Here is a 225994-nt window from a genome sequence, read left to right on the forward strand (position 1 = left end):
TGACCGTTCTGCCACCAAAGTATGGGAGCAGTTGACGTCTGATGCGCCCGTTTCCGGCGTGCGGGCGACGGTGCGTGCGGGGCGTGACAAGATGCGTGCGCTGATGTTGGCGCAGTTGCCAGCAGATTTGCGCGGTGCGCGGATTTTGGATGCGGGTTGCGGTACCGGTGCGATGGCCGTGGAACTGGCCCAGCGCGGGGCTGATGTGGTGGCCGTTGACATCTCGCCTGCTTTGGTCGGGATCGCGGAGCAGCGGATGCCTGCGAACCTCGCCGGGCATATCACTTGGGTTGCTGGCGATATGCTGGAGGCCACGCGCGGTGCTTTTGATCATGCGCTCGCGATGGATTCGATGATTTATTACAGCGCCCCCGATATTGCTGCGCTCTTGGGCAAAGCCAGCGCGCGCATCACCGGCAAGTTCGTCTTTACGCTGCCTCCGCGCACCCCTGCGCTGATGGCGATGTGGCGTGTGGGCAAGCTGTTTCCGCGGGCGGATCGGAGCCCAACCATGATCCCGCAGAAGACTGCGGGTGTCGCGGATGCCTTGCGTGAAGCGGGTGTGAAGGGCCGTCTGGTTGAGATCGACCGCGTGAAGTCTGGTTTCTACATCTCCAACGCTCTGGTTTTTGAGGGAGGGAAGGCATGATCTTCAAAGCCTCCTCTCTGAAACAGGTGTCGGTGAAACTACTGCCGTTCAGCGATGCTGTGAGTGATGAGCTGCCGCTGGGCCAATTGCTGCGCCTGTCGTTATTTCAAGTGTCGGTCGGCATGGCGGCGGTGATGCTGTTGGGTACGCTAAACCGGGTGATGATTGTTGAGCTGAACATTGGCGCGATGTTGGTGGCGGCAATGATTGCATTGCCGGTCCTTGTTGCACCCTTGCGTGCTTTGGTTGGCTACAAATCCGATAACTACAAGTCCGCGATTGGATGGAAGCGTATTCCTTACCTCTGGCTGGGCACCATGTGGCAGTTCGGTGGTCTGGCGATTATGCCGATGGCGCTGTTGGTTTTGTCCGGCGACCGCACGATTGATTTGCCGATTGCCGGGTATCTTGGCGCTGCCATGGCATTTTTGATGACCGGCTTTGGGATGCATATGACGCAGACCGCAGGTCTGGCGCTGGCAGCAGACCGCGCAACCGAGGAGACGCGCCCCGAAGTCGTGGCCTTGCTGTATGTGATGAACCTTGTGGGCATGGCGTTTGCCGCCATCATCATTGGCGCGTTGCTCCGCGACTATTCTGCATTGCGTTTGGTTCAGGTTGTGCAAGGAACAGCGGTTGTAACGTTGCTGCTCAACCTGATTGCCCTGTGGCGGCAGGAAAAGGTCAAACCGATGACCAAGGCGGAACGGGCCGAGGCGTCGCCAACTTTCCGCGATGCGTGGAATGATCTTGCAGCGGGCGGCGATGCCGGGCGCCTATTGGCGGTCGTCTTCGTTGGAACGATGGCCTTCAACATGCAGGATGTGCTGCTAGAGCCATATGGCGGTGAAATCCTCGGTCTGTCCGTTTCCGCCACGACACTGCTGACGGCGATGTGGGCCGGAGGTGCGCTGATTGCGTTTGGTTTTGCGGCGCGCTGGTTGGCCAAAGGCATGGACGCCTACCGCATGTGCGCGCGCGGTATCCTCGCAGGTATCTTGGCTTTCTGTGCCGTGATCTTTTCAGCCCCTGTTGGCTCACCCGCTCTTTTCTATCTTGGCGCAGCTTTGATCGGTTTCGGAGGCGGCCTTTTTGGCGTCTCGACCCTGACTGCCGCCATGACAATGCCCACGCTCGGTAATGCCGGTCGTGGTTTGGCCCTTGGTGCCTGGGGGGCTGCACAAGCCACCGGCGCCGGGCTGTCCATCTTTATCGGGGGCACCATCCGTGACCTCGTGAACCATGCCGCTGGGAACGGCACCTTGGGAGAGGCGCTCGCCACGCCTGCCACGGGCTATTCGGTCGTTTATCACACCGAAATTGGCCTCTTGTTCCTAACCCTCATTGTGCTGGGGCCGCTTGTGCGGCTGCGGCCCATCAACACCGGAAGGTCTGCCAAGCTGGGATTGGCAGATTTCCCGACCTAACCACCGAAAGGACATCAAAATGGTTGGTGAAACATTCTTTGGAGACTTCGATCTGGCGAGCGCAGCAATTTGGCTCTTCTGGATCTTCTTTGCGGGGCTTGTGTACTACCTGCAAACCGAAAACATGCGCGAGGGCTATCCCTTGCGCGATGATGACGACGGTGTGCCGGCTAATGAGAGCCTTTTCCCTATTCCTAAAGAAAAGACGTTCAAACTGCGCGATGGGCGTGGTGAGCTGACGGTGCCGTCACGCGAATACGAAGACAGCAAGATGCGCACTGATCTGGCGCTGGCGCAGTCATCTGCATCAACCGGTTCGCCCTGGATCCCAACGGGTGATCCAATGGTCGATGGCGTTGGTCCTGCCGCTTGGGCCCCGCGCCGGGATGAGCCTGAGCTGGATGCACATGGTCATGTGAAAATCCGTCCAATGTCACTGTTGGAAGATTTCAAAATCTCTGCTGGCCGCGATCCGCGCAGCCTGCCTGTGGTTGGTCGCGACGGCGAAGTTGTTGGTCGTGTGACGGATATGTGGGTCGATGTGCCAGAACAGATGGTGCGGTTCCTGACCGTTGATCTGAACCCAGAAGGGACCGGCAAGGCACGCCTGATCCCCATGAACATGGCCAAGATCGGCACCGACCGGGTTGTCGTTCGTTCGTTGATGGCTGGGAACTGGAACGATGTGCCTACGACCCGCAGCATGGAGCAAGTAACCGTGCTCGAGGAAGACAAGATCATGGCGTACTACGCCGGCGGCACGATGTACGCCTCCTGATCTGATGTGAACGACCAGGTGATCCCGGCCAGCCACCGGGGCCACCACGATAAAAGCGAGGGAATGTGCGATGAGCCACGACGACTTCAACTTTGAACCCATCAGGGGGCTGCCTGAGCAGCTGCCGGAAGGGGAACATATCTTGTGGCAGGGCGCCCCTGATCCACGGCGTCTGGCGCGTGAGGCATTGGGTGTGCGCTGGGTGTTTGCGTATTTTGCGCTGCTCGCGTTCTGGCGTGTTAGCGTATCATCTGCCGATTTTTCCTTCGGCATCGCCCTGATGCATGGTGTGCCGTTCGTTATCTCGGGCCTTCTGGCCTGTGCCATTCTCTACGGCATCGCTTATGTGCAGGCCCGTTCGACGGTTTACACCCTGACAAACAAGCGTGTGGCAATGCGCATTGGTGCAGCACTGACCATGACGTTGAACCTGCCCTACACGTGGATCGGGACAGCGAAACTAGACCTTAAGTCATCCGGTCATGGCACCTTGGCTTTTGAGCTGATTGGCGAAACGCGGATTTCCTATCTGATGTCCTGGCCGCATGTCCGGCCGTGGCGTATGGCGCGGACCCAGCCCGCGCTGCGCTGTATCCCGGATGCCGAAAGCGTCGCCCGTATCTTTGCCGAAGCCGCAGAGACCCGGATTTCCGAACCGCGCGTGACATGTGTTGATCAAACAGACGGCAATGCCGTCGCAGCGGAGTAAGGATCATGTCTCAGCTTGAACAACAAATGCGTCATCGGGACAAAGAAATGGTCCCTCGGTTTCTGGTACAGGCGATGTTTGCCTTGATGGCGGCCAGCCTTGCCATCGTGGCCTATGCGCAATGGTTTGATGTACCAAACCGCGGTGTGCTGGTCGAAGCACCTATCGTGCAATCGCTTGATATTGTGATGGAGGGTGACCGGAGCGGCATTTACGAGGTCCGCACCATCGATGGCACACTTATCGCATCATCATCGGATGAAAAGAGCGGTTTTTTAGGTGTGATGGGACGCGTGATCGACCGCGAGCGCTTCAAGAACGATGTGACCGGGAACGCCCCGTTTCAGGTGGTCCGTCGCGAGAACGGGAACATAGCCATCATCGATGACACCACTGATTTACGAGTCGAATTAATCGGATACGGCAAAGACAATGTGGCAGCTTTTGCCAAGCTGCTGGACTGAAACCGTGCACGGGTTAGCCGCCCTGCACCTAATGTGAAAGGGAACTCACATGGGACTATTTTTAAGAGAGAAAGAAACCGCGCCTTGCACGGTCACAATCTCGCATCGCTTTGAAGAACTATCGGCGCATGTGCGTCTGGACAATGGTGCAGTGATCCATCCGGGCGACACAGTACAGGTGCAAGGGCCTGAGATCATGGCGGCTTTTGGCGAGATGATTGAGGAAAAGCGTACCGCAGTGATCACCCGTGCCAGCAAGATTGAACAGCTTTGGACCCGCGCCACAGGTGACTTGGAGTTCATGGAGCTGTGCGAATTCTCATTCAGCGAAGAGGTGATGTCATGAACATGCACTCATCCAATGCCGCGACAGCGGAAGAGGCGATTGCCGCGCAAGAGGCCCTGCCGCCGCTGACCAACGAAGAAGCCACGCAAGTTGCGATGTCGAACACGCTGCTAACGCCACGGTTCTACACCACTGATTTTGATGAGATGGATGCAATCGATGTGTCCTCTGTCCGTGATGAATGGGACGTGTTGATTGGCCAGATGAAAGCCGACCCAAACAAGGGCCACTTCAAGAAGAACGAAGATTGGGACACCGTCGATTGGGACGGGATGGAGCCGAAGCTGAAGGCGGAGTTTATCGATTTCCTCATTTCCAGCTGTACCGCTGAGTTTTCCGGCTGCGTCCTGTACAAGGAAATGAAGCGTCGTGGCTCTAACAAAGACATCACCGAGCTATTCCAACTGATGGCCCGTGATGAGGCCCGCCATGCCGGTTTCATCAACGATGCCCTGCGCGAAGCGGGCATCGCTGTGAACCTTGGCTTTCTGACGCAGGCCAAGAAGTATACGTACTTCCGGCCTAAGTTCATCTACTACGCGACTTATCTGTCCGAAAAGATCGGTTATGCGCGCTACATCACGATTTTCCGCCATCTTGAGGCACATCCAGAGCATCGCTTCCATCCGATTTTCAAATGGTTCTGTGAGTGGTGCAATGATGAGTTTTCGCATGGTGAGGCGTTCGCCCTGCTGTTGAAAACGGATCCCAAGTTGACCCAGACCTGGGCGAACCGGATGTGGATCAAGTTCTTCCTCACCGCCGTCTTCTCGACCATGTGGGTGCGCGATCACCAGCGGCCTGAATTCCACAAGGCGCTGGGCGTTGATCCCAAGTGGTATGGGCAGGAAGTATTCCGCAAGACATCCGAGATTTCCAAGCAGGTGTTCCCGATGACGCTGGATATCGACCACCCACGGTGGGAGCCCACGTTGAACCGCATGCAGGACGCCAACGTGCAGATCGCCGAAGGCCGCAAGCAAGGTGGCGTCGCTGGTTGGGCCAAGCGGATGGTTGGATCGGCGAAGGCGGGTTTTGCCTTTGTGTCATTGCTTACCATCCCGGTTGAGAAAAACGCAGTACCTGATAGCCCACGTTTGGAGCCAGCTTACTAATGACCTCGCCCTGGATCGCATCGCTGTTAGCTATTTTCGTCTGGTGGTTTTCTACCGGCGTGATTTTGGTGGCGGTGCGGCGGGCGGATCGTTTGGGCACGCATGGGATGACGACCTTTATGGGTCTGCCGCTGCTGGCGCTGGGCGTTTGGGCGGTTGCCGTGTCATTAGGTGATCCCAGTGTCGCTGGGGCCTACATCGGGTTTGGGGGCGCGCTGGCAATTTGGGGTTGGATCGAACTGGCGTTCTTAGCTGGTGTCATTACCGGCCCGCAGCGCGACGAATGCCCGCCGGGGCTATCTGGTCGTGATCGGTTTTTCCGGGCGTTCTCTACCGTGGCCTATCACGAATTGGCGCTGACCATGGGCCTTTGGGGTTTGGTCATCGCGTCTGAAGGCGCGCCGAACCGTATTGCTTTGGCAACTTATCTTGTGCTGTTCCTTGCGCGCATTTCTGCAAAGCTGAACCTGTTTTACGGAGTGCCACGGATCAACACTGAATTCGTGCCGGATAAGTTGGCGCATCTCAAATCATACTTCCGGCGTGGACCGGTAACACTCGCCTTCCCAGCGGCGATCACCATTTTGACTGCGTTGCTGGCCGTGTGTGCTGAGCGGTTGTGGACCGCCGGTTCAGACGTGACCGTTGTGGGCTTTGCACTGTTAACTGCAATGGCAGGACTGGCCCTGCTGGAACACTGGCTGATGGTAGTGCCGCTGCCTGATGCGAAACTCTGGCGTTGGATGTTGCCCGCGCCCAAAACGATGACCAAAGAAGAAAGATAACATCAATGGATTTTGACGCTTTATTCAATACCCAGTTGACCCAGTTGAAAGACGAAGGAAACTATCGATATTTCGCAGAGCTTGAACGAAAGTGTGGGAAATTCCCACGCGCGGCAAACCACGCCGAAGAAGGCGTGCGCGATGTCACAGTTTGGTGTTCAAACGACTACCTTGGCATGGGCCAGCATCCCAAGGTTATCGCGGCGATGTGCGAGGCGGTTGAACGCACCGGTACAGGTGCTGGGGGCACGCGCAACATCTCTGGCACGAACCACGATCACCTGCTGTTGGAGAATGAGTTAGCCGATCTGCATGGCAAAGAGGCGGCGTTGCTTTTCACCTCTGGTTATGTGTCGAACTGGGCTGCACTTTCGACCTTGGGTAGTCGTTTGGAAAATTGCGTGATCTTGTCCGACGCGGGCAACCATGCATCCATGATCGAAGGTATCCGCCACAGCCGCGCTGACAAGGTGATCTGGAAGCACAATGATGTGCATGATCTGGAAATGAAGCTGCGCTGCTTACCGGCGGATGTGCCCAAGATCGTGGCCTTTGAAAGCGTCTATTCCATGGATGGTGACATCGCCCCCATCAAGGAAATCGTCGAAGTTGCCGAGAAATACGGCGCGATGACGTACCTTGATGAAGTGCATGCCGTTGGCATGTACGGCCCACGCGGCGGCGGTGTGAGCGAGCGCGAAGGGATCGCTGATCGCATCACGTTGATCGAAGGTACGTTGGGCAAAGCTTACGGCGTCGTTGGTGGCTACATCACCGGTTCGGCTGCGCTGTGTGATTTCATCCGCAGTTTCGCGTCCGGTTTCATTTTCACCACGGCCTTGCCGCCAGCGGTGGCCGCGGCTGCGCGGACGTCCATCGCTTATCTAAAAGAGTCCGAGTTCGAACGCGCCCAGCAAAAGCGTCAAGTCGCACGTATGCGCGCCGCACTCGACCGCGAAGGCATCCCGCATATGCAAAACGAAAGTCACATCATTCCGGTAATGATTGGCGATCCGGTGAAGACGCGGATGTTGGCCGATTATTTGATGCGCGAATGGGACATTTATGTGCAACCGATCAACTACCCGACCGTACCCAAGGGAACAGAGCGGCTGCGGTTCACACCTTCACCGCTGCATACGGATGCTGATATTGATCATCTTATCAACGCATTAAAGGTTTTGTGGAGGCAATGTGCCCTCGCTCATGCTGTGGCATAACAATCTTTTACATGTAGGGGTGGACCGACCCGCCTGTTGCATTACATTCAGCCAACGACTGGGGCAAACGGTCACCGAAACAAGATCGAAGAGGATACGATCATGAAGAAGTTTACAATCGCTGCAGCTTTTGCTGTTCTTTCTGCACCCGCATTTGCTGACGGGCACGCCGCGACTGTTGGCGACGCCGCCGCAGGTGAAGAACAATTCAACCGCCAATGCGTCGCGTGCCACGTTGTTGCAGACGCATCCGGTGAAGTCCTTGCTGGCCGCAATGCGCGCACCGGCCCGAACTTGTATGGCATCGCTGGCCGTCCAATGGGTACTATCGAAGATTTCCGCTACAGTGACGCAATCATCGAATTGGGTGAAGCTGGAACTGTGTGGACCGAAGAAGCCTTTGTCGGCTACGTGCAGGACCCAACTGGCTGGTTGCGTGAAACGCTTGATAATCGTCGCGCACGCGGCAAGATGGCCTATCAGGTCCGTCAGGAAGAGCAGGCCTATGACCTATATGCCTATCTCGCCACTTTCGCGGCAGAGTAAGCAACGTCGCGGGTGAACCGCCGCCTAACTTTGAATTTGGGCCGTCAGGGGAAACCTTGGCGGCCTTTTACTTCTGTAGAATTGTTCTTGCCAATTGCGCTGGATCTTCTTCGTGGGCAAGGTGGCCCAGCCCAGATACCTCAGTCAATGTGCTGTGGGGAAGGCATTGCGCCGCGTCCCGGCTGACCTGAGGTGGCACTGCCTTGTCAGACAGCCCGGTGATCAGGTGCACAGGTACATCAATCCCACCCAATCGCGCCAGCAATCCGTCCAGCGACCACTGCGCCATCATCGATAGCGTTGCATCAACATGCCCTCTGTCACGCGCCAGCCTATAATACAGCTCCAAACCATCTTGATCCAGCTTGGACCCGGTGCCTTCAACCAGATTGCGGACGCTGCTGCGTGTTGTCGTGTTTGCAAAGACACCCGCACTAAAGGGCGTCGCGGCCAGCGCCTTGGCCATCATGGGGAATAGCCAACCGGCCACACCCTTGAAATTCCCAAGGGCTGCATTGATCCCGACGATCCCTTGACGGGGCTGCATCCCCAATTCCCACATCCGCAACGCGATCGCGACACCTGCGGAGTGCCCCACAACGATATCAGGCACCCAGCCCTGATTGCGGCAAAGCGCCAGCAGGTCTTCGGACATATGGTCAAGCCCGCAGCGTTGTTGTGCGCCAAGCTGGGTAAAGCCCTGACCCGGCAGATCAACTGCAACGACATGGTGTGTTTCTGCCAATAAGGGAAACAGCCCGCGAAAGCTTTGTGTGGCACCACCTGCCCCATGGATCAACAAGATCAGTGGGCCTTCCCCATGTTCCTGAATGTGCCAGCGGTGCGGGCGATGCAGCACGCGCCGCGAATATGCCGTCAGAGGCCAGTCTTTGGCATCATCCGGCCAGCGCATTAATCGCCCAACGCTGTGACGACAGATTTCGACAGGCGTTCAGCGTCGGCGCGAGGAAGCGGTAGATAAGCAGCGTCCAGCGTCTGGGCCAGATTGCGTAACGCGGGTTCTGGCCGGTTGCCGGTGTCGATGACGATAGTATCGGTGCCATGGGCGCGTAACACGCGGGCGATTTGCTGGGCGTCGGTCGCGGCTTGTTTGCGGTCCGCTTTGCCATCAAGCGCGATATTGGCGCGCCCATCTGTCAGGATCGCAATTGTTGGCGTGAGACCGCGCCGGGTGGCTTGGGTGGCCTGCTCAAAGGCTGTCATCATACCGGCGGCTAATGGTGTGCCACCACCGCCGGGCAGGCCAGCCAAACGCCGCTTGGTTTGCACAAGCGAGCGTGTGGGTGGCAAGAGGACTTCGGCCTCGGTGCCCCGGAACGCCACCAAAGCAACGTGATCGCGGCGCGCATAGGCTTGGGCGAGCAGCAACTCAACGGCGCCTTTGGCCTCTGCGAGGCGTGTTAGCGCGGAAGAGCCTGATGCATCGACTGTGAAGATCAGCAGCCTGTCGGATTTTTCTTCAAACCGTTTGATGCGGATGTCCGCTGGTCTGATCTGCAAACCCTCACGGCCCGTTGCATTGCGTCTGATCGTTTGCCACGGCGCCGCCGCGCGCAATGTGCCAATGATATCAATCCGCGCGCCATCACTGATCCGGCCCGCGCGTGACGGCAGTGGTCTGCCGCGCCTGTTTCCTTTGCGCGCGGCACCCGTTCCGTTCCCGCGACCGGCCCGCGCCTTTTGTGCTGTGAGCTGGTTTAAAAGGTTATCGGGCAAAAGGGCGCGGACTGCTTCCAACAGCAACTCATCCGGTAGGTCGAGGCTTTCTTCTGATCTGTTGTTTTCTATCTGCTCGGGCGGCGGTGCGGGTGGTTCTTCCGCGGTCTGGGGTTCAGGAACCCGTGTCGCCCGATGGGCCAAAGTGAGGGCGCAGGCGACTTCCAGGTCGTCCGATGTGACCCTTTTGCGATCATTCAAAACGGCATGCGCTCGGGCTGCACGGATTGCAAACAGCGCCGCGCGCATGCTGTCGATGCCAAGCTCACCCGCGATGCGGGTGATTTGTTCTGTGACGCCGCGCGGCACCGTGACATCAGCGAGCGCAATCGTGCTTTCAGTTTGAGACCATATTTCAGTTGTACCATCCAAACGGCAGTCGGACAGATCAATATGAAACGCCAACCGTTCGGCTAATTTTGGGTTTAGGCATTCGTCATACTCGGCCCCCTCATCAAGTGCGATCAGTGTGTGGTCATGGCCTTTGTCCAGCGTGACGGCTAGTCGCGCGGCAAGCCCTATCGTTGTGCGTTCTGCCATGGCTAGAATCAGTGGGCCGGCTGTTTCCAAAAGCCCGTTTTCCTGCACCAAATGACCGCTGGCCAATGTCGCGGAAAGATCCAGCCCGCCAAATAACGCTTCATCAGAAATCGCAGGGTGTAACCGCCGCGCAGTTGGGTCGATCATCGCCGTTAGCCGATCACGCACAGGACCGGAACGCGCACGGATGCAGACCCCGCCTAGCCCCGCATCAATGCGAAGCAATCGCAACGCAAGCGTTGCGTGGATCCAGCTTTGGTTAGCCAAGGACTTCTTCCACTGTGCGGGCGACGCGTGTGCCGCTGCCTGCCTCATCCAAGGGATCGCGGCGCAGGCGGTGGCGGAGGGCCATCGGTGCAACTGCGCGGACATGGGCGCGGGTGAGCGCGGTGTCATCACGCCAGGCAGCATAGGCACGGGCGGCTTTCAACAACGTCAGCTCACCACGCAAACCGTCAGAGCCGAGCGCGAGGCAGAGCTCTGCTACATCAGTGAGCGTCTTTTCAGGCGTTTTAAGCTTTGTTAGAGACTTTCTTGCCTTCAAGATCCGATCCCGGATCGCTGCATCTTCGGCCTGCCAGCGCAGCATGAAGGCGGCGTTATCATTTTCGAACGCATCGCGGCGCTTGATCACCTCAACCCGCGTTTCTACCTCTTTGGGCGAAGTGACCTCGACGGACAGACCGAAGCGATCCAACAACTGCGGGCGCAGTTCGCCTTCCTCTGGGTTGCCGGAGCCGACCAGCACAAAGCGGGCCGGGTGGCGGATGGAAAGACCTTCACGTTCGACCACATTTTCGCCCGACTGGGCAACGTCAAGCAGTAGATCAACGATATGATCCTCAAGTAAGTTTACTTCGTCGATATAAAGATAGCCGCGGTTCGCGCGGGCCAGCAGGCCGGGCTGAAACGCCTTTTCGCCCTTGGTCAAGGCCTTCTCGATGTCCAATGCACCTGTCACCCGATCTTCTGTTGCACCCAAGGGCAGATCGATCACAGGTGTCGGCGCTTCATGCACACGTTTCGACCCTAATTCAGCCCAATCCGGTACATCCTTGGCCTTGGCGCTGTTGATGGGGCAGCCTTTGACCGCTTTGATCGGCGGCAACAAAGCCGCCAGTGCACGTACTGCCGTTGACTTGCCCGTGCCGCGATCACCAAACACCAGAACGCCGCCAATGCTGGCGTCAATCGCGGTGAGGATCATCGCCTGTTTCATCTCGTCCTGGCCGACGATGGCGGAGAAGGGGAAAGGTTGCATCTAGAGGGCCTCAAGTTTGGCTAAGGGTGAGATGCCGTTCCATGTGCCGCGGTCGGAATGGACGGCGAAACGGGCGTAGAGTTCTTCGCGAAACCAGCCTTCTTCGCGGACAGCTCGGATAGCGTCGGCGTGCGGACCGGTGCGTGCGAAACCGGCCATCGCTTTCTCAGATGGCCAGATAGAGAAGGTGACTTGGTGCAGCATGGGCACTTCGCCAATGCCGATCTTGAAGGCGACGTTGGGGTCCTTACCGATCATCTCGGATATATTTGGCACGCGACCCCAAAAACGGGTCAGGATGCTGGGTTTGATCGTGGCACGCGTCAATGCGGCCAATGGGCCGGTTGTCTCGGCCTGTGTCGGCTCAAACGGGGCTTGCCCCGCCCATTCACCGCGCGCGGTTTGGGTTTGTAGAAAAACGGTCCAGCTTTCGGCAGCGCGCTTTTGGTAAGTCGCAAAGATACCGGACTGGGTGCGCTCGCGCGCTGTTTCCGCATCAGGCCAAGTGGCAAGGATCGCATAGACGGCGGTGTTGGGAACGGGCGTGAACCCCTCGCCTGTGCCTGAGCCGCACAACTTCCAAAATCCGATATCTGGGGTGCGCGATAGCGGCAATCTGGCCCCGCCCATCATCGTCAACGCCCATGCACGGACGAGCGGCCCGGCGAAGCGGAAGAAAGACAGGCTGACAGTTTGCGTCACGGTTCTGACCTCATGGTCGTGTCAACTTATCCTGACATATCGAGCCTGACTTGGGAAGATGTTGACATAAGAATTGTCAACTTGACGTTACACTACTACTGTGAGGCCATGATGACAGCTGATCAGACCGACTCAAACGCCGCAATTGTTATAGGTGCAGGGCTTGGCGGCCTTGCGGCGGCGATGCGTTTAGGCGCAAAGGGCTATGCCGTGACGGTGCTGGACCGGCTGGATAAACCCGGTGGCCGGGGGTCATCTGTCAGCCAGAATGGACATCGATTCGATCTGGGGCCGACGATTATTACCGTGCCGCAAGTTTATGAGGATCTCTGGGCTACATGCGGACGCAATTTTCACGATGATGTTGCTCTGCGCCCGATGGACCCGTTTTACGAGGTGCGTTGGCAGGATGGGTCAACCTTTACGGCGCGGCAGGACACCGATGCGATGCTGGCCGAGGTTGCGCGACTGAGTCCGGGCGATGTGAAGGGATATAAGCGATTTCTGAAGGACAGCGAGGCGCGTTACATCGTCGGTTTCGAAGGTATGGTCGCCAAGCCAATGCACCGTCTTTGGGAAACGATCAAAGTGCTGCCTCTCTTTGCGATGCTCCGTGCAGACCGTTCCATTCTTGGCTTGGCGAAGGCCCGCGTGAAAGATCCGCGTTTGCAGATGGCGTTGTCCTTTCATCCGCTCTTTATCGGCGGCGACCCCCGACATGTAACGTCAATGTATGCGCTTGTCGCTTACCTCGAAAAGGAATTCGGCGTTCATTATGCCATGGGCGGCGTGCAGGCGATTGCGCAGGCGATGGTCGGCGTAATCCGCTCTCAAGGTGGGCAGGTCCGGCAGGGTGTTGAGGTTGATGAAATCCTTGTTGAAGGCGGTGCCGCCAAAGGTGTGAAACTGACGAATTCAGAGACTATTCAGGCCGAGTTGGTCGTCAGCAACGCCGACGCGGGCCACACCTATCAACGCCTGCTGCGCAATCAGCCCCGCAAGCGCTGGACCGACAAAAAACTGAAATCGCGCCGCTGGTCGATGGGCCTGTTTGTCTGGTATTTTGGCACCAAAGGCACCGCGCAGATGTGGCCCGATGTGGGCCATCACACGATTACGAATGCCCCCCGCTATGAGGGCCTGCTGAAAGACATCTTCATCAAGGGTAAATTGTCTGACGACATGAGCCTTTATATCCACCGCCCGGCTAAAACCGATTCCAGCGTCGCCCCAGCGGGTGATGACACATTCTATGTGCTATCCCCGGTTCCGCATCTGGGTTTTGATGATCCCGTCGATTGGCGGAACCAGGTCGAGATTTATAAGGCTAAGGTGCAGGCCGAGGTTGAAAAGACCATGCCGGGTTTTGCCGATCTTATCAGCACCGAGATGGTGCTGACGCCTGAAGATTTTCGTGACCGCTATCTGTCGCCCAATGGTTCAGGCTTTTCCATCGAGCCGCGCATACTGCAATCCGCCTGGTTCCGGCCCCATAATGTTAGCGAAGAAGCAAAGGGTCTTTATCTGGTGGGTGCAGGCACGCACCCCGGTGCCGGTGTGCCCGGCGTGATTTCCAGTGCAGAGGTGCTGGCCAAGATGGTGCCGGACGCGCCTGCGATGCCCGAATTGAAAGTGGCTGCCGAATGATCCGCCCTGACGACCTTGAACACTGCCGCGAGGCGATCCGCCATGGGTCGTTGTCTTTTCATGCGGCCTCTAAACTGCTGCCCGCAAAGGTGCGTGACCCGGCTTTGGCGCTCTATGCGTTTTGCCGTCTGGCGGATGATGAGGTGGACGAGGGCGACTATCAGGCCGGTGCGGTGTTCCGCCTGCAAGAGCGGTTGGATGCGGCTTATGCCGGAACGCCCAAGAACGCGCCCGAAGACCGGGCTTTTGCCGCGATTGTCGAAGATTTTGAGATGCCGCGTGCGCTGCCAGAAGCTTTGCTCGAAGGCCTCGCCTGGGACGCCGCTGAGCATCGATATAGCACTTTAGGCAATGTTAGAGACTATTCTGCGCGTGTTGCCAGCGCCGTGGGTGCGATGATGTGCGTACTAATGCGCGTGCGCGACCCGGACGCCTTGGCACGCGCCTGTGACCTTGGTGTCGCGATGCAGTTGACCAATATCGCCCGCGACGTGGGTGAAGATGCGCGGATGGGCCGGATTTATCTGCCGTTGGATTGGCTGGAAGAGGCTGGGATTGATCCATTAAATTTTGTGCGCGAACCGTTGCCCACGGATGAGGTGCGTCGCATGGTCAAACGTTTGCTGGCTGAGGCTGACAGGCTTTATTTGCGGTCCGAGGCCGGGATTAACGTGTTGCCTTTGCAGGCACGCACCGGGATTTGGGCAGCTCGGCTGATTTACGCCGGTATTGGCAAGCAATTGCGGCGTCAGGGGTACGACAGCATCTCGATGCGGGCGCGCACCAATGGGCGTCAGAAATTGGGCTGGCTGGCGCAGGCCGGTGCGCAAACGGCGACTTCGCTTATCATGCCGAAATCGGCAGTGATCTATGCCAAACCGCTGCCTGAGGTCGCGTTTTTGGTTGATGCCGCCAGCCGTGCGCGGCCTGATCAGGGGCGCTCAAGTTCTGTGTTGGATATACTGGCGGAGTTGAAGGCACGCGAAGCTGGCATTGGAACTGATCGCCCGATGGCCTAGGTGTAGCGGGAACCTTGAAAGGGGCCTGCTGTGGATATTTTTCTTTTTTGTTTGTTTCTTGCCGCGACCTTTGGAGCGGGTGCGACCGGCGCGCTTTTTCCGACAGGTGAGTGGTACAAGAGCCTGAACAAACCCACTTGGGTCCCACCGGATTGGGTTTTCCCGGTGGCGTGGACATCCATCTATCTACTTATTTCCTTTGCGGGTGCACGTGTCGCCGTGCTGGATGGCAACGCCTATGCAATGGCGTTTTGGGCTTTGCAGATTGCGTTCAATACACTGTGGACCCCGGTCTTTTTTGGCCTGCGCCACCTGAAAGCATCCTTGCCCGTTATGGCTTGCCTTTGGTTGGCCGTCGCAGGCGCGACAGTGACGCATTTTCAGTTGGATTTCTGGGCCGGTCTGGCCTTTGTGCCCTATCTGGTTTGGGTCACGGTCGCTGGTGCCCTGAACCTTGCAATGCTTCGCCTGAACCCCGATCAAAACCCATTGCAGCTACAGAACCTCTGACACCCCCTTGAACGTCCTTCAATTCGATGAAACCATTGGGGATGGAAACACATTTCAAATCATGGGCCGAAGTTGCCCCCCGATTAGTGGCCGTTGCTGCCGGGCGTGAAAAGGCCGATTTGGTCATTCGTGGCGGCAAGCTGGTGAATGTGCAAACCCGAGAGATTTTGGAATGGCAGGTGGCAGTAGCCGAGGGGCGCTTTGCCTATGTTGGGCCTGATGCCGCGCACTGTATTGGTGACAATACGCGCGTGATCGAGGCAGAGGGTAGCTATCTGATCCCCGGCCTGTGCGACGGCCATATGCATATCGAAAGCGGTATGCTGACGCCTGCCGAATTTGCCGCCGCCGTTATCCCCCATGGCACCACAACCATGTTCACCGACCCGCACGAGATTGCCAATGTATTGGGCCTACGCGGCGTGCGTATGATGCATGACGAGGCGCTGATGCAGCCCGTCAACATCTACACGCAAATGCCGTCTTGCGCGCCCTCTGCGCCGGGTTTGGAGACAACAGGGTTTGAGATTTCTGCCGATGATGTGGCAGAGGCGATGGCGTGGCCGGGTATCATTGGCTTGGGTGAGATGATGAATTTCCCCGGTGTGATCAACGGTGACAGCCAGATGCTGGCTGAAATGGCAGCAACGATGAATGCGGGCAAGACCGTGGGTGGGCACTATGCCTCGCCTGACAAGGGTATCGCTTTTTCGGCATATGTTGCTGGCGGTGCGGCTGATGATCACGAAGGAACTGCCGAGGCGGATGCGATTGCCCGCGTCCGCAACGGAATGCGATCGATGATGCGCCTTGGGTCTGCGTGGTATGATGTGGAAAGTCAGATCACCGCAGTGACAGAGAAGGGGCTTGATCCTCGCAACTTTATCCTGTGCACCGATGATTGCATGGCAGGTACGCTGGTCAACGATGGACATATGAACCGCGTGGTGCGCCATGCGATTACCTGCGGCTGTGATCCGTTGGTTGCTTTGCAGATGGCGACGATCAATACGGCGACGCATTTCGGGTTAGAACGCGAGATTGGATCGATTGCGCCTGGGCGCAGGGCAGACGTGATCTTGACCTCGGATCTGACGGAGTTGCCGATTGAGGAAGTCATCGCGCGCGGCCAAACCGTTGCAAAGGACGGCAAGATAACCGTCGATTGCCCGCATTTTGACTGGCCCGACGATGCCCGCAAAACGGTGCATATGGGCAAGATGCTGGAGACGTCCGATTTTGTGATCCATGCGCCCGAAGGCAAGAATAAGGTAAAGGCCAAGGTCATCGGCGTGGTTGAAAACCAGGCGCCAACAGAGGCTTTGACGGCTGAACTGCCCGTTGTCGATGGGTTGGTTGAGGGTGAAGGTGATACCTATCAGATTGCCCTTGTTGAACGGCACCAAGGCACCGGGACGGTCGTGAACGGCTTTGTCTCTGGCTTTGGGTATACTGGTAAAATGGCGATGGCCTCTACTGTGGCGCATGACAGCCACCATATGATTGTCGTCGGCACGGATCGCGCGATGATGGCTGCGGCAGCCAATCGTCTTGGCGAGGTAGGCGGCGGTGTTACCGTTTGGAAAGACGGCAAGGAACTGGCACTGGTCGAATTGCCCATCGCTGGCCTCATGTCTGATAGTCCCGCCGCCGAAGTCGCCGCCAAAGCCGACCAAATGGTTGCTGCCATGGCCGATTGCGGCTGCACATTGAATAACGCCTATATGCAGCATTCGCTGCTGGCGCTTGTTGTCATCCCATCGCTCAGGATCTCTGATCTGGGGCTGGTCGATGTCGATAAGTTTGAAATTACAGATATATTTGAGGAAAACGCATGAATATGGCCCAAGAGGTGTCAATCCGGACACCTGATACTCCAAAACCCGAAAGCTTTACCGATGCAAAAAAAGCGGTAGCGCGGTTGCAAGAACTCTACGCGATTGCCGTGACATTCCTGTCCGAGAATTTCTCGGCTGCTCTAATGAATGGTCAACCCGAAACGCGCGTTCGGGCCTATTACCCGGAAATCCGTCTGACGACGACAACCTATGCCAAGACCGATACCCGCCTGTCCTTTGGTCATGTGGCTGAACCGGGCGTCTATGCCACGACTATCACGCGGCCGGATCTGTTTGCGTCCTATCTTGAACAGCAAATCGGCCTGTTGATCAAAAGCCATGGCGTGCCTGTTGTCATTGGGGCCTCTACCACGGAAATGCCGGTGCATTTTGCAGCTGCCAATGATCCGGGGCTGACCGTGCCACAGGACGGATCCATGGAGTTCAACCTGCGCGACAACTTTGATGTGCCTGATCTTAGTACGACACACGATAACATCGTGAATGGCGAAGAATTCACCTATCCCGATGGTGCGCGGCCCTTGGCGCCGTTCACTGCACAGCGTGTGGACTACTCTCTGGCGCGCCTCGCACATTATACAGCAACTGCAGCAGAGCATTTCCAGAACCACGTTCTGTTTACCAACTACCAGTTCTATGTCGAAGAGTTCGAGGCTTACGCCCGCCATATGCTCGCCGATCGTGAAAGCGGCTACACCAGCTTTGTCAGCACCGGGAATGTCGAGATCACGGATGCTGACGCACCGATCCCTTTGCCGGGGAAGTTGCCACAGATGCCGACCTATCACCTGAAACGTGCCAATGGCAGCGGGATCACCTTGGTAAACATCGGGGTCGGGCCGTCGAATGCAAAGACAGCAACGGATCATATCGCGGTCTTGCGTCCACATGCGTGGCTGATGGTCGGACACTGCGCTGGGCTGCGCAATTCACAACGCTTGGGTGATTTTGTGCTGGCCCACGCGTATCTGCGCGAAGATCACGTGCTGGATGATGACCTGCCTGTCTGGGTGCCCATTCCAGCGTTGGCGGAAATCCAGATTGCGTTGGAAACGGCAGTGGCCGATGTGACTGAACTGGAGGGCTACGACCTCAAACGGATCATGCGGACCGGGACGGTGGCGACCATCGACAACCGCAACTGGGAACTGCGCGAACAGGCCGGGCCAGTGCAGCGCCTTTCGCAATCGCGCGCCATTGCATTGGATATGGAAAGTGCGACCATCGCAGCGAATGGCTTTCGGTTCCGCGTGCCTTATGGCACCCTTCTCTGTGTCAGTGACAAACCTCTGCATGGCGAATTGAAACTGCCCGGAATGGCCTCAGATTTCTATAAAACACAGGTCGCAGCGCATCTGATGATCGGTATTCGGGCCATGGAACGCCTGCGTGAAATGCCGCTGGAGCGCATTCACAGCCGGAAATTACGTAGTTTTGAAGAGACAGCCTTCCTCTGATCAGCCAAAAAACGCAAAAAAACGCGCTTTTTCACTTATAAGCGCACACTAATCATTGTGGTTTCACACAACATACCGTTAGATGTGCGGGTAACAGGCCCTACTGCTGGGGCGAATGAGGGAGACCAGGAAATGGCTACAAAACCACTAACAAAAGCGCAGCTTGTATCTGCACTGGCCGATGAAACAGGCATGGACAAAAAAGCAGCAGGCGCTGCACTTGATGCTGTGACCGGCATCATCACCAAAGAAGTATCTAGCGGTGGCGCCGTGACACTTCCTGGCGTTGGCAAAATCTACTGCCGCGAACGCCCAGAGCGTATGGTGCGTAACCCAGCAACGGGTGAGCAGATCAAGAAAGACGCGGATAAGGTCGTGAAAATGACCATCGCAAAAGCGCTGAAAGACAGCGTCAACGGTTAAGGTTTCAGGCTACAGCCAGAATTTAAAAGGGTCGCCTTCAAAGGCGGCCCTTTTTCGTATGTAAGGGTGCGGAACGGCAAGGCAGAGAACGATATGGACATCAAAGCAATCGCAATGGGCCTTGCATTCGCTCTTATGTGGTCATCAGCATTTACCTCTGCGCGTGTCATTGTGGAATATGCGCCGCCGCTGACAGCCTTGGCGCTGCGGTTCTTGGTTTCTGGCTTGCTGGGCGTTGGGATCGCCTGGGCGCTGGGCCAATCCGCGCGGTTGAGCCGCAAGCAATGGTTGGGCGTTGTGATTTTTGGTGTTTGCCAAAACGCGCTTTATCTTGGCCTGAACTTTGTGGCGATGCAGACGATCCCTGCATCTTTGGCGGCGATCATTGCCTCAACCATGCCGCTCTTGGTGGCCTTGGCGGGGTGGATTGTTTTTGGAAACCGCGTCCGGCCTTTGGGGATTGTGGGGCTTGTCGCTGGTTTGGTTGGCGTAGTGCTGATTATGGGTGCGCGGTTGCAAGGTGGCGTCGATATCTACGGGCTGGTGCTTTGTCTTGTTGGTGTCATATCTCTCACCATCGCGACTCTGGCTGTGTTGGGGGCATCATCGGGTGGCAATGTTTTGATGATTGTTGGCCTACAGATGCTTGTAGGTAGCGCGATCCTTTGGGTGCCAGCACTGACACTAGAGGTGTGGGATATCACGTGGAATTGGCAATTGGTCGCAGCCTTTGTTTACACCACCTTGGTGCCCGGTCTGGCGGCAACATGGGTGTGGTTCATGCTGGTAGGGCGTATTGGGGCGGTGAAGGCATCGACCTTCCATTTCCTCAACCCGTTTCTGGGTGTTGCCATCGCGGCAGCATTGCTCGGAGAGGTTATCGGGGTTCTGGATGTGCTTGGCGTTGCGATTATCGCAGGGGGTATTTTGGCGGTACAGCTGTCCAAACAGTAAGGTGGGTTTAAACCCACCTTACCCGATGGACCCGCGCACCCCGCCTGTTTGCCCACGATCCAGCAGCAGGTGGTCCAAAATGACACAAGCCATCATCGCTTCACCAACGGGCACTGCACGAATGCCAACACAAGGGTCGTGCCGTCCTTTTGTAACGACTTCGGTGGGCGAACCATCCATGCGAATGGACTTGCGTGGCGACAGGATCGAAGATGTCGGTTTCACAGCAAACCGTACCACAATATCCTGCCCTGTGCTGATCCCCCCAAGAATGCCACCAGCATGGTTTGAGGAATACTCAGGCCCGTCTGATCCCATGAAAATCTCATCCGCATTGTCGCGTCCGGTGAGTGCGGCCGCCGCCATCCCTTCGCCGATCTCAACACCTTTCACAGCGTTGATCGACATCATCGCAGCACTTAAATCAGTGTCTAACTTTGCGTAAACCGGCGCACCGATACCTGCGGGCACGCCGCGTGCCACGACCTCAATGATAGCACCGACCGAGTTGTGATCATCCTTGCGCAGCCACGCGAGATAGTCGTTCCACTCAGCCGCTGCCTCTGCATCAGGACAGAAGAAATCGTTCTGGTCTATCTGATCCCAATCCACCTTCGCCGGGTCGATCTTCTTTGTTCCCATCTGGGTCATGTAGCCTTTGATCTGCACATTTGCGGCAATCGCCTTAATCGCCTCACGCGCAACGCCGCCTGCCGCAACGCGTGAGGCGGTTTCGCGCGCAGAAGACCGCCCGCCACCGCGTGGGTCGCGTAGCCCATATTTCTGGTGATACGTAATATCGGCATGACCGGGCCGGAAGGTATTGAGGATATCACCGTAGTCTTTCGACCGTTGATCGGTATTCTCAATCATCAATTGGATCGGCGTGCCCGTCGTCTTGCCCTCATACACACCCGACAGAATGTTCACCGTATCGGGTTCATTCCGCTGGGTCGTATTCTTGTTCAGGCCGGGGCGGCGCTTATCCATCCATTGCTGGATCATCGCAGGTTCAAGCCGGACACCGGGGGGGCAGCCATCGACTGTCGCACCTAATGCAGGCCCGTGGCTTTCACCCCAGGTGGTGAACCGAAACAAATGACCGAAGCTGTTGATCGACATGGAATTCCCCTTTGCCAGATGGGTCTAGCGGGCGTGACAATCAGGCTCAAGTGCTTTCCCTTGCGCCCCTTGGCAATCCGGCTTAGCTAGGGCCTACCTCGGGGGGCCATTCCTTGGCTGAGATGCGCAATGCGCGGACCCGTAGAACCTGAACCGGTTAAGACCGGCGGAGGGAAGGTTTAGCAATCTCGCTATCCCCTAATCCGCCCGCCTGTATTTGGAGGATACGATGAAACCAACCACCTATCTGCCAGCTGTCGCGGGACTTGCCCTTTGTGCTACCGGCGCAATGGCCGAGACCCCGGTGCTGCAAGTCATGACCTACGACAGTTTTGTCAGCGAATGGGGCCCCGGTCCTGCGGTTGAAGCGGCGTTTGAGGCCGAATGCGCTTGCGATCTACAATTCGTGGGTACGGGCGACGGCGCGGCCCTGCTCGCACGTTTGCAATTGGAAGGGCCCCGCACTGATGCCGATATCGTGCTGGGTCTGGATACGAACCTGACAGCGGCAGCCCGTGAAACGGGACTGTTTGCGCCGCATGGTGTTGAGGCTGATCTGGATTTGCCAATTGCATGGACGGATGCAGAGTTTCTGCCGTTTGACTGGGGTTACTTCGCCTTTGTTGGCAACGCGGGTGCTGAGGCTCCGGCTTCTTTGCAGGCCTTGGCCGACAGCGACACCAAGATCGTGATCCAGGACCCGCGCTCATCTACGCCCGGTCTGGGCCTTTTGATGTGGGTGAAGACGGCCTACGGCGATGAAGCCCCTGCACTCTGGGCGGATCTGTCTGACAACATTGTCACGGTGACATCCGGCTGGTCCGAGGCCTACGGTATGTTCCTTGAAGGCGAAGCGGATGCGGTGCTGTCCTACACGACATCGCCTGCCTATCACCTGATCGCCGAAGAGGACGACAGCAAAGTGGCATGGGCCTTTGACGAAGGCCATTACATGCAGGTCGAAGTCGCCGGTAAAGTCGCCGGCACCGATCAGCCCGCGCTTGCCGATCAGTTCCTTGCCTTCATGGTATCCGAAGGATTCCAAAGCGTGATTCCGACGACAAATTGGATGTATCCTGCGGTGACACCTGCTGGCGGTTTGCCCGATGGGTTTGAAACGCTGATTACACCTGACACGTCATTGCTTTTGTCGCCACAGGATGCATCCGCAATGCGTGATGCGGCGCTGGATGAATGGCGCACAGCGCTGTCCCAGTAACGGCGCGCTGGCCTGACGCCGCTTCGGCGGTGTTGGTGCTTGTGTTGACCCTTGGCACGCTGGGCGCAGTCGCCTGGCGTGCGGAATGGGACGCGGGCCTCGCCTCTGCGGACTGGGCCGCGATCCGCTTCACGGTTTTGCAAGCGCTGCTGTCTGCATTGCTGAGCGTCTTGTTGGCGATCCCGGTCGCGCGTGCACTTGCGCGGCGCAGATTTTGGGGCAGGCAGTTGCTAATCACCTTGTTGGGCGCGCCGTTCCTGCTGCCGGTGATCGTTGCAGTGCTGGGCCTTTTGGCCATTTTTGGACGTGCTGGCCTTCTGAACGATGTCTTGGCGTCGCTTGGCATCGCGCCTATTTCGATTTTCGGTCTCCATGGCGTCGTTCTGGCCCATGTATTCTTTAATATGCCGCTGGCTGTGCGTTTCATCCTTCAAGGCTGGCTGTCGATCCCGGCTGAGCGGTTTCGGTTGGCTGCCTCGCTGAACGCACCTATCTGGCGCTTGCTTGAATGGCCAATGTTGCGGGCTGTGGTGCCAAGCACATTCCTCGTCATTTTCCTGCTTTGTCTGACCAGTTTTGCTGTCGCGCTGACGATGGGCGGCGGCCCCCGTGCGACAACGGTAGAGTTGGCGATTTATCAGGCGGTTCGCTTCGATTTTGACTTGGGGCGCGCAGCCTTGCTGGCTTGTATTCAGTTCGTGCTTTGTGTGCTGGGTGCCGCTTTGGCATGGCGGGTGACAGGGAATGACCCGGTGGGAACGGGATTGGATCGTGTTGTGCAGCGGTGGGATTTGGCGCGTCCAGCTGTCGACTATTGCGTGATTGTCCTGGCGGCGATTTTTCTTTTGCTGCCCTTGGCAATGATCGTGCTGCGCGGGCTGCCTGAGGTCTTGAATATGCCCGTCATGGTCTGGGCGGCCGCCCTGAGGTCGGTGTTTGTGGCTCTTGGGTCAGCAGCGCTTTGCATATGCATGGCGCTTGCTCTTGCGTTACGGGGCGGTTTGATGGTGTCAGTTGTGGGCGTCATGCCGCTCGCGGCCTCTGGTCTTGTGGTCGGTACGGGGGCGTTTCTGTTGGTTTTCCCGTTCATTCGCCCGGCGGATGTTGCCTTGCTTGTCACGATACTGGTGAACGCGACCTTGGCGCTGCCATTTGCCTTGCGGTCATTGGCGCCTGCTGTTGCCCAGATAAAGCAGGACTATGGGCGTTTGGCATTGTCACTTGGCATTGCGAAAACGTCATGGGTGCGTCTGGTTATCCTGCCCCGCATACGCCGCCCATTGGGATTTTCGGCCGGGCTGGCCGCAGCCCTGTCGATGGGCGATCTTGGGGTCATTGCCCTATTCGCCGGCCAGTCCGAAGAGACGCTCCCGCTGGCGATGTACCGGTTGATGGGAGCTTACAGGATGGGGTCGGCGGCAGGTGCGGCGCTGTTGCTGGTTGCTTTGAGTTTCGCGCTCTTTTGGATATGTGATCGCTGGGGGCGCACAGATGCTGATATGTGAGAAACTGGTACTGCAGCAGGGGTCCTTTTCGTTAAGCGCCGATGTCGCGTTTGCGGCGGGCAAGGCAGTTGCGCTGATCGGTCCATCTGGTGCAGGTAAATCTACATTGCTGGCGGCCATTGCCGGGTTTCTTGCGCCTGCGTCGGGACGGTTGCAGTGGGACGACGTTGATCTGACAGATATGGCTCCGGGGGAACGCCCTGTCAGTATGCTGTTTCAGGACAACAACCTTTTTCCGCATTTGACGGCTGCACAGAATGTCGGGCTGGGGTTGCGGCCTGATTTGCGCCTGAATGCTGATGACAGGGCCGTGGCGGCGATCGCATTAACCGATGTTGGATTGGCAGGCTTTGATGATCGTAAGCCACGCGATTTGTCTGGTGGGCAGCAAAGCCGCGTGGCCTTGGCGCGCGTGTTGGTGGCTGACCGACCTGTTGTGTTACTGGACGAACCCTTTGCAGCACTTGGGCCTGCCATGAAGGATGAAATGTTGGATTTGGTGAAGGCCAAGCTGATTGCGGCAGGCAAGACGGTGATCATGGTAACCCATGACCCAGCTGATGCGCAGCGCATGGCCGGAATGGCGGCTTTGGTTGCCGCTGGAGAGGTCAGCGCACCCGTTGCGACAGATGTGTTGTTCGACAACCCACCCCCGGCGCTCAAGGCATATCTGGGGTAGTGATCATTATTCTCAGAGCAGCGTTCGTGAATGGCTAAACGGTCGATTGAACCGTTTTAGCCATTCACCCTTACGTAAAACAAAGGCCCACCAGTTTGGCGGGCCTTTGTTTTTAATCAGGTCAGTCTGACCTAATCTTTGTTCTTATGCGGTGCCCACAAACGCTTGTTTGTCAGGTACAACAGAACCGACAACACTGTCAGGAACAGCACACCGGTCAAGCCAGCTTCTTTGCGTGCAACCAGTTTTGGTTCGGCAGTCCACATCAGGAATGCGGCAACGTCTTGTGCGACGTCTTCCAGCTCAGCTGAGTGGCCGTCAGCATATTCCACATCGTCGCCCCAAAGTGGCTGTGACATAGCGATCCAGGACCCCGGCACCATGTGCTTGCCGTCTTCGTCGATGCAGCTTTCAGGAAAACCACCAGCAGCGAAGGCTGCGTTATAGAAACCGTCCATCGGTTCGCCTTCCAGCGCGCACTCGGGCTCTTCGTGGTAGCCGGTCATGAGTGATGCGATGTATTCCGCTCCACCCATGCCGTTCACGAACTGGCTGATGCCTGTGCCATAGGGTCCGTGGAACCCAGCGCGTGCCTTCGCCATTAGGCTAAGATCAGGTGCGTTGGACAGGCTGGAGCTGGGGAAGAAATCCGCAGGTGTTGCGGTGCGGAAGTCACCTTCGCCATCGAACAAAGTCTCGTCAAAGACCTCGTAAAACTCAGCATAGGCTCGCATCTGGTCTTCCGGCAGCGCGGGGCCGCCTTCGTCAGACAGGTTGCGGAAGTTGACAATTTCCAGACCGTGACAAGCCGCACAGATTTCAGTGTAGACTTGAAGGCCACGTTGTAGCTGCATTTGGTCATAGCTGCCAAACGGCCCCTCAAACGGGAACGCGTAGTCAATGATTTCGACTTCGACTTCAGCGGCTGTTGCCTGCCCTACAGTAAGCGCAAGCGCTGCGACAGCGGTGAGTGTGAATTTACGGAACATCAGTCTTGGTCCTCTCTCACTCGGCCGGGCTGGCGACAGGCTTGGCGCCGTCAGCTTTTGGCGCGTAGTGCGCGTTAAAGTCGTCTTCGATAGTTGCTGGTGGTGTGTCTGGCTTTTCTATCACACCAAGCAATGGCAAGATGACAAGGAAGTAGGCAAACCAATAGGTCGATCCAATCAAAGCGATGTAGGGGTAGATCCCTTCCGCTGGACGCGCGCCAACCCACATTAGCAGCATAAAGTTGGCAGCAAAAACCCAGAACCACCATTTGAACATGGGGCGGTAACGGCCCGAGCGCACGGTTGAGGTATCCAACCAAGGCGCTAGCGCCATTACCACGATGGCACCAAACATTGCGATAACCCCAAAGAATTTCGCGTCGATGATACCAAAGGTGATCCAGTTCACCGCAATCACCAGCCAAACCTCTTGGTCAAAGGCACGCAGGATCGCGTAGAAAGGCAGGAAGTACCATTCAGGCACAATGTGCGATGGCGTCACCAATGGGTTTGCCGGGATGTAGTTATCCGGGTGGCCAAGGTAGTTTGGCATAAAGCCGACAACTGCCACAAAGACCGCCAGAATAATGGCCAGCGCGAACAGGTCTTTGATCACGAAGTATGGCCAGAACGGCAGTGTATCTTTGGCTGCGTCTTCTTTCGATGTGCGGCGTACTTCAACACCAGTTGGGTTGTTGTTGCCGGTGGTGTGGAACGCCCAGACGTGCACGATTGTCAGACCCAGCAGGATGAAGGGCAACAGATAGTGCAACGAGAAGAAGCGGTTTAGCGCAGGCTGCGCAATAGACCCGTTTGGCGTACCCAGCAGCCAGATTTGCACGCTTTCACCGATGAACGGGATCGCGCCAAAGAGGCCGGTAATAACAGCGGTACCGTGGAAAGACATCTGACCCCATGGCAACACGTAACCCATAAAGGCCGTACCCATCATCAGGACGTACATCAGCATACCAACGATCCATGTCACCTCGCGTGGTGATTTGTATGAACCGTAGTAAAGCGACCGGAAGATGTGCGCATAAACGGCCACGAAGAACAGTGATGCACCATTCATGTGGAAGTAGCGGATCATGTGGCCACCGTTCACGTTGCGCATGATATGCTCAACCGAGTTAAACGCCATATCGACGTGCGGCACATAGTGCATCACCAGAACGATGCCTGTGATGATTTGCAGCACGAGTGTGAAAACAAGAACGATACCCCAGATCCACATCCAGTTCAGGTTCTTGGGGGTGGGTAGCATCAAGGTATCGTACATCAGGCCGACAATTGGCAAGCGCGAGTGCAGCCACTTTTCGCCTTTTGAATTTGGTTCGTAATGGTCGTGGGGGATACCAGCCATAGCGTTCTCTCCTTAACCGAGTTGAATTGTTGTTTCGTCCACAAAGGACGCAATAGGAACAGGCAGGTTGCGTGGCGCTGGGCCGCGCCGAATCCGGCCAGATGTATCGTAGTGTGAACCGTGGCATGGGCAGAACCAGCCGTGGAAATCACCGGCGTCGCCCAAGGGCACACAGCCAAGGTGCGTACAGACGCCCATTTGAACAAGCCAAACGCCATCTTCTGTCAGCGCGCGGTTTTCATCTGTCGCTGGTGCTTCGCCAAGGTTGTCATTGTTTGCGTCTGCGTCGGGCAGTTCACTTAGATCAACAGCGCGCGCTTCGGCGATTTCTTCTTCGGTCCGGGCCCGGATAAAGACCGGTTTACCTTGCCACAGCACTGTAATCTGCGTGCCAGGGTCAACTGCGCTGACATCAACGCGGATCGACGCGAGTGCTAGAACATCCGCCGAAGGGTTCATCTGGTTTACCAGGGGCCAGACAGCCGCACCCGTTACCACAACACCCGCACCGGCGGTTGCATAGTAAAGAAAGTCGCGGCGTGTGCCCTGATGATCATCTGCATGTGACACGGGATGCATCTCCGATTCTTTTGATGGGCGTGTTTGCCCCACGAGGAAATAGACCGACGCAAAGATCAGTCAATTTTGGCGCTGTTTAACTATCAATCTCTTCAACGTCCAGCGGACAATCCGGCGCAGGCTGACATATGGTATGTGTAAAAGGCCAAAGCTGAACAGATGATTAAGCTATACCAGAGAATCGAACACGGCGTACCCGCCCTGCGCGGTCATGATCTGGATTGCGTGTCTGCAAATTTGGCATTTGCCACCCTATCAAGTGGACTTTTTCGTTAAATGGTCGATATTTGTGTCGCGTGCGCCACATTCGCGCTGGCGTGACCAATTAGTGATTAATGTTTTGTTGTCAGCTTTGGTCTACGAGTTTACTTTAGTTAATTGTCACTCAACTCGGACTTTCTAACCATGAATCGCGCTTTGGCATTCTTCGTCGGCCTGATGATCGCTCCTGCATTTGCGATGGCGGATGTGGAATTGAGCTTTTATGGCGGTGTGCAATCGGCTCCGTCCTCTGACATTTCGATTCGCGATCCTGAAATCGGTGACGATGATTTTTCGCAGGATTGGGAAGGGCGGTCGTTCGAGGCGCCGCCATACTACGGTATCCGTGCTACGCATTGGCGATCGCCGACTTTTGGCTTTGGTTTGGATTTCGCGCACAACAAGGTTTACCCCACCGATGGGTCATTGCCGCCCGACTATGAGGTGTTGGAATTCACGGATGGGCTGAACACATTGACGATCAATGCCTATCGTCGATGGAATGCGGTGGTAGGTGACGTGTCGCCTTATGTCGGCGGTGGAATCGGCGTTGCGCTTCCTCATGTCGAAGTGACCAATACTAATGCGACGGATGAAACCTTTGGCTATCAACTGACTGGCCCTGCGGCGACATGGATTGCTGGTGCGTCAATGCCAATTAATGATCGGTTGTCAGTTTTCGGCGAATACAAGGGTACATTTTCGTCCAATACCGCCGATTTGGAAAGCGGCGGCACATTGGAAGCCGATATCGTAACCAACGCGCTGAATTTTGGCGTCAGCTTTAACTTTTAGACGATCTACGCTGGCTTTGTGGTGACCATGCTGTCCCTGGCAGTGAATTCTGCGTGCCATTGTGCCAGCGTTTCATTCCCGTTGCGCCAGCCACGCCCATCGTGCCGTAAATCAACGTAGGATAATGCGCTGGCCACGGCAATTTGTCCGATATTCAATGGTCCTGAAAGATGGCTCATCCAGCGGCTGTTGACTGCGGCGATACCGCGTGCGGCCTTTGCCCATTGCGCCTCAACCCAATCAGCTGATTGTTGTTCGGCGGGGCGCAGCCGTGCTTCGTAGGACATGGCGACAGTGGCATCCATGATCGCATCTGCAGTCGCTTCCAGCGTCAGGATGTCCCAAATGCGGCTTTGGGGATAAAGGTTTGCACCTGCCAGATCGTCGAGGAACCGTGTGATGACGCGGCTATCGTAAATGCCGGGGCCATCGGGCCGGATTAACGCGGGGATTTTGCCCATGGGATTTGCGGCGACAACCTCAGGTGCAGTCTCCATAGGGGTCGTGGCGACCGTCACCTCTTCCACCCGGTCCATCAGTTTTGCTTCGCGGATCAGCACGCGCACTTTGCGTACGAAGGGTGAGGCGGGCGAGATGAGCAGTCGCATAGGTGCGGTCCTTTGTCTGACGTCAGGGAAACAAGACCTGATCCCGGCCTTCTTGCCAAGGTGGATATTTCGCCATGATTCCGCGAAACCTGTCCGAGGTAAGGAAATCATCAAGCCAGCTGGTCAGCGGAGCGAGCCCTTGGGCATCAAACCACGCCCGATCCGTATTGGCGAACTGGCGCACGAACGGCAGGATCGCCATATCCGCCAAAGTGCGTTTTGGCCCCATCAGGAACGGCGTGTCCTTCAGCCGGGCGTTCAGGTCAGTCAAGAACAGCATCGTCTTTGCACGCTCTTCGGCCTCGTCCCGGTCGGGAAATCGGACCGCGTATTTAGTGTGATCGAGCGCGCTCTTGAATGGCCCGTCGCAGATATCGATCAGCGTGTGGCCTTCCTTCGGCATATCCAACCAGCCTTCGGGGTCGTTTCGCCGCAAAGCCCACATCATCACATCGCGGCTTTCTTCAATGATGATGTCGTTGTCTTGCACAACCGGCACCGTGCCTTTGGGAGAGGCGGCGAGGAAAGCTGAGGGTTTGTCTTTGAGCAGGATTTCTTGCAGTTGCACCCGCTGCCCGCTCGACTGGATCGCCAGCCGTGCGCGCATAGCGTAGGGGCAGCGCCTGAATGACCAAAGGATCGGGATTGGTTGCACGGTCTGGATGCCTCCGGCGGGAATAGTGAGGGCCAAAAGAAGTTTAGGCGGTCAGTTGCTGGCCTGCAAACCCGGTGATCTGTGCTTGTACGATCTGACTTTCGGATTGATCGGTGTCGAACAGCACTTCGGTAAATTGCTCTGTCCGTCCCATGCGGGCGTTTTCCATCAAAATGTGATGGGTTTTGCCTGTCTGGGCCTTCAAGTGCTGATCGACTTGGTTTGCGCCGACAGCACGCAAAGCAGCGGCGCGTTCCTTGATCAGCTTCCCGTTCACCTGCGGCATCCGGGCGGCAGGTGTGCCAGGACGGGGGGAGTAGGGGAAGACGTGCAGCCACGTCAGATCACACTCCTGAACAAGGGCAAGCGAGTTGGCAAACATAGTGTCTGTTTCTGTCGGGAAACCGGCGATGATATCAGCGCCATAGGTCATATCCGGGCGTAGTTTACGCGCCTCTTTGCAAAAGGCGATGGCATCATCGCGCAGGTGGCGGCGTTTCATCCGCTTGAGGATCATGTCATCGCCATGCTGCAGTGACAGGTGCAAATGCGGCATCAAGCGCGGCTCGGTCGCGATGGCGCACAGCAGGTTTTCATCCACTTCGATGCTATCAATCGAACTGATCCGAAGCCGCGGCAGGTCGGGCACCAGTTTAAGAATCCGCATCACCAGATCGCCCAGTTTCGGGGTTGCTGGCAGGTCAGCGCCCCAACTGGTCAGGTCGACACCGGTGAGTACCACTTCGTTATAGCCCGTATCCACCAGTCGCTTGATCTGATCCACGACAACACCCGCAGGCACGGAGCGCGAATTGCCGCGCCCATAAGGGATGATACAGAAAGTACAGCGATGATCGCAGCCGTTTTGGACCTGCACATAAGCCCTGCTACGGGTGCCGAACCCATCAATCAGATGGCCCGCCGTTTCCGTCACTGACATGATATCATCGACTTGCACAGGTTCGGTCTGTCCGATCAGATCGGGTGCCATACTTGCCCAGGTCGCTGGGTTCATTTTTTCGGTATTGCCAAGGACGACGTCAACCTCGTCCATATTCGCGAAAGTGTCGGGTTCGGTCTGCGCCGCGCATCCTGTGACAATCAGTTTCGCATCCGGGTGATCACGGCGCAGCTTGCGGATATCCTGCCGCGCCTTGCGGACCGCCTCGGATGTCACGGCGCAGGTGTTCACGACAATTGCGTTGTCCACACCAGCGGCGGTGGCGAGGTCCTTCATCGCCTCTGTCTCATAGGCGTTCAGGCGACACCCATGATTGGAAAAGAGCGGTGCGGTTTTGGTCATGGCAGCCGCCACTGCCCGTCAAAGACATGGGCGGTCGGCCCGGTCATCCAGACGCCATCATCACGCCAGCTGACCTGTAATGTGCCACCGTCAAGGTCGATGGTCACATCGCGGCCGGTGATCCCACGCCTTGCTGCGGCCACCGCCGTTGCGCAAGAGGAAGAGCCAGAGGCCAGTGTAATTCCCACACCGCGTTCCCAGACGCGCATGCGCAGATGATCAGGCCCGATCAGACTGGCAAATTGAACATTGGTGCGTTCGGGATAAAGCGGATGATGCTCCAGCGCAGCGCCTTTTGCCGCAAGATCAATCGCTTCGGCATCATCAACAAAGAACGTGCAATGCGGATTACCCATCCCAGTCGCGGTTGGCGCACCATCGATAGGCAATTCAAGCGTGTCTATCGCCTGCGCAAGCGGCACTTCCTGCCAATCCAGCTGCGGTTGGCCCATATTGACAGAAGTGAGACCGTTCCCCGCATCCACAGCTTGCAAAACGCCTCGCGCGGTCTGCAACGTCAAGGCCGTCTTTCCCGTCTGATCCATCACGTGCCGCGCAATGCAGCGTGTCGCATTCCCGCATGCCCCAGCCTGAGACCCATCACTGTTCCAAAAGACCAAGCGCACATCTGCGTCAGGTGTCTCTGACAACACCGCCAACTGATCAAACCCGACCCCGCGATGCCGGTCTGCAATGGCGATAGCGATAGCCTTATCGACGCGCGGGTTGATTCCCCGCTCGTCCACGACGACAAAGTCGTTTCCCAGCCCATGCATCTTCATGAATGGTAAATATGATGAGTCGCTGATGGTCATGGCGGCGATATAGGCCAAGGCAGACAAGTTATCCAGCGCTGGGCGGCATTTGGGGCTTGACCACACCCGCCCGCCTTTCTAAGTAGCGCGCTAGTGGGCCGTTAGCTCAGTTGGTAGAGCAACTGACTTTTAATCAGTAGGTCGATGGTTCGAACCCATCACGGCTCACCATTTTATGAATATAAAACAATATCTTAGGTCGTTTCAACCTTATGGCTGAAATGTTCAGGCCGAACATAGACCTGGCGACTCGATTTCGCTCTTTTTGAAGAACAGTTGGCCGTTGACCTTGAGTGGTTCAGGGAGTCGCCCCTTCGAACGCCTCGCGTAAAAGGCGTCCATGGTCAGTCCCAGCGCCTCAGCGGCCTCGGCGGACGTATAGTGGTCTTGGCGTGACGGCAGTGCTTCTCTTTTACGTTCAGGGGTCTCGCGCCGCTTTCGGGGGCGCCTTGAAGGAAGTACGTACCCCTCGAATTGATGGTTGTCGCTAGCGATCTGCACGCAGTACCAACGTAGCGAGGCGATAGACGTATTGGCGTCGGGGAACCTGGCCACGACCAGTTCTAGGATCTTGGGGTAAGGGATGCCCACCGACCGCGCCTTCGGATGCAGCGCCGAGACCTCAGAGCCGTCGGCCGCATGTTCGTAGTAGTCCACGGTGCACAGCAGCGCGCAGGCATAGGCCTTGAGGCTGCCAGAGGTGTCATCCGGGTACGTCGGTGCAGGCGGCTTGATGCGATGAACGCCGGGGATGGCCATGATCCTGTCCACGAGCTTTGCAGGCTTCGCCCGCCAGGCTTTCAGAGGATCGTCTGGTCGCAGCGCGTTATGCAACTCAAGCAGCTCGAGGACCGTGAGCTCACATAGTTCTTCGTAAGTCATGCTGTCGCTCCGTCATCGATAATGGATGTCCGCCGCCGGATAGGGCAGATCGGTGTCTCGCAGGACATCGTTGATCATGGCCTTCGCGACACGCATCGCACCATTCGCCATTCCTGGACCAGATTTGGGCGTCACCCTTTCATGCAGGCCACGAACCTGCTCCCTTGTCAGCCTATCTAGAGGAAGATACGCGAGGTCCTTCAGGGGACCCTCGACCATTGATCGGTAGAAATGGACGGTCTTCGCAGCAAGATGCGGCCGCGTTTCAATGTAGCGTTCGAGCGCCTCGGCCATGGACATCACCTTAGGCTCAGCCTTGCGTCTAGGGTCTTCGCCGCGACCAAGACGCAGCTTCAGCTCCAAAGCCTGACGACGTGCCTAAATGACGGTCAGGGCGTCGCTCCTACCTAAGGTCATCGTGATCCCTCGGTTCGTCCCATCGTTGATTGACGCAACGAGCTTCCAGCTTGCGGACTTGGCTCCCACAACCAACCGGAGACCTGGCACCTCGCTGTCCATGATCAACGTTCCTGGCGCCTCGTCCTGCACGCATCTTTGCGCGATAGGTTGTGTTATCTTCAGCTTGATCGATGGCATCACTCTCTCCTTATCAGACCAAACACCAGACCTGACGATGCCGATGGCTATCGGTAGTTAGTCAGGTGTCGTTGAGAGTGATTATTGAGCCGTTTCAAGGGGTTCGTATGCCCTGAAATAGCGGATGAGGCCGAGATGATAGCCACTAATTGCTACAGTCAAGCTACTTTTAATCAGTAGGTCGATGGTTCGAACCCATTACGGCTCACCATTTTATCTTTTTATTGTGATCAGTCAGACCTTTTGGACTCTGGCGTCAAGGTTTTGTCCTTTTCAGTCACAGTTTTTGTCCTTTGGGCAGATTTTAGCGTTCTAGAGGCCCAAGAGCAAACCCTCATCAGTTACGGATGGTCGAAGAGTGTATGACTGGGCGGACTGCGGACATTCGAAGGTATCATCGCAACCGACTCTACCGAGAGCCAAGCCGCATCTAACTGTTGAGAAAAATTAACAGAAGAACATTATGCGAAATGGCAGTAATCATGACCCATGTTTTTACATAATTGCCTATTGGTTAAAGGTGACCCAATCATTGAGTCTCATTCAAGAATATTGATCTGCTCAGCGGAAAGAAAATTGGCATCAATCAATTCTGTTCGCGCAGCTTCTGCATCCTGAGAAAAAATAAAATTCGCAGGTTTTCCTCGGCCCTAGAAAAACAAACATAACCCCGAGCCGCGCAATAGCAGCCTGCCGTGCGTCTGAGCGTAATTCTTCAGGGATCGTTGCTTGCTCAGTGGCGAGGTCACTGTGGTCGTTGGCATCAAAGGCTTCTTGATAAAGTCGGATTGCTTCGCGATGCACGCCGAGTACCAGATCACGGGTCTTTTGCGCATCGTCCAACAATTGTTGCACCGCTGCCCCACGGGTAGCATCTGGTAGAAGCGCCAGTTCTTCTTCAAAAAGATCTGCTTTGACAGCCGCCCGCGCCGAAGTCCGCGCGACGTCGTTCGTATTCCGCGCGCCGCGTAAGGCATCCCGTTTTGCAAGCACTGCGATGCGCGCAGCGGGGAGCAGATCCTCAGCGCTTTGATCTTTGAACCATTCAGCAAGTTCTACTTCAGCTTCGGCGATCGCATCATCGGCCGGCTTAAGCGCCTTAGTTTGCGCTGCATGACGCCCTTCTGAATCGGTCCGACGGTTGGTTGCACGCTCTGACATTGTGAGTCGAATGCGCGCCCGTTCGATAATTGCCAAGAAGGTGGTTTCTGGATGATCCCCTTCTCCTTCCAATGCTTTGATCCGCATCGCGCTATCGCGCTTTCGAGCGCTTCAATGCGCGCAACCAGTTTATCGTGCTCTAGCTGCAACTGCCCCAAATTTCGCAACGCTGGTAAGGCAGCGATGATGTCGGTGGCGGTGCGTCCAGCCAGAGGGAGAGTATTTGTCAAAGTCTCTAGGGTTTGATCTGCGGCTTCCTTTTCCGACGTCGCCTGTGCCGCTTTGGTTTCGAGTTCAGTGATCGTCTCTTGCGCGCGGGCCCAGCGTTGCCAACTCTGTCGCAAGCTGTCTTGAAGCGTTAACGCAGCATGAACGCGGGATGGTAGATCGCTGTCGGCACAATCGATTCCGACTGCTTTCGCTGCTGCAGCCATCTTGGCCTGAGCGGCCATGGGTAATTCCTTCAGGTGTGTCTGGTCGCTCCGGCAGATTGAAAGCTGCGGACGAAACGTGGGTTGTCGCGCTGCGGCCGCCTTGGTTGAACCTGTCCTATGCCCTAGCGCGACGGCTTTATCGGAGTGTTGGATTCTCGTTCAAGGCGCGCGTTACGGAGACGGTCTTTCTTGGCTTGTCGCTGCTCGGCCTCTTCTTCGACCATCTTTCGAACGATGCGGGTTGTCTTGTCCATCGGTGTTTCCACCTTGGGACCTTGCGCTTTGAACACGCTTGTTTTTGTTAGCTTTGCCAAGTTGTAGTCTCCTCATTATTTTGTCGGTGTGCGTCGGAACAAGATCGTTCAAACCGATGCCAGGTGTTTGCTTGGACCATCGACATCGTGTGCGTTTGGCGGGCCTCGGTCATGGCGCAGATTTGTCTGAATGTCCGGGGCGGCCATGGCGCGCATCACAGCACTATAGTTCATGTTAAACCGCATTTCCGATCCGACACGGAGCGTTGGATTTTTTGTGCCAATGACCAGATGATCGCTTGTTGCGCCAATAAGTGTGGTGCCAGCAGGCATTGAAAGTCCTGCTGCGTCCGTGTCTTGATGCCCGATGGCAAGAATGATCCGCGTGATTTTTGAAATGTCAGGAACAAGTCGAATTTTTGCCAAGGTGTGATCGGAGTTGCCCACAAGCGGGTGCACAGACTTGGCATCTGTTTCGATCACTTCGGCGACAAGCGTAAAGGCGTCCCGATACATGCCACCAATCTGATCCCCTGTGACTGGATCGACGCCAAGCAGTATTGCTTCACCAATGCGCAGATCGTTGATCCGGCCTGTGGCGCACGCGCCGAACGCCCAAGGCAGGTTTGCAGAATTGCCGCCAGATACGGTCTCAATGAATGGGCCACACTGCCCTTCGATATCATTCGCAAGCGCAGACAATACCTGCATCTTTGCAGCCGTCGGGGCGATCCCGCTGAGACATGCGAAGTTGGCCCCAATGCCTTTCAGTGCCACACCGGGCATATCAACAACACGCCGTGCCACGTCGCCAAGGTCCTGTGGCATGATCCCTTCACGCCGATCACCCATTTCGACCATCAGAACAATGTCGTGAACGGTTTTTTGCCGGAGTGCAGCAGCGGCGAGCGCTGAGATCACAGATATCTCTGTGTTGTAGCTCGCGTCACAGACTTCCACGACGTCATCAGCTTGGCTCAGCATTGGTGTTCTGATCAAGGTGATCGGACTCGTCGTTCCAGCCTGGCGTAACCGTTTCACATTGCTCAAGCGCGCCTCAGCCAGGCCCGCGGCGCCGCCGTCGAGCATCGCGCGCGCGATGGCCGGGTGCCCACACGCGGCTTTGGTCACTGCAGTCACACAGATTCCACGTATCTTCAAACTGTCGACAATAGTCCGCGTGTTGTGGCGTATCTTGCGCAGATCAACTTCAAGGCGCGGGCTGCTCATATCGCGACCATGGGCGTTCCTTGCTGCAGGCCAGGATAAGCAGCAACAACCATGGCCAGCAAGTGTGCCGCTGGTCGACTAAGCGCGTCAGTCACCGGCAGACCGAGTTTCTCAGTCTGCCCAGAAATCGTGTTTGCGATCTTGGCTTCGGACATGCCTTCGTGATTGAGTGTGACGCCGATGACCTTTGTATCAGAAAAGGCCTCGATCAAAGCAATCTCACTTGCCGGGGTGGGCATCGGCATGTTGGGAAAGTCGCAGCGATGGGCACGTTTTGGGGCGTGCTGAAGGATAACAGCGTCCGGTTGGCTGCCGCGCAGGATAAAGGCCGATGTACAGAACGCCGGATGGCTCAACGCGCCCTGGCCCTCGATCAAAATGACATCAGGTTGCTCGGCCTTTGAGGCCGCGACAATCGCACCCTCAAGTTCGCCGCAGCAGAACTGGGGCGGAACGGCATCCATCGCCACACCATATTTTGCGCCCTGCATAAGACCCGTCTGGCCTGTGCCCACCAGCACGGTCTTGATGCCCTTCGCGTTCAGCGCACGAGCCAGAACCGTCGCAGTGGTCCGTTTTCCTATGGCGCAATCGGTCCCAAGAACAGCGATACGCAGCGCGGCGACTTTTGCGACGCTGCCGTCGAACAAGCGCATGTCTTTGCTAAGTTTGGGTTTGCGGATATCGCGGATGGAGACGCGTCGTTCTGATGCGGCTTGCGCAATTTCGGTATCATCGCTCAGATATTCATGCAGGCCACTGACGATGTTCATGCCGCGCGTGATCGCATCTAGCACGACGCCACGATCAGCTGTAGAAAGCCGTCCCGTTGATGGGGCCATTCCATAGATGAAGGTATCAGGTATGGAGGTCGCGTGGGCGACTGCGGCATCGAGGTCTTTATGAATTGGTATGGTGTTGATCACGTCATCAAGAACCTGCCCGCTGTTCGCGCCGCTGTGCGCGCTGTCGATGACTGAGACGATCCTGTAGGCCTCTGAATGACGCACAAGACCGTTGGCCGTCTTGCCATCAATTTTTGCAAAGTTACCTTCGCAATAGACAACTGCTGTCGGGATCTGAGCGAGCGAATATGATCGTGTCGGTGCGCCACCGATCATGGGAGGCGCTTGAGCGCCCCTGACGGGACGGCGAACGGTATCTATCGTCTGGGTTTCGGTTTTCATCTTGTCTTCCTTTTGATGGTGAGACTGTCGTTCGACTAGGTGTTGAAGCAGACGTCTTGGTGCGACGCGCTTAGTTATTTAGAACGCACAGATCCTTGGATTTTTGGAAGTTCCGGTTGCATTCCCAACGGTTCTCAGACCTGTCAAGATGGGCGTTCGCGGGCATGTTAATCGCTTCGCATCCTTCACCCGACACTTCATAACCCCGCTGGCATTTCCATCCCTCGCCGTAAGAAGACTCGTCGAAATATGCGAACTCGGGGATAATCACGACCTCGCACAGACCATTCTGTTCGAAAAACCCACGTTCACATGACCAAGGCTGACCGTAGCGCGACCCGTTCAGATATCCGTTGGTGGGAACCACGATTGCAGTGCAACTGTTGTCCACCTTCTCAAACCCGCGTCCACACTCCCATGCGGACCCATCCGCCAGATAGGCATTTTCAGGTACAATGACCTCTTGGCAGGTATCGTCGACTTTGAGAAATCCGCGCAGGCAGCGCCAGCGTTCGCCTGAAGGGTCCAAGAACCCACCATCGGGAACAACCACCGCAACGCAGGCAACCTCGTCGACTTTACGAAAGCCATGATGGCATTCCCATCCGGATCCATAGGTGCGGTTTGTCTCATAGGCATTTTCGGGGACCACAATAGCAGCGCAGTTCTCGTCCATAAGCCGATACCCGACGTTGCATTCCCAACCGTCGCCGTAGCTCTTTGCGCTGGCGTTTTCCGGTATGGTTTGGGCAATGGCGGGCATTGCAAGGAGTAGCAGAGCAAAGACGGGGCCTATGAAAACGATCCAAAGCATTCGAGCTTCCGCCAACATAGGTGTCCCGCAAACTGTTGATGAGGATTGCAGCGACGCCTTTGAATCATGATCCATCCAACTCAAGCCCCGCTAAGCAAGCATCTGCGAGGTCACGGTCTGGCGTATCTGAACCGGGGCGGGTCGCCCAGCCCGTTTCCATCATTGCATTGCGGCGGCCAAAGCCGGAGACTTCTTGTAGAACCGCGAACTTCTCTGTGCGTTCTGGATCAGCCGCTGACATGTTGAGACACACCGGAACCATCGCTAACGTCACCTCTTCAGATGCCATGTCCTTTGCCATGGTTTCGGCGCTGTCGGTGGTCATCCAGCCACCCCAAGTGAATCCGGGGATAGAAACCGCAATTGCGCCACCCGCAGCACCGTAGATGCCGGGTTTCGTCCATTCTGGAAAAGTCATTTTTGGGTCCTTTGACGGAGAAAGCGCCGCCTCACTTTTTTGCACTGACAAAGCATTTTGTCTGTGCGGTCTTTAAGTTGCATCGCTTGATATGGCGCAGTTCATGTTTCGTCACAGGTCATGGATTTTGCGGACCACAAAAGCGGATAATCCTAACGCATGGGCGACGCGGTCGTGCGCGATAACTTCCCCAAGCGTCATATCCCTGTTTCGGCAAGTGACGGTCGAATTTCAAAGAAAGATAATTGCAATTGGCTCTGGCAGGCGATGCGCCGTTGCCGAAGAAGACCACAACTTTGTAACTGTCATATAGTCGCCTAGCGCCTAATTTACAATCCTAGCTAACCTGACCTTTTTCCCAACACCGCCGATCACTCAATCACCTGAACCTTTTTTGAGCGGCCTTCAACGAAACGGTGGGCCATGCGCCCAGACGGTCAGCGAGCGCCGAATGCCCCGCTTGATTGGCGTCACCTGATGCAGTGCAAAGCTTGGAAACACACTCACTGATCCCTGCGCCCGATTGGCCAAGAGGACGTGAGTATTTGGCCTGATTTCCAAGTCACCCCCGTCGTAGGTGTCCGGATTGCTCAATTGAAGCACAAGTGTGAGCTTTCTCTTACCAGCAGCGAGACCATGGCCAATGTCAGAATGCCAGGCAAAATGGCCACCTTTGGTTGCATCATATTTGGCTACTTGCGGGCTTTCCGCAAATTCGCGCACATCGAAATCAAACTGGTGCTTGTTGGAATGACTGACAAGCTCAATCAACCGGGTCATCACCCAGCTCAGGTCTCCGACATCGTCCACCCAAACGAGTTCCGCATTACGCAGATTGTGATCCCGATTGCGGCCCACAAGCAGCGCGTCATCGGTGGGGATATTGGCAATTGCCGCGACAATGTGATCACATTCCCCCGTGGTAAACGCATCGGGCACTGAGTGCACTGTCATCATTCCGCCCACCATTTACAAATCGTGGATCGCGTCTGCGGCGACGCGCGAAGGGGGTTGCATCAATGCAAACCCGGTTTCGCGGACCGATCCGATAGGCCTTTGAATACCTTTATGATTTCTGCTGGCTCCGCGCGATCAAGTGCCGCATCTGCGATTTCTTCTTCCGTCCAAATCCAAGTCTTTGCAGGATCATGAAGCATCGCCCAATTTGCAAACAACCTACTTTGTATCTTGCGATTCAAGAGCTCTTTAACCCCAGCATGCCGATCATCCCGACGAATTCGTGCGTAAGCTGCGCGCACTGGAACCTCCGGGCCTTCCAGTAGTTGGAGGTAGATGTCGTGTCGACAAACCAACGCGCCAGTAACGCCATCCCGCTCATTACAACGTCTGGCGTCGATCAAAATTCCTGCCAGTGTCGGCTCATCGAACCCGAACGGCTGTGACACATAAACGATCTGGATAAGGTTTGTGATGATTTGTCTCCCTGCGGGGTTAAGCGAAACATGAACTTACTTTGATAGAGGCACGATCACATCGCTTCAGGTGAAGACCGTAGGGCTTCGGCAACGCTGAGTCTCGACTAAAGCGAACGAACGGCCAATTAAGAGAAAATCGTCTCAACATCGAGATCCCTGCGCCGTGACCGCGCAGGTTCCCTGCTTGAGAAAGTATTGCAACGATACAAGGCAGCTTTGCCTGGAGGAGCGTGAGTCCGCTGGATTGGTCTCGCTGCATTTTTGCTGAGTGGCCGGTTTTTCTGCCGCATTGCAGCAACGAAGATCAAGAACTTATCGCATTTTGTACGCTGCGAGCGCGTGCAGCGAGAAACTGTGAACTCACAGGATGGGCGTTTTACGGCCCAATGCATCTGCAAATATTATGCATAAAGATAACGTCGGATAGCTGCCATTCAAATCTGCGGTAGTCTTGAGATGCCAGTGCGGCGCTGATGTTTGGGCATGGATCCGTTCGCCCGAAATGATCGGCTGCTTCATGTTACCAAGCCGATTCCGTGATCGACCTCAAATCTCAACGCGTCAGTATGGTCGACTTGTTCGTGATTGGGTGACAGCGGTTGGCCCGGAACCGAACGGATACGGCACCCACTCACTTCGGTGAACCAAAGCAGGAGAGATTTACCAAAAACAGGGAACCTCCGAGCGGTACACCTTCAGCTCGGGCACACGAAGATCAATAGCACCGTGCGCTACCTTGGCGTTGGTTTGGAAGACGCGTTGAGTATTGCTGAGCGGATCGATATCTGAACCATGTCGGCTGGCGGCACCTGCCGTTCGCCGATTTGATCCAGACCCACAGCCAGTTAGCGGCGAAAGCTGATTTCGAGCACAGCTTGTGAATTCGAAGTTCTCGCGCGGCCAGGCGTCCCCAGTTTGCTTGTAAGTTCAAAAGTCCACATTGGTTAGGACTTCGCCTTTCACGGCGCGATACATTTCTTTGTGTTCCTCCCAATACCCGCTGACCGTCAGGCGGACGGTGATAGGGCCCTCTTCAATGTTCATAAAGTAGAACCCGTGGTATCCTGGAAATGGAGCGGTGAAGGATCCGTGCTGCGCGGTGCCTTCGCCCCTTGCATAGGCCATTTCAAAGCCGTCTGGGTAGTCAGCGGCATCGTCTGTCGATGGGTGCCCGTGAAAGTCGTAATAGACCCCATCACCGACGGCATTCAAAACCTCCCAAGAATAGACGAACGTGGTATCTGCGGGCATGATGAATTTGTGTTCGATCTCGCCGTAGTCCTCGATCTCAATCTCGATGACTTCACTGTAGAACGGCGCGTCTTCTTGGTGGATCAGGCCTTGCACAGACATGTCGATCCGCTCTGCGGTCGGGTCATATTCGCCGATGTTGAATGCAAGGACGCCTTCAAAAGGGGCCGGTTCGTCAATGTTTTGCGCCATGGCTGTAAGGCCGAGTTTGTCGCCCAAACCGGTCGGGTCGATCCCGTATTCCGCAGGTAGAATGGCCACCACCAACAGCGCGCCACCGCCTACTGCGGCTGCAATTATTTTTGTCATAAGCGTCATTGAACATCTCCGTTATGTTGCAAAATAACCGACTGACTGCATGCCAAATAGCACCAGTCCAGCAGCAAGAAGGGCGACATTTGCGCCCGTCGCGATGTGTGTGAAGTCTGGCCGCTGTCGTAGCCACGCGAGGCCGCCAAACAACACGATCAACGCAATCACCTGTCCGATCTCAACACCGACGTTGAACGCAAGCATGTTGATGATCAAACCATCGGGCGACAGCGTCAGGTCTTGCAGTTTGCTCGACAGGCCCAGCCCGTGGACCAAGCCGAACCCGAAGACGGCTGACTTGGGATTGATCAAGCGGAAGACCTCAAGGTTTTCCAGCGCCTTGTAGCAAACAGACAGGCCGATGATGGCGTCGATCAGGTAGGTGTTGACGTATAACCCTGACAGCACCCCGAACAGTAGAGTGATGGAATGGCCAACGGCAAAAAGGCTGACAAAGGTCACGACATCGCGCAGTCGTCTCAGAAAGAAGATCACACCGGCTAGATAGAATAGGTGGTCGTAGCCGGTAACCATGTGCTTTGCACCCAGATACACGAATGGGCCGATATGGACCCCAGATGCATTTGCCAAAAACCCTTGGTCTTGGGTCGCAACACCGTGCGCGGATGTCGTCGTGGCCAAGAACACGGCTAGCCCTAAACCCAATAGCGCGGCTTTACAGGTCTTCGACATAGGGAATGAACCGCCCCAGAATGATGATGCAGGACCAGATTATCAGGGACAACCACGCGATGACGTGTGCCCCGCCTATAAGATCAGCAGATGTGACCCCCGCATCCATTTGCGGTTTGATGCGCCGCACAAAATAGGCGGTGTTCAGGCCAGCCAAAACGATCAAACCCATCTTGGCCCAGAACGCATTGTTCACGAGGTATCGGTCTGAGTCCCCGACAATGAACAACAGGCCCGTGACTAGATTGATCGCAAACCCGATAAGCGCAAAGCGCACGAAGACGTCAACCCGATCGATAGGCACGGATCGCGCCAGACCAACGATGCGTAGATCGACAACGAGAAGCGACCCGAACAACAGGCAAAGCCCCATGAAATGCGACATTTCCAACAGAGGAAAAACAAACCGGTTGTCCATCACAAACCCGTTCAACGCAGTCGCGTTCAGGGAGTCGATGACCCAAGTCAGTAACGTATCCATCGGGTGCCTCCTTACGCCAAATAGCCGATCAGGCGGCCTGAAATGATAGCTGCGATCCAAGTGGCCATCGCCACCCCAGCCAGTCTACGGTGAGCGAGCGAAACGTCGTCAGAACGTGCAATGCATATCCGCACGAGCCGCCATGTGAGCATCAACCCCAACACAACCAGCACGAGTTTTGCCCGAAAGGCCCAGTTAAAGAACAACTCAGATGCTCCACCCAAAAACAAAGCTGTCCCCGACAGCAGATTCAGAACAAATCCACCAACAGCCACGTGCCAATAGGGCGTCATTGCGGTGACGGGTATGTTGGGCGCAAACCCCAACACACGGATCGTCAGCATCATGGCAATCCCAACCATCGTGGCCATACCAATGGCGTGCAGCGATAACACGATGGGATAGCCCCACATCGTGCTGGAAACCGTTGTTCCAATAAAAGAGTCTTCGAGCCAGAAGAGCGTTTCCATCTAGACAACTTTCTGCTGTTTCAGTCCCGCACCGCGCATGCGAAAAGCAGGAGGTGTGTTCTGAGTGAGGAAACGTCGGCTATTCTGTCCGCTCGTTCGTGAGGTCATCACAGGCGTAGGGTTCATAGGAATCGGCTGTTAGCGTGACCTCGTCTGACCCCTCGAATGGTGCTTCGAGGTAGGCTGGATCGATGAAGGCATATTCCCGCGTCAGCACAGTGCCATCGTCGCTCAGGGTGAACTGCTCGGTCACGGTCAGCTCCTCGCTGTTTTTGACGGCTTGCGGTCCACCGCGACCTTCAGGGCGCTGTGGGCGATCAGCAGCTTCCTCATCGTCAATAACAAGGCCTGCCCGACCGCCGATGGGGGCCATGATCCAGCCTTCATCAAAGCCAGTCGTCGTCACAACCAAGGTGTCGCCGTCCCATTCGCCCACAGAAAATCCGGCACGGTTGGGCACGAAATCTTCGGGCATATCGCTGCCATCAAGATGGATGGTGCGCACCAAATCCATAAAGCCATATGTCATGGTGATTTCGGTGTCTGACTGCGCGATGGAATTTACCATCCCGTTAAACACCCAATCCATTGCAATGTTGCTTATCTGGCAATTGAACCGTGGATTATCGGCCGGGCTTGCGTCTGCTACAGCCGCCATGCCGGCGTCGGTCAGCGTTACCGTAGGCCGTCCGCCGCGCCGTTCCTGCGGATTGGCCATCGCCCAGTTTCCATCAATGTTTGGAGTTCCATCTTCGCGCTCGATCTGGCGTTCTGCAACATTGATGGTGCCGTCGTCGCCAAATGTGCTGTCGCGATCAGCTGTCACTCCGTTTGCAAAGGTGATCTGGTTCATCAGGCAAGTCGTCGGATCATCGCGATCAGGTGATCCACTGATCGTGATCTCACTGCCGATCTCGAACATCTCTTCGGTCCAGCCGCTGCGTTTCAACAATGACCCCGAAGTCAATTCGCAGCGCATATTGACCACTTCGCCTGCGGCGTCGGTGACATCAAAATAGACATAGGCATGAGGGTTCACGAGGCGGATCCGCGTGATCTGACCGGACACTTCAATTGTCTGGCTCGTGTCAAACTGGCCGCTGACACCGTGGTGGGCCAGTGCGGCCAGCGGCAAGATCGACAATGTCGCGGTTAGTCCAAGGCTTCGTAAACTTAACATGGTTTGGTTTCCTCATTTGACTATCGGGCGAGCATCGCACTGCCTCGGTCATGGGAATTCAACGCATGAGGTAAAAGTTTCCGTCGGGTCATAAATGGCGGACATACGCGACGGTAGTATTTTCAGTGCATTGAATTCAAACTTGGAAACCACAGTCCACCGCGGAGAATTTACGCTTCGCTCGCATCAGACCAGTTGCTGCAAAATAACGCCATCAAGAGCAAACGGCCCCTTGGTGACCCCGTGCGCAACCCACGGGGCTTCCTTGGTCAGGTCGCTTCCGGAAGCTGACAAAAACCGTGATGGAAATAGGTGGGGCGAACGTTACATCTTCGAACAAAGCTCTAGACCCGACAATGACGACAGGGGGATACCTGAGATAAAGTGTATATACCGACAACTCTTGCTTGCATGTGCCTTCATCACATCCTCAGCTTCTGCTGCGTCCGCAGATGCGACATATCCATTGACCGATACCGGACAAGACACCTGCTATGAAACGGAAAGCGAAATTGCCTGCCCTGACGTTGGCGATGCCTTTTTCGGGCAGGATGCGCAATTTGTCGACACGCCCCAAAGTTTCACCGACGATAAAGACGGGAGTGTGACCGACAATGTGACAAGCCTTGTCTGGCAGCAAGACCCCGATGACCACCGTCTCGGTTGGCAGGCCGCACAGGATTACTGGGCTACGCTGGACCTTTCTGGACGAGACGATTGGCGCGTTCCCAACCTGAAAGAGCTGTTCAGGACCAGCGATTTCAGCACGGGTTTGCCCTATCTTGATACGAACGTCTTCATCCTTGATGGCTGCGGGAAAGACCAGCAATTCTGGTCGAGAAATTTCTACCAAGTGGGCACCGCTCACGGCGGCGCGCCATCGGCATTCGGCGTAAATCATGCGACCGGCCATATCAAAGCCTACCCCGCGGAGGGTGGGACGTCGGGGGCGGCTGAAACCTTGGACGCACCTCCTCCACCTCGTGATAGTGCAGCGGAAGGCGAAGAAATGGGCACCAATGACTTCGTCGATGTCGGCGACGGCGCGGTTCTTGATGCTGCGACCCGGCTGATGTGGGCCAAGGCCCACGCGGGAACACGGATGAATTGGGAAGATGCATTGGCCTACGTTGCCCGGATGAACACCGAAGGCTATCTTGGACATGACGACTGGCGACTGCCCAATATTCGTGAGCTGCAAAGCATCGTCGATTATTCTGGCGTGTTCCCCGCAGTCAATGGCGACATATTTGAGACCGAAGGGGCCGATACCTACTTCTAGTCATCGACGTCCGCTTACATCAGCCTCAACGATCCGACCCACTATTTTGCGTGGTATGTAGCTTTCGGCTATGCGCCCGATCCGGACGGCGAAGATATCCACGGTGCGGGAGCGGTGCGCTTCAGTGGCAAGTCCGAAAACTCTCCGGCCGCTGAAGGCAATGGATGGTCCCTGAATGCGGTCCGTCTTGTGCGTGACGCAGACTGATCCAACAGATGTCATGTCCAAGTCGGGAAAGATGCCAGTTGTCTACAATGAGGCCGCCAAGAGCACCGAACAGCCCTTGATTTTGGTCAATGCAAGATTCGCATGACACCGTACATCCAATGCAGAAATGGGCCTCGCGCCCAGACCGGATCTTGGACGTCTTCTGGAATGCGATGGATGACGCCACAAACAACATTGCAAAGCTTATCAAAGCAACTGCGGGACAGACGATAATGACGAACGAAAGTGATGAACTCGCCAAGACTCTCGGCCTTGGTTCCAAAAAGAGGTGGCCTTGGCGGTTGCTTGCGGTTGTCGCAATCGTCGCGGTCGGTCTTGCGGTATGGGTGTTTGTGCCGATTGGAACGTCCGCAGACAGATCCGTGTATGTGACAGAGACCGTGGGCCGTGGCGACATTCAGGTCTCGGTTTCCGCAACCGGTACAATTGAGCCGACCGATCTGGTCGAAGTCTCTAGCGAGCTTTCGGGCACGATCACTCAGGTTCACGTTGATTACAACGACACGGTTGAAGTTGGTTCGCATCTGGCAGACCTGGATACGTCACGGCTTGAGGCGCAGCTGGCGTTACAAAATGCGTCTTTGGCGTCGGCTGAGGCGCAGATTGCTATCGCCGAGGTCACGCTGAGGGAGACGCGCACAGAGTACGAACGCGGACTTGAAATGCAGCAGCGTGGCATCGAATCTGAACAGGCCTTTGCGGCGCAAGAAGCCGCCTTTGATCGCGCTCGGGCTGACTTGTCGTCGGCCAGGGCGGCACGCGATTTGGCACAAGCCAATGTTGATTTGGTTCAGATTGATCTCTCAAAGTCCTGTATCTGTTCACCTATCGATGGTGTGGTTCTGGATCGTGCCGCAGATGAAGGGCAAATCGTAGCGGCATCGCTTGAGGCGCCGATCCTTTTTACAATTGCCGGGGACCTGACGCGCATGGAGCTTCAGATCGATATCGACGAGTCCGATATCGGCCGCGTCGAAGTGGGCCAACCGGTCATATTCACGGTCGAGGCATACGGTGACCGCGAGTTTCCCGCCGAGATGTCCGCGTTGCGCTTTGCTTCTGAAAATGATGATGGGATCGTGACCTATAAGGGTATCCTGTCACTCGACAATAGCGAAATGGTTTTGCTCCCCGGCATGACGGCGACTGCGGATATCATTGTGGCCTCGCAGACGGATGTGCTGGTCGTGTCCAACTCGGCCCTGCGCTACACACCGCCGCAAGAGCTTGAGGAGAGCGAGAGCAGCGGCAGCGGGCTTTTGGGACTGGTTCTCCCAAGTCGGCCCAGCGAAACAGGTGCTACCCGGTTGTCGGCTGAGTCTGCATCTGTGTGGGTGCTGCGCGATGGCATCGCTGTCGAGGTGCCAGTCCAAACCGGCGAAACAGACGGTTATATCACCGAAATCCTGTCCGGCGACCTGACTGAGGGCGATCAGGTTATTGAGGATCGGATCGATGCCGAATAATGCGCGACCCCCACTGATCGAACTGTGCGATATTACGCGCGTCTATGGCATGGGTGAGGCCGAAGTACATGCCTTGGACGGCGTGACCTTGCGGATTGAAACCGGTGAGTTTGTCGCGATCATGGGGCCTTCGGGGTCGGGCAAGTCCACTGCATTGAATGTGCTTGGCTTTCTCGACCGCCCGACCTCGGGCGCCTACAATTTCCACGGTACTGACGTTGCAAACCTCAACCGCGATCAGCGCGCACTACTTCGGCGCAATTATTTGGGCTTTGTCTTTCAGGGCTACAACCTTCTGCCAAGGATGAGCGCGATGCAGAACGTAGAACTGCCCCTGATCTACAAGGGCATCAGCCGCAGCGACCGCGAGGAACGTGCTCGGGTCGCATTAGAAAAGGTCGGGCTGGCTGGCCGTGCAAACCACGATCCGTCTGAACTGTCGGGTGGCCAACAACAGCGCGTGGCGATTGCCCGCGCGCTTGCCGGCGATCCGCAGGTGGTCTTGGCCGATGAACCGACAGGTAACCTGGACACCAAGCTATCGATCGAGATCATGGAGCTTTTGCAAAACCTTAACAAAGACGAAGGGCTGACGATCATCATGGTTACCCATGAACGCGAGATGGCCGACTATGCCCGCCGCCTCATCTGGATGGTCGACGGAAAAGTGGACTCCGACCGCCTAACGGCCAAAGGAGCGGCGTGATGCTTTGGGAAACCTTTAAGCTGGCCTTTCAGGCGATTCTGCGCAATCCGATGCGGTCTTTCCTGACCGTGCTTGGCGTGGTGATCGGCGTCGCCGCTGTCATCGCTATGGTGACAATCGGCAACGGCTCAACCGCGCAGGTGACGGCAGATGTGGAGACCTTTGGCGCAAATCGCCTGATGTTGTCACCCGGACAGGGACGGATGGGACCAGGCAGCGGCAGTGACTCGGTGCAGCCTTTCGCCCAGAGTGACGTTGACAAGATTGTCGACCAACTCTCCAGCATCGAGATCGCGGTACCCACGTCGACAAGCCAATTGGTGGCAGTCTATGGCAACGAAAACTACCAAACCAGCGTGACCGGCACGAACTCGGGTTATCTTGTCGTCGCAGAATGGACCCTTTCGGCCGGGCGTTCATTCACCGAGTCAGATGAAACCGGCAAAGCCGTCTGCATCCTTGGCGCAACCGTTGTCGAGGAGTTGTTCGGCAACGCAGATCCGTTGGGCGAGGATATCCGCCTCGAAAACATCTCCTGCGAGGTGATCGGTGTCCTGGAGGCAAAGGGCGCGTCGACCTTTGGTACCGATCAGGACGATCTGGTGCTCATCCCCTTCAAAACATACGCCCGCCGAATATCGGGCAGCGCTGACGTCAGCATGATCTCCCTCTCCATGCGCGATGGTGTTTCGACAGATCGCGCCGTGAATGACGTCACTATGCTGATGCGCGAAATTCGCCGCATTGATCCCGGCGAGGAGGATGATTTTACCGTCAACACGATGGAACAGTTGTCCTCGATGCTCACTGGGATCAGCGATGTGCTGACTGGCTTACTGTCGGCAGTGGCGGCAGTGTCGCTGCTTGTGGGGGGGATCGGGATCATGAACATCATGCTGGTGTCTGTCACCGAGCGTACACGCGAAATTGGCATTCGGATGGCCGTAGGGGCACAAGCAAGTCAGGTGCTGCTGCAATTTCTCGTCGAAGCCATTGTTCTTTCGGTGCTTGGCGGCGCAATTGGGATCGCCTTGGGCATGGGACTTGCGGCAGTGGGTGCAATTCTACTGGACATCCCCTTCATCCCCGATCCGGGCATTATCGCCTTGGCTTTCGCTTTTTCGGCAGCCGTCGGAATTGTCTTCGGTTACTTCCCCGCGCGCGCGGCAGCGCGTTTGGACCCCATAGAAGCACTGCGACACTAAGGGCATCGGTCGGTAACGCGTTTGCCATGAGTCCCATTGGTCACTTATCGGCAGATGGATATGGGAGAGGATGCGCATCTTCGCCAGCAGTAATCGGTTCTGAATAGCGTACTACCAAGTATTCTTTGCGTGGAATGTTGTGGACGCCTACAAGACCTCAAAAATAGGGGGTAAGATATGGGCAAACTCACAGGACAGATCGTCGAAGCAAAGGCGGTGCCAAGCCACAGGGTGTAGCATCCGTGCGCCCTGAGCTGCGCAGGCTGCGCCTGCTAGCCGGTTTGACCCAAGATCAGATCGCAGAGCGCATGGCCATTCAACAGGCGGCAATCTCAAAGATTGAAAAGGGTGGCGAAATTTATCTCAGCACCGTGCAACGCTATACCGAAGCTCTTGGGGCCTCTCTGCGCCTGAACGCCCATTTTCCCGTGGATGCGCCATTCTCAGCGCGTCTCAATGGTGCGTTCGACATAGAACAGGGACATGATGATCAACTTGTGCTGCCTTTACTTGGAGATGAGCCTTTCAAACCGTAGCGCGACGTCGTTCTTTCGATCAAACCCGTTTACTCCGAGAAAATCTTGGCTGGCCGCAAGACTGTCGAACTCAGGCGCCGTTTCCCGGTCGCTGCGCCGAATGGCGCATTAGCTTATATCTATTCGAGTTCACCTGTGAAGGCGATGGTCGGCACGGCATCTATCCGGGATGTTCTGAAACTTCCAGTGGAACAGATCTGGACAGAGTTTGAGAGCACGGCCTTTATCGAGCGGCCCCATTTTGAAAAGTATTCTGATGGCCTTGATCACGGGTTTGCCGTGGTCTTTGACGAAGTGAAAGCTTTCTCCCGGCCCCTTCCGCTCAGCGAACTTCGCGAAAAGTTTGGCTTTAAGCCTCCACAATCCTTCCTCTACGCCAAGAACGATCTGAGAAAGGCCCTTCAATATGAGCCAGCAATCGTATCTCATTGATACCAAAATTCTAATCGGGCTCGAAGATAATCATACAGTTGAGGCGGCGTATCCGGCCCCTGTTCCAAGCAGGGTGGAGCGCGCGAATGGCGGGTAAGTTTGGTGTTTCCGTGACTGATCCTCCGATCCGCCATTCCCTCCCAAGACGACAACCCGACGTTGACCGAAGCAACATATCACAGGATGCTGCAAGCGCGCTTGTGGCAGCAATGAGCCCACAATGATCGATGCTGCAGTGTGCATGAATGTCGGCTTAGGCATGAACAACAAATCAAATGCGTTTCCGACTACCAAGGTCTATCGTCTCGTTGGATTGCCAGCAAAACTAGAAATCTGTCGATGAGACTACATCTGCGGAATTTTCTCGTTCCGCGCCGTGTAGTCAACAATTTGTGCAACCCGCTTGGTCCGTGTTTGTGGTGTCTTGGCAAGCTTCACCCAGCGTAACAAATTACGTCTGTAAGACTGCGCGCTTTGATCGAAGTTCTGCGCCGCAATTGGTGTGGCATCAAGTGCTGCGCGCAAATCTTCAGGCACGATCAGGGCATCCACATCCGCCCAATAATCCCAAAGTCCGTTTTCCTTGGACGCTGCAATTGATTTCAACCCGGCATCGGTCATTCGCCCATCCGCAATCAGCTGCGCGGCACGATCCTTATAGCTTTTGGCCCAAGCTTGGGTCTGTCGTGGTCCAATGATTTGCATGGTTCGGTCATCATCCAATTTGCGCCGAATGCCGTCGATCCATCCAAATGCAATAACTTCATCCAAGATATCCTGCGTGGACACATACTTGTCAGGCACGCTCTTCTTAAACGTCACCAGCCAGACGTTTTCCGGCTGAGTGTGATGCGCGGTGAGCCAATCGCGTAGCTCTGCAACAGAGCTAACTTGCACGTTCTCAAAACGCTCTGTCGGGATTCCGGTCATTACGCTACTGCCAATGCGCTGGCGGCACGTTTGTCGGCGCGTCGTTCTTTGCGCAGATATGTGTGGTAGAGCACCGGCACGCCGATCAGCGTCAGGATAGACGCAAAGCCCAATCCGCCCATGATCGTCACCGCCATCGCTGCAAAGAAACCATCCGCCAATAGCGGCAGCATCCCAAGGATCGTCGTCCCAGCAGCCAGCACAACGGGTCGCAATCGACTTACACTTGCAGTAATGATCGCCTTGTCTTGCGGCAATCCTTCTGCTTTCTGCGCGTCGATCTCCTCAACCAGCACAATCGCATTTTTGATCAACATACCAGACAAGGACAACAGTCCCAGCATCGCAGTAAAGCTGAACGCAAGGTTGGCATACAGCAGGCCAAGCGCCACGCCATTGATCGCCATTGGCACGATTGTCCAGATAACCGCCGTTTGGCGCAGTTTGCCGAACAGCAGAACGGTGATCAGCAGCATGGTTCCGAAGGCCAGCGGCATTTGACGGCCCAGTGATGCTTGTGCTTCGCCAGCGCTCTCAAACTCGCCACCCCATTCAAGGCGGTAGCCAACGGGCAGATCAATCGCTTCGATCAGGGGGCGGATTTCACCAAAAACAGCTGGTGGTGTTAGCCCGTCGATGACGTTCGCTTGCACAGTGATTGTCGGGACACGGTTGCGCCGCTCAATGACCGGGTTTTCAGCGACCACTGCAAACCCATCAATGACTTGGCTTAACGGCAGATAGCCCCCGATGGCGTTTGAATAAACAATCTGGTCCAGAAGTTGACCGTTACGTGCGGTCTCTTCGCGTGGCGTGCGCACGATAATGTCGATCAGGCGGTCTCGTTCGCGGTAAGTGCCTGCGGGTATCCCGTTCGTGGCCAGCGCAATGGCATTTGCCACATCGCTGCGTGCTATCCCGGCGGCCTGTGCGCGGTCTTCCGCATAGATGGGGCGCGTTATGATCTCGCGTTCGCGCCAGTCACTATGCTCGCTATGCAAAAGCGGCGTGGCCGTACGCAAAATATCTTCGGCTTGTGTCGCCAGCGCACGCAGTACGTCGGGGTCGGGCCCTGAAAAGCGCGCCTCGATATCGGAACTGACAGGTGGGCCATAGATAATACGTGTCGTTTGCAGTTCAGCCCATGGCAGCGCTTCGATCCCGAACTGGTCCAGTTCGGCACGTAACGCAGGGATTGCCTCTGGCGATGTGGCGCGGATCACCAGTTGCCCATAAGAGCTATCAGCACGCGCTGGATTATAAGTCAGGATAAAACGCGTCAGTCCTTGCCCGATGGTCGCCGTCACATCTGCAACATCATCCCGGGCCAAAAGCCAGTCTTCGATGACTTTCAAATCGTTTGAAACTTCGCCAATTGCGGTGCCTTGGGCCGCCTTATACTCAAGGTAAAACAGCGGCGTTGTTGCGGGTGGAAAGAACTGTTGCTTGACTTGCGCAAAGGCCATCACGCACGCGACAGTCGTGCCGATCAACCCTGCAATGACCAACCATCGCAGCTTGAGCGCCCAGCTGACGACGCCGCCATAGGCGCGAAATACAGGGCCGTCATAGCCAGTATCATTGCCGACCAAACCGCCCGTTTTGAACAAATAGTGACCCAACAGCGGCGTCACTGTCACGGCGACAAACCATGATAGCAACAGCGAGATCGCGATCACCGCAAAAAGCGAGAACATGAACTCGCCCGTGGCGTCAGGTGACAGACCAATCCCCGCAAAGGCCATGATGCCAATAATCGTCGCCCCCAGCAGCGGGATTTGAGTTTTCTTTGATGCAGTATCAGCAGCTTCGCGCGAGGAGCGTCCTTTGCGCATTTCCTGTTGCATGCCTTCCGCAATGACGATGCCATTGTCGACCAGCATACCCATCGCGATAATCAATGCGCCAAGGCTGATCCGTTCGACTTTGACGTCAAACAAATACATGAAAAAGAAGGTGGATGTGACGGTTAGCAACAGTGACACGCCAACCACAACAGCAGCGCGCGGTCCCATAAACAGCGCCAGAACCCCAATCACAACACCTACAGACATCGCTAGCGACACAAGGAAGCTGCCGTTGGCATCGTCCACTACGCGATGTTGTTCATAGATAGGCGTGACCGTGATGCCGACCGGCAAGAGGTCTTCCAGGACCTTGAGTTCCGCCTCTACCCTCTGCCCGACAGTCACAATATTCTCAGATAGCAAGCCAGACACACCAAGGGTTAACACCTCTTGACCGTTGTGGCGCAGAATGTGTTCGGGATCATCAACGCGGCCGCGGCTGACTTCGGCGATATCAAGCAGGTTCAGAACCTCGCCCTGAAATCCAAACGTCAGACCGCTGATCTCGCTTACACTGTCCTCTGCCGAGGGCCCTTGAATGCGCAGATTGGCGCTTCCGTTGCTGACAAATCCTGTTGGGTTAATCGCCGTTGACGCGCTGATCGCGCCAATGATCAGCCCTGGATCAATGCCAAGGGATGATACGATCTGCGAGGATGGTTCGACAAAGATCGCCTCTTCCGGGAGGCCTTGAATTTCAACGTTTGCCACGCCTTCGACGGTCAGCAAGTCGCGGCGCATAAAGGTTGCGATGTCCCATATTTCGGCGTCCGAAAACCCGGGCGCCGATACCGCGTATAGAATGCCGAACACGTCACCAAAGTCGTCGTTGACGATGGAGGGCAAGGCACCATTTGGCAATGCTGCACTGGCATCTTCCACGCGGTCGCGCAAATCGTCCCAAATTTGCGGCAACTCGTCGCCGCCAAATTGGTCTTTGACCTCAACCTCGATAACAGAGCTACCTTGGGTGTTACGCGATGTGACGGTTTTGATTTCATCCATCTGCTGGATTTCGGCTTCCAGCACTTCTGATATTTCTGTCGCCACCTCTGCTGCCGTCGCGCCAGGATAAGGTGTAATAACCAATGCAGATTTGAGGGTGAACGTGGGGTCTTCAAGCTTGCCGACCGACAAGTACCCTACCGCGCCACCGATCAGGGCGAAGGCCATGAAAAGCCACGTGTAGATCGGATACTCAATCGAGAAACGCGCGATTTTCATCAACCTACTCCACACTCATGCCAGTGAAGGGGCGCACGGTTTCGCCATCGCGCAGCATTTGAATGCCCGCACCAACAATCCACTGGTCTGATCCAAGGCCCGTAACGGTGATCTGCGCACCATTGGCCGAGGCCACATCTACAGGCACTAAACCAACTGTCCCGTTTTCAGCGTCAGCATTGGGAGTATAGACCATAACCTGCGCACTATCGCCGGTCATCGTCACGGCGGAAGGCGGTAGCGTGATCGCCGTTGCATCGCTATTGCGCAGGCGCGCGGTGACCGTCATTGAAGCGCCCGGAATAATCGCCGTGGGCACCTGAGTGGAGGGCAAGGCCAAAGTGACACGGTAGCTTTGACCGATACTTTGCGTCTCTGCGTTGAATTCCCGCAAGGTCAATGGCACTTCGCCCTCAAACAGCGGAGATGTCCCTACAAAACTGATCCCCGTGACATCTGACAGGCTTTGAAACAGCCGCTCCGGCACGTCGATTTCAACGCGGACTTCGGACATGTCATGCAAGCGCACAATGGGTTGGCCCGGCGATACATTGGCGAAATTCGGCGTCAGACGCGATGCGACTAACGCACGAAACGGAGCGCGGAGCGTTGCGTCCTCAAGCGCATCTGTCGCCTCGCGCAGCGCCACCGCGGCCAGATCACGCGCCGTTTCGGCATTTTCGGCCTGTGTTGCTGAGGCCGCGTTAGATTGGACAAGCGTTTGCGCGCGCGTCAGATCACGATTGGCTTGTGCGAGCTGTAGGGTCGCACGTTCCACGGCGCGCTCAAATGGGGCCAAGTCCATTGCAGCAATTTGGATCCCTTCCTCAAGAAACTGGCCTTCTTGGGCATCAAACATGATCAACCGCCCACCAACCTCAAACGACAAATCAACCGTTTCGCGCGCCGCGACCTGACCGAAAAACACACGCTCAAGCTGCGTAGCGCCGCCTCCCGCCTGGATCAGCTTAACCGCCCGAATAGGCGCGGGGTCGCCTGACGGGGTCAAATCTTCGGTGTCTTGGGCGTGTGCTGGAACTGATAGGGCAAGAGTGACTAAGAGTAAGATGGTCGCTTTCATCAGATGGCTTTCTGCATGGGTACTGCGCCGTACCTAGAGCACGCCACCAAGACGGCAAGTCAAAAGAGTACGGAGCAGTACTTTTCTTTTTGTAGCGCGCAGCCTAGGTGTGTTTTATGAGCAAGCAACAATCATACGACCGCATTCTGCACACGGCACGTCGGCTGTTTTTCGAACACGGCTTTGAAAAAGTGTCCACGGATCTGCTTGCACGCGAGGCGGCAGTGTCCAAAGCGTCAATCTACCGTCACTTTGAAAACATGGCAGATATCCTGCGCTGCGTGACCGAAGCCGAGGCCGTACAATTCCGTGAGGTGACCCCGCCCAAAACCGAGACGATCCCGGAACTTCGCGAGGCTCTGATCCAATATGGCACTAAGCTTTTGACGTTCCTGAACGCTGCCGACACGATGGAATTTGCGCGCCTGATGCACGAAGAAGCACGCGGCAATCCGCATATTGGGCAAACATTCTTTGATGCAGCATATGGTCAGACCCAAAAGGATTTCGCTCTGATGTTTCATGCGGCACAAACTCAGGGCGCTTTGTCGGATGCGACTGACCCGATGGATATTGCCGAAGACCTGATATGCTTGCTTGAAGGTCTGGGGATGGTGCGTGTCCAACTCGGCGTCATCAAGGTTCCGTATGTCGACATCGAAAAACGCACGACGCGCGCCGTGGCGACGATCTTAAACATGCATGAAGTAGCACCTAAGCCTGCAAGCGACAAAGGACGGTCCTCCCATGACCCTGATCTCTGACACTTCATTTGACCTGTTGGCTCAGCTTGCGCAGAACAATACCAAAGACTGGTATGATGTGCATAAAGCAGACATCAAAACGCACTGTTTGATACCTTTTGGCGAGATGCTTGAGCATGTATCAAACCGTTTGATCGACAGCCCGCTCCCGCTTGAAGGAAGCGCGAAAACGATGTTTCGCATGCACCGCGACGTGCGTTTTTCCAAAGACAAGAGCCCTTACAAGACATCCGTTTCCGGGCTTTTGACACCAAGTGGAACCAAAACCGAAACGGCCGGCATGGTTTACGCTGAACTGAATGCGACGGGCGGTTGGGTCGCGGGCGGATTTTATCGATTGCCGACGGCCCAGCTTAGTCTGATCAGACAGCGTATTGTCGATGAGACGCCAGCATTCCAAGCAATCTTAGATGGGCTGGCAGACGCTGGAACAAAGCTTGCCGACATTGACCGCCTGACGCGGATGCCCAAAGGTTTCAGCGACTACGAAGATCACCCCAATGCCGAAGACATCAAATGCAAAAGCTTCATTGTACGCGCGGATATTCCGAAGGAAGCCTGGTTAAACGGAGACGTCACCGGCATTATCGCAGGCCTCGCACGGCAGGCAATGCCATTAATCCGGTTTGGTAAAGCAGCATTGGTGAAACCTACCTGAAGACTTCTGACTTCACAGCTGCCAGAAAAACAATTTGTTGCATACTAAGCGTCCGAAACCTCGGTGCTACTCTTATGCCGCTGTTGGTACGGATTTGGCGAAGGACTGAGAAGGTCGCTACTGATCGTCTGAGGCGGTCGTCAGCAAAATCCGCCTGAAATCCCACCCAAAGCTGAACCACTGGTGGCATGTGACGCTCTATGCGGCGGACGATGATTGGATGGCCGAAAACCTCGGCGTCGATCCACGCGCAGAGGTGCCGCGCATCTGTATGATCCGGGTTGGCAATGGCCCCGCATTCGAAGTCTTTGAGTGCAGTGCCCACCCGCAGGCCAGGACACCGCCGCGCAACAGCGATATCGGCGGGCACCACCTCGCTTTGTGTCGCCGCTCGGCAGAATGAGGGCCGATTAAGTTGGCATGGGATGCAACTTTAGGAAAGCAGCCATTGGGAATACCAAAGCGAAGGTTGGCTCCGTCCCGCATTGTGTAGATTCGCCATGCACTAGACTTTGCGCTCGCAGCGAATGTCTCCTTTGATAGGATGAGTTGAAGTGCAACATTTGCTTTCGTCTATACGCAAGTCATCTTCCTTGATTGCGTCGGCAGCGGCGGTGGGGAAGACATCTTCCTCACGCGCACCGACGATCTGCAAAAGATCTTCGCGTCGTAGCAGTTTTAGCGCGGCTTGATTGCAGCTGACCCACCGGCGCGAGTGGTCTTTGACATGAAAAATCATTTTTGAAAATAGGCCTCTTAATGTGCATAGAACAGCCATTGGCATGTGCGCTACAAAAACCTGCCAGTCCCGCCTTGCAGATGCTCATGTCACCAGCATCAATCAACCTGACGCCACAGCCAGACCAAAGCGCTGCTTACCTGCGCAAAGTCTCACCTGCCGCAAGGATAGGCTCCAACGCAGTGATAGGTCCGTCAGGCACCTCATCCCCGGCATTCAGCGCTGCGATAATTTGCGCTGCTTTCACCCCAATCTCGCGACGACAGGCATCCATCGTTGCCAATTGGCGCGGCAGTCCTTCCAGCAATTCGACACCATTGAAACCGGCCAGTCCGATCTGGTCGGGCACATCAATCCCTTGCTCAAGCAGATACAGCAGACCACCCGCACCGATCATGTCGTTCGAATAATAGAGGAAATCAAGATCAGGCGTGCGGGCAATCATCTTCGCCGTCATCTCGCGCCCTTTGGCAAGCGCGGAACCGCCAGAGTAAAACTCCTGATCCGCAATTTCGATCCCGGCTTTTGCAAGCGTGCGGGTAAACCCCTCAAACCGCTTGCGGGCACGGTGGTCCAAGGGCATCTTGGTGCCCATAAACCCGATACGCTTGTACCCGGCTGCAATAATCTCTTCCGCCATCTTACGCCCTGCACGGCGATGCGAAATGCCGACGCAATGGTCAATCGGCTCACCATCGGTATCCATGATCTCAACCACGGGAATACCGGCCTGCTGCAACATGACCTGCGATGCCTCTGAATGCTCAAGCCCGGCAATGATGACACCAGAAGGGCGCCACGACAGCATTTCAAAAAGAACCTTCTCTTCTTTTTCGGGCAGATAATCAGTGACGCCAACGACAGGCTGCAACGGAGTATCTTCAAGGGTCTCGGAAATACCTGACAGCACTTCGGGAAAGACCATATTGCCGAGCGACGGAATGATCACCGCCACAAGGTTGACCCGCTGCGAGGCAAGCGCACCCGCGATTTTATTGGGTACATAGCCCAGCCGTTTCGCAGCATCCTGCACCTTCTGGCGGGTCGCAGCGCTGACATCGCCTTTGTTGCGCAACACGCGGCTGACTGTCATCTCACTCACGCCCGACGCCTCAGAGACATCGCGCAGGGTCAGGGGGCGTTTGGACGTATTGGTCAATAAGGTATCCCATCTGTCGTTTTCCCATTGTTAGCGGGGCTTGTTGACAAAGGCCAGAACAGCCTGACCGTTGACCCCTGCCACAAAGGCAGGCATTCAAGCCAGACGCATGGCCCCGTGGCTCAACTGGATAGAGCAGCCCCCTCCTAAGGGGCAGGTTGCAGGTTCGAATCCTGCCGGGGTCACCAAAAATGCCAATACAATCAGTGCCTTGTGGATTTTTCATCGGTGCGCTTTGCAACATCGTCCAGGATTTTACGGCTTCTGTGCGAGAACACGTAAAGAACACCCGTACAAAACCCGTACAGCCTGATCCGCCGGACAATGGATTCTCGGACCTCTATAAACGGAAAAATCCCGGCTCGGCGGCAACCGAAACCGGGATCAAATCTAAAGGAAAAGCGTTCAGCTTTCGTAATGATGGTACCCCAAGAACCGCCATTAAAGCAACCGACATTCAAGGCGGCCATTGGTTGTCAGGCGGTCCGTTATGAGTGTACGGCTGACGCACAGTGGATTGCCGATAGACATCACACCTTATGAACTGAAGCGATTTCTCAACCGAGCCAGAGTTTCGCTCGGCCTATCAAAAGGTGCCATAGAATACCTCGTGTTCGCTATAGACAACTGCCAGAAGTCAGATTTCCTTCAAGGCAGGATTTGTGCCATCTGGCATTCGCTGGAACGGCTTTCTCAGATCTTTGGGCTGTCTAAACGGCAGGTTGGGCGGATCGAGGCTGAGCTTGTTGACGCGGGTCTGATCCGCCGCACCTACCCCGAACGCAAAAGTCGCTCTGGCGACCGAGTAGATGGTGTCATCAAACGCGCGGCGGGTATCAACCTCGCCCCACTGATCGAACAGGCGGGGTATGTTCGTTCACTGGTCAGTCGCCGGATGCAGTCCGACGAAGACCACAAACGCCTGCGTGAGCAGATTCAGGGCTTGTTCCGACAAATCAGGGAGCTGGGCAATACTGACGCTGATGAGGCCGCGACCACCATCCTGCCCCGTCGTCGGCCAACAGAACTCACCGACATCACCAGAATGCAGGAGGTTGCCGAAGCGCTTGAGGCTGTGCTTTCCGATTTTTCTTCGGATTGCGGTCAGCCGGAGATGGCCGTCGGGTCAGACGAAAATGTCCGACTCAATACGAACAAAGAAAAGAAAACCAAAACTCGTATGGCTGAGAGACCGATTGACGAGCGCCGCTTGAACACCAGCCCAACTCACGCCCGGCGGCTGGCTGGACCACAGTTGGCCGAGTACATTGATCTGTATGCCTGCGGTGGTCCGCCCGACTGGCAAGCGATCACCAGGGCTGCGCATGATCGAGCTTACGAGCTAGGTGTCTCTAGCCGATTGTGGCGAGCGAGGTGCACGCAGATTGGAGAAATGCGGACTGCACTTTGCCTGATCGTGGCTGATCGAAATTCACGAAGGACCGACGCGTTTGCCGTAGAAAATGCAGCGGCTGCTTTCGCTGGCATGGCGCGCAAAGAAAATGGGCGGCTAGCCGTTCTGGACAGTTTAATCGGAGAGCTGACAATCGCGTTGATCCGATCAGGCGGCAATACATGAATTGCGTTCGTCTGCCCCAAGAGAAGGGTGAGCAAGGTTACGCATGTAGCTACGCGACATGCAACTTGCGAGGGAATGGACAAGCCCTTTCCCCTCGACCCCAAACCCACGCGCAGAGCGCGTCAGGTGGTTAGCATGAGCAAGAGTAAGTTGGAGCCGCGTTCGGTACGTGAGCTGGTTCTGCGGGTGCGTTGCTCAGAAGAGGAACGTGCTGCTTGGTTGAGCAAAGCCCGCGCGCAAGAACGGTCGCTTTCCGACTATGCGCGCCATGTTCTCTCTGCTGAACCGATGCAGCGGCGAGCTCGGCCACCGGCGATCGATCCCGTGTTGCTGGCGGCGATCGGACGCGCGGGCAACAACCTGAACCAAATCGCCCGGGCCATGAACGCCGACCGTAAATCCGGACGCCCCATTGACTTGATTGCCGTCCGCACGCTGTTGATGACGCTTGACCGCGAACTGGCTGAAATCGTCGCGGAGCATTGCCGATGATGGTTCGCTTTTTCACGCATGGCGACGGCTCAGGGCGGGCAGCAGTCGAGTACCTCTTGGCCAAGGAGGTCGCGGCTTACACCGAGGACCGTAAGCGCATCGCTGGTGAGACCGTGCGACGAGATGTACCCCCTGAAATACTGGCCGGCGATCCCGATCTGACCTGGCACCTTATCGACAGCAATACCCGCAAATGGCGGTACACATCCGGCGTCGTGGCGTTCCATGCAGATGACGATCCCTCAGAAGCAAAGCAAGCCGTTGTGATGCAGGATTTGGAAAAGGCCGCGTTTGCAGGGCTCGAAACCGACCAAGCGAATATTCTCTGGGTTCGTCATCAACACATGGGCAACATTGAGCTGCATTTTCTGATCCCGCGCGTCGAGCTTTATGCGGGGCGGTCATTTAATCCAGCACCCCCTGGGTCGGAACGCTTCTTCAACGCATTCCGCGACTATTGGAATGCCCGCGAAGGCTGGGTCAGTCCCGAAGAGCCGGAAAGAAAGCGGATGATCAAACCTGTTTTCGATCTGGGCGATCGAAAGAGCATCAAAGAGACCATTCAGACTCTCATGCTTCAAAAGATCGAGGCCGGCGAAGTCCAAAATCACGCTGACGTTCGCGCCGTTCTGGCAACATTGGATGGCCTGGAATTCAAGCCGCTGACCAAGAAACAGCTTGAGAAGCGCCGCAAGGCCGATGCCGAAGAAGCCAAAGACGGTAAGCCACGCCGTCGCGACACCCGGATTACCATGCGTCTTGCAGGCACCTCGAACAGCCAGAACACCTTTAGATTAGAGGATCGCATTTTCCATGAAACCTGGACCGCAGATGAATACTTTGCTGCAAAACCTGCAAGCGAAGTTGGAGACGCAAAGCCACGCCACCGAAGAGCAGACCCAGCAGTTGTTGAACGACTTCGAGCAGCGTTTGTCACAAGCGTTGAACGCCGCGCTGCGAAAAATCGAGACCGATATGCGCGACCTCGAAAAACTGAGCAGCTCGATCAACAACCGGACGGCCCATCAGATCGATGCTCAGGCCAGCAGCATTCGGGACGCAACGGCGGCGTTGGAAGAGAGCAGGAAGGAATGGCGCACGGTGACGTGGAAGACGATGCTGCCGACCTACCTAGCCGGGGTCTTTCTGACCTTCTGGGTACTCTTGATGGCAGTGCAGCTGACCTTTCCGGAGCAACCATCAGCGATAGAAGCACAGAGCCTCGCGGCATTCGGTCTCGATGGGACGCGCGTAACGCGTGGCCTTGGCGGGCTTGGCCAGGTGGTGAACTTGCCACGTGGCGTCGCCCTCGCGAATTGCCCAATTCCAAATCTGGGTGGCGGCGAAGTCTGCGTCGAAACAGCAAAGACGAGGTAGCCTATGTCACACCATCAACTGACGCCCTTCGAGACAGCATTATTGCGCGCTGTCGACGAACTGAACACGACATTCGAGGCTGGGTTGAAGAACGCGGGCGCTTCACCGAACGAATTGGCGAATTTACAACGCGAGTTCAAACGGTTCGCAAACGCATTGGAAGCTCGATTGAGCAGCTTGGAGAAGCAACAGACCGAATTGTTGCGGCTGCTCGGGGGCTGTTGAGCCAACCAGTAAACGCGCATGAGAATCTTCGACAAGAAGATAATAGACCAGACGATGACGGCGCGAGTCCGTTTCTATCTGGTCCTACACCCTAGTCAGCAAACGATGGAGAAAGTCATGAACGACCTAAAGAACCTTGCAGAGAAAATACGTACAGCGGTGAATGAGGCTGTTGATGGAGGCATTTTTGATGGCGTTGCCGAACCACGCAAAGAGACAGGAAAGCCGGAGGAACGTGAAGCTAATATTCCTCCGAACAATGCAGATCATCATGAAAGTGATGATTCCTAGGTCGACATAAATCTATTGTCGTCTTCCCCTGCCTTATGTGGGGCGATGTCAGGCGGGGCCGGGTTTTCAGGCGAATACATCATCTTGATCGGGACGTCTCAGAACTCCTTCGCGTTGTGCTCAACATCGGCCCAGTGTTTGTTCACGGGTAGCGTTTTTGCGCGCCGGGCGACGTCCTCAAAACGAACGGGCATGAAGTCCCAGACGTCCACACCGGCGTTTACGCTATTGCGGCTGCCTTTCCAGTTCTGGTGAACATGGCCGAAGATCTGGAGCGCATCGCGGCGGGCGTGATTCCAGGTGATCATGGGGTAATGGCAGAGCGTGTGTGCCTGCCTCTGTGGTCCGTCCCGGACCTCCGACAGATGCGAGACGCTCGTCCATGGCAGTGCCTGCGTCGGTTCCAGATCATGGTTTCCGACGACGAGGTGCCTTTCCCCCCCGGGCAGTTTGTCAAAAAGCTTAGTCAGCCACTCGTTGTCCTTGGCCTTTGGGCCATGGGCAAAGTCGCCAATGATCCAGAGCGCATCCTTGGGACCAACCATGGCCCAAAGATTCTGCATCAGGACTGCGTCCATGTGATTGGCGGATCGAAAGGGGCGGTTGCAAAACTTGATGACGTTTTCGTGCCCGAAATGTGGGTCTGCGGTGTACCAGTTGGTCATGTCTTTTCTCCGGCGTGCGATAGTGGCGCGGACGGCAACGGCAGAGGCGGTGATGAGGATAATCATATGCGAACGGCGCGTAGCCGCCCGCCAGATATGCGGGCGCTAGTTCAGGGTGATATGTTTGCGCTTCAAGATCATGCGGAACTCATAGCCAGTTCAGGCGTATTTGGCTATCCATTCTCACAGGTCCATGTCTGAGGCTTCGACCTCCTCGCCAGTCAGTGCCCCAACGATCTGGCGATCCAGCTCTGCCATATGCTGGCGGCCGAGCGCGTAATCCTCTAGCGAGAAGCCAATGACTGTACTGCCCGGTTCTCCGCGATAGCGGACGGTGAAAGTCGCAATACATCCCGTCTTGATGTCGGATTGGCGGGGATGTTCGAAGCTGTATTCGACATTATTGCGGTAATGCAGGTCATTGCTGCAAAGCGTATATTCGGTGCGCCGCACGGTGCCCGATGCGAAGGTTTCTTCATGTACCAGCGGAGTTAATGCATCCAGATCAGGAATGAACCCGCCTTCGCCCCAGGCATAGGTCAAGGTCATCTCACGTCCGTTGATTTCTACACGCGATGGCGGGCCATAAGTCTCTTCGATCTGCGCTTTCAATTCTAGTGGTTCTGGCAAATCATCGCTTGGCTGGCGGATCGAGCGATGGATCGCCATGGGGCGTTGTTCCATCACATCTGACGACAGCATCGCCGTCACCTGATCTTGATCCGCATTTGCGAGCCGCCCATTGATGCCGACATCGCCGATGCGGGTGAATTTCTGGTAGGTGAACTCGAAGACAGCGCCATCGGGCGACTGCACGCGAAGAACTTCGCTCTCGCTTGTTGGGGCAGCGTCGTTGCGTTCTGCGTAGACGGATAGGACGTCGTCCAGGGCATCCCCCGGCTGAAGCCCAAGGATTTCGTATGGGTATGGGCGAGGTTCTGGTGCTGGAAGTGGCGTCAGCACGTCTTCAGCGAGTGCAGGCAGCGCACACATGATCATCACCGAACCCATGGGGTGAACTATGTGCTTCATAGAGACCTCATTCGTCAAATTACATATTATAGTTGATAACACTAAAGTATGTACTGTCCAATAGTCTTCCGCATGGATATGCGAAAACTGGTTGGAAAAAATTTTGCGCGCCTGCGACGGGAAAAAGGCTTAACCCAAGAGCAGGTTGAAGAGCGATCAGGCTTTAGCCAGCAATATCTGAGCGGCTTGGAGCGTGGGAGACGGAACCCCACGGTGATTACGCTGTATGAGTTGGCGCAGGCCCTCGGTGTAAGTCATGTATCCTTAGTAGAAATTGGCGATAGCGTCCAAATCCTGGAAAAGTAGTTTGATATTTCGATTTGGTCGCGGTGTAAGCGCCAAAGAACCACGCCATCTACGAAACTGGCCGTACATTCGTTGGTAGAGTGAATAGCAATAAGGCGCCAATGGTAAAAATATGTGCGCGTTGTGGGGCCGCAACCCGACACCGGACAATCGCTGCGCGATGCGCCAATGTCTCAGATGCGGGACTTTGCCGCCGTTCGCTGCGTTTGCTCCAATGGCCGCTTTGGTTGCAAGGGGTAGGCCGACTGCCGACAGGGTTCGCTTACATGACAGTGCAGGCCGCAACATTCGACCTACGTTCCGTACGTGATCCAGATTGGAGCGCTCTAAGGTTTGAAAATTTCGTCGATAAAGAACGCAGGGGCCGACATGGCCCCTGCGTTGCGCCGGATCATCAACAAGATCATGCAAATTCGGCCGCGTGGCTTTCGCACCATGCCCGGAAGGTGCGCGGTGCGGTGCCCGTCAGGTTCGCGATGTCATCGGCGAGAAAGCCCGCGCGTCCTGCACGGAACGTCTCGTTGAGGTTGCGCATTGCCTTGGCATTGGGCTCTGGCATGCCGTCTGCGATGTGTCGCTGCTCAAGCTCCTCGGGCGTGACTGATGTGAACTCAATGGGTCGGTCGATCACGTCAGTCAGGATCGCGACCTGTTCGCGGGCGCTCAGTGCCTCGGGGCCGTTCAGGATGTACCCCTTGCCCGCATGGCCCGGCTCGGTCAGTGCCAGCACGGCGATACGCCCGACGTCGTGGGGGTCGACGATCGCAAGGGCGCCGGGATCAGTCGCGTCCACCACGCGGCCGTCTTTCTTGATCGCGTCAAGCCACCAAAGCGCGTTCGACATAAGCCCGTTGGCCCGCAGATAGGTCACATCAAGATCAGACTTGTGAAAGACCTCGTCGCGCTTGGCGATCATGGCACCGATCATTGGATAGGGTTGCAGGCTTGTCCCGAGTGACGAAAGCAGGGCGATCCGCTTCACATTGGCAGCATGTGCCGCATCGATCATGCTTTGCGCCTGCTCAACGGAGGGTTCGAGCTGCATGAAGAACACGCCATCCACGCCCTTGGTCGCTTCGGCGATGCTTTTCGGGTCATCAAGCTCGCCAACAGCAAATTCAATACCATCCGGCAATTGCTTCCTGGCACGGGCTTCATCTCGGACGAAGGCACGCACGGCATGGCCTTTTTGTAAGAATTGAGCCGCGACTTCGCCGCCGACATTTCCGGTTGCTCCAAATACAAGATACATGAGATTTTCCTTTCGATCAGTTGGTTTGGGGTGATGAGGTGTGAGTGGCCGCGTTGGCGAGAGCCCAGACATCCGCGCCCGTAGGTAGATGATCCGGGCAATCCGGATCGGTGGCTGCCCGCCAGATCGCTTCGGTTACGTCTTCGATCCTTGTCGTGGCCGACGGCGCGGCCAAATTGGCAAGCGCCCGATCTGCGAAACCCGCATAGGCCGCGGGAATACCGTCCGATGAGCGCGATTGCGCATTGTCGGCAAAGCGCGTCTCGGCCTGACCAGGAATGACGACCTTCACGGATACGCCGAATTCTGCCATCTCAAGCGCGAGGCAATCGCTGAACGCGATGATCGCCGCCTTGCTTGCGGAGTAGAATGAGAACAGAGGGAAAGGCTTAATCGTCGTGCTCGTATTGACGTTCACGATGACGCCCGACCGCCGCTGCCTAAACGCTGGTAAGACCGCTTTCGTCATGGCGATCGTGCCAAGCGTGTTGGTCTCGAAGATGGCGCGGATCTGGGCCATATCGGTACCTTCGACAGCGCTCAGCATGCCAATACCGGCATTGTTGACCAGCACATCGATGGGACCGGCGGCATTGATGGCCGCTGCGATGCTGTCTTGATCAGTCGTGTCCAGTGGCAGCACCCGCAGGCGGTCGCTCGGCGGGAAAAGATCCTCGCGCGGGGTGCGCATCGTCGCGATGACGGACCACCCTTTGTCGAGGAAGAACAATGCGGTCTCCAGCCCGAAGCCGGAGGAGCATCCTGTAATGAGTACGGTGTTCATTGGGACCTCCTTTTTCTATCGTCTGACATCAAACTAGGCGTCGACATGTGCACTATCGATAGTTGAAAATCCGGTATTCATTTGCGATAGTCCTGATATGACTGATCCACTGACTGATGTGATTTCTCTGCTGCAACCACAGCCTGCCGCGATGAAGCTGGTGTATGGCGGCGGCGCGTGGCGTGTGCGCCGTGAAGTCACCGACCGGGTCTTTTATGGATTGGCGCTGGATGGGGGCTTTCGGTTCCAGGCGGACGGACAGGCGGAAGTCACCATTGAAGCCGGCGACTTCCTGTTGGTCCCCTCGGCTGCCGATTTCACGGTATCGAGCAAGATCGCGGTGACTGGCGATGCCCTTTCGGCGCTTCCCGTTGATCTGTCCGGCGGAGAATATCGCGTAGGCGAGCCGGATGCGCCGACCGATGTCAGGATGATGATCGGGTATTGCCTCTTTGGCTCACCAGACGCGTCCTTGCTGGTCTCGCTCTTGCCGCAGATTGTCATTATCCGGAAAAGTGATCGCCTGGCCGCGCTCGCGGGTTTGGTGGATGATGAGTATCGAAATCGTCGCAATGCGCGCAATGTGATCCTTGATCGTTTGCTCGAAGTCCTCTGCATCGAAGCCTTTCGCGCGCTGCCTGATGAAGGTGGCTTTGCAGGACTCGTGCGCGGGCTTGCAGATGATCAGATCGCGCAGGCCATCCGCCTCATTCACGAAGACCCCACACGCGGCTGGACGGTCGAGGATTTGTCGCGCGAAGCCGCGCTATCGCGGTCGGCCTTCTTCGCGAAATTCAATCGTGTTGTCGGCATGGCGCCAATGGAATATCTGCAAAACTGGCGAATGTCGCTCGCCAAGGACAAGCTATGCGCGGGCAACAGCTCCATTTCGGAGATCGCCTACAGCGTCGGCTATGGCTCACCAAGCGCGTTCAGCGTTGCGTTCACACGCATTGTGGGACGCCCTCCGACAGAATATGCGAGAGACCTCAAAGAGCGTGCACACTTGCTTCACTGACGGCCAAGACCTGCAGCGATGAACCGCGCAATCTTGTTTATTTCCAAGCTGCTGACGCGACCTCCGGTCACAATGATCCGCCAATAAAGAATGCTCGCAAGCGCATCATTGGCAAGATCACGGTCCGCAGTTTCGGATAATTCACCACGTGCGATGGCCCGGTCGACGATCGCCTTGCCGCGTTCGCGGCGCTCATATTGCAGTGTGTTCCTTATCTCGGCGCTCAATGCGCTGGTTCTGGCCATCTCGGCATGCAAGTCGGGCAAAATACGCCGGATCAGCGGGTGGCGCATAGTCCGGCGCAGCGACAACAGGATCAGCCGCAGATCCTCCAACAACGACCCGCTGTCGGGGATGGTTGTTAGGTTCAGGCCAACCGCTTTGATCAACTCGATCGCCATATCCTGTTTTGACGACCACCGGCGATAGATCGCCGCTTTCCCGACACCGGCCCGCTTGGCGACGCGTTCCAGGCTTAGCGCACCAAGACCGGTCTCCGCCCATTCCTCAAAAAACGCGCGGGTGAGGGCATCGGTCACGGACGGGCGCATCACGGCCGCTCCACTAGGCGCACGCGGGGATGCGCTCATCGTCAAATCTTCGTCGGAACGATTGCGTTCCATCCACTAATCTCCTATATGGTCGATACGATACCGTTCCATCCAAAAGGGAGACTTGTCAATGACTGCCCAACAAACCCGTTTTGAAGGACTTGCCGATATCCTGCGTGAAGGGCTCGGTACCCGGATCGCTCCGGAGGCGGAGAATTTCCTCGACATGTTCGCCGAGGACTGTGTGTTTGAAGCGCCTTATGCGCCGCCGGGATTCATCGCCCGCATCGACGGCCGTGATGCACTGGAGCGTTACCTGATGGTTTTGCCCGACCTGATCCGCATCGACGATTTCTTTGACCTGCGGATCAGCGAAATGGCCGACCCGAACAAGGTCGTGCTGGAGTTTTGCGGCAGGGGTGAAGGGCGGACCGGTGCGCCCTACGATCAGAAATGGATCTCGGTGATTGAGACGCGCGACGGCAAGATCGTCCATTACGCTGACTACTGGGACCCGCGGATTACGCTCGCTGCGACGGGCGATGCGGTTCCTGAGCCTGAAGGGGAGGGTTTTACCCGTGCGTGATACAATCCTTGTCACTGGCGGTACTGGCACGACCGGGCGTCGTGTATCCGCCCAGCTTTCGGAGCGCGGTTTTTGTTATCGCGTCGCAACACGCAATCCGAGTGCCAAAGACCACATCCGATTTGATTGGATGGATGAAACCACTTGGGCGGCAGCGCTGGAAGGCGTCAAAGGTGTTTACCTCGTCGCGCCCAGCGGCGTTACAGAGCCTTTGCCTGTGATGATCCCGTTCATGGAGCTCGCGATCCACAATGGCGTCAAACGCTTTGTATTGCTGAGCGCATCCTCATTGGACGTGGGCGGCCCAATGATGGGTACTGTGCATGCCTGGCTGAGCGACCACGCGCCGGAATGGGTCGTTTTGCGTCCAACATGGTTTATGCAGAATTTCTCTGATGGCCAGCATCTTGCTACCATCCGCGATGAGGGCGCGATCTACACCGCAACAGATCAGGGGCGGGTCGGATTTATCGATGCGGAAGATATTGCCGCCGTCGCAGTTGAAGCACTGACCCAGCCAGAATGTGTCTCAGGCGACATCATCCTAACCGGACCTGCGGCACTCAGTTACGATGCTGTCGCGCAAACGCTCAGCGATGCGCTGAAGCACCCGGTCAAGCACCATCACCTGAGCGTCGATGAACTTGCCGCGCGACATATGGACCAGTCCGGCCTGCCGGAGCCCTATGCCCGGACGCTTGCACAGATGGATGCGGCCATCGCTGCGGGTTCAGAAGATCGCGTCACCGACACCGTGCCGCGCATGGCCGGACGACCGGCACGCGCGCTGGAGGCGTTTGTCGCCGCTAATGCGGATGTTTGGAGCAAGAGGTGATGCACGGCACCGTCCATTGCAGGAAACAAACGGATCAATGTTTACCGTGAGCGCACGCGACTATGTTTCTCAACATCAGGTTGATCAATGACCATACGAAATGTATACGTTTCGTATATTCTGAACTCTAGGAGACAAAGATGGGTATCGTGAAAATCAACGACGACTTGCATGAAGAGGTCCGTCGGGCCTGCGCTGTGTTGTGCCGATCTATCAACGCCCAGGCAGAGTTCTGGATGAAGATCGGCATGTTGGCCGAAGCCAACCCGACACTGTCCTTCAACGACATCGTGAAGATGCAACTGGAAGCGGCGCAGGTGCGTGTCGCCGAGGTAGCGGCAGCGTAAAATGGTAAAGACCCCCGATGAACTGGATCTGATGCGCGTATCCGGCAGATTGCTGGCGTCGGTGTTCGAGATGCTGGACAGACAAAGTCTGGAAGGCATGTCGACCTTGCAGGTCAACGATCTGGTCGACCGTTTCATCACCGTTGACCTAAACGCCCGCCCGGCCAGTAAGGGTCAATACGATTTCGAATATGTCCTGAATTGTTCGATCAATCACGTTGTTTGCCACGGCGTACCAAACCCGAACGACATCATCCGTGACGGCGATATCGTCAATTTCGACATCACGCTCGAAAAGAACGGCTACATTGCGGATTCAAGCAAGACCTATCTGATCGGCAATGCCCCACCTGCTGCGAAACGGCTTGTGCGGATCGCCCAAGAGGCGATGTGGCAAGGCATAAAACAGGTCCGACCCGGAGCACACTTGGGGGATATCGGCTTCGCGATTGAGAAATACGCCAAGAAAAATGGCTGCTCTGTTGTGCGGGAATATTGTGGGCATGGCATTGGTCGCGAGATGCACGAGGACCCGCAGGTGTTGAATTTCGGACGACCGGGAACGGGTATAGAGTTGCGCGAAGGTATGGTCTTCACCATCGAGCCGATGGTCAACAAGGGCAGTCGCATGGTGGCGACCGAACGCGACGGGTGGACTATCGTGACCAAGGACCGGAAGCTTTCGGCGCAGTTCGAGCATACAGTCGCGGTGACCGGAAATGGCGTTGAGGTTTTGACCCTTCGCAGCGAAGAGACGCCCACGATAGAGCGGATCCAATGATCTGGCAAATATCTTGTGCAAGGCCCAATGCGGCATTGCCGAAGCCACTATCGGCAATGCCACTGCTTCGGCTCATAGATTAGTTTGCTGCCTGTCTGACCGGAGACAACAAGTCGTCCAGACCGATCCTTCGGAACATCTCTGCCCTGACCCGATCCGCGACCCCGCTAACAACTTCGGAACCATCGTGCGACGGATCAACATGAATCCGAAACGGTCGCTTTCCCAACGGCACATTCACAATGTCGACAATACCACGCGCCACGGCCGATGGGTCTGCGTCAGCAGGCTCAAGCGACCGAAGCCCGTCGAGCGCCTTTGAAGGGACGTCAGCATAGGGACCGGTCAGATAAGCATCAGCAACCACCTGATCGTCGGGTGACCCAGCTTGTGCGAAGTGATTGGTACCGGCAGTGAACGCACCCGGCACCATGATCGACGTTTCGATCCCCCAGCGGGCCAGCTCGGACGCATAGGATACCGCCAGCGAATCCATACCCGCTTTGGCGGCAAAATAAGGCGACAGGAACGGCGGTGTCCCACCACGAGCGCTGCTGGACGACACCCAGACAATAAGGCCTTGGCCTTGTGCCCGCATTCTGGGCAGCGCTGCCCGCATCACGCGCTGCGTCGATAGCACATTGATGTCGTAGAGTTGCGCCATCTGCTCTGGTGTGAACGCCTCTGCCGGGCCGAATGACATATGGCCTGCGTTATGGACAATGACGTCAAGGCGGCCAGCCTCTTCAAAGATCTGATCGATCCCGGCAGCGACGGAGGCGTCGGCAACCACGTCGATCTCGGCCACGCGCAGATCGACATCGTTCTTGCGGGCGTAGTCCGTGGCCGCCTTAGCCGTCCCAGCATTGTGACCTTCGGTTCCGCGCATGGACGCATAGACCGTATGGCCCGCATCAGCGAGAGCGTAGGCGGTCATCTTGCCAAAGCCGCTTGATGCGCCGGTGACAACGACAATCTGTTTTTCTGGTTCCTTTGTCATTTGATTGCTCCTTTGTTTCGAATGGAGGGTTAGCCCGTTCAGACCAACCCACCGTTTGCACGTAATGTCTGTCCGTTGACCCAAGCTCCGTCCGGTCCGGCCAGAAACGACACGGCGTTGGCAATGTCGCGGGGTTCCCCGAGCCTTTCGAGTGGGACTATTTTGGCGAAACGATCGATCAGTTCCGGTGGCTTGCCGTCCAGGAACAGATCGGTCGCAGTGGGCCCGGGTGCCACGGCATTGACGGTGATATTGCGCCCGCGCAGCTCCTTTGAGAGGATGCCAGTCAGCGTCTCGATGGCTGCCTTGGTCGCGGTGTAGACCCCGTATGTCTCAAGCTTCGTGCCCACGACACTGGTCGAAAAGTTGACGATGGCCCCACCGCTTTGCAGCCGGTCCGCAGCCTCGCGTAGCGTATTGAATGTGCCTTTGAGGTTGACGGCGATATGCGCGTCAAACAGAGCGTCGTCACTGTCAGCAATCTTCGCCAATTTCATGATACCCGCGTTGTTCACGAGAACATCAACGCCTCCGAAGGCGGTCTCAGCTGCATCGAACATCCGTCGCACAGCCTCAGCATCAGATACGTCTGCTTTGGCAGTAATGGCTTTACCACCTGCGGCCTCGATCTTGTCGACGACGGCCGCCGCCGCTTTTTCGCTGCCAGCGTAGTTCACGATGACATTGAGGCCATCGGATGCCAAACGTTCGGCAACGGCCGCACCAATTCCGCGCGACGCGCCGGTGACAATTGCAGTTCTGGATTTTGTATCGGTCATGATATCTCCTTTCTATTTGCCAGCACCATGCTGGCGATGGCCGAAAGATATGCCGTTGATGGAACGGGATAATGGGGTATATTTTGACATCGCTATTCGCCCTAGACGAACAATGAGGATGCAATGGACCGACTTGACGCAATGCAGCTTTTTGTGCGGATCGTCGAACGCCGCAGCTTCACGGCCGCCGCCCACGATACTGGGACACCGCGATCCACCGTCACCGAAGTGATCCAGCAGATGGAGCAAAGACTTGGGGTGCAATTGCTCCACCGTACGACGCGTGTCGTACGCCCGACGCTCGACGGGCAAGCCTACTATCAGCGATGCCTTTCGATACTTAACGACATTGAAGAGGCCGACAGCGCCTTTGCGGGTGCGCCACCGAAAGGTCACCTGCGGATTGAAGTCCAGGGTACGCTCGCCAGACATTTTCTGATGCCCGGCTTGCCGGATTTCCTATCCCGATACCCTGAGATCGAGATATCCATTAGCGAAAGGGATCGGTGGGTCGATCTGGTCGAGGAAGGTGTCGACTGTGCTGTGCGGTGGGGCGAGCTGCCCGACAGCGATTTGATCGTGCGACCATTGGGTATGGCAAAGCGGATCACCTGTGCTTCACCCAGATATTTGGAGAACTTTGGTGAACCAACCTCGCTAAGCGATCTGGAGATCCACAAAATGGTCGGTATCTGGCCCATGACGACCGGCGCAGTCCTTCCGCTCGATTTTGTTGTGAAAGACGAAATCAAGAATTTGAGGCCGTCTGCGCAAGTTTCGGTTAACGGCCCGGAGAGCTATCGTTTGTCTACCTTGCTTGGTCTTGGTTTGGCGCAGATGCCGCTCTTTCACATCGACGACGATCTTCGGCTTGGGCGTCTCTGTCAGGTTCTGGCAAAATATGATGTTCCGTCTGTGCCTGTCTCGCTTCTCTATCCGAGAAGTCGTCAGCTTTCGTCGCGTGTGCGCGTGTTTATCGACTGGGCCGTGAGGTCGTTTCAGGATGACAGGTTTATGTAGGACCTCTTCAACCGGTTGAAGTCATCACCATAACTCGTTTCAAGACACTCGCCAAAGCTGACATTCATGCAATGCGCAGCATCAGACACATTGGGCTCACTGCCGACATCTGATAGATTTTGTCGGATGACCCGTGCCAGCCCAAAGCCGTCATTGGATCGGGATGCTCGAGCGAGCGAGTCGCGGGACAAAGCGTAACTTCGCTGCGGCTGCGCGAAAGTCGGCTTTCGGACGCTGGGCCAGATTCCGATGATCGGGTTTCCTGTTTTAGTCGCTCCAGATGTCCCCAGCCAAGCCCCGTTGATACCCGTAGTCAAACAAAGGGATCATGTAATCGAGCGAAAACCGCTCCGATGGATCGTATACAACCGGACTGTCCGGCTCCACTGAGACGGCAAATACCTGTAACTGACTGTCTGATGCTGCAAGTTCGGCAGCGCGTAGCCCGCTGCGCGCGCTCGATCGTACCAAGGTACTAAGGGAGTGCGTTGAGATGCCGATTATGCTCCGAGGGACGCTCTGAGGGGCAGGATCAATGGTGTTATTTATAAGAATGAACAGCCTGCCTTGACGGTTGCGCGCTAAAGCCGGGGTGGCTTCTGGTATGGCCAGGAACTGCATGTTCAGTCCACCATCGAGGTGGGTCTCGCGATAAATCTGACCGCTTTTATCCCGGTAGCTGATAGGCACTGGCGGGAATACTGCTGGAAGCGCTGAGGATGCCAGTACAATGGATCGCAACAGGTCGTCTTGACCATCCACAGCCAAGGCACCCATGTTCCAGATGTCAGCGCGCGCTGTGTCCAAATTGGACGTCACAACGAAAAGTCGCGCGCCGTTGTGATGACGTTCTGCAATCGCGTCAATAATATCCGCGGCGACGAAAGTGCGCAAAAGATCAGCCATCGGTTTAGTATCATAAACCGACGATCCGAGAAGCCCCGGCAAACCACGACGGCGCAAAACGTCATCTCCGCCGAACTCTGTGAAAACCTGTTTTAATTGAGCGTCATAAGCTGGGCCGAGAAAAGCGAATGGGGCGATCAATGCGCCCGCAGATATGCCAGTGACAACATCAAATCGCGGTCGATCTCCACGCGCTGACCAACCATTCAGTAAACCTGCACCGAATGCGCCATCTTCTCCGCCCCCTGAAATGGCAAGGATGTCCGGAGCATCTCGCATTGTCGACTCATGGATATGACGTGCCCAGCTGGAATAAGGAGCGAATTCCGCAACTCGGTATTTTCGAAGGGGATCAGCCTGCTCCCGCGATGGAAGCTGAAGGTCCGGGGCGGTCGGCGAACACGCTCCAATTAGGGCGAGAGAGCCCCCCCAAAAGAACACGCGTCGATTGATCCGAAGTGGTGTCAAGGTCACGTAGATGCGTCCTGCGCGGCCGTGGGCCTCAGATCTTCCCGATGAGCTAGCGCAAGCAAGATCATTGCTATCAGCCAGACCGACGGGCCGAAGATACCCGGAATGACCGGTACGATTCCAGGCAAAAGCAGGAGAACTATGAACCCCAAATCTGTGAACGTTGTGACAGCCGCCGCGATGACGGCACCGCCCACGCTCCTACGCCAAATCCGGGGTGTCAGGATGCCTACGAAAACCGCCATGCCGAAAAGATGCCACGCGTTCTGTTGGATCCGACCGGCTGCCAGTGGATCACCGACCGTCCCCGCGGTCATCCAAGTAGACACCGCTGCTCCGACATGCATCACGGCCCAAATCGCCAAGAAGATGGCTGCCGCCCGCGGATAGAGTTTGGCAGTAGGAAGGGCTTTGCTGATCATATCGCCGATGTCCTTGTTCGCGCCTTGATGGCCAGGCTTGATGTCTCAAGGCCGTGCCCTGCCATCATCTCGCGGGCATCACTTGAAGGTAACGCCTGAAGAACCGCTGCGGTCCGTTGAACAAGGGACGCCATCGCGCAGGTCGTTATGAGATGAATGACTTCGATCTCGCTGAAGTGCTTCAATACGGGTGCAACGAAGCGCTTCGGTGTCTCCAGCGGCACCTGCGCTGACGTCCAGGCAAAGATAAGCGCCGCACGTTCCTGATCCGAGAAGCCATCGACAGAGCGATCTCCGCCACCTTCGAGACTTTTGGCAGCCGAATAAGCTACGTTCAGCCGGGAGACGGTGCGCGCGCGATCCTCAGATGCCATGATGGCCATTGCAGCCTCATCGGTGGCGACAGCGTCATGCCCTTTTTCGATCGCTGCGACATATGCCATGAGATGACGCAGCTCCGACGGCAGCTTTGAATGTGTACGCGCCTGCGTCATCTCTGCGTAGAAATAGGCATGAAGATCCTGCCCGACTTCCGGCCAACGCGCGATCCAGCCAGGCACGATCCCAAGCTCATTCCGGCAAAAGGCGTCCACGCCTCCAGCTGCCTTCACATGGCGGCGATACTCACCCTGTAAGTCCTCCATCGACGGGCCACCCGATGGCAACTCATGGTCAAGGTTGGTCGGTGCCCGATCGTGCTTGACGCCGTGCCGTCCGGCGTCCAGCCCGATGCCCTTGGCATCGTTCGCCCAGTGCGGCTCAACCTCGACGCCGGTCAGATCGTTGTAGACGTTCAGGAAGCCAAACGACCCGGAAATCATGGCGACGTAGTCGGTAACATTATCGGGGTCGGGGTGGCGGATGAGGCCCTTGTGACCTGCCGTGTCGCGCACGCGGCTGAGGTCGGCGTAGGACACGGTGTTCAAAGTCGCGTGGCCCGCAAGATCGGCCAAAGCGACTTCGAAATCCTTGACCGGGCTCAGCCAGCCAGCGTCTCCAGCTCTTGCCTTGTCGAGCGCCTCGGGGATGCCAAGAGACTTTTCACCCATCGTAGCGACAGAATGGACTTTGCAATAATTGCATCCATGCGCGTTAGACGAACCCCAAGCGACGACACCTACGCCGGGTCCGCCAAGCGTGTCGCGGCCTCCGCCCACGCTGATGGCATTGTGGCAGTAGATGAAGAGTTTGTAAGCTTCCGGCCAATGGTGCATGAAGTAGAAGCAATTAGGCCAAAACCCGAAGAACTCCTTGTACATGTGCAATACAGGCCATTCGGTTGGTTCATCGGAATGCGTTCCGTCGCTTTCCGGCAGCCTTGTCTTTAGTGGCTCGTCAGCCGAAAGCTCCGGAAAATCGCTCGGAAGAGACGGCAGTGAACCTAAGATATGATCGACTAAATCGCTCAGCAGCCCGCCTTTAGACAAAGCCTCCAAGGCGTCCGCACCACCAACGTGCTGACCTCCGATAAAAATCTGAGGTACGGTCACTGCACCGCTTCGAAAGATGCTTTCCGCGGCGATAGCATCCGAGGCAAGAATATCGCGTTCGAAAAAGGGCATGTCGTGGTCAGCGAGCAGCTCTTTGGCCCGGGCGCAGTGACTGCATCCGGGCTTAGTAAACAAGACGATCTCTAGCGCACCCATTTTCAACGACGAACCAGTGTCATGCCATTGGACACCGAATAGGATCCGTCTCCGTTATCGGTGAACGTCAGGCATTCCTCCCCTTGCCGGGGACCTGACGTGATGTCGACACACATCCCGGTGTCTGTCATCTCCCAAGTGCCCGCACCTGTCCCAACAGGCGCGCGCATCTCGATGGTACCGTCGGTCTTGTAGCGCAACGATGCGCGCAGGATTCCCATACGGCCTTGCAGATCTTGTCCCACCAGCTCGGCCCGGATCCTATCGGGGCCCATAGTTTCAGCGGTCGCAGCGAGACAACTTCCGATGAAAATGGCGATGGTGAGAGAGGTGAGCTTAACAGTATCCTTCATGGTTTTCTCCTGTTGAGTTAGGGTTTCGCGTGAATGGTGGTTCAAAAAGGGATAATGGTGACCGCACATCGGATCAGAACGCCCGTGGTCGTCGACGAAAGAGAACGATCGCCGAGAGAGTACCGAGGACAAGTGGCCCAATCGGCGGGCTAGGTACGACGACGATGTGAACAATAACGGCACCGAACATGGTGCAGATCAGCAATGACGCTCCGATCCAAGAGCTGCGCACGTTGAGCAACAGAACCGCCGAGCCAACCTCAATCGCGCCCGTAACATAGCGAAACCACTGGCCGAGCCCGATTAGATCGAACAAGTCGACCATGGGGGTCACACCGATCAATTTTGAGCCACCCGCCGCCCCAAAAGCGAGGGCGAGCGAAATTTGCACACCCCAAGTTAACCGATTGGGCCACGGAGAGGTTTGAGGGTTGGCCGTGCTCGGGTCGAAGTCTGAGGCAGATTTGTTCATTTCAGGTCACTCCGCTGGTGTTGCGTTGGTTAAGGCTTCGCTTGCATCTCTTTCTTCACGGGACCGCCTGTTCCATCGCGCGATCAAAAGCTTGTAGGCACAAGGCGTGAAGATGAACGTCACAAGGGTCAGCAGAAGCAGGCCACCGGCAAAGACCTCGGCGAAGGGAGGCCAGAAGTCTCCGCCCAGCAGAATCAGCGGGACAAAGCCCCCGGCCGTAGTCAGCGTCGTCGACCATATGTGACGCGCCGTGTAGCCGGTGACGATGTCAGCCATGGCATCCGGATCGCCAACGCGGGCGTCCGGGTCTTCATCGAGCACCTCGGTCATGACAATGGTGCCGTTGATACCAACCCCGATGAGACCCATGATCCCGATGATGACGATGAAACCGAAGTTGTTCCCGGTCAGTTTCAGCACCAGCATCCCCATCCCCAAGGCGAGGAAGCCCGCGATGAAGACCATCCCCATACGTCGGAAGGAATTGAACGCGATCACAAGCGACGTGACGGCAGCGATCAACAGGATGGAGACCTGGCTTAACAGGCGGCCAACCGCTTCGGACCGCTGGCCCTGTGCGCCTTCGAAACTGTAGGAATAACCAGCTGGAAGCTCGAATTCGGCCTCTTCGAGCGCCGCCTCGAACCGGGTCTGCACGACAGACGGTAGCATACCGAACTCGACGAAGCTCGACACCGATTGGATGCGCGCGCCGTTCAGCCGGGTGATGTCCGTCCATGCCGGGACCGGACGCACCTCCGCTACTGAGGTCAGTGGCACTTCTGCACCACCGGGGGCGAGAAGCGTCACGTCGGCAAGGTCGTCGACCGTTTCTCGCTGCCCTTGACCCAAACGAACCGAAATCGGCAGCTGTTCGGAACCTTCGAGGACGAATCCACCGGTCTGACCGTTGAAGGATGCGTTGATCTGCTGCGCAATCGCTGCCGCATCAAGTCCCACAACGCGTGCGGCTTCGTCGTCGACATCGACGGCCAATTTCACGTTGTCACGATGGAGAGATGCGCGGGCATAGACCGCTCCTTCGACAGACCCAAGGATGCCTGCGGCGATTTGGCCGTACTCTGCGAGCACCTCCAACTCTGGCCCGTAAACACGCATCTCGACTGGCGTGGACACCGGCGGGCCGAACTCGTATCGCCTGACGACAAGCGCAACCTCTGGGAATTGCTTCGAAAGGCTCTCTTGGAAGTAAGGGATCAGCTCGGCTGTTCTGGCGGCTCCGGTGGTGTTGATAATGATGTTGCCGAAGGCAGGGTTCGCGCTCTCGGAGGAAATTACGTTGTAATAGAGTTGCGGCGTTGCCGCGCCCGTTACTGTGAGGGTTTGGGTAACCCCTTCTGTGTCGCGAATGATACGCTCGATCTCGCCGACAACCTCCGTCGTCCGAGTAATAACGGTGCTTTGTGGCAGCCGGATCTCGATTCGAAACTGATCACGATCCGCCGGGGGAAAGAAGCTCGTCGGAACGGTCGGGAGCGAGGTGATACCGATTATCACGGGTGCTAGGCAAACCGCGATGCCGACTATCGGCCGACCAATCAGAAAGCGGATGAGCGCGCGGAAGCCTGTCGCCAGTGGCCCGACGGAAATGCCTTGTGTCGTCCATCCTTTGCCAGAGGCCTTGCCCTCGCGAAAGAGGATCGGGGCCAGCGCTGGCACGATGTACATCGACACGACGAAGGACGAGCCGAGCGCGCAAATCACGGCAATGGACATCGGCCCGACGAATTCGCCAGCGCCCCCAGGTAGCAGGACGATTGGCATAAACGCCAGCATGGTCGTGAAAGTCGATGCGGCCAAAGGAAAGAGGAGTTTGCGAAGCGCACCTTCGATGGCAGTGCGAAAGCGTTCCTCTTTCGAAAGACGCTCGCGAATGTCGTTTGTCATGATGATGGCATTGTCGACCATCAGGCCAAGCGCCACGATCACGCCGACGATGCTCATCTGATTGAAATCAATGCCGACCATTGGAAAAAGGCCAGCCGTCATCAGGGCCGTGGTCGGGATCGCCAGACCAACGGACAAAGCGGACCTCAGCCCCATCGTGAACAGCAAAACGATCACGACGATCGCGAGCCCTTGCCCTAGAGAGACGAGTACAGTCTGCAGCCGTTCGGTGGTGTAGCTGGCCTGCTCGAACAACTCGGTCACGGTCACACCAGCAACGTTGCGCTCGCTGAACTGCTCCACAACGGCCTGGGCGTGAGGCACCCACAGATCAACTCGCTGGCCAGGCTGCATGCGGGTACCAATGAACACTGCAAGTTCGCCGTTAAACAAGCCAAGTTCCGAAGGCGGGTCCGAGACAGTGCGACGAAACTCTGCAATGTCGCCAAGAACAAGGGAAGACGCCCCATCACTTTGCAGGGGGATCGCGCGCAAACGCTCAAGGTTGTCGAGGGTGTTGTCGAGCTCGATGGTCAGAGAGTTGGTATCATTCACGACCGAGCCAGCCGCGTTTCGAGCATCGGCGCCCGCAAGCGCCGTCGCAACGGCGCGCACGTCCAATCCGGCAGCGCGCAACGCGGCCTCGTCGACAGTTACCTCCACCAGCTCCGGATCCGAGGCATGGACTTCAACAAGATCGGTTCCAGGAACAGATCGCAGCTGGTCAGCCAATTCCTCGGCATAGCGTTGCAGAATGAGACGATCCGTGTCCCGACCGTCTCCGGCGTGAACAGCAAACGCGGCCGTATAGGCGTATCCGCCTTCATCGTTGAGGTCAGGCGGGAGTGACCCTGACGGCATCCCCGCTTCGATATCGGCCAGCTTGTCCCGAACGCGGCTCCAGACCGGCGCGACATCGGTCACTTCATCAAGCAGTGTGATCGATACAATTGACACATCGGCGCGCGACGTGGAGGAAATCTCATCGATCTCGGCGAGTGTTCTAAGCTCTTCCTCGATGACGCGCGTCACGAGCGCCTCGACCCGCTGTGCGGATGCCCCGGGATACAGGGTCGTTACAGCAGCGTTGCGGCTCTGGATCGTTGGATCTTCTGCTCGGGGGGTCGTCAGCATGGCCCCTGCGCCGATCGCGATCACGAAGAGTACTGATAGCGCCAGAAGCCGCCGGTTAAAGATAAACGAGATCACTGGCCGGCCCTCGCGGAGGCGAGGATGACGGCCTGACCGGGGGCAACGCGGTTTGTACCGCGCGTCACAATACGGTCTTCATTCTGGAGCGCGCCCGACACGTAGGCCTGCGCTCCATCAGAGTAATGAACCTGCACAGGCGCGCGGGTCACTTCCAGCGCCCCATTTTCGGCATCTACGACGATCTGTACCGCGAAAAGGCCGCGCAGATCTGAAACCAGCGCGTCTAGGGGAACCCAGAAGCCATCCTGATCTACGCTTTGAGATAGCGTGATCCGCAGCATCTCGCCTTCTAGCGGCTGGCGAGACGCCTCCCAATCCAGTACCAGCAGCATCGTCTGTGACTGTGCGTTGACGACCGGTACGATCGAAGAAACGACGGCCTCATATGTGTTCCCACGCCAAGTTAGCGGGACGATTTGCCCTTCTTCGATCTGCGTCGCCGCTGCCACAGGAACACCCACATGCGCTTCGATGCTGTTGGCATCGACCAGCTGCAGCACCGGAATACCGGCTGACACAACGTCGCCGACGTCAAACTCCACTTGCGTCAGAATCCCATCGAAGGGCGCGCGCAATTCAGTGTCCCGAAGGTCAAATTGGAGCCGGTCAATCTGTGCCTCGATTGCGCTGATGTCTTGCTCGGCAAGTTCGAGAGCGGTTTGATTCTGTTCGACGCTCGTCCTCGTAACCGAACCGGTTTCGAGGAGAGCTTCGCTTCGCCGAAGATCATCCAAGGCTTGGTTGCGGGCAGTCTCAGCGCGCAGCAGTCGCGCCTCCAGCTCTTGCCGGTTAGAACTGAGGCGTGCGGAGTCCACCGCCCCCAAAATGTCGCCCGTTGCCACACGATCGCCAATGGAGACGTCAGCGAGAATAACACGGCCTCCGACTTCAAACGACAGCTCTGCCTGTTCAGCGATGACTGTGCGACCGGCATACTGTCGTGGGACATCATACCCGGTCGCTTGTTCAGCGGTTGTCGTGAGCACTGGAATGGCGCGTTCATCGACAAAGATTGAGGCCTGCACAGCGGCTGCGTTGTCTTGAATACGATTGATCGATGCGAGGGCCGCAGCTGCGAGCCCGACCAGCATTACACCACTAAAGAGGACGCGGCCGAAGCGCCTCAGTCTGGGCTTCTCATTGTTTTTCATCGTCAAACCCTCCATTATAGGACAACCGAATTAGAAGTCGGTTTCGAATTATAATACATATACGTAGGATAAATGTGAATGGATCAAGATGGTCCGAAAAATAAAGTTGCAAGGTCAGGTCGTCCGGTGGACAAGGCCAAAACTGAACAGATCCGGGAAGAAGCGAAGAAGCTTTTTTTCGTCCACGGCGTCGACGGCGTGTCGATTGAGCAGATCGCGGCCTCGGCAGGTGTGGCGAAATCAACGGTTTACGCAAAATTTGGAAACAAGGACGCAATCTTCGAAGCGGTTGTAGACGACATCGCTGACAACGTCGGCGCGGGGATGAAGCATCGCATCGCCGAAGGTGGAGAGCCCAAAGAGGCTCTTGTTGCCTTTGGCAAGGCTCTGATGGGCGGAATCGCGGAGCGGCGGCTCCTTACGGCCGAACCCGTGATCGCGATCGAAGCATTGAAGAACCCCAAGCTCGGGGACAAATTCTTTGCCGCAGGTCCCGGCAAAGCAAAATCGATGCTGTCTGAAGCTCTGACAACTTGGCAGTCAAACGGGCTCATACCGGCAGGCGACGTTCAAGAAATGGCCGAAGATCTTCTCGGACTATGGCTTGGAACTTTGGTCTACGAGATGCGGTTGAAGCCACACATGTCTGTCGAAAGCGATTACTTAGAGAGCCGGGTCAAGAAAGGCGTGGCTAAGTTTCTTAAGATTTACGTCTGATTTTGTCCACGGGGCACTTTGGCATCACGGATTTGAAACTCTTGCTATAGGATCATGGTCTGGCTCTCTGTTTTTATCGAGCTTGGCAAATCGTTATTTGGATTTGGCAGCTATATCGACTGAAAATATCCGTTCTTTCTGCTTGAGCGCGCTCAAACATGGTTGGTTTGGCCAACCAAAATGCTTCGATTTAGGCCCTCGGGCGAGTTCACCCAATATCATGGTACCAACGGCACTCCTAGTTCCCGCAGGATAAGGGCCGCTGTCAGAAAAACCGGACATTTGTGCGGAGCGCAGCATTGGTCACTAATGGGCTCCCCTGACACCTTCGCCGAAGGGCCGGTTCAGGAAACATGGCCGTTCGCTGTGCTGTGCTAGAACTGGTAGGACGCGGGACCAAGCGCCAATTCGCTGCGACTGCGCGAATGGTGGCTTCTGTGAAAGGCAACGAACCTATCTTTTCCGTTTTTGCAGATCGCGCAACGTGATCCCTTCTTTGATCGCCGCCATTGCCTCATCAATGCGACGTTGTTCAGTCGGTACGGTCTTTGCGGAGAAGACATGGTTCGTGAACATCCGCTTCTTTCCAGCTGTGAGCTTGTCCCATTGCGCCGAAGCGGCAACGTCCGAGTTCAACGCAGCCGTCAAAGCGCTAGGGACGTCGACATAATCCTGATCATCGACCCGGAACCGCATTTCCACCTCATCGCCGACATCAAGCCCGGTGTTGGCCTTGATATCAGGCGAGACAATGAAGTAACGCTGCCCGTCTCCAACCGGCATCCATGCACCACGCACAGGGACATCCGCAATCTCGCCTTCAACCCGAAGCCGCGGATATGTCTTGAAGGGAAGTTCGGTTTCGAAACGTGGTGGCATGAACAACACCTTGTAGGTGATTACCCGCGACTTCCCGACACCATGAAGTGCAATCTCGCCGACGAAGTCGTGGGTGAAATAAGTCATGCCCAGATCACGCCGCCCGCTTGTTGTGTTCGTAAGGATTATCGCCCTTCGGTGGGCGTCCCACGACCTCTCCGTTCGTGTCTCGATGCGGTGGTTCGGAGAATGCCTTAAGACCGACGAGGTCCTTACGGTGCATTTCTCGCGTCCATTTTGAGAGGCCTGCGAACTTCCAGATCGCATTGAACGGGCGCGGCAGTTCATTGACGAAATGGGCCAGCACACGGGCGCGGCTTTCGCCCTCGGGACGAAGCTCGAAAGTTAGCTTCGGCTTATGCGGTGGGCCGGGGCCAACGAGAGTAAGGACGACTTCTTCGTTCTCTTCAAGACGCACAACTTCCTGATGGCCGACCCGTTTACCTTTAGTGAAAAACACCGTTTTGGTGCCGGTCTCGCCATCCGCGCCTTCGACGGTACAGGTTGATTTGGTTTCTTTCGGCCAAGCCGACCAACGCATCAGATGCTCTTGAAGGCGGATGTCGTCATAGACGTCTTTAACCGGTGCATCGACCGTGATCTCTTCGGTGTATTCAACCTTCGTGGGCGCGAGTGCGGACAAGAGAGCAACAAGAGCGACCAGGCCCAACACGACGTAAAGCGCAGTTTCCATTTTAAGCCCCACTGTTCTTGCGTTCGAATCTCAACTGCGCGACTATCTAGATCAAGTAACTTGATTGTCAAGCTAAATGGATGATACAGATGCTAACGCTCGAAGAAGCGACGCCACAAGACCTCGTCGCAGCTTGCCGCAGATTGTATGCAAGCATTGACCGCCTGGATGCGAAGGCCGCCAACACTGTTGGGGTCAGCCGGAATGATCTGCGGTGTCTGAACATGCTCGCAGAAGAACCGGCAAAGCCGAGCAAAATTGCAGAAGAGTTGGGTTTGACAACCGGGTCCGTCACGACCTTGCTCGACCGATTGGAACGAGCAAACCTCGCGAAACGCGAACGTGACCCGGACGACAGGCGAGGGATCATCGTCCGTCCGACACCCTACCTGTTCGAAACACTTGGGCCGATCTATTCAGGCGTTGCGAAAGAAATTGAACGGACCGCAGCAGAGTATTCTACGGAAGAACGAAAAGCTGCGGTGAAGCACCTCAACGATGCGTCATCTGCATATGAGGTCGTTACATCCCTTGATGATCGATAGCGGCCATTAGCGCTGGCCGCAGCGTTTGGTAGGGCGGGCTCTTCGCTGCCATCGGATGCATTGCAGCATCAACAGCTTTTTGCTTCGAAAGAGTGTTTCGGACGGCCCATACCGGACGCTCATATCGGCCTCATTGCCGCAGGGCAGCTTGCCGGAAGCGGACATTGAATGCTACCTGTATTGAAGCAAATGATGATGGTCAACGTCCAGCAGGAGGCGACGATTTTGGCGGGTTTTGAGGTGAACTATTCAAAGACCGATGAACACCCGTCAGGAGCCGATCGGCTCTTCAAGGTCATGATGCGCTTTGAATTCAGCCTCAAAGAAATCGGCTATTGTCAAACCGCAAGAAACCAGAACGCTGAGGTTGATTGGGACAGGTTTGCCAATGAAAGTCTTGGCGTACCGTTTTTTGATGCGATAAAGGCGGCAGGCGACGTGAACGTTCTGCTCCAGACGCCGCCAAAGCGGCAAATCGTCGACGGGCAAGGCTACCTGAATTGGGAGCAGGTAGGCGCAGTTTCAAACATCCAGGAGTTAATAGGCTCTCTTCGACGTGTCAGAAACAACCTCTTCCACGGAGGCAAGAGCGGTGACCCGGATAAAGATCGAAACGACGAATTGGTCGGTAACGCGCTCTCTTTAATAGATGCCATTTTACAGCATGACCATGATCTACGAATGATGTTCGAAGGAAACTATTGAGCTGCGTCGGGGGCCGGCCCAAACTAGCCGTTCATCGGATCAGACCGCGCTGCATTGCCGCTTCACCAAACCGGACTTTCGCCGTGCTCGCAAAATCTGGCAGTGACTGAACTCACGGTCTGTGGAACAAAGTGGGATTTCGTCGCAGTTGTCCTAATGTCCGAATTTAGCAATCTATGGATTGCGCCGAAGCCAATCCTCGGCCACGTCGAGACGTTTGACATGATGCTTCGCTAACATCTGATAGAATGCCAACAGCATTGCTACGGTTTTCCTTGGTCTGATTGATTGGTAGTATCGGTAGCTTTTCGCGTTTTGTATGAAGCGATTGTCTGTGCGAGATTCTCCCGAAAGCGTGTTTGTACAATACCATCGAACATCGTCGGGTTGCCGATTTCCGAGCTCTTCCATGAGCTTAGTGTCATAGTGCTACGGGTTAATATCGTGGTCGGTTTTCCAAACGTCTAGGAAGCCGGATTCGGCATAAAGTTGCGTAATGGCCTCATCATACTCTGGGTGCTCCAGCACAAGTCTATCAACGTCACTGAGGTGTTGTATTGAATCGTCTATTTTTCGCGCACCGTTCAGGATGTGGTTTGTGGACTGCCGCATAAGATCAAGCCCGCTCGGATGCTTTTGCCAATTCTCAAATTCCTCATCAGTGACATCCACAGTTGCATTTCCAACTTCGATAAGTTGGTCGCTGTTCAATAAGTCGTTTGGGGTGCAAAAATTGGAATTTTTGACCAAACTGAAACCGTTGGCAGCGTAGGCCTGCGCGACAAGACGACTGCAAAACTGTTTAGGTGACCCTTCTTTTCCGAGCCCTTTCCAAGCTCTGCCAGCTTCCCAAGTTGAGTATTCGCTTCCGATGCGTTCGCGAACATATTTGCAGATGTCAGTTGCTGCGGAGGTATTAAGTCCATCCCTAAAACGTAAAGCAAACACTGTGTTGTGTTGCTCAAAGAACAAACGCTGTGTATTTGCAGAATGCACACCTTCGTTCGTCGCATCAATGACAGAGCAGTGATCGACATAAAGCATGGCGTGCGAAATCGGGCTGCCTGTGGTAGCGCGGATGACTTTACTAATCCCGGCATCGCTGGTCGTTAGGATCACATCAGCAAGCTTTAGAGTTTTGTCATTCAATCGCTTCTTCATCGTATATCCTGATGTGGGCCATTCATTATCTTAGTATGAAAAGAATGGCCAATCTGCCATTGGTTTAACGTGCAGCAATCTTCAAACTGGACTCTCTACCGCAGTTGGAGCGACCGCAACATGTTCAACCAATTCTTGGATGGCCTTTCACGTGGACGGCCCCAAGCAGACATTGACGAACGCCCCTTTTGTCACCGAAGCACAATACCTATTTCAATCTTAGAAATAGGAGAGGTGAAATGGCGTTAACGATGGATATGGATGCGGCAAAAGCCGAGCTCCTGCTGCGCGCAGCTCTTTTGGACGACGCAAGTAACGTTGCCGAACGACTTGCTGCGCTTAGTGCTGACATTAGCGTCGATGATGATGGTGAAGCGTGGATATCGCTTGATATGGACCTTTGGCCGGAGGGTAAGAATTCGCCAGAAGCCGAAGCGGTTGGAAAAATGCTTTGGTTAGAAATCGATTGGTCGTCGACATCCGGAACATTCCCTTTTGCTTGGCCTAGTCTTGGTGAACACACCGATAAGACCAAAGACTACTTCAAGATGGTACTTGATGCATATGGTGGCCAGAAACCCACAGACGGTGCCTAGGTGGGTCAGCAATATAGGATATCAATCTTTTGTACTGCTATGTCGACGAAAGCGGGAACACCGGCAACAACCTCTTCGATGCGGCTCAGCCCGTACTCTACTATGGTTTGCTTACCTCGAAAACGAATCTGGATGTCACCGCCGAACCTCTTCTCAAGGCATTGCGTGCGAAGCTGAATGTTGAACGCTTGCACGCAAATGAGTTGGGGGTTGCTCGTCTGTCAGATATTGCGCCTGATCTAGGCTGTTTCGCGTTAAAGCGGGATATACGCTTCTCGCTGTACAAGGTCGCAAAGCCTGACCATGCCATTATTACGTTTTTTGATCAGGTTTTCGATGCAGGGCTGAACGAAGCCGTTCCATGGCCCCACTATTGGACGCCATTAAGGTACGTGCTCACCTTTAAGGTCGCCCATCTCTTCGACGCAGAGACCGCGAAAGCCGCATGGGCAGCTAGACAAGAAACAAATCCGGCGAAGGCAGCACAGGCGCTTCAAAGCATCTGCTCGACTTTATTAGACCGGGTCCCACATTTGCCAGACGCGCGCTCTCAAGAGCTTGTATCGGGAGCTCTGACGTGGGCGGCTGCCAACCCATATGAGATCGATTTTGGATCAGGCAACAAGGACAGTGCCCTTCAGATTTCACCAAACCTTGTCGGCTTCCAACAGGTCCTACAGTACATCGCGATCCAGGCACGCAAGCAGTCGAGGAACGTCCGAAAGATTGTGGTCGATCGACAGACACAGTTCAACAAAGCGCAGGCGGAGCTCGCGGACATCTATCGAAGGCTGAGGGGGCTTAAACAAAGCATGGGTCCTGGTATGCCTGAGATGGACATGACTAATATGCCGGATGTTCCGCCGACATTTTCTCCCGGCGATGAAAGCGCGGGCCTAGAATTGGTCGACGTGGTTCTCTGGGTTGCGAAACGAATTGAGGATGGGAAACCGCTTTCTCCGGAACTAGCACAAATGTTCAACGCGTTCGCAAGAAGGGGGGTAACAGACGAGGTATCTCTTGCTGGGCTCGATCGACGCTGGAGATTTCTTGTCGATCTTCCTGAGCCTGAAGGACCCCTACCAGAAGGCTTAGCGGCTAAGTTTGAGGAGTGGGAAAGCGATCGAAGGAAGGCTGTGGACAGCTGTTGAGGTGGGACACCTCTAGACCTTAGTTTTCGAAGTCACTTTTCGTTGCCTACTTCGGTGTCGATGAAAGCTTCGACCTCGCTCTTTACTGTAGTTTCGATCTCTGGACTTACGATTGCCGATATCGGCGTGTGCAGATCAATCTCCAAGCTTGGTGATTTGATCGACACAATGAGTGCATATCGCGCCATCTGACTGTTTTTGCCGGGAATCTTTGAGCTCTTCCACCAGCCAGCAACGGGGTAGACGCAGATCATATCGCGCGTCAAAAGCTTCGCGGCATCACCTCGCCATACGTCACAGTGCAGTGATCCAGCGGATACCGCTGTGCTACCAAACACCCAGCCCTCGTCCGGCTCCCTCTTCGGCTTTTGCTTTCCTTGCTTCTTCAAAGCATTCGTTTGTTCAAGAAAGCCGCTAACCGTTTCCTCCTTCCGTCGCAGGTCAAACCGCAGCCCATGCGACTGATATCGATTTGGATAGATCGAGGCCGAACGGCCAGGATTCGGCTCGATAAAGTAGGATAGCGTGACCTTGACCTCGAGCTCGGTGTCGCCGGGGAGGCTTTCAATCACCGCCTTCGGCCAGGGCAGATCGAAGACATGACAGTATCCCATCTTGCCTGTCACGAAGGGCTGAATCTGCTCTTGGGCGATCAAGGTCACATGGTTACTGGCTGACGCGCAGGCACGCTCAATGTCTGGTACCCCGTATCCGAATCTCCGCAACAAGAGCTTAGCCTGAGCCTTGTAATCACCTACCGCCTCAAATTCCTTGCGCATTGGTTCAGTCCATTCTGCCGAATGCACTAAGAGCCCCCGAACGGTCTCCGGCCAAAGTTCAGGATTACGCGTGGTGACCACTGCAGCCGCTCTGGCCGCCAATGCAGTCGCCGCACTTGTGGCACGAAACGCCGCCAGCGGCTTGTGGGTCATGTCCCGTCCCGCCGCCAGCAAATCGAGCGAGTTCATCTGCACAACGTACCCGTCTTTTCCCACAGCCTTATTCCCGGCTTCAAACACAACTTCTGGCTTGTAGGGCGTCCGGCTTTCGTCCCAATCCACTGTGGTCCGGGTATGCGGACTCAACTCTCCCGCTTTCGCGAGTGGATACATCTCTTCCGTATTCGGACCTTGAATCTCGACTTTGAAGGTCACCCCACCCACAGACAGGGCGTTCCAAGATTGCGCCGGGTCGAGAACCGGAGATTGCGTCGGTCCCACGACCTCATCGAAATGCTGGATTGACCCATCCGTGTTGCCACTCGAAACAACAAATAGTCGCTTCGGCTCCGTTTCATCCGATGGATTGACCGCGCCAGCCGCCAGACGATCTATCGCGGAACTCCAGGGTGAGGGCTGGCTCCCGGCGCGATCCTTGTTTGACACCGCCAAACAGTGAATCCTGCGCCGATCTGGTGAGGCCGCTTCAGGATCCAACACCGCGCTCTCGGTTAGGCATCCAAGTTTTTCCTCTGGGTTTTCCGGGAAGGAAGGCGGCGGCACAAGCTTTACTGACTCGACACGGTGTTGCAGGACAACCGGCGAAGTCGTCGACAAGAGATGCGTCAGATCCCCGTGTAGAGCCACAGATGCCATCTGGGTTCCATGGCTCGACAGTGCTCTATGCCCCGTGTCGTCTCCTCCCCACTGGGGCTTGACCGCAAATAGATCCGAGACTGAAAGCGCGGCTTCAAGTAGATCATGTGCCCGATTTACGCCCGTGTCCAAGACGCTAATGTATGGCACATTCACGTCTGGCCATTTGACCTTCTGGGCAAGGTCATCGACCCACTCTAGTTGCTCATCAACATCGTTGTCTTCCAGATAAAACTCTGGCGTGTCGTCCGATCGACGCAGTTCCTGGATCGTGAACTTGGCAAAGAGCACCAGCTCGATGTTAATTTTGCTGGCCAGCACTGGCACGACGACGCTTTCTGGAAAGCGCAGCCGGTTCTCGTGCGCGCCCATTTCAAGCCCCATCGTTGCGCACATCTTCTCCAAGTCTGTTTCATGCTCCGGTGCGCACCACACCTCCCACCAAATGGGTGTGTTCTCGTCGTCAGGAAGCCGGAACCTGTCATCATTCCAAAAGGACAGAAAATTTGCTGCCCGAAAGCTGTTAATGGCCTCCACACGACCACTGTTCGGTGGATCGCCCGTTTTGCCGAGGTCGCCATAACCATAGGCGTGCAAGAGACCTTCCAGCGCATTCATAGATTTCGTCGGAACGTAGAGACCGACCACGCGGTCCCCGTTGGGCAGGATCTTTGTTGCACCCACCTGCATTTTGTTCTTTTGCAGGACTTCGGTCACCGAATTGCTGCTATTGAGAGTGACCTCCAGAAAGACACCATCCGGGCTCCCAAGTTTGGGCTCAATAGGTGCCCCATCCTTGAATTTCTGCGCCCCCTGCTTCAACTGAGCGAGCAGCTCGTTGCTGTACGCTTCGCGATCAAATTCTCGCTTCGTGCGCGGAAACGTGTGGGCTTGATACCGATCATTCGTATGCCGCCCCGAAATCACTTGATGGGGAAGATGGTAACGAGACGCCATGTTTAATTACTCAAGATTTGGACAAAAGCTCCCGCATATCTTTGCGTGCGGATAGTCGGGTAGCAATGTCATCGGTTGTTAATATGTCGCGCTCATCCAAGATCGCCTCTTTGACAGCATCCTCTGCCGCGCGTGCGATCTCCGCCTGGCTCAGGCCCTGTGCAATGGACTCAATTTTCTTCCAAGCCAGGCGCGGGTATTTGAGCGGACGCAAGTTCGCTTTCAGAATACGGCGGACTTCTTTCCCTGTCGGTGGGGCAAACTCCATTACTAGATCGAAACGTCGCAAAAGCGCGTGATCCAGAAGATCAGGAAAGTTCGTCGCGCCAATAATCACGCTGTCTGTGGCGCTTTTCTCTTCCATGAATTGCAAGAACGAATTCAAAACCCTACGCATTTCCGCGACGTCGTTCGTTGCGGCCCGATTGGCACCCACCGCGTCAAATTCGTCAAAAAGATATACGCCACGATGGGTGTAGATCTCATCGAAAATTAGCCGCATCTTCGCCGCTGTCTCTCCCATGAACCGGGTGATTAGGCTCTCAAACCGAATGACATAGAGTGGCAGTCGCAACGAGCCGGCAATGGCCTCAGCCGTCATGGTCTTGCCCGACCCTGGTGGACCGACAAAAAGTAGACTAGTGTTGGGTGCCTTGCCATGTTCGCGCAGCTGTGCGCGCTTGAGCTGCTGCCGGAGCAACCCGTGAATCTGATCACGTATCCCCTCAGCGAGGATGACGTCATCCAATTCGAGACGAACTTCCTTTAGCTCTAGCAATCCATCGAGATCACCGCGCGGCTCACCAAATCGAATGGGAACAGCGCTCTTTTGATCCGCAGTTTCGCGTGCTGCCTGTACCGCTGATCGGATGTCTTCGGCAACCGTTCGATGCCCGCGACGAGCCTCTGCTGCAGCTGCTTGGAGCGCAACAGAAAAAAACGTCTCATCGTCTCGATCTGCGCGACTGCGCAGCATTGCGATGATTTGTTTTGCACTCGACATTTCCGGTTAAGCCTTTGATAAGCCGTAAAAATTAGCTTCATTGATCCCTGTAGGAAAAAAGTAGCATGCGACCACAATGAATTCCAACTAAATCGCCTGCGCTAACTCGTAAGCCGAGATGTCCGCTTTCGAAAGACACCGACCGAAACTTTGCGAACGCAGCGAACTTCCGCTTCCCGCCCTCCGAACTAAGCGCTTGTTGCACGAAAAGCATCTAGATCAAGCGCTATTGTCGCGGAACCGTCTTCGTCCTTCCGCCCTCTGTCCCGCATTGGACGCTTGTCGCCCTGAATTAGCATGTTGCCCGCATCGCGGTCGCCGTAGCCCAGTTCCCGCACTTCCTCCAAAAGCCGGTAAGGCACATTCTCGGCTGCGCGCACGTCATCATCTCGGGTCAGCCAGCGTAGGGCGGGCATCTGCTCTGTTCTTTCTAAAGGCGCGCGGGTGGAACCCCTTGTTCAGATTTGTTCAATTTGGACGACGGCTCTGCTCATGGCCCATGCTTGAAACAGCCCGACAAGGAAGGCCATCAAGGCTATGATATAAAGGCAAAGTTGCAGCGCATGCATATCAAGCAGATGGCTCGTCGAGGGCAATGCCGGGATGACCAGCCAAAGCAAAAAAGCCGCCAGCATACAAAGTTGTCCGGTCAGATAGTGGTGGCGCAGCCTGCGCGAATTCAGTTCCTGTTGCAGTCTGGTGGCCTGCGGCTTCAAGAACTTTGGCTCTCCTCGCTTGCGCTTGAAGCTGTCAGGGCCGGTTTCCGTGAAGACTGCACGCTTTACTGCCAAGTATTGTTTTTTGAGAAATTCTATCATTTCAGCATCCTATACAAACTATCAATTTCATCTTTGACTTCGCTGCTAGTCGTGGAAGGGTGCGTGCGAAAATCATCGCGCAGCACTTTCGCCATCACGCGCAGCCTAGCGTCGGGTTTGAACTCGACATCGACGTCTTCTTCATACTCATCGATCAGGGCAGAGATTTCCTCAATCCGCCTCATGATGAGTGGAGACGGCTGTCCGGTTAAGATGCGATGGGCATCATCATCAAACAGCTCACAAAGCTTGAATAACAGTGACGCGGGCAGGTCGCGTTCGTTCCGTTCGTAGTATTGGTAGCTGCTGCGGCTAATGCCGAGCTTTTCGGCGATCTCGCTTTGAGACAGGCCCGCGGCCTTTCGGAGCGCCGATAGTCGATCCCCTAGTGCAGAAATGTCTCCCAAAGGAGTTCTCCATGCTTGACATGACCCCTATTATGGTCATTTATTACATTTAGACGCCATATGACGTTCTGAGCGTCGAATCAGTCATCTATAGATTAGCTTTGCTTTCTACTGTGAGCAAAGCGGAAACCTCTGCCGCCATTAGTTTGGTGGCCTGATGACCTTTGCATCGGAGGAAGAAACTTGGCTCAAGAACAACTCAAGGCGACGGAGAAGGTCGAAACACCTAAAGAAATGGCGCAACGCATCGGCATCCCCGTGAGCAATGTTCGCTATTTGATCAAGACCGGGCAACTGGCCCACGTCTTCACATCACCGGGAAAACGAAACCCCAAGATCCCGATTGGCGCATGGGAACACTACCTCGCGCGCGAAACAGGAGGGGCGACCGAATGACGTCCGCGCGACCAAAATCAGCCGGACTGATGCGCTTTCCCATTGGCTCCGAGGTTCTCGATAGCGCTATGACCCCCGCCCAATGGGTTGAAGCGCTCGCCGCAAGAGAAATCAAAATAAAAGAACGAACACTTCGTGAGAAAGCCAATCGGCTGGGTGTCTGCTGCAAGCTTGGCAATGCGATGATCATCACCGGCGAACAAATGGATCGAATACTGACGGAGCCAGACCTATGCCCCTCGAGCCCTACGAACACAAAACAAGCAAGTACCTCTGGATCAAAGGTTGGGTCGAATTCGAAGGTACGCGAATCGCGGGGCCATACAGGTGCAGCTCAGGCTCATCTACTAAGGCTGGCGCAGAAAGCTGGATAGCCGCCGAAACCGACTATCAAAGACGCAAGCACATGGTCGGTGAAGAAGCGGCTCAGACGTTTTCGGATGCGATCTTGCTCTACAGTGCCAATGCAAAAGCGGCCAAGCAATTGCTACCAATCGACCGAGAGATTGGCGATACGCCACTTACAAAAATCACTGGGAAACTTTTGAAGTCCTTAGGCCCCAAGATGAAGCCGCTTGCGTCAACAGACACCTGGTGGCGTGAGATCGTTACCCCGGCTCGGGCGGTGATCAACAATGCCCACGAATTGCGCGGCACGCCAGCGATCAAAGTCCGGCAATATTCCAGCAATGAGCGAGTTGCCCAGGATACCAGACGCAAGAAGACAAGCCGCGTCGCCCGTACCCCGTCAGACCGACAGTGGGTCGCGGATTTTTGCAAACACGCCGATCCACACAACGCTGCACTATTACGGTTCATGTTCGAGACGGCAGCGCGAATTGACCAAGCCGTCTCCTTAACGCCAAGCGATATCGACGCGGATGAGTGCCAGGTTTGGTTGAAGGCCCAGAAGGGCCATGATGCAGGGTGGGTGAAGGTGTCGCGAGCTATGATGGAAGAGTTGCTAGCGTTGCCAAAAAAGTTCACACGAAGTCCGCGTACTGGAAAGCTGCTTGAGCAACGAGTGTTCGGTTACAACAGCTCCACGAGTTACAACAACCGTTGGAAGACGATCTGCAAAAAGGCGGACATCCCATATCTTTCTGCGCACGCGGCTGGACGACATGGCTATTACACTGAACTCGTGGTTCGTCAGGATGTTAACGCACTCAAGGCGGCGAAGGCCGGACGATGGTCAGACGCTTCATTGCCAATGCGCGTATATGCCCATCCAGAGGTCGATGAGGCGTCTCTGAGAGAGCATTTTCGTACAAAACCTGTTCAGCCCAAACCGCATGAACAACCTAAAAATCTGAAATTAAAAGGAAAATCAGATGTTAACTAACTCCCTCCTAAGGGGCAGGTTGCAGGTTCGAATCCTGCCGGGGTCACCAGCACTTTTTCAAGCATTTGATTCTCCTGTCTTTTTTGGTTGAGTTGGAACTTTGGTCACGGAAGTTGGAACTTTTTGTTCTGTTTCCGTGCCGCTGAGCACCTTTCTTTTATTGAGGCCGCGAATGTAGCGTTCGATCTCGGAGAGGCTTTCGTGCCCTGTCCATGCGCCGATCTGAACTGAGTTTCCACCTGCTTCAGCCAAGGCTTGCGACCGGCTTTTTCTAAGACCGTGTGCGGTTCGGCGATGGATGCCTGCGGCGCGCGCTTTGGCTGCAAACCACTGCCCGGCAGCCTTCACGCTACCCGAAGGAGCGGCTTTGACAGGTGTGAAGCGGAAAATAATCACGAACCCTGAGGGCGGAACAGCAACACTCTATGGCGATCGTATCGAGGCTTGTGCCTGTATCTTGATATTCGCACCAAAGGGCAGTTTTGCGGTTCAATAGACCGTTCTACAGGGAAATTTGAAAACCATGTGCGGCAAACGTCGTTCACGGTATCAAGCTCGTGTTCAATGTTAGCAAATGCGATATCAACATAGACGATGTCTTCGGGGGGCGACGACAGAGTCTAAATGTATGTTGTTGTCTTTAAGTAAGATATCTAAGTCACTTGGTTTTTACTGAAAACCGCTTTCTAAATGCTCTATTGGAAATTATATTGACGTTTTGTATGTTACTCGCAAACGAAACACCAAGGTAATACGTCATGTCAGAGCAAGATATCCCTAAACGTCGTATCGTTTCCTCGCGCCACCTAGCGGATGGAGAGAACTGGGAGTCGTCCGAGATCGAGTATGGCATGATCATTGCGTATAACTCTTTTTCCCGCTGGATGACGCGGTGTATGTCAGCCGCTGGCAACACTGATCTGACACCGCTCGAAATCCTTGTATTGCACAATACGAACCACCGTGGGCGTGATAAGCGGCTGACTGACATCTGTTTTTTGCTGAACATCGAGGATACGCATACTGTAAACTATGCCTTACGCAAGCTGATGAAGATGGAACTTTTAGCGTCAGAAAAACGCGGCAAAGAAGTGTTTTACAGCACCTCTCCCGAGGGTGAAAAATTATGCGCCGCTTATCGTGATTTGCGGGATCGGTGCTTTTTGGATGGGTTGTCCCGATTGGACATGACCGGCGAAGAAATGCGCGAGATTGCGGCGAGCCTGCGCGCCTTGTCCGGCCAATATGATCAGGCCAGCAGGGCGGCGGCATCTTTGTAACTGTCGACGTAGAGGATGTCAGGTTCGTTCAATAAAACGCTTCAAAATCCAAGGTATTAAAATATCGGGAGTTGAAAAAGCGCGAAAAACAACAACACAACAGGGTTGAGACTGCTACCCAATACCGCCCATAGTAAGACTGAGAGGTCTTGCATCAGGTCGAGCGCGCTGACTCCGATTTGGACTATTGCCGCTACAAATGGTAGTGTAATGGCCGCTGCAATCATTGAAATAACAATTATCACAAGAGGTATTTTGCCACGGTAGCCAAAGAGCTTTGCGATCGCTGCATTTCAACTTGAGGGTGGTGAAGCAAGCGTCAAAACCGCAGCGGCCACGATAGCATCCGGTATGAACGCAAAAATGGGGATATTTCCCACAACTACTGGCGTCACGACAATTGCGATGAATGGGAATAGAACAGAGTTTTTCGGACGTGCTAAAGATGCTCTGAGAGCTGCAGATAGAGGCGGCACAAGAAAACCAAGCATTACTCCCACAGCAAGTATGGTCGTTCCAAACACAGCTAAATCCTAAAAGTCATGGGCAACTCTATGCACTAACTTGCCATCCAGTTTGGGAGAAATGTCACGATCTGTGGAAAGAGGCAGATCAGCAGAACGCCGAGTAGCAGCAATAGGAAGAACGGGAACGCCGCCTTTGCAATGCTTAGGATGTCGATGCCGGTCAGACCTTGAATGACGAACAGATTAAACCCGACTGGTGGGGTGATCTGGCTCATCTCGACCACGATCACCAAGTAAATTCCAAACCAGATTGGATCAATTCCGACAGCGGTGATCATGGGCATAATGATCGATGTCGTCAGGACGATCACGGATATTCCATCTAGGAAGCATCCTAGGATAATGAAAAAAATCGTCAGCGCGATGAGCAATGCGGTGACCGACAAATTCATATCGGATATCCAGGTGGCGAGGTTGCGTGGCAGGCCTGTAAAGCCCATGGCGACGGATAGAAATGCTGCACCCAGTAGGATAAAGGCAATCATGCAAGACGTGCGGGTTGCTGACATGACAGCTTCGCCAAACAGTTTCCAGCTGAACGCGCCAGAGCCCCACGCTAGGATGGTTGCTAAAACAACGCCCAGTGCTGCTGCATCCGTCGGTGATGCGAGTCCACCATAGATAGACCCAATCACGCCGCCGATCAAAAGGGCCACAGGGATCAAGCGCCGTGATGCTATGATTTTTTCCCGGAATGAAAACGTCTGATCGATGGAAGGGATGAGTTCAGGGTTTTTCCAAGCCCAGACTGCTACGTATCCTGCAAACAATGACATCAACATAATGCCGGGAATGATTGCAGCGATGAATAGACGTGCGATGGATTGCTCTGTCGCGACGCCGTAGACGATCAGAATAATGGATGGTGGGATCAAAAGCCCCAAGGTTGCGGAACCCGCAAGCGTGCCCAGAATGAGGCTTTCGGGATAGCCGCGTTTTGTCAGTTCTGGCACAGACATCCGTCCGATTGTGGCTGCTGTTGCGGCAGACGATCCGGAAACGGCCGCAAAAATTGCACAGCCGAAGACATTCACATGCAGCAACCGACCCGGTGCCCGGCTAAGCCATGGCACGAGGCCCGTAAACATATCGTCGCTCATGCGCGACCTCAGCAGGATTTCTCCCATGAGGATAAACAACGGTAACGCGGTCAAAGCCCAACTGTGAGAGTGCCCCCAAAACGTTGTCGCCAGAATGAGGCCAGCGGGCGCATTTGAGAAAAAGACAAGGCCTACAAGGCCTACAATAGATAAAGAAATAGCCACCCAAACACCGCTCGCTAAGAGCGTTATGAGGATGCCAAGAAGAACAAGTCCGATCATTGGATCTGACATGGCTTATACCTCGCCGGGGCTGGACAAAATAGGTTTACCAGCGCGAATGAGATCGACCAGCGTGTGCAAGACTGCAACGAAAAACAAACCAACGCCAAAGGCTGCCACACTTTGTGGTATCCAGAGCGCGACAGGAATGATCCCGGATGAGACATCGTTGTAATGGATGCTCTCGACGACCAAAGCGCCCATGAAATACGCTGCATAGCCAACCAAAGCAGTCGCAATCATCAACGCGACTGCCTCGGCAAAATACTGAAGTTTTTGGGGCAATCGCGATACGACAAGGTTAACACGAATGTGCCCACCTGCGCGTAATGTATGCGCCATTGCCAGAAACGTGGCGCCTGCAAGCATGAAACCAGAAAAGTCCGCGTATGACGGAATCGTTGAAGGCAGAAGCCCCGGTGCAAACTTACCAAACGCGTTGAGGCCGATCTGTGCTGAGATCAAAAGGCAGATGCACAGGATGAGACCACCTGCGATCATCCCGCATATATAATATATTTTTTGGAGCATGCGGTTCATCGCAAAGCAGCCCTTTCATGTAAAACTGGCCGACAGAGAACGTGCTGTCGACCAGTTCAAGGAGGATTAGTTGTTATAGGCGTTCAGGACTGTGCGGGCGCTATCTGATGCCGCAGCATCCCATGTTCCCAGCATTGTCTCACCAATAGCTTGCAAACCTTCGATCAGTTCAGCGCTTGGTTCATAGACAGTGATCCCATTATCTGCGAGAGCCGCTGTCATGCTGTCGGCTTCAGCCGCAGACATTTCCCAGCCGCGTGCTTCTGCAGCTTCAGCCGCTGCCAGAACAGCCTCCTGCGTGTCGGCATCAAGACCGTCAAACAGGCGTTGATTTACAACGACAATGTTTTTTGGCACCCACGCATTGATCGGCGTGTAGTGGGTCACAAAATCCCAAGCCGTCGAATTCACGCCTGTTGAGGGTGACGTAATCATCGCATCGACTTGACCTGTCGAAAAGGCCTGCGGAATGTTGGACGCCTCGACCTGTACTGGGGCTGCACCAGCCAAAGTGGCAAATTCTTCAAGGGCTGCATTGTACGCCCGGAAGCGCAGGCCATTTAAGTCATCAACGGTTGCGATCTCACCGTTAGTATAAAGACCTTGGGCGGGCCAAGGAACGGAGAATAATGGGAGCAAGCCCTGCTCTGCCAACAATTCAGTAATAACTGGTTCTTGGGCTGCCCAAAGGCGCTGTGCATCTTCATAGCTTGTTGCGACGAAGGGCTGGCTATCTACACCGTACGCCAGATCCTCGTTTGACAGGCGCGATAGGAAAAACTCACCTATTGGTACCTGACGATTGCGGACAGCGCCCTTGATTTCAGCGTGTGGAAAAAGCGAACCAGCAGAATGTAATGTAATGTCCAAACCGTTGTCGGTTGCAGCCCGAACATCGTCTGCAAATTGCGCGATGTTTTGCGTGTGAAATGTAGAGTCGCCATATGGTGTTGGCATGTCCCAGCTCTGTGCGTTGGCAGCAGTTGCACAAACAAATGCCGCTGCGCCGAAAAGTACGTGTTTCATGTGAAGTCTCCATATCATCAAATTGGTAGCTGCATTCTTTTCGAATCCATTACGTTGACAATTTGTCAGCGTTATACCCATAAAGCAACAACAAATTGATTCGAGGAGATTGCGTTGGAACATTCGGGTAAAAAGAAATGGCAGTTTTGGGTCGATCGTGGTGGCACTTTTACGGACATCGTAGCACGCAAACCAAATGGAACGTTGGAAACACACAAACTTCTATCAGAAAATCCTGAAATCTACCCAGATGCAGCAGTTCACGGGATTAAAACGCTCCTTGGCGTAGAACCAAATACTGAAATAGGACCTGGTCAAATATCTGCTGTAAAAATGGGCACAACTGTTGCCACGAACGCGCTTTTGGAACGTAAAGGTGAGCGTACAGTTCTTTTGATTACTAAAGGCCTGCGCGATTTACTGCGGATCGGATACCAGAACCGTCCCGAATTGTTTGATCTGAGTATTGTATTGCCTGAACTGCTTTATGAAGACGTCATTGAGATTGATGAGCGTGTTGCTGCGGATGGCACAATCATCGCACCTCTAGATACAACGACAGCGCGCGATGCACTGTCGCGTGCCTACGGTAAGGGGTATCGGTCTGTCGCAATCGCGCTGATGCATGGCTACAAATACACCGATCATGAAAAACGTCTTGGTGACATGGCGCGCCAGTCTGGGTTTACTCAAGTCTCCTTGAGCCACGAAGCCAGCCCGCTTATCAAACTGGTCTCACGCGGCGATACAGCTGTTGTGGATGCCTATCTATCGCCGATCTTGCGGCGATATATTAATCAAGTCGCGACAGCGTTGAACGCCAGCGACGGTGGCTGTGACAGTCTGATGTTTATGCAGTCAAACGGCGGTTTGACGGATGCCGCCCGGTTCCAAGGGAAAGACGCCATTTTATCTGGCCCCGCTGGTGGCGTTGTTGGGATGGTGCGTACGGCTGCGGACCTTGGATTTGATCGGCTCATCGGGTTCGACATGGGCGGGACTTCCACCGATGTTTGCCATTACGCAGGTGAATTTGAACGCTCGTTCGAGACTGACGTTGCTGGAGTTCGAATGCGCGCGCCGATGATGTCGATCCACACGGTTGCAGCTGGTGGTGGGTCAATCCTGAGCTATCGCGACGGGCGGATGCAGGTTGGTCCTGAAAGCGCAGGTGCAAATCCTGGACCCGCCACTTATCGACGTGGCGGGCCTTTGACGGTGACAGACTGCAACGTGCTGTTGGGCAAATTGCAGCCTTCCCAGTTCCCGTCAGTCTTTGGTCCGAATGCAGATAAACCCCTGGACGCTGATGTGGTCCGTCAAAAATTTGATGAACTTGCCACTGAAATCGGCGGGGCCAAGTCTGTCGAAGAGATTGCAGAAGGGTTTCTGCGGATCGCGGTCGAAAACATGGCCAATGCCATCAAGCAGATCAGCGTCCAGCGTGGATATGACGTGACCCGATACACGATGAACTGTTTTGGCGGTGCTGGCGGGCAGCACGCCTGTCTTGTGGCCGACACACTTGGGATGGAAAGCATCTTCATCCATCCTTTCGCGGGCGTCCTGTCCGCCTTTGGCATGGGGCTTGCAGATGTACGGTCCATTCATGAACACCAGTTTGCGGGGTCAATTGATGCGCACACCGAAGCTGAAATCGCACTTGGCGAATTGATTGAGGCGGCAGAGCGGGATGTGCGCGCGCAAGGGATCGCAACAGGCGATATTTCGACCATTGCGATGGCGCATATCCGCACCGGCGGGGCGCACCAAACACTGGAGGTTCCGTTCGGAACACCAGCCGATATGAAAGCAGGGTTTGAAGCCGCGCATCAGAACCGGTTTGGATTCGTTCCCGATGACGCTGAACTGATCATTGATCTGCTTACCGCTGAGGCCATTGGAGCGACGGGTGAGATTGTGACGTTGCCGGATACTGTGCATGTTAATCAAGGGGCCAAAACGGCGCGCATGTATTCCAATGGCAGTTGGCACGATGTGCCTTTGGTCAATCGCGCGACGCTCGCCAAAGGAGAGACGATTGATGGCCCCGCGATCCTGACGGAACCAACGGGTACCAACATTATTGAAGACGGCTGGCAGGCGGAATGCACCACAGGTGGCAACCTAGTACTGCGGCGCATTGTGCCTCTGCAGCGGTCCGAGGCAATCGGGACATCAGTTGATCCTGTCATGCTTGAAGTTTTCAACAACCTTTTCATGTCGATTGCGGAACAGATGGGGGCAACGCTGGCCAACACGGCCTATTCCGTGAATATCAAGGAGCGGTTGGATTTTTCTTGCGCAATTTTTGACCACCGCGGTGATCTTGTCGCCAACGCGCCCCATGTGCCCGTTCACCTTGGGTCCATGTCGGGCAGTGTGCGGTCCATCCTTAACCAAAACGCAGGAAAAATCCGGCCAGGCGATGTGTTCATGATGAACAACCCGTTCAATGGCGGTACCCATTTGCCAGATGTCACGGTGATCACACCTGTGTTCAATGAGGCCGGCACGCAGATCATCTACACCGTCGCATCACGTGGTCACCATGCCGATATCGGGGGCACAACGCCCGGATCAGCCCCACCGGACAGCCGCCATATTGACGAAGAAGGTGTGCTGATCGACAATTTCTTGCTGGTGAAAGAAGGCATGCTGCAAGAACAGGCAACTCGCGATCTTTTGTCTTCTGCCAAATACCCCTGTCGCAACGTCGATCAGAACATCGCCGATCTTTCAGCGCAAATCGCCGCCAATGCCACCGGAGAGCGTGAACTGAAAAAGATAACGCGCCAGTTTGGCCTTGATGTTGTCCATGCGTACATGGGTCACGTTCAAGACAATGCCGAAGAAAGCGTGCGCCGCGTTCTTGATGTGCTGCATGATTGTGACTTTACCTATCCGATGGATAGTGGTGCGCAGATTAAGGTAAAAATTACGGTCGATAAGAAAGACCGCTCTGCCAGCATCGACTTTACAGGCACGTCTGAACAAGACGATCTGAATTATAATGCCCCATTGTCGATTTGCCGCGCGGTCGTGCTTTACGTTTTCCGGACATTGGTCGGCTCAAACATCCCGATGAATGAAGGCTGTATGAAGCCGTTAAACCTTACGATGCCCATAGGATCGATGATCAACCCCAATGCACGCGCTGCGGTGATTTCAGGCAATACTGAAGTGTCCCAAGCCATCGCAGACACGCTGTATGGTGCGCTTGGCGTGATCGCGGGCAGCCAAGGGACGATGAACAATTTCGTATACGGAAATGATCATGTCCAAAACTATGAAACCATCTGTGGTGGCACAGGTGCAGGCGATGGCTTCAACGGTGCCAGCGCGGTCCACAGCCATATGACCAACACGCGCATGACGGACCCCGAAGTGTTGGAAACGCGGTTTCCGGTCAGGGTTGATGAATTTTCGATCAGGCGCGGCTCTGGCGGGGATGGCGCATTCACAGGTGGCGACGGGATTGTGCGGAAACTACGGTTTAACGAGCCGATGACCGTCACAGTCCTTACCTCTCACCGCAAAACTGCGCCCCACGGTGCAGCGGGCGGCGGAGCCGGTATGACGGGTGAAAATTCTGTGGTTCGTGCGGACGGCACCCTTGTACCGCTTGGTGGCAACGACGCTATCGAGATGGAGGCGGGTGATGTATTCGTCTTGAAATCCCCCGGCGGCGGTGGATACGGGAAGGCCAAGACATGAGCAGCGGTTTTCGAGCTGATGTTGAAGCCATGTATGATCACGCTGCGATGAGTGTGGATATGCCGAAGGTCTGTCCGAGAAAATCAAAGCCTGTAACGCAACCTATGTGACCCGTTTTGGTGTACGCCTGTGTGGGCGGATGTTCACGTTTCGCGGATGGCGCGCAACGTATTCCACGCATAGCAGCCCGGCCAAGGTCGGCATCAGATAGGTGCCAAATGTTGACCAGTTTAAAGTAGAGGCTCTCGCCGTTTTGCGCAGGAACTTATGCGACACGGGTTTCTTGCGTCGGCCATGAATATTCCCGCACCAGACTTTGGCGCCAATCAGCTAATGATGATGTGGATCGCGGATGAATATCGGCGATACAAGCCAGACGATATTAACGGCATGGGCTGTGTGACCGGAAAACCGGTTGAAGGTGGCGGGATTGAGGGGCGCGCGAAAGCCACGGGGCGCGGTTTTCAGTACGCAATCCGCGCATTCTGCGCAATGAAAGACCCGTGAAGGCGTAGGTTTTGAGACGGGTCAGCTCAAAGATCGCAAGGTCATTGTCCAAGGCTTAGGCAACGTCGGCAGTCACGCGGCGCAGTTTCTAAGCGAGGAAGACGCTGTAAAATCATGGCCGCCGTTGAACGCGATGGCGTGGTGCGCAATCGTGACGGGTTGGGTATTGCGGCATTGAAATCGCATCAACTGGCCACGAGCAGCATCAAGGGTTTTGCAGGTGGCGCGTTCAACACTGACGGCCCAAAAGCACTTGAAGACAGCTGCGACATTCTTATTCCAGCCGCTCTCGAGAGCCTTATTCACAAAGGCAACGCTGCTGAGATAAAAGCCCGCCTGATTGTCGAAGCCGCAAATGGCCCTATCACTTACCTTGCAGATCAAATACTTCGAAAACGCGGAGTTATCGTAATCCCTGATATGCTTGCGAATGCTGGTGGCGTGGTGGTCAGCTACTTTAAGTGGGTGAAGAACTTTAACCACATCCCGTTCGGCTTGATGGAGCGCCGCCAAACGGATCGCGACCACTACATCCTTGCGCGCTCCATGGAAAAAATGACGGGATTGTCTTTTCCGTCTGAAGACAAGGGCGTGTTCTTCGCGGAACGTCGAGAAATTGATCTTGTCCGCTCAGGCCTGGAAGAGATGATGCATTAGGCGTTTGCGGAGGTTTCTGCAATCAAACATCTTGATAGCGGGCAAGATGTTACGCTGCGCGACGCAGCCTATCAAATCGCGATCAGACGCGTCGCTAGCGCATATAATACAATGGGATTATAAGGATTATTATGGCCGGATATGTTCTTCATCATTACAATATCATCGACAAATCCCGAGTCGATGAGTTGGGACCACTGTCCCTTGCCATTGCTGAAAAGTTCGGGGCTCAGGTCATCGTGGCAAGCCCTGCGAAGGTTCTAAAAGGTAAGACTGCGTATTCTAGCCTTGTCATCTATCAATTGGACAGCTTTGAGAGGGCATTGGAATTCTATCATTCCCCAGAAATGGTCGAATTTTCTAAGTTCCGAGATCAGATAATCGACGGTTTTGCGATGGTGCTGCCGGGGCATAGCGAGACTGCTGAGGTGGTAAAGTCCGGTTACTTTAAAGAAGCGCCAGTGAAAGGCTGACTCGCTGAACAATCTACATATGCTGGATGGTTGGCTCATCTTAGACTAGCCGTTCGTACGTTGCGCAGCTTATGGCGGCTGCGAGCCCAAAGTGTCGGATTCTGCGTGGTGCACAGATGGCAGCTAATTTGCGTAAAGCTTCCGTTGAACATAGTAGTCGCCGGGTCAGTAGACGTTTTATGGATGTGTGACGGAGATCTTTGATTGCCATAACTGATTGCGCATTCGTGAATTAACCCGCAAAATATGGATGATATTTTTTTATCACAAAGCACCTATGCTCCCTCACCAGCAGCACCATCGTATTTGGCCAATGATACACACGCCAACCCAAGTGCCACGGCACATCCGACGACGTGCATCTACCTTGGCAGCTATTACTGTATTTTTGGTGCCTCTTGTGTTCACTTTGGTGGCGGCGGGGCTTGCCGCTATCCTGGATCACTGGGGTGTCGAGGCGGCGGAATTCGGCTTTGGTGGCCTGACGTTCCTGACGACTTTCATAACGGTTTTTACCTTGCCTGCGTGCCTCTTTGCGATCCCAGCGATGGAGATCGCCATAAAGTTTGGTAAGGCTGGGTGGCTTGTCGCCATCATCAGCGGCGTTTTGGTGGCCGTGGTGCTTTGCGTATGGCTGTTTAAATCGGATCTGAACCTTGTCAGGATAACTGTTTTTATCGGATGCGGTGTCTTCTTTGGTGCCTTGTTTTGGCTTGCTGCACGCCTGTCTACGCCTGCGGCTTTTGTATCTGACAAAGCGCAGAAGCAGGCATAAGTTAACGTCGCTTTCGTGCGAAAAAGGTTCATGATGGATATTGCGAAAATACTCACAGATCAGGCACAATCAGGCGGTGGCTCCGTTACGGTTGCCCTGCCGCGAGATATGCAGTGCAACCCAGCGGACCTACACGAAATCCCGCCAGCGGTCGCAGAGGTGGAAGGCATCACCAGCGTCAACCTTGGCGGCAGCTCTGTGATGGATTTGACCCCGCTGGCGAACCTAAAGGGCCTGCGTCATTTAAACCTCAGCGGGGTTCCAGCGGCGGATTTCACACCGCTTACAGGGTTAACAAAGCTGGAAGTATTGATACTAGGCGACACCCGGATTGCCGATATTGGCTGGCTTGAAAAGTGTAAGGCCCTGACGACCCTCGACCTTTCGAAAACGCGCATCGCTGATCTGGCGCCGATCGCGGCCTGCCGCAAACTGCGAGACCTTAACATCAACGCCACACGGGTCAGTAACCTTGCGCCCCTCGCAGCGGGCAGCAAACTGCGCCATGCCAATCTTGACGACACTGACGTGGGCTCGCTTGCACCGCTTGCAGCACATACCGCGCTGACGGACCTCAGCGCCAGCCGCACACCGTTGGATGACTTCACGCCCCTGAACGCTCTTGGCAAACTAAGACGTCTGCGCCTCGACGGCACGGATTTTAACGACTTGGGCCTGCTTGCGCCCACGGTCATGTTGCAATGGCTTAGTCTTAACCAGACCCTCATCGCCGACATCACGCCGCTTGCGCGACACTACAAGCTAACCCATCTTTACCTACGCGGGACAAACGTGCGCGATATCCTTCCTATCGCCACGTTCAAGCTCCGCGATCTTGTGCTGGACTGCAGTCAACTGTCTGACATTACACCATTAAAGGACAATCGTAGTCTGCCGCGCATCGTGCCGGATCATATAGGATTATCGTTCCGCTACACCCCGGTGACCGAGGCCGATCCCGAAGGGTTTGGCCGGGTGGCACAGCTTGATGACGGCACCGATCTTACCGATGCACTCTATCATCTGTTTCGAACGCGTAAAGGCGCAGGCCCTGCACCTGCGCTTACACGCGCGCCTGTGCCTCCGACGCCCGAGCAGACGCCTTGGTTGGCGATGCACTTCACGGATAACAATTTTATTGCCCTGCAAGAACGCCCACTATCAGACGCCGACGCACAGGCGGTAGACCTCGCAGGTCTACAAACGCTGGCGAAGGACCTGAAAACTGCGGTCTGGCCAATGCGGCGCTACAACGGCGAGGACATATTCACCGCCGCACTGCACGCCGCCAGTGATCTAAACCCGGAAAGGCCAAAAAACGATTGGCTCCTCTTCGATATCCATCGTGCAAAGCTACAGCCGCTTACCGACATCGAGCGTGTGAAGGCCGAGGCCAGAGGCAAGATTGATCCAGCGTCTGTGACCAAGGCTGTCCGTGCCCTCATTGCAAAGCTTGATGAAATCCTCAAGCGGAACCCTATGCCGACACCTATTACAAGCTCTGATACAGAACAGATGTCCGAGGTTGAGCGCGCCGCCCTAACAAGCCTGACCGAAACCGATGGCTATATCTACGGCGACCACAGCCCAGTGTTTATGCGCCACCTTATACGCGAAGGCGGCCCTTCTTGTGTTGCGCAAGCAGTTTGCCGCAACGTGATCATTTTGCTTGCCTCTCAGGCCAATGGATACATGGTAGATGACCCGGCGCAGCGTCGCCACTCTGATACGGCAATTCGGTGGTTGAAAAAAGACGCAGCCAAGCTCACAGCTTTTGCCGCTACGCAAGAACCTGCTTTTGCGACATGGTTTGATGTTACGTTAAAGAACGCCAAGGCATGGCTGATCTCTGGTCGTCCGCTGCACGGCCACCTCAACCCCAACCCACCGGAAGAGCGTTTCGATCACGTCGACCTTGCGGTTTGGAGCGGCCACGGTTGCCCGCTTTTATAGTTGGTCTTACCTCCACGTAGAGCCGGAAGGCCGACGGGGGGTTTGGCCGGTACGCCAGTCCTTTCGCGGATATCGTGAGAATGTCTAAGCAGGGCACTGTTACGCCGGAACATGTCATTCACAATAAGCCTTTCGCGGCACGGATCGGTGATGATTTTCAAGCCGGTTTGGATGCTTTTGCCGTCGATTATCAGGCCTATTTTGACCGTGCGGGCGATCCTGATCTCACACGTCTGCCTTTGCACCCGCATTGAGCGGTGTTTGACAACGGTGCGATCCGCAGCTTTGGCTCGAATTTGAAACGGGCTGATATTTCGGTCGACGTGGCACGCACAACTGCGCGTGCGCTGCTTTAAAGGCATTACCGTGAACCCGCTGCACCCGGATGCGGTGTTTGATACTGGCGTTTGGACACAAGAAGCGCTGGAACGCTCTGCAAAACGCTACGGGATGACTGTTGAGGCGTATAAGTCGCGCAATCTTTTGGGCGCTGAAATCACATCACATCGCAAACGCTGTCTTGGCCTGCGTCAATGGCATGCTGCGCTGTACGACTGGCCCACAAATTCCAGTAGACGGTGGCGATGATCGCGTGATCTAGAGTGCCAGCGTTTCCCACAACTTTGAGAAACGCGATCCCGCTCAGATCATGCGAATGACGTCTTTATCAATGGAAAGGACATAGCCTTTACGGGCAATGTTTTTGACTAGAAGTTCGCTCATCATCTGGTTACCCAATGTGTCGCGCAGGCGTTTGATCCGCGTCGCACCGGCTGCTTCGTCGCAGTCCGCTGCGGCGCGGCCAGAGATTACGCCTTCGATTTCGGCCCCGGTCAGCACTTCGTCATCCATGCGCGCCTCGGCCAGAACTGACAGTGTTTCAATCGCCGCATCGGTCAGCTTAAATTCAAAGTCGTTCAGATAGACCGCCTTTTGATCGCGACTGATGGTCAGTGAATTCACTTCAATCCCCTGCCGTTCGATCCGCCCCATGCGCCGGTTCAAGGCGATGAGCATCACAAGGAAGGCGACGGCGGCGACCAAAAGGGCGGTTGCAAAGATCAGCAGGACAAAAATGACAAAGCGGTAGGAGGCCAGCGTGTCTGAGAAGGCCGTGCCAGAACCTGCGAGAATCTCCAGCAGTTTGATCTCGGCGTTGCTGGTCAGGTTGTCATTTTCAACAAACAACCGCTCCACCCGCATGTTGAATGCATTTGCATCGGGTAGGTTGATAAACAAAAGCACCGCCGCAATCGCAAGGATCAGGACAATCGCCGCAATCCCTGCGACCACGATCCGGTTGCCGATTTCGCGTGCTTCAGTAGCGGAGGAAGAACTCACCTGCGCTGTCCTTTCTTTCATCAAGGCCGGCGTCATCAAAGACACCCAGCACATTCAAAAGCTCCCAACCATTGCCGGCCAAGCGGCCGCGCAGCTGGCGTTGGGCTGAACCTACAGAACAATCGCCCCGCACCTCGGCCACCCCGTAATGGAGTCGCAACGGGTTGTCTTGCTTGGCCTTGTAGTCGGCATAGCAGGCCGCCTGCGCGAGTGTCGTGCTCAGCATCAGAGCCATGAATGAGAAAGAAAGATGTTTCATGCGCCTCACCTGATCGAACGTGGTCCTGATATTCAATAACGCCATATGTTATCGTGATGGCAATCGTATAACCATCCCTCGTTATTGTTTGGCAAGCACGATCCGTCCCAATTTCGGTTTATCGCCTCTTGAAGGTACATGCACCGAAAGGAACGTCTGATGTTGAAATCACTGACTGCCGTTGTCACCGCCCTGTCGCTGACACTTGCAACTGCCACGCCAACCTATGCCCAAGGCCTTAGCCGTGAAGATGCGGGCAAACTTTTGATCGGATTGGCCGCTGTCGCGGTGATTGGTGCGGCCATCGAAGAAAATCGCGATCGTAGCACCAGCAGCCCGGTGCATGACCAGCGGCAGTGGAACGGGATCAACCGCAATAACAATTGGTCTGACCTGAACAGACAACAGACCAACAGCCGCCGCACGTTACCGCGCGCTTGTTTGCGTAGTGTTGAGACGCGTTTCGGTGACCAGCGGATCTTTGGAAAGAACTGCCTGGAGAATAATTACAACCATGCCAGCCGCCTGCCTGCGCGCTGTGCAGTGCGTGTCTATACCAACAATGGCCCGGTGCGCGGCTTTGACCCGTTTTGCCTACGCGACCAGGGCTTCAGTACAAATCGGCGCAACTAAGGCGCTGACACACAGCGCGGTTCCATAGCCCCGGTTACCGCGCCACCTTGGGTGTTTGTTCTGATAAAGATGCGCAGAGTAGTGCGAAAAGGATCAAACACCCTGTACGGGGCAGAGAGGTTAGACATGGCTCTCTGCCCCTTTTTCCTTGAAGTGATGACCGGCTTCTGATCACTGGCCCCATGACAAAACCCGATTTCAGCTTTGAGAGCGCCGCGTATCAGCGTGGCTTTATGAATGTTGCAGGTGTTGATGAGGTGGGGCGTGGGCCATTGGCTGGGCCGGTTGTTGCAGCCGCAGTCATTCTTGATCCTGCCAAGATCCCCGAGGGGATGAACGACAGTAAGAAACTGACCCAGAAGCGACGCGATGCGCTTTACGATGAACTTCTGGCTGTGGCCGATGTGTCCATCGCAGAGGCGACTGTGGCAGAGATCGACGCGCACAACATTCTCCGCGCATCTCATATCGCGATGGTGCGTGCGATAGCGGGGCTTTCCCAAACGCCGGACCATGCGTTGATCGATGGCAACATGATCCCCCGCAACTTGGCCATTTCATCCGAGACGATCATCAAAGGCGATGCGCGCAGTCTCAGCATCGCGGCGGCCTCTATCATGGCCAAGGTGTGGCGTGACAGACACATGGTGGCATTGGCGCAACAGCACCCCCACTATGGCTGGGAAAAGAACGCGGGGTATCCGACAGCCCAGCATAAATTGGGGCTGGAACGGTTCGGCGTGACCGAGCACCATAGGCGTTCGTTCAAGCCGGTACACAACATCTTGTATCAAGATAAAAACGTAACCCCCTGAATCAATAATGTTTTTGACTTGGAATCGCCTCTGACTCACATTGGGGTCAACCAAAGAGCGGGACACCCGCCGGGGCTATGAGGCAAGTAATGACGACCAAGACCAAAGCAAAAGGGGCTGCGAAGCTCCCGCTGAATACCATCGTTGATGGTGACTGCATCGAAGTGATGAACAGCCTGCCTGCGGGTTCTGTCGACCTGATCTTTGCTGATCCCCCCTATAACCTGCAATTGAAGGGTGATCTGCACCGCCCTGACAATTCCAAGGTTGATGCCGTCGATGACGCTTGGGACCAGTTTGATAGCTTCAAAGTCTATGACAAGTTCACCCGCGAATGGCTGGCCGCCGCCCGTCGTCTGCTGAAACCAAATGGTGCGATCTGGGTCATTGGCAGCTATCACAACGTCTTTCGGATGGGCGCTGAGTTGCAAAACCAGGGGTTCTGGATCCTCAACGATGTCGTGTGGCGCAAATCGAACCCGATGCCGAATTTCCGGGGCAAGCGTCTGACGAATGCGCATGAGACACTGATCTGGGCTTCGAAAGAAGAGGCCAGCAAATACACCTTCAATTACGAAGCGCTCAAAGCCCTCAACGAGGGCGTACAGATGCGGTCGGACTGGGTTTTGCCCATCTGTACCGGGCATGAGCGGCTTAAGAATGAGACCGGCGAAAAAGCACATCCCACGCAAAAACCGCAGTCGCTGTTGCACCGCGTCCTTGTTGCCACAACTCACCCCGGCGATGTGGTCCTTGACCCCTTCTTCGGGACTGGCACCACGGGCGCGGTCGCAAAAATGCTGGGCCGTGATTTCATCGGTATCGAGCGTGAAGAGGCGTACCGCAAGGTGGCCGAGAAGCGCATCAAAAACACCCGCAAATTCGATAAAGAGGCGTTGGAGGTGTCGACCTCCAAGCGTGCCGAACCCCGCGTCGCCTTTGGCGTGCTGGTTGAGCGTGGCTTGCTGCGCCCAGGCGAAGAATTGTGGAGCATGAACGGTCGTCACAAAGCCAAGGTCCGTGCCGACGGCACGTTGATCGGTGACGACATCAAAGGATCAATCCATCAGGTCGGGGCCCACCTTGAAGGTGCGCCAAGCTGTAACGGCTGGACCTATTGGCAGTTTAAACGCGACGGGCAAAAGGTGCCCATTGATCTGCTGCGCCAGCAGATCCGCTCAGAGATGGCGAAGCATTAAGTTTCACCAAAGTTGATACCGCCGGTGCCTGCGGCAAGCCTGTCTAATACTGGATAGGCACGCGAGCACTAACTTTTCCCCCGCCATCCTATGTGATGGCGGGGTTTTTTCTTTGCGGTTGGAAACGGGGCCGTTTCAGGTGCAAAGTTCCGGTAAATCTTAGAGGCACGCGCAGCATATGAAACCTGTGGACTACATTCTTGGCATTGACGGCGGTGGGACCGGTTGCCGTCTATCCGTTTGCGATCGTGAAGGGCGCCAGCTTGCGCTCGTGACGGGCGGACCTGCGAATTTTACGACTGATCCTGATGTGGCCATCCAGAACATCTTGCAGACTATGAAAGACGCCAAATCCCGGTTCCCGAAAGGTAAGTTAGACCTTGCGAGTTGCGCGGCCCACATCGGGCTGGCGGGCATCATGCAAAAGTCAGATGCAGATACCGTCGCTGCAGCGCTGCCATTTGCCGACCTCACTGTTACTGATGATCGTACCACGTCAGTTGCAGGTGCACTCGGCAGTGCAGACGGTGTTGTGGTTTCTGTCGGCACCGGCTCTTTTGTCGCGGCACAAAGAAGCGGGTCACAGTGTTTTCTGGGTGGCTGGGGCCTTGCGCTGGGCGATCAGGCCTCTGGCGCATGGCTGGGCTTGGAGGCCCTGCGCCGCGCGGTTTTGGCTTATGAAGGGCTTGCGGCGAAAACTGATTTGACGGAGCAGTTGATGCTGGACTACGGCGGCACGCCGCTGGGTGTGCTGACATTTACCGAAGCGGCACAACCCGCCGATTTTGCGGCTATCGCGCCGGGCGTGATTGCGGCGGCGCGGAGCGGCGACCAACATGGGCTGGACCTGATGCACGAAGGGGCGCGATACCTGATGTTGTGTCTGCAAGAGATGAAGATTGCGAAAGCCGACATGGTCTGCCTGACCGGAGGGATCGGCCCGCATTATGCGGCCTACCTTGACCCAGAGGTAACGTCCCGCATCCAACCGCCGAAAGGGACTGCCTTGGATGGAGCTGTTCATCTGGCTCAGCAACTGCTGTAAGTTGAAACAGGCAATGAAAGTGACAAGCACACCATGACCAAGCGCGCGCTGACCGAAGCGAGGGTTTTTGACGGATCGCAGATGCACGGTGATGCCGGGTTGCTTTTGAACGGTGACGTATTTGCAGGCATAGTGCCGGTTCAATCTGTCCCGTCCGAATACGTTATCACTCAGGTCAAGGGCGGAACCATTCTGCCCGGTTTTGTCGATCTGCAAGTCAACGGTGGCGGCGGTTTCATGTTCAACGATGACCCATCCGTCGCCATGCTGCGGACGATCGCAACGGCGCATGCGCGTACCGGTACCCGCGCGCTTTTGCCGACGCTGATCACCGATACGCCAGACTGCCTGCGCGCCGGGGTTGATGCGGTTGAACAGGCCATCCGCGCGGGCGTGCCGGGTATCATCGGTATTCACTTGGAAGGTCCGCATCTTTCGGTCGCCAAGAAAGGTGCGCATGATCCCGACCTCATCCGTCCGATGGAAGATACGGATGAGGCGTTTCTTTTGGATGCTGCTGCGCGCTTGCCAAATGTGATGGTAACCGTCGCTCCCGAAAGCGTCACACCTGAACAAATTAAGCGGTTGGCAGAAGCAGAAATCATCGTGTCGCTCGGTCATACCGATTGCACATATGCCGAAGCACGCGCTGCATTTGCCGCTGGTGCGCGGTGCGTCACGCATTTGTTCAATGCCATGAGCCAGATGAGTGCACGCGAACCGGGGCTCGTTGGTGCGGCGTTGGACGCGGCGGGGGTCAGAGCTGGGCTCATTGCCGACAATATCCATGTTCATGCGAGCACCATGCGGTCGGCGCTTTCCGCCAAGCGGGAACAGGACGGGATTTTTCTGGTCACGGATGCCATGGCCACTGCTGGGTCTGATATCACGGAATTCACCTTGAATGGGCGTAATGTCCACCGACTTGGCGGGCGGTTGATGCTAGAGGATGGCACCTTGGCAGGGGCCGATCTGGATTTTGCCTCGGCCATAAGGACGCTTGTGAACTATGTTGAGGTTTCCCCTGCAGATGCTTTGGGCATGGCCACATCAATTCCAGCTAAGGTCTTGCGCACCTCTGGCAATCTAGGTTGCTTTGTTCAGGGCAAACCGGCCAATGCTATTCATCTAAGCGACGGGTTTGAATACCTCGGCACGCCCTAGCGCTACCCTGCCTTGCTGTCCCGATCCAGACGCGCCTCAATGGCTTCAAGCTTCTTCATCACCTCATCGCGGTAAGCATCGGTGGCGGCGTTGCCTTCTTCCGCATGCGCGTCTTGCATAGAGTTGACGATGAGACCGACCAACAGGTTCACCACCGCAAAGGTCGTCACCATGATGAACGGCACGAAGAATGCCCATGCGTAGGGGTAGACCTCCATCACCGGGCGGACGATGCCCATCGACCAGCTTTCCAGCGTCATGATCTGGAACAGGGAATAGCCCGAGCGGCCCAAGGTGCCGAACCATTCTGGGAAAGATGTGCCGAACAACTTGGTCGCCATGACGGCTGCGATGTAGAACACGATCCCCATCAGCAGGAACACTGATCCCATGCCGGGCAGGGCGGTGACGAACCCTTCGACGACGCGACGCAAGGATGGCACCACTGAGATCACGCGCAAGACCCGCAGGATGCGCAGGGCGCGCAAGACCGAAAGCCCACCGTTGCCGGGCACAAGTGAGACGCCGACAATAATGAAATCAAAAATGTTCCAGCCGTTGCGGAAGAATTGCAGGCGCTGGGCAAAGAACTTTGCCAGCAGCTCAACCACGAAAATCGCGAGGCAGATATTATCGAGCAACGCAATCAACGCCCCGGCGGAGGCCATGATCGTTTGTGACGTCTCCATCCCCAGAATAATCGCATTGAAGATGATCACACCGACGATGAAATTGCGCACCCACGCGCTATCAAGTAAATCAGCGGTTTTTTGGCGAAGCGTCATGTGGTGAGCCTTTGATCGACAGCGTCCCTGATATGGGTTGTTTGCAACATTTGAGCAAGAGCGGGTTGCGACGCGAGGTTATGCTGGACGGATATTCCCGTGCCTGCGCATGTTTAGCCTAAAAGGTGAGCTTTAAATGTCGATGAACCCCCGTTTGATTTTCCGCTGGATCGCCTTTCTTTTGGCTGGTGGGTATTGCATCCACACCCTGATTTTCGGCGGGTGGGACGCATTCGGCGGCCCGTTCCGGTTTTTGACCATTTGGGGATTGTTTTGCGCATTCTTCGCATTCAGCCGGTTGATGGCACTTGAGGAAGAGCGTTCCACGCGTCGTTGGGATGGATTTATCAGCATGGCGGCTGTGCTCAATGCGATGGTTCTGATCCTGTATTGGCGGATTTTTTATGCAGATTCGGTCTTGGTCACCGGCGATGGTGGGTTCAGCGAGTATCACATCGAAATATATCGGCACGGAGTTGGCCCTGCGTTGGTAATTATTGATGCGGTGTTCATCCACCGCAGCTTTACCAGACTGGGCGCGGCTGGGGCATGGTTAATCGGGGTCATTGGGGCCTATATCGCCTTTGCGGAATTGCTGTGGCAGCCGCTGAACGACGACCCGTCTGGAAGCGTGACCAGCGGGATACCTTATCGTTTCCTGAATGATTTGGAATTTGCTGACCGTGCGGTGTTTTATGCCGTTAACTTTGGCACAGCACTCGTGCTGTTGGTGGTTTTCGCAGGCATCGCTTGGGGGATTAGGCGCCAATTTCCTGCGCCAGTAACGCCTTAAGTCCTGATTTATAGTCCGGGTAGAGCAACTCCACCCCCAACTCATCCTTGATCCGGTCGTTACGCACTTTTTTGCTTTCAGCATAAAAGCTGCGCGCCATCGGGGTCATGTCGGCAGTTTCGAAATCCACCGCCTCGGGGATGGGCAGACCAAGCAGTTCGGCGGCATATGCGATCACATCTTCGGGCGGGGCCGGATCATTGTCGCAGACGTTATACGCCGCGCCAGGGTTTGGTTTATGAATGGACGCGGCAAGGACACGCGCAATGTCTGCAACATGGGTGCGGCTGAACACCTGTCCCTTTTTGATGATCCGCCGGGCTGTGCCATTGCGTACTTTGGAAAACGGGCCGCGGCCGGGGCCATAGATGCCTGCAAGGCGGAAGATATGCAGCGGTAGGCCGGGGATGGCGGCCCATGCGGCCTCTGCTTTAACCCGTGCGATGCCGCGTTTGGTGGCGGGAGTGAGGGCGGTGTTTTCATCCACCCAGCCACCGTCGTGATCGCCGTAAACGCCTGTAGTTGACAGATAGCCGACCCATGCGAACTGCGCCGCGCGCTGGGCAATCTCATCGCGCAATTCCGCCAGGACTGGATCACCGGCATCACCGGGTGCCGCCGAAATCAGCAGATGTGTGGCAGCATTGAGCGCCGGGATCATATCTGCGCCTGGCCAGATGCGCGGCTCGATCCCTTCGTTCATCAGCCGTGGGGCTTTGTCTTCAGATCGCGTCGTACCGATGATGCGCCAATCCTGCGGCAGTAGGATACGAGACAGGGCGCGGGCGCTATAACCGTGGCCAAAGGAAAGCAGTGTCTTTGTCATGGTCGTCTTGGTGGCGGAACCTGTGTGCGGACGCAAGTGCTTGCGCGCACCGTTGGTATGGGTTGCCTGTGATGGACGATTGATTTGACATGGAAAGACGGGGGCTGCTGGCAAATCGACCCGTTCGCCCCAATCGGTCGTATTTCGTGGCTGGGTATGCACGCCGGCTTCTTGGATTTACCTGTAACGCGCGCTATTGATGACCCAACAACCCCACTAAAGGAAATCTGAACATGGCATTCAAGCCCGCCAAGTGGCCCCGGAAACTGCGGTCTCAGGAATGGTTCGGAGGGTCGTCAAAGGACGCGATCTATCATCGGTCATGGATAAAGAACCAAGGTTTGCCTGCAGATTTGCTTGATGGGCGACCCGTCATCGGGATTTGCAATACGTGGTCGGAACTGACCCCTTGCAATGCGCATCTTCGTGATCTGGCAGAGAAGGTGAAATTCGGGGTCTACGAAGCGGGTGGTTTCCCGGTCGAGTTCCCCGTTTTCTCGCCTGCCGAAAGCAGCCTGCGCCCCACTGCGATGATGTATCGCAACCTCTGCGCGATGGACGTAGAGGAGGCCATTCGCGGCATGTCGATGGATGGTGTCGTGTTGTTGGCGGGGTGTGACAAGACGACCCCGGCGCTCTTGATGGGTGCTGCGTCGGTCGATCTGCCATCCATTGTGGTGTCCGGTGGCCCGATGCTGAATGGCCACTTCCGGGGTGAACGTGTCGGCTCTGGCACGCACCTGTGGAAATTCTCCGAGGCTGTGCGCGCAGGCGAAATGACCGCCGAGGAATTTGTCGAGGCAGAGGCTTCGATGTCCCGATCTCCCGGTTCCTGCAACACGATGGGCACGGCCAGTACAATGGCATCCATGGCCGAGGCACTGGGCATGGCGCTGTCAGGCAATGCCGCGATCCCCGCTGTTGACAGTCGTAGACGGGTGATGGCGCATCTAACGGGGCGACGTATCGTTGATATGGTGAAGGATGATCTGAAACCCTCTGACGTGATGACGAAAGAGGCGTTCGAGAATGCGATCCGTACCAATGCCGCAATTGGCGGTTCCACCAATGCGGTGATCCACCTGCTTGCGATGGCGGGCCGCATCAAAGGGGTTGAGCTATCGCTGGATGATTGGGACCGGCTGGGGCGCGATGTGCCAACAATCGTCAACCTGATGCCTTCGGGCAAATACCTGATGGAAGAGTTCTTCTATGCCGGTGGCCTGCCTGTCGTGATCAAGCGGTTGGGCGAGGCGGGGTTGCTGCACAAGGACGCGCTTACCGTATCGGGTGGGTCCATGTGGGATGAAGTCAAACACGTCAAGAACTGGAACGAGGACGTTATCCTGCCGGTGGAAAAGGCGCTGACCCAATCGGGCGGTATCGCCGTGCTGTGCGGCAATCTCGCCCCCGGTGGTGCGGTGATCAAACCCTCCGCTGCGTCGCCAGAGCTGATGCAGCATACAGGGCGCGCAGTCGTGTTCGAAGACATCGATGACTACAAAGCGCGGATCAACGACGACGATCTCGACATTGATGAAACTTGCGTCATGGTCCTGAAAAACTGCGGCCCGCGCGGTTATCCCGGCATGGCGGAGGTCGGGAACATGGGGCTGCCACCTAAAATCCTCAAGAAAGGGATCACTGACATGGTGCGTATTTCTGATGCGCGGATGTCAGGTACCGCCTTTGGCACTGTTGTGCTGCACACCTCGCCCGAGGCTGCCATTGGCGGACCTCTTGCCGTGGTGCAAGACGGGGATATCATCGTGTTGGACGTGGCAGGGCGCCGTATTCACCTTGATATCACCGACGAAGAACTCGCCTCTCGGATGGCTGCCTGGACAGCCGAAAAGTCAGGCGCAAACCCACGGCCAGAGAGCGGCTATGCCATGCTCTATCATGATCGGGTGATGGGGGCTGATACAGGCGCTGACTTCGACTTTCTCGTCGGGCATCGCGGCAATGCGGTTGGCAAAGAAGCCCACTGATGACAGCGATTTGTCTGGTGGGGATCGGCAAGATTGCTGTCGATCAGCATGTGCCTGCCATAGCCGCCAGTGATCACTGGGATCTTGCCGCCACAGTCAGCCGCGCAGGGACGGTTCATGGCGTTTCTGCCTATACCGATTTCGATCAAATGCTGGATGAACGGCCGGACATCCCGGTTATTTCTCTCTGCCTGCCCCCCGTCCCACGCTACGACTATGCGGCAAAGGCTATCGCTGCCGGTCGCCATGTGATGCTGGAAAAGCCACCCGGTGCCACGCTGGCCGAGGTCGATGCCTTGGATAACATGGCGCAAGCGGCAGGTGTGACGCTCTATACCACTTGGCACAGCCGGATGGCCAAAGGGGTCGCCCCTGCAAAGGCATGGCTCGCCGACAAGCAGATCACGGGCGCGCATATCAATTGGAAAGAAGATGTGCGGCGCTGGCACCCAAACCAGGAATGGGTCTTCGCGCCCGGTGGTATGGGTGTGTTCGACCCCGGCTCAAACGCGCTGTCCATCATCACTGAAATCCTACCGATACCAATTCACCTATGTTCAGCCGATCTGCATGTCCCGGAAAATCGCGACACGCCGATTGCGGCACAACTGAAATGGACCGAAAACGTCACGGGTGACTTTGATTGGCGGCAGGAAGGTCCGCAAAGCTGGGACATCACAGTTGAAACGAGCGCAGGCCCATTGCTGCTCCACGATGGCGGCGACCGCCTGATTATTGGTGGCAAAGAAATCGCCGCAGGCAACAGCCGTGAATATCCGGCACTCTATGACCGGATGGCCGAATTGGTCAAAACGCGTGCATCAGAGGTCGATGTTTCACCTATGATCCACGTTGCAGACGCGATGACACTGGGCAAACGGATGATCACCGCGCCTTTCGATTTCTAGGCTAACGCCCTGACTTTCTTCGTCTAATCAAACTTCCGCCGGAGGCATCCCGCCTGCAAAACCGGACACTGTGGCAGCGTTCATAAATCGCCAAAAATTTACCATTTGATAAAAAATAAAACTGTGGCAGGCTGGTGATAAGAAGCCACGACAGGATGAACTCATGTCCAGCCCCATGACCCCCGGCATTGCCGCCGCGCGTTTGCCACAAGAAACGCTTGCCGAAAACTTTGACGATCTGCACGCGGCCTTTGCCCCGCACGAGGCCGCAGTTGCCGCAGACCGCTGCTATTTCTGCCACGACGCACCCTGCGTGACCGCTTGCCCGACAGACATCGACATTCCCTTGTTCATCCGACAGATCAGCACGGGTACGCCAGAGGCCGCGGCAAAAACGATCTTTGACCAGAATATCCTTGGCGGCATGTGCGCGCGGGTCTGTCCGACGGAAGACCTCTGCGAACAGGCCTGCGTGCGCGAATTGGCCGAAGGAAAACCGGTCGAGATCGGGCGTTTGCAGCGCCATGCAACTGATACGCTGATGGCCAAACAGCGCCACCCCTATGATCGCGCGCCTGTGACCGGCAAGAAAGTTGCTGTTGTCGGTGCTGGCCCGGCTGGACTGGCTTGCGCGCACCGATTGGCAATGCACGGCCACGATGTAACAATCTACGATGCAGAGGCGAAAGCGGGCGGTCTGAATGAATTCGGGATTGCCGCCTATAAATCCACCGATGATTTCGCCGCGCGCGAGGTGGATTGGTTGCTGGGGATTGGTGGGATCGAGATCAAGCCAGGCATGCGCCTTGGGGATGAACTCACTATGGAATCCCTCACCCACTGCTTTGATGCGGTCTTCCTTGGGGTTGGCCTTGGTGGCGTAAACGCGCTGCGCAGTGAGGGCGAAGACAAGGACGGCGTGCGCGATGCAGTCGATTTCATCAAAGACCTGCGGCAAACCGGTGATCTTGCGGCACTCCCCGTTGGACGCGATGTGGTTGTCATCGGCGGCGGCATGACTGCCGTAGACGCAGCCGTGCAATCCAAACTGCTAGGCGCGCAAAACGTCACGATCGCTTATCGACGAGGGCGAGATGCGATGGGCGCAAGCCGTTACGAACAAGATCTCGCCACATCAAAGGGTGTGCGCCTGATGTTCAACGCGCAACCGGTTGCCATCCACGGGAACGGTGCGGTGCGCGAGATTGAGTTGGAGTACACCACTGACGGTGGCAGTGGCCTGAAAGGCACGGGCGAAACCGTGCGCCTCGCCGCAGATCAAGTCTTCAAAGCGATTGGACAGACGCTGACCACCGATGGTGGTCTGGAGTTGGAAGGGCGCAAGATTGCTGTGACAACGACAGGACGCACCAGTCGCGCTGGCGTCTGGGCGGGTGGTGATTGCGCCAGTGGCGGCGATGATCTGACCGTAACGGCCGTGGCTGAAGGGCGCGATGCGGCGATGGATATTCATACCTTTTTGATGGGGTAAGGTGGATCATGATCCACCTTACACGCAGGAGAGCACGACATGGCTGATCTGACGACTGACTTCCTTGGGATCAAATCCCCCAACCCTTTCTGGCTGGCCTCTGCCCCGCCAACGGACAAGGAATACAACGTCCGCCGTGCGTTCGAAGCAGGCTGGGGCGGTGTTGTCTGGAAAACACTTGGGTCCGAGGGCCCTCCGGTCGTGAACGTCAACGGCCCCCGCTACGGTGCCATTTATGGCGCTGACCGGCGCTTGTTGGGACTGAATAATATTGAACTGATCACTGACCGCCCGCTTGAGACCAACCTCGCAGAAATTACCCGCGTGAAGGCCGACTACCCCGATCGCGCGATGATCGTATCGATCATGGTGCCTTGTGAAGAACAGGCATGGAAAGACATTCTTCCCCGTATCGCCGCCACCGGCGCAGATGGGATCGAGCTGAACTTTGGCTGCCCGCATGGAATGTCAGAACGGGGGATGGGCGCGGCTGTCGGGCAAGTGCCGGAATATATCGAAATGGTGACGCGCTGGTGCAAGCAATACTACGACAAGCCGGTCATTGTAAAACTGACGCCGAACATCACCGACGTGCGCAAGCCTGCGGCCGCAGCGATGCGCGGTGGTGCTGATGCGGTGAGCTTGATCAACACGATCAATTCGATCACGTCGGTCAACCTCGATACCATGTCGCCTGAGCCGTCGATTGACGGCAAAGGATCTCACGGCGGCTATTGCGGCCCCGCCGTCAAACCGATCGCCATGTCAATGGTGTCAGAAATTGCACGCAACCCGGAAACGCATGGTTTGCCGATCAGCGGTATCGGTGGGATCACGACATGGCGCGACGCGGCTGAGTTTATCAGCCTTGGGGCCGGCAATGTGCAGGTCTGCACTGCGGCCATGACTTATGGCTTCAAGATCGTGCAAGAGATGGTCAGCGGTCTGTCACAATGGATGGATGAGAAAGGGTATACTTCGGTTGAAGAGGTCGTTGGCCGTGCCGTGCCGAATGTGACAGATTGGCAGTATCTGAACCTCAACTATGTGGCGAAGGCCAAGATCAATCAGGATGACTGTATCAAATGCGGACGTTGCTATGCGGCTTGCGAGGATACCAGCCACCAGGCCATTGCGATGTCGGAAGACCGGACCTTCACCGTGATTGATGAGGAATGCGTGGCCTGCAATCTTTGCGTCGATGTCTGCCCGGTCGAAGACTGCATCACGATGGAGGCCATGGCGCCGGGAGAGATTGATCCACGCACAGGCAAGGTGGTCGAAAAAGAATATGCCAACTGGACCACGCATCCGAATAATCCGGGTGCTGTCGCGGCTGAGTAAGAGCAAGAATTTTTGTCAAAAATTCTTGGGACCTAGGCAATAATCTTCGTACGAAGATTATTGCATTCACGTGTGAACGATCATCTCGCCAGCGTTGCAAATGATGATGAACTGGCCGCCGCATTCAACCAAATGAAAGCCTCGGCGGCTCACTTCTGAGACGAAAGCGGGACGCCCGATTTCGCGCTCAACATCGCGAACAGCGCGTCGGACAATGCCACCTGTCCGTGCCGCTTTGGCATCAAAGATACGGGCGCACCAACTTGGATTTGCATTGGGGTGTCGGACGGTCGCGGCATGAACAATCTGCATGCATCTTCGTTCCACGTTTTGGTGAACAAATAATTAAGGTTGCAATAGCTTTTCATAAAGCGCGTCAAGGAAAACGCTCGCCCCGTCATATGGCGCTTTATCACCCAACACCGCCCGCACCTGCACATCGAAATCTGCATAGTGTTGCGTGAGCGCCCAGATCGAAAAGATGAGGTGATGGGGGTCGACGTCAGCGATCCTGCCATCATCCGCCCATGCTTTGATAATCTGTGCCTTCTTATCGACCAGCGCTTTGAGGTCAGTCCTCAGGATATCTTCAATCCGTGGCGCCCCTTGCAATATTTCATTGGCCCACAGGCGGCTTTCACGCGGATAGTCCCGGCTCAACGCCAGCTTGCGTTGGGCATAGCCCATGATCTCTGCAATGGGATCACCTGCACCATCGAGTGCTTTTAACGGGTCCAGCCAGGTCTCAAGCAGCCGTTCCAGAAGGGCCGCATGGATCGCCTCTTTCGAGGCGAAGTAGTAAAGCAGATTGGGCTTTGATAGACCCGCTGCCTCTGCAATCTGATCCAAAGTTGCACCGCGAAATCCGTATTGTGAAAACACGTCAAGGCCGGCAGATAAAATCGCGGCGCGATTGCGTTGCTGGATGCGGGTAGGCGGTTTGGTCATGACGGTCCTTTGCTCAAAATACGGGCGGAAATTTGGGCAAAAGCACCCGTCACTGCCAACTCTCTTCGCATCTGCCTGTAATCCGTGCGGAGAACTTGACTGGTGCTTTCCCTCTGTTAGCGTTGTTTTGACCAGTTGGTCAAATGCAAGCACACATGCAAGCGAAGGAGCCCGCCATGGCCGCCCCCGGAGAGAACCTGCGTATCAATGGTGAAAGGCTGTGGGACAGCTTGATGGATATGGCGCAAGTCGGCCCCGGTATTGCGGGCGGCAACAACCGCCAGACGCTGACGGATGAGGATGCGCAGGGTCGTTCGCTTTTTGCGCAATGGTGCATCGCTGCGGGGTGTACCATGGGGCTTGATGAAATCGGCAACATGTTCGCCCGGCGCGAAGGGACCGACCCTGACGCATTGCCGGTTTATGTTGGCTCGCACCTCGATACGCAGCCAACAGGTGGCAAATACGATGGCGTTTTGGGCGTTTTGGGTGGGCTGGAAATTATTCGCACGCTCAACGACCTCGATATCAAAACCAAACACCCGATTGTCGTGACAAATTGGACCAACGAAGAAGGTACACGCTACGCGCCTGCGATGCTCGCCTCTGGTGTGTTTGCGGGCAAGCATACGCTGGACTGGGCCAATGATCGTGTTGATGCCGATGGCAAGCGTTTTGGTGATGAACTGGAACGGATCGGCTGGAAGGGCGAGGAAAAGGTCGGTGATCGCAAGATGCATGCGTTCTTTGAACTCCACATCGAACAAGGGCCGATTTTGGAGGCGGAAGGCAAGGACATTGGCGTGGTCACCCATGGTCAAGGCCTGCGGTGGATCGAATGCACGGTGACGGGCAAGGAAAGCCACACCGGATCAACGCCCATGCATATGCGCAAGAACGCGGGCCGTGGTTTGGCGCTGGTGACGGAGTTGGTGCATGAGATTGCGATGAAGAACCAACCGAATGCCGTCGGTGCCATCGGGCATATCGACGTCTATCCCAACAGTCGCAATATCATCCCCGGCAAGGTTGTCTTTACTGTCGATATGCGGACGCATTTGCTGGATAAGCTGAACGGTATGGTGGCGGAATTCAACGAGCGCGCGCCGAAACTATGCGAAGATATCGGCGTGGAATTTTCCTGCGAGATCGTCGGCCAATTCGACCCACCCGCCTTTGACCAAGGCTGCGTGACAGCCGTACGCAATGCGGCCGAACGGTTGGGCTATAGCCACATGGATATTGTGTCAGGTGCCGGGCATGATGCCTGCTGGATCAATGATATCTATCCGACAGCGATGGTGATGTGCCCTTGCGTGGACGGGCTAAGCCACAACGAGGCGGAAGAGATTTCGCCGGAGTGGGCGGCGGCTGGCACGGATGTGCTGTTTCACGCGGTCGTCGAGACAGCGGAGATTGTGGGGTGAGTTGGCAGAAGTTCAAGAGCGGTGGCGATCCGATCTATTTGATGCAAAAGCGTGGCGAAGACTGTGAGCTGTTTCGCCTGAGTCGTGTGATCCATCACTCGAAGCAGTTTGGGGACAGCGTCAAGTTCTCGGTCAGGTACAATAATCGTTGGCAACCGCTGCACAGCGCAGAGCAGCTTGGACCGACATTCAAGGATAATAAGGGAAAAAGCAGGCGGGTTCGCTTGGACGGCCGTTTCTGGAAAGATACTGATCAGCCTCGCCCCTTCATTTGCGACTGGGAAGAGGCCGGACATTTCTACGAAGTATTCGGCTATTAGGGAGACACCAAATGACCAAAGTTATCAAGAACGGCACGATTGTTACCCACGATCTGACTTATGAAGCGGACGTCCTGATCGACGGCGGCACCATTATCGAAATCGGCCCGAACCTGAAGGGCGAAGAAGAGCTGGACGCGACAGGTTGCTACGTTATGCCCGGTGGTATTGACCCCCATGTGCATCTCGAAATGCCGTTCATGGGTACCTATTCCAGCGATGATTTCGAAAGTGGCACGCGTGCGGGCCTCGCCGGTGGCACCACGATGGTCGTCGATTTCTGCCTGCCCAATCAGGGCGAAAGCCTGCTGGATGCGATCAAGCGGTGGGACAATAAATCGACCCGTGCGAACTGTGATTATTCCTTCCACATGGCTGTCACTTGGTGGGGTGAGCAGGTCTTCAACGACATGGAAACGGTCGTGAAGGACAAGGGGATCAACACCTTCAAACACTTCCTGGCCTACAAGGGCGCGCTGATGGTGAATGATGATGAGCTATTCTCATCCTTCAACCGCCTATCCGAACTGGGCGCTATCGCCATGGTCCATGCCGAGAATGGCGATGTCGTGGCCGAGATGACAGCGAAACTGCTGGCCGAAGGCAACACCGGCCCCGAAGGCCACGCCTATTCCCGCCCTTCACAGGTTGAAGGCGAGGCGACCAACCGCGCGATCATGATCGCCGATATGGCAGGCGTACCGCTTTACGTGGTCCATACCTCTTGCGAGGAGGCGCATGAGGCGATCCGCCGGGCGCGCCAGCAAGGCAAGCGGGTTTGGGGTGAGCCGCTGATCCAGCACCTGACGCTGGACAAGAGTGAGTATTTCAACAAAGATTGGGACCATGCCGCGCGCCGCGTGATGTCGCCACCGTTCCGCAACAAGCAGCATCAGGATAGCCTTTGGGCAGGGCTGCAAGCGGGGTCGCTGAGCGTTGTGGCCACGGACCACTGCGCCTTTACGACCGAGCAAAAGAGGACGGGTGTTGGTGATTTCTCGAAGATCCCGAATGGTACGGGCGGGCTTGAGGACCGGATGCCGATGCTGTGGACCCATGGGGTTGAAACGGGTCGCCTGACACCGAATGAATTTGTGGCTGTGACCTCGACCAATATCGCGAAGATCCTGAATTGCTATCCCAAGAAGGGGGCCGTTCTTGCGGGGGCCGATGCCGATCTGGTGGTTTGGGATCCCGCAAAAACCAAGACGATCACCGCCGGTACCCAGCAATCGGCCATCGACTATAACGTGTTCGAGGGCAAAGAGGTGAAGGGCCTGCCGCGCTTTACCCTGACGCGGGGCCATGTCGCGATCCATGACGGCGAAGTGCGCACGCAGGAAGGCCATGGCAAGTTCGTGAAACGCGAGGCGAATACGCCGGTGAACAAGGCGCTGTCATCGTGGAAAGAACTGACCGCGCCGCAGCCTGTGCAGCGGACGGGTATTCCGGTAACGGGGGTGTGATGGGGTTGCAGCTTTTTGAGAGTATGCCATCGCCGGACCGGGATGTTGTAGATCGTGTATCAAGAGATCGGGCTGCGTTGCTTCTCCGTAGATTTGCCGCAGGGCAGATCACCAATGACGACTTCGACAATGCTATCCCAATTACTGCGGACCCGGCTATTGGAGCAATTTGGAATACTGCTTGGCTTTTCTATTCAGACTCAACAACACATGCCCTAACGGGTAGAGACCGTCTTCATCCTGACATGAAGCGCGCATGGGTTCGGTGGATATTGTTTCTAGACTCAGATATTCCGTATGAGTGGCCACAAATATCCTATCCAGGGAACGATCCCTATGCATTGGGCGAGGCAAGACTGGATTCATGGTTCCGGTCGATCTTTGTTAGAGAAGACAAGAAAAACTGCCACCGAGAGTTTGAGCAAGCGGGCCACTATCCAGTTTGGCCGTTCATTTCTCAAAAGGACTACCGCAAAGCTTTGAGAAATCCACGAAGGTTGAGAGCAAGAAACTAATATGGCGGTAATACTGGCTAATAGCCTCAATCTCACTTTCCAAACCAACGATGGTCCCGTCCACGCCCTCAAGGATGTGAACCTTGAGATCAACAAGGGTGATTTTGTCTCTTTCATTGGGCCGTCGGGCTGTGGCAAGACGACGTTCTTGCGTTGTATCGCGGGATTGGAGACTCCGACGGGGGGCGACATCTCGGTCAACGGCATGACCCCGGATGAGGCGCGGATGGCCCGCGCTTATGGTTACGTATTTCAGGCGGCGGGGCTTTATCCCTGGCGCACGATTGGTGGCAATATCAAGCTACCATTGGAGATTATGGGGTTTTCCAAGGCCGAGCAGAATGAGCGTGTGGGCCGTGTCCTGGAACTGGTTGATCTGGCCGGGTTTGAAAAGAAGTTTCCTTGGCAGTTGTCGGGCGGGATGCAACAGCGCGCCTCAATTGCCCGTGCGTTGGCATTTGATGCTGATATCTTGCTGATGGACGAACCCTTTGGCGCGCTGGATGAGATTGTGCGCGATCACCTCAATGAGCAGCTGTTGCAGTTGTGGGCGCGCACCGAGAAGACGATTGGGTTTGTGACCCATTCGATCCCGGAGGCGGTGTATTTATCGACCAAGATCGTGGTCATGTCCCCGCGGCCGGGGCGCATCACCGATGTGATTGATAGCCCGCTGCCGAAAGAACGGCCTTTGGATATTCGCGATAGCGCGGAGTTTATCGCAGTGGCGCACCGGGTGCGTGATGGTTTGCGGGCGGGGCATGTGGATGTGTAGGAGCCTCCGGCGGGAGTTTTTGGGCCAAGATGAAGGGGGGAGCGTGTGAAGTCATTGCTGCCCGTTCTGAGCGTTGTCGGGGCGATCCTTTTGTTTTGGGTCGTGTCCGTGGTGCCCATGAATATGCATCTGACGGCGGATTTGGCGCAGCGACAGGATGTTGCGGTCACGCCTGATACGCCTGTCGCGCGGCAAGACTATTCGGGGATCGGGCTGGCGCTGCGCAATACGCATCTCTTTGGGATGACCTACACGCTGGACCGCCCGCGTTTGCCGTCGCCGCATCAGGTGGCGGTTGAGATGTGGGAAACGATTGCTTTGCGATCCGTTACGTCGCGCCGGTCGCTGGTTTATCATGGGTGGGTGACACTTTCCGCCACGCTACTGGGGTTTGCGATTGGCACGGGGTTGGGCATCTTGCTGGCCGTTGGTATCGTCTACAACCGTGCAATGGATATGAGCGTGATGCCTTGGGCGATTGCCAGCCAGACGATCCCGATTTTGGCGTTGGCCCCGATGATTATCGTGATGCTGGGGTCGATTGGGATACAGGGGCTGTTTCCCAAGGCGGTGATCAGCGCTTACCTGAGTTTCTTTCCTGTGGTCGTCGGCATGGTAAAGGGGCTGCGGAGCCCGGATGCGATGCAGTTGGACCTGCTGCGCACCTATTCGGCCAGCCCCAATCAGGGATTTTGGAAACTGCGGTTGCCTGCATCGGTGCCGTATCTGTTTGCGTCGCTCAAGATTGGGATTTCGGCGTCCTTGGTCGGGGCGATTGTGGCTGAATTGCCCACTGGTGCGCGGGCGGGGTTTGGTGCGCGGATGCTTGTGGGCGATCAATATGGCCAACCCATGGTGACATGGGCCGCGCTTTTTGCCGCCGCGCTTACGGCGGCGGCATTGGTTGGGCTCTTTAGCTTGATCGAACGCTGGACCTTGCGCCGCATGGGGATGCAGGCGACATGACCGGAACTGCGATCATCAGTGCTTTGGCGGTCTGGGGGGCAGGTTGGTTTGTCAATGCGCGGCTGGCCAATAGCGATGCGGCGCAGAGCCGTTTGGTCAAGCTTTTGATACCGGTAATTTTTGGCCTGACGATCCTGATCATGTGGGAACTGCTAGTGCGGTTGCTTGAGGTCAGCCCCGTGATCTTGCCACCGCCGACGATGATTGCAGAGCGTTTCGCCAATGAGTTGCCGACGCTTTGGGCGGATTTTGAGCAGACGATCATCAAGGGGGCCATGACCGGCTATATCATCGGAATGGTCGCGGCCTTTGCCGTGGCCATATTGGCCGACAGGTCTGATTTTCTGACGCGAGGTATTCTGCCCGTTGGTGGTTTCATGGCGGCGCTGCCGATCGTGGGCACAGCGCCGATCTTTGTGCGTTGGCTGGGCAGTGATTGGCACTCCAAGGCGGCGGTTGTTGCCGTGATGGTGTTCTTTCCGATCCTTGTGAATACAGTGGCAGGTTTACGTGATACAACGGTGATGCAGCGCGACCTGATGCGGACCTATGGTGCGGGATACTGGCCGACGCTGTTCAAATTGCGCCTGCCTGCTGCAATGCCTTTTATTTTCAATGGGCTTAAGATTGCGACCACTTTGGCGCTGATCGGGGCCATTGTTGCTGAATTTTTCGGCTCTCCCACTGTGGGTATGGGCTTTCGTATCTCCACTTCGGTGGGGCGGCTTGCACTTGATATGGTGTGGGCTGAGATTGTTGTCGCGGCAATTGCGGGGAGCGCGCTTTATGGGCTGGTGGCATGGATCGAGGGGCGGGTGACATTCTGGCACCCATCGCAACACAAGTAACGGGATTGAGCCCCGCTAAGAGGGCAAAATAAACTGACTAGGAGGTCAAGAATATGAAGAAGTTAATGATGGCGGCAGCCCTTGCCGCAGGACTGGGCGGGGCTGCATACGCGGATGAAGCCAATGATGTGACACTGCAATTGCAGTGGGTCACGCAGTCGCAGTTCGCAGGCTACTATGTGGCGCTTGAAAACGGGTACTATGAAGCGGAAGGGTTGAATGTCACGATCCTGCCAGGTGGCCCTGACATCGCACCGCCACAGGTGCTGGCTGGCGGCGGCGCGGATGCGATGCTGAACTGGATGCCATCAGCACTGGCCGCGCGCGAGCGTGGTTTGCCTGTTGTGAATATCGCCCAGCCGTTCAAGACATCCGGCCTGATGCTGACCTGCTGGAAAGACACCGGCATCGAGAGCGTGGAAGACTTTCGCGGCAAGACCATCGGCGTTTGGTTCTTTGGCAATGAATATCCCTTCCTCAGCTGGATGAGTCAGGCGGGCATTCCGACAGATGGTAGCGAAGACGGTGTTGAGGTTCTGCGGCAGGGCTTTAACGTCGATCCCCTTTTGAACCGCGAGGCCGACTGCATTTCGACCATGACCTACAACGAATATGGTCAGGTGCTAGATGCCGGTGTGTCCGAAGATGAACTGGTGACATTCAAGTACGAGGATCAGGGTGTCGCGACCCTTGAGGATGGCATCTACGTGCTGGAAGAGAACCTCGAAGATCCGGTGTTTGTTGATAAGATGGTGCGCTTTGTCCGCGCTTCGATGGAAGGCTGGAAATGGGCTGAAGCGAACCCCGAGGCAGCGGCTGGCATCGTGCTGGACTATGATGAAACCGGCGCACAGGGTGAGGCCGCGCAAATCCGCATGATGGGTGAGGTGGCCAAGCTGACTGCGGGGTCGGATGGATCGCTTGATCCGGCAGATTTCCAGCGCACTGTAGATACGCTGCTTGCCGGGGGCTCGGATCCGGTTATTTCCCAACAGCCAGAGGGTGCTTGGACCAGCGTGATTACGGATCAGGCGCTGAACTAAGCATATTACAGACGTAAAAGAGGGCCCTGGTAGAAATGCCGGGGCCTTTGCCTATTTGCGTGGCGCTTCACAAAGGTTTGACGATGGGTGGGGCATGTGACCTGCGACCGCATCTCGGAATCGCAAGCGGACGTGCTATATGCAACACATGCCTAATAGCAGATGCGGAGATTTCACATGAAGACTTCACCGATGACCAGACGCGCGGCACTTGCCTTGGGTGGTGCCGCTGTTTTGACACCGGCCTCGGGGCTGTTACGCCCGGCGCAGGCTGCCGGATTGGCGGCGACACCAACCATGCGCGGTGGGTCGAATAACTATCGCCCCGATGCCCCGATTGTAGAGCGTATCGGCGGCGGCGGCTTTTGGATGACGGGTACGGTACGCCGTGCCGGTGACGGCGCGCCATTGGAAGGTCAGCGCATTCAGATGTGGGCGCATACGACCGAAGGGCATGAGCGCGATGCGCATAGCCACGGAGCCACGTTGACGGATGCGAATGGGGTATTCCGGATGGATATGCCACAGATCGTGCCTGCGTTTGGGCAGGCGCATGGGCATTTGGCGTATGACAGCCCAGAATTTAAGACCGTGTTCCTGCGTCCGCTGTTGGCCAGCCCGAGTGACACCACCCTGAACGTCGAATTTGTGCTTGAACCTGCGTAGCCGCCTGCGCACCGTCCTAATTTGGGGTGCTCTCGTCTCTGCGGTCCTCGTGCCTATTCTTGCGGCGGCGGCCAGCCCTCTGCTGCAATGGCGTGAGCCGATTTACATCGTTGCAGGGTTTGCGGGTATCCTTGGTATGTGCTTGATGCTGGTACAGCCGCTTTTGGCAATTGGCGTGATGCCGGGGGTGCCCTTGCAAACCAGCCGAAAGGTGCATCGCTATGGCGGCGCTGCCCTTGTCTTTGCGGTTGTCCTGCATGTCGCAGGTCTTTGGGTGACCAGCCCACCTGATGTGATTGATGTGCTATTGTTCCGGTCACCAACGCCCTTTGCGATCTGGGGCGCCTTGGCGATGTGGGCAGTCTTTGGCGCGGCTATGCTGGCCTTGTTGCGCCCGCGCCTGCCTTTGCGGCTGTGGCGTTGGGGTCATACGGCGCTTGTGACGCTGGCGGTGGTTGGCACCATTGTGCATGCCGTACAGATCATCGGCGCGATGGAGCCTGTGACAAAGGCGCTGCTGTCGCTAGCAGTTGCCGCCGCTTTGCTCACCGCTATTGCACGACGCAAAGTTTGGGCTATGGGCCTGCGTGCGCGGCGAAGCTAGCCCAGGCCATTCATATCTTTGTAGGTTGGCAAAAGATCACCGGGTGCTGGCGTTGCGTCGTAAACCCCGCGTCCGATGGCGCGGCTAAGGCAGACCGCACCGGCAGCCGCAATGTCGCGGAACCGCGTCTGATCGACGGTCGCCCCTTCACCTGTCGCCACAGCAAATACCAAATCACCATCCAGGGGCGTATGTGAAGGTACAATCGCCCGCGCCATTCCATCATGCGCTGTCACAGCAAGCCGGTGGCATTGCGTTTTGGTCAGCGGTGCATCTGTGGCAACAATGGCGATCGTTGTGTTGGCCCCTTCGGTTGCGTGCAGCATCATGGCCTTTTCTTTGCGGCTTGGCTCTGGGCTAACGTTACAGCTGCTTGTGTCTGGGCCGATGTCGCCAAACTCTGCATCCATCTCAAACGGTGCAGCCCAGAAATGCCGGTCCCCTGGTGTTGTCACGCTGCCAAGTGCGTTCACGACAACAAGCGCGCCTATCGTGGTCCCATCCGGCAGAACCATCGAGGCTGACCCCAAACCGCCCTTTTGCATCGCGGTCATTGCACCCATTCCCGCACCCGCTGAGCCGGTTGCAAACTGCTCAGACGCGCTTTGCAGCGCGTTTCGCCCCAGCGCACGGTAGGGGTTTTCATCCCAATCCTTGGCACCGCCATTGATCAGATCAAAGATGATCGCACCCGGCACAATGGGGATATTCATCGCCCCCACCGGAAACCCCCGCCCCATCGCGCGCAGCCCGTCCATGACACCAGAACAAGCATCAAGCCCAAAAGCAGAGCCGCCTGACAGGACCAGAGCATCTACCTGTTGGACGGTCTTGTCTGGCGCAAGAAGATCGGATTCCTTTGTGCCCGGCGCACCACCCATGACATGCACGCTGGCTGTAAAGGGCCTGTCACCCACCAGCACCGTCGTGCCCGTCTTGATATGCTCATCCTGCGCATTGCCAACCCGCAAACCAGCCACATCGGTGATCAGATTACGCGGTCCTTTAGATGCAGCGGCCACCATCCACCTCCATTGCCACACCGGTGATCATGCTGGCCTCGTCCGAGCAGAGGAAACAGGCGGCGTTGCCCATATCCTCTGGCGTAGAAAAGCGCCCCAGTGGGATTGTTGACAGGAACTTGGCCCGCATCTCTGGCGTATCCTCGCCCATGAAAGACTGCAGCAAGGGCGTGTCACCCGCGACGGGGTTGATCGCATTCACGCGGATGCCGTTCGGTGCCAATTCCACTGCCATCGTCTTGGTTGCGGTTATCATCCAACCCTTAGAGGCATTGTACCAATTCAAACGGGGCCGGGGCGAAACACCGGCCGTGGAGGCGACGTTCAAAACAACCCCGGTGCTGCGTTTTTTGAAGTGAGGGATAAAGGCCTGCGCCATGAGGAAAACAGACTTCATATTCACGTTATAGACGCGGTCAAAGTCTTCTTCTGTCACATCCTCTAGTTGGTTGGGGAGATGCGTGACGCCTGCATTATTCACAAGGATGTCAAGCGGACCTTCAGAAAGGACGGTTTTGGCAAGGTTAGACACTGATTTCCCGTTGGACACGTCACACGCCACCGCGGTCCCGGCGACCTCATCCGCAATCTCCTGCGCGCCGTCCAGATTGATATCCACAACAAAAACATGCGCCCCCTCGGCCGCAAATTTACGTGCAATACCTGCGCCAAAGCCCGACCCGGCTCCGGTCACGATGGCTGTTTTGTTTTGCAGTCGCATGACACCCCTCCTTGTTGTCAGAAACGTAGCAACCCTTCGATCAGACCACCATGCCCAAGGTGGGCAACTGGGGTGCAGCCGCGATGAGGGATTGGGTGTAAGGGTGCTGAGGATTGGCAAAAACAGTCTCTGTTTCACCTTGTTCGACGATTTTTCCGGCCTGCATGACAATCACACGGTCCGTGACCGTGCGCACCACTGACAGGTCATGACTGATAAAGAGATAGGCCAAGGGCCGTTTGCGACAGAGATCCGCGATCAGATCAAGCACTTGGGCGCGGACGGACACATCAAGGGCCGACACGGCCTCGTCAAAGATGATCAGTTCAGGCGCAATGATCAGGGCGCGCGCGATGGCAATACGCTGGCGCTGGCCCCCAGAAAATTCGTGAATGTATTTGCCTGCATCATCGGATGAAAGGCCAACATCCTCTAGCGCCTTGGTCATCGCATCCCTGCGTGCTTGGCCGGTTGGCGGGGTTTCAAGCAGATGGAATGGTTCCGTGATCAACCGGTCAACGCGGTGGCGGGGGTTAAAGCTGCTATAGGGGTCTTGGAAGACGACCTGCATTTTGCGCCGCACCGCAAGGTTGGGATGCTTGCCCGTGAAAACGGGTTCGCCATCCAGCGTGATTTGGCCGCCTTGCACATCCTCCAGCCCCAAAATTGCCCGCGTTAGGGTCGATTTCCCGCAACCGCTTTCGCCAACCAGCCCGACCCGTTCGCCCTGATTGATCTGAAAGCTGATATCGTGCAGCGCGCGGAACGACGGGCGGGGGCCAAGAAGCGTTTGGCGTGCCATCGGATAGTCGCGGTGTACGTTTTTCACGTTCAGCATAGGGGCAGACTGCGTTGCTTCAGGCAGGCAAACTGCGTGTGTTGACGCCTCGAAAAGGGCCTTGGTGTATGGGTGCTCCATATTGGCTAACAGAGCTTGCGTTTGGCCGGTCTCTACCACCCGGCCCTTTTGCATGACGACGATTTTGTCCGCGATATCTGCAACAACGGCCAGGTCGTGGGTAATCAGAAGCAGCCCCATGTGAAATTCGCGCACAAGGTCACGCAGCAGATCGAGAATGCGCGATTGTGTCGTGACGTCGAGTGCGGTTGTCGGTTCATCAGCGATCAACAGCTTGGGCCGCAGGGCAATGGCCATGGCGATCACCACGCGCTGGCGTTGACCGCCAGAGAGTTCGTGGGGATAGCGTGTTGGCGCGACTTTGAGACCAACCCGTTGCAGCATGGCAGCGGCGCGCTTGCGGGCTGCCGTTTTGGTGGTCTTTTCGTGGATCAGAATGGTTTCAGCGACCTGATCTCCGATAGTTTGCACCGGGTTAAGGGCGGTCATGGGTTCCTGAAAGACCATACCCATCGTGTTGCCTCGCATTTTGCAAAGGTCTGGTTCGGTGGTTTGCAGAATGTCGGTTCCGTCCAAAAGAACCTCGCCTCTTGGTGCTGATCCGCGTGGCAAAAGCCCCATGACAGCAAGCGCGGTTATTGATTTACCCGAGCCGCTTTCACCGGTGATCGCGACGATCTCACCTTTCTGCATCGACAGGTCGATGGTGTGCAGGATTTCCGTCTCACCGATGGTCAGTGACAGATCTTTGATCGCAAGCAGGCTCATGTCCGTGCCACCCGGATGCGCGGGTCGAGCCAATCGCGCAACCCATCGCCCATCAGGTTCAGACCAAGGACCATCAGTAAGATCGCGAAGCCGGGTATAAGTGCTGTGTGTGGCGCGATGCTGACCAGCGTTTGTGCATCCGCCAACATACGTCCCCAACTGGCGGTTGGAGGTTGGGCGCCAAGGCCGATGTAGGACAAGGCCGCCTCAGCAAGGATTCCAAGCGAAAACTGGATCGTGCCTTGAACAATCATCAGGTTGGTGATGTTGGGCAGGATGTGTTCGATGGATATGCGTGTCGCCGATTTACCGCAGACGCGGGCGGCAAGGATGAAATCACGCTCCCACAGGGGCAGTGCCGCACCGCGTGTCAGCCGGGCGAAAACGGGGATGTTGAAGATGCCGATGGCGATAATGGCGTTAATGGCAGAGGCGCCAAAGACCGCCGTTATCAGGATGGCGATGACCAGCGAAGGGAAGGCGAAGACAAGGTCGTTGCCGCGCATAATCAGCTCATCCAGTAGCGATCCGTGACGTGCCGCCGCGATTAATCCCAACGGGATGCCGAGCGCCATGCCGATGCCGACGGCGACCAAAGCAACGGCGATGGAGGTGCGCGCGCCCATCATGATCATCGACAGGATATCGCGGCCGAAGTGATCGGTGCCTAGCAGGTTTGTGGCGTTGGGGGCTTGCAGCTTGTTGGGGATGTCGAGGGTTTCGATATCAGCAGGGGTCCAGACGAAAGATACCGCTGCCAGCGCGATGAACACCAGCGTCAGCGCAGTGCCGATGATCAGATTACGGCTCATGCCTTTGTCCTCAGCCGTGGATCGACAGCGGCATAGGCCAGATCGACGAGGAAGTTCACCATGATCACGGTAAAGACCAGCAGCATGACCACGCTTTCCACGACAATCAGGTCCCGCGCGCTGATGGATTGGAAGATGAGGCGGCCTAAGCCGGGCAGGAAAAACACCTGTTCGATGATGATCCCGCCCGCGAGCAGGAAGGAGAATTGTAGGCCGATGATGGTCAGTACCGGGATCAGCGCGTTGCGCACCGCGTGTTTCCATAGCGCTTGGCGGCGCGACAGGCCCTTCGCGCGGGCGGTGCGGATGAAGTCTTCCCCCAGCATATCGAGCAGAGACGAACGCATGACGCGGGCGAGGATCGCTGCCTGCGGCAGGGCGAGTGCGATGGCGGGTAGGGTCAGGGATTTGATGGCTTGGAATGGGTTGTCCCACCCAGGAAACCCACCTGCCGAGAACCAGCGCAGGTTGATCGCGAAGATCAGCACGAGAATCATCGCGAACCAGAAATTCGGAATCGCAACGCCCAGTTGCGTGGCCCCCATAATAGTGATGTCACCTGCGCCGCCACGGCGGCTGGCGGCATAGATGCCTGCGGGGAAGGCGATGAGGGTTGAGAGGATGAGCGCGTAGATGGCTAAGGGGAGTGAAACCCAGATACGATCGTTGATCAGTTCAGATACAGGGGTTTTATAGGTCCATGATTGGCCAAAATCGCCACGCAACAATCCTGTGATCCAGTCCAGATACCGGGTGACCAACGGCTGATCGAGACCCATTTCGGCACGGAGCGCTGCAATCGTATCGGGCCGCGCGTTGACGCCCAGCATAAAGGCTGCCGGATCGCCGGGGATCACCTCGATCACGCCAAAAATCACGACGGAGGCGACGATCAGGCTGATGATCAGAGAGGTGAGGCGGCCCAGCGCATAGCGGGTCATGGGTGATCTTCTTCCAAGGCTTCGGCGAAGTTGATCTCGCCTTTGGGAACTGTGCCATCGAAGGAAATGAACAAAATGTATTTGGGGTTCAGGCCGCTGTAGGTCAACGCGTGGTCGTTCGAGAACCCCATCGGGCGATAAACATCAGGGTTCCCGGTCAGAACACATCCAGCCGCACCCAGCTTGCGCAACATATCAAGGCCAGTATGTGCCAACTTGGACCCTAACCCTTGCCTTTGCCTATCGGCACGCACCGAGATGGGACCAAGCCCGTACCACGCGCCTTCGGCGTTACTGATTTTGGCCGGAGAGAAAGCGACATGGCCGATGATCCCGTCCTGGTCGGCTACCAAAGACAGCGTTAGGTCACCGTCCTCGCGCAGTTGATTGACGATATCCGGTTCGCTGCCGTCGCTAAAGGACATCGGCGCGAATGCATCGCGTGTCAGCGCATAGATTGCTTGATGATCTGCGTCAGTTTCTAACCTTATAATCATGCAGTCACCCTCTTGCCGTGTCGCCTGCGAGGTGTCAGAACAAACGCATTCTCAGGGCGGGGCGGAATTCCCCACCGGCGGTATGTGTTTAACGCACGAGCCCGCGAGCGCCTTTCATGCGAAAGGGTCAGCAGATCAGGTGAGACGCCTGAGCCGACGGTCATAGTCCGGATGAAAGAGAATGCGGAGCGTTGTGTGCCTGTAGGGTGCGCTGCGTGCCGTGTGATGCCTTGGGTGACGTGTCGAAACCAAAAGGAGATCACAGTATGACACTTCCCCAGTTTGCATTCATCAAAGCGGGTTGGCATGCCGATATTGTGGATCGCGCGCTTGATGGATTTTTGAGTGAAATATCTGCCGACCAAGTGACTGTCTACGACGTCCCCGGCGCGTTCGAGATGCCAATGCTGGCGCAAAAGCTGGCGTTGACGGGCAAGTTCGATGCAATTGCTTGTGCCGCCTTGGTCGTTGATGGCGGAATTTACCGGCATGATTTTGTGGCCAGTGCTGTCGTTGATGGATTGATGCGCGTCGGGCTGGATACCCAGGTACCGGTGCTGTCGGTCAGCCTGACGCCGCATCAGTTTCAGGAAACCGATCACCATATGACGATCTTCCGGAAACATTTTGTGCAAAAGGGTGCAGAGGCGGCGCAGGCCGCCAAGGCCTTGGTTGATATCAACGGTGTCAAAGCGCGCGCAGCATAACGGGCTACCCCCAATATAACGGGGGCATTCCCCTAGTTGCTCCAGCTGACGCCAGTCAGATCAACGGCGGCTGTCGGCTGATTGACCCAAAGCCCTGTAATCTCGGCCTTGGCCACTGTCGCAATTGCCAGTTCAAAGAGGTATCCATTGACATAATCCTCAGAAATGATGGCTTGCGCCTGCGCGAGCAAGTTGCTGCGCATGGCAGGGTCTGTTGTCGCATTTAGGGTCTCCATCAGATCCTGAAAGTCGGGGTTGTCGTATTGAAAGTAGTAGTCGGGGTTGGCGTAGATGCCGATATCCATCGGTTCTGTGTGGCTGACGATGGACAGCCCAAAGTCCTTGTTGGTGAAGACCTCTTCAATCCACTGCGCCCATTCGAGGTTGGTGATTTCAGTCTCAATCCCCACAGCGCGTAACTGGCTGGCGATAATCTCACCCCCGCGTCGGGCATAGGAAGGGGGTGGAAGTTTCAGCGTGGTTGTAAAGCCGTCTGAAAAGCCTGCCTCAGCCAGCAATTCGCGGGCCAGATCGGGATCGTGCTGTGAATTGCCCAGCAAATCGACGTAGTCGGGGTTGTGGGGCGCGAAGTGCGTGCCAATCGGGGTGCCTAGCCCGAACATTGCCCCGTCGATGATCGCTTGGCGGTCAATGGCATGCGCCACAGCCTTGCGCACGCGTATATCGTCAAAAGGGGGCATCATGTTGTTGGTCGACAGGATCGTTTCGCCCTCTGTGTTGCCCACAAGGACCTGAAAGCGGGGGTCTGCCTCAAACTGAGGCAGGTTTTCGGGGGCGGGGAAGCCGATAAAGGCGTCTACATCCTCGGCCATCACAGCAGCGAAGGCGGCGGTCGGGTCTGCGATAAAGCGGAAGGTGGCACTCTCTAATGCAGGCGCTGGCCCCCAGTAGTCAGGATTGCGGGTCAGCTCCAACCGGTCGCCCTGCACCCAGTCGGTGAAGGTGAAAGGGCCGGTGCCGATGGGGTTGGAGGCGATGGTGTCGATACTTTCGGGTGCTACGATGACCGCATCGCCCCAGGCCATGTTGAACAGAAAGCTGCCGTTGGGTTGGTTCAGCGTGATCTGCACGGTCAGCGGGTCAACCACGGTGACGTCTGCGATCCCGTCAAACAGCGCCTTTTGTGCGTTGGTGCTATCTTCGGCCCGCGCCCGATCAAGGCTAAATTTGACGTCCTCGGCATCCATGGTGGTCCCGTCATGGAAGGTGACGCCAGAAGCGAGGTTGAAGGTGTAAACCAGCCCGTCGTCCGAAATATCCCAGCTTTGCGCCAGTCCACGGATAATCGCGCCATCGGCGTCGAAGCGGGTGAGGCCTTCGAAGACATTGGCATAAAGCACGCTATCAATCGCCTGTGCCGCACCGCCGGTGGGATCAAGGTTCGGGGGTTCCAATTGGATTGCCACGGTGATGCTGTCTTGGGCCAATGCGCCAGATGCGCAAAGAACGACAGCAGTGGATGCGGCGAGTTTCTTGATATGATGCATGATGTCCCCCTACTGCTGGGGGAAGTGTTGACGGAATGCGGGCTCAAATCAATAGCTGGAGTGTCATAGATAAAATAGGTCTCTCGCGCAGCGATGCAATCTGAGGGGGATTGCCGCTACGCCAGTTGCATGTCAGCGTGTAAAAAAGAGAGACCCAAGACAAGATGAATTGAGAGGATATGTACTGTTGCTTTCGATAGTTCGGCTTCTGTTGATAGCTTGCGTCTGGATTATGACGATGGTCATGCCAGCCCTGTCACAGGGCCAATGGAATGATGTCTCAGACCGCCTAGACGGTGTTCAAAACTGGGAAGAACTTTGTACGATTGAAGACTGTAGCCAGTTCCCTGAAGGCTACGCGACGCAGGTCATTGGTCCGGAAATCTACTATTTTTCGCACTACTCCATACTCACTGAGAAGCCGCCAGCAGTGTACAGTATTCGCCCCCAGCGGTTTGTTGACCGTGACGTAAGCGGCGAACTAATACGGTCATTTGATTACTCAGACACGATGCGATTGCCATGGTGCTGCTACTATCTGATGTCTTTCTTTGATCTGGGTGAAGACTTCCCAGCTATTGGGAAGTTTGAGCCTAGAGATAAGATTGTATCTGCAACCGTAAAACTTGTTAGTTGGGACGCTGGGGATGGTTCAATCACTTCAATTAGGCGCATGATGCGAATTGATGAACCGTATGGCTCCCCTCCACCTACTTTTGATGAGATTTTTCTAGATGAGCTTGACTCTCTTAACGACGATTTTTGGTTGATTGATTTTCAACCCGCAAGCGCAGACAACATACCGCCTCGATATTTTTTTATTTCGAAACGCAGACTTTTTAATGACCGGTTCATTGCAGGCGGTTGCTATAGAAGATGTAGCTTTTCGACCGTAACCTTTGCGGAAGACGGCGATAATCGCAAAGCACGTTTTAGCGTGAGTGGACTTTGGATAGCTGAGACTGCTGAATTTCACTGCACTGAAGATGGGTCTGGCCGTGTGTGTAACGACGCACCGGAAGCCTTAAACCAGATAGACGAATTTCTTGAGCGGCTCGAATTACTCTTCCAAACGGCTCAGATGAAACCTGGATAAGGAAGATGCGCGTAGGTCGGTCGATCCACTGAGTAATTGGAGAACGGGTGTCAGTGTTTTTGACGTTTCGTCCCTCGCCTCCTTTTCTCTAGAAACACCTCCTCCCTCCTGCTAGGCCCCTGCCACCAAGACTGGAGCCCGCCATGAGTGCCACCGCCAAAAAACGTGCCCCGATGCCTGATGATATTCGCGCAGCCAAGGGCGGCACGCCGCTGGTCAGCCTGACCGCCTATACCACCCCCATGGCGCAGATGATGGATGCGCATTGCGACTTCGTGCTTGTGGGCGACAGCGTGGGGATGGTGCTGCATGGGCTGCCCTCGACCCTTGGGGTGACGATGGAGATGATGATCCTGCATGGGCAGGCCGTCGCGCGGGGGCTGTCGAGTGCAATGATGGTCATTGATATGCCCTTTGGGTCTTATGAGGAAAGCCGCGAGCAGGCGTTTCGTAATGCCGCCCGGTTGATGGCGGAAACGGGGGCCGGGGCTGTAAAGCTGGAAGGCGGTGCCCATATGGCCGAGACGATTGCGTTCCTTGTCGCCCGTGGCATTCCGGTGATGGCGCATATCGGGCTGACGCCGCAGTCGATCAACACGCTGGGTGGTTATAAGGTGCAGGGCCGTGGCGATGCCCGCGATGCGGCATTGGCCGACGCTGACGCGGTGGCGCAGGCGGGGGCTTTTGCCGTGGTATTGGAAAAGGTGCCGCAGAGCTTGGCCGATGAGATCACCGCGCGTATCCCGATCCCCACAATTGGGATTGGTGCGAGTGCGGGATGTGACGGGCAGATTTTGGTCGTTGATGACATGCTGGGCCTTTTCACGGCGTTCAAAGCCAAGTTCGTGAAGCGCTACGCCCATCTGGGCGATGATGGTGCGGCAGCGATTGCAGCCTATGCAGCTGATGTGCGCGCCCGAACTTTCCCGGCGGCAGAACATGTCTTTGCGGATGAGGCTCCGTCGACATGATCGCACCCATTGAACGGCGCTTGGCGGGGCTGCGTCAGCAGACAGCACTTTGGCGTAAAGCCGATGAGACGATAGGCGTGGTCCCCACGATGGGTGCGTTGCATCAGGGGCATCTGTCACTGGCCCGTGCGGCACGCGAGAAATGTGACCGCGTGATCGTCACGATTTTTGTGAACCCCAAGCAGTTTAACGACCCTGATGACCTCAAGAACTATCCGCGGACAGAGGATGAGGACGCACGCAAACTGGAATCCATCGGCGTTGATCTGATCTATGTGCCAGAGCCGGATCAGATTTACCCTGACGGTTTTGCCACCACTGTTTCGGTGGCAGGCCTCACTGATATGCTCTGCGGTGAAAGCCGTCCGGGGCATTTTGATGGGGTGGCAACGGTGGTGTCTAAGCTATTCACACAAACCTCTGCCGATTATGCGTTCTTTGGCGAAAAGGACTATCAACAATTACAGATCGTGCGCCGGATGGCCCGCGATCTGGATTTGCCCGTTGAGGTCGTTGGGTGTCCAACGATCCGCGAAGACGACGGGTTGGCGATGTCTTCCCGCAACCTGCTGCTATCGGATCGGTCACGAGTTTATGCGACAATGTTGGCCGAGGTGATGGAAGATATGCGGCAGAAGTTGCAGGGCGGGGCATCGATGGCCGCTATCTTGCCGGACGCCAAGTCGCGGATCATGACCGCCGGGTTCAACAAGATCGACTATCTGGAACTACGCGACGGCGATGACCTTTCCTTGCTGGAACACAGCAAACCAGACGCACGCCTTTTTGCAGCGGCGTGGCTCGCAGGTGTGCGGTTGATTGATAATATGGCGGTTTAACAAGCGTGGTTGGTTAAGATGTCCGCTTTGCGGGACAAACCGTGCCTTCGCTGCGGTTGCGCCAAAGACCGCTTCGCAAAGATACGCTGGCTCAAAGGACATAGTTTTGGCTGGTTTTCCTATATATAAAATATATAAAAAAGTAGGTTCAACAGGGTCCGTTAAATGCTTTCAAAGGAAATCACCGAACTTCTGCAAATTGAATACCTTGGCTTGTTCGAGGACAATCACCAGTGCATGCAAGTGTTGGCGCTCAAAAGGGACTCCGGCGATGCTGACACGCCGCGCGAGCTGACGCAGGGCCATATCTTCGACTTAAGTCCGGATTTGTTTATCTGGGTGACGCAGCAACACATCAACAACAACACCGCGTATCTGGTTGCAAAAGATGTGATGTCCAACATTTCCACCGCCGGATTGTCGGGCAGTTACGGCGAAATCGTAGATATGTTGGCTGCGGCCGGACATGAACATCGGGCAGCGCAAATCTGGCGAGCCGATGTGGCAAGCCATATCGATGTGTTCCGAGAATTTCTGCGGGCGCGAAAGGCGGTCGACAGGTATAATGGCTTGTCGGAAGCCCAGCGAAAGAAGGCTACGCCAGACAGGTTCCAAAAAGAGATGGCTGAAGACTTTTCGTCGAAGAAGCAGATCGCCCTTGACGCGGTGCACGCATTCGAACGCTGGGCGTCTCGCTACGGCGTTGCCACACTGCACAGCGCACAAATCGAACTCTGGAAAGAAGAGATACAGAGCGAGAAAAAACCCAAGCTGCCCGCGCCTGATAAGTCGCCAATGTCTGAAGAATTATTTTGGGAAATCATCGCGCGCGCGCAACGCGAATCTGAGAGCGAGACGGCGCTGAAGATCGAAGACCATCTTGTCACTTACTCAGGCAAGGCAATTCGAGATGCAGGCAAGATGCTGCAATCATGTCTCGCTGCGGCCCACCGTGAAGACATCTGGGCTCTCGCCTACTTAGTGTGTGACGGGTGCTCAGACGATGCGTTTGAAGATTTCCGCTGTTGGATGGTCCTACGCGGCCAAGCCATGTTTGAAGATATCATCAAGGCCCCCGATCTGTTCGACCCCAAACGCGCAGACGGTGCAAGTTTTGCCGCTGCGGGCAGTGTGATGTCCGCATTCGAGAATGCCTATCTGTCCAGAACCGGCAAGCCACTGATCCTTCCAAAAGGCAAGCGCCCACTCTTGAAGCCCGACCAGGAGAAGTTTGTTGACCTTCTTCCCACGCTCTCGGCCAAGTTGGGGCGCGTCTAGATCGGACAACCGTCCAAAGACTGAACTAGGCAACATTGGTGCAACCAGCAGCATCGGTGACTCTGGGCTCACTGCGAACCTCAGCCGCAAAGTGTTCCGAGGGTAGCAAGGCGGGACAAACAGGACTTTGGATTTTCGACCTTCGCTGACGCAGCATGGGGTCGCAGCTGCAGCGCGCTTTCTGTTGCGATGCAGCGTATTTCACCGAGGCAGTCGTTCACCGGCGCCGATCAGTCCCGAACCCAAACTGCGCTTTCGCTGCTGGCGGCTTGAACCTTCGAGATGTGGGACGAAACTACCGTTCGTGAAAGTCAGATGAATGTCCGCTTCACTATTCTCTAGCTTCGGTAACGAAGCACCTGCAACCTTTCCCCATTTGGCTCGGCACCGAGTTCGCCGACCAAAGACTGCGCCGTCACAGTGGAGCCGCCCTTTCTAGCGCCAGAACCGCATCCGTGACATGCGCTGTTTGGCCATCAGGACCTTTTGCGTCCCGGTGAAATGGTCCCGCGAAAACCTGCTGCCACTCCGCCAAATCAAGGCCGATTTCTGCGAGGCGATCCTCGGCCGTGATCTCTGGTTCACTGGGGTCGCTCCATGACCACGGCGCATAGGTCTGATGCATCGCGATTCCGCGCGCGCAACATAGCGTGCCGCCTCACCGCCACCAGTAGAATGGCCGATGTGGACTGCATTGGTCAGGTCCAGCGTGTTGACCAGTTCCGCAACATCGGCGGCATAGGTGTCCATGTCGTGGCCCAGATCGGTTTGGACAGAGCGTCCGTGTCCGCGGCGGTCATGGGCAATGACGCGATATCCTTTCGAGGCGAAGAACAGCATCTGTTTGTCCCAGTCATCGCTGCTTAACGGCCAGCCGTGGTGGAACACGATGGGTTGGGCGTCTCTCGGACCCCAGTCTTTGTAGAAGATTTCGGTGCCGTCGGTTGTTAGGAAGGTAGACATTTCTTGAGCTCCTTTCAGGTCGATTTGAGGTTGTGCGAACGCGAGGGTTGGCAGGAAGGGTACTGCGGAAGCGGCAGCACTTGTCAGCCGCAACTCCCGTAGGTTCGGTCCGGGTTGGTTTTGGGTGAGTTATGTCATGTATGTGCCTTTGATGGGGGTCCGTCAGGCGGCGACCTGCACGACCATCTCGACCTCAATCTGAAGGTCGGGGCCGGCCAGCGCATCGACACCGATGCCGGTCAGGCTCGGTTGTGCGCCATTGAGGAAGCGTAAGATGCCACCCATGGCGATCTCCTGCGTCTCGTCCCGCAGATCGGTAATGTAGATGCGCATCTGGACGATATCGTCGGTCGTTGCCTGAAGTGCATCCAAAGCCCCCTGCAGGTTCTCAACAACAATTGCAGTCTGCCCGGCCAGCGATGTCGGTACGGGGGCGCTGTCAGCGCGCCAAGCCACCTGACCAGACACGAAAGCCAACGGTCCGGGATGCACGATAGAGATTTGGGAATACCCGACCTTGCCTGCATCCGGCAGGGCGGGCGGATTCATACGATCAATTGAAGCGGACATGTGTTTCTCCTTTCACGTGTTGTCACGTCCAAGAAGTTAGGCGCACCAGACGGCGAATAGGGTTCACTTCAGAAGCGAACCATGTGCTACAATAGAAGCGCCATGATCGGATCAAAGGTGAATGATATTCTTGTGTTTCTGTCCGTCGTCGAAATCGGAAGTTTCGTCGCCGCTGGCAAAACGTTTGGGTTGTCACGCTCAACAGCGGGGAAAGCGGTTGCACGGCTTGAGGAGGGATATGGCGTCCGACTTTTGAACCGCACAACGCGTGCGCTTGATCTGACGGAGGAGGGCCGCAGCCTTTATGAGCATGGACAGGCCGTCCGAGCTGCAATCGAGGCTGCTGACGAAAGTGTCGCGGGCGATCCGAAAACACCGCGCGGAACATTGCGGATCACAGCACCCGACGGTCTTGGCCGCCGCCTTCTGCTTCCGACGGTCTATCGCTATCTTGAGCACTGGCCAGAAACGCAAATCGAGATGAGCCTGTCGGACCGGGTCGATAACGTTGTTGAAACAGGCTTTGATTTGTCGGTCCGAATTGCTGTGAACTCGCCCGAACAGGGTTTCGTTGTCCGGACGCTTTTGCGCAGTGAAACAGTGCTTTGTGCCGCCCCGTCCTATTTTGAGGCGCGCGATAGGCCCTTGAACGCGGAACAATTGAGCCGTCATGACCTTTTGATGTTTGCCAGCGGGCACGAGCGGCAAAGCTGGGTGCTGGAGGAGGACGGGACTTCGTTTCGTGCCCAAGGCCGCGTACGCCTGAGATGCGACAGTGGCGAGGCCCTGCGCGATGCGGCCTTGGCCGGGCGCGGCATCGCGTTGCTGACCCGGATCATGGTGGGCGACGACATTGCGGAAGGCCGACTGGAACATGTTCTGCCGCATGTGGCGTTTGGTACGGTTCCTATCGTTGCCCTATATCCGCATAGACGCCTTCTGGACGCGCGGGTCCGCCGCTTCATTGACATGCTGAGCGAAGACCTCGGACAACGCCGCGCTGATTAGGCGTTTTTGGGGGTCGCCATCCCGCGATCCGCATCGACTGCACCAAACCGCAATCCGTTTATCAGGAGATCCACCATGCGTCGAATATGGGCTGCGCTATCCTCGCCAGATGCAACCGAAAGGTTTCCGATTGCCCGCAAAAGGTCGTAGGGGTCTGTGCTGTCGTTGATGTCTCCGGCTTTTGCGGCCCGATCCAGCAACGCGGCGAGGGCAGGTTCGAAGTTTTCCCGAAAGTAATCCGGCAGTGTCGCGAAGGCGGGATCGCCAGAATGCAGCGCTGATGCGAGTCCCTTTTTGGTCGCGATGAACTGCGTATAGCGATGCAGCCACAAAGACAAAGCTTCGCACGGGGGATGCGCGTCTGAAAGCTCTGCCGCTTCGGCCACACAGGCGTCCACCTCTCGACGAAAGACCCCGGCGACCAGATCGGCGCGTGTTGGAAAGTTCCGGTATACGGTGCCGATTCCCACCCCGGCGGCCTCGGCGACCTCCCGCACTGGAGCATCCACACCGGATGTCGCAAATACTTTCTTGGCGGTTTCCAAAAGAGTATCCGTGCTGCGCTGTGCATCAGCCCGCACCTTTTTTCCCTTGGTGGCCAGCGGCTTGGCTGCTTCGGTTGTGGCTGTCTTTTCCTGGCTCACACGACTCTCCAATCACAAGAAACGGAACGATCGTCCGTTTCATATTGACATACGGAACGCTGTTCCGTATATGAATTCGGATCAGCGTTCCGTTTAATAACTCAACGCTGCGCTTATGACCAGAATTTTCAATGGAAAGGATAGAAGATCATGTCTGTATCAGTTCAAACGACACCCGCCATCATCACGTTCGGTCCAATCGCCTTGCCCGCCCCTGACCGGGGACAGGACCTCCATCTTCGTGTTTCAGCTCCGGCAGTTGGCGACGATTTGCCCGTTATTCTGATGGCGCATGGATTTGCAAAATCCCTGCGCGACTATGCTCCGCTGGTGGATTTCTGGACGGCACACGGCTTTGCGGTGATCCAGCCGACATTTCTCGACTCTGCCACGCTCGACCTTGCCCCCACTGATCCAAGAACGCCTGACATATGGAAGCATCGCGTCGCGGATATGAAACGTATTCTCGACGATCTGGATCAGATCGAAGACGTCGTTCCACAACTCAAGGGGCGGCTCGACCGGACCCGGATCGCCGCCGTTGGCCATTCCTACGGCGGGCAGACCGTCGGGATGCTGCTTGGCGCGCGTGTTATCGGTTCTGATGGCACTATCAGCGAGGACATGTCGGATCCACGGATCAAGGCCGGAGTATTGCTTTCGACAACCGGTCTAGGCGGTGAGTTCCTGACACCGTTCGCAGCAGAACATTTCTCATTTATGACGCCCAGCTTCGCGGAATTAACCACGCCAGCGCTGGTCGTCGCAGGGGATAAGGACGACTCGCCGCTCAGCACACGCGGGCCGGATTGGTTTACGGATGTCTACAAACTCAGCCCCGGTGCCACGGCTTTGGTCACATTGTTTGGTGGCGAACATCTGTTGGGCGGGATCACCGGTTACGGTGTGACCGACACGACCGACGAAAGCCCGGCGCGCGTCTCCGCCGTCCAGGAACTGAGCACAGCCTATCTGCGCACAGCGTTATATGATGACGACACTGCCTGGCTTGAGGCCACGAAAGCCGTCGCCGACAGCCCTGATCCGCAAGGCCGTATCGAGGAAAAGTCGGCAATCACGACGCCCGAGGTAGCGGAGGCGCTCTAGTGCCGTCAAGCCTCGCCCAATGCAAACCCACAGTACACAAAAGGAAAATGGAGCCATGAACAACCTCATCACCGATGCCCGCCACATCCCCATCAATGAAGCAACCCAGACCATTTCTATCAGCCCGGTAGTTTTGCAGGCCCCCGATCGTGGCGTGCCACTGGAAATACGCATCACGGCCCCTGTAGCGGGTCGCGATCTGCCGATCATCCTGCTGTCGCACGGGCATGGCCCGTCCCTCTATATCCCGTCAAAGGACGGTTATGGCCCGTTGGCGAACTTCTATGCCGCACATGGGTTTGTCGTGATCCAACCGACCCATGTGAATTCAAAGGTCGCCGGATTGGCCTCTAACGCGCCGGATGGCCCCTTGTTTTGGCGCTCGCGTGTTCAGGACATGTCGATGATACTGGATCACCTTGACGATATCGAGGCATCGGTGCCGAGCATCGCCGGGCGCCTTGATCACAGCAAAACCGCTGCGGTCGGGCATTCCCTTGGCGGGCAGACCGTCGGCATGTTGCTTGGCGCACGTTTGACCGATCCAAAAGACCCCGCTGCGGTGGACGTCAACATGATCGACCCGCGTATCAAGGTGGGTGTCCTTCTCGCCGCGCCGGGAAACGGTGGCGACAGCCTCAGCGAGAATGCAAAGGAAAACTATTCGGCGCTGAACCCGGATTTCTCTCATATGACCACAAAAACACTGGTGGTCGCAGGTGACGCCGACTTGGCCGCGCATCTCACTACGCGCGGCGCGGATTGGTACAAAGACCCTTTTCGCGAAGGTCCGGGTGCGGATGCAATGTTGACCCTGATTGGCGGCAAGCACGGGCTTGGGGGCGTCTCCGGCTATGACGCCAAAGAGACCAGTGACGAGGACCCGGATCGTCTGGCTGTGGTCCAGCGCATGACATGGGCTTATTTGCGTTCGGCGTTTGACGAAGAGGATCAAGCCTGGTCGGACGCCTGTCGCGCACTGAAGAGCCGCGCCAGCATCCACGGCTATGTCGATTTGAAGTAACGCAGACATTCAGGTGAGCTTTGGGTCCGGTGCTGGAGCAGTGCAATCGTCTCAGCGTCGCTTGTGGGACGTGACGATTCTGAACGTAAGACCATTAAGCAAACCTCCGGCAACTCCGCGAAGCGGACATTGGCTGCGATGCAGCATTTTGGAGATATGGACTCAAACCCGACATTTGCTGATGCAGAACCCGTCTATTCACTCAACAGTATCCGCCCCAACGCCCCTGCCATCACCTGTGCGCTGTCGATCATGTCATCGACCCCCACATATTCATCCGGCTTATGCGCCAGTTCCAATATACCCGGACCGTAGGCGATGCAGTTCTTGAGTTTCCCGATCCGGTCGATGTGCTTTTGGTCATAGGTGCCGGGGGAGGCGACAAACTCTGCCGGTTTTCCCAATACCTTTTCGATTTCTGCCGCCACAGTTTGCACCACGGGGGCCTCGCGGTCAGTCATCGAAGGCAGCACCACATTGATTTCGCGTAGGTCGTAATCAAAGCGGTCCCGATTGGCTTTCAGCCCCTCAAGCAGCGCTTTCACTTCACCGCGCACATCGTCTACGTTTTCCTCAGCGAGGAACCTGCGATCAATCACGATCCGGCAGCTATCTGGTACGCAATGCGCAGGCAGGCCGGTATAATCGTCCGGCTGTTCAGGTTGTCCGCCATGGATCGAATTGATGTTCATGGTCGAGGATCGCGCGCCTTCCGGCACCACCGGCATATCGGTCGTGCGGGCGGCCATGGCGGGGTAGAGTTTGTCTTCAAATTCGGTCAGTACGGCCCCCATGTGCCGGACCGCGCAATCGCCAAGGAATGGCATGGAGCCATGGGCGATTTCGCCGAAGGTTTCGATTTCCGCCCACCAGCCCCCGCGATGGCCAAGACAGACGCGGTCTTTGTTCAGCGGTTCAGGGATGATTACGTGCTGGACGCGTTTGGGGTCGAAGTACCCTTGCTCGGCAAGGTAGGCGACGCCACCGTAACCGCCGGATTCTTCGTCTGCGGTGCCAGAGATTTCGATAGCCCCGGCATAGTCAGGATGCGCCGCGATAAAAGCTTCACAGGCGACAATGGATGCCGCCAGCCCGCCCTTCATATCGCAGGCCCCCCGCCCATAGATTTTCCCGTCATTCAGCTCTCCGCCAAAAGGGTCTTTGGTCCATCCGCTGCCGACCTCAACCACATCGGTATGGCTGTTGAAATGCACGCAATCACCATGCCGCGCCCCTTCGCGTCGCGCGACGATATTCCAACGGGGGTACTTTTCGCTGTCGCCCGGCGTGCCATGCGCGCGGATCAGTTCGGTCACAAACCCCGCCCCCTGCAAACGTCGATCCAGATACTCGCAAATTTCGCGATAGCAATCACCCGGCGGGTTCAGCGTAGGAATGCGGATCAGGTCTTGGGTCAGGGCGATTAAGTCATCGCGCCTGCTTGTGATCTGTTCCGTTAACAGTTGCTGGTCGTCCATGGGTCGACTATCGACCAAGGGGCCTTAGTCTGCAATGGGCGCGTCGGGCCGGATCGGTTGTTGTAGCATGGAAGACAGGAAACCGGTGGTGATGACCTGCACCCCAAGCGAGGCACAGACCACCGACAGGGCTGCTGGGCGCACAATGTCGCTGGCCACCATATCGCCGAACCCTGTTGCGCCCCAGCTAAAGACACCTGCCAAAACTGCAATCAGCGCGGTCAACAACAAAAGCGCGCCGATAATGCAGGCATTATCAACCGAAATGCGGCTCTGGAACCGTTCATATCTGGGCGAGAGCGGCAGCAGATTGAACCTGACGGCGAATATGCGGGTGAGCAGGTGGAAACAGACCATCTGAAACCCTGTCAAAATCAACGCACTGGCCAGTATCATGGTCGCCAGATCAAAGCTGATGCCACCAATCGTGACGGGTCCAAACATCAATGCGGTAAAGCTGATCAAACCGGCCCCGAAAAGTACCAGTCCGGGGTAATAGAATAACCAGTAGGGCGCGAAAGTCAGTAGCAGTTTCAGGTGCAACCAGCCATCGCGCCAGCTGCGCAGATGCGGCGCGCGCGTCCGCCCGTCCGGTTTCAGCGTTGTTGGCACCTCCCGGATGTCGAGGCCGAAGAGCGTGGCGCGGATGACCATTTCCGACGCGAATTCCATGCCAGGGGTGTTCAGATGCAGCCCAAGGATCGCCTCGCGGGAAAATCCGCGCAGGCCGCAATGAAAATCGCCGACAGGGGTGCGGTAAAACACGCGCCCCACGGTTGAGAGCACAGGGTTACCCAAATAGCGGTGCAGAGGGGGCATTGCGTTCTTTGCAATCCCACCTTTAAAGCGATTGCCCATTACAAGGTCTGCCCCGTCACGCAATTGTTCTATAAAGGGATCAAGGTTGGAAAAGTCGTAAGAATCGTCACTGTCACCCATGATCACAAAGCGGCCTTTGGCATTTGCGATGCCGGCACCCAGTGCAGCACCATAACCTTTGACAGGCACGTCAACGACGCGCGCTCCCAGACCCTTTGCAATGTCCTGACTGCCATCGGTAGAGCCGTTATCCGCGATCAGTACCTCGCCTGCGACGCCCGATCGTTTGAGATAATCAAGGGCCTTGACGATGCAGGTCTCAAGCGTTTCAGCCTCGTCCAGGCAAGGCATCAGGATTGTCAGTTCAGTCATTTACATTCGCTTTGGTCGTTAGAGTGGTCTTGGGTACAGCTACTTGCCAAATAGGGCGCAATTCGGGCTGTGCTGCGATGCACCCTTGGCACAGCGCGACCTTTGTGCAACAGCCTTTTGTGTTAAAATGATGCCCTATTTCAAACATTGTTGCCGACTATGCACGGATGTTAAGCGCTTCACTGAACGATTTAGAGATTATCACACTTCATGACCCAGACCCCCGGATTACGTCTTTCGCTTGCGCACGGCCTTCGGGGAGTGGTCTGGCTGTCCATGCTTATTATCATTGTGAAGGCTGGTGTTGACGGGATGAAGCTTGGCCAAGGTTTCGCCAGTTTTGGCAATGACGATGTCATGCGCATGCTGTCGGTGCGCGATTGGGTTGCAGGGCAAGGCTGGTATGACGTTGCGCAGTATCGCTTGTTGCCGCCAGAAGGTGTGCCGCTGCATTGGTCACGCTATATTGATGTTGGCATTGCGGCGCTGATTGTTCCGTTTTCGTTAATCTTCCCAATGGACGTGGCCGAGATGGTGGCCGCTACGCTTTGGCCGACTTTGATCATGATCATTCATGTGCTTGCAGTTGCTTTTGGGACGCAACGTGTTTTCGGGCGTGTTCCGGCCTGTTTTGCGGTGTTGTGCGTGACGCTCTGGCCTTTAACCGCTGATTTGCATTCCAGGGCAGGCCAGCTTGATCATCATAATGTTCAACTCTTGATGATGGTGTTTCTGGCCTTCGCTGCGATCTGGCCGAGTCGGCCGGTTGGGGCGGGCGTTGTCGGTGGCATCGCGGCGGCGTTTTCTTTGGCTGTAGGGTTGGAAGCCCTACCTTTCATTGTGGGCGGTGGGTTGGCAATCTTTATGCGTGCTATATTTTTGCCATCACTCCAGACACGTATCTTGCTGTTCACTTTTTGTACGACTCTGTGCTTTGGGAGTATCCTCCTGTGGACCGGTCAAACGTTGCCGGCAATGTGGATGCAACAGGCCTGCGACCGATTGGGTGTTCAGACACTGTCATTGGTTGCTATTGCGGTGGTCGCGACTGTTTTGCCCACCTTGGCCCATCGTCGGTTAAAAGATGCATGGATGCAGATGGGTGCAGCTGTTGTGCTGACCTGCATTGGCGTTGTGGTTGCATGGCCTGTACTTTCGGGATGCTTGGCTGGACCATATGGTGCCTTGCCGGAGATCATTCAGGAGGCAATCAGAAACGATATCACCGAGGCAAAACCGGTGTTTGTCTACGCACAATCGCACCTGACGTTGACGCTGGTCTTCATGCTGCCCGTTATCGTGTCTTTTTTGGCCGGTAGCATCCTTTGGCTCTCATCATGCATATCCCCGAGACCACAAGATGATCAAAATCACGCGCTTGGTATCCTTCTTATTTTTTGTACGGTCGGCATACTGATGGTGTTTGTGCAGATGCGTACCGTTATCATCCTGGCTTCTGTTGTCCCGGTGATTGGCGGTGTCGTTGTATGGCGTTTGCTGAATAGCTACTTTGAGAAGCGCGACTTGACGCAAGGATTGTTGGCGATTGCTGTGGCTGCAATGATTGTTACGCCTGTGCAGGCGCTGAGCCCGCTTGGCCCACTTCTTGTTCAAGATACATCAGAGACCAGGGTGTCGCGTATAAATTGCCTTGAGCAGGCGTCTTTGACCGCCTTGAATGACGTACCACCCGGTGTGATCCTGACCCATTTGAATTTTGGTCCCGGATTGATTTGGGCAACCCATCACGACGGTCTATCGGCGCCCTATCACCGCAGTGCTGCCGCGATGTCCAACGGGATTTTACCGTTCCGTATGGAGAGTGCGGAAATGGCGGACTATGTTCGCGCAACCCCAGCCACACATCTTTTGATCTGCCGCGGCTACAACTATGAGGGTGACTTTGCAGACACCCTTGCCAATGGCGGCAGCGCGGATTGGCTACGTCCTGTTCCCCTTGATGACGACATCCAGATTCTGTTTGAAGTTCTGCGTGAATGAGCAAGCTGAACCAACTTTGGGCCTTCGTGCGTTTCCTTGCTGTCGGGGGTAGTTTCAGTCTTGGCTATGCCCTTGTCACGGCGGCGCTGATCAGTTTTGCGAATGCCCCGCCGCTGCCCACAAGCGTGATCGTCTATCTGCTGTGTATCCCTGCCGCCTTTCTGGCGCAAAGGAAGTTCGCCTTTCGGGGTCATCAATCAGGCAGGGCGGGTTTTTTGATCTATGGGGTGACGCAATTGGGCAGTTTGGTCATGGTCTCGACCATCACAAGTCGTTTGGTGACACGGAACTTTATGATCGATACGGGCCTGTTTTTGGTCATCGCAGGCACCGCCGCTGTTGTTAGCTATCTGATCTGTCGTTACGTGATTTTCAGGCCGCAGTCGGGGTAAGCCGTGCAACAAAGTGTATCTTGCGTCCGAACACTCAATTTAGTGGGGCAGGATAGAGTGGTACGTTCGCATTAAATGCATCTTCGCGAGGCTTGCCTTGTCAAACCACCGCTTTTAATTGTGGCGGTGTGGTGCTGTCACGCCCACTGATGATCCCCAAATTCTAATCAGCGTTGCAGAGCGTGGGTGAACATGTGGTTAACGTCAACGTTGAGCGTGCAATAAGTACAGGTTTTGGCAGAACTGTGGTGGATTGACGTTGCATTTTGGACCATCGTCGCGCTTATCTGCGCGGCGGTAAAGAATGGGACGCTTCAATGACTTACCTCTTGGGTGTTGATACCGGCGGGACCTATACCGATGCGGTGATCATAGATGAGGCGCGGGACTGCGTTGTCGCATCAGCCAAAGCGCTGACCTCGCGTCCTGATCTTGCCATTGGTGTGGGGGCTGCGATTGATGCTGCCATTACCAAGGCAGGTGTCGCAGGTGCAGATGTGGCGATGGTGTCCCTTTCCACAACATTGGCGACCAATGCGTTGGTCGAAGGTCAGGGTGGGCGTATTGCGCTGATTGCCATTGGCTTTGATGACGCTGACCTGACCCGCGCCGGCCTCACCGAGGCCCTGCGTGGTGACACGGTGATCCGTGTGGTGGGCGGTCATAATCACGCAGGATCCGAGGTGGCGACCCTTGATCTGGATGCGTTGGCGCGTGCGCTGGCAGACCTCGACGATGGGATTACGGGTTTTGCCGTTGCGGCCAGCTTCGCGACGCGCAACCCTGCGCATGAAGCCGCGGCCCGTGATCTGATCCGCCGAATGACCGACAAACCTGTCAGTTGTTCGCATGACCTGAGCCAAGCGCTGGGCGGCCCGAAACGTGCGCTGACCGCTGTGCTGAACGCCCGGCTGATCGGGATGCTGGACCAGTTAATCTCGGCTTGCGAGGATCATCTGACGCAGATCGGTGTCACCGCCCGCCTGATGATCGTACGCGGTGATGGCGCTTTGGTCTCAGCCGATCTGGCCCGTGAAAAACCGATTGAAACGATCCTCAGTGGTCCTGCGGCCTCTATCGCCGGGGCCAGTTGGCTCACCGGAGAAAGCGATGCGCTGATCAGCGATATTGGCGGAACAACCACGGATGTCTGCCTGCTGCGTGATGGGCGGCCCAAGATTGACCCGCAGGGTGCCCGCGTTGGTCCCTTTCGCACAATGGTTGAGGCCGTGGCGATGCGCACCACCGGTCTGGGCGGTGATAGCGAAGTGCATGTGGTGGATGGGTTGGAAGGCAGGTTGCGCCTTGGCCCGCGCCGGTTGATGCCTGTTTCGCTGGCGGCGTATCACCATCCCAAACTGGTGCATGCGGCCCTTGATCGGGCCCTGGCGCAGGATATTCCTGCATCGGACGGTGGCCAGTTTGTGATCCCACTTTGGACAGAGATGCCAGCCGGTTTGGACGCGCGTGAACAGGTCGTTGCGGGCAGGTTGGCAGATGGACCGCTGCGGCTGGGCCAAGCCGTGCACTCGCGCATGGAAAACCCGGCGCTTGGCCGTCTGCTGGGGCGTGGTCTTGTGCTTATGGCGGGTGTGACGCCCTCTGATGCGTCGCACGTGCTTGGGCTGGTGGATGCCTGGGATGGCGCTGCAGCCAGGAAAGCGTTGACCCTGTTCGCCCGACGTCGGACCGGGGCGGGGACGTCGGTAGCAAGCAACGCAGAGGCGCTGGCGAAACAGATCATTGATCAACTGACCGCGCAGACAGTGGCATGTCTCTTGCAGGCCGGGTTTGCCGAGGATGATCGCGACTGGGCTGACCCCACAACGCTGGCCCAACATCCGCTGACCATGGCGGGGTTGGATCGGCATCAGGGTGTCATGCGGATGCAGATGTCTTTGGGGGTGCCGGTGATTGGGCTGGGTGCATCTGCGGCGACCTATTACGGGGCGGTTGGTGCGCGGCTTGGGACTCGGATGGTTTTGCATGCAAATGGCGACGTAGCCAATGCGATTGGGGCTGTTGTCGGGCAGGTACGAATGCAGGCGACCGGCACTGTCACCAGTGCCGGCGAGGGGACATTTGCTGTACATCTGCCGGGTGGCCCCCAGACATTTGCGGACCGGGATGAGGCGCTGGGCAGGCTTGAAGCAGCGCTGCGAACCGAGGCGGAAAACCTTGTACGCGCGTCAGGTGTCACCGACATTCGGTTCACCGTAGACCGGGACATATCCGAGATTACGGTAGAAAACCGCAGGATGTTTATCGAGGCCACATTGCGGGTCGAGGCGAGCGGACGCCCGCGGATCGCGAGCGATGGGTAAATTTCAACCGTTCCATAGCACCGTATCCTCGTGGAACTGTGACCATGCGAACCAAAAGGCTTCGTGGCTGCCAAGGTCAGACCCATCGGTGCCTAAGGCCCTGATTCCGCCAGCGTCCAATTGCAGACGGACATTTTCATAGGTCACGCTGGCCCCGGACTGCAGTGCAAGCATGGCGGCACTGCGTTGAAATGCAACAGGAACGCCCGACGCTGTCACCACGCCGATCACATCTTCATGGACGGGCAGGCGTGGGTCCACATCACCGACTGGAAAGATCGGTCCGTTTGCATCGCGCCCATTGCGAAAATCGAAATTGCGACCGAGGGCGAGGTCTTCGATCAACACGGTGGTGTCGGGATGTGCGTTCTTCCATGTCCCCCAGTCCGTTGTGACAACAGTGGCTTGCTCAAGTTGCAAGCCACGCTCGGCCAAAGGCCCGGTCACGGCTTTGCCAAGAAACGTGTCAAATACTGAATAGGTGTTGATGTCATACATGACCTTGTTCGACCGGATCAGCAGGCCCGATGTGCGCAAGACGGGCCGTGCGACACCTGCAGGAAGATCATCAGTGAAATAGGCCTGTGCTGCGCCACACAGGGTGCAATAGGGAATGCCCAGATCACGGCCACCGAGCGTGTCATTGACCATTTCGCGCACTTCCATGATCTGACGTGGATAGGCACGGGATTGGCCATTGATCGTGATCCCAAAGACGATGGCGTCATCAGCTAGCCATGTGGCCTCTTGCGCGCCGATAACGTCGGGGTTGTCAGCTGCAGGGATGCAGTTGCAGGTTTCATCCGTCTGGTCGTAGGGGCGGTCATCAATCAGGACGCCACCCCAGGACACCAATCGCCAGTCAATGTCGCCGGGCACAAAGATACGTTCCCAACCCGGTACAAACTGGGCAAAGATCGCGCGCTTTGTATCAAGGTAGCCGGGATATGACGGGATGTCCCATGCGATCAGGTGATCGGTCACCTCGCCCCAGCGCTGCGGGGTTTTCAATTCAATATCCAACAGGTCGGATGCGGCATCAGCTAGTGCGGTGTCGAATTCGCGCCGCCACGTGAACCGCATCATATCGCTGATGATCCATGCCAGCCTCGGATCGCCGGACGTCGCAATTTCGGAAAGCGCGGTCTCTTGTTCCGGCCCCCAAAGCGATTGTTCCAGACTGTCGACAAAGACGATGCGCACCGCTTCTTGCAGGTTTTCCGAGATCGGACCATCGGGAACGAAGGGCGGTTGGCCAAACTCTGCAACGACATAGTCGGGCAGCGGGGTCGCACTCTGGGCTTGTGCCATATGGCTGGCCAGAAAGGACGTCACGATCAAGATAAGGGTGACACTCTGGCGGGCAAAAGAGGGAATGGAATATCTCATGGAAAAAACCTTTCGCAAAACGGAATGTACCAACGAACGCGCGTCGCACAAAGCTGCCGCAGAAGCCTGCCTTGAGCCAGTCACATCGGATCATCATTCGGTGAACGCTACAGACACTCACATTCCTGTCAGGTTGATTGCGTCAGAAGGGTGCTTCGTTCAAAAGGAGTAGACCTTGGGAGGAGGCCAGATGCTCGACCGTCACGCACGTCAATTGATCGACCCACCGCTGAACCAGATCGGTCGCGGTTTGGCGGCGCGTGGGTTTACGGCGGATGGGGTAACTTTGGTCGGGCTTGGCCTTGGTCTGATTGCAGCCTTGCTGATCGCGTTTGGCCAGTTTGCCCTTGCCCTTGTCCCACTGCTTGCCAGCCGTGTGGCTGATGGTCTGGATGGTGCTGTAGCCCGTGCAACGCAGAAGACAGACTTTGGCGGTTATTTGGATATTGCCGTGGATTTCCTGTTCTATGGCGCAATCCCAATGGCGTTCGTGATCTATGACCCAACGACGAATGGTGCCGCGGGGGCATTCCTGCTGGCGTCCTTCTACTTTAATGGCACCAGCTTTCTGGGCTATGCGATCTTGGCTGAAAAACACGGACATAAGACCGATGCGCAGGGTCAAAAGTCGCTCTATTATTCCAACGGCATTCTGGAAGGGACCGAGACGATCGTGTTCTTTGTGATCCTTTGTCTGCTCCCCTCTTATTTCTCCCCGCTGGCATGGGTTTTCGGGACCTTATGTTTTGCGACCGCCACACTGCGGATTTATGCCGCTAAACAAACCTACACGAACTGAAGGACCACCCCTATGAAACATCTTGCCGTATTGGCCGCATTGTTGGCCCCTGTGCCTGCGCTTGCCGACATTGATCCTGCCAACTGGGACGCGGTCACCGCAGAGGCCGAAGGCCAGACTGTATTCTGGAATGCATGGGGCGGGTCCACGACGACAAATGAGTTCCTTGCTTGGGTCGGAAGCCGTGTGATGGAAGATTACGGTGTCACGTTGGAACATGTGAAGCTGACCGACACGGCTGATGCCGTTACGCGGGTGCTGTCGGAAAAACAGGCTGGCGAAGATGACGATGGTGCCATCGACATGATCTGGATTAACGGTGCGAACTTTGCCGCGATGAAAGAGGCGGATCTGCTGTTTGGCCCCTATGCCGAACAACTGCCCAACTGGGCATTCGTCGATGTGGATGGCAAAACGGTACAGACTGATTTCACCGTGCCCACCGAAGGGTTCGAAAGCCCATGGGCGATGGCGCAAGTTGTCTTTGTCCACAACACAGCCGACATGCCTGAGAGCCTCGGATCGATGCAGGCTTTGCTGGAATGGACACAAGCCAACCCCGGTCGTTTCAGCTATCCTCAGCCGCCGGATTTTCTGGGAACAACGTTTCTAAAACAGGTGCTGGTCGATATTTTGCCTGACCCGGCCGTTTTGTCCGACCCTGCGACCGACGAAAACTACGACGAGGTCACAGCCCCGCTTTGGGCCTATCTTGACCAACTGACACCAAACCTGTGGCGTGAAGGCAAAGCTTACCCGGCAACAGGCACGGCGATGTTCCCGTTAATCGCGGATGGTGAGCTTGATCTGTCGATTTCCTTCAGCCCCGGTGCTGCCTCGACGGCCATCGCCAATAATGAACTGCCGCCATCCGTGCGCACGTTCGTTTTGGACAAGGGCACAATCGGGAACGCGTCGTTTGTGGCGATCCCCTACAACTCTGGCTCCAAGGCTGGTGCAATGGTCGTCGCCAATTTCCTGATGTCACCAGAAGCGCAAGCGCGTGCACAGGACCCGGCGATCCTAGGATATGGTACAGTATTGGATATGGACGCCCTGTCTGATGATGATCGCGCGTTGTTTGATGCGCTTGAACTGGGCGTTGCAACATTGTCACCGGCTGAGCTGGGCACGGTACAGGCTGAACCGCATCCAAGCTGGGCGACAAGGATCGCAGATGATTGGATGGACCGATATGGTGTGTCAGAGTAAGCGTGGCTGAAATGGTGCTATGCAGTCCCGGATCACGTCCGGGACTGCGTTTTAAATGAAACGTCGCCGCTTTCCTCCGATTTTGCCGATCCTGACATTGCTCGCGATGTTGGGCCCTGTTGCTGCTGGCCTATGGGGCACGGTGATGCCGGCCTTTGGGCATTTGCCAGCAGCGGGCATCACCGGACCATCGCTTGATCCGTTCCGTGATCTCTTCGATTGGGCTGGCTTGCCGCGGGCCATGTTCTTATCGATCTCAACAGGCTTGCTGGCTACGGGCATATCACTTGCCATCGTCATGTTGGTGACTGCGGGCTGGTCAGGAACCAAACCGTTCCGTGCGTTGGAGCGGCTGTTGTCGCCGTTGTTATCTGTGCCACATGCGGCAGCGGCCTTTGGCCTGGCTTTCCTGATCGCGCCGTCGGGCTGGGTCTCCCGCTTGCTGTCACCCGCCTTTACAGGGTGGGACCGCCCGCCTGATCTGTTGATTGTGCAAGACACATGGGGTCTGACAATGACCGCGGGTCTGATTGTCAAAGAGGTCCCCTTCTTGCTGTTGATCACCCTCGCAGCACTTGGGCAGGCTGACGCCCAGCGCAGCGTCGCGATTTCACAGGCATTGGGGTATGGACGCGTGACAGGGTGGCTGAAAACCGTGTTTCCGCGTGTCTATGCCCAGATCAGGCCCCCGATTTATGTGGTGCTGGCCTACTCCATGTCCGTTGTGGATGTTGCCGTGATCCTTGGGCCAAACACGCCCCCGCCTTTGTCTGTGCAGATCGTCAAATGGATGTCCGACCCTGATCTTGCAATGCGCTTGGAAGCGGCCGCCGGGGCGCTGTTACAATTGGGTCTGGTCATCGGGGCCTTGGCGTTCTGGCGGTTTGGTGAATATGTTGTGGGGCGCTTGGGCGCGCGCTGGATCGCGTCGGGTGCGCGGGGCAAGTTCGATGGTGTTGCGGCCGTTGGCGCCCTCACGGCCGGTGCGATTTGCGCGTTGAGCGTTCTTTTCGGTCTGGTCGTTTTGGCGATCTGGTCCTTTGCGGGGTTCTGGGGTTTTCCTGACGCCTTGCCGGATGCCTTTACATGGCGTAACTGGCTGCGCTTTGGCCCCGGTACGCTGGACGCGCTGGGCGAAACAGCTCTGATCGCAATCACTGTGGCATTGGTGGCGCTGATCCTGACAATTGGGTGTCTGGAGGCTGAGTATCGCTTCGGTCTTTCGTTCAGCCAGCGGGCGGTTTGGTTGCTCTATTTACCACTACTGATCCCTCAAACGGCCTTTCTGCCGGGCTTGCAAACGCTGATGTTGAGCCTTGGCGCAGATGTGGGTCGTCTCCCTGTTATGCTGGCGCATTTGGTGTTCGTACTGCCCTATGTGTTTCTCTCTCTTGCTGATCCGTTCCGCGCATGGGACACGCGTATGGGCACGATTGCGACCGCGCTGCGTGCCAGTCCCGATGGCGTGCTTTGGCGGGTCCGATTGCCGATGTTACTGCGTCCGATCCTGACCGCTTTGGCGGTTGGTTTGGCTGTGTCTGTTGGGCAATACCTTGCAACGCTTTTGATCGGTGGGGGCCGCGTGGCCACATTGACGACCGAGGCGGTCGCGCTTGCCTCTGGCGGGGACCGTCGTGCCATTGGGGTTTACGGGTTGATGCAGTCCGGTGCAGCGCTGGTGCCATTTGCGTTGGCATTGCTGATACCGGCCGTTGTCTGGCGAAACAGGAAAGGGTTGCGACATGGATAAGGGTTTGGCTCTGCGCAATGTGACGATCAGCAAGGGTGGCGTACCGCTCTTGTCGGTGAACCACGAGATTGCGCCGGGCGAAGTGCTGACGGTCATGGGGCCATCGGGCGTGGGGAAATCCACATTGCTTGCCTTCATTACCGGAACCCTTGCGCCTGAATTTGCGGCTTCCGGCGAAGTTTGGCTTGACGGACACAACATCACGCATGCCGCACCCCATCAGCGCCGTGTCGGTATCCTGTTTCAGGATGATCTATTGTTTCCGCATTTGTCTGTCGGGGCAAATCTGGCCTTCGGCTTGCAGCCAGGCGGGAACGCAGCCGCACGCACGACCAAGATCGAGAAAGCCTTGGATGAGGTGGGGCTGAATGGGTTCTCAGACCGCGACCCGGCAACGCTGTCTGGTGGGCAAAAGGCGCGGGTGGCGCTCATGCGGATGCTCTTGTCAGAGCCCTGCGGGTTGCTGTTGGACGAGCCTTTTTCGCGGCTGGATGCGGCGTTGCGTGCGCAGGTCCGCGAAATGGTATTTGACCGGGCCAAGGCGCGGCAATTACCTGTCTTGATGGTGACGCATGACGCCGATGACGCGCAGGCAGCGGGTGGAGAGATTATTACATTGGGTGACTGAGCGAAGGTCGGTTGTGTGGGACAAAGCTGCCACTAGCGATAATGGCATCGAGGTCTGCTTTCTAAATGCCGCATATTCCAACGGCCCATAAGCGGTGCAGGTCCACGCAGTGTCGCGGACCTGTCCCGGCTTGAGAAAACGCATGATACCTTATTGGCCGATCATACAGCCATCGCCAGGTGCGATAGGCTTGTGGCCCTTTCGCTCATCCGTCGTTTTCAACAGGTGGTTCAGGACGATCACCACCACCACCGCCCAATGCAGCCTCAGTCACGTTGCCGCGGAAGCAACGCGGGAAGAACGGGAAGGTGTCGGTGGCGTAGTACACATATTCACCGTCAACCATTGTCCCGTTACATTCATCCAGCGTGCCAGATCCTTCGATGTATTCCCAATCTTGCACATAGGTGCCGTCATGCACTCCCTCTGGGGCACCTTCACCTTCACGCTCACCCTCTTTAAGTTGGTAGGACGATTGCACGTCGCCGCCGACGTAACGAATTTCAAATCCATCTGCGGCATAGGCAAACAGCGTTCCTTCAAGATTGCTCATCACCGCTTCGGGGATACCATGGTAGTGATACATGCCATCGCCATCAACGTGCGCGTTTTGTGCGTCCATGATCAGGCCGCCCACACCTTCGACGTTCCACCCCGATGACCGGTCGCGCGTCCATGGGCGCTCCGCGTCGGCGTCGGCATCTGGATTATACCACTCGGCAGTCCCCGGACGCAGGGGGATCCCGGTCAGGGTCATGCCAGAAATAAAGACCCCTTGGTCCGTGATGGTGCCGGTATCCTCGGGCGTCGCATCAACGCAAAAAAGATGATCCTGCGGTTCGACAACCGCACCTTCGCGCCACGTCCCAACTTCGTGGTCAGGGATACCGTTCGAGACGATGCAGCGCTGATCCAGTTGGATCGTGATATTCAATTCGTGTGCCTGCGCCGCACTGGCGGCCAAAAGTGTCAAAACGGTTGTCGCATAAAGGGCTTTCATAATTCTCTCCTGTTGCTCGTTTCATCGTTTAACGGATGGCGGCGAAATTTCCGTTGCTTGAAAAACAAATAGTCTTGGAAAGAGTTCCATGAGTTGAGTTGCGGGTAACGAACGAGGACAGGCGGCTTCGGATTAGTATTCGCCAAGCCACAAGAACTTTGGCGGCTGGAGCGGACATTTGCTTCAACGCAGCATTTAGGCGAAGTGGGCTCAAAGCGGCCCTTAACCGTTCCACCCTTTCCGCCTTGGCACCCTCACAGCCAACATCGGTTTGATGAGCGGCGATCGGAAACGGTTCAGATCAAGCGCTTCGTGCACGCCTGTCACGACTTCCCCATCGATCTGAGTTTGGACCGCGGAGCGTGAGTAGAACGGCGCGTCCAGCATGTTCAGCACCTGTTTAGGCGTCACCCCCAGATCCGCTCGTGTTTCGCGCATCACCTGCCAAAGCGACCGTTTGAAACGCTTGCGCGGCGGGGCCTGAACGATCTTGGCGCCGCCCGCACCGTCAAATGCAATCGCCGTGTCGAGGGTTGTTCCGTCACGCCGCACCGCATCGTAGATGCAAGTCGCGCCGGTCTTGGTTGGGTAGCGTCCCCATGTCCAGAAGCTGAAGTCTTCTTCGAGCGACCGCGTGCCGAAGTTGCTGTCGAAGTAACCATGCCCCGACCATTGCCACCCCTTCGCTTCCAGATCGACCTTGATGTCAGAGGACGGCGCGAAGGGCCGCCAGATATGCGCGCCATCCGGTGTCAGAGGCAGTTCGACTGACGTCATTGCCTGAGGCGTGACGGTGATTTGGCCACGAACCCGGCTGATCAGGGGCGGGCTGCTGATTTCGTTGATATCGATGATTAATTCGTTACCCGTCCAGTGCATTGCCGAGGGACCCACCTGAAAGACATCTGGCGTTGTGCGCAGCGCTGCCCGCCCCCGGTCCGTCATGGTGAACCGCCCGCCCGGCCCGTAGGTCGCGACATTGATACAGCAGTGATTTGCCGGGTCCTTACGCCCGGACCACGCATACCATGGTGAAAAGACCGATCCGATAAACCCTATGATGGAGACTGCTTTCGTCCCACAGTCGCTGATCCCGTCAACGTACCACCACGCATAGCCATTGGGCGGGACGTCAAGGTGGAAGCATGGTCCGTCATGATCGCCGCGGCCGCGTGCTGGCCTGAGAGCGTCGCCATCGGGACCCCCGCCCCCGGATGTGCCCCGCCCCCGCAGAGGTACAGCCCCGGTACTTTCGTCCGTGCTGTCGGGCGTTTGAAGGCCGCCATCAGCCCGTGCGGGCTCCGCCCGTAAAGGGAACCGAGGCTCGCCGGAAACAGCGCGTCGAACCCCTGCGGCGTGGTCAGCGCGTCCGGCCCCGGTGTTGGACTGAACGTCAGGCCGAAGTCGCGGAACCGCTTGAAAATCTGTGTCTGACATGGGGGTTTTTCCTTTTCAGGGTCGCGTGGAATGGGCGGGCCGTTCATGATGATCTCAAACCGCTGCAATGCGTCGGGGGTAGCCTGTCCATGGTCTTGGGCGCAAAGATAAAGGGTGGCGTCGGTTGGCATTTCGCCTTTGGCGATTGCATTGAATTCGGCCTTCGGATCGTGGCCGAAAAAAACCGTATGATGCGCCAAATCAACACCGCTTGGAACCGCCGCAAAGGCATGAACAAAGGCCGAAAGGCTACGCGGTGTCACGTGGTTTTTGCTGACAGCTGCCTTCCCACCCTCTCCTAGCAACCCAGCTTCCAAAGCACGCGGATCGCCATTGAATAGGACCATATCGGCGGGGAAGTGGCCTGCGTCTGTCTGCACCCCGCTGATCCGCCCGTTTTGCCGGGTGATGCGGGTAACGGGGGTGTTGTAGTGGAAGGTTGCACCCCGCGCCTTGGCCAAGCTTGCAATGGTTTGTGCCAGTTGGTGCATGCCGCCTTGGACAGACCAGACGCCCTGCGCCTCTGCTTGCCAGATCAGCGATAGGATCGCCGGGGCGGCATAGGGTGAGCCGCCGACATAGGTGGCGTAGCGTCCGAATAACTGGGCGAGGCGTGGATCGCTGAAAGACCGTTTCAGCAACCCCGCCATTGTTTGATGCGGTGCCATATCGGGGATCAGGCTGGGCTGCGCCAACACCGTTTTCGTGACTGCCATCTTGTTCGGTTCAGCGGTCCGCATCATCGGTGCATCAAAAGCTTTGAACAGGCGTTGTGCGCGTGCTGAGAAGGCTTCGAATTCCTGGCCGGCCTTTGTGCCAAAAGTTGCAGTCACATTGGCGAGACTTGTCGCGGGGTCAGCATTCAGATCAAGCGTTGCCCCATCATCCCAGTAGTGCCGCGCCAGCGTGATGAGTGGTTGCAGGGTCAGGTGGTCGTCCAATGTTTCGTCCACATCGGCAAAGAGCGCCTCAAACACCGGCCGCATCGTCAGCACTGTTGGTCCTGCATCCACTGGTCCCGCGTCTGACGCAACCGTGCGCATCTTGCCCCCCGGTGCGCTGTGCATATCCAGCACCGTGACGTCGCACCCTTGATGGCTGAGGCGCAATGCCGCTGCCAGCCCACCGATCCCGGCGCCAATCACAGTGATTTTGGGTGAATCCGCTTTCATACGCTTGTGAGTCGCCAGTTACCTTTGATTTACATTGACATATGTAAACTAAAATAGACACTATAGATTGCAAAGGAGACGCGGATGAGAATCTCAGAGCGTATTGACGCGACCATGGCTCAGGCGATTGCCAGCGGTCAGGGCGGCGTGGCCCCGGTCAAGCTTGCGGCTGCGTTGGAATATGCCGTTACCCCCGGCGGCGCGCGGATTAGACCTACAATCCTGACGTCTGTCGCGATGGCGTGCGGTGATGATCGCCCTGCGCTGACGAATGCCGCCGCCGTTGCATTGGAAGTGATCCACTGCGCCAGCCTTGTGCATGATGACCTGCCTTGCTTTGATGATGCTGATTTGCGGCGCGGCAAGCCCGCGTTGCATCATGCCTATTCCGAGCCTTTGGCGGTGCTGACAGGCGACAGCCTGATCATCATGGGTTTTCAGATACTGGCGCGCGCTGCGGCTGACACGCCGGACCGGGCGCTGCGCCTGATTGATATCCTTGGCACGCGGACGGGCATGCCCTTTGGGATTTGCGCGGGTCAAGGTTGGGAGAGCGAAGATGAGATTGATCTCTCTGCCTACCATCAGGCCAAGACCGGGGCGCTCTTTATTGCGGCCACCCAGATGGGTGCGGTTGCCGCTGGTCAGGAAGCAGAGCCATGGGAAGAGCTGGGCGCGCGTATTGGTGAGGCCTTTCAGGTCGCTGACGATCTGCGCGATGCACTGTGTGATGAGGAAACCTTGGGCAAACCCGCCGGTCAGGATGATCTGCATGGCCGCCCTAATGCGGTCGCCGCATATGGGGTGAAGGGAGCGATCCAGCGCTTTGACGACATTCTGGGAGGGGCGATTTCGTCGATCCCGGCGTGTCCGGGTGAGGCCGCTTTGGCGCAGATGGTGCGTGCTTACGCCGATAAACTGGTGCCAGCAGGCGTGCGCGACAGGCCCACTGTTCCGGGCGAATAATGAAAGACATTGACATCCCCTTGCCCAAACCCGCGCTGCCGCGTGGGGCTGCGAAGCGATCTGGTTATCTGACCCGCCTTGTGGCCTCGCAGGGGTTTCAGGCCTGGGCGGCGCGTTTCCCGCTGACGCGGCGCTTGGTTCGGTCCGAAGGCGAGGCGATGTTCGATCTTGTCGCCGGGTTTTGCCACAGTCAGATCTTGCAGGCTGTTGTACGGCTGCAGATACCGCAACTGTTGTTGGAGCGTGAGTTGAGCGCTGATGCGCTGGCCCTTGAGGTCGATATTCCGCAAGAGCGCTTGCAGGTCTTGCTGGCCGCTGCGACCTCTTTGCAACTGATCAAGCAGCGCCGGTCGGGGCGTTTTGCGCTGACCACCAGAGGCGCCGCATTGGCGGGCGTGCCGGGGCTGCCGGGGATGATCGCGCACCACTATGTGCTTTACCGCGACCTTGCTGATCCTGTTGCCTTCTTTCGGGGGGATGTTGATACCGAACTGGCCGCATTTTGGCCCTATGTCTTTGGCGCAGGTGGCGCAACTGATCCAACGACAACGGCCACCTATTCGCAACTTATGGCCGACAGTCAGGTGCTTGTGGCGGAAGACACACTGGCGGCGGTCAAGCTGTCAGACAGCCGTCATATCCTGGATATTGGTGGTGGGACCGGGGCATTTTTGGCGGCTGTTGGTGCGGCACACCCGCATTTGCAGATGACGCTGTTTGACCTGCCCGCGGTGGCCCCCGCTGCTGCCACGCGTTTTAAGAATGCCAACCTGACTGAACGCACCCGGATTGTACCGGGATCATTTCGTGACGATCCGCTTCCGCAAGGGGCTGATATCGTCAGTTTAGTCCGGGTTCTTTATGACCACGCCGATGAGACGGTGATCGCCTTGCTCAGATCCGTCCATGACGCCCTGCCTATTGGGGGGCGGGTCCTGATTTCGGAGCCAATGACTGGCGGCGATGCCCCGCAAAGGGCCGGCGACGCCTATTTCGCGCTTTACTGCATGGCGATGCGCACGGGGTGCGCGCGGTCACAGGTCCAGATTGCTGCACTGTTGGCGCAGGCTGGTTTTGGGCACATCCAAACACCAAAATCCCGTCGCTCATTCATCACCGCCGTTGTTGAAGGTGTAAGACAAAGTTGACACATTAGATGTCTAAAATAATTGACACTACGGCAAGTGAGGCTAAACTAAGGCGAGACAGAGTGTCGCAGTTAATGCGCTGATGATCTGTCTGGCAGAGGAGGAAACGTTGGAAACAAAGGCCGTTATCCTATCAGCCCCAGGAAAGCTGGCGCTTGATAAGGTGGGAATCGTTCCGCCTGCGGCTGACGATATCGTCGTCGCTATCAGGCATTCCGGCATTTCTACTGGCACCGAAAAGCTGTTTTGGACGGGCGAGATGCCCCCGTTTCCCGGCATGGGCTATCCTCTGATCCCCGGATATGAGGCCGCCGGCGAAGTGATCGAAGCTGGCGCTGACAGTGGTTACCGCGTGGGCGAGCATGTCTTTGTGCCGGGTGCCAGCTGCTACGAAGGGGCCTATGGTCTGTTTGGGGCTGCGGCCCAAACGATTGTGACTAACGCCGCGCGCGTCACGCGCATCGATCGTGGGTTGGGTGCCGCTGGTGCCTTGCTCGCACTTGCCGCCACAGCCCGTCATGCGATGGCTGGGCCGAACAAGGCCGTGCCTGATCTGATCATTGGCCACGGTGTTCTAGGCCGCCTTCTGGCGCGGTTGACTGTCGCCTCGGGCGCGCCTGCGCCCACCGTTTGGGAGGTCGATCCGCTGCGCATGGATGGCGCTGATGGCTATCAGGTGACAACGCCTGAGTTGGACGCGCGTCGCGACTACAAATCAGTTTACGACGCATCTGGTCGCGGTGATCTGCTGAACGACTGGATCGGCCGCATTGCCAAGGGTGGCGAGATTGTTTTGGCCGGTTTCTATTCTGCGCCGCTGCAATTCGCCTTTCCGCCCGCTTTCATGAAAGAGGCCCGGTTCCGCATCAGCGCCGAATGGGCGGCTGATGACATGACCGCAACCAAAGCCTTGGTTGAGGCGGGCACATTGGAACTGGCCGATTTGATCACTCACCAACAACCCGCCGAGCTCGCCAGCGGCGCTTATAAGACCGCGTTCACCGATCCTGCGTGTCTGAAGATGATTTTGAATTGGGGAACAGCATGAAAGACGAAATACCAAACCTGAAGGATTTCGATCAGCGTTTGCGGGATGAGGCGCATGAAGAGCCGACCCTCGAAGTGCCGCAGGGTGAGCCGACCTCAAAAACCCAGATCATCGCGATCTATGGCAAGGGCGGTATTGGTAAATCATTCACGCTGGCCAACCTCAGCCATATGATGGCCGAGATGGGCAAGCGCGTGCTGCTGATTGGTTGCGACCCCAAGTCTGACACAACCAGCCTGCTGTTTGGCGGCAAGGCCTGCCCGACGATTATCGAGACATCAGCCAAGAAGAAACTGTCCGGTGAAGAGGTTGCCATCGGCGATGTCTGCTTCAAGCGCGGCGGTGTTTTTGCAATGGAACTTGGCGGCCCCGAAGTGGGCCGTGGCTGCGGTGGCCGTGGGATCATCCACGGGTTTGAACTGCTTGAAAAACTGGGGTTCCACGATTGGGACTTTGACTATGTGTTGCTCGACTTTTTGGGTGACGTGGTTTGCGGCGGCTTCGGCCTGCCGATCGCGCGCGATATGGCGCAGAAAGTGATTTTGGTGGGATCCAATGACCTGCAGTCCTTATATGTTGCTAACAATGTCTGTTCAGCAGTCGAATACTTCCGCAAGCTTGGAGGTAATGTTGGGGTGGCCGGGCTTGTTATCAACAAGGACGACGGGACCGGAGAAGCCCAAGCTTTCGCCGAGGCAGTTAACATTCCAGTCCTTGCTGCAATTCCACAAGACGACGACCTGAGAAAGAAATCCGCGAACTATCAGATCGTCGGCACCAACGAAAGCCAATGGGGCCCGATGTTTGAAGGTCTGGCCGAGGCAGTGGGCGTGGCCCCGCCTGTGCGTCCGACGCCGCTGGATCAAGACGGATTGCTGGGCCTGTTCGATGCCAAGGATACCGGTGGCGACTATCAGTTGGTCCCGGCCACTGACGTCGACATGCGCGGCAAAAATGCTAAGCCCAAAGAAAGCCTAGAGGTCATCTATGATGACGCATGAGGCAGGCACCCAAGGCTATGAAGTTGGCTATGATGATGCTGGACAAGTCCAGATCATCGAAGGTGTTGCGCGTGAAGAGACTTCTGAAACACTGGATTCTAGTACGCAAGCCACTGCCCTAGAGGGCGGGTGCACGGCAAGCGCTGGGTCAATGGAAGCGGCAGCCCGTGCGGCGGGTAAATCCGACATCCTGGACCAATATGCGAAGGACTATCCGCAAGGCCCCCATGATCAACCGCAGAGCATGTGCCCTGCGTTCGGGTCTTTGCGTGTAGGCCTTCGGATGAAGCGCGTGGCCACGGTTCTGTCCGGTTCGGCTTGTTGTGTATACGGCCTCACGTTTGTTTCGCATTTCTACGGTGCGCGCCGGTCAGTTGGCTATGTGCCGTTCAATTCCGAAACACTGGTGACGGGTAAGCTGTTCGAGGACATTCGCGAGAGTGTGCACGATATGGCGGACCCTGATCGCTATGACGCAATTGTCGTGACGAACCTCTGTGTGCCGACGGCATCTGGTGTGCCGCTGCGGTTACTGCCGACAGAGATTAACGGCGTGCGGATCGTGGGCATTGATGTGCCCGGTTTTGGTATCCCGACCCATGCTGAGGCAAAAGATGTGCTTGCTGGTGCGATGCTGGCCTACGCCCGTGAAGAGATTGCGGCTGGTCCTGTGCAGGCGCCCGTTGGCGGCAAATCTGATCGCCCCGCTGTTGCGCTGATGGGCGAGATGTTCCCGGCTGATCCTATGATGATCGGCGCGATGCTGGCTCCCATGGGTCTGGCCGCCGGTCCGGTTGTTCCGACACGAGAGTGGCGTGAACTTTATGCGGCATTGGACTGCGGCGTCGCGGCGGCGATCCACCCCTTCTACACCTCTGCAATCCGTGAGTTCCAAGGCGCTGGCCGCAAGATTGTTGGCTCTGCTCCGGTCGGCCATGACGGTACAGCCGATTGGCTGGCGGCAATTGGTGAGGCGTACAACGTCAAGCCTGATCAGGTCGCAGCAGCTCAGAATGCCTTCTTGCCGGCGATCAAAGGTGCTTTGGCTGGCGCGCAGATTAGCGGGACTGTGACGCTATCGGGCTATGAAGGCTCTGAGCTTTTGGTTGCGCGTCTGCTGATCGAAAGCGGCGCGGATGTGCCTTATGTCGGCACGGCGTGCCCCAAGACCGAATGGTCGCGGCCCGATGCCGAATGGCTGGCCGCGAAGGGCGTGAAAGTGGTCTATCGTGCCTCGCTTGAGGATGACCTGGCCGCAGTTGACGCGATCAAGCCTGATCTGGCGATTGGCACGACGCCTGTCGTCCAGCACGCCAAGGAGCACGGCATTCCGTCGCTCTATTTCACCAACCTTATTTCTGCACGGCCACTCATGGGGCCAGCGGGTGCAGGCTCGCTGGCTCAGGTCGTGAATGCCGCGATTGCTGGTAAGGAAAAGATGGACACGATGCGCGCGTTCTTTGAAGGCGTGGGCAATGAGGACACTGCGGGTGTCTGGGAAGGTGCGCCGAATTTGCGCCCTGACTTCCGTGCCGCACATCAGAAAAAGCTAGATAAAATGGCCCGCGCCGCCAAAGCGCAGGAGATGATCTGATGCTTGTCACTGATCATGATCGCGCGGGCGGATATTGGGGGGCAGTCTATGCCTTCTGTGCCGTGAAGGGCTTACAGGTTGTTATTGATGGTCCGGTTGGCTGCGAAAATCTGCCGGTGACCTCTGTACTTCACTACACCGATGGTTTGCCGCCGCATGAGTTGCCAATTGTGGTGACTGGTCTTGCTGAGAGCGAGATGGGTGAAGGCACAGAGGAAGCGATGAAGCGGGCTTGGGAAACGCTTGATCCTGCTTTGCCTGCTGTTGTTGTCACCGGCTCAATTGCCGAGATGATTGGCGGCGGTGTCACACCGCAAGGCACCAATATTCAGCGTTTCCTGCCGCGCACCATCGATGAGGATCAGTGGGAATGTGCGGACCGCGCGATGACGTGGATTTTCACGGAATTTGGCATGACCAAAGGCCGTATGCCGCCTGAGAAGAAGCGCGAAGAGGGGGCCAAGCCCCGCGTTAACATTCTGGGGCCAATGTATGGCGCGTTCAACATGCCATCTGATCTGGCTGAGATACGGCGTCTGGTCGAAGGCATTGGGGCTGAGATCAACATGGTCATGCCCTTGGGCGCACATGTAGCCGAGATGCGCAATCTGGTGAATGCCGATGTGAACGTCACGATGTACCGCGAGTTTGGCCGGGGCCTTTGTGAGGTGCTGGGTAAGCCATATTTGCAAGCGCCATTTGGTATTGATTCAACGACAAAATTCCTGCGCAAGCTGGGTGAGTTGACGGGCCTCGACCCTGAACCATTCATTGAGCAAGAGAAGCATTCCACCATCAAACCCGTTTGGGATTTGTGGCGGTCGGTCACGCAAGACTTCTTTGCCACCGCTGAGTTCGCGATTGTTGCGAACGAGACCTACGCCCGTGGTGTCCGGCACTACCTTGAGGGTGATCTGGGCTTTCCTTGTGCTTTTGCAGTGGCCCGTTGCCGCGGCAAGAAGACCAATAATGACGAAGTGCGCAGCATGTTGCATAGCAAGCGGCCTTTGATCGTCTTGGGCTCCATCAACGAGAAAATGTATATGGCCGAGATGAAGGCGGGGCATGGCCCATCGCCGGTATTCATCCCTGCCAGTTTCCCCGGTGCTGCGATCCGCCGTGCGACCGGCACGCCGTTTATGGGCTACGCCGGTGCGACCTATCTGCTGCAAGAGGTCTGTAATGGCCTGTTTGATGCGCTGTTCCATATCTTGCCGCTGGGCACCGATATGGATGCGACCGACGCCACCCTGACACCACTGCGCCGCGATTTCCCTTGGGATGCCGATGCGCAGGCCAAGCTTGATCAGATCGTAGCGACCCACCCAATCCTGACACGGATTTCTGCCGCTAAGACGCTGCGTGATGCAGCCGAGCGTGCGGCCCTCGACGCCGGCAACGACCGGGTTGTTCTAGAAACTGTCGAAACACTCGAAACATCTAATGGAGGACGCAAATGACTGATTTTACCACAGATGCACCGATGACAAGGGCGCGCACTGCCCCTCCGAAACGCGAGTATTACGCCTATTTTGGGCTGATCTTTCTGGCCACGCTGCCGCTGTGCATCCTGACGTGGGTGCTGTCTGCGGCGCGCCGGATGGAACTGCCGGAAAAGGGTCCATTCGCAAAGGCCTGGACACAGGCGCGCATTATTACGCCGCAGATCTTCAGCGCTTGATCTGTTGGCATGACATTTGCCCGAAGGGGCATCCGATGTTCATCATTCCCCCCCGGGATGGTGGATTGGGGCAGAGGAAGAGCTTCTGTCGTAACCCGGCCGCGGGGGGTGCGCGGCGTCAGTACTTTATTTTGGAGACAAAACATGGCTGACAAATCTGACCTGTCTTTCACAGGTCTCACTGACGAGCAGGCCCAGGAGCTGCACGCAGTCTATATGAGCGGGTTCACACTCTTCGCGGTTGTGGCCGTGGTTGCTCATATTCTGACGTACATCAAGCTTCCTTGGTTCAGCTGGTAGGAGGAATAGCACATGGCACAGTTCTACAAGATCTGGCTGGTATTCGACCCACGCCGCGTATTCGTGGCACAGGGCGTATTCCTGTTCCTTCTCGCAGCGATGATTCACCTCGTCCTGCTGAGCAATGAAAGCACAAACTGGTTCCAGCTCGCCTTTGGCGGAATGTAATCGGCTTTTGCCGCAATGATATCGCTGCGGGCGGGCGCGTTCCGCCCGTAGCAAACACCGACATTGACGATGACAGGGCGCACCGAGACGCGGATGCAGGGCCTGTCGATGAATGGAGATTGGAAGATGGCACAGCTCAGCTTCGAGAGAAAATACCGGGTCCGTGGCGGGACATTGGTAGGCGGTGATCTGTTCGACTTTTGGGTGGGGCCATTTTACGTTGGCTTCTTCGGGGTTACGACGTTCTTTTTCGCCGTCCTTGGGACGATATTGATTTTTTACGGGGCCAGCCAAGGCCCCACGTGGAACCCGTGGTTAATATCCATTGACCCGCCGCCGCTTGAGTATGGCTTGGGTGCTGCACCGCTCATGGAAGGCGGCCTTTGGCAGATCATCACGATCTGTGCGATCGGCGCATTCGTCAGCTGGATGATGCGCGAGGTTGAGATTTGCCGCAAACTGGGCATTGGCTATCACGTGCCCTTTGCCTTTGGCGTCGCGATCTTTGCCTATGTAACGCTGGTGGTCATCCGACCCGTTTTGCTAGGCGCTTGGGGCCATGCGTTCCCATATGGCATCTTCAGCCACCTCGATTGGGTCAACAACGTGGGCTATGCTTATGGTAACTTCCATTACAACCCCGCGCATATGATCGCGATCACGTTCTTTTTCACGACCACGCTTGCACTTGCGCTGCACGGTTCCTTGGTGTTGTCAGCCGTGAACCCGCCAAAGGGCCAAGAGATCAAGTCACCTGATCATGAAGATACGTACTTTCGTGATTTGATCGGCTATTCGATCGGGCCACTGGGGATTCACCGCCTCGGCCTGTTTCTGGCGCTGAACGCTGGCTTCTGGTCTGCGATTTGTATCGTGATTTCTGGCACCATCTGGTTCGATGAATGGATCGTCTGGTGGGATTGGTACTATGAACTCCCTTGGTGGGTTGATCTGTAGGAGGATATGAAAAATGGCTGAATATCAAAACATCTTCACACAGGTTCAAGTACAGGGGCCGGCCGAAATGGGCCTGCCCGGACCTGATGGGACTGCGATTGATCGCGGCACCACCACTGGGTTCTCAAAACTTGCGGGCCTATTCGGGAACGCACAGTTGGGGCCGATCTATCTGGGTTCCTTCGGGGTCATCTCGCTGGCGACAGGTCTGATCTGGTTTGTCATGGTCGGTTTGTCCTTCTGGGCGCAGGCTGACTATAATCCGGCGATTTTCCTGCGCGATCTGTTCTGGCTCTCGCTTGATCCGCCTTCACCGGGCTATGGGTTAGGTATGCCACCCATGAATGACGGCGGGTACTTTATGATCGCGTCATTCTTCTTGCTGATCTCTGTGATCACGTGGTGGGTGCGGACATATCTGCGGGCCGAAGCACTCGGCATGGGCAAGCATGTGGCATGGGCGTTCGCCTCTGCGATCTGGTTGTTCCTTGTCTTGGGTCTGTTCCGTCCGATCCTGATGGGCGACTGGTCTGAAATGGTGCCTTATGGTGTCTTCTCGCACCTTGATTGGACGAACCTGTTTTCGATTACATATGGCAATCTGTTCTACAATCCGTTCCACGCCTTGAGCATTGTGTTCCTTTATGGTTCTGCCCTGCTGTTTGCGATGCACGGTGCGACGATCCTTGCGGTCAGCCGTTTCGGCGGTGAACGCGAGATCGAACAGATCGTTGACCGCGGTACTGCGACCGAACGTGCCGCACTCTTCTGGCGCTGGACCATGGGCTTTAACGCCACGATGGAAGGTATCCACCGCTGGGCGTGGTGGTTTGCAGTTCTGACAACGCTGACAGGCGGTATCGGGATCCTGTTGACCGGTACGGTTGTTGATAACTGGTTTGTCTGGGCGCAGCAGCACGGCTATGCGCCGCTGAACTAAGGAGAGAGATGATGAAAAACGATAACATCCTCGACATGAGCGAAAAGAGCAGGCTGACCGCCGATATCACTCTCTTAATGCTTAAAGGGGCCGGTTATGCTGCGGTTTTTGTTTTGGCAGTTTGGTTTGTGATTGCCGCCATGGCATTCATTGGCCGTATCCTTCCGGAACAAAGCCGTGAAACGCCGGATCCGATCAACCGGTCATCGCTGGTGATTGAGGTCGAAGAAGTCGTTCACGTGTAGTGAGATTGGAACAGGCGGCGCGCGACGCACCGCCTGTTTCATACGCCATCGGGCTACCCTCCCTGGCTGGCCCGATATGGGGTGAGAACCCCAGTTCCCTTCCTGTTGGCTACAGGAGAACTAGCGTCGCAATCGGGTTACACCCTTTTGCGGCGCTTTTTTCATATCACAAAGGTGCTGAGATGACCAATCGCCCACATACGCCATTCCTCGACAGCATTGCTGGCCCTGCCGATATTCGCCGGATGAACGACATGGCCATTGCCAATCTGGCCGATGATGTGCGGGCCGAGGTGATCTCGGCGGTGTCCCAAACGGGGGGGCATTTGGGGTCGTCGCTGGGTGTGGTTGAACTGACGACAGCGATCCATGCGGTCTTTGATACGCCGCGCGATAAGCTTGTTTTCGACGTTGGGCACCAGTGTTATCCGCATAAGGTGCTGACCGGACGGCGCGACCGTATTCGGACCTTGCGCCAAGAAGGCGGGTTGTCCGGCTTCACGAAGCGCGCAGAGAGCGACTATGATCCTTTTGGTGCCGCGCATTCAAGCACCTCTATTTCTGCGGCTCTTGGGTTTACTGTGGGGCGCGACATGGGCATGCCAACGGGCGATGCGATTGCCGTGATTGGTGACGGGTCCATCAGCGCGGGCATGGCCTATGAGGCGCTGAACAATGCAGGCGCAGAGGGCCGTCGCTTGTTTGTGATTCTCAACGACAATGAGATGTCGATCGCCCCACCTGTGGGGGCAATGTCGAAGTATCTGTCGGGCCTTTACGCCTCGCCCATGGGTGAGTTGCACAAGATGGCCGAAGGGTTTGAGGCCGCTTTGCCCGGCCCGCTACGGGACCACGCGCGCCGGGCGCGCAATCTGGTGACGGGGATGCAGACCGGTGGTTCAGGGACGTTGTTTGAAGAGCTTGGTTTTTCTTATATCGGCCCGATTGATGGCCATGACATGAGCCAGCTTTTGCCAGTCTTGCGCGCAGCGCGGACCCGCGCAACAGGCCCTGTCTTGATCCACGTTTGCACGACCAAGGGTAAGGGCTATGCCCCAGCCGAGGATAGCGCTGATTGCGGGCATGGTGTGTCCAAATTCGATGTCGCGACTGGGGCGCAGGCGAAATCGAAACCCAACGCGCCCAGCTATACCAAGGTCTTTGGTTCTGCTCTGACGACCGAGGCGCAGATGGACCCCAGCATTGTGGCGGTCACCGCCGCGATGCCTTCGGGTACTGGCGTTGATATCATGGGCGCGCGGTTCAAGGACCGCGTGTTTGATGTGGGCATCGCCGAACAGCATGGTGTCACCTTTGCCGCCGGGATGGCGGCGAGTGGGCTGAAGCCGTTTTGCGCGATCTATTCGACCTTCCTGCAACGCGGTTACGATCAGGTGGTTCATGATGTGGCCTTGCAAAACCTGCCCGTGCGTTTCGCAATTGACCGCGCCGGGCTGGTCGGTGCCGATGGGCCGACCCATGCGGGGGCCTTTGATATCGGCTATATGAGCGCCTTGCCGAATATGGTCGTGATGGCGGCCGGGGATGAGTTGGAACTGATGCATATGGTGCGCACCGCTGCGGCCTATGACGAAGGGCCGATTGCCTTCCGTTATCCACGCGGCGAAGGGGTGCGGATTGAGCTGCCCGAACGGGGTAACCTGATCGAGATCGGCAAAGGCCGGATTGTGCAGGAAGGGTCTGACGTGGCGATCCTGTCTTTTGGGGCGCATCTGGCGGAATGTCGGAAGGCGTCAGAGAAACTGGCGGTCCAAGGTGTCTCTACGACGATTGCAGATGCGCGATTTGCCAAACCACTGGATCGCGCGCTGATCCGGCAATTGCTGCGCAACCACAAAGCGCTGATCACGGTTGAGCAGGGTGCGCAGGGCGGCTTTGGTGCGATGGTTTTGCATGATCTGGCCAACGATGGCCTGCTGGATGGACGCTGCCAAGTACGGACGATGACGCTGCCCGACCGCTATATTGATCACGCGTCGCCGGATGCGATGTACGCGGATGCAGGGCTGACGGCGGTGGATATTGCGGCGACTGCGATGCAGGCGGCGGGGATTGAAGTGAAGCGGGTTGAGGTGGGGGTTTGAAGAACCTTTTTATACGCGCAGCAACCGCACGCCAGATTGCCCCGCTTATCGCGACACTTGCCCTGAACCCATTTGTCGCGCATGCGCATGAGGTAAATGTCGATATCCCCTTCACTCCGCAGGAAGAGGTCGCCGGTGTGAATGCGCGTCCCTTCCCGTTAGAGATGTTCTATACGGGGGAGGCTGGGGAGTTATTTGGCCGTTCGAGCTGCTATGTCCCGCAAGACAAGCTGCGTGACTATGCGATTGGGCAATGGCTTGAAGAACCGATTGAGCAGCGCATCCGCCTTGTCTGCGCGATTGTGATGTTATCGCGGGGACCGCAAAACTTGGTCGCCTCTGGCGGCCGCGAGCCGAACGCAGAGTTTCTGGAAAGCACAGTCATTTCGGTTTCGATCTTGGCCGATACATTTTTGGCGCCCGATAACCTGAGCGCCGTGCAAGCGATCAGCGCATCACTTGTGGTTCTGGGTGGTTTGACGCCGGGCGATCAACGCGCATTGGTCAGATCAATTTTGGAATAGGGTGTGCATCTACAGTAGGCCTGTCTGAAACAGCCACACCTTTAGTCCGCCATGCGGGATGGCGGCACCTTTGGGTCTGAACGGTAGCCCCGTAGCCTTTGCCAACCCGGCCTCGCTGGTCACGATCCCGACCCGCCAGCCTGGGCATTCACGTTTGATCGCATCGCCTAGCCCGGCATAGACGCCGTAGAGCATATTTTGATTGCCGATCCGCGCACCATAAGGTGGGTTGCAGATGATCAGGCCCGGTGGGCCTGCGGGCCGTTTGATGTCAGTGGCAGAGAGGTTTTGGAAGGTGATATGCTCCGCAACCCCCGCCCGTTCGGCGTTGGCGGTGGCCATGCGGATGGCACCGGCGTCGCGGTCGCTGCCGTGGAAATGGTTTTGCGGCGCGTGGGTTTCACCCACCCTACGCATGTCTGACCATGCATCCGGGTCAAACGTCGCGAGGTGTTCGAATGCGAAACCCCGCGTCCGGCCGGGGTGGAGCCCCATCGCAACTTCCGCCGCCTCAATCAAAAACGTGCCTGATCCACACATCGGATCCAGCACCGGTTCGCGCCCGTCGTAGCCGCATTCACGTAGCATCAGCGCGGCCAGCGTTTCGCGCATGGGTGCTTTGCCGACAGCCTCTTTATGCCCGCGCTTATGCAGGCTTTCGCCCGAGGTATCGATGCTGATCGTTACCCGATTGTCGTCGATCCGTACCTTGATAGCAATGGGTGCATCCGCGCTGATCGTCATGCTGTGACTGTCCTTGAGCGCGGTTTCAATCCGTTGGACCGCTGCCCCCGCGTGGTAGATCTTGGACTTCTTCGAAGTGCTGACCTCGACCCGTACAGGCACATCGGCGCGCAGAATGTCACCCCACGGAAACTTGCGCGCCCGCTTGTCCAGCTGTGCGAGGTGAAACGCCATGAAGCTGCCCACCCGCGCCAAAACACGCGTGGCTCCGCGCATAACAAGATTGGCGCGCCAGACGTCTTCCCATGTCCCGCTGATTGTGACCCCGCCGGGGGTGCGTTGCGCATTGCTGAACCCATTGGCCTGAGCCTCGGCCAACAGCGCCTGTTCAAGTCCCGGCGTGGCGACCATAAAGATGTCAAACGGTGCGGTCATGACAGGTGCATACTGGGCTTTGCTGCAAGGATGCAAACGGCAATCGCTGGGTCAGAATCGTGATGTGATCCCGAAAAGCAATTGTACGGCGGATGTCGTGTTCTCTTCCGCTGTTGAAACGGTCCGTGATGAAGACAATGTAATGCTAGGAGAGAAGCCAAAGTAATTGATGTCCTGAAAGGTTGCGGTGGCGTCAGCGGATATGAAATTGTCCTCGCGCCCATCAAGGGTTGTTGTGAACTCATCATAGGTGCGCATGCCGACGGCCAGCGATGTAAAAAGTCTCACCCCAAGGATGGGTTGGGCCAGCCCGTAGCCGACCCCCGCTTCGTATTCATCAAATGATGTCTCGCTCCCGGCTGCGACCTGCCGCGCCCGCAGGCTGAGTTGTAACAGATCGCCGCTTGCTAGTGTCCGGTCAAAGGTGCCCAATACATCATAAAGCGTAGAATCGCGCAGGCTTGGCGTCAGCACCTCTTGCTTTCGCACCAACCCTCTGATCCGGGCCGTGCTGCGGCGTCCGATCGGGACGATTTGTGCAACGCTCAGATCGCGATAGTTGATCAGCCGCGTGCCACCCTGCCAATAGCTGCCGAGAGTGACGCCGAAACGCACAGGCCCCAGAGGGCTGATATTGTTTTGCTGCCGGTCTATCCCGACAGAGGCTGTTACTCTTGCAAAATCTTTACCATCAACCGCCCGCACCTCCTCATCTGGCGAACTGGCGAGCAGGTCCTGCGCGTCAGATGACAGCGTATAGGTTTCGCCTGAAACCAAACCCACCAATGCCGTTGACTGCTGGGGGCTTTGCGAGATGCGGTAACTTAGTTCAGTGCTTGCTGCGAATGCCACGCCTGACAGGGAACGGCGATCTTCCGGTAACACGAAGGTAAGGCCGATGCTCTCTAGCGTCAGAATTCCATCCTCCGATCCGTTGTTGATGTTGTCGGATGGGGCGATCCAGCCGGTCACTTGCACCGACAACGGGTTTGCATCGGAGGTAGCGTTGAAAGCCGCCGCAACAGATTGCCGGTCGGCCTGCGTCTGCGCGTCATTTGCCGCCCGGCGCAACCAGATTTGTGATCGCGTGTATTGGCCGGCCTGAAAATGCACACCAGCCACAAAGCGTGCCGCGAGGAAGCGTTCATCGTTGGTCAGGGCAGCCTTATAAGCCTGCGCACCGGTTTCTGCGGCGCTTTGCGGCGTATCCAGATCCGCTTGTGCCAACGCCAGAAGGTAGAGCGCTGCAAAACTTTCAGGCTGCGCTCCCAGCATTTCGGTTGCAATGCTGGCGGCCTGACCCGGCCTATCGCCGACCAAGGCTGCCTCAGCCTGTTGTTGCAGGCGCTCAAATGCAGATTGGGCCTTTAAGGGTGTTGCTATTGCCATGAATAAGAACGGCCAAAGTACAGTCAATCGCATGTGGGGTGTGCACCTCGCGCTATGTTTCAGGCCGTCGTGGGTGTTTACGCAAATGTTGCGTTGTGGAGAATAGCTTCAGTGCTGCTTGTTTCGATTTATGGTGCTGTGGTCCCTTTTTGCTATAATTGTTTCAGGATTTTGGCGTCTTTCCCCCTTACGCATGACCAGACAAGCAATATTTTGCTTATCTTACAAAGGTTTGCGGTCTTTGATTGAGCGCATCAAGCGGAACACCCTAGCTATGTTCCGATAAATATTCGGAGCAATCTCATGAAGCGCGTTCTTTCTATTGCGGCACTTGGTCTTGCCGCTGCGTGTGGCGGTGCCGGTGGCAGTACATCAAATGCAAGCGACACAATCGCGATTGAGGATTTGCCGCAGATTGCTGTTTCTGAAGCTCCCAGCACAACATTTACAAGCATGTTAAATGGTGTGCGTAGCGACGCCGGTGTTGGGTCCGTGTCATACAATGCGCAATTGGGTACAGCGGCCCGTCGGCATGCCAATGACATGCATGCTAACGAGTTCTTTAGCCATACTGGCAGCGATGGGTCGACCATTGGCGAAAGGGTCAATGACGCGGGTTACGCGTTCAGCTGGGTGGGCGAAAACATTGCCAAAGGTCAGGCGAATGAGGCAGCAGCACTCGCGAGTTGGCAGTCATCCACAACAGGTCATAAGGAAAATAACGAAATGGCCCGTGCAGAGCATTTTGCATTGGCCAAGGCGGGCACAGGCGAAAATCAGTACTGGGTTCTTGTTCTTGCCGATCCGCTTTAGCGGTCACATCCTGCGCTAACGCGTGACGGCGCTGCTTCTGGTTTGGGTTGCGGCTTGGCGATACCTTCAAGCGCTTTGAGCGGTTTTTTAACCGCCTCGGTCAATCCCGGGCGCGTGGGCGCCGCCATTTGCTTGCTCACTTCGACAATTAGAACACCGCCTGCGGCCACAACAGGCAGGTTGTGCCCGACCTTTTCCAGAAATCCTGCCGACTTGCGCCAGATCTTGCGCGCGGATGGTGGTTGATACAGGGCCGACATAGCCCGTTCGGTCACGAACTGGTGTCGCCGCAGTTGTGCTTCTAATTGGCTCAGCGAATAGGGCCGCCCGTAGCCGAATGGCGTGGCGTCAGAGCGTGACCATAGCCCGGCCCGGTTCGGCACGATGAACACCGCACGCCCACCGGGACCAAGCACCCGCCATGCTTCGTCCAACAGCAATGAGGGCTGTTCGGTCGTCTCGAGCCCATGTAGCATGACCAGTTTATCGACATGCCCCGTCTCAATTGGCCAAAGCGTATCTTCGCATAAAACACTGACGTTTTTACCATCCGCTGGCCAAGGCATCACCCCTTGTGGCCCCGGCATCAGCCCGATCACACGGCGTGCGTCTTTCAAAAAGGGCCGCAAGAGCGGCAGGGCGAACCCGAAACCCACGACCACCTGCCCTTTTGCCTCTGGCCATACCATGCAAAGCTCGTCGCGGATCACCTTTTGCGCCGCACGCCCCAATGCGCTGCGGTAATAGAAGTTTCGCAAATCAAGGACGTCGAGGTGCATTGCGGTTTGCGGCTCCTTGGGCAAAGCTGTGATTGCAGCATATCAACTGGAAAGGGCATTGCCATGACAAAGACATCAGCGGTGGAATTGGTTGTGGTGCCATGTCTGGCAGATAATTACGCGTTTTTGGTCCATAATGGCGACACCGGTGAGACTGCGTTGGTGGATGCACCCGAAGCCGCCCCCATTCAGACAGCACTGGATGCCCGTGGTTGGACGCTGAGCGATATTCTGATCACCCACCATCATGATGATCATATTGGTGCCGTCGATACCTTGCGCGGTCGGGCGCGTGTGATTGGGGCCAGGGCCGACGCCCATCGTTTGCCCGATCTGGATTTGGCGGTTGCAGACGGCGATCAGATCACTGTTTGCGGGCTGCAAACTGATATTTTCGACGTATCCGGCCATACGATTGGCCATATCGCCTTTCATATGCCTGATGCGCAGCTGGTCTTTACCGCAGATAGCCTGATGGCACTGGGCTGTGGACGCCTGTTTGAAGGGACGCCCGCACAGATGTGGGACAGCATGCAAAAGCTGCGCGCGCTGCCTGATGACACGCTTGTGTGCTCGGGTCATGAGTACACGACAACCAACGCGCGTTTCGCCGCATCCCTTGACCCGGATAATCCAGACCTTATCTCTCGTATTAAGCGGATCGAGGCTGCACGTGCAGCCGGCCAACCCACGGTCCCTTCAACGCTGACCGAAGAGAAGCGCACAAACCCGTTTTTGCGCGCCGATGTTCCCGAATTTCAAGCCGCCCTTGGTATGGCCGACGCATCCGCGGTGGACGTGTTTACCTATGCACGGGCGCAAAAAGACAAGTTTTAACCACAAAGATGTGAGAGCATGGTGAAAAGCCGGTCAAAAACTCAGCATCACACGATTTGTGATGCCAAATACGAAAAAAGTCCTTGAAGGTTGGGAAATAAAACCAAACCTTAAGGGTAAGAGGCCACGGTTGGGTCACGCCAGCCCCCGATATGAAGGAGCACAAGACGTGCCATCATTTTCGACAACACTCGAACAGTCCATTCATGGCGCCCTGGCGCTGGCCAATGAACGTAAACATGAACTTGCTACGCTGGAACATTTGCTTTTGGCGTTGATTGATGAACCTGACGCAGCACGCGTGATGCGGGCATGTTCTGTGAACCTTGACGATCTGCGCAAGGATCTGGAAGGGTTTATTGAGGATGATCTTTCGACACTGATCACGGATGTTGAAGGGTCCGAGGCTGTGCCGACGGCCGCCTTCCAACGCGTTATCCAGCGTGCGGCGATCCACGTCCAATCCTCTGGCCGCAGCGAAGTGACCGGGGCCAACGTACTGGTCGCTATCTTTGCCGAACGCGAAAGCAATGCTGCCTATTTCCTGCAAGAACAGGATATGACGCGTTATGATGCCGTGAACTTCATCGCCCATGGCGTGGCGAAGGATCCCGCTTTCGGTGAGGCGCGCCCCGTGACTGGCTCGCCAGAAGAGGGCGAGACGATCGCCGCCGGCGAAGGTGATGAAAAAGAAAGCGCACTGGCGAAATACTGCGTTGATTTGAATGCCAAAGCGACCAAAGGCGATGTTGATCCATTGATCGGCCGCGCGCACGAGGTGGAACGCTGTATTCAGGTGCTATGCCGACGCCGCAAGAACAACCCGCTTTTGGTGGGTGATCCGGGCGTTGGTAAAACCGCAATTGCCGAAGGTCTGGCCTTTAAGATTGTGAACGGTGAAACGCCGGAGGTGCTGTCGAAGGCGACGATCTATTCGCTTGATATGGGCGCATTGCTTGCAGGTACGCGTTATCGCGGTGATTTCGAGGAACGCCTGAAGGCCGTGATGACCGAGATGGAAGATCACGCTGATGCCGTGCTGTTCATCGACGAAATTCATACCGTGATCGGTGCGGGTGCGACCTCTGGTGGTGCCATGGATGCCTCAAACCTGCTGAAACCGGCGTTGCAGGGTGGTAAGCTGCGCTGCATGGGGTCCACGACCTATAAGGAATTCCGTCAACACTTTGAAAAGGACCGCGCGTTGTCACGGCGGTTCCAGAAGATTGATGTGACAGAGCCTTCGGTCCCTGACGCGATCAAGATTTTGCAGGGTCTGAAGCCCTATTTCGAAGAACATCACAGCATCAAATACACGGCTGATGCGATCAAGACCGCTGTAGAATTGTCTGCCCGCTACATCAATGACCGCAAATTGCCCGACAAGGCAATCGACGTGATTGATGAGGCCGGTGCTGCACAGCATCTGGTTGCTGAAAGCAAGCGTCGTAAGACGATTGGTGCCAAGGAAATCGAGAATGTTGTGGCGAAGATTGCGCGCATTCCGCCCAAGAACGTATCGAAAGACGATGCTGAGGTTCTGAAAGACCTTGAGAAATCGTTGAAACGCGTTGTCTTTGGTCAGGATGCAGCGATTGAAGCGCTGTCCTCTGCCATCAAGCTGGCGCGCGCCGGTCTGCGTGAACCTGAAAAGCCGATTGGGAACTACCTGTTCGCAGGTCCAACGGGTGTGGGTAAAACCGAAGTGGCAAAACAGCTGGCAGATACGCTGGGTGTGGAATTGATGCGCTTTGACATGTCCGAGTACATGGAAAAGCACGCTGTCAGCCGCTTGATTGGTGCACCCCCCGGCTATGTTGGGTTCGATCAGGGTGGTATGCTGACCGACGGTGTCGATCAGAACCCGCACTGTGTGCTGCTGCTCGATGAGATGGAGAAAGCGCACCCTGACGTCTACAACATTCTGTTGCAGGTCATGGACCACGGTAAGCTGACCGATCACAATGGGCGGACCACTGATTTCCGCAATGTGATCATCATCATGACGTCGAACGCGGGTGCGGCCGAAATGTCGAAAAACGCGCTGGGCTTTGGCCGTGAAAGCCGTGAAGGCGAAGACACCGCTGCGATTGAGCGGACTTTCACGCCGGAATTCCGTAACCGTCTGGATGCGGTGATCAGCTTTGGCGCGTTGCCGAAACCTGTGATCATGCAGGTGGTCGAAAAGTTCGTCCTGCAACTTGAAGCGCAGCTGATCGACCGTAACGTGCATATTGAGCTAACACCTGCCGCAGCTGAATGGCTTGCCGACAAAGGCTATGATGCGAAAATGGGTGCACGTCCGCTGGGCCGTGTCATTCAGGAACACATCAAAAAGCCGCTGGCGGAAGAGCTGCTCTTTGGCAAGCTTGTTAAAGGCGGGATCGTCAAAGTGGGGGTCAAGAAAGGTGAGCTGGACTTACGCTATGAAGCACCGGCGCAGGGTCGTATTACCGGCGGCGGAGATAAGCCACCGCTTTTGACCGCTGACTAAACGTTGCCGAGAGAAAAGAAAGCCCACCGCTCAACAAAGAGCGGCGGGCTTTTTCGTGCTGTGACTGCTGTGGTTACATGCCCCAGGTCAACAACACCAAACTTAACACGATGCCGGGAACGATGAGTGTCATGGGCCATACCAATGCAGCCACGCCGAATGTGAAAATGGCCAGCCCCCACAGCGCGACAACGGCTAGGATTGCCAAAACGATCTTAGCTTCCATGCTGAGTGGAAAAAAGTAGCCACGCCACTCCGTCAGTGTTTCCTTGACGGTGGAGGTAAACGGACGAAGTGGTCTTTGATCAATCAGTGACATTGCATTTCCTTTTATTTCGCAGGAGGTATGTCACAAAGTGAAGCTGCGCAGAGGACCGATTGCCGCAGTTGCAGCGTAATCCCTGCTATCGGTCGGTTTTTGACCGACGATGCAGGTTTGGCACAGCGTAAGGCACTGCCTTTTGATAGGTCGCAAAGCGCATGCCATACCGTTTGGCGAACCTGCGTTCCTTCAGGCGCGGGGCTAACAGGCAATAAGCCGTGAGAGTGATGGCAAGCGCCAATTGATCCGGTGTCCAGACCGGGACGGTCCAGAGTGTCAGTGCAAAGGCAACATAGATCGGCTGTCGGATCAGCCGGAACAGCCCCCCGATGGGCATGTCAGGAAAGACTGGTTTGATGTTCTGGGCAAGAGACATCCAACCCAGCGCGCCTGACTGGACTTCGGCCCCAGCGTCATAGCTGGCCTTGATCAACAGCCCCCAAGCGGCGGCATATAGCATGCTGATAATTACAAATGCCACGCCCTCCGCCCGCCACCAAATGATCCCGCTGGGTGTCCAAAGCGCAAACAAGAGCAAAAGCTGAAGTGACGCGATGATCGCATAGGTGGTTGTCGATAGCGTCGCGCCATAGGTGGCAGGGGCAAGACGGCCCAGTATCTTGGAACCTCTGCTTGTTAACAGCACAGAATGCACGCATGGAAATTGCATGATAAGCAGGGCATTGGCCACATAGCCCCATGGTGCAGGAACCCGCCCCAAACTTTCGCTCATCCCAAAAAACATTGCTATGATCATTGCCAACACGGCAGCCGCAAAGATCAAATGGCAGCTGACGCCGTAAAGAAACGCGACAGCAATGCGCCTGCGTCCCGGTGGGGGGCGCAAAACGCCAATTGCCAGCACGAACAGGCGCGTAAAGGGTGAAGGCTCTTTGTGATCCATTGCCGAAAGTTAGCCCCGCTTTCCCAAAAGGCGATATATGCGGCACCTTTGGTCGCAGGTTGCCTTCGCCCATTCTGCTACTACTTCCTTCTGCATGCCCCAAACGCCCGCCCTTCCTCCTGCGCATGTCAGCGATATCATCCAGATGGCGCTATCGGATCATGTCAGCTTTCAAGATATTCGTCGCGAATACGGGATCGGCGAAAAGGACGTCAAAGCACTGATGCGGGACAATTTGAAACCGGGTAGCTATCGCGCGTGGCGCAAGCGGGTGCGCGACTTTGGTGATCGGCGGGAAACCTACAAATGACCGATAAGCGCGATACGGCGCGTGCGTTGCCTGTGCCATCGGGGCGGGTGTCCCGGTTCACGCGGCTGGGTGCCATGACAGCAGGGGTGGCTGGCAATATGGCGATGAATGGCCTGAGCCAGTTGGCCCAAGGTCAGCGCCCCGCAATGCGCGATTTGCTGATGACCCCGCAGAACATCACCCGCGTGACCGAAAAGCTCGCCCAGATGCGCGGTGCCGCAATGAAAATCGGGCAGTTGATGTCGATGGATACGGGCGAATTTCTGCCTCCGGAACTGGCGCAGATCATGGCACGGTTGCGCGATGACGCGCATATCATGCCGCCTGCGCAGTTGAAGAAGGTGTTGAATGCGAACTGGCCCGCGGGCTGGCTGGGTCAGTTTGCGAAATTCGACGTGCGCCCTATTGCCGCCGCCTCTATCGGTCAGGTACATCGCGCGCGCCTGAAAGACGGTATGGAGCTTGCGATCAAGGTGCAATATCCCGGCGTCGCGCAAAGCATCGATAGTGATGTGGCAAATGTGGGTGCCTTGCTGCGGATGTCAGGGCTGCTGCCGAAAGGATTTGAGCTGGCGCCCTATTTGGAAGAGGCCCGCAAGCAACTGCACTTAGAAACGGATTACGAACACGAGAGTGAAAACCTTGCCCGTTTTGCAGCGCTTTTAACGGATGCGCCAGCTTTCACCGTGCCCATGCATGTCCCCGAATGGAGCACGCGTGAAGTGCTGGCCATGTCCTATGTCGCAGGTGAACCGATTGAAGCAGCGTTCGCGCAGGACAAGGCAGAGCGCAACCGGATCGCCGACGCTTTGATTGGCCTGACCTTACGCGAATTGTTTGATGACGGGTTGATGCAGACTGATCCGAATTTCGCTAACTATCGTTATGATCCGGCGACGGGGCAGATCATCTTGTTGGATTTTGGTGCAACACGCGTACTTGATCCAAAGGTGGTTGATCAATACAGGCGGTTGTTGGCTGCGGGGCTGGCAGATGAGCAATCCACGATGGATGCAATTGCCGAAGAGATTGGTTTCGTAGCCATCGATACGCCGCCGCGTTATCGCGCCGCCATTATGGATATGATGGGCATGGCGTTTGATGCCTTGCGCAGCGATGCCCCGTTTGATTTCACCGAGAAGGCCCTGCCGCGCGCGATGCAAGATGCCGGTATGGCATTGGCTGAAGACGGGTTTATCCCGCCGCCCTTGCCGATTGATGTGCTGCTCTTGCAGCGTAAATTCGGGGGTATGTTTTTGCTAGCCAGCCAACTGGGCGCGCAGGTTGATCTGCGCGGTTATCTGCGGCGCTACGTCGGTTAGCGTTCGGTCAGTTTCAATTCGATCCGGCGGTTTTGGGCCCGTGCCTCTGGCGTATCCAGCGGGTTGAGGGGTTGAAATTCACCAAAGCCGTTGGCAGCCAGCCTGCGTGGGTCAATCCCAAGGTCTTCCGACATGAAGCGCACCACAGACAAGGCGCGCGCCTGGCTCAGTTCCCAGTTGTCTGCAAACCGGCTGTTTGCGCTGAGAGGGGTGTTGTCGGTGTGCCCGTCAACGCGGATCACCCAGTCGATCCCCTCTGGGATGTCGGCGGCGATGCTGCGCAGGATGTCAGCAATATTCGCAATCTCGCTTTCACCGGCAGGGGACAGATCGGCGCTGCCGGGGGCGAAGAGGACTTCGGAGTTAAAGATAAAACGGTCGCCTTCAATGCGAATACGGTCCTGCCCTTCGAGGATCTGCCGCAATTCACCAAAGAAGTCGGATTTGAAACGCGCAAGGTTCTCGGCCTCTTCTTCTAGCCGCGCGGCTTCGGCCTCTAGCCTGATCCGCTCGGCCTCTTCCAGTGAACGCCGTTGACGTTCTTCTGACACTGCCCGCGCGAGGGCCGTGTTCAACTGTGCGCCCAGCGTTTCGATCTGTACCTGCGCTTCGCGGTCAGCGTTCTCTGCCAGATTGAGCAAGGATTGCAGACTACCCACTTGCGCGCGCAGCTCCGCGATTTGTTCGTTGAGCAAGGCTACCTGTCGCTGACTTTCAGCGGACACTGTCTTTTGCGCGGCGAGTTCTTCGTTCGCGAGTGCGAGCAGTGCTGCCTGCTGTTCGGCTTCTTGGCTTTCTTCTTGTGCCGTGTCGCGCAGGGCTTCCAATTCGGATTGTGCTGCGCGCGCGGCGGCAAGAAGGGTCAGTGTATTCTCTGCCTCTTGCCGTTGTCGTTCTAGGTTCAGGGTCATCGCCGTCAGTTCCGTATCAGCATTCGCAAGCCGTTCGCGCAGCGCCTCTGCGGCCGCGGCACTGGTAATCTGATCGGCCTCAAGCGCCGTGATGCGGTCGGTTTGTGCATCAGTCTTGGTTTCCAGATCGGCGACCAGCGCTTCGAGCGCTTCGCGTCTGGCGGCGGCAAGGCGCGCGGCCTCGGTGCCCTCATCAATCTCGGTTCGTGCCTGCGCCAATGCCAAGTTCAGCGCTTCTTGTTCGGTCAGCAGACGCTCTGTTTCGGCCTCCAAACCAGCGATATTGGCCAGGGCTTCGCTGCGTTCGCTCAACAGCCCCGCGACCTGTGCTTCAAACTGCGTGATCTCGCTTTGCGCAGCGGCCAGTGCCTGATCCTGCGTTTGTCGTTCGGCAATCAGCGCGGCAATCCGGCCTGCTTGCGCGGTGGCTTCGGCTTCGGCGGTTTCCAGATCAGACGTGAGGGCAGCATTCGTATCCCGTTCCAGCCCGAGCGTCGCCGTCAAGGCGGCCACTTCATCGCTAAGCGCGTCGAGTTCCGTTTCCTGCCCGGTGATCTGTTGGCGTAGCACAAATTGGATGACCATAAAGATGGTCAGCACGAACATCAGCACCAGCAACAGCCCAGTCATCGCATCCACGAAACCCGGCCAAATGGCGTTTTGGAAACGGTTTGATGATCTGCGGCTCAGCGCCATGGATCAACCTCTGCCTTTAATCGCGTTTGTTAGATTGGCAATCTCTCCGCGCAGATCGCCAATGCTTTCCTGCCGCCCGGCGGACATTTCTTCCAGTATACGAAGCAATTGCACGTCGATTGACCGCAAGCGCATCCGGCTTTCGGCATCAATACCGTCCATGCCGTTGTCATCCATCTTCTGGATCAATGCCTCTTGGCCAAGGGCAACACGCTCCAAAAGAGCCGTATTGGAGTTGGTCGTCGACGCTTGCGCCAGTTTTTCGATGGCCATGGCAAGCGATGCGAAGCGCTGGTCGTTTTCTTCGCGGTCGGCGTCGGTTTGTCCCATCATCATCTGGATCGTGTCCATCAATTCGCCCAGTTGTTCCACGAATGGGCCCATCGCACTCAGGTCTGCGCCGCCGACGCCCTCTTCCCCGTCGATGCCGACGCGGGTGATGGTGGACAGCCACTCTTCCAATTCGCGGTAGAACCGGTTTTGGCCGTGGCCAGCAAAAAGCTCTAGAAGCCCAACGATGAGAGAACCGGCCAAGCCGAGGAGCGAGCTTGAGAAGGCCGTGCCCATACCGCCAAGCTGTGCTTCCAACCCTGATTGTAGGCGTGCAAAAATGTCTGCCCCGCTTTCACCTTCGCCGGGGTTGAGCGAGCGTATGGTTTCCACCAATGCCGGTACGGTTGTTGCCAGGCCATAGAACGTTCCCAAAAGCCCAAGGAAAATCAGAACATTGCCGATATAGCGCGTGATTTCGCGGTCTTCATCGATACGCTGCGCAACAGAATCAAGGATCGACCGCCCGGATGAGGACGACACCTGCGTGCGCGCCCCGCGTGAGCGCAACAATGTGGCGAGGGGGGCCAGCAGGGATGGTGCCGCGCTGAAAGAATGCCCGCCTGCGTCCCGCGCGAACCTTTCGATCCAGCGTACGGACTTCATCAAGACAAACACCTGATTGAAGCAGGACAATACGCCCAGCACAAAGACCCCGAGGATCACACCATTAAGGTATGGATTTGACTGGTAGATCGCGGTGATCTGTTCCAGCCCAAGGTAAAAACCAGCCCCCACAAGGCCAAGCACTGTCAGCATAAAGAGAAGCTGGCGAATGGGCTGAGAAAACTGTGGTTGTGCTTTGGGTGCCCGTTTATCCGACAAGGGAGAGCGTCCTCATATTGTGTGATTACTTCGCTCGCATAACACCATATGGGCGAAGTCGCGCAAACCCAAACAAAATCAGGTGTCGCTTATGTTGCCGTCAAAGCACGCACACGGGTAACAAGCCATGACATATCAGCGTCTTTGATCCCAAGTTCGGTCAGATGCGCCGCCGTATTGAACAGATATTCCGTGTTCGGCCCGCGCCCCCCAACCGCTTGTGCAATGATCTGCGCCTGTTTTTCGAGGTCGAACTGGCAGTACTGCACGTGATCACGGTTGATAATATAGGCGAGCGCCGGGATTTTATCCCCGTCGTCGCAGACCAGTTCAACCGTGTCTTCATAATAGGCCGATGAAACCAACTCGCGTTCGCGCAGCTGCGCATGAACCCTGTCTATCTCTTCATCGGCCACCTGAAAGGCAACACCAGTGCATTGCGCACCTGCTTGGGTATCGAGAGCGAGGACGAGGCCGGGGTCCTCTTCCGATCCGCGATGATGAATAGACAGCATGCAAAAGCTGCGGTGATAGTCACGCAGCCGTGCTTTCACCTGCCTTACGGGTGTGAAACCGGGGTTCCACAAGAGTGATCCATATCCAAAGACCCAAAACGCCATGCTGCACTTTCTTTTGTGCTGCACATAAACACCGGATTGTCGGAAACGAAAAGGCCTAGCCCACCCGCATCAGGTCGCCAAAGATCGCAGTTGTGTGATCTTGCAGGTAAATCCGCAGCCAAGGCGTGTATTGCGTGGGATGGCGGGCCACATCAGCGGACAGATCGTAGAAATCGACCCAGCGGGTGTTCATGACTTCCTCTGGATTTGGTACGATCTTCAGATCGTTGGGGGCATCGGCGACATAGACCTGCACGACCTCATGTTCGATCAGCCCGCCGCCGACGTCGGCGCGATACTCAATCTCATCCCGGTGTGACGGGTAGAGGCCCTTGATCCCAAGTTCCTCATCCAGCCGCCGTACGGCGCAATCGGTGGGGTCTTCGTCCCATTCAGGATGCGTACAACAGGTGTTCGCCCACATCCCCGGCGTATGATATTTGCCCATCGCCCGCTGTTGGATCAACACCCGCCCGCGGTTCATCACAAAGACGCTGACCGCCTTGTGTTTTAGCCCGCGCAGGTGCGCGTCCAGTTTCTCAACCGGTTTCAGAACGCCGTTTTCCCAGGCCGGGATCATGATCGTCATGTGCGCAACGGCGAGACCAGTCGCGTCAGATGCGCAAGGTTCTTGATGCCGATTTTCAGGTGTGCCATGGGCCGTGCCTTTACAAGTTTCTTGTTCATATATGCCTCAAACGTCAGCTTTTGCACGTCGACATCATGACACAGGGAGACAAACCGCTCGCGCCGTTCATCGCTGCGGTAATAGGCGTTTTGCATCGCACCCAAAACCCGGAACACCTGTTTATGCTCGCGCATGAAAAGTTTACGGGCCAGCTGCAAATCTTTTACGCGCCCTGATGCCAAACTAGCCGCTGCCGCAGTCGCCGCAACACGTCCGCCGACCATGGCGTAGTAGATGCCTTCGCCCGATGAAGGGGCAACAACGCCAGCTGCGTCACCGGCCAGCACCACATCTTCGCCGTTGTCCCACCGGTCCAGTGGTTTAAGCGGAATGGGCGCGCCTTCTTTGCGGATCGTCTTGCACTCGGTCAGGCCAGAGGCCGCGCGCAGATCTGCCGTCGCTTGTTTCACATCGACCGATTTGATCATTGATCCCATCCCGACGCTCGCTTGGCCCCCATGCGGGAAGACCCAGCCGTAGAAATCGGGTGAGATCTTGCCGTCATAGACCACATCGCAACGCGCGGGATCATAGCTTGTTGTTGGCTCCGGTGCTTCGATGATTTCATGATAGGCGATCACATATGGGATCTTGTCCCCGTCTTTCACCTCGGCCCGCGCCACGTTGGACCGTGCGCCGTCTGCCCCGATGACCAGCTTGGTATCGAGCTTCATCTCATTCCCGCTGATCTTGTCGCGGTAGACAACGTGGGTGCCGTCGGCATCGCGTTCGATTTTGGTGAAGGTGCCCGTATAGCGATGCGCGCCTGCCTCTTTCGCCCGTTTGCGCAGGAATTCGTCGAAATGTTCGCGGTCGACCATGCCAACAAAACCGTTCTCGATGGGAATATCGACTTGCCGCCCCGTGGGAGAGATCATGCGTGCGGTGTTCACTTTGGCCACGATCTGTTCGTCGGGGATGAAGAAGTCTTCGATCAGGCGTGGGGGCACCGCGCCGCCGCAGGGTTTGATCCGCCCGTCGCGGTCGATGAAGGCCACCTTGTGACCCGACCGCGCGAGGTCTTCTGCGGCAGTGGCACCGGATGGGCCTCCGCCCACGACAACAACATCATATTGCATTGATCATTCTCCCGGAACGAGTGTGGCGGACGGCATTTTGCGATCCATGATTTTGGCGGCCATGGCGGTGGCAGCGATAAAAAGAGCGGCTTCGGCGATGAAGACGGACCCGAAGGCTTGCGTGTCGGTCATGCTGACCCGCAGCAGATCAACCATGCCTGCGCCGATCAGCCCACCGAACCCGGCAGCGATAGCTTGTGCAGCACCCCAAAGGCCCATGCGGGTGCCTTCGCGGCGCTCCGCCCCTTCGGCTGCCAATGCCATCATTGATCCGATGGCAGCGACAGCGAACATGCCGTTGAAAAAGCCCAGCAGAACGACGGCTGGCACCAAAGGTGCGCTTGGGCCGATGGGGCCGAGGAAAGCGATTAGCATCAATGCACCGGCGGAACCGACGCAGCCTGCCATGACCCAGTTGCGCAAGAGGCCAATCTTGAGTCCGGTGGCGACGATACCGACGGTTAGCATGCCGATGAAGACGCCACCGTTCTGCGCGCCGGAAAGCGAGGTCGATTGCCCTGGCGTGAAGTCAAAGACAAGGCCTGCGTAAGGCTCTAGGATCAACTCTTGCATGAAATACGCTGTCATTGACAGGAACACGAAGATCGTGAAGTTGCGCGCTTTGCGTTCTGCCCAAACGTCGCGCAGCCCGTCCATAAAGGGTGTGGGGTCGGGTTCACGTACTGCAATCAGGTTCCGTTCGATGCGCCAGACGGCAAGGCAGGTCACAAGCGTGGCAGTCGTGACGACGATACCAACGATCTTAATAAGCAAGGCGGGGGTATATGGGTCAATCAATTGCCCGACGATCCCAGCAGTCATTGCGATGCCAAAGATCATCATCAGCCAAGTAATTGTTGCAGCCGCCGCACGGCGGTGCGGTGCAGTTGTTGTGGCAAGAAGCGCCAACAATGACGTGCCGGAAGCGCCGACGCCCAACCCAATCAGTGCATAGGCGATGATCGAGACCGTAAGGCCCAACGCGAAAGACTGCTCAAACGCCAGCACGCCCCACGCGGCGCTGAATGCACCCAAGGCGAGCGCGACCATCCCGCCAATAATCCACTTGGTGCGGTGTCCGCCGGTGTCTGAATAAAACCCCCAATGCGGCCGAGTCAGTTGGATGCCGTAGTGTAGTCCAACCAAAAGGCCGGGCAGAATGGCGGGCAGCGATAATTCGACCACCATCAGGCGGTTCAGCGTCGACGTCGTCAGCACCACAATCGCGCCCAATGCCATCTGCACAAGACCAAGCCGGACAATTTGGAACCATGAAAGTGTCATCTCATCCTCCGATCCCGCGCAAGGCGACGGCGGCGATCATCATGCCGCTGATGTAAAACAGAATGCCCATGCCCTGATACCAAGGCGTCTTACCCTCTGGGTCGTGCAGCAGAACGCGCATCGCACCAAATTGGACGGCAAGCATCGCCATGACGCCCAGCGCAAAGCCGGGTTTGTCCCAGTAGGTCAGCAAGCCAATCACGATGACCTGCGGCACGGCCATGATCCAGCAGGCAACGCGCGCCGCACGATCAGGCCCCAGCGTGACAGGAAGGGAACGCAGGCCTGTGGCCCGGTCGCCTTCAATCGCTTTGAAGTCATTCAGTGTCATGATCCCATGCGCGCCAAGCCCGTAAAGGACAGCAATCAGGATCACTTGTGGGCTGGGTGCTCCGGCGGCAACAACAGCGGCGCCCGTCACCCAAGGCAGCGTTTCATATGCAAGGCCGCACAGTCCTGGTCCCCACCAGCCAGATTTTTTGGCGCGGATGGGTTCGGCGGAATAGGCCCAGGCAGCTGCAACCGCAAGAATTGTCGCACCGAACCCCCAAGGGCCCAGTTGATAGCCGACGATCAGACCAAGGACAGTCATGGTAAGCGCAATGTAGAGCCCCCAACGTCCCGGAATCCGCCCGGATGGAATCGGGCGGTCAGGTTCGTTGATGGCGTCAACATGCCGGTCGCACCAGTCATTCGCAGCCTGTGACATGCCGCAGACAATAGGCCCCGCCAAGATGACGCCAAGTGCCACTAAAAACAAATGATCATAAGGGCTTGCACCCGATGAAACCACCCCGCAAAGATATGCCCACATGGGTGGAAACCATGTCACTGGTTTGATCAGACGCAGCATCGCGCGCGGCTCTGGCCAACGGCGCGTCTCTCGGCTGACATGTAAATCTGACGTGACACTCATTATGTCAGTTTAAAATGACATATAGCTATGGGGCAAGTGTAAAGGTGCGTTGACACTGTGCCATCTTGTCACCCTGAAAAAAAGGGGCGCCGCGCGTGGCCGCGCTCTGATGATACCGACATCTAAACCTGTATTTTCGTCGAATTGTCTTGTTAAGCCTGCTTTCACTTCCACCGCCGTATGCCCTGTCTTGGGTGATGAAAAGAGGTAGTGGGATGAGTGCAGGATCAAACGCACCAACGATCATTAAACGCAAGAAAGTCATTGCTGGCGGTGGCCACCATGGCGGTGCATGGAAGGTGGCTTATGCGGATTTTGTCACGGCTATGATGGCGTTCTTTATGTTGATGTGGTTGCTGAATGCGACAACGGAACAGCAGCGCAAAGGGATCGCCGATTATTTTTCGCCCACCATCCCGATTAATCGGGTTTCTGGTGGTGGATCAGGTGCATTTGGTGGGGACAATATCTTTACCGAAGAAACTTTGGCGCAAAGCGGTACGGGTGTCAGCCAGCCCACGCTCGGCATGAATCCGGTCCAAAGCGAAGAAGAGGCAGCGGCAGAGGCCGCACAGGTCGCCGCCTTGCGTGATATTGAGGCGATGTTGATGGGGCAAGGTGGCGAAAGCATGCTCTCTGATCAAGCGTTGCGCCACATCATCACCCGGTTGACCGACGAAGGCCTTGTCATCGAAATTTACGATCTGCCCGATGTCACCCTTTTTGTTGACGATACAGTGGTGCCCAACCCGGTGACTGCAGAAATTGCAGCGATCATGGCGCGCTTGTTTGCTGCAGTTCGCAATGACGTGGCTATCGAAGGACACCTGCGCGCAAAGTCTTTGCTAGAGGTCGATAACCCGGTTTGGGAACTTTCAACAGGCCGTGCCGCGCAAATGCGGTTGATGTTGCAAAGCGGTGGCCTTGATCCGATGCGGATCGTGCGCCAATCCGGCGCGGGCGATCGTGAACCTGTCGTGCGTGATGCAACCGCGCCGCGCAACAACCGGATTGAGGTGATCTTGCTCAGATCTGACATCTGAAACGATAGGTTGGATTTTAGACGTTAGGGGGGCGTTAAGGCACGGGGTTTAGGGGTGTTGGGAAGGCATAGTTATCCCTGATGCAGAAAGGCTCAATTATATGACGATTTCCTCTTCCCTGAATGCAAGTGTTGCCGGACTTGCGGCGAACGCTTCGCGACTGGCGACGATTTCCGATAATATCTCGAACTCTTCGACCTACGGCTACAAGAGGGCGATCACTGATTTTCAGTCGATGGTGATTGAAAGCGGACAGGGTACCTATTCGGCGGGTGGCGTGCGTACCACAACGGCACGGTTGATTGATGAACGGGGCGCGCTGGTCTCAACCTCGAACCCGACCGATCTGGCTGTGCGCGGGCGCGGTATGCTGCCGGTGACGTCTGAAACGTCGGTCGCTGTCGATAATGGTGACAACCCGTTGTTCTTGACGACGACAGGGTCTTTCCGTCCCGATGCGCAGGGGTATTTACGATCGCCGGGTGGCTTGGTGCTTTTGGGTGTGCCAGCGGCAGCTGATGGGACGATCCCGAACTATCCACGCGATTCCATTGATGGTTTGGTGCCTGTGCAGATTAACGCGAACCAATTCGCCGGTGAAGCGACAACGCGCGTGGACCTTTCGGTGAATTTGCCAGCGACATCTACACGGGAAGGGGCATCAGGTGATTCTGAGTCGTTGTCGGTTGAGTATTTTGATAACCTTGGCGCCTCATCCAACCTAAGCTTTACGTTCTCGCCTACTGTTCCGGCAAATGGGGCATCGAACGAATGGACAATGGAAATCCGCGACAGTGAATCCGATGTCAACGCAGATGGTATTCCGGATGTTGTTGGTGAATACACTCTGACATTCGATGCGACGCGCGGCGGCGGTGGGACGCTGGCAGCGGTTGATTTTGCAGACCCGCTTGCGCCAATTGGCGGTGCCTATGACCCAATCACTGGCGCGCTCAGCATCAATGTCGATGGCGGACCGATGGAGATCAACATTGGCGAATTGGGTAGCTCTATCGGGCTGACGCAGCTGTCTGATGCCTTTGCGCCAGTTTCAATTTCAAAGAATGGCACACCCGTTGGCAGTCTGACCTCAATTGAAGTTGATCAGAATGGATTTGTCCGCGCGTCTTTTGACATCGGGATTAACCGGGTGCTGTATCAAATCCCACTGGTTGATGTGCCAAATGTCAACGGGCTCGAAACACTTGATCAACAAAGTTATCGGGTAACCCCTGACAGCGGATCGTTCTTTTTGTGGGACGCGGGTGATGGGCCTACGGGCGACATTGTTGGCTTTGCACGTGAAGAGTCCGCCACCGATGTTGCAGGTGAATTGACCGAATTGATCCAGACGCAACGGGCTTATTCATCGAATGCGAAAGTGATCCAGACGGTTGATGAAATGCTGCAAGAGACAACGAACATCAAACGCTGATCCTGAGGGGAGTATCCTGATATGAGCATGTCCAGCGCACTCAACAATGCTGTCACCGGCCTGACCGCGAACGCGCGCATGACGGAGGTGGTGTCGTCCAATCTGTCGAACGCGCTGACAGATGGATATGGTCGTAGAGGGGTCGAACTTTCATCCGTCCAGGTGGGTGATCGTGGGGGTGGCGTGCGTGTTGACAGTATTACCCGTTTTGTAGATGCGGGCCTCCTGGCAGACCGACGGCTGGCCGATGCGGCACTCAGCGGGCAAGACCGCAGCGCAGAATTCGTGTCCCGGCTGGAACAAGTGATCGGCGGGCCGGACGACGCTGCTGGCCTCGGCGCGCGGCTGGCGGAGTTTGAACGCGCTCTGATTGCGGCCGGCAGCGACCCCGCGTCAGAGTTGCGGCTTGCAGCAGTCGTTTCACGGCTTGAGGGGGTGACAGGCACGTTGCAATCCAACAGCAGCAGTATCCAGTCGTTGCGTCAGGATGCGGATGCAACCATTGCACGCGATATTGATACCTTAAACAGCGCGCTGCGTCAGGTTGATGCCCTCAACACTGATATCCTGCGGCTCAGTGGTTCGGGCGATGATCCATCCGCTTTGTTGGACGCACGCCAGCGTGCGGTTGATCAGATCGCGGGCATCGTGCCGATTCGCGAAATACCACGCGACAATGGCAGTATCGGCCTGATGACGACAAGTGGCACGCCGTTGCTGGATTCTGCGCCGCGGGAATTTGGTTTCCAACGCACGCCAACGATCACGGCAGACATGACGCTGGCCAGCGGGGCGCTTGGCGCGATTACACTGGATGGTGAGGTGCTGGACCCGGCCAATGGTATCGGGCGTCTTGACGGCGGTTCGCTTGGCGCTGCCTTTGCATTACGTGATCAAACCCTTGTCGAAGCACAAGGCGCACTTGATGAAATTGCCGCTGACCTTATCGCCCGTTTTCAGGATGTGGCGAATGATCCATCTTTAGCGCCGGGCGATCTGGGGCTTTTGACTGATCAGGGTAACCCAATGGATGTTTCTGATCTGCCCGGTCTTGCTGGTCGTATTGCGGTAAACTCGGCTGTGATCGCTGCCGAAGGTGGCGATTCCGCCTTGCTGCGCGATGGGCTGAACGCTGTTGTTGCCGGTCCGGCAGGCGATGCCACGCAGATCAACCGCTGGATCGCCGCGCTTGATACGCCACGCACAGATGTGCCTGGCGCGACGACGGCATCAGCCTCCGGGCGTATCGCCGCCTATGTTTCAGAGATAGGCACGACACGACTGTTGGCCGAAGAGCAGCTCAGCTTTACCACTGCCCGATGGGAGACGCTGCGCGAGGCCGAATTGGCGGACGGTGTCGATACGGATGTCGAACTGCAAAAACTGTTGCAGATCGAACAGGCCTACGCCGCAAATGCCAAGGTCGTTCAAACCATTGATGCCATGATGCAACGACTGATGGAGCTGTAGATGACCGGGATTTCAATAGGTGACATGGCGCGCCAGTTCACCTCGCTTCGCGATGGCAATGCGATTAAGTCAGAGCTGTTTGAACTGGCAGAAAGCCTCAGTTCAGGCAAGGTCGCCGACCTGACCAAAAGCCTGAATGGAGAGACTGTACGATTCTCTGGCGTGCAATATAGCTTGACCCAGTTGGACGGCTATCAACAGGTCGCATCCGAGACCGAGCAAACCCTCGGCAACATCCAAATTATACTTGGCAAAGTTGACGATACGCGCGCTACGACCGCGGAACGGCTTCTACTGGTCAATGACAGCAGCACCGCTGCGCAGGTCGATGAAGCCGCACGCGCATCACAAAGTAGCTTTGAAGAAATGGTCACGGCGTTGAATACAAAAATCGCCGACCGCGCCTTGATGAGTGGCAATAGCGTGAATGTCACGCCGCTTGCCACGGCTGAAACGATGCTATCAGATCTGCAAACGGCCGTTGGTGGCGCACTTGACCCTGCAACGATCATCGCCACGGTCGATGCCTGGTTCAATGACCCGGCCGGTGGATTTGCTGTCACCGGATACCAAGGTGATACGGGTCCTGCGTTGGAACGGCAGGTGACCGAAGATCAATCTGTCCAAATCGACGCCCGCGCTGATGATCCGGCCGTCAGGCAAGTGCTGCAAGGTGCCGCATTGGCCGCACTTGCAAACACGCTGCCCGGTCTGAACCAAGAAACGAAGATTGCGCTTTTGACCACCTCGGGGTCGCAGTTGTACGGCGCGGCAAGCGGTTTGGTCGCGGTTCAGGCAAGGATTGGTTTCGCTGAAGACAATGTTGCCCGCGCCTTAACCGAGACCACCGCCCAGCAGTCGTCGTTGAGCCAGATCGTAAATGATCTGTCCTTGGCGGACCCGTTTGAAACAGCCACCCGCCTTCAGGCGCAACAAACGCAGTTGGAAACATTCTTTAGTATCACAGCCCGGCTGTCTCAGCTTAGCTTGCTCCGGTATATCTAGATGAAGCTTATCCATGCCATATGTCTTTTCGTGATACTAGTGATGCCAACCGCCGCCGCAGCGAACCCTGTGCGGATCAAAGATTTGGTAGAGTTTGATGGCGTGAGGTCAAACGATCTGGTGGGGTACGGGCTGGTGGTGGGGCTGAATGGCACCGGAGATGGCTTGCGGAATTCACCGTTTACCGAGGATATTCTGGGAAATGTGCTTGAACGTCTGGGTGTGAACGTCACCGGCGAACAGTTTCGCCCCAATAATGTTGCCGCGGTGCTTGTCACCGGCGAACTGCCGCCCTTTGCGCGAGCGGGCAGTGCGCTGGACGTGACCGTATCGGCGATCGGCGATGCAGATAGCCTGCTGGGTGGAACACTGATTATGACCCCTATGAAGGCGGCAGATGGCGATATCTATGCGGTGGCCCAAGGAACGATCATTGCGGGTGGCGCTGCTGCTGCGGGTGACGGGGCTGCGGTTATTCAAGGCGTGCCAACGGCGGGTGTTATCCCATCCGGGGCCACGATCGAGCGGGAAATTACCTTTGATTTTTCGCGGCTTACGACGCTACGCATGGCACTGCGCACACCGGACTTTACTACCGCCGATCGGATTGAGCAGGCCATCAATGCTGAGTTTGATGGTGCAGTCGCCGTGATGCTGGACGCAGGCACGGTTGAACTGAACATTCATGCGACGCATGCTCGCTCTCCTGCGCATGCTTTGGTTCGTGTCGAAAATATTATGGTGCGGCCTGAACGGCGCGCAAGGGTTGTTGTTGATCAACGCTCTGGCACTATCGTGATGGGCGAAGATGTGCGGATCAGCCGTGTGGCGGTCAGTCAGGGAAACTTGACCTTGCGTATTCAGGAGGCACCACTCGTCGCCCAGCCAAATCCATTTGCCAATGGCGAAACCGTGGTCGTGCCAAGAACGGATGTCGATATCATTGAGGAACCGGGCATTGGGCTTGCCGAAGTTAATGGCGGGACGTCATTGAGCGAAGTCGTCGCTGGCCTCAATGCGCTTGGGGTCGCGCCACGGGATATGATCGACATTCTTAAAAGCATCAAGGCGAGTGGTGCGCTCCATGCTGAATTCATCGTGCGCTAAAGGTTGATAGGTATGCCAACCCTATTCTGCATTGAATTTTTCCTGCTGGATGCTGGCCGACAGGTGCCTGCAGCACATGTTGTGAAATAGCTTATGCGCCTGCGCAAAAGGCGATGACGCGCGAAAGCCTATGGTGACACGCTGTCCCAAGTACGCGCAAAGCGTATGCCCGTATCTGCCGAAGGGATAAATGACCGACTGCTATGCCTGAGGGCGCGGCGTATATGACCGGCCTGGTATGTGCAGAACCCACCCCTTTGATATGTTTTGTGCACTGGCACCCAACACTTGGGAATCTAAAACGGTTCTTACCCGTCAGGTCTGGTTCCAGAACGTCTTGCACTCATGTCAAAGACATTGCCTTGCATAACACACGGTCCAAACGCATTGGGTTGATAGGTTCCCACGGCGATTATTTTGTCTAAGCCACATCCCTTGTGGCTCGCTTCTTGCTGGTCAGCGGGACTACATGTCGGGGCATCGGTACCCCAATGTTAAGCTACTTGCGACCCTGCGCGGGCAGCCCGTTCCCATTAGGCCTCGGACAGCATTTGGTAGGCAGGGTCAGTCTTTTGCCAACCGATCTTTAGCGATGCTACCATTACGTCCCATATCCTTGCACCAAACTTGTCGCGATCAAGGCCCAACCGTCTGCGACAACAAAGAAGGCCAATTTAAACGGCAAGGATACGATGGCTGGTGGCACCATCATCATGCCCATCGACATCAGGACAGCAGCAACTACCAGATCGATGATCAAAAAGGGCATGAAAATCAAAAAGCCGACCTGAAAGGCCCGCTCCATTTCGCTAAGCAGGAAGGACGGTATAACAATCGAAAGCGGGGCGTCTGATGCAGGCAATCCTGCTGCTATGTCCGGGCGCAGATCGGCGAGGGCGTTAAATGTATCTGCATCAATCCGCGTCACCATGAATGCCTGCATGGGGTCCATGGTTCTGGTGAATGCGTCTTCCAAGGCGATTTGGCCTTGGATCAGGGGATCGATCCCGCTTGACCAGGCCTCGCGAAAAACCGGTTCCATCACAAAATACGTCAAGAACATCGCGAGGCTGACCATCAGCATGTTTGGGGGTGATTGTTGTAGCCCGATGGCCTGGCGCAAGATGGCGAAGACTGTGATGATAAAGGGAAAGCAGGTCACCATGATCGCGATGCCAGGCACAAGGCTTAATACGGTGATCAAGAGCAGCAGCTGGACGGACCGCGTTGCGAGCGAACCCTCGTCACCAAAAGTGATCGAGACATCTTGCGCCATCACAGGCCCGGAAAACGCCAATATCGCTATTGCGGCAAGGATCAATGCGCGGGGCATATTAGGACAGATCGCCCTTATCATGCGCAACTTCGGTGAGCCTGACGGCCAGTTGTCCCGGTTCGGCGCCATCAACTTCTTGCAATTCACCACGCGCGATCAGCCGGTCACCAATGTAGACCTCAACCGGGTCTTCGATTTTGCTATCGAGCGGAAGGATGGCGTTTTCAGCTAATTGCAATAAATCCCGTACCAAAGGCCGCGCTTTGCCGACCGTGACCGACACCTCAATCGGGATGTTGTGCAGGGGGTGCGTCTTATCGCTATGCTCAACAGGATTATCCATGCGTTTCGCTCCTTGTTTCAATGAAATCGACAGACGAGAGGATGGTCTTGATATCGTCAAGCAACTGGTCGCAGTCGATGTGAGCAGCGCCCGTATCATATGCCACCCAAGCGGCATGAGGTGACAGGGCAGGATCGGTTGATACATTGACATCGAGACCTGCGGTCATGAGCGCTGCCGAGACAGCCTCTTGATACTGGGGATGAAGGCGCAGCGTGAAACTGCGCTCTGCGGTCCTTGACGCGGTTTTGTGCAGAAGCGCCACGATCTGATCGACGAAACCTTCTGCAACGCATTGGGGGAACACTTTTTGCGCTAACGCCGCGAATAGCGGCCCTATCGCGCGCGTGATTTCGCCACGTGCTTCATCATATTTGAATTGCAAATCTGCAATGTTCTGCACCAACTCTTGCGTCAGGGCCTCTTGCCCGGCTGCCGCCGCCGCAAGACCGGCGGCATGCCCTTGTGTGAATCCTTTCTCAAAGCCTTCATCAGGCGCCTGATCCAGCAAGGTTTCGGATTCAAATGATTCGAGCATGACATTTGACATGGCTTAGGACACCGCCTTTGCAGGGGGTTCTTCGATCCAGTTTTGCAAGACCTGAAGCGTTTCGGGTTCACGATCCGCGATGATGCGTTTCAGGCGCGCCACCGGATCATCATCCCCGTCCATACCCAGCAGGCCTGTATCCATGAAATCACCTAGCGCATTGTCATCCATCGCCATGGCCATCGGTGGGCTGACATCGATTGGCTCTGCCTGATCTTCAATGCTCAGTGCCGCGGCACCACTATTTCCCGATACCAGTATGGGGCGGACAACAAACAGTCCAAGTATCAAGGCAACAGCTGCCAAGACGCCAATCTGGATCAGTTGCATCATGTCGAGGGGAAGCGCAGTGACCGGCCCCGCAATGGTGGTTCCCGCCAGTTCAAACGGTTCAAACGGCATTGACCGCAGCGTCAGAACATCGCCGCGATCAGTGTCAAGGCCGACTGCGGATGCGACCAACTCTTCCAGGGCGGCCAATTCTTCTGCTGTGCGTGGCGTGGTTGTTGTCGTGCCATCGGCAGCGGTTTCCACCATATCATTGACCAAAACCGCAACCGTCAGCCGCTTAATTGCGCCGGGCGCCTTCGTCAGCTGACGTTCGGTCTGTGACACCTCATAATTTGTCAGCGTGCGGCTTTCACTGTTCTCATTGCTGGCGCTGCCGGTGTTTGCACCAGCGTCCCCTTCAGGCAGGTTTGAAGCAACAGTAACATCGCCACCCCGGCTATCGGTTGAGTTACCAGAACTTTCGGTCACATCCGTGCTGATCGCGATACGGCTGTCCGGATCAACGCGTCTTTCTGTGATCATTTCAGTCTCTGTCACTTGATCGACCGAAACCTCGACTACAGCATTGCCGACACCAACCCTTGCCGCCAACAGGCGTTCTGCCCGTTGTCGCAAATTTTCTGCATGGTCATCGCCCGTGATGCTGGGCTGGCCAGTATCACTTTCGGATAGCAGCCCGCCTGCGTCATCAATTACGGCCACATCGCCGGGCGATAGTCCGGGAACAGCGGCGCTGATCAGAAATTGCAATGCCCTCAGGTGCTGGGCAGACAGCGTGCCGTCGGTCGTTGTTACTGTGACAGCAGCAGTTTGGGTTTGTTCAGGCCGAAAAGGCCGGTTTGACGGGGTAGAGATATGCACCCTTGCGCCGCGAATGTGCGGGCTGGCCACGATGGTACGTGCAAGTTCTCCTTCTTTCGCACGCCAATAGGCGGCGTCAAACATCTGCGCTGTCGTGCTGAAACCAGACAGCGAATCAAGCAGTTCGTACCCTTGGCTCCCGGTCGCTGGCAGGCCCTGCCCGGCAAGGGCCATCCGCAGCACATCACGCTGAACGGTTGGCACATAGATCGCGTTTCCTCTGACTTCATATGCGACGCCTTGCTGATCCAGTGCTGTAACGACATCACCCGCAGCACGCGGTTCTAACCCGCCAAAAAGCAAGGACATGTCCTTTGTCCCGGCCCCCCGGGCAAGCAAAAGGATGGCCACAAAAACGGCGCCCGTAACAAAAATTACGATGATCCGTCGCTGCATACTGAGCGCCGACCAGGCCGTAGCAAAGTTTTCCAAGTTGGGTTCTCCATCCGATAGGCGTTCTGCCCGGTGTTCCTCTTTTGGCCGATGAGACTTAATAATCGGTTAGGGCTTTTCGGTTTATTCACTGAAAAATGGATTTCACCGGAGAGTCGTAATGACAGCAAATGCCGATGTTGATGACGCCGCCCCCAAAAAGGCATCAAAACTGCCTTTGATGCTGGGGTTGGTGCTTGCCATCATTGGTGGTGGCGGTGGTTTTTTTGCAGTCCAGTCCGGTCTTTTGGGTGGATCAGAAACGACTGAAAGTGCGGAGTCTGAGATGGAAACATTGCAACCAGATCAGCAATTGGCAGTTGCCTTTGTCCCGATTGACCCGCTTGTGATTTCATTGCCCAGCCAAGATGGGCGTGATCATCTGCGCTTTGCCGCCCAGCTTGAGGTGCCGCCGGCTTACACCGATGAGGTTGAGGCCATTAAACCGCGCATCGTTGATGTGCTGAACGGGTATCTACGCGCCATCGACATTGCGTCGCTTGAAGATCCGGCCACATTGACGCGCTTGCGCGCCCAGATGTTGCGCCGCATTCAGGTTGTAACGGGTCCGGGGCGGGTCAACGATATTCTGATCATGGAATTTGTACTTAGCTAGAAAGGCGCCGCTGATGACGATGATTGCCGATGTATTATTGGCCGCAGGTGCCCTGGGTGCTGCGCTCTATTGCTATGTTCTTTCACGTCGTTTGCGCCGCTTTACCGATCTTGAAAAGGGCGTCGGGGGGGCGGTGGCGGTTTTGTCCGTTCAAGTGGACGAATTGACGGATATTCTGACGAAGGCGCAAAGTGCGGCGAAAGAATCAGTCACACAATTGGATGCGGTCAGCGCGCGGGCAGAGGTTGCACATAAGAAGCTGGAACTTTCGATTGCAGCGATGCACGATGTGCCGCAACCCGCCGAACAAAGCGTCGCGGAAAGCCCCTTTTTTGTGCGGCGTGCTGCCGAAGCTGAGGCGAAGTAATGCCGCGACATCCCACAAAGAAACGTGCGCTGGGCGCGCTGAATGTCATCACCTGCCTATTGATCGCATCGGCTGTTTTGCGTTTCGCGACGGAGGTGGCACCTGCGATGGCGAATGAGGCCGTTGAAGATGTCGCAGCGCCACCGGTCCGTGCAGTGGCGACTGGTGAAACACAAACCTTGTTGGCGGCATTGCAAGCGCGTGAACAGCGATTGACCGAACGCGAGACACAATTGCAAAACAGAATGCAGGCCTTGCGCAGTGCTGAAGCACAGCTTGAAGAAAAATTGGCGGCGCTCTTGCAGGCCGAGGCCACATTAAGTGCGACAATAGCCCGTGCAGATACAGCCGCCGAAACTGATTTGGCGCAGCTGACAACGGTTTATGAGAATATGAAACCGAAAGAAGCGGCGGATCTGTTCGCGCAAATGCCCCCGCAATTTGCCGCCGGATTTCTGGGGCTCATGCGGCCAGATGCCGCCGCGTTGATCATGACAGAACTTGAGCCTGAAATCGCATATTCATTCAGCGTTGTGCTGGCGGGTCGCAATGCGGATGTGCCAAGTGATGCGCCGCTGACAAATCCTTAATCCCTTCGCCTTACAAGAGATTCGAAACCTCTTTGAAGATGTCGCTGTAAGGAAGGTCGCCACATGGTCGGACTGATTGGGATTGTCGTGGTGTTTGTCACTGTTTTTGGTGGGTATCTGCTGGCCGGCGGCAAGATGGGGATCATTATTAAGGCGTTGCCGTTCGAAATGATCATGATTTGCGGGGCGGCGATTGGCGCTTTTGCCATCAGCAATGATGGCTCCGCGATCAAACATACGATCAAGGATTTGGGTAAAGTTGTCAAAGGTCCGAAATGGAAAGCGCAGGATTATCGTGATCTGCTGTGTATGTTGTTTGAACTGCTGCGTGTTGCCAAGACGAACCCGGTCGCTTTGGAAAGCCATATCGAAGCGCCAGATACCTCGACGATCTTCGGAAAATATCCCAAAATCCTTGATGATGGCGAAGCGATCGCATTGATCTGCGACACATTGCGATCCGCATCGATGAACTATGATGATCCGCACCAGGTTGAAGAAATTCTGGAAAAACGGATCGAAGCGACGTTGCATCACAAGATGCATTCAACCCACGCATTACAAACGGTGGCCGATGGCCTGCCGGCGCTGGGCATTGTTGCTGCGGTGCTTGGGGTGATCAAGACGATGGCCTCGATCGACCAGCCGCCCGAGGTCTTGGGTAAGCTGATTGGTGGTGCACTTGTCGGAACATTTCTGGGTGTATTTCTAGCTTATGGCTTCGTCGGTCCCTTCTCGGCCAAAGTAAAAGCGGTCGTTGAAGAAGACGCGCATTTTCATCAGCTTATACGTGAGGTTCTGGTTGCCAATCTCTATTCGCATGCTCCCAACATCTGCGTTGAGGTGGGGCGCCAAAACATGCCAAGCTACTATCGGCCCAGCTTTGCGGACATGGAAGATGCGCTTAAAGCGACCAAGCAGGATGCTGCATGAGGGGTATTGCTATCCTTTTGCTGCAGTTTTTGCCGCTATTGGCGCATGCCGCACCATTGCGCGTACAAACTGGAGAGCATGCAACATTTACCAGAGTTGTTGTGGGCATTCCGCGCGACATAGATTGGGAATTGGGTCGTACGAACGAAGGCTATCTGCTGCGTTTGCCGGTGCAAGAAGGGTTTGTGCTGGATCAGTTCTATGATCTGATTCCGCGCGATCGTATCAATGCGGTCTCGCAAAACCCGCGTGATGGTGAGCTGCGCTTGGACGTAAGCTGTGACTGCCACGCGCAGGCAGTGGTGTACCAGTCAGACTATTTGGTCATCGACATCCGCGACGGTCCTGCGCCATCCGTTTCACCCTTCGAACGTGCCTTATTACTTGAACAACCTGTGCCGTCCGAGGTGGAGCCGCCCCAACTGACGGTGCCCACCTTTCAGATCGTAAGGGACGCGGTTTTGCCAGTAATCACACCACGGTTTCCCGTTGGTCGGGAGGAACCCACCGTAGCAGAACCGATAGAAATAACCCGCGCTGTCACCACGCCTGACGTATCGGCCACGCCAGACCGGAACACAGATCAAGCATTGCAAATGATTGCGCAGGCCTTGGGCGAAAGCCTTGGGCAGGGGTTGTCTGAAGGCCTGTTGCAGGAGGGCCCGAGAGTTGGTGTCGGTGAGATTCCGGGCGACCCATCTGCTATTGTGGCTGGCGCGCCGCTGCCAGGTCTGAACGCCCGAACCAGCATTGATCCGCTGGCCGTCGCAGACAGAGCCCCACAACCACAAACGCAGGAGGGCCAGACATGTCTGCCTGATAGCAGCTTTGATGTTGCGGCTTGGGGCGATGATCGTCCGCCGCATTTGCAACTGCGACAGGCGCGCGGCGCTTTGACGACACCAGCCGATCAATTCGACGAAGGTGCATTGCTTGCTTTGGCACGGCTTTATGTGCACCTCGGTTTTGGTCATGAGGCACAACAGGTGCTTGATCTTGAGGGGGTCCAATCGCGTGACCGCATTCTTTTGCGGGCGCTTGCGCGGATGATTGACGGCGAACCTGTGGCGGCAGAGTTATTTCCCGGTCAGGTCAGTTGCCCGTCGCAGGTTGCACTTTGGGCGCTTTTGGCACAGCCATCCGCGCCAATAGACGCAGAGGTGGACCGCACCGCGGTCATCAATGCCTACCGCGCCTTGCCAACCTATGTGCAGCAACCAATTGCACCACGGCTTGCCGAAGCGCTTTTGACGATCGGTGCTGAAGATGCAGCAATGCAGGTATTGGGGCGCCAAACGACCTCAAAGGATGACGATGTTGCCCTGGCACTTGCCGATGCTGCGCTATCGGGCGCATTGGGCGAAGAAGCAGAAGCGGTTGAAAAGGTTGCAAATGTCGCAAGAAACGACCGGCGTACAAACCCAGAGGCGATGACGCGCTTTTTCGTAGAAGGGGCGACGGCGCAGGTTGCTTTTTCGGACGCTGATTTCCTGCTGGCGGATGCTTTACGTTTTGAGAGCGGCGATACGCCTGCGGCAGCAGCGCTGGCTGACGCACAGTTTGATGCCTACCTGTCAGTTGATAGGTTTTGGGATGCGCGCGCGTTATTGCAAGCGCGCGCCAAGGAGTTGTCAGCGGCGGAATCTGCGCAGTCTCGCGCAACACTTTTTCAGCAGGCCACCGCGCGTCTAGCTGATGCAGCGTTTCTTGAGTTTATCTGGCAAGAAAATTTTGATCAGGATGGCGTTGAGACGCAAAACGCAGTGGGTGCGCGCCTGCTTGCATTAGATTTTCCAACACAGGCTCTAGCGGTCTTGATCGGTGAGGCCAGCGGCACGCTGGCGGCAGAGCAGGCCAATTTGCGCGCGCAGGCGATGCGTCAGTCCGCAGCACAGCAGGCTATCCCCGACAATAATTCGCAATCGGCTGTAGGCAGAGATTCAACCGACCAGACGGAAACATCAGATGTAATGGTTGCCGGAAATGCAACGTTGCGCAACAGTCGCGCATTGGTCGAAAGTGCGGAGCAATCACGTGAAACGATCCGTGCGCTTTTGCAAACCGTTCCGGCGCCAGCAGAGTTTTAAGCGCGCTTACTATTTCTAAAGTAATTCAATTTATATTCGCATCAACGGGTCCTTATCAGACTGAACCGGGGCGGGCAGAATGCCGAATATGAAAAGTGATCGCAGCCTGTGGGCGGACGTTGTCAGCTGGGCTGATTTACCTTGTCGCTTGCCGGCTGTGTTAATTCGTGCCGATGCATTCCTGCGTCGGGGCAGGGCGGCCTGATGTCTGGGATATCTCTGAGGGACATTTTGCAACCGACAATCCTGTTGGCTATGGCATTAATGGCCGTGATCGTGATGATGATTTTGCCGATGCCCGCATGGGTGCTGGACATCGGATTGGCGGCATCATTTGCTCTCGCGATTCTGATGTTCACAGTGACGCTTTTTATCGACCGGCCTCTCGACTTTTCCGCTTTTCCGACTGTCCTTTTGGCATCTTTGGTTTTGCGATTGTCGCTGAACGTGTCATCGACCAAGCTGATCATTGGTGAAGGTCACACCGGGACCGACGCGGCAGGTGAGGTGATTGAGGGTTTCGCCATGTTTGTCATGGGCGGGAGCGTCTTGCTTGGGTTGGTGATTTTTTGTGTTTTGCTGATCGTGAATTTTGTCGTGATCAATAAGGGCGCGACACGTATGGCTGAGGTGGGTGCGCGCTTTGCACTTGATGCTATGCCCGGCAAGCAACTGGCGATTGATAGTGATGTTGCAGCCGGGGCAATTGACCACAATGAAGCCAAGGAACGACGTGAGCGCGAACAGGCTGAAACCACATTTTTCGGTTCCCTTGATGGTGCATCGAAGTTCGTCAAAGGTGATGCAATTGCGGGGCTTTTGATTACTGCGCTGAACCTGATCATGGGGCTGCTGATCGGAATTACTGTTCATGATATGCCGATTGGGCGCGCATTCGAAACATATGCTATTTTGACTGTTGGTGATGGTTTAGTATCGCAAATACCTGCTGTTGTTATATCAGTGGCATCTGCGTTGCTTCTGGCAAGGGGCGGTGCTACGGGCGCGACCGACATTGCATTGGTGGCGCAACTGGGGCGACATCCAGCTGCGCTGGCGACCGTTGCGATTTTAATGGGGCTGTTGGCGTTGGTGCCTGGGTTGCCTTTCGTGCCATTTGTCGTCGGCGCGCTCGTGCTGGGGGGGTGCGCCTTTGTGATGGCCCGCGCGGCACAGGCACCGGCTGACCCGGCCCCGGAATTGGAGAACGTGACAGAGGTCGTTCCGCGCGAAATGGCGATAGGGGATATGTTGGATCTGGATGACATCCACGTCGAATTTGCCCCCGATCTAGTAGATATGGTGCTTGACCCCGGCACTGGCCTGGACGCGCGGATTGCTAATATGCGCAGTCACGTCGCCACGGATTTCGGGGTTATGCTGCCTGAGATCAGATTGACCGATAATCCTGCGCTGCCGCCGGGATACTATGTTGTGCATGTGCAGGGCGTCGAACAGGTCCGTGACAAACTGCAACCTGATCTCGTGTTGGCGTTGATGAACGAAAACGATCCTGGTGACCTTGCCGGTGAGGTGGTGAACGAACCGGTTTATGGTGCGCCTGCGCGGTGGATTGCCCCTTCTGCTCAGGAACAGGCGGCGGTCGCTGGTCTGACCACAGTGCAACCCGCTGAGGTGTTGGCCACGCATCTGCTTGAGATCGTAAAGCGCAATTTTGCACGTTTGCTGACATTCAAAGCGCTTCGCAGGCGACTGGATGAAATGACACGTTTGAGTGACCAAGACCGCGCAGATGCCAATCGCCGGATGCTGGATGAATTGGTTCCTGACAAGGTGCCGCTTGATGTTTTGCTCTCGGTGCTGCGCTTGCTACTGGAAGAACGCGTGTCGATCCGTAACCTTGCGCTGATTATCGAGGCTGTCGCAGAAGGGCGGCAGCTGTTTCAAAGTGCTGATGCCATTACCGAACATGTGCGACAACGGCTTGGATTTCAGCTGGTGGCAAAGATGCGTCGGCCTGACGGCACGATCCCGTTGGTGCAGCTTGCGCCGGAATGGGAAGATACTTTTGCAACCTATGAAATTCGGACCGAAAGGGGTGGCGGTGATGTCGCCCTCCCCCCCGACAGCTTTAATCAATTGGCGGATGGGATCGCGGATAAACTTGGGCAGGCGGCGAACACAGGCGCTTATGCCGCAGTGGTGACATCCACCCGCCGCCGCCGCTTCTTGCGGACTGTCATGGCCGCTAAAGGCATCATGAACCCGGTGCTATCGTTTGAGGAAATCGGCATTGATGCACGCCCGGCATTGGTTGGTCTAGTGCCCGCCTGATGGATCTGGTGTTGGCGTTACTTCCCCATTCGCAAGCGGCACTTTGGACGTTTTTTGCGGTCTTTGCCCGGATCGGGGCGGTGATGGCCGTTTTACCAGCTTTCGGTGACCAGCCGGTGCCGACCCGCGTTCGTCTGATGCTCGCCATCATATTCACCCTGATTGTGGCCCCGGCCATCGCACTGGATTTGGATGCGTTGCCGACAACGCTTTTGACCGGTTTCGGCATCTTGGGGATGGAGGCGCTGGTTGGGTTATTCTTTGGTATCTTTCTGCGGTTTTTCATTCTGGTTCTACAGATCGCTGGGTCGATTGCAGCACAGTCAACATCGCTATCGCAAATCTTTGGCGGGACCGCAGCGGTCGATCCGCAACCGGCGATTGGGCACATGTTGGTTGTGGCGGGAACCGCGCTTGCAGCACTTTCCGGCCTGCATATTCAGGCGGCCAGCTATATGATCCATAGCTATACGCTCGTGCCTTTTGGTGCAGGGCTGCAACGCAGCCTGGTGGCCGAGGTTGGGGTGGCAGAAGTGGGGCGTACATTCGGGCTGGGCTTTATGCTGGCCGCGCCATTTCTGATCGCATCGCTGATTTATAATGTCGTGCTGGGTGTCATCAACCGCGCGATGCCGCAGTTGATGGTATCCTTTGTGGGCGCGCCGGCCCTGACCGCGGGTGGCCTCTTGCTGTTTTTCCTTGCCGCACCTGTCATGTTGGCAATCTGGCTGGCACTGTTTGCGGCGTTCATGGATATGCCCTTTGGTGCATGGCCATGAGCGGCCAGGAAGAGGACAGTGACAAGCAGTATGAACCCAGCCAGAAAAAGCTGGATGATGCGCGCAAAAAAGGTGAAATCGCGAGGTCCGCTGATCTGACAACTGCGGCCGCCTATGGCGGGCTGCTTATTGTGATGCTGACCATTGGGCCGGTTGCGCTGATTGATCTGTCAACAGCAATGTCGGTGCTGCTGGAACAGTCGAATGATCTGTCCTCGGCCGTTTTTGCGGGTGGCGGCATAGCCTTGCATGGGGGGATATTGGGCGAAATCCTCTGGGGGCTTGCACCATGGTTCGCCCTTCCAGCCGCACTGGCGATCGTCAGTGTCACCTTGCAAAGAGGGTTCCTTTTCACCGCTAGCAAGGTAGCGCCAAAGCTGAACCGAGTGTCGCCGATATCCGGTGTGAAGAACAAATTTGGGCGGCAAGGCCTTTTTGAATTCGCCAAAAGCAGTACGAAACTGACTATCTATTGTGTCATTTTGGGCTTCTTTCTGGTGGGCCAGATTGAGCGGATCATTGGCAGTATGCAACTGCCGCCACGGCTCATCATTGTGGAACTGGGGCGTATGCTGGTGGCCCTGATGGTTATTGTTCTGTTGGTTTCATTGGTTCTGGGGGCCGTCGACTACCTGTGGCAACGCGCAGAACATACCCGAAAAAACCGGATGAGCCGGAAGGAAATGATGGACGAGCTGAAACAAGCTGAGGGTGATCCCTTCATCAAACAACAAAGACGACAACGTGGTCATGATATCGCGACCAATAAGATGTTGGCTGATGTGCCCACAGCGGACGTCGTCATTGTGAACCCGACCCATTATGCAATTGCATTGAAATGGGATCGGTCTGCTGCGATGGCACCCATCTGTGTGGCAAAAGGGGTGGATGAGATTGCGGGCCGTATCCGTGAAATTGCAGCGGAAAACGCGGTCCCTTTGCATTCAGATCCGCCCACCGCACGGGCCTTGCATGCAGAGGTGGCTTTGGGGCAGGAAATATCACAAGATCATTATCGCGCTGTGGCTGCGGCGATCCGCTTTGCCGAAGAAATCCGCAAGAAGGCGGCCTATCGATGAGTAAGGCCACACGGTTACAGGCGTTAACAGAGTTGACGCAACTTCGCCTGCAGGCAGATCAGGCGAAACTGGCGGCTGTTATGGTGAAAGAAATTGATCTACGCCAAACACTTCACGACCTGGCTGTTCAGCGCAAACAACGGATCGGCACGCAGTTGGGGCATGGTGATGCGGGGTCTCTTGCGGGCGCTGATTTGAATTGGCAGCTCTGGGTTGATCAGCGCCGCACCGCCATCAATTCTGAATTGGCTCTGGTGCTGGCTGAAAAAGCCGAATGTACAGTGATGCTGCGAAAGTCATTTGGTCAGGATCAGGCGGCGCAGCAGGTACATCGTGCAGCACAGGCGGCGGCGCGGACCGTCGCCCTGCGTCGCCTGCATTATGAATCCTGACGCACCAGATCAATCACCAGAACATCTGTCACCTGGCTGCCGCTCACCTCTTGGGCAACGCGCAGCAGTTCATTGCGTAATGCACGCATCTTTGTTCCGGTGGTAAAATTACCCGAAAAGCCGCCGTTGTTGGCATGATCGAACATCACCTGCAAAAAGCGGTCACGTAATTTCGGTTCAGCGGCAAATACAGCCGTGCGGCCACCCAAAACAACCTCCAGATTGAGCGACATAACGACCAGTGCCGCGACCCGCTGATCTTCAACCACAGGAACAATAAATTGGTTGTTTAGTTTCGCATATTCACGCTCTGGCCCGACCGCAACAGGAGTGATCGCAACAGCGCCATCCATATCTGCATCGGGTGGTGGACACACATGCGTTTCGTCGGTGGCGTCTTCAACCGGTGCGGGTGCCAGAAACAGGCCGGCACCAACCCCGGCGCCGGTCCCGACAAGCAGCAGTATCAGAGGGATCAGAATAGCCTTCATCGCATGGTCCGCCTTCGTTTAGAATGGGAGGATAGATTCAAGAACTTGGTGACCAAGACGCGGCTGTTGCATACTGCTGATCTGACCGCGCCCACCGTATGAAATGCGGGCCGAGGCGATCTTGTCATAGGTGATTTCATTTTGGCGGGTAATGTCCTCGGGGCGGACATAGCCTGTCACGATCAGTTCGCGAAGTTCGAAATTGACCCGCACCTCTTGTTGGCCGACGATGGCCAAAACACCATTGGGCAGCACATCGGTGATTGTGACGGCCACCCGCAGGGTGAGCCTTTCATTGCGGCGCACCGTACCATCGCCAGAGGCAGAGCTTTGCGAGTTCAGATCGACCAATGCCGCAGATGATGCGCCCTCTGGCAGTCTTTCGTCGATGCGCTGCGGAATGCCAAGCAACTGCGGAATACCCGCCTGCTGCGAGGCCGAGCGTGATCGATCACTTGAGTTTGAGATTTCTGCTTGGTCATCGATTTCAATGACAACAGTCATTATATCGCCGCGCTGCATTGCCCGGCGATCCCCCAGAAGTGACCCGCGCGCGCCGGTCCAAAGTGATGCATGCGATGTCGGGCCCAATGCGCTGGCCGCAATGGGCGTTGGCATGCTGGGGTTGATCATGGCCGCCCGTTCCGTGTTTTCGGCGGGCGATGAAAAACCAGGTGGCTTGCCAATCTCGCGTACTCCGCACCCCGCGACCAATAGCAGTGACAGTGCCGCAATCCATCTACCTTTGCACATAGGCCACCCCATCAATGCCAATCATGGCCGATACCGTTGCACGTGACCCAATGTTCATCACCCGGATGACATCGCCCGCACTGGCGCGGCCCAAGGCCCGTCCATCGGTTGAGATCACCAAACCGTTCTTTTCAAACATCAGTGGTACGATCTGATTACGTTCGACCACAGCAGGCTGTGCAACATCACCCGGTCCAATCGGTCGTCCGGCAAAAAGTGCAACGCGCGCCTCCATACCAATGATGTCTTGTGCTGCGGCCAATGCCGCGCCTGTGGCGTCACCGCTGATGACCACATCATCGACCGTGATTACAGACTGCGCCCGTATCGTGCGGGCCGCGATGATTGTTTCGGCAAATGTTGGCGCAGCCATCAACGAAAGGGCGAATAAGAGGCGGATCATCGTAATTGTACCATCGCGCTTAGCATCTGATCGGCGGCCGTGATGACCTTGGAGTTCAACTCGTATCCGCGCTGCGCTTCAATCAAGTCTGTGACTTCGCGCACCGGATCAACGGAACTGTCTTCAAGATAACCTTGCCGGAGGATGCCCAACCCATCCTCGCCAGGTGTCGCCACGACCGATGGGCCAGAGGCGGGCGTTTCAAGAAATAGATTTGATCCAATCGCCTCTAATCCCTTGGGGTTTGTGAAACCTGCAAGGGTGAATTGCCCCAGTAGCTGCGGTTCTACCTCGTCCAGAAAATAGCCATAAACCTCGCCCTCAGCGTTGATGGATAAAGACCGTGTGTCGCGTGGAACTGTTAAATCCGGGACCACAGGATAGCCATCAGACGTCACGATCAGCCCATCACCTGTCAGTTTGAGCGCGCCATCGCGCGTATAGGCGGCAGCTCCCGACGGTAGCGTTACCTCAAGGTATCCATCGCCTTCGATCGCAAGGTCCAGATCGCCGCCGGTTGCGCCCAATGCGCCTTGGCTAAGCAGCACCGACACAGCGCTGGGTCGCACGCCCAGCCCCAGTTGGATGCCTGTGGGCAATACAGTACCGTCTGATGCGTTGATCGTGCCGGGGCGGACCATTTGCTGATAATGCAGATCGGCAAATTCGGCGCGCCGGGGGTTGTAGCCGGTGGTGTTCATATTGGCGAGGTTGTTTGAAATCACCTCGACACGCATTTGTTGGGCGGTCATACCGGCCGCCGCGATCTTGAGTGCACGCATGTGTCGTCTCCTTTATGTACGGATGGCCTGGATGACGCTGCGAATGCGCTCATCTTCTTTGTCGAGAAAACTTTGACCCAGTTCATAGGCGCGCTGCACTTCGATCATGCGGCCAATTTGCAAGATCGGGTTCACGTTGGATCCTTCAAGAAACCCCTGCAACATACGCCCGTCTGGTGCCGCTTCAAATCCGCCACGGGCATCAAACATCACACCGCCCTCGCGGACCATTTGCAGTGGATCGGCCGGCATCACCAGCCCGACTTGGCCAATAGGTTGCCCACCCGCGCTGATCGTACCGTCCGGTCCGATCCCAATAGCGCCAAGTCCAAGCGGTATGAAAACAGGCGCGCCGCCTGCATCCAATACCGCATGCCCATCCGCTGTGACCAGGTCACCGTTTTCATTGGGGCCAAAGGCCCCCGCGCGGGTCAGCCGTGGGCCGCCCGGTGTGTCGATCAGGAAAAACCCTTCTCCTTCAATCGCCAGATCAAAGGTGCCGCCGGTTTGCGCCAACGCGCCCTGCGTCATCACCGTATTACGCACATTTGCCGTCGCCATCGAGAGCGATGGTGCATCAGGCCCGACCGCTTTGACATGTTCGGCAAACAGAACACCCTCAGCCCGAAACCCAGTGGTGGAGGCATTGGCGATATTATTCGCCAGCGCCTGCATTTCGCTCAGTAAGCCAGACTGCCGGGTCAGCGCGGTATAGGATGCATTATCCATCAGACACCCCCGGCGATGATCGGGATCAGTGTATTTTGAAACAGCGCGACCAGCTTTTCTGACATGAACGCCATCGTGATCCAGAACACACCGATGATCGCGGCCAATTTCGGCACGAAGGTCAGTGTCATTTCCTGAATGGAGGTCAGTGCCTGAAACAAGCCGACGATCAGGCCAGAGGCCAATGCCACCGACAAGATTGGGATGGATATCACGAAGGCGACCCAAAGCCCTTGGCGCAGCGTGTCATAGAAAAGTGTTTCGCTCATCAGACAGGCATCCGCAGAATTTCCTGATAGGCTTCGACTACGCGGTCCCGGACTGTGACCGCTGTTTGTACCGCAAGTTCTGTCTGCGCCAACGCTGCGACCAGCGCATGTGGGTCTGCTCCGCTTGTCATCGCTTGCATGGCGGTATTTTCACTGGTTTGCAGTGTTGCCATAAAGCTGTTGGCGGCAGCCCCAAAGGTGCTGGCGGCGCCATCGACCTCTGGTGCGGTGGCGGTTTTGCTGGCGGCATAGTTTTGGGCAACGAGTGCGCTAATATCCATGATTGTTCGTCCTTAGTTGCGTAGTAAATCCATCAGGGCCGACGACATCTGCCGCACCTGATCAAACATTTTGAGATTGGCTTCATAACTGCGCTGCGCTTCGCGCGCGTCCGCAATTTCGATCAACAGGTTCACGTTGGATCCGTCATAGTGACCGGTATCGTCTGCCAGCGGATGCGCGGGGTCGTAGACCCGCCTCAGCTCTGTTTGATCCAGCCGCATGGGGCCAGTTTCAACCGCGCCTGTTACCCGGCCTTGCGTGACCATTTCTTCAAAAGTGATCGCCTTGCGCCGGTATCCCGGCGTATCCGTATTGGCAATATTTTCAGACACATGGCGTAACCTGCTGGCCTGTGCCTTCATCCCGCTGCTGGCCACGGCAATGGCATCGCTGAAATCTGTCATATTGCCCCCTTAACTTCTGCCAAGGCTGGTGCGCAGCACCGTCATTGTATGCCGGTAAATGGCCAATGCGCGATTGTGTTCGCGTGACACTTCAACGCTGTGCAGCATTTCATCTTCAACAGACACGGTATTGCCGTTGGGGGACGGATCACCGATGGGTGATGGCTGTCTGCGTATGTCGGGTGTGGTGTCACCGCCGCCGATATGGCCGGGACGGGTCGCGCGCATGTCGATCGCGCTGTTGTCTTGATAGACATCCTTGAACGCCGCAATCGCCTGCGCTTGAAAATCAGGGGTGTCTGCATTCGCGATGTTGCGCGCAACGACAGCCTGTCTTGCGCCAGCATGGCGCGCCATCGCGCCCGCGGTCTGGAACAGATCCAAAGAATTATACATCGGGGGTTCTCCCTCGGTTGCTTTCAACGAAGCATTAAGGGTGATTCCTTAAAAAGAAGTGTGTGGCATTTGAATGGATGGCGTTAATGCAAGAAAACCTTCTCGATCAAATGCGGCGCGCGGTGGGCCAACTGACGCATATTCATACCGCGGGGCATGTTATCGGTGTCTCTGCCGGAACCGTGCATGCTGATTGCGCGACAGGTGAAACGCGCGTCGGTGATCGCGCCACGCTTTACACCTCTGGGCGCAAACGCATGGCAGAGGTCGTCAAGCTTGATCAGGCAGGCGCGCATTTGCTGGTCGATGGCACCACAGATGGTGTTTCGATCAATGATCCGGTGGTGTTTCGGCCTGCGCCCTCTTTTGCACCGCACACCGGTTGGATTGGGCGGGTGATTGACCCTGACGGCAAGCCGATGGATGGCAAACCTTTGCTGCCCGGTGCTGGGGCGTGCGAGATTGATACGCCGCCGCCATCTGCGCATGAACGGCGCGGGCTGGGGCCGCGACTGGAAACGGGTTTGGCAGTTCTGAATACCGTGCTGCCTTTGGTACGCGGCCAGCGTGTTGGGCTTTTTGCAGGCTCTGGCGTTGGGAAATCAACGCTTTTGGCGGATTTGGCGCGCGGGGTGCAGGCGGATGTCATCGTGATTGCGTTGGTCGGCGAACGGGGCCGCGAAGTCGGGCATTTCGTTCAGGATGTCCTGGGCGCGGAGGGGATGGCGCGGGCTGTTGTAGTGGCTGCGACATCGGACACCGGGCCGCAGGTGCGCAGGCGCTGTGCATTGTCGGCCATGGCGGTGGCGGAATCTTTTCGTGACGCAGGGCTGCATGTGCTGTTGTTGATCGATTCTGTGACACGTTTTTGCGAAGCACATCGCGAATTGGCGGTCGCCAGCGGCGAGAGCGCGAATTTGCGGGGATATCCGGCATCAACCGGGCCGGCAATTGCGCGGCTTTGCGAAAGGGCAGGGCCCGGTGTGGGTACTGCGGGGGATATCACGGCTGTGTTTTCAGTGCTCGTCGCGGGCTCTGACATGGAAGAGCCGGTCGCCGACATGCTGCGTGGCGTTTTGGACGGGCATATCGTACTGGATCGCGAAATCGCCGAACGGGGGCGGTTTCCAGCGATTGATGTGGTGCGATCCGTGTCACGGGCGTTGCCGGATGCGGCCAACGAGAAGGAAAACGAAATCATCGCTAAAGCAAGGGGCCTGATGGGAACCTACGCGCGCTCGGAAATGATGGTGCAGGCGGGCCTTTATGTGGCGGGGTCTGACCCGATGTTGGATGCAGCCATCAGTGCGGCGCCCGCCTTGGATGATTTCCTGACAATCAAGGATACGCGGGGGACGATGGCGCATTTTGCGAAACTGCGACAAGCGATTGCAAACTCGCCAATGCGACCGGATGGGGCAAGTCTTTAGGCAAATAAATTCGGGGTTGATTGCAAGAGAGTCAGTGCGGTTGACCCTGCAGAGCTTGCGGCGAGATCATCAGCCTCTGATCGGACGAGGAACAGACGGATCAGTTTTTCTTCCTGTTCCGGGGTCGCAATCTGAGCGATATCGTCCGTACCAAAGACCGCAACCGCGCGTTCTTGAAACACCTCGCGTTGCTTGTCGATATCAATACCGGCAAGGCCGCTAGGCAGGCCAAGGGCTGTTTGAAACACCTCTCGCAATGGGGCGTTACCCATGATGGAAAACCAGCGGCCCGTGTTTGTTTCATTACGATCAATAATATCTGCGACGCCTGAATTCACATTGCTGGCAAGGCGCAGATCGTTGTTCTGATCGCCGACCGCACGGGCAAATTGTTGGGTCTCAAACCGATCGATAATCTCGTTCGGAAGGCTGTTTAGCACTGTACGCGGTACGGGGCTGTTGCCAAAACCGAAAGCCTCGCTCAGGTCGGCATACCGGTTATCGGCCAAACGATTGGCAAGGGCGTCATCTGCCAGCGTGCCGTCTTCAAGCACCTTCTGGATAAAGGCACGGTTATCAATATCGTCATCCAACCCAAAGGCGCCAAGCGCGACAGTCAAAAGCTGCCGATCATTGACGAGGTCGCTGGCTGTCTGCACGTTACCAATGTTTTCGCGAAAATAGTCGGTGGCACGCTGCACAGGTGCGCTGTCGGCAAAGGCGGTCTGCTGCGCCTCTGCCGTGCGTTCAAGAAAGCGCCAACCAGTGAGGCCGGTAAAGGGAAGGACCGGTTGAAAGCTCATTGTGGTGCCGTCCCAAGCAAGCGCGCCTCGCGTGGCAGCAGATTGCGCAGCGCCTTGAGGGTGCGGTAGAAGTCCAGCCGACCGACTGCATCGGTCGCGCTGTCAAGGTGGGTGCGGCTGTCGTCATCGCGCAGCGCCTGACTTAGCTGTTCGATACCGCGCAGGATTTGATGTTTTGCGTCATCTTCTTCCACATCACCGGACAGGACCAGTTGCGCAATATAACAGACGCGGCGGACGGGTGTGTTCACCTCATCAGGGCGAATAGCGTCGCGCAGGCGCAGTATATTGGCGTTAGGTGTCAGGATCGACAGACGGCTGCGGCGGTCACCGTTTTCGATGACGGCACCGTTAACCAGAACCCGTTCTCTGGGGTTCAGTTTCAAGACAAGACCGGACATCAGGATGCCTCCTGCCCGTTCAGGCCCCTGAGTACGGCCATATTGATGTCAATCAGCGCACTGGGGTCTGCTTTGCCACGAATAACCTGCTGGCTGTGATGATCGGTAAACTCAGCGAGGTAGAAAATCTGCGCGCGCAGTTCCTTCGGCAGTGCGTTGCCCTTGTCAGCAACATCGACCGCCATTGTGGTCCACATCTGGCGATTGTCGTGGATCGCCGCCATCAGTTTTGGGAAATCAGGGGTGGGCATCTTGCTCAGCCGTTGCAGGCGCGAGGTAATCTGGGTGATCAGCTGCGCTTCAACCGAGCGGGTGGTGCGCACCGCGACCTGATTGGGGGCATAGGCTTGCTTTGCTTGTTCAATAACGTTCACGCGTGGTCCTTTCCGGCGCAGTGTAGAACGAGGCCCGATTTTATCGTGGCCAGGAAAGCGGTGGCGCCAAAGAAATGGCGCCACCGTCTATTTTAACGGAACAGAGACAAGATTGTCTGCGGCGCCTGGTTCGCAATCGACAGGGACTGTACGCCCAACTGCTGTTGCACCTGAAGCGCCTGCAAACGGGCTGACGTTTCTTCCAGATCGGCATCAACCAATGCGCCGATGCCGGACTTCAACGAATCTGTCAGGTTCGAGATAAATTCGGACTGGGTCTCAATCCGCCCTTGGCTGGAACCAAACTCTGCCGCGGCATCAATGGTTGTGTTGATGTAGGTTTCGATGTTTGCCAATGCAGCAACAACACCTTCGTCTGTCGTCACATCCAGTTTATCCAACCCGACAAGTCCACCGGTTGCTGTACCGCCAGCGGCACCATCATCGGCCAGTGCAAGCGCGGCACCATCATTGTCGATCTGCAAAATCCATGCGCCAGTGGTTTCATCCTGCGTCACATTGGTTGAGATGTTTTCGATCCCGGCACCGTCGATCACGGTCTTCAGACCACGGGCGACATCTTCAAAGGTTTCATTCGGACCAGCAACATAATCATAGTTTACGCCGCCAATGCTGGCACGATAACCGTCCCCTTCAGCAACACCAGCTGTTGTCGAAAATTCAATTTCTGACGCGCGGGCGTTGATCGTCTGGGTGTTTGTGGTCGCAGCCGCTGCTGTGACGCCATTCGCCTGCAGTGCGAAAGTCGCTGCGCCATTGCCGCTGGTATTCACGGCGATATCGTCAAACTTTGACGTGGAGCTGATGCTGATCACAGAGCCTGTCACGTCCGCTGAGATATCTTCAATGCCGGCAGCGTTGATCGCCGCTGTCAGGCCCGAGGCCAAAGCATCCGTCGTCGTTGTGGTCGTGGTAAAGCTGACAGTTTCACCAGCGATCTGGAAGTTGTATGTTTGGTTCGCAGCAACTGTCCCCGCAACGGTGGCTTCCAACACGTTAGCGCCGTTTGAGAATGCGTCGCCTGTACCATCCGCAGCAAGGTTACCGCCTGGGGTTGCTGTGATGTTGGCCCCCAAAGGCGCACCGGTTCCAAAGACACCGGCATCCGTGCTCAGGTCTTGTCGCGCGACCTCGATGTTGGCGGATGTGACAGTGCCATCGCTGGCCCGGTCAAGCGAGGACAGGATGTTCACACTATCCGTACCGGACAGCATGTTGAGGCCATTAAACTGTGCCGCACCGACGACAGATGCGATCTGATCAGAAATTGCTTCTACATCAGCCTGCAGCTTGGTCCGGTCTACGTTTTCGCCCTGCGACGCAACGATCTTTTCCTTCATATCGTTGAGCAGGTCCGTCACCGTCTCAGCACCGTTACGTGCCACAGCGACAGAGGATTCGCCCAAAGACAGGCTTTCAGAGATTGCTTTAAATCCTTTGACGTCGGATTCCATTACTTTGGAAATCGCCCAGACAGCCGAGTTGTCTTTGGCAGAAGCAACCTCTTTCCCGGTCGAGATCATCGACTGGGTTTGCGCTAGGTCAGAGTTGATGGATTTCAGTGTTTGCAGCGCAACCATTGCGCTGTTGTTCGTCAGAATGCTGGCCATGGTTCATGGTCCTTCATGTTTGGCGCTTTGCGCCGGGTTGGTTGGAAACCCGCAGATTTTCTGCGGCTTGAAGCGTCATTCTGACGAGAACCATCGAACACTTCTTGTCGATGCGCCGTTGTGATGGCGTTGACAGATAAACCAACCTAGGCTGAACAAGCTGTTAATCCGGTCAGCCCAAATACAGAGAATTTGACTGAAATCATGCCTTCTTTTCAACGCTGCGGTGATGATTCTGTACCAATTCCGCCCGGCCAGATGGATCATAGACGCGCAGCCCTTTTTGTACGTCACTTAAGGCTTCAAGCCGGTCGCCAGCCGCTGCGACACCTTTTATCGCAGCCGCGAGCAAAGATTGATTTTCGTCCATTTTTTGGCGCAGGGGGCGCAGCGTATATGTGTCAGGCTTTGATTTTGTGAGCTGGCCCAACAGATCTTCCTTACGTTGCAACAATGCGCCCAACGGCTCAAAATCAGCGGACATCAAAGCCTGCTTTTCCAAGTCGAGCACATCATGAAGTTGTGAAATCGCAGAATCAGGCAAGGGTGCGCACCTTCATCGCTTCAAAAAGTGCCTCTGCTAGGCCAATGCCACCTGCCTTTACCATTTCCTCGGCCTGGGCATCGCGCAGGAACGACGAAAAATGTTCCTCGCCTTCGCCACCACCAAATGCATCGCGCGGCGTACCAACCCCTGCTGACTTCAGCATTTCTGCCAAAAAAGTCGCTTCCATCTTTTGCGCGGCATCACGCAGTTTTGCATCTGCATGCATATAGTCAGGCAGGGCGGTCGTCGGCCGTGGCGGGGGCAGGTCATGGATCGTGGTCATCGGATTCTCCGGCTGTGATTTGTGCAGATTGACCGACAGTCCTAAACATTCAGTAAGTTTTTTGGATCAAGACTGGGCAATGAATTGACCCAATCGGAGAACCGATGATTCCCTTGATCCTTTCAGAACCGGCAGCGGGCAACGCAAAACCTGTTCCAAAA

At 56.3% G+C, this 225994-nt stretch carries 237 protein-coding genes, 2 tRNA genes, 1 pseudogene and 2 riboswitches (2 of these 242 only partly in view); of the genes and pseudogenes, 129 read left to right on the plus strand and 111 right to left on the minus strand.

Features of this window, described 5'->3' with window-relative positions; genetic code table 11:
- The 10 genes from bchM to BC777_RS11055 all read left to right on the plus strand — a co-directional run.
- Positions 1-649, plus strand: partial view of a magnesium protoporphyrin IX methyltransferase gene (gene bchM / locus BC777_RS11010; RefSeq protein ID WP_100368245.1) — the 3' portion only. Its footprint begins 44 nt before the window's first position; 649 of the gene's 693 nt are visible here — the last part of the coding sequence; the start codon falls outside the window, past its left edge; its stop codon occupies positions 647-649.
- A complete protein-coding gene (locus BC777_RS11015; RefSeq protein ID WP_100368246.1) occupies positions 646-2076 on the plus strand; it encodes a PucC family protein in 1431 nt (476 codons plus the stop codon). Before bchM ends, BC777_RS11015 begins: the two co-directional genes overlap by 4 nt.
- A gap of 19 nt (positions 2077-2095) precedes the next feature.
- Complete coding sequence (gene puhA, locus BC777_RS11020) at positions 2096-2854, plus strand: photosynthetic reaction center subunit H (protein WP_100368247.1); 759 nt, start codon at positions 2096-2098, stop codon at positions 2852-2854.
- A 70-nt stretch (positions 2855-2924) separates the two neighbouring features.
- Positions 2925-3563, plus strand: coding sequence for a photosynthetic complex putative assembly protein PuhB (gene puhB, locus BC777_RS11025; protein WP_100368248.1), 639 nt, complete (start codon positions 2925-2927; stop codon positions 3561-3563).
- 5 nt (positions 3564-3568) lie between these two features.
- Positions 3569-4027: a photosynthetic complex assembly protein PuhC gene (gene puhC, locus BC777_RS11030; RefSeq protein WP_100368249.1), complete on the plus strand. Its 459-nt coding sequence runs from the start codon at positions 3569-3571 to the stop codon at positions 4025-4027.
- Between the two features lie 49 nt (positions 4028-4076).
- The gene (locus BC777_RS11035) at positions 4077-4373 is read left to right on the plus strand and encodes an O2-dependent cyclase accessory protein (RefSeq protein ID WP_100368250.1); all 297 of its coding nucleotides are present in this window, start codon (positions 4077-4079) and stop codon (positions 4371-4373) included.
- Positions 4370-5488: a magnesium-protoporphyrin IX monomethyl ester (oxidative) cyclase gene (acsF, locus tag BC777_RS11040; protein WP_100368251.1), complete on the plus strand. Its 1119-nt coding sequence runs from the start codon at positions 4370-4372 to the stop codon at positions 5486-5488. The genes BC777_RS11035 and acsF overlap by 4 nt, the downstream gene beginning before the upstream one ends.
- Positions 5488-6273 (plus strand): putative photosynthetic complex assembly protein PuhE, encoded by a 786-nt coding sequence (gene puhE, locus BC777_RS11045; RefSeq protein ID WP_100368252.1) that lies wholly within the window; start codon positions 5488-5490, stop codon positions 6271-6273. The genes acsF and puhE overlap by 1 nt, the downstream gene beginning before the upstream one ends.
- Before the next feature lie 5 nt (positions 6274-6278).
- Positions 6279-7493, plus strand: coding sequence for a 5-aminolevulinate synthase (gene hemA / locus BC777_RS11050; protein ID WP_100368253.1), 1215 nt, complete (start codon positions 6279-6281; stop codon positions 7491-7493).
- A gap of 102 nt (positions 7494-7595) precedes the next feature.
- Positions 7596-8039: a c-type cytochrome gene (locus tag BC777_RS11055; RefSeq protein WP_100368254.1), complete on the plus strand. Its 444-nt coding sequence runs from the start codon at positions 7596-7598 to the stop codon at positions 8037-8039.
- Positions 8040-8106: 67 nt separating this feature from the next.
- Here BC777_RS11055 and bchO read toward each other — a convergent pair whose 3' ends face one another.
- Genes bchO through crtA form a run of 4 tightly spaced genes read right to left on the minus strand, consistent with a single transcriptional unit; the run spans position 8107 to position 12279 of the window.
- Complete coding sequence (gene bchO, locus BC777_RS11060; RefSeq protein ID WP_100368255.1) at positions 8107-8952, minus strand: alpha/beta fold hydrolase BchO; 846 nt, start codon at positions 8950-8952, stop codon at positions 8107-8109.
- Complete coding sequence (locus BC777_RS11065; protein ID WP_100368256.1) at positions 8952-10583, minus strand: magnesium chelatase subunit D; 1632 nt, start codon at positions 10581-10583, stop codon at positions 8952-8954. The genes bchO and BC777_RS11065 overlap by 1 nt, the downstream gene beginning before the upstream one ends.
- Positions 10576-11577 carry a magnesium chelatase ATPase subunit I gene (bchI, locus tag BC777_RS11070; RefSeq protein ID WP_100368257.1) on the minus strand — a complete coding sequence of 334 codons (1002 nt, stop codon included), beginning with the start codon at positions 11575-11577 and terminating at the stop codon, positions 10576-10578. Before bchI ends, BC777_RS11065 begins: the two co-directional genes overlap by 8 nt.
- On the minus strand, positions 11578-12279 hold the full coding sequence (crtA, locus tag BC777_RS11075; protein ID WP_100368258.1) for a spheroidene monooxygenase: 702 nt from the start codon (positions 12277-12279) through the stop codon (positions 11578-11580).
- A 108-nt stretch (positions 12280-12387) separates the two neighbouring features.
- Between crtA and BC777_RS11080 the strand changes: the two genes are divergently transcribed.
- From BC777_RS11080 to BC777_RS11110, 7 genes are all read left to right on the plus strand, one after another.
- A complete protein-coding gene (locus BC777_RS11080; RefSeq protein WP_100368259.1) occupies positions 12388-13926 on the plus strand; it encodes a phytoene desaturase in 1539 nt (512 codons plus the stop codon).
- Positions 13923-14945 (plus strand): 15-cis-phytoene synthase, encoded by a 1023-nt coding sequence (gene crtB, locus BC777_RS11085; RefSeq protein ID WP_100368260.1) that lies wholly within the window; start codon positions 13923-13925, stop codon positions 14943-14945. The genes BC777_RS11080 and crtB overlap by 4 nt, the downstream gene beginning before the upstream one ends.
- A gap of 30 nt (positions 14946-14975) precedes the next feature.
- A complete protein-coding gene (gene tspO, locus BC777_RS11090; protein ID WP_100368261.1) occupies positions 14976-15455 on the plus strand; it encodes a tryptophan-rich sensory protein TspO in 480 nt (159 codons plus the stop codon).
- A gap of 41 nt (positions 15456-15496) precedes the next feature.
- A complete protein-coding gene (gene ade, locus BC777_RS11095) occupies positions 15497-17293 on the plus strand; it encodes an adenine deaminase (protein ID WP_100368262.1) in 1797 nt (598 codons plus the stop codon).
- Complete coding sequence (locus tag BC777_RS11100; RefSeq protein WP_100368263.1) at positions 17290-18771, plus strand: AMP nucleosidase; 1482 nt, start codon at positions 17290-17292, stop codon at positions 18769-18771. The genes ade and BC777_RS11100 overlap by 4 nt, the downstream gene beginning before the upstream one ends.
- A gap of 132 nt (positions 18772-18903) precedes the next feature.
- Positions 18904-19194, plus strand: a complete 291-nt coding sequence (locus BC777_RS11105; protein WP_100368264.1) for an HU family DNA-binding protein — start codon at positions 18904-18906, stop codon at positions 19192-19194.
- 93 nt (positions 19195-19287) lie between these two features.
- Positions 19288-20148 (plus strand): DMT family transporter, encoded by an 861-nt coding sequence (locus BC777_RS11110; RefSeq protein WP_100368820.1) that lies wholly within the window; start codon positions 19288-19290, stop codon positions 20146-20148.
- Positions 20149-20166: 18 nt separating this feature from the next.
- On the opposite strand, the gene aroC is transcribed toward BC777_RS11110, so the two are convergent.
- On the minus strand, positions 20167-21270 hold the full coding sequence (gene aroC, locus BC777_RS11115) for a chorismate synthase (RefSeq protein WP_100368265.1): 1104 nt from the start codon (positions 21268-21270) through the stop codon (positions 20167-20169).
- Between the two features lie 89 nt (positions 21271-21359).
- A riboswitch (TPP riboswitch) is annotated at positions 21360-21462 on the plus strand.
- A gap of 37 nt (positions 21463-21499) precedes the next feature.
- Between aroC and thiB the strand changes: the two genes are divergently transcribed.
- The 3 genes from thiB to BC777_RS11130 are packed head-to-tail and all read left to right on the plus strand — an operon-like array spanning position 21500 to position 24673.
- Positions 21500-22489 carry a thiamine ABC transporter substrate binding subunit gene (gene thiB / locus BC777_RS11120; protein ID WP_100368266.1) on the plus strand — a complete coding sequence of 330 codons (990 nt, stop codon included), beginning with the start codon at positions 21500-21502 and terminating at the stop codon, positions 22487-22489.
- Positions 22465-23994: an ABC transporter permease family protein gene (locus tag BC777_RS11125; RefSeq protein ID WP_100368267.1), complete on the plus strand. Its 1530-nt coding sequence runs from the start codon at positions 22465-22467 to the stop codon at positions 23992-23994. The genes thiB and BC777_RS11125 overlap by 25 nt, the downstream gene beginning before the upstream one ends.
- On the plus strand, positions 23981-24673 hold the full coding sequence (locus BC777_RS11130; RefSeq protein WP_100368268.1) for a thiamine ABC transporter ATP-binding protein: 693 nt from the start codon (positions 23981-23983) through the stop codon (positions 24671-24673). The genes BC777_RS11125 and BC777_RS11130 overlap by 14 nt, the downstream gene beginning before the upstream one ends.
- Positions 24674-24804: 131 nt before the next feature.
- Here BC777_RS11130 and BC777_RS11135 read toward each other — a convergent pair whose 3' ends face one another.
- Genes BC777_RS11135 through petA form a run of 3 tightly spaced genes read right to left on the minus strand, consistent with a single transcriptional unit; the run spans position 24805 to position 27598 of the window.
- Positions 24805-25662 (minus strand): cytochrome c1, encoded by an 858-nt coding sequence (locus BC777_RS11135; protein ID WP_100368269.1) that lies wholly within the window; start codon positions 25660-25662, stop codon positions 24805-24807.
- Between the two features lie 16 nt (positions 25663-25678).
- The gene (locus BC777_RS11140) at positions 25679-27028 is read right to left on the minus strand and encodes a cytochrome b (protein ID WP_100368270.1); all 1350 of its coding nucleotides are present in this window, start codon (positions 27026-27028) and stop codon (positions 25679-25681) included.
- A 12-nt stretch (positions 27029-27040) separates the two neighbouring features.
- Entirely contained in the window at positions 27041-27598 is a 558-nt protein-coding gene (petA, locus tag BC777_RS11145) for a ubiquinol-cytochrome c reductase iron-sulfur subunit (protein ID WP_100368821.1), read from the minus strand.
- Positions 27599-28012: 414 nt separating this feature from the next.
- On the opposite strand from petA, the gene BC777_RS11150 reads away from it, so the two are divergent.
- Complete coding sequence (locus tag BC777_RS11150; RefSeq protein WP_100368271.1) at positions 28013-28663, plus strand: outer membrane protein; 651 nt, start codon at positions 28013-28015, stop codon at positions 28661-28663.
- 5 nt (positions 28664-28668) lie between these two features.
- Here BC777_RS11150 and BC777_RS11155 read toward each other — a convergent pair whose 3' ends face one another.
- Genes BC777_RS11155 through dapF form a run of 4 tightly spaced genes read right to left on the minus strand, consistent with a single transcriptional unit; the run spans position 28669 to position 32044 of the window.
- Positions 28669-29271, minus strand: coding sequence for a glutathione S-transferase (locus BC777_RS11155; protein ID WP_100368272.1), 603 nt, complete (start codon positions 29269-29271; stop codon positions 28669-28671).
- A gap of 22 nt (positions 29272-29293) precedes the next feature.
- Positions 29294-29926 (minus strand): glutathione S-transferase, encoded by a 633-nt coding sequence (locus BC777_RS11160; RefSeq protein WP_100368273.1) that lies wholly within the window; start codon positions 29924-29926, stop codon positions 29294-29296.
- A 43-nt stretch (positions 29927-29969) separates the two neighbouring features.
- Positions 29970-31229: a tRNA (N(6)-L-threonylcarbamoyladenosine(37)-C(2))-methylthiotransferase MtaB gene (gene mtaB / locus BC777_RS11165; RefSeq protein WP_100368274.1), complete on the minus strand. Its 1260-nt coding sequence runs from the start codon at positions 31227-31229 to the stop codon at positions 29970-29972.
- Positions 31226-32044: a diaminopimelate epimerase gene (gene dapF, locus BC777_RS11170; protein WP_100368822.1), complete on the minus strand. Its 819-nt coding sequence runs from the start codon at positions 32042-32044 to the stop codon at positions 31226-31228. Before dapF ends, mtaB begins: the two co-directional genes overlap by 4 nt.
- A 95-nt stretch (positions 32045-32139) precedes the next feature.
- Between dapF and BC777_RS11175 the strand changes: the two genes are divergently transcribed.
- Positions 32140-32215 (plus strand) — tRNA-Lys (locus BC777_RS11175).
- A 54-nt stretch (positions 32216-32269) separates the two neighbouring features.
- Here BC777_RS11175 and BC777_RS11180 read toward each other — a convergent pair.
- From BC777_RS11180 to BC777_RS11235, 10 genes are all read right to left on the minus strand, one after another.
- Positions 32270-32926 (minus strand): helix-turn-helix domain-containing protein, encoded by a 657-nt coding sequence (locus tag BC777_RS11180; RefSeq protein ID WP_100368275.1) that lies wholly within the window; start codon positions 32924-32926, stop codon positions 32270-32272.
- A 12-nt stretch (positions 32927-32938) separates the two neighbouring features.
- Positions 32939-33220, minus strand: a complete 282-nt coding sequence (locus tag BC777_RS11185) for a hypothetical protein (RefSeq protein ID WP_100368276.1) — start codon at positions 33218-33220, stop codon at positions 32939-32941.
- An 885-nt stretch (positions 33221-34105) separates the two neighbouring features.
- Positions 34106-34771, minus strand: a complete 666-nt coding sequence (locus tag BC777_RS11200; RefSeq protein WP_100368278.1) for a hypothetical protein — start codon at positions 34769-34771, stop codon at positions 34106-34108.
- A 469-nt stretch (positions 34772-35240) separates the two neighbouring features.
- Positions 35241-35432, minus strand: a complete 192-nt coding sequence (locus BC777_RS11205) for a hypothetical protein (protein ID WP_100368279.1) — start codon at positions 35430-35432, stop codon at positions 35241-35243.
- Positions 35433-35480: 48 nt separating this feature from the next.
- Entirely contained in the window at positions 35481-36602 is a 1122-nt protein-coding gene (locus BC777_RS11210; RefSeq protein ID WP_100368280.1) for an alanine/ornithine racemase family PLP-dependent enzyme, read from the minus strand.
- A complete protein-coding gene (locus BC777_RS11215; RefSeq protein WP_100368281.1) occupies positions 36599-37789 on the minus strand; it encodes an N-acetyltransferase DgcN family protein in 1191 nt (396 codons plus the stop codon). The genes BC777_RS11210 and BC777_RS11215 overlap by 4 nt, the downstream gene beginning before the upstream one ends.
- A 70-nt stretch (positions 37790-37859) precedes the next feature.
- On the minus strand, positions 37860-38603 hold the full coding sequence (locus BC777_RS11220; protein WP_245834312.1) for a hypothetical protein: 744 nt from the start codon (positions 38601-38603) through the stop codon (positions 37860-37862).
- A gap of 64 nt (positions 38604-38667) precedes the next feature.
- Entirely contained in the window at positions 38668-39021 is a 354-nt protein-coding gene (locus BC777_RS11225; RefSeq protein ID WP_100368283.1) for a hypothetical protein, read from the minus strand.
- A gap of 405 nt (positions 39022-39426) precedes the next feature.
- Positions 39427-39978, minus strand: a complete 552-nt coding sequence (locus BC777_RS11230) for a 2OG-Fe(II) oxygenase (RefSeq protein ID WP_100368284.1) — start codon at positions 39976-39978, stop codon at positions 39427-39429.
- A 59-nt stretch (positions 39979-40037) separates the two neighbouring features.
- A complete protein-coding gene (locus tag BC777_RS11235; RefSeq protein ID WP_100368285.1) occupies positions 40038-40457 on the minus strand; it encodes a BLUF domain-containing protein in 420 nt (139 codons plus the stop codon).
- A gap of 481 nt (positions 40458-40938) precedes the next feature.
- On the opposite strand from BC777_RS11235, the pseudogene BC777_RS19535 reads away from it, so the two are divergent.
- Positions 40939-41246 (plus strand): annotated as a pseudogene (locus BC777_RS19535) (tyrosine-type recombinase/integrase); the annotation flags it as partial.
- 138 nt (positions 41247-41384) lie between these two features.
- Here the strand turns inward: BC777_RS19535 and BC777_RS11245 are convergent.
- From BC777_RS11245 to BC777_RS11265, 5 genes are all read right to left on the minus strand, one after another.
- Entirely contained in the window at positions 41385-42026 is a 642-nt protein-coding gene (locus BC777_RS11245) for a hypothetical protein (RefSeq protein WP_133122545.1), read from the minus strand.
- Positions 42027-42038: 12 nt separating this feature from the next.
- Positions 42039-42713, minus strand: a complete 675-nt coding sequence (locus BC777_RS11250) for a HupE/UreJ family protein (RefSeq protein WP_100368287.1) — start codon at positions 42711-42713, stop codon at positions 42039-42041.
- Positions 42697-43194, minus strand: coding sequence for a DUF6644 family protein (locus tag BC777_RS11255; RefSeq protein WP_100368288.1), 498 nt, complete (start codon positions 43192-43194; stop codon positions 42697-42699). The genes BC777_RS11250 and BC777_RS11255 overlap by 17 nt, the downstream gene beginning before the upstream one ends.
- A gap of 11 nt (positions 43195-43205) precedes the next feature.
- Positions 43206-43664 (minus strand): hypothetical protein, encoded by a 459-nt coding sequence (locus tag BC777_RS11260; RefSeq protein ID WP_100368289.1) that lies wholly within the window; start codon positions 43662-43664, stop codon positions 43206-43208.
- A gap of 79 nt (positions 43665-43743) precedes the next feature.
- Positions 43744-44844 carry a DUF6152 family protein gene (locus BC777_RS11265; RefSeq protein WP_100368290.1) on the minus strand — a complete coding sequence of 367 codons (1101 nt, stop codon included), beginning with the start codon at positions 44842-44844 and terminating at the stop codon, positions 43744-43746.
- Between the two features lie 466 nt (positions 44845-45310).
- Here BC777_RS11265 and BC777_RS11270 point away from each other — a divergent pair, with 466 nt between their 5' ends.
- The 6 genes from BC777_RS11270 to BC777_RS19450 all read left to right on the plus strand — a co-directional run bounded on the left by BC777_RS11270 (position 45311) and on the right by BC777_RS19450 (position 50699).
- Entirely contained in the window at positions 45311-46126 is an 816-nt protein-coding gene (locus BC777_RS11270; RefSeq protein WP_168769144.1) for an Lcl C-terminal domain-containing protein, read from the plus strand.
- 440 nt (positions 46127-46566) lie between these two features.
- Entirely contained in the window at positions 46567-47820 is a 1254-nt protein-coding gene (locus BC777_RS11275) for an efflux RND transporter periplasmic adaptor subunit (RefSeq protein WP_100368823.1), read from the plus strand.
- A complete protein-coding gene (locus BC777_RS11280; RefSeq protein ID WP_100368292.1) occupies positions 47810-48526 on the plus strand; it encodes an ABC transporter ATP-binding protein in 717 nt (238 codons plus the stop codon). The genes BC777_RS11275 and BC777_RS11280 overlap by 11 nt, the downstream gene beginning before the upstream one ends.
- Positions 48526-49731, plus strand: coding sequence for an ABC transporter permease (locus BC777_RS11285; RefSeq protein ID WP_100368293.1), 1206 nt, complete (start codon positions 48526-48528; stop codon positions 49729-49731). The genes BC777_RS11280 and BC777_RS11285 overlap by 1 nt, the downstream gene beginning before the upstream one ends.
- Before the next feature lie 242 nt (positions 49732-49973).
- A complete protein-coding gene (locus tag BC777_RS19445; protein WP_211095369.1) occupies positions 49974-50267 on the plus strand; it encodes a helix-turn-helix domain-containing protein in 294 nt (97 codons plus the stop codon).
- A gap of 18 nt (positions 50268-50285) precedes the next feature.
- Entirely contained in the window at positions 50286-50699 is a 414-nt protein-coding gene (locus tag BC777_RS19450; protein WP_281251805.1) for an ASCH domain-containing protein, read from the plus strand.
- Between the two features lie 345 nt (positions 50700-51044).
- Here the strand turns inward: BC777_RS19450 and BC777_RS11295 are convergent, their stop codons facing one another.
- From BC777_RS11295 to BC777_RS11305, 3 genes are read right to left on the minus strand one after another with little or no spacing between them, the layout of a single operon-like run.
- Complete coding sequence (locus BC777_RS11295) at positions 51045-51629, minus strand: YdeI/OmpD-associated family protein (RefSeq protein ID WP_100368294.1); 585 nt, start codon at positions 51627-51629, stop codon at positions 51045-51047.
- Positions 51629-54700: an efflux RND transporter permease subunit gene (locus BC777_RS11300; RefSeq protein WP_100368295.1), complete on the minus strand. Its 3072-nt coding sequence runs from the start codon at positions 54698-54700 to the stop codon at positions 51629-51631. Before BC777_RS11300 ends, BC777_RS11295 begins: the two co-directional genes overlap by 1 nt.
- Positions 54701-54704: 4 nt before the next feature.
- Positions 54705-55781: an efflux RND transporter periplasmic adaptor subunit gene (locus tag BC777_RS11305; protein ID WP_100368296.1), complete on the minus strand. Its 1077-nt coding sequence runs from the start codon at positions 55779-55781 to the stop codon at positions 54705-54707.
- Between the two features lie 116 nt (positions 55782-55897).
- Between BC777_RS11305 and BC777_RS11310 the strand changes: the two genes are divergently transcribed.
- The 3 genes from BC777_RS11310 to BC777_RS11320 all read left to right on the plus strand — a co-directional run bounded on the left by BC777_RS11310 (position 55898) and on the right by BC777_RS11320 (position 57606).
- On the plus strand, positions 55898-56545 hold the full coding sequence (locus BC777_RS11310) for a TetR/AcrR family transcriptional regulator (protein WP_100368297.1): 648 nt from the start codon (positions 55898-55900) through the stop codon (positions 56543-56545).
- On the plus strand, positions 56529-57203 hold the full coding sequence (locus BC777_RS11315; RefSeq protein WP_100368298.1) for a DUF2461 domain-containing protein: 675 nt from the start codon (positions 56529-56531) through the stop codon (positions 57201-57203). The genes BC777_RS11310 and BC777_RS11315 overlap by 17 nt, the downstream gene beginning before the upstream one ends.
- A 190-nt stretch (positions 57204-57393) precedes the next feature.
- Positions 57394-57606, plus strand: coding sequence for a VOC family protein (locus BC777_RS11320; protein WP_100368299.1), 213 nt, complete (start codon positions 57394-57396; stop codon positions 57604-57606).
- A 102-nt stretch (positions 57607-57708) separates the two neighbouring features.
- Here the strand turns inward: BC777_RS11320 and BC777_RS19700 are convergent, their stop codons facing one another.
- The gene (locus BC777_RS19700; RefSeq protein ID WP_133122546.1) at positions 57709-57987 is read right to left on the minus strand and encodes a PAS domain-containing protein; all 279 of its coding nucleotides are present in this window, start codon (positions 57985-57987) and stop codon (positions 57709-57711) included.
- Positions 57988-58078: 91 nt separating this feature from the next.
- On the minus strand, positions 58079-59101 hold the full coding sequence (locus BC777_RS11330; RefSeq protein WP_100368301.1) for a LacI family DNA-binding transcriptional regulator: 1023 nt from the start codon (positions 59099-59101) through the stop codon (positions 58079-58081).
- 111 nt (positions 59102-59212) lie between these two features.
- On the opposite strand from BC777_RS11330, the gene BC777_RS11335 reads away from it, so the two are divergent.
- The 5 genes from BC777_RS11335 to BC777_RS19370 all read left to right on the plus strand — a co-directional run bounded on the left by BC777_RS11335 (position 59213) and on the right by BC777_RS19370 (position 63065).
- Positions 59213-59289, plus strand: a tRNA-Arg gene (locus tag BC777_RS11335).
- Positions 59290-59591: 302 nt separating this feature from the next.
- Positions 59592-60680: a helix-turn-helix domain-containing protein gene (locus BC777_RS11340; protein ID WP_100368302.1), complete on the plus strand. Its 1089-nt coding sequence runs from the start codon at positions 59592-59594 to the stop codon at positions 60678-60680.
- A 135-nt stretch (positions 60681-60815) separates the two neighbouring features.
- Positions 60816-61172, plus strand: a complete 357-nt coding sequence (locus BC777_RS11345) for a plasmid mobilization protein (protein ID WP_168769145.1) — start codon at positions 60816-60818, stop codon at positions 61170-61172.
- On the plus strand, positions 61169-62869 hold the full coding sequence (locus BC777_RS11350) for a relaxase family protein (RefSeq protein ID WP_100368304.1): 1701 nt from the start codon (positions 61169-61171) through the stop codon (positions 62867-62869). Before BC777_RS11345 ends, BC777_RS11350 begins: the two co-directional genes overlap by 4 nt.
- A 22-nt stretch (positions 62870-62891) precedes the next feature.
- Positions 62892-63065 carry a hypothetical protein gene (locus BC777_RS19370; RefSeq protein WP_168769146.1) on the plus strand — a complete coding sequence of 58 codons (174 nt, stop codon included), beginning with the start codon at positions 62892-62894 and terminating at the stop codon, positions 63063-63065.
- 98 nt (positions 63066-63163) lie between these two features.
- Here BC777_RS19370 and BC777_RS11355 read toward each other — a convergent pair whose 3' ends face one another.
- Positions 63164-63730 carry a metallophosphoesterase gene (locus BC777_RS11355; RefSeq protein WP_100368824.1) on the minus strand — a complete coding sequence of 189 codons (567 nt, stop codon included), beginning with the start codon at positions 63728-63730 and terminating at the stop codon, positions 63164-63166.
- A 183-nt stretch (positions 63731-63913) separates the two neighbouring features.
- Positions 63914-64762, minus strand: coding sequence for a hypothetical protein (locus BC777_RS11360; RefSeq protein WP_133122548.1), 849 nt, complete (start codon positions 64760-64762; stop codon positions 63914-63916).
- 72 nt (positions 64763-64834) lie between these two features.
- Here BC777_RS11360 and BC777_RS11365 point away from each other — a divergent pair, with 72 nt between their 5' ends.
- Complete coding sequence (locus BC777_RS11365) at positions 64835-65068, plus strand: helix-turn-helix domain-containing protein (RefSeq protein WP_100368825.1); 234 nt, start codon at positions 64835-64837, stop codon at positions 65066-65068.
- 403 nt (positions 65069-65471) lie between these two features.
- Here BC777_RS11365 and BC777_RS11370 read toward each other — a convergent pair whose 3' ends face one another.
- Together BC777_RS11370 and BC777_RS11375 are read right to left on the minus strand one after the other, a co-directional pair.
- Complete coding sequence (locus BC777_RS11370; protein ID WP_100368306.1) at positions 65472-66320, minus strand: NmrA family NAD(P)-binding protein; 849 nt, start codon at positions 66318-66320, stop codon at positions 65472-65474.
- A gap of 16 nt (positions 66321-66336) precedes the next feature.
- A complete protein-coding gene (locus tag BC777_RS11375) occupies positions 66337-67104 on the minus strand; it encodes an SDR family oxidoreductase (protein WP_100368307.1) in 768 nt (255 codons plus the stop codon).
- A gap of 97 nt (positions 67105-67201) precedes the next feature.
- On the opposite strand from BC777_RS11375, the gene BC777_RS11380 reads away from it, so the two are divergent.
- Positions 67202-68122, plus strand: a complete 921-nt coding sequence (locus BC777_RS11380; protein WP_100368308.1) for an AraC family transcriptional regulator — start codon at positions 67202-67204, stop codon at positions 68120-68122.
- On the opposite strand, the gene BC777_RS11385 is transcribed toward BC777_RS11380, so the two are convergent.
- Entirely contained in the window at positions 68116-68745 is a 630-nt protein-coding gene (locus BC777_RS11385) for a TetR/AcrR family transcriptional regulator (protein ID WP_100368309.1), read from the minus strand. The two genes, BC777_RS11380 and BC777_RS11385, sit on opposite strands and share 7 nt — an antisense overlap.
- Positions 68746-68803: 58 nt before the next feature.
- On the opposite strand from BC777_RS11385, the gene BC777_RS11390 reads away from it, so the two are divergent.
- From BC777_RS11390 to map, 4 genes are all read left to right on the plus strand, one after another.
- Entirely contained in the window at positions 68804-69259 is a 456-nt protein-coding gene (locus tag BC777_RS11390) for a nuclear transport factor 2 family protein (RefSeq protein ID WP_100368310.1), read from the plus strand.
- The gene (locus BC777_RS11395; RefSeq protein WP_100368311.1) at positions 69252-70094 is read left to right on the plus strand and encodes an ergot alkaloid biosynthesis protein; all 843 of its coding nucleotides are present in this window, start codon (positions 69252-69254) and stop codon (positions 70092-70094) included. Before BC777_RS11390 ends, BC777_RS11395 begins: the two co-directional genes overlap by 8 nt.
- Before the next feature lie 140 nt (positions 70095-70234).
- Positions 70235-70441, plus strand: coding sequence for a ParD-like family protein (locus BC777_RS11400; protein ID WP_100368312.1), 207 nt, complete (start codon positions 70235-70237; stop codon positions 70439-70441).
- 1 nt (position 70442) lies between these two features.
- A complete protein-coding gene (map, locus tag BC777_RS11405; protein WP_100368313.1) occupies positions 70443-71222 on the plus strand; it encodes a type I methionyl aminopeptidase in 780 nt (259 codons plus the stop codon).
- Positions 71223-71301: 79 nt separating this feature from the next.
- Here map and BC777_RS11410 read toward each other — a convergent pair whose 3' ends face one another.
- Together BC777_RS11410 and BC777_RS11415 are read right to left on the minus strand one after the other, a co-directional pair.
- Positions 71302-72222, minus strand: a complete 921-nt coding sequence (locus tag BC777_RS11410; RefSeq protein ID WP_100368314.1) for an SDR family oxidoreductase — start codon at positions 72220-72222, stop codon at positions 71302-71304.
- A 38-nt stretch (positions 72223-72260) separates the two neighbouring features.
- A complete protein-coding gene (locus BC777_RS11415; RefSeq protein ID WP_100368315.1) occupies positions 72261-73001 on the minus strand; it encodes an SDR family oxidoreductase in 741 nt (246 codons plus the stop codon).
- 123 nt (positions 73002-73124) lie between these two features.
- Here BC777_RS11415 and BC777_RS11420 point away from each other — a divergent pair, with 123 nt between their 5' ends.
- A complete protein-coding gene (locus BC777_RS11420) occupies positions 73125-74021 on the plus strand; it encodes a LysR family transcriptional regulator (RefSeq protein ID WP_100368316.1) in 897 nt (298 codons plus the stop codon).
- A gap of 267 nt (positions 74022-74288) precedes the next feature.
- On the opposite strand, the gene BC777_RS11425 is transcribed toward BC777_RS11420, so the two are convergent.
- The 7 genes from BC777_RS11425 to BC777_RS11455 form a co-directional block, all read right to left on the minus strand.
- Positions 74289-75401 (minus strand): patatin-like phospholipase family protein, encoded by a 1113-nt coding sequence (locus tag BC777_RS11425; protein ID WP_133122549.1) that lies wholly within the window; start codon positions 75399-75401, stop codon positions 74289-74291.
- Positions 75398-75820, minus strand: a complete 423-nt coding sequence (locus tag BC777_RS11430) for a hypothetical protein (protein WP_100368318.1) — start codon at positions 75818-75820, stop codon at positions 75398-75400. Before BC777_RS11430 ends, BC777_RS11425 begins: the two co-directional genes overlap by 4 nt.
- Positions 75817-77466, minus strand: coding sequence for a glutaredoxin domain-containing protein (locus BC777_RS11435; RefSeq protein ID WP_100368319.1), 1650 nt, complete (start codon positions 77464-77466; stop codon positions 75817-75819). Before BC777_RS11435 ends, BC777_RS11430 begins: the two co-directional genes overlap by 4 nt.
- A 2-nt stretch (positions 77467-77468) precedes the next feature.
- Positions 77469-77819, minus strand: coding sequence for a hypothetical protein (locus BC777_RS11440; protein WP_100368320.1), 351 nt, complete (start codon positions 77817-77819; stop codon positions 77469-77471).
- Positions 77820-77892: 73 nt separating this feature from the next.
- Positions 77893-78291 carry a DoxX family protein gene (locus BC777_RS11445; RefSeq protein WP_100368321.1) on the minus strand — a complete coding sequence of 133 codons (399 nt, stop codon included), beginning with the start codon at positions 78289-78291 and terminating at the stop codon, positions 77893-77895.
- Between the two features lie 6 nt (positions 78292-78297).
- On the minus strand, positions 78298-81408 hold the full coding sequence (locus BC777_RS11450; RefSeq protein WP_100368322.1) for an efflux RND transporter permease subunit: 3111 nt from the start codon (positions 81406-81408) through the stop codon (positions 78298-78300).
- Positions 81405-82562 (minus strand): efflux RND transporter periplasmic adaptor subunit, encoded by a 1158-nt coding sequence (locus BC777_RS11455; RefSeq protein ID WP_168769147.1) that lies wholly within the window; start codon positions 82560-82562, stop codon positions 81405-81407. The genes BC777_RS11450 and BC777_RS11455 overlap by 4 nt, the downstream gene beginning before the upstream one ends.
- A 78-nt stretch (positions 82563-82640) precedes the next feature.
- Here BC777_RS11455 and BC777_RS11460 point away from each other — a divergent pair, with 78 nt between their 5' ends.
- The gene (locus BC777_RS11460; protein ID WP_100368324.1) at positions 82641-83279 is read left to right on the plus strand and encodes a TetR/AcrR family transcriptional regulator; all 639 of its coding nucleotides are present in this window, start codon (positions 82641-82643) and stop codon (positions 83277-83279) included.
- Positions 83280-83732: 453 nt separating this feature from the next.
- On the opposite strand, the gene BC777_RS11465 is transcribed toward BC777_RS11460, so the two are convergent.
- Together BC777_RS11465 and BC777_RS11470 are read right to left on the minus strand one after the other, a co-directional pair.
- Complete coding sequence (locus BC777_RS11465; RefSeq protein WP_168769148.1) at positions 83733-84245, minus strand: YdeI/OmpD-associated family protein; 513 nt, start codon at positions 84243-84245, stop codon at positions 83733-83735.
- A gap of 7 nt (positions 84246-84252) precedes the next feature.
- Positions 84253-84852: an SRPBCC family protein gene (locus BC777_RS11470; protein WP_100368326.1), complete on the minus strand. Its 600-nt coding sequence runs from the start codon at positions 84850-84852 to the stop codon at positions 84253-84255.
- Positions 84853-84941: 89 nt separating this feature from the next.
- On the opposite strand from BC777_RS11470, the gene BC777_RS11475 reads away from it, so the two are divergent.
- Both BC777_RS11475 and BC777_RS11480 read left to right on the plus strand, forming a co-directional pair.
- Positions 84942-85397, plus strand: a complete 456-nt coding sequence (locus tag BC777_RS11475) for a MarR family winged helix-turn-helix transcriptional regulator (RefSeq protein ID WP_168769149.1) — start codon at positions 84942-84944, stop codon at positions 85395-85397.
- A 168-nt stretch (positions 85398-85565) separates the two neighbouring features.
- The gene (locus BC777_RS11480; protein ID WP_100368328.1) at positions 85566-86102 is read left to right on the plus strand and encodes a hypothetical protein; all 537 of its coding nucleotides are present in this window, start codon (positions 85566-85568) and stop codon (positions 86100-86102) included.
- Between the two features lie 429 nt (positions 86103-86531).
- On the opposite strand, the gene BC777_RS11485 is transcribed toward BC777_RS11480, so the two are convergent.
- Positions 86532-87263 (minus strand): YiiX/YebB-like N1pC/P60 family cysteine hydrolase, encoded by a 732-nt coding sequence (locus BC777_RS11485; RefSeq protein WP_100368329.1) that lies wholly within the window; start codon positions 87261-87263, stop codon positions 86532-86534.
- Between the two features lie 239 nt (positions 87264-87502).
- Between BC777_RS11485 and BC777_RS11490 the strand changes: the two genes are divergently transcribed.
- A complete protein-coding gene (locus tag BC777_RS11490) occupies positions 87503-87859 on the plus strand; it encodes a hypothetical protein (protein WP_100368330.1) in 357 nt (118 codons plus the stop codon).
- Positions 87860-87888: 29 nt separating this feature from the next.
- Entirely contained in the window at positions 87889-89010 is a 1122-nt protein-coding gene (locus tag BC777_RS11495; RefSeq protein ID WP_100368331.1) for a DUF3800 domain-containing protein, read from the plus strand.
- A gap of 32 nt (positions 89011-89042) precedes the next feature.
- Here BC777_RS11495 and BC777_RS11500 read toward each other — a convergent pair whose 3' ends face one another.
- The 5 genes from BC777_RS11500 to BC777_RS11520 form a co-directional block, all read right to left on the minus strand.
- Positions 89043-91562, minus strand: coding sequence for a S8 family peptidase (locus BC777_RS11500; RefSeq protein ID WP_100368332.1), 2520 nt, complete (start codon positions 91560-91562; stop codon positions 89043-89045).
- Between the two features lie 10 nt (positions 91563-91572).
- Entirely contained in the window at positions 91573-92565 is a 993-nt protein-coding gene (locus tag BC777_RS11505; protein WP_100368333.1) for an AAA family ATPase, read from the minus strand.
- Positions 92566-92753: 188 nt separating this feature from the next.
- Complete coding sequence (locus BC777_RS11510; RefSeq protein ID WP_100368334.1) at positions 92754-92981, minus strand: hypothetical protein; 228 nt, start codon at positions 92979-92981, stop codon at positions 92754-92756.
- A gap of 42 nt (positions 92982-93023) precedes the next feature.
- Positions 93024-93383 carry a hypothetical protein gene (locus BC777_RS11515; protein WP_100368335.1) on the minus strand — a complete coding sequence of 120 codons (360 nt, stop codon included), beginning with the start codon at positions 93381-93383 and terminating at the stop codon, positions 93024-93026.
- Entirely contained in the window at positions 93380-93790 is a 411-nt protein-coding gene (locus BC777_RS11520; RefSeq protein ID WP_100368336.1) for a helix-turn-helix domain-containing protein, read from the minus strand. The genes BC777_RS11515 and BC777_RS11520 overlap by 4 nt, the downstream gene beginning before the upstream one ends.
- 183 nt (positions 93791-93973) lie before the next feature.
- Between BC777_RS11520 and BC777_RS19230 the strand changes: the two genes are divergently transcribed.
- Positions 93974-94186 (plus strand): hypothetical protein, encoded by a 213-nt coding sequence (locus BC777_RS19230; protein ID WP_133122550.1) that lies wholly within the window; start codon positions 93974-93976, stop codon positions 94184-94186.
- 232 nt (positions 94187-94418) lie between these two features.
- A complete protein-coding gene (locus tag BC777_RS11530; RefSeq protein ID WP_100368338.1) occupies positions 94419-95531 on the plus strand; it encodes a tyrosine-type recombinase/integrase in 1113 nt (370 codons plus the stop codon).
- Positions 95532-95588: 57 nt separating this feature from the next.
- On the opposite strand, the gene BC777_RS11535 is transcribed toward BC777_RS11530, so the two are convergent.
- Entirely contained in the window at positions 95589-95927 is a 339-nt protein-coding gene (locus BC777_RS11535; protein ID WP_100368339.1) for a site-specific integrase, read from the minus strand.
- A 362-nt stretch (positions 95928-96289) separates the two neighbouring features.
- Here BC777_RS11535 and BC777_RS11540 point away from each other — a divergent pair, with 362 nt between their 5' ends.
- Positions 96290-96811, plus strand: a complete 522-nt coding sequence (locus BC777_RS11540; RefSeq protein ID WP_100368340.1) for a winged helix DNA-binding protein — start codon at positions 96290-96292, stop codon at positions 96809-96811.
- A gap of 559 nt (positions 96812-97370) precedes the next feature.
- Here the strand turns inward: BC777_RS11540 and BC777_RS11545 are convergent.
- The 3 genes from BC777_RS11545 to BC777_RS11555 all read right to left on the minus strand — a co-directional run bounded on the left by BC777_RS11545 (position 97371) and on the right by BC777_RS11555 (position 100226).
- Positions 97371-98672 (minus strand): TRAP transporter large permease, encoded by a 1302-nt coding sequence (locus tag BC777_RS11545; RefSeq protein ID WP_100368341.1) that lies wholly within the window; start codon positions 98670-98672, stop codon positions 97371-97373.
- Positions 98673-98675: 3 nt separating this feature from the next.
- Complete coding sequence (locus BC777_RS11550) at positions 98676-99200, minus strand: TRAP transporter small permease (RefSeq protein WP_245834314.1); 525 nt, start codon at positions 99198-99200, stop codon at positions 98676-98678.
- A 66-nt stretch (positions 99201-99266) separates the two neighbouring features.
- Positions 99267-100226 (minus strand): TRAP transporter substrate-binding protein, encoded by a 960-nt coding sequence (locus tag BC777_RS11555; RefSeq protein ID WP_100368342.1) that lies wholly within the window; start codon positions 100224-100226, stop codon positions 99267-99269.
- Positions 100227-100340: 114 nt separating this feature from the next.
- Between BC777_RS11555 and BC777_RS11560 the strand changes: the two genes are divergently transcribed.
- The 8 genes from BC777_RS11560 to BC777_RS19460 all read left to right on the plus strand — a co-directional run bounded on the left by BC777_RS11560 (position 100341) and on the right by BC777_RS19460 (position 108896).
- On the plus strand, positions 100341-103943 hold the full coding sequence (locus tag BC777_RS11560; protein ID WP_100368343.1) for a hydantoinase B/oxoprolinase family protein: 3603 nt from the start codon (positions 100341-100343) through the stop codon (positions 103941-103943).
- A gap of 267 nt (positions 103944-104210) precedes the next feature.
- Positions 104211-104450: a hypothetical protein gene (locus BC777_RS19540; protein ID WP_245834316.1), complete on the plus strand. Its 240-nt coding sequence runs from the start codon at positions 104211-104213 to the stop codon at positions 104448-104450.
- Between the two features lie 114 nt (positions 104451-104564).
- Positions 104565-105107, plus strand: a complete 543-nt coding sequence (locus BC777_RS19545) for a Rossmann-fold NAD(P)-binding domain-containing protein (protein ID WP_245834318.1) — start codon at positions 104565-104567, stop codon at positions 105105-105107.
- A 131-nt stretch (positions 105108-105238) separates the two neighbouring features.
- Positions 105239-105580, plus strand: a complete 342-nt coding sequence (locus BC777_RS11570) for a DUF1330 domain-containing protein (RefSeq protein WP_100368344.1) — start codon at positions 105239-105241, stop codon at positions 105578-105580.
- Between the two features lie 400 nt (positions 105581-105980).
- Positions 105981-106355 carry a hypothetical protein gene (locus tag BC777_RS11575; RefSeq protein ID WP_100368345.1) on the plus strand — a complete coding sequence of 125 codons (375 nt, stop codon included), beginning with the start codon at positions 105981-105983 and terminating at the stop codon, positions 106353-106355.
- A gap of 33 nt (positions 106356-106388) precedes the next feature.
- A complete protein-coding gene (locus BC777_RS11580; RefSeq protein WP_168769150.1) occupies positions 106389-108308 on the plus strand; it encodes a leucine-rich repeat domain-containing protein in 1920 nt (639 codons plus the stop codon).
- 80 nt (positions 108309-108388) lie between these two features.
- A complete protein-coding gene (locus tag BC777_RS19455; protein ID WP_211095371.1) occupies positions 108389-108562 on the plus strand; it encodes a hypothetical protein in 174 nt (57 codons plus the stop codon).
- Between the two features lie 112 nt (positions 108563-108674).
- On the plus strand, positions 108675-108896 hold the full coding sequence (locus BC777_RS19460; protein ID WP_211095372.1) for a hypothetical protein: 222 nt from the start codon (positions 108675-108677) through the stop codon (positions 108894-108896).
- Positions 108897-108950: 54 nt separating this feature from the next.
- Here BC777_RS19460 and BC777_RS11590 read toward each other — a convergent pair whose 3' ends face one another.
- Both BC777_RS11590 and BC777_RS11595 read right to left on the minus strand, forming a co-directional pair.
- A complete protein-coding gene (locus BC777_RS11590) occupies positions 108951-109649 on the minus strand; it encodes a winged helix-turn-helix domain-containing protein (RefSeq protein ID WP_375342422.1) in 699 nt (232 codons plus the stop codon).
- Positions 109627-109908, minus strand: a complete 282-nt coding sequence (locus tag BC777_RS11595; RefSeq protein WP_100368347.1) for a hypothetical protein — start codon at positions 109906-109908, stop codon at positions 109627-109629. The genes BC777_RS11590 and BC777_RS11595 overlap by 23 nt, the downstream gene beginning before the upstream one ends.
- A 159-nt stretch (positions 109909-110067) precedes the next feature.
- Between BC777_RS11595 and BC777_RS11600 the strand changes: the two genes are divergently transcribed.
- The 5 genes from BC777_RS11600 (at position 110068) to nagA (ending at position 114764) form a co-directional block, all read left to right on the plus strand.
- Complete coding sequence (locus BC777_RS11600; protein WP_100368348.1) at positions 110068-110541, plus strand: hypothetical protein; 474 nt, start codon at positions 110068-110070, stop codon at positions 110539-110541.
- 182 nt (positions 110542-110723) lie between these two features.
- A complete protein-coding gene (gene rnhB / locus BC777_RS11605; protein ID WP_100368349.1) occupies positions 110724-111356 on the plus strand; it encodes a ribonuclease HII in 633 nt (210 codons plus the stop codon).
- Positions 111357-111445: 89 nt separating this feature from the next.
- Positions 111446-112555 carry a site-specific DNA-methyltransferase gene (locus BC777_RS11610; protein ID WP_100368350.1) on the plus strand — a complete coding sequence of 370 codons (1110 nt, stop codon included), beginning with the start codon at positions 111446-111448 and terminating at the stop codon, positions 112553-112555.
- A gap of 178 nt (positions 112556-112733) precedes the next feature.
- Positions 112734-113600, plus strand: a complete 867-nt coding sequence (locus BC777_RS11615) for a glucosamine kinase nucleotide-binding domain-containing protein (protein ID WP_100368351.1) — start codon at positions 112734-112736, stop codon at positions 113598-113600.
- Between the two features lie 33 nt (positions 113601-113633).
- Positions 113634-114764 (plus strand): N-acetylglucosamine-6-phosphate deacetylase, encoded by a 1131-nt coding sequence (gene nagA / locus BC777_RS11620; RefSeq protein WP_100368352.1) that lies wholly within the window; start codon positions 113634-113636, stop codon positions 114762-114764.
- A gap of 2 nt (positions 114765-114766) precedes the next feature.
- On the opposite strand, the gene BC777_RS11625 is transcribed toward nagA, so the two are convergent.
- On the minus strand, positions 114767-115549 hold the full coding sequence (locus tag BC777_RS11625; protein WP_100368353.1) for an ion transporter: 783 nt from the start codon (positions 115547-115549) through the stop codon (positions 114767-114769).
- Positions 115550-115685: 136 nt separating this feature from the next.
- Between BC777_RS11625 and BC777_RS11630 the strand changes: the two genes are divergently transcribed.
- Positions 115686-116342, plus strand: coding sequence for an androgen-induced gene 1 family protein (locus BC777_RS11630; RefSeq protein ID WP_245834322.1), 657 nt, complete (start codon positions 115686-115688; stop codon positions 116340-116342).
- On the opposite strand, the gene BC777_RS11635 is transcribed toward BC777_RS11630, so the two are convergent.
- Positions 116308-117168 carry an SDR family oxidoreductase gene (locus tag BC777_RS11635; RefSeq protein WP_100368829.1) on the minus strand — a complete coding sequence of 287 codons (861 nt, stop codon included), beginning with the start codon at positions 117166-117168 and terminating at the stop codon, positions 116308-116310. The two genes, BC777_RS11630 and BC777_RS11635, sit on opposite strands and share 35 nt — an antisense overlap.
- Positions 117169-117401: 233 nt before the next feature.
- Between BC777_RS11635 and araD the strand changes: the two genes are divergently transcribed.
- The 4 genes from araD (at position 117402) to preA (ending at position 122903) form a co-directional block, all read left to right on the plus strand.
- Entirely contained in the window at positions 117402-119159 is a 1758-nt protein-coding gene (gene araD, locus BC777_RS11640) for an L-arabinonate dehydratase (RefSeq protein ID WP_100368354.1), read from the plus strand.
- The gene (locus BC777_RS11645; protein ID WP_100368355.1) at positions 119159-120067 is read left to right on the plus strand and encodes a Gfo/Idh/MocA family protein; all 909 of its coding nucleotides are present in this window, start codon (positions 119159-119161) and stop codon (positions 120065-120067) included. The genes araD and BC777_RS11645 overlap by 1 nt, the downstream gene beginning before the upstream one ends.
- A gap of 163 nt (positions 120068-120230) precedes the next feature.
- Complete coding sequence (locus BC777_RS11650; RefSeq protein WP_100368356.1) at positions 120231-121559, plus strand: NAD(P)-dependent oxidoreductase; 1329 nt, start codon at positions 120231-120233, stop codon at positions 121557-121559.
- Positions 121560-121598: 39 nt separating this feature from the next.
- Positions 121599-122903: an NAD-dependent dihydropyrimidine dehydrogenase subunit PreA gene (gene preA, locus BC777_RS11655; RefSeq protein ID WP_100368357.1), complete on the plus strand. Its 1305-nt coding sequence runs from the start codon at positions 121599-121601 to the stop codon at positions 122901-122903.
- Positions 122904-122969: 66 nt separating this feature from the next.
- On the opposite strand, the gene BC777_RS11660 is transcribed toward preA, so the two are convergent.
- Positions 122970-123215, minus strand: a complete 246-nt coding sequence (locus tag BC777_RS11660; protein WP_211095373.1) for a hypothetical protein — start codon at positions 123213-123215, stop codon at positions 122970-122972.
- 33 nt (positions 123216-123248) lie between these two features.
- The gene (locus BC777_RS11665; protein WP_100368358.1) at positions 123249-123851 is read right to left on the minus strand and encodes a TetR family transcriptional regulator C-terminal domain-containing protein; all 603 of its coding nucleotides are present in this window, start codon (positions 123849-123851) and stop codon (positions 123249-123251) included.
- A 176-nt stretch (positions 123852-124027) separates the two neighbouring features.
- Here BC777_RS11665 and BC777_RS11670 point away from each other — a divergent pair, with 176 nt between their 5' ends.
- The 9 genes from BC777_RS11670 to BC777_RS11715 all read left to right on the plus strand — a co-directional run bounded on the left by BC777_RS11670 (position 124028) and on the right by BC777_RS11715 (position 132481).
- A complete protein-coding gene (locus BC777_RS11670) occupies positions 124028-125278 on the plus strand; it encodes a Zn-dependent hydrolase (protein ID WP_100368831.1) in 1251 nt (416 codons plus the stop codon).
- Complete coding sequence (locus tag BC777_RS11675; RefSeq protein ID WP_100368359.1) at positions 125275-125598, plus strand: hypothetical protein; 324 nt, start codon at positions 125275-125277, stop codon at positions 125596-125598. Before BC777_RS11670 ends, BC777_RS11675 begins: the two co-directional genes overlap by 4 nt.
- Before the next feature lie 11 nt (positions 125599-125609).
- Positions 125610-127064, plus strand: a complete 1455-nt coding sequence (gene hydA, locus BC777_RS11680; protein WP_100368360.1) for a dihydropyrimidinase — start codon at positions 125610-125612, stop codon at positions 127062-127064.
- Positions 127065-127580: 516 nt separating this feature from the next.
- Positions 127581-128354, plus strand: a complete 774-nt coding sequence (locus tag BC777_RS11690) for an ABC transporter ATP-binding protein (protein ID WP_100368362.1) — start codon at positions 127581-127583, stop codon at positions 128352-128354.
- A 45-nt stretch (positions 128355-128399) separates the two neighbouring features.
- Positions 128400-129320 (plus strand): ABC transporter permease, encoded by a 921-nt coding sequence (locus tag BC777_RS11695; protein WP_100368363.1) that lies wholly within the window; start codon positions 128400-128402, stop codon positions 129318-129320.
- Entirely contained in the window at positions 129317-130168 is an 852-nt protein-coding gene (locus BC777_RS11700; protein ID WP_100368364.1) for an ABC transporter permease, read from the plus strand. Before BC777_RS11695 ends, BC777_RS11700 begins: the two co-directional genes overlap by 4 nt.
- Positions 130169-130221: 53 nt before the next feature.
- Positions 130222-131211, plus strand: a complete 990-nt coding sequence (locus tag BC777_RS11705; protein WP_100368365.1) for an ABC transporter substrate-binding protein — start codon at positions 130222-130224, stop codon at positions 131209-131211.
- Positions 131212-131388: 177 nt separating this feature from the next.
- Positions 131389-131877: a peptidase associated/transthyretin-like domain-containing protein gene (locus BC777_RS11710; RefSeq protein WP_100368366.1), complete on the plus strand. Its 489-nt coding sequence runs from the start codon at positions 131389-131391 to the stop codon at positions 131875-131877.
- Positions 131864-132481: a ferric reductase-like transmembrane domain-containing protein gene (locus tag BC777_RS11715; RefSeq protein WP_311135474.1), complete on the plus strand. Its 618-nt coding sequence runs from the start codon at positions 131864-131866 to the stop codon at positions 132479-132481. Before BC777_RS11710 ends, BC777_RS11715 begins: the two co-directional genes overlap by 14 nt.
- Here BC777_RS11715 and BC777_RS11720 read toward each other — a convergent pair.
- From BC777_RS11720 to BC777_RS11745, 6 genes are read right to left on the minus strand one after another with little or no spacing between them, the layout of a single operon-like run.
- Complete coding sequence (locus BC777_RS11720; protein ID WP_100368368.1) at positions 132478-133506, minus strand: P1 family peptidase; 1029 nt, start codon at positions 133504-133506, stop codon at positions 132478-132480. The two genes, BC777_RS11715 and BC777_RS11720, sit on opposite strands and share 4 nt — an antisense overlap.
- Positions 133487-134224, minus strand: coding sequence for an SDR family oxidoreductase (locus BC777_RS11725; RefSeq protein WP_100368369.1), 738 nt, complete (start codon positions 134222-134224; stop codon positions 133487-133489). Before BC777_RS11725 ends, BC777_RS11720 begins: the two co-directional genes overlap by 20 nt.
- 40 nt (positions 134225-134264) lie before the next feature.
- On the minus strand, positions 134265-135851 hold the full coding sequence (locus tag BC777_RS11730; protein WP_100368370.1) for an ABC transporter ATP-binding protein: 1587 nt from the start codon (positions 135849-135851) through the stop codon (positions 134265-134267).
- Positions 135848-136663: an ABC transporter permease gene (locus BC777_RS11735; protein ID WP_100368371.1), complete on the minus strand. Its 816-nt coding sequence runs from the start codon at positions 136661-136663 to the stop codon at positions 135848-135850. Before BC777_RS11735 ends, BC777_RS11730 begins: the two co-directional genes overlap by 4 nt.
- The gene (locus BC777_RS11740) at positions 136660-137604 is read right to left on the minus strand and encodes an ABC transporter permease (RefSeq protein WP_100368372.1); all 945 of its coding nucleotides are present in this window, start codon (positions 137602-137604) and stop codon (positions 136660-136662) included. Before BC777_RS11740 ends, BC777_RS11735 begins: the two co-directional genes overlap by 4 nt.
- On the minus strand, positions 137601-138101 hold the full coding sequence (locus BC777_RS11745) for a GNAT family N-acetyltransferase (RefSeq protein WP_100368373.1): 501 nt from the start codon (positions 138099-138101) through the stop codon (positions 137601-137603). The genes BC777_RS11740 and BC777_RS11745 overlap by 4 nt, the downstream gene beginning before the upstream one ends.
- Before the next feature lie 43 nt (positions 138102-138144).
- Positions 138145-138288, plus strand: a riboswitch (FMN riboswitch).
- 79 nt (positions 138289-138367) lie between these two features.
- On the opposite strand from BC777_RS11745, the gene BC777_RS11750 reads away from it, so the two are divergent.
- Entirely contained in the window at positions 138368-138808 is a 441-nt protein-coding gene (locus tag BC777_RS11750; RefSeq protein ID WP_100368374.1) for a 6,7-dimethyl-8-ribityllumazine synthase, read from the plus strand.
- 32 nt (positions 138809-138840) lie between these two features.
- On the opposite strand, the gene BC777_RS11755 is transcribed toward BC777_RS11750, so the two are convergent.
- Entirely contained in the window at positions 138841-140316 is a 1476-nt protein-coding gene (locus BC777_RS11755) for an ABC transporter substrate-binding protein (protein WP_100368375.1), read from the minus strand.
- Between the two features lie 238 nt (positions 140317-140554).
- Here BC777_RS11755 and BC777_RS11760 point away from each other — a divergent pair, with 238 nt between their 5' ends.
- The 4 genes from BC777_RS11760 to BC777_RS11775 all read left to right on the plus strand — a co-directional run bounded on the left by BC777_RS11760 (position 140555) and on the right by BC777_RS11775 (position 144500).
- Complete coding sequence (locus BC777_RS11760; protein WP_168769151.1) at positions 140555-141412, plus strand: hypothetical protein; 858 nt, start codon at positions 140555-140557, stop codon at positions 141410-141412.
- A 143-nt stretch (positions 141413-141555) separates the two neighbouring features.
- Entirely contained in the window at positions 141556-142383 is an 828-nt protein-coding gene (gene panB, locus BC777_RS11765; protein WP_100368377.1) for a 3-methyl-2-oxobutanoate hydroxymethyltransferase, read from the plus strand.
- Positions 142380-143222 (plus strand): pantoate--beta-alanine ligase, encoded by an 843-nt coding sequence (gene panC, locus BC777_RS11770; protein ID WP_100368378.1) that lies wholly within the window; start codon positions 142380-142382, stop codon positions 143220-143222. The genes panB and panC overlap by 4 nt, the downstream gene beginning before the upstream one ends.
- Before the next feature lie 165 nt (positions 143223-143387).
- Positions 143388-144500 (plus strand): DUF4240 domain-containing protein, encoded by a 1113-nt coding sequence (locus tag BC777_RS11775; protein WP_100368379.1) that lies wholly within the window; start codon positions 143388-143390, stop codon positions 144498-144500.
- A 435-nt stretch (positions 144501-144935) separates the two neighbouring features.
- On the opposite strand, the gene BC777_RS19550 is transcribed toward BC777_RS11775, so the two are convergent.
- Both BC777_RS19550 and BC777_RS11785 read right to left on the minus strand, forming a co-directional pair.
- Positions 144936-145463 (minus strand): alpha/beta fold hydrolase, encoded by a 528-nt coding sequence (locus tag BC777_RS19550; RefSeq protein ID WP_245834325.1) that lies wholly within the window; start codon positions 145461-145463, stop codon positions 144936-144938.
- A 162-nt stretch (positions 145464-145625) separates the two neighbouring features.
- Complete coding sequence (locus tag BC777_RS11785) at positions 145626-146033, minus strand: RidA family protein (protein WP_100368380.1); 408 nt, start codon at positions 146031-146033, stop codon at positions 145626-145628.
- Positions 146034-146135: 102 nt separating this feature from the next.
- Between BC777_RS11785 and BC777_RS11790 the strand changes: the two genes are divergently transcribed.
- Positions 146136-147041 (plus strand): LysR family transcriptional regulator, encoded by a 906-nt coding sequence (locus BC777_RS11790; RefSeq protein ID WP_100368381.1) that lies wholly within the window; start codon positions 146136-146138, stop codon positions 147039-147041.
- Here BC777_RS11790 and BC777_RS11795 read toward each other — a convergent pair.
- Positions 147038-147685, minus strand: a complete 648-nt coding sequence (locus tag BC777_RS11795) for a TetR/AcrR family transcriptional regulator (protein WP_211095374.1) — start codon at positions 147683-147685, stop codon at positions 147038-147040. The two genes, BC777_RS11790 and BC777_RS11795, sit on opposite strands and share 4 nt — an antisense overlap.
- 150 nt (positions 147686-147835) lie before the next feature.
- On the opposite strand from BC777_RS11795, the gene BC777_RS11800 reads away from it, so the two are divergent.
- Both BC777_RS11800 and BC777_RS11805 read left to right on the plus strand, forming a co-directional pair.
- Positions 147836-148792, plus strand: a complete 957-nt coding sequence (locus tag BC777_RS11800) for an alpha/beta hydrolase family protein (RefSeq protein WP_100368382.1) — start codon at positions 147836-147838, stop codon at positions 148790-148792.
- Positions 148793-148847: 55 nt separating this feature from the next.
- Positions 148848-149816 carry an alpha/beta hydrolase family protein gene (locus BC777_RS11805; RefSeq protein ID WP_100368383.1) on the plus strand — a complete coding sequence of 323 codons (969 nt, stop codon included), beginning with the start codon at positions 148848-148850 and terminating at the stop codon, positions 149814-149816.
- A 194-nt stretch (positions 149817-150010) separates the two neighbouring features.
- On the opposite strand, the gene BC777_RS11810 is transcribed toward BC777_RS11805, so the two are convergent.
- Both BC777_RS11810 and BC777_RS11815 read right to left on the minus strand, forming a co-directional pair.
- Entirely contained in the window at positions 150011-151294 is a 1284-nt protein-coding gene (locus BC777_RS11810) for an acetylornithine deacetylase/succinyl-diaminopimelate desuccinylase family protein (RefSeq protein ID WP_100368384.1), read from the minus strand.
- Between the two features lie 24 nt (positions 151295-151318).
- On the minus strand, positions 151319-152485 hold the full coding sequence (locus BC777_RS11815; protein ID WP_100368385.1) for a glycosyltransferase family 2 protein: 1167 nt from the start codon (positions 152483-152485) through the stop codon (positions 151319-151321).
- A 276-nt stretch (positions 152486-152761) separates the two neighbouring features.
- Between BC777_RS11815 and BC777_RS11820 the strand changes: the two genes are divergently transcribed.
- The 3 genes from BC777_RS11820 (at position 152762) to BC777_RS11830 (ending at position 157202) form a co-directional block, all read left to right on the plus strand.
- The gene (locus BC777_RS11820) at positions 152762-154486 is read left to right on the plus strand and encodes a hypothetical protein (protein WP_100368386.1); all 1725 of its coding nucleotides are present in this window, start codon (positions 152762-152764) and stop codon (positions 154484-154486) included.
- On the plus strand, positions 154483-154878 hold the full coding sequence (locus tag BC777_RS11825) for a GtrA family protein (protein WP_100368387.1): 396 nt from the start codon (positions 154483-154485) through the stop codon (positions 154876-154878). Before BC777_RS11820 ends, BC777_RS11825 begins: the two co-directional genes overlap by 4 nt.
- 317 nt (positions 154879-155195) lie before the next feature.
- On the plus strand, positions 155196-157202 hold the full coding sequence (locus BC777_RS11830) for a hydantoinase/oxoprolinase N-terminal domain-containing protein (RefSeq protein ID WP_100368388.1): 2007 nt from the start codon (positions 155196-155198) through the stop codon (positions 157200-157202).
- Positions 157203-157205: 3 nt separating this feature from the next.
- Here the strand turns inward: BC777_RS11830 and BC777_RS11835 are convergent, their stop codons facing one another.
- Complete coding sequence (locus BC777_RS11835) at positions 157206-158591, minus strand: DUF3179 domain-containing (seleno)protein (RefSeq protein WP_100368389.1); 1386 nt, start codon at positions 158589-158591, stop codon at positions 157206-157208.
- Between the two features lie 190 nt (positions 158592-158781).
- On the opposite strand from BC777_RS11835, the gene BC777_RS11840 reads away from it, so the two are divergent.
- The 4 genes from BC777_RS11840 to BC777_RS11855 are packed head-to-tail and all read left to right on the plus strand — an operon-like array spanning position 158782 to position 162980.
- Positions 158782-159390, plus strand: a complete 609-nt coding sequence (locus BC777_RS11840; RefSeq protein ID WP_100368390.1) for a CDP-alcohol phosphatidyltransferase family protein — start codon at positions 158782-158784, stop codon at positions 159388-159390.
- Positions 159391-159402: 12 nt separating this feature from the next.
- Positions 159403-160602 carry an ABC transporter substrate-binding protein gene (locus tag BC777_RS11845; RefSeq protein ID WP_100368391.1) on the plus strand — a complete coding sequence of 400 codons (1200 nt, stop codon included), beginning with the start codon at positions 159403-159405 and terminating at the stop codon, positions 160600-160602.
- Positions 160603-160657: 55 nt separating this feature from the next.
- Positions 160658-162352, plus strand: coding sequence for an ABC transporter permease (locus BC777_RS11850; RefSeq protein WP_100368392.1), 1695 nt, complete (start codon positions 160658-160660; stop codon positions 162350-162352).
- Complete coding sequence (locus tag BC777_RS11855) at positions 162345-162980, plus strand: ATP-binding cassette domain-containing protein (protein WP_100368393.1); 636 nt, start codon at positions 162345-162347, stop codon at positions 162978-162980. Before BC777_RS11850 ends, BC777_RS11855 begins: the two co-directional genes overlap by 8 nt.
- A gap of 205 nt (positions 162981-163185) precedes the next feature.
- Here BC777_RS11855 and BC777_RS11860 read toward each other — a convergent pair whose 3' ends face one another.
- The 3 genes from BC777_RS11860 to crtD form a co-directional block, all read right to left on the minus strand.
- On the minus strand, positions 163186-163980 hold the full coding sequence (locus BC777_RS11860) for a YHYH protein (protein WP_100368394.1): 795 nt from the start codon (positions 163978-163980) through the stop codon (positions 163186-163188).
- 222 nt (positions 163981-164202) lie between these two features.
- Entirely contained in the window at positions 164203-165072 is an 870-nt protein-coding gene (gene crtC, locus BC777_RS11865; protein ID WP_100368833.1) for a carotenoid 1,2-hydratase, read from the minus strand.
- Positions 165036-166589 (minus strand): 1-hydroxycarotenoid 3,4-desaturase CrtD, encoded by a 1554-nt coding sequence (gene crtD, locus BC777_RS11870; RefSeq protein ID WP_100368395.1) that lies wholly within the window; start codon positions 166587-166589, stop codon positions 165036-165038. The genes crtC and crtD overlap by 37 nt, the downstream gene beginning before the upstream one ends.
- A gap of 84 nt (positions 166590-166673) precedes the next feature.
- Here crtD and BC777_RS11875 point away from each other — a divergent pair, with 84 nt between their 5' ends.
- The 14 genes from BC777_RS11875 to BC777_RS11940 all read left to right on the plus strand — a co-directional run bounded on the left by BC777_RS11875 (position 166674) and on the right by BC777_RS11940 (position 179266).
- Complete coding sequence (locus BC777_RS11875) at positions 166674-167555, plus strand: polyprenyl synthetase family protein (RefSeq protein WP_100368396.1); 882 nt, start codon at positions 166674-166676, stop codon at positions 167553-167555.
- Positions 167555-168703, plus strand: coding sequence for a methyltransferase (locus BC777_RS11880; protein ID WP_100368397.1), 1149 nt, complete (start codon positions 167555-167557; stop codon positions 168701-168703). Before BC777_RS11875 ends, BC777_RS11880 begins: the two co-directional genes overlap by 1 nt.
- A 109-nt stretch (positions 168704-168812) precedes the next feature.
- Entirely contained in the window at positions 168813-169751 is a 939-nt protein-coding gene (gene bchC, locus BC777_RS11885) for a chlorophyll synthesis pathway protein BchC (RefSeq protein WP_100368834.1), read from the plus strand.
- Positions 169748-170752: a chlorophyllide a reductase iron protein subunit X gene (locus BC777_RS11890; protein ID WP_100368398.1), complete on the plus strand. Its 1005-nt coding sequence runs from the start codon at positions 169748-169750 to the stop codon at positions 170750-170752. The genes bchC and BC777_RS11890 overlap by 4 nt, the downstream gene beginning before the upstream one ends.
- Entirely contained in the window at positions 170742-172346 is a 1605-nt protein-coding gene (bchY, locus tag BC777_RS11895; protein WP_100368835.1) for a chlorophyllide a reductase subunit Y, read from the plus strand. The genes BC777_RS11890 and bchY overlap by 11 nt, the downstream gene beginning before the upstream one ends.
- Positions 172346-173806 (plus strand): chlorophyllide a reductase subunit Z, encoded by a 1461-nt coding sequence (bchZ, locus tag BC777_RS11900; RefSeq protein ID WP_100368399.1) that lies wholly within the window; start codon positions 172346-172348, stop codon positions 173804-173806. Before bchY ends, bchZ begins: the two co-directional genes overlap by 1 nt.
- On the plus strand, positions 173803-174027 hold the full coding sequence (gene pufQ, locus BC777_RS11905) for a cytochrome PufQ (RefSeq protein WP_100368400.1): 225 nt from the start codon (positions 173803-173805) through the stop codon (positions 174025-174027). The genes bchZ and pufQ overlap by 4 nt, the downstream gene beginning before the upstream one ends.
- Before the next feature lie 144 nt (positions 174028-174171).
- Positions 174172-174327, plus strand: a complete 156-nt coding sequence (pufB, locus tag BC777_RS11910) for a light-harvesting antenna LH1, beta subunit (RefSeq protein ID WP_100368401.1) — start codon at positions 174172-174174, stop codon at positions 174325-174327.
- 12 nt (positions 174328-174339) lie between these two features.
- Positions 174340-174495 carry a light-harvesting antenna LH1, alpha subunit gene (gene pufA, locus BC777_RS11915; protein ID WP_019954421.1) on the plus strand — a complete coding sequence of 52 codons (156 nt, stop codon included), beginning with the start codon at positions 174340-174342 and terminating at the stop codon, positions 174493-174495.
- A gap of 126 nt (positions 174496-174621) precedes the next feature.
- Complete coding sequence (gene pufL / locus BC777_RS11920) at positions 174622-175452, plus strand: photosynthetic reaction center subunit L (protein WP_100368836.1); 831 nt, start codon at positions 174622-174624, stop codon at positions 175450-175452.
- A 13-nt stretch (positions 175453-175465) separates the two neighbouring features.
- Complete coding sequence (gene pufM, locus BC777_RS11925; RefSeq protein WP_100368402.1) at positions 175466-176392, plus strand: photosynthetic reaction center subunit M; 927 nt, start codon at positions 175466-175468, stop codon at positions 176390-176392.
- Between the two features lie 11 nt (positions 176393-176403).
- Positions 176404-176637, plus strand: coding sequence for an RC-LH1 core complex protein PufX (gene pufX / locus BC777_RS11930; protein WP_245834327.1), 234 nt, complete (start codon positions 176404-176406; stop codon positions 176635-176637).
- A gap of 182 nt (positions 176638-176819) precedes the next feature.
- Positions 176820-178742, plus strand: a complete 1923-nt coding sequence (gene dxs / locus BC777_RS11935) for a 1-deoxy-D-xylulose-5-phosphate synthase (RefSeq protein ID WP_100368404.1) — start codon at positions 176820-176822, stop codon at positions 178740-178742.
- Positions 178739-179266 carry a hypothetical protein gene (locus BC777_RS11940; protein ID WP_100368405.1) on the plus strand — a complete coding sequence of 176 codons (528 nt, stop codon included), beginning with the start codon at positions 178739-178741 and terminating at the stop codon, positions 179264-179266. The genes dxs and BC777_RS11940 overlap by 4 nt, the downstream gene beginning before the upstream one ends.
- 9 nt (positions 179267-179275) lie before the next feature.
- Here BC777_RS11940 and BC777_RS11945 read toward each other — a convergent pair whose 3' ends face one another.
- Both BC777_RS11945 and BC777_RS11950 read right to left on the minus strand, forming a co-directional pair.
- Positions 179276-180385 carry a THUMP domain-containing class I SAM-dependent RNA methyltransferase gene (locus tag BC777_RS11945; RefSeq protein ID WP_100368406.1) on the minus strand — a complete coding sequence of 370 codons (1110 nt, stop codon included), beginning with the start codon at positions 180383-180385 and terminating at the stop codon, positions 179276-179278.
- 51 nt (positions 180386-180436) lie between these two features.
- Positions 180437-181807, minus strand: a complete 1371-nt coding sequence (locus BC777_RS11950; protein ID WP_168769152.1) for a hypothetical protein — start codon at positions 181805-181807, stop codon at positions 180437-180439.
- A gap of 270 nt (positions 181808-182077) precedes the next feature.
- On the opposite strand from BC777_RS11950, the gene BC777_RS11955 reads away from it, so the two are divergent.
- The gene (locus BC777_RS11955; RefSeq protein WP_100368408.1) at positions 182078-182587 is read left to right on the plus strand and encodes a CAP domain-containing protein; all 510 of its coding nucleotides are present in this window, start codon (positions 182078-182080) and stop codon (positions 182585-182587) included.
- Here the strand turns inward: BC777_RS11955 and BC777_RS11960 are convergent.
- Complete coding sequence (locus BC777_RS11960; protein WP_100368409.1) at positions 182584-183366, minus strand: class I SAM-dependent methyltransferase; 783 nt, start codon at positions 183364-183366, stop codon at positions 182584-182586. The two genes, BC777_RS11955 and BC777_RS11960, sit on opposite strands and share 4 nt — an antisense overlap.
- A 63-nt stretch (positions 183367-183429) precedes the next feature.
- On the opposite strand from BC777_RS11960, the gene gloB reads away from it, so the two are divergent.
- Entirely contained in the window at positions 183430-184203 is a 774-nt protein-coding gene (gloB, locus tag BC777_RS11965; RefSeq protein WP_100368410.1) for a hydroxyacylglutathione hydrolase, read from the plus strand.
- 169 nt (positions 184204-184372) lie between these two features.
- Positions 184373-186697, plus strand: a complete 2325-nt coding sequence (clpA, locus tag BC777_RS11970) for an ATP-dependent Clp protease ATP-binding subunit ClpA (RefSeq protein ID WP_100368411.1) — start codon at positions 184373-184375, stop codon at positions 186695-186697.
- 73 nt (positions 186698-186770) lie between these two features.
- Here the strand turns inward: clpA and BC777_RS11975 are convergent, their stop codons facing one another.
- Together BC777_RS11975 and BC777_RS11980 are read right to left on the minus strand one after the other, a co-directional pair.
- Complete coding sequence (locus tag BC777_RS11975) at positions 186771-187016, minus strand: hypothetical protein (RefSeq protein WP_100368412.1); 246 nt, start codon at positions 187014-187016, stop codon at positions 186771-186773.
- Between the two features lie 85 nt (positions 187017-187101).
- Positions 187102-187923, minus strand: coding sequence for a hypothetical protein (locus BC777_RS11980; RefSeq protein ID WP_100368413.1), 822 nt, complete (start codon positions 187921-187923; stop codon positions 187102-187104).
- Between the two features lie 94 nt (positions 187924-188017).
- Between BC777_RS11980 and BC777_RS11985 the strand changes: the two genes are divergently transcribed.
- The gene (locus BC777_RS11985) at positions 188018-188233 is read left to right on the plus strand and encodes a DUF2805 domain-containing protein (protein WP_100368837.1); all 216 of its coding nucleotides are present in this window, start codon (positions 188018-188020) and stop codon (positions 188231-188233) included.
- Positions 188230-189555, plus strand: coding sequence for an ABC1 kinase family protein (locus tag BC777_RS11990; protein WP_100368414.1), 1326 nt, complete (start codon positions 188230-188232; stop codon positions 189553-189555). Before BC777_RS11985 ends, BC777_RS11990 begins: the two co-directional genes overlap by 4 nt.
- Here the strand turns inward: BC777_RS11990 and BC777_RS11995 are convergent.
- The 7 genes from BC777_RS11995 to chlG all read right to left on the minus strand — a co-directional run bounded on the left by BC777_RS11995 (position 189552) and on the right by chlG (position 196904).
- On the minus strand, positions 189552-191162 hold the full coding sequence (locus BC777_RS11995) for a peptidoglycan -binding protein (RefSeq protein WP_100368415.1): 1611 nt from the start codon (positions 191160-191162) through the stop codon (positions 189552-189554). The two genes, BC777_RS11990 and BC777_RS11995, sit on opposite strands and share 4 nt — an antisense overlap.
- Positions 191163-191165: 3 nt before the next feature.
- Positions 191166-192251: a biopolymer transporter ExbB gene (locus BC777_RS12000; RefSeq protein WP_100368416.1), complete on the minus strand. Its 1086-nt coding sequence runs from the start codon at positions 192249-192251 to the stop codon at positions 191166-191168.
- Positions 192252-192406: 155 nt separating this feature from the next.
- On the minus strand, positions 192407-192937 hold the full coding sequence (locus BC777_RS12005) for a gamma-glutamylcyclotransferase (protein ID WP_100368417.1): 531 nt from the start codon (positions 192935-192937) through the stop codon (positions 192407-192409).
- 55 nt (positions 192938-192992) lie between these two features.
- Positions 192993-193526, minus strand: coding sequence for an isopentenyl-diphosphate Delta-isomerase (gene idi / locus BC777_RS12010; RefSeq protein ID WP_100368418.1), 534 nt, complete (start codon positions 193524-193526; stop codon positions 192993-192995).
- Positions 193523-194704: a geranylgeranyl diphosphate reductase gene (locus BC777_RS12015; RefSeq protein WP_100368419.1), complete on the minus strand. Its 1182-nt coding sequence runs from the start codon at positions 194702-194704 to the stop codon at positions 193523-193525. The genes idi and BC777_RS12015 overlap by 4 nt, the downstream gene beginning before the upstream one ends.
- Before the next feature lie 3 nt (positions 194705-194707).
- Positions 194708-195988, minus strand: a complete 1281-nt coding sequence (locus BC777_RS12020) for a BCD family MFS transporter (protein WP_100368420.1) — start codon at positions 195986-195988, stop codon at positions 194708-194710.
- Between the two features lies 1 nt (position 195989).
- On the minus strand, positions 195990-196904 hold the full coding sequence (chlG, locus tag BC777_RS12025) for a chlorophyll synthase ChlG (RefSeq protein ID WP_100368421.1): 915 nt from the start codon (positions 196902-196904) through the stop codon (positions 195990-195992).
- 215 nt (positions 196905-197119) lie between these two features.
- Between chlG and BC777_RS12030 the strand changes: the two genes are divergently transcribed.
- The 5 genes from BC777_RS12030 (at position 197120) to BC777_RS12050 (ending at position 202964) form a co-directional block, all read left to right on the plus strand.
- On the plus strand, positions 197120-197947 hold the full coding sequence (locus BC777_RS12030) for a flagellar motor protein MotB (protein ID WP_100368422.1): 828 nt from the start codon (positions 197120-197122) through the stop codon (positions 197945-197947).
- Positions 197948-198047: 100 nt separating this feature from the next.
- Positions 198048-199382, plus strand: coding sequence for a flagellar hook protein FlgE (locus BC777_RS12035; protein ID WP_100368423.1), 1335 nt, complete (start codon positions 198048-198050; stop codon positions 199380-199382).
- Positions 199383-199403: 21 nt separating this feature from the next.
- Positions 199404-200852 carry a flagellar hook-associated protein FlgK gene (gene flgK / locus BC777_RS12040; RefSeq protein ID WP_245834330.1) on the plus strand — a complete coding sequence of 483 codons (1449 nt, stop codon included), beginning with the start codon at positions 199404-199406 and terminating at the stop codon, positions 200850-200852.
- On the plus strand, positions 200853-201857 hold the full coding sequence (locus BC777_RS12045) for a flagellin (RefSeq protein ID WP_245834332.1): 1005 nt from the start codon (positions 200853-200855) through the stop codon (positions 201855-201857). It abuts the gene before it with no gap.
- A gap of 42 nt (positions 201858-201899) precedes the next feature.
- Positions 201900-202964, plus strand: a complete 1065-nt coding sequence (locus tag BC777_RS12050) for a flagellar basal body P-ring protein FlgI (protein ID WP_245834334.1) — start codon at positions 201900-201902, stop codon at positions 202962-202964.
- A gap of 601 nt (positions 202965-203565) precedes the next feature.
- Here the strand turns inward: BC777_RS12050 and fliP are convergent.
- The 4 genes from fliP to fliF are packed head-to-tail and all read right to left on the minus strand — an operon-like array spanning position 203566 to position 206717.
- On the minus strand, positions 203566-204297 hold the full coding sequence (fliP, locus tag BC777_RS12055) for a flagellar type III secretion system pore protein FliP (protein ID WP_100368426.1): 732 nt from the start codon (positions 204295-204297) through the stop codon (positions 203566-203568).
- A 1-nt stretch (position 204298) separates the two neighbouring features.
- Positions 204299-204583 carry a FliM/FliN family flagellar motor switch protein gene (locus tag BC777_RS12060; protein WP_100368427.1) on the minus strand — a complete coding sequence of 95 codons (285 nt, stop codon included), beginning with the start codon at positions 204581-204583 and terminating at the stop codon, positions 204299-204301.
- Positions 204576-205121 carry a FliH/SctL family protein gene (locus BC777_RS12065; protein WP_133122553.1) on the minus strand — a complete coding sequence of 182 codons (546 nt, stop codon included), beginning with the start codon at positions 205119-205121 and terminating at the stop codon, positions 204576-204578. Before BC777_RS12065 ends, BC777_RS12060 begins: the two co-directional genes overlap by 8 nt.
- 15 nt (positions 205122-205136) lie before the next feature.
- The gene (gene fliF, locus BC777_RS12070; protein ID WP_100368429.1) at positions 205137-206717 is read right to left on the minus strand and encodes a flagellar basal-body MS-ring/collar protein FliF; all 1581 of its coding nucleotides are present in this window, start codon (positions 206715-206717) and stop codon (positions 205137-205139) included.
- 121 nt (positions 206718-206838) lie between these two features.
- Between fliF and BC777_RS12075 the strand changes: the two genes are divergently transcribed.
- From BC777_RS12075 to BC777_RS12115, 9 genes are all read left to right on the plus strand, one after another.
- The gene (locus BC777_RS12075) at positions 206839-207333 is read left to right on the plus strand and encodes a flagellar basal body-associated FliL family protein (RefSeq protein ID WP_100368430.1); all 495 of its coding nucleotides are present in this window, start codon (positions 206839-206841) and stop codon (positions 207331-207333) included.
- Between the two features lie 13 nt (positions 207334-207346).
- Positions 207347-207700, plus strand: coding sequence for a hypothetical protein (locus BC777_RS12080; RefSeq protein ID WP_100368431.1), 354 nt, complete (start codon positions 207347-207349; stop codon positions 207698-207700).
- Positions 207700-208290, plus strand: coding sequence for a MotE family protein (locus BC777_RS12085; RefSeq protein ID WP_100368432.1), 591 nt, complete (start codon positions 207700-207702; stop codon positions 208288-208290). The genes BC777_RS12080 and BC777_RS12085 overlap by 1 nt, the downstream gene beginning before the upstream one ends.
- Before the next feature lie 63 nt (positions 208291-208353).
- A complete protein-coding gene (gene motA / locus BC777_RS12090; protein WP_100368433.1) occupies positions 208354-209223 on the plus strand; it encodes a flagellar motor stator protein MotA in 870 nt (289 codons plus the stop codon).
- A complete protein-coding gene (locus BC777_RS12095; protein ID WP_100368434.1) occupies positions 209220-211310 on the plus strand; it encodes a hypothetical protein in 2091 nt (696 codons plus the stop codon). The genes motA and BC777_RS12095 overlap by 4 nt, the downstream gene beginning before the upstream one ends.
- 204 nt (positions 211311-211514) lie before the next feature.
- Positions 211515-213605, plus strand: coding sequence for a flagellar biosynthesis protein FlhA (gene flhA, locus BC777_RS12100; protein ID WP_100368435.1), 2091 nt, complete (start codon positions 211515-211517; stop codon positions 213603-213605).
- Complete coding sequence (locus tag BC777_RS12105; protein ID WP_100368436.1) at positions 213605-214384, plus strand: flagellar biosynthetic protein FliR; 780 nt, start codon at positions 213605-213607, stop codon at positions 214382-214384. Before flhA ends, BC777_RS12105 begins: the two co-directional genes overlap by 1 nt.
- Positions 214381-215463, plus strand: coding sequence for an EscU/YscU/HrcU family type III secretion system export apparatus switch protein (locus BC777_RS12110; protein WP_100368839.1), 1083 nt, complete (start codon positions 214381-214383; stop codon positions 215461-215463). Before BC777_RS12105 ends, BC777_RS12110 begins: the two co-directional genes overlap by 4 nt.
- Positions 215460-215855 carry a hypothetical protein gene (locus BC777_RS12115; protein WP_100368437.1) on the plus strand — a complete coding sequence of 132 codons (396 nt, stop codon included), beginning with the start codon at positions 215460-215462 and terminating at the stop codon, positions 215853-215855. Before BC777_RS12110 ends, BC777_RS12115 begins: the two co-directional genes overlap by 4 nt.
- Here the strand turns inward: BC777_RS12115 and BC777_RS12120 are convergent.
- The 9 genes from BC777_RS12120 to BC777_RS12160 are packed head-to-tail and all read right to left on the minus strand — an operon-like array spanning position 215843 to position 220364.
- Positions 215843-216346, minus strand: a complete 504-nt coding sequence (locus tag BC777_RS12120; protein ID WP_100368438.1) for a flagellar basal body-associated FliL family protein — start codon at positions 216344-216346, stop codon at positions 215843-215845. The genes BC777_RS12115 and BC777_RS12120 overlap by 13 nt on opposite strands.
- 18 nt (positions 216347-216364) lie before the next feature.
- Positions 216365-217099 carry a flagellar basal body L-ring protein FlgH gene (gene flgH, locus BC777_RS12125; protein WP_100368439.1) on the minus strand — a complete coding sequence of 245 codons (735 nt, stop codon included), beginning with the start codon at positions 217097-217099 and terminating at the stop codon, positions 216365-216367.
- On the minus strand, positions 217086-217502 hold the full coding sequence (gene flgA, locus BC777_RS12130; RefSeq protein ID WP_100368440.1) for a flagellar basal body P-ring formation chaperone FlgA: 417 nt from the start codon (positions 217500-217502) through the stop codon (positions 217086-217088). The genes flgH and flgA overlap by 14 nt, the downstream gene beginning before the upstream one ends.
- Positions 217499-218284: a flagellar basal-body rod protein FlgG gene (flgG, locus tag BC777_RS12135; protein ID WP_100368441.1), complete on the minus strand. Its 786-nt coding sequence runs from the start codon at positions 218282-218284 to the stop codon at positions 217499-217501. Before flgG ends, flgA begins: the two co-directional genes overlap by 4 nt.
- Positions 218285-218296: 12 nt before the next feature.
- Positions 218297-219013: a flagellar hook-basal body complex protein gene (locus BC777_RS12140; protein ID WP_100368442.1), complete on the minus strand. Its 717-nt coding sequence runs from the start codon at positions 219011-219013 to the stop codon at positions 218297-218299.
- Positions 219013-219285 carry a flagellar biosynthetic protein FliQ gene (locus tag BC777_RS12145; RefSeq protein ID WP_168769172.1) on the minus strand — a complete coding sequence of 91 codons (273 nt, stop codon included), beginning with the start codon at positions 219283-219285 and terminating at the stop codon, positions 219013-219015. Before BC777_RS12145 ends, BC777_RS12140 begins: the two co-directional genes overlap by 1 nt.
- Positions 219282-219563, minus strand: a complete 282-nt coding sequence (gene fliE / locus BC777_RS12150; RefSeq protein WP_100368444.1) for a flagellar hook-basal body complex protein FliE — start codon at positions 219561-219563, stop codon at positions 219282-219284. Before fliE ends, BC777_RS12145 begins: the two co-directional genes overlap by 4 nt.
- 12 nt (positions 219564-219575) lie before the next feature.
- Positions 219576-219968 carry a flagellar basal body rod protein FlgC gene (gene flgC / locus BC777_RS12155; RefSeq protein ID WP_100368445.1) on the minus strand — a complete coding sequence of 131 codons (393 nt, stop codon included), beginning with the start codon at positions 219966-219968 and terminating at the stop codon, positions 219576-219578.
- Positions 219969-219977: 9 nt separating this feature from the next.
- Positions 219978-220364: a FlgB family protein gene (locus BC777_RS12160; RefSeq protein WP_100368446.1), complete on the minus strand. Its 387-nt coding sequence runs from the start codon at positions 220362-220364 to the stop codon at positions 219978-219980.
- Between the two features lie 86 nt (positions 220365-220450).
- Here BC777_RS12160 and BC777_RS12165 point away from each other — a divergent pair, with 86 nt between their 5' ends.
- Entirely contained in the window at positions 220451-221794 is a 1344-nt protein-coding gene (locus BC777_RS12165; RefSeq protein ID WP_100368447.1) for a FliI/YscN family ATPase, read from the plus strand.
- Here BC777_RS12165 and BC777_RS12170 read toward each other — a convergent pair.
- The 6 genes from BC777_RS12170 to BC777_RS12195 form a co-directional block, all read right to left on the minus strand.
- Positions 221791-222597: a DUF1217 domain-containing protein gene (locus tag BC777_RS12170; protein WP_100368448.1), complete on the minus strand. Its 807-nt coding sequence runs from the start codon at positions 222595-222597 to the stop codon at positions 221791-221793. The two genes, BC777_RS12165 and BC777_RS12170, sit on opposite strands and share 4 nt — an antisense overlap.
- Positions 222594-222998 (minus strand): flagellar biosynthesis repressor FlbT, encoded by a 405-nt coding sequence (gene flbT / locus BC777_RS12175; RefSeq protein WP_100368449.1) that lies wholly within the window; start codon positions 222996-222998, stop codon positions 222594-222596. The genes BC777_RS12170 and flbT overlap by 4 nt, the downstream gene beginning before the upstream one ends.
- A complete protein-coding gene (flaF, locus tag BC777_RS12180; protein ID WP_245834336.1) occupies positions 222998-223372 on the minus strand; it encodes a flagellar biosynthesis regulator FlaF in 375 nt (124 codons plus the stop codon). The genes flbT and flaF overlap by 1 nt, the downstream gene beginning before the upstream one ends.
- Before the next feature lie 92 nt (positions 223373-223464).
- The gene (locus tag BC777_RS12185) at positions 223465-225003 is read right to left on the minus strand and encodes a flagellin N-terminal helical domain-containing protein (RefSeq protein ID WP_100368450.1); all 1539 of its coding nucleotides are present in this window, start codon (positions 225001-225003) and stop codon (positions 223465-223467) included.
- Positions 225004-225205: 202 nt separating this feature from the next.
- On the minus strand, positions 225206-225547 hold the full coding sequence (locus tag BC777_RS12190; RefSeq protein ID WP_100368451.1) for a flagellar protein FlgN: 342 nt from the start codon (positions 225545-225547) through the stop codon (positions 225206-225208).
- Positions 225540-225833 (minus strand): rod-binding protein, encoded by a 294-nt coding sequence (locus BC777_RS12195; protein ID WP_100368452.1) that lies wholly within the window; start codon positions 225831-225833, stop codon positions 225540-225542. The genes BC777_RS12190 and BC777_RS12195 overlap by 8 nt, the downstream gene beginning before the upstream one ends.
- A gap of 104 nt (positions 225834-225937) precedes the next feature.
- On the opposite strand from BC777_RS12195, the gene BC777_RS12200 reads away from it, so the two are divergent.
- Positions 225938-225994, plus strand: partial view of a flagellar hook-length control protein FliK gene (locus BC777_RS12200; protein ID WP_100368453.1) — the start only. It continues 1251 nt past the right edge of the window; only the first 57 of its 1308 coding nucleotides appear in the window; its start codon is at positions 225938-225940; its stop codon lies off the right edge, out of view.

This window comes from Yoonia maricola (genome assembly GCF_002797915.1).
Taxonomy (GTDB): domain Bacteria; phylum Pseudomonadota; class Alphaproteobacteria; order Rhodobacterales; family Rhodobacteraceae; genus Yoonia; species Yoonia maricola.

Excerpts from the sequence above, each read along its gene's own strand:
- pufQ (WP_100368400.1), top strand. The coding sequence starts at position 173,803 with ATGACTGATTTTACCACAGATGCACCGATGACAAGGGCGCGCACTGCC.
- BC777_RS11835 (WP_100368389.1), bottom strand. The coding sequence starts at position 158,591 with ATGAGATATTCCATTCCCTCTTTTGCCCGCCAGAGTGTCACCCTTATC.
- BC777_RS11285 (WP_100368293.1), top strand. The coding sequence starts at position 48,526 with ATGCTTTGGGAAACCTTTAAGCTGGCCTTTCAGGCGATTCTGCGCAAT.
- pufA (WP_019954421.1), top strand. The coding sequence starts at position 174,340 with ATGGCACAGTTCTACAAGATCTGGCTGGTATTCGACCCACGCCGCGTA.
- BC777_RS12115 (WP_100368437.1), top strand. The coding sequence starts at position 215,460 with ATGAGTAAGGCCACACGGTTACAGGCGTTAACAGAGTTGACGCAACTT.
- BC777_RS11220 (WP_245834312.1), bottom strand. The coding sequence starts at position 38,603 with ATGCTTTGGATCGTTTTCATAGGCCCCGTCTTTGCTCTGCTACTCCTT.
- BC777_RS11130 (WP_100368268.1), top strand. The coding sequence starts at position 23,981 with ATGCTGATATGTGAGAAACTGGTACTGCAGCAGGGGTCCTTTTCGTTA.
- BC777_RS11210 (WP_100368280.1), bottom strand. The coding sequence starts at position 36,602 with ATGAGCAGCCCGCGCCTTGAAGTTGATCTGCGCAAGATACGCCACAAC.
- BC777_RS11740 (WP_100368372.1), bottom strand. The coding sequence starts at position 137,604 with ATGACCCGCTATGCGCTGGGCCGCCTCACCTCTCTGATCATCAGCCTG.
- flgA (WP_100368440.1), bottom strand. The coding sequence starts at position 217,502 with ATGATCCGCCTCTTATTCGCCCTTTCGTTGATGGCTGCGCCAACATTT.
- BC777_RS11275 (WP_100368823.1), top strand. The coding sequence starts at position 46,567 with ATGACGAACGAAAGTGATGAACTCGCCAAGACTCTCGGCCTTGGTTCC.
- pufB (WP_100368401.1), top strand. The coding sequence starts at position 174,172 with ATGGCTGACAAATCTGACCTGTCTTTCACAGGTCTCACTGACGAGCAG.
- BC777_RS11570 (WP_100368344.1), top strand. The coding sequence starts at position 105,239 with ATGGCCGGATATGTTCTTCATCATTACAATATCATCGACAAATCCCGA.
- BC777_RS11635 (WP_100368829.1), bottom strand. The coding sequence starts at position 117,168 with ATGACAAAGACACTGCTTTCCTTTGGCCACGGTTATAGCGCCCGCGCC.
- BC777_RS11015 (WP_100368246.1), top strand. The coding sequence starts at position 646 with ATGATCTTCAAAGCCTCCTCTCTGAAACAGGTGTCGGTGAAACTACTG.
- BC777_RS11380 (WP_100368308.1), top strand. The coding sequence starts at position 67,202 with ATGACTGATCCACTGACTGATGTGATTTCTCTGCTGCAACCACAGCCT.
- BC777_RS12020 (WP_100368420.1), bottom strand. The coding sequence starts at position 195,988 with ATGACACTTTCATGGTTCCAAATTGTCCGGCTTGGTCTTGTGCAGATG.
- BC777_RS11630 (WP_245834322.1), top strand. The coding sequence starts at position 115,686 with ATGTCGATGAACCCCCGTTTGATTTTCCGCTGGATCGCCTTTCTTTTG.
- BC777_RS11350 (WP_100368304.1), top strand. The coding sequence starts at position 61,169 with ATGATGGTTCGCTTTTTCACGCATGGCGACGGCTCAGGGCGGGCAGCA.
- BC777_RS12045 (WP_245834332.1), top strand. The coding sequence starts at position 200,853 with ATGACCGGGATTTCAATAGGTGACATGGCGCGCCAGTTCACCTCGCTT.
- BC777_RS11370 (WP_100368306.1), bottom strand. The coding sequence starts at position 66,320 with ATGTATCTTGTATTTGGAGCAACCGGAAATGTCGGCGGCGAAGTCGCG.
- BC777_RS11215 (WP_100368281.1), bottom strand. The coding sequence starts at position 37,789 with ATGAAAACCGAAACCCAGACGATAGATACCGTTCGCCGTCCCGTCAGG.
- BC777_RS11250 (WP_100368287.1), bottom strand. The coding sequence starts at position 42,713 with ATGTCGAAGACCTGTAAAGCCGCGCTATTGGGTTTAGGGCTAGCCGTG.
- BC777_RS11430 (WP_100368318.1), bottom strand. The coding sequence starts at position 75,820 with ATGATCAGCAAAGCCCTTCCTACTGCCAAACTCTATCCGCGGGCGGCA.
- BC777_RS11255 (WP_100368288.1), bottom strand. The coding sequence starts at position 43,194 with ATGGATACGTTACTGACTTGGGTCATCGACTCCCTGAACGCGACTGCG.
- BC777_RS11545 (WP_100368341.1), bottom strand. The coding sequence starts at position 98,672 with ATGTCAGATCCAATGATCGGACTTGTTCTTCTTGGCATCCTCATAACG.
- BC777_RS11610 (WP_100368350.1), top strand. The coding sequence starts at position 111,446 with ATGACGACCAAGACCAAAGCAAAAGGGGCTGCGAAGCTCCCGCTGAAT.
- BC777_RS12170 (WP_100368448.1), bottom strand. The coding sequence starts at position 222,597 with ATGAGCTTTCAACCGGTCCTTCCCTTTACCGGCCTCACTGGTTGGCGC.
- motA (WP_100368433.1), top strand. The coding sequence starts at position 208,354 with ATGGTCGGACTGATTGGGATTGTCGTGGTGTTTGTCACTGTTTTTGGT.
- BC777_RS11995 (WP_100368415.1), bottom strand. The coding sequence starts at position 191,162 with ATGGCGCTGAGCCGCAGATCATCAAACCGTTTCCAAAACGCCATTTGG.
- BC777_RS12030 (WP_100368422.1), top strand. The coding sequence starts at position 197,120 with ATGAGTGCAGGATCAAACGCACCAACGATCATTAAACGCAAGAAAGTC.
- fliP (WP_100368426.1), bottom strand. The coding sequence starts at position 204,297 with ATGCCCCGCGCATTGATCCTTGCCGCAATAGCGATATTGGCGTTTTCC.
- BC777_RS11810 (WP_100368384.1), bottom strand. The coding sequence starts at position 151,294 with ATGGACGACCAGCAACTGTTAACGGAACAGATCACAAGCAGGCGCGAT.
- BC777_RS11705 (WP_100368365.1), top strand. The coding sequence starts at position 130,222 with ATGAAGAAGTTAATGATGGCGGCAGCCCTTGCCGCAGGACTGGGCGGG.
- BC777_RS11980 (WP_100368413.1), bottom strand. The coding sequence starts at position 187,923 with ATGGATCACAAAGAGCCTTCACCCTTTACGCGCCTGTTCGTGCTGGCA.
- BC777_RS11735 (WP_100368371.1), bottom strand. The coding sequence starts at position 136,663 with ATGAGCCGTAATCTGATCATCGGCACTGCGCTGACGCTGGTGTTCATC.
- BC777_RS11365 (WP_100368825.1), top strand. The coding sequence starts at position 64,835 with ATGGATATGCGAAAACTGGTTGGAAAAAATTTTGCGCGCCTGCGACGG.
- pufM (WP_100368402.1), top strand. The coding sequence starts at position 175,466 with ATGGCTGAATATCAAAACATCTTCACACAGGTTCAAGTACAGGGGCCG.
- flbT (WP_100368449.1), bottom strand. The coding sequence starts at position 222,998 with ATGTCCGGTCTTGTCTTGAAACTGAACCCCAGAGAACGGGTTCTGGTT.
- BC777_RS11080 (WP_100368259.1), top strand. The coding sequence starts at position 12,388 with ATGATGACAGCTGATCAGACCGACTCAAACGCCGCAATTGTTATAGGT.
- BC777_RS11230 (WP_100368284.1), bottom strand. The coding sequence starts at position 39,978 with ATGATGACAGTGCACTCAGTGCCCGATGCGTTTACCACGGGGGAATGT.
- BC777_RS11875 (WP_100368396.1), top strand. The coding sequence starts at position 166,674 with ATGAGAATCTCAGAGCGTATTGACGCGACCATGGCTCAGGCGATTGCC.
- BC777_RS11410 (WP_100368314.1), bottom strand. The coding sequence starts at position 72,222 with ATGACAAAGGAACCAGAAAAACAGATTGTCGTTGTCACCGGCGCATCA.
- BC777_RS11670 (WP_100368831.1), top strand. The coding sequence starts at position 124,028 with ATGGCCGCCCCCGGAGAGAACCTGCGTATCAATGGTGAAAGGCTGTGG.
- BC777_RS11950 (WP_168769152.1), bottom strand. The coding sequence starts at position 181,807 with ATGCGATTGACTGTACTTTGGCCGTTCTTATTCATGGCAATAGCAACA.
- flgH (WP_100368439.1), bottom strand. The coding sequence starts at position 217,099 with ATGTGCAAAGGTAGATGGATTGCGGCACTGTCACTGCTATTGGTCGCG.
- BC777_RS11155 (WP_100368272.1), bottom strand. The coding sequence starts at position 29,271 with ATGCGACTGCTCATCTCGCCCGCCTCACCCTTCGTACGCAAAGTGCGC.
- BC777_RS11470 (WP_100368326.1), bottom strand. The coding sequence starts at position 84,852 with ATGGAAACTGCGCTTTACGTCGTGTTGGGCCTGGTCGCTCTTGTTGCT.
- rnhB (WP_100368349.1), top strand. The coding sequence starts at position 110,724 with ATGACAAAACCCGATTTCAGCTTTGAGAGCGCCGCGTATCAGCGTGGC.
- bchO (WP_100368255.1), bottom strand. The coding sequence starts at position 8,952 with ATGCGCTGGCCGGATGATGCCAAAGACTGGCCTCTGACGGCATATTCG.
- BC777_RS12095 (WP_100368434.1), top strand. The coding sequence starts at position 209,220 with ATGAGGGGTATTGCTATCCTTTTGCTGCAGTTTTTGCCGCTATTGGCG.
- puhB (WP_100368248.1), top strand. The coding sequence starts at position 2,925 with ATGAGCCACGACGACTTCAACTTTGAACCCATCAGGGGGCTGCCTGAG.
- BC777_RS11485 (WP_100368329.1), bottom strand. The coding sequence starts at position 87,263 with ATGAAGAAGCGATTGAATGACAAAACTCTAAAGCTTGCTGATGTGATC.
- BC777_RS11645 (WP_100368355.1), top strand. The coding sequence starts at position 119,159 with ATGACAGCGATTTGTCTGGTGGGGATCGGCAAGATTGCTGTCGATCAG.
- BC777_RS11725 (WP_100368369.1), bottom strand. The coding sequence starts at position 134,224 with ATGCGACTGCAAAACAAAACAGCCATCGTGACCGGAGCCGGGTCGGGC.
- BC777_RS11540 (WP_100368340.1), top strand. The coding sequence starts at position 96,290 with ATGTCAGAGCAAGATATCCCTAAACGTCGTATCGTTTCCTCGCGCCAC.
- BC777_RS11850 (WP_100368392.1), top strand. The coding sequence starts at position 160,658 with ATGAAACGTCGCCGCTTTCCTCCGATTTTGCCGATCCTGACATTGCTC.
- BC777_RS11650 (WP_100368356.1), top strand. The coding sequence starts at position 120,231 with ATGTCCAGCCCCATGACCCCCGGCATTGCCGCCGCGCGTTTGCCACAA.
- BC777_RS11825 (WP_100368387.1), top strand. The coding sequence starts at position 154,483 with ATGAGCAAGCTGAACCAACTTTGGGCCTTCGTGCGTTTCCTTGCTGTC.
- bchI (WP_100368257.1), bottom strand. The coding sequence starts at position 11,577 with ATGCAACCTTTCCCCTTCTCCGCCATCGTCGGCCAGGACGAGATGAAA.
- BC777_RS11945 (WP_100368406.1), bottom strand. The coding sequence starts at position 180,385 with ATGACCGCACCGTTTGACATCTTTATGGTCGCCACGCCGGGACTTGAA.
- BC777_RS11500 (WP_100368332.1), bottom strand. The coding sequence starts at position 91,562 with ATGGCGTCTCGTTACCATCTTCCCCATCAAGTGATTTCGGGGCGGCAT.
- BC777_RS11315 (WP_100368298.1), top strand. The coding sequence starts at position 56,529 with ATGACCCTGATCTCTGACACTTCATTTGACCTGTTGGCTCAGCTTGCG.
- BC777_RS11140 (WP_100368270.1), bottom strand. The coding sequence starts at position 27,028 with ATGGCTGGTATCCCCCACGACCATTACGAACCAAATTCAAAAGGCGAA.
- ade (WP_100368262.1), top strand. The coding sequence starts at position 15,497 with ATGGAAACACATTTCAAATCATGGGCCGAAGTTGCCCCCCGATTAGTG.
- BC777_RS11960 (WP_100368409.1), bottom strand. The coding sequence starts at position 183,366 with ATGCACCTCGACGTCCTTGATTTGCGAAACTTCTATTACCGCAGCGCA.
- BC777_RS11755 (WP_100368375.1), bottom strand. The coding sequence starts at position 140,316 with ATGCATCATATCAAGAAACTCGCCGCATCCACTGCTGTCGTTCTTTGC.
- BC777_RS11845 (WP_100368391.1), top strand. The coding sequence starts at position 159,403 with ATGAAACATCTTGCCGTATTGGCCGCATTGTTGGCCCCTGTGCCTGCG.
- BC777_RS11035 (WP_100368250.1), top strand. The coding sequence starts at position 4,077 with ATGGGACTATTTTTAAGAGAGAAAGAAACCGCGCCTTGCACGGTCACA.
- BC777_RS11305 (WP_100368296.1), bottom strand. The coding sequence starts at position 55,781 with ATGAAAGCGACCATCTTACTCTTAGTCACTCTTGCCCTATCAGTTCCA.
- hemA (WP_100368253.1), top strand. The coding sequence starts at position 6,279 with ATGGATTTTGACGCTTTATTCAATACCCAGTTGACCCAGTTGAAAGAC.
- BC777_RS11855 (WP_100368393.1), top strand. The coding sequence starts at position 162,345 with ATGGATAAGGGTTTGGCTCTGCGCAATGTGACGATCAGCAAGGGTGGC.
- BC777_RS12005 (WP_100368417.1), bottom strand. The coding sequence starts at position 192,937 with ATGGCGTTTTGGGTCTTTGGATATGGATCACTCTTGTGGAACCCCGGT.
- BC777_RS11375 (WP_100368307.1), bottom strand. The coding sequence starts at position 67,104 with ATGAACACCGTACTCATTACAGGATGCTCCTCCGGCTTCGGGCTGGAG.
- BC777_RS11990 (WP_100368414.1), top strand. The coding sequence starts at position 188,230 with ATGACCGATAAGCGCGATACGGCGCGTGCGTTGCCTGTGCCATCGGGG.
- BC777_RS11105 (WP_100368264.1), top strand. The coding sequence starts at position 18,904 with ATGGCTACAAAACCACTAACAAAAGCGCAGCTTGTATCTGCACTGGCC.
- BC777_RS11180 (WP_100368275.1), bottom strand. The coding sequence starts at position 32,926 with ATGACTTACGAAGAACTATGTGAGCTCACGGTCCTCGAGCTGCTTGAG.
- BC777_RS11785 (WP_100368380.1), bottom strand. The coding sequence starts at position 146,033 with ATGTCCGCTTCAATTGATCGTATGAATCCGCCCGCCCTGCCGGATGCA.
- gloB (WP_100368410.1), top strand. The coding sequence starts at position 183,430 with ATGACAAAGACATCAGCGGTGGAATTGGTTGTGGTGCCATGTCTGGCA.
- BC777_RS11400 (WP_100368312.1), top strand. The coding sequence starts at position 70,235 with ATGGGTATCGTGAAAATCAACGACGACTTGCATGAAGAGGTCCGTCGG.
- BC777_RS11600 (WP_100368348.1), top strand. The coding sequence starts at position 110,068 with ATGTTGAAATCACTGACTGCCGTTGTCACCGCCCTGTCGCTGACACTT.
- BC777_RS12015 (WP_100368419.1), bottom strand. The coding sequence starts at position 194,704 with ATGCAATATGATGTTGTTGTCGTGGGCGGAGGCCCATCCGGTGCCACT.
- BC777_RS11135 (WP_100368269.1), bottom strand. The coding sequence starts at position 25,662 with ATGTTCCGTAAATTCACACTCACCGCTGTCGCAGCGCTTGCGCTTACT.
- BC777_RS11710 (WP_100368366.1), top strand. The coding sequence starts at position 131,389 with ATGAAGACTTCACCGATGACCAGACGCGCGGCACTTGCCTTGGGTGGT.
- BC777_RS11555 (WP_100368342.1), bottom strand. The coding sequence starts at position 100,226 with ATGAAACACGTACTTTTCGGCGCAGCGGCATTTGTTTGTGCAACTGCT.
- BC777_RS11445 (WP_100368321.1), bottom strand. The coding sequence starts at position 78,291 with ATGAACAAATCTGCCTCAGACTTCGACCCGAGCACGGCCAACCCTCAA.
- BC777_RS12050 (WP_245834334.1), top strand. The coding sequence starts at position 201,900 with ATGCCAACCGCCGCCGCAGCGAACCCTGTGCGGATCAAAGATTTGGTA.
- BC777_RS11700 (WP_100368364.1), top strand. The coding sequence starts at position 129,317 with ATGACCGGAACTGCGATCATCAGTGCTTTGGCGGTCTGGGGGGCAGGT.
- BC777_RS11515 (WP_100368335.1), bottom strand. The coding sequence starts at position 93,383 with ATGATAGAATTTCTCAAAAAACAATACTTGGCAGTAAAGCGTGCAGTC.
- crtB (WP_100368260.1), top strand. The coding sequence starts at position 13,923 with ATGATCCGCCCTGACGACCTTGAACACTGCCGCGAGGCGATCCGCCAT.
- BC777_RS12195 (WP_100368452.1), bottom strand. The coding sequence starts at position 225,833 with ATGACCACGATCCATGACCTGCCCCCGCCACGGCCGACGACCGCCCTG.
- BC777_RS11385 (WP_100368309.1), bottom strand. The coding sequence starts at position 68,745 with ATGGAACGCAATCGTTCCGACGAAGATTTGACGATGAGCGCATCCCCG.
- BC777_RS11435 (WP_100368319.1), bottom strand. The coding sequence starts at position 77,466 with ATGGGTGCGCTAGAGATCGTCTTGTTTACTAAGCCCGGATGCAGTCAC.
- BC777_RS11745 (WP_100368373.1), bottom strand. The coding sequence starts at position 138,101 with ATGATTATAAGGTTAGAAACTGACGCAGATCATCAAGCAATCTATGCG.
- BC777_RS11280 (WP_100368292.1), top strand. The coding sequence starts at position 47,810 with ATGCCGAATAATGCGCGACCCCCACTGATCGAACTGTGCGATATTACG.
- BC777_RS11550 (WP_245834314.1), bottom strand. The coding sequence starts at position 99,200 with ATGAACCGCATGCTCCAAAAAATATATTATATATGCGGGATGATCGCA.
- BC777_RS12000 (WP_100368416.1), bottom strand. The coding sequence starts at position 192,251 with ATGCTGACAGTGCTTGGCCTTGTGGGGGCTGGTTTTTACCTTGGGCTG.
- thiB (WP_100368266.1), top strand. The coding sequence starts at position 21,500 with ATGAAACCAACCACCTATCTGCCAGCTGTCGCGGGACTTGCCCTTTGT.
- BC777_RS11245 (WP_133122545.1), bottom strand. The coding sequence starts at position 42,026 with ATGACGCTTATGACAAAAATAATTGCAGCCGCAGTAGGCGGTGGCGCG.
- BC777_RS11690 (WP_100368362.1), top strand. The coding sequence starts at position 127,581 with ATGGCGGTAATACTGGCTAATAGCCTCAATCTCACTTTCCAAACCAAC.
- BC777_RS11185 (WP_100368276.1), bottom strand. The coding sequence starts at position 33,220 with ATGGCCGAGGCGCTCGAACGCTACATTGAAACGCGGCCGCATCTTGCT.
- flgC (WP_100368445.1), bottom strand. The coding sequence starts at position 219,968 with ATGACAGATTTCAGCGATGCCATTGCCGTGGCCAGCAGCGGGATGAAG.
- BC777_RS12065 (WP_133122553.1), bottom strand. The coding sequence starts at position 205,121 with ATGCTCGAATCATTTGAATCCGAAACCTTGCTGGATCAGGCGCCTGAT.
- BC777_RS12110 (WP_100368839.1), top strand. The coding sequence starts at position 214,381 with ATGAGCGGCCAGGAAGAGGACAGTGACAAGCAGTATGAACCCAGCCAG.
- BC777_RS11820 (WP_100368386.1), top strand. The coding sequence starts at position 152,762 with ATGCTTATTATCATTGTGAAGGCTGGTGTTGACGGGATGAAGCTTGGC.
- BC777_RS12185 (WP_100368450.1), bottom strand. The coding sequence starts at position 225,003 with ATGGCCAGCATTCTGACGAACAACAGCGCAATGGTTGCGCTGCAAACA.
- BC777_RS11455 (WP_168769147.1), bottom strand. The coding sequence starts at position 82,562 with ATGAAAAACAATGAGAAGCCCAGACTGAGGCGCTTCGGCCGCGTCCTC.
- BC777_RS11580 (WP_168769150.1), top strand. The coding sequence starts at position 106,389 with ATGGATATTGCGAAAATACTCACAGATCAGGCACAATCAGGCGGTGGC.
- BC777_RS11440 (WP_100368320.1), bottom strand. The coding sequence starts at position 77,819 with ATGAAGGATACTGTTAAGCTCACCTCTCTCACCATCGCCATTTTCATC.
- BC777_RS11260 (WP_100368289.1), bottom strand. The coding sequence starts at position 43,664 with ATGGAAACGCTCTTCTGGCTCGAAGACTCTTTTATTGGAACAACGGTT.
- chlG (WP_100368421.1), bottom strand. The coding sequence starts at position 196,904 with ATGAGTGTCACGTCAGATTTACATGTCAGCCGAGAGACGCGCCGTTGG.
- puhA (WP_100368247.1), top strand. The coding sequence starts at position 2,096 with ATGGTTGGTGAAACATTCTTTGGAGACTTCGATCTGGCGAGCGCAGCA.
- BC777_RS19550 (WP_245834325.1), bottom strand. The coding sequence starts at position 145,463 with ATGTCTACCTTCCTAACAACCGACGGCACCGAAATCTTCTACAAAGAC.
- BC777_RS11860 (WP_100368394.1), bottom strand. The coding sequence starts at position 163,980 with ATGAAAGCCCTTTATGCGACAACCGTTTTGACACTTTTGGCCGCCAGT.
- BC777_RS19700 (WP_133122546.1), bottom strand. The coding sequence starts at position 57,987 with ATGCCAATGGCTGTTCTATGCACATTAAGAGGCCTATTTTCAAAAATG.
- fliE (WP_100368444.1), bottom strand. The coding sequence starts at position 219,563 with ATGGATATTAGCGCACTCGTTGCCCAAAACTATGCCGCCAGCAAAACC.
- dxs (WP_100368404.1), top strand. The coding sequence starts at position 176,820 with ATGACCAATCGCCCACATACGCCATTCCTCGACAGCATTGCTGGCCCT.
- BC777_RS11790 (WP_100368381.1), top strand. The coding sequence starts at position 146,136 with ATGATCGGATCAAAGGTGAATGATATTCTTGTGTTTCTGTCCGTCGTC.
- BC777_RS11360 (WP_133122548.1), bottom strand. The coding sequence starts at position 64,762 with ATGAAGCACATAGTTCACCCCATGGGTTCGGTGATGATCATGTGTGCG.
- aroC (WP_100368265.1), bottom strand. The coding sequence starts at position 21,270 with ATGTCGATCAACAGCTTCGGTCATTTGTTTCGGTTCACCACCTGGGGT.
- BC777_RS12105 (WP_100368436.1), top strand. The coding sequence starts at position 213,605 with ATGGATCTGGTGTTGGCGTTACTTCCCCATTCGCAAGCGGCACTTTGG.
- bchY (WP_100368835.1), top strand. The coding sequence starts at position 170,742 with ATGACGCATGAGGCAGGCACCCAAGGCTATGAAGTTGGCTATGATGAT.
- idi (WP_100368418.1), bottom strand. The coding sequence starts at position 193,526 with ATGACGATCATGATCCCGGCCTGGGAAAACGGCGTTCTGAAACCGGTT.
- flgG (WP_100368441.1), bottom strand. The coding sequence starts at position 218,284 with ATGCGTGCACTCAAGATCGCGGCGGCCGGTATGACCGCCCAACAAATG.
- BC777_RS19540 (WP_245834316.1), top strand. The coding sequence starts at position 104,211 with ATGCGACACGGGTTTCTTGCGTCGGCCATGAATATTCCCGCACCAGAC.
- flhA (WP_100368435.1), top strand. The coding sequence starts at position 211,515 with ATGTCTGGGATATCTCTGAGGGACATTTTGCAACCGACAATCCTGTTG.
- BC777_RS12085 (WP_100368432.1), top strand. The coding sequence starts at position 207,700 with ATGCCGCGACATCCCACAAAGAAACGTGCGCTGGGCGCGCTGAATGTC.
- BC777_RS12140 (WP_100368442.1), bottom strand. The coding sequence starts at position 219,013 with ATGGATAATGCATCCTATACCGCGCTGACCCGGCAGTCTGGCTTACTG.
- BC777_RS11975 (WP_100368412.1), bottom strand. The coding sequence starts at position 187,016 with ATGTCACTGATTGATCAAAGACCACTTCGTCCGTTTACCTCCACCGTC.
- flgK (WP_245834330.1), top strand. The coding sequence starts at position 199,404 with ATGAGCATGTCCAGCGCACTCAACAATGCTGTCACCGGCCTGACCGCG.
- puhE (WP_100368252.1), top strand. The coding sequence starts at position 5,488 with ATGACCTCGCCCTGGATCGCATCGCTGTTAGCTATTTTCGTCTGGTGG.
- BC777_RS11510 (WP_100368334.1), bottom strand. The coding sequence starts at position 92,981 with ATGCCCGCCCTACGCTGGCTGACCCGAGATGATGACGTGCGCGCAGCC.
- mtaB (WP_100368274.1), bottom strand. The coding sequence starts at position 31,229 with ATGACCAAAACCGCACCGCTCTTTTCCAATCATGGGTGTCGCCTGAAC.
- BC777_RS12120 (WP_100368438.1), bottom strand. The coding sequence starts at position 216,346 with ATGAAGGCTATTCTGATCCCTCTGATACTGCTGCTTGTCGGGACCGGC.
- BC777_RS11505 (WP_100368333.1), bottom strand. The coding sequence starts at position 92,565 with ATGTCGAGTGCAAAACAAATCATCGCAATGCTGCGCAGTCGCGCAGAT.
- BC777_RS11225 (WP_100368283.1), bottom strand. The coding sequence starts at position 39,021 with ATGACTTTTCCAGAATGGACGAAACCCGGCATCTACGGTGCTGCGGGT.
- BC777_RS19455 (WP_211095371.1), top strand. The coding sequence starts at position 108,389 with ATGTCTAAGCAGGGCACTGTTACGCCGGAACATGTCATTCACAATAAG.
- pufL (WP_100368836.1), top strand. The coding sequence starts at position 174,622 with ATGGCACAGCTCAGCTTCGAGAGAAAATACCGGGTCCGTGGCGGGACA.
- BC777_RS11390 (WP_100368310.1), top strand. The coding sequence starts at position 68,804 with ATGACTGCCCAACAAACCCGTTTTGAAGGACTTGCCGATATCCTGCGT.
- BC777_RS11355 (WP_100368824.1), bottom strand. The coding sequence starts at position 63,730 with ATGACCAACTGGTACACCGCAGACCCACATTTCGGGCACGAAAACGTC.
- BC777_RS12160 (WP_100368446.1), bottom strand. The coding sequence starts at position 220,364 with ATGTATAATTCTTTGGATCTGTTCCAGACCGCGGGCGCGATGGCGCGC.
- hydA (WP_100368360.1), top strand. The coding sequence starts at position 125,610 with ATGACCAAAGTTATCAAGAACGGCACGATTGTTACCCACGATCTGACT.
- araD (WP_100368354.1), top strand. The coding sequence starts at position 117,402 with ATGGCATTCAAGCCCGCCAAGTGGCCCCGGAAACTGCGGTCTCAGGAA.
- BC777_RS11055 (WP_100368254.1), top strand. The coding sequence starts at position 7,596 with ATGAAGAAGTTTACAATCGCTGCAGCTTTTGCTGTTCTTTCTGCACCC.
- BC777_RS11775 (WP_100368379.1), top strand. The coding sequence starts at position 143,388 with ATGCTTTCAAAGGAAATCACCGAACTTCTGCAAATTGAATACCTTGGC.
- BC777_RS11890 (WP_100368398.1), top strand. The coding sequence starts at position 169,748 with ATGAAAGACGAAATACCAAACCTGAAGGATTTCGATCAGCGTTTGCGG.
- BC777_RS11880 (WP_100368397.1), top strand. The coding sequence starts at position 167,555 with ATGAAAGACATTGACATCCCCTTGCCCAAACCCGCGCTGCCGCGTGGG.
- panB (WP_100368377.1), top strand. The coding sequence starts at position 141,556 with ATGAGTGCCACCGCCAAAAAACGTGCCCCGATGCCTGATGATATTCGC.
- acsF (WP_100368251.1), top strand. The coding sequence starts at position 4,370 with ATGAACATGCACTCATCCAATGCCGCGACAGCGGAAGAGGCGATTGCC.
- bchZ (WP_100368399.1), top strand. The coding sequence starts at position 172,346 with ATGCTTGTCACTGATCATGATCGCGCGGGCGGATATTGGGGGGCAGTC.
- BC777_RS11100 (WP_100368263.1), top strand. The coding sequence starts at position 17,290 with ATGAATATGGCCCAAGAGGTGTCAATCCGGACACCTGATACTCCAAAA.
- BC777_RS11720 (WP_100368368.1), bottom strand. The coding sequence starts at position 133,506 with ATGGTGGCCGCTGCATCTAAAGGACCGCGTAATCTGATCACCGATGTG.
- map (WP_100368313.1), top strand. The coding sequence starts at position 70,443 with ATGGTAAAGACCCCCGATGAACTGGATCTGATGCGCGTATCCGGCAGA.
- BC777_RS11760 (WP_168769151.1), top strand. The coding sequence starts at position 140,555 with ATGGTCATGCCAGCCCTGTCACAGGGCCAATGGAATGATGTCTCAGAC.
- BC777_RS11460 (WP_100368324.1), top strand. The coding sequence starts at position 82,641 with ATGGATCAAGATGGTCCGAAAAATAAAGTTGCAAGGTCAGGTCGTCCG.
- BC777_RS11985 (WP_100368837.1), top strand. The coding sequence starts at position 188,018 with ATGCCCCAAACGCCCGCCCTTCCTCCTGCGCATGTCAGCGATATCATC.
- BC777_RS11490 (WP_100368330.1), top strand. The coding sequence starts at position 87,503 with ATGGCGTTAACGATGGATATGGATGCGGCAAAAGCCGAGCTCCTGCTG.
- preA (WP_100368357.1), top strand. The coding sequence starts at position 121,599 with ATGGCTGATCTGACGACTGACTTCCTTGGGATCAAATCCCCCAACCCT.
- BC777_RS12060 (WP_100368427.1), bottom strand. The coding sequence starts at position 204,583 with ATGGATAATCCTGTTGAGCATAGCGATAAGACGCACCCCCTGCACAAC.
- BC777_RS11310 (WP_100368297.1), top strand. The coding sequence starts at position 55,898 with ATGAGCAAGCAACAATCATACGACCGCATTCTGCACACGGCACGTCGG.
- BC777_RS12080 (WP_100368431.1), top strand. The coding sequence starts at position 207,347 with ATGACGATGATTGCCGATGTATTATTGGCCGCAGGTGCCCTGGGTGCT.
- BC777_RS11420 (WP_100368316.1), top strand. The coding sequence starts at position 73,125 with ATGGACCGACTTGACGCAATGCAGCTTTTTGTGCGGATCGTCGAACGC.
- BC777_RS11300 (WP_100368295.1), bottom strand. The coding sequence starts at position 54,700 with ATGAAAATCGCGCGTTTCTCGATTGAGTATCCGATCTACACGTGGCTT.
- BC777_RS11345 (WP_168769145.1), top strand. The coding sequence starts at position 60,816 with ATGAGCAAGAGTAAGTTGGAGCCGCGTTCGGTACGTGAGCTGGTTCTG.
- puhC (WP_100368249.1), top strand. The coding sequence starts at position 3,569 with ATGTCTCAGCTTGAACAACAAATGCGTCATCGGGACAAAGAAATGGTC.
- BC777_RS11465 (WP_168769148.1), bottom strand. The coding sequence starts at position 84,245 with ATGACTTATTTCACCCACGACTTCGTCGGCGAGATTGCACTTCATGGT.
- BC777_RS11265 (WP_100368290.1), bottom strand. The coding sequence starts at position 44,844 with ATGTTAAGTTTACGAAGCCTTGGACTAACCGCGACATTGTCGATCTTG.
- BC777_RS11815 (WP_100368385.1), bottom strand. The coding sequence starts at position 152,485 with ATGACTGAACTGACAATCCTGATGCCTTGCCTGGACGAGGCTGAAACG.
- BC777_RS11530 (WP_100368338.1), top strand. The coding sequence starts at position 94,419 with ATGCCCCTCGAGCCCTACGAACACAAAACAAGCAAGTACCTCTGGATC.
- BC777_RS11615 (WP_100368351.1), top strand. The coding sequence starts at position 112,734 with ATGAAACCTGTGGACTACATTCTTGGCATTGACGGCGGTGGGACCGGT.
- BC777_RS11805 (WP_100368383.1), top strand. The coding sequence starts at position 148,848 with ATGAACAACCTCATCACCGATGCCCGCCACATCCCCATCAATGAAGCA.
- BC777_RS12165 (WP_100368447.1), top strand. The coding sequence starts at position 220,451 with ATGCAAGAAAACCTTCTCGATCAAATGCGGCGCGCGGTGGGCCAACTG.
- panC (WP_100368378.1), top strand. The coding sequence starts at position 142,380 with ATGATCGCACCCATTGAACGGCGCTTGGCGGGGCTGCGTCAGCAGACA.
- BC777_RS11110 (WP_100368820.1), top strand. The coding sequence starts at position 19,288 with ATGGACATCAAAGCAATCGCAATGGGCCTTGCATTCGCTCTTATGTGG.
- BC777_RS11595 (WP_100368347.1), bottom strand. The coding sequence starts at position 109,908 with ATGAAACATCTTTCTTTCTCATTCATGGCTCTGATGCTGAGCACGACA.
- dapF (WP_100368822.1), bottom strand. The coding sequence starts at position 32,044 with ATGACCATCAGCGACTCATCATATTTACCATTCATGAAGATGCATGGG.
- BC777_RS11750 (WP_100368374.1), top strand. The coding sequence starts at position 138,368 with ATGACACTTCCCCAGTTTGCATTCATCAAAGCGGGTTGGCATGCCGAT.
- BC777_RS11475 (WP_168769149.1), top strand. The coding sequence starts at position 84,942 with ATGCTAACGCTCGAAGAAGCGACGCCACAAGACCTCGTCGCAGCTTGC.
- pufX (WP_245834327.1), top strand. The coding sequence starts at position 176,404 with ATGAAAAACGATAACATCCTCGACATGAGCGAAAAGAGCAGGCTGACC.
- BC777_RS11625 (WP_100368353.1), bottom strand. The coding sequence starts at position 115,549 with ATGACGCTTCGCCAAAAAACCGCTGATTTACTTGATAGCGCGTGGGTG.
- BC777_RS11730 (WP_100368370.1), bottom strand. The coding sequence starts at position 135,851 with ATGAGCCTGCTTGCGATCAAAGATCTGTCACTGACCATCGGTGAGACG.
- BC777_RS11295 (WP_100368294.1), bottom strand. The coding sequence starts at position 51,629 with ATGACCGGAATCCCGACAGAGCGTTTTGAGAACGTGCAAGTTAGCTCT.
- BC777_RS11125 (WP_100368267.1), top strand. The coding sequence starts at position 22,465 with ATGGCGCACAGCGCTGTCCCAGTAACGGCGCGCTGGCCTGACGCCGCT.
- BC777_RS11150 (WP_100368271.1), top strand. The coding sequence starts at position 28,013 with ATGAATCGCGCTTTGGCATTCTTCGTCGGCCTGATGATCGCTCCTGCA.
- BC777_RS12075 (WP_100368430.1), top strand. The coding sequence starts at position 206,839 with ATGACAGCAAATGCCGATGTTGATGACGCCGCCCCCAAAAAGGCATCA.
- BC777_RS11665 (WP_100368358.1), bottom strand. The coding sequence starts at position 123,851 with ATGACCAAACCGCCTACCCGCATCCAGCAACGCAATCGCGCCGCGATT.
- BC777_RS11955 (WP_100368408.1), top strand. The coding sequence starts at position 182,078 with ATGAAGCGCGTTCTTTCTATTGCGGCACTTGGTCTTGCCGCTGCGTGT.
- BC777_RS19370 (WP_168769146.1), top strand. The coding sequence starts at position 62,892 with ATGAACGACCTAAAGAACCTTGCAGAGAAAATACGTACAGCGGTGAAT.
- BC777_RS11840 (WP_100368390.1), top strand. The coding sequence starts at position 158,782 with ATGCTCGACCGTCACGCACGTCAATTGATCGACCCACCGCTGAACCAG.
- BC777_RS11800 (WP_100368382.1), top strand. The coding sequence starts at position 147,836 with ATGTCTGTATCAGTTCAAACGACACCCGCCATCATCACGTTCGGTCCA.
- BC777_RS11660 (WP_211095373.1), bottom strand. The coding sequence starts at position 123,215 with ATGCAGATTGTTCATGCCGCGACCGTCCGACACCCCAATGCAAATCCA.
- BC777_RS11200 (WP_100368278.1), bottom strand. The coding sequence starts at position 34,771 with ATGCGGATCAAAGCATTGGAAGGAGAAGGGGATCATCCAGAAACCACC.
- BC777_RS11340 (WP_100368302.1), top strand. The coding sequence starts at position 59,592 with ATGAGTGTACGGCTGACGCACAGTGGATTGCCGATAGACATCACACCT.
- nagA (WP_100368352.1), top strand. The coding sequence starts at position 113,634 with ATGACCAAGCGCGCGCTGACCGAAGCGAGGGTTTTTGACGGATCGCAG.
- BC777_RS12035 (WP_100368423.1), top strand. The coding sequence starts at position 198,048 with ATGACGATTTCCTCTTCCCTGAATGCAAGTGTTGCCGGACTTGCGGCG.
- BC777_RS11480 (WP_100368328.1), top strand. The coding sequence starts at position 85,566 with ATGCTACCTGTATTGAAGCAAATGATGATGGTCAACGTCCAGCAGGAG.
- BC777_RS11415 (WP_100368315.1), bottom strand. The coding sequence starts at position 73,001 with ATGACCGATACAAAATCCAGAACTGCAATTGTCACCGGCGCGTCGCGC.
- crtD (WP_100368395.1), bottom strand. The coding sequence starts at position 166,589 with ATGAAAGCGGATTCACCCAAAATCACTGTGATTGGCGCCGGGATCGGT.
- BC777_RS19545 (WP_245834318.1), top strand. The coding sequence starts at position 104,565 with ATGGCCGCCGTTGAACGCGATGGCGTGGTGCGCAATCGTGACGGGTTG.
- BC777_RS11830 (WP_100368388.1), top strand. The coding sequence starts at position 155,196 with ATGACTTACCTCTTGGGTGTTGATACCGGCGGGACCTATACCGATGCG.